The following is a 228,686-nucleotide window of genomic DNA, read 5'->3' as shown; positions in this document are numbered from 1 at the left end:
TCGAACCGGACTTCTTCGTCCGCGACATGTTGACGTGGGCACTGTGCCGGCTCCCGGCCGACGTCACCGTGCCGAGACTCCTCGAGGAACTCGACTCCGGCACCGCGCAGGCCCGCAGCCAGGCCCTGCACACGCTGTCCAAGATCGGCGACCGGAAGGCCTGGCCTGCGGTGTCGACGATGCTGCACGACGGAGACGACGACGTCGCCCGCAGCGCCTGGCGGGCCGCTGTCGCGCTCGTGCCGGCCGGCAGCGAAGGCCGGCTCGCCGCCGCTCTCGCGACCGCACTCGGACGAGGCGACCGCGACCTGCAGCTCAGCCTCAGCCGTGCACTGGCGATGCTCGACGAGGCGGCCGTGCCGGTCCTGGAAGCTGCCATGGCGAGCTCCGACCCCGGTGTCCGGGCGCATGCGGAAGCCACCGAACGGCTCCGCCTCGATCCCGACAGCGGGTTCACGCTGTCGCTGGAGCTGGCGAAACGGGTCGCCGCCACTGCACCGGACCGAGCCGGCAGGTGATGGGATGTTGATCGGTGAGGTCTCGCGGCGTTCCGGCGTGAGCACTCGCATGCTGCGCCACTACGACGCCTTGGGTCTGGTGACGCCGACGGGGCGCACGTCCGGCGGCTACCGCGAGTACACCGCCGACGACATCCGCCGCCTCTTCCATGTGGAGAGTCTCAGGAGTCTGGGCTTGTCGCTGCACGAAGCCAAACGCGCGCTGGACGAACTCGACTTCGCGCCGGCCGAGTTGGTGCACGACCTGATCCGGCACACCCGGGTGCGGATCGCCGCCGAGACGGAACTGCTCGCGCGACTCGAACGGGTCGACTCGGCCGCGCCGGAGGCGTGGGAGGACGTCCTGCGCATCGTCACACTGCTGCACGCGTTCGAATCCGAGTCGGGGTCCCACCGTCAGCAGGCCGTCCTGTCGCAGCACGAGAACGCGGCGCTGCCCGTCGAGGCCCTGGCCGAGGCAGTGCTCGCAGAGGACGACCCGAACGTCGCCGGGGCGCTGCGCTGGTCGTTGGCGAGGGCCGGGGCTGCCGGGCTGGCGGAGTTGGCTGCCGGGCTGGACTCGGCAGACGCCGACGTCCGGCGGCGGGCGATCGTCGCTGTCGCGGAGATGCACCTCCCGGACGCGACCGTACTGCTGAAGAAGGCACTCGACGACAGCGACACCACCGTGCGCGACCGTGCCGCCGTGGCCCTCGGCTCCCGGGGCGCCGGGGAGGCCGTGCCGATCCTGCTGGAGATGGTCGTCGAGGGCCGGGCCGACGTCGAGGCCGCCGAGGTTCTGGGCATACTGGCCGCCGCATCGGTGTCCACGATCGACGTCGTCCGAGCCGTGCAGGAGGTGCTCGACGGCACGCTCGACGCAGCCGCACGCTTGCGCGTCACGCAGGCGCTCGCCGAGATTCCCGGACCTGCGGCGCGGGACGTCCTCGTCGCACTGACCGGCCACCACGACCGGGTGATCGCAACGACCGCGTCCGTGATCCTGGACAGGCGCGCGTCACCGTGAACGGTGCGGACGAGCGGTGACTGCCGGGGTGTTGCTCGATCGCTCTGTACCGGTAGGCGTCCTGATCGGCGACCTGTTCCCAGTCGAGGGTGACGGTGGCCCCGACGGTCATGGTGCGGAAACCCTCGGCGGCGATGTTGCTGTAGTGCGCCCAGCACCCGTCCGGGGTCGGTTCCGCGTCGGGGCGGTCCTTCGGGAAGCACCTCGACGCCACCGGCGGTCGGTGCTCGGTCGGCGTCCAGGAAAGCCCATGCCACCCGCGCTCGTCGAACGCCCCGAAGCGACGGCCCCCTACGAGTCGTGCCTCGACTCCCACAACCCGATCACGTTCCCCTCGGTGTCGGAGAAGTACGCCGCGAACCCCATGTCGCCGACGGGCATACGTCCCGTCACTGTCTTCCCGCCGAGCGATTCGATCCTCTGCAGCGCGGCGTCGATGTCCTCGACGTCGACGGTCACGACGGGATTCTTCAGCTCGTCGCGTCGGAACATGCCCCCGTTGATGTACCCGGGTTCGGTGGAGGTGCCGGTCTCGTCGACGGGACCGGTGGTGACGAGGGTGTAGTCCATGCCGGGGACGTCCGCGACCGACCATCCGAACGCGTCGCGATAGAAGGACCGGGCGCGGTCACCGTCGTCGTAGGGGAGCTCGAAGTGCACGATGCGTCCTGCCATGGCGTTCGCCTCCTGTGCGACCGGACGGCTTTCAGCGTAGTCCCCGCGAACGGGTGTACCCGCCCGATCGTGGCCGATCCGCGCTAAGCCGCAGCTAAGCGCCACCGGGTTTGCTCGACGGTGACGATACGGGCGAGCGAGGAAGAACGATGGACGAGAGCACGTTGGCCACGCATTTTCGGGCGGTGCTGCAGTTGACGCGGACGCAGGTCGAGGTACTGGAGGCGCGTCGTCGACGCACCTGCGACCCGGTGGAGCTCGGTGGGCTTCGCCACCAACTGGAGTACGCGCTCGGCTACCGGGACGCCCTGGAACAGGCCCTCTGGGAGGGCGGCGCGCCGCCCGAGCGCCCCTCGGCGCGGACCGCGCGCCTGAGTCGCTGCGTGGAGCAGATCACGACGTCCGGCGACCGGCGCCAGGTGGCGGTTCTGGAACGGGTCCTGCACGAGCAGCTGGTGGACCGCACCCGCGCCCTCGCCCGGCTCACCGCGGCAAGCGACCATCGCCCGGTGCACTACTGGGCACGGCGCTACCTGGCGCACTGCCGGAGCCTGGGCGACCCGCAACCGGCCGGGGGCGACGAGCGGTGGTCCGTCAGGTCACGGTGACGGTCATGCTCCGCTCGTCCGCCGACATGTGCTCGGCCCGCTGCAGTTGCAGCGACACCGGCCAGGTGCCGGGCCGCTTGGCCCGCAGGTAGAGGATGCGCTCGCTGCCGGCTCCGGGCAGCGGATTCCGGGACGGCACGAATCGCACGTCGCTGAGCAGCAGCCCCTTGCCGATGTGGGTCGGGCACCAGGTGTAGTCGCGGGAGGTGTTCTCCGGCAGGTGCAGTTCGATGGTGTCGCCCACGGCGACCTGCAGGTCCCGGGGTCCGGTGGTCACGTGCCTCATTGGACCAGGGTACGGCGGTTTTGTGATCTATGTCACTATCGGGAGCGATCCGGGGGACTCGTTCGTCGGAACACGTGTCGTGGGTCCGCGAGGCGGGTATCCGGAACACCGGCATGGGAATCGACCAGGAAGTGGGAAGGCATATGGCGGCATCGGTGTCAGACGAGTTCGAGATCGAGGCGACGCCCGAGCAGGTGATGCGCGCGTTGACCGACATCGAGCGCATCCCGGAATGGTCGTCCTCCCACAAGGACGTGCAGGTCGAATCCCGACACGACGACGGCCGGCCCCGCGTCGTGCGCATGACGCTCGCACTGTTCGGCATCTCGGACACACAGGTGATCGAGCACGAGTGGACCGAGGAGTCCACCTCGTGGACGCTGCTCGAGAGCGAGATGCAGCACTCCCAGGACGGCGAGTATCTCCTGACCCGCACCGAGCGCGGGACGCGCGTGCGGGTGACGATGTCCACCGACCCGAAGATCCCGGTGCCGGGCTTCATGCTCAGGCAGGGCCAGAAACACGCGGTGAAGACGATCCGCAAGGGTCTGACCGAGTTCGTCCTGCGGCACTACGCCTGACCCGGCACCAGGCCCCGGCACGCCGAGCCGCCGGCGCGTCGTGCGCGCCGGCGGCTCGTCGCTTCCCGGGATCAGCTCAGGTGGTGGACCTCCTGAAGCCCGTACACCGGCGTCGGGATCCCCTCGTGCCGGGCCTTGAGCTGCAGCGCCAGGTACAGCGAGTAGTGCCGCGACTGGTGCAGGTTGCCACCGTGGAACCACAGCCCTTCCTGCCGGGTGGGCTTCCACATGTTGCGCTGCTCACCCTCCCACGGGCCGGGGTCCTTGGTGGTGTCCGAGCCCAGGCCCCAGCACTTGCCGACCTTGTCGGCGACGTCCTGGCCGATCAGATCCGCCGCCCAGCCGTTCATCGAGCCGTAGCCGGTCGCGTAGACCACCAGGTCGGCCTCGAGCTCGGTGCCGTCCTCGAGGATCACGCTGTTCTCGGTGAGCTCGCGGACGCCGCCGTGGGCCAGCTTGATCTCGCCGTCGGCGACGAGTTCAGCGGCGCCGACGTCGATGTAGTAGCCGGACCCGCGGCGCAGGTACTTCATGAACAGCCCGGAGCCGTCGTCACCGAAGTCGAGCATGAACCCGGCCTTCTCGAGCCGGGCGTAGAAGTCGGCGTCGCGCTCACGGATCGCGTTGTAGACCGGGATCTGGAACTCGTGCATGATCCGGTACGGCAGGGACGCGAACGTCAGGTCGGCCTTGGCCGTCGTCATCCCCGCGGCCAGGGCCCGCTCGGAGTACAGATCGCCGAGGCCGAGGTCCATCAGTGAGTCGGACTTGACGATGTGCGTCGACGAGCGCTGCACCATCGTCACGTCGGCGCCGACCTCCCACAGCGCGGCGCAGATGTCGTGCGCCGAGTTGTTCGCGCCGATCACCACGGCCTTCTTGCCCGCATACGCGTCCGGTCCGGGGTGGTGACTGGAGTGGTGCTGGTCGCCGCGGAACCTGTCCATGCCGGGGAAGGTCGGGATGTTGGGCTTGCCGGACATGCCGGTGGCGAGTACCAGTTGCTTCGGCCTCAGCACGAGGGGTTCGCCGTCGCGGACCACGTTCACGGTCCACTCGCCGGTCGTCTCGTCGTAGGACGCCGAGGTGCACGTGGTCTTGGACCAGTAGGGCACCTCCATGACCTTGGTGTACATCTCGAGCCAGTCACCGATCTTGTCCTTGGGCGCGAACACCGGCCAGTTCTCGGGGAACGGCATGTACGGCAGGTGGTCGTACCAGACGGGATCGTGCAGGCACAGCGACTTGTAGCGGCCGCGCCACTGGTCGCCGGGCCGGTCGTGCTTGTCGAGCACGAGCGCGGGCACGCCGAGCTGGCGCAGACGGGCGCCGAGAGCGATGCCACCCTGGCCGCCGCCGACGATCACGACGTACGGCTGGGTGGTGTAACCGAGTTCGCGCTCCTCGGCCTCGCGCTTCTCGGACCAGGTGACGCGGTTGCGGTCGGCGCCGTGCTGCACACCCTTGGGCCGGCGGACACCTTTGCTCTCCTCGTGCCCCTTCAGCTCCTGCATCGTGGTCAGCAGGGTCCAGGCACCCTCGTCCTTCAGCCGCAGGTGCCCGACGCCGCGGCCGACCTCGGTCTCGAAGGCGATCCAGGCGCTGACGACCCCGCCGTCCTCGGTGGGCGGCTCGGTGGTGCGGAACCCGCTCGGGTCCGTGTCGTGCAGCCGCGCGTGGAGCATGTCGGCGACGCCTTCCCGGCCCTCGACGGTCTTGAGGTTCCAGGTGAAGGCGACCAGGTCGCGCCAGAAGCTGTCGGTGGCGAACATGCCCGCGGCGGCCTCGACGTCCCGCGCGGCCAGCGCGGCCTCGAAGTCGGCCAGCCAGGCGTCGACCCGTTCCTGCGGTCCGGCGAGCGCGGCGTCGGGTGGGGTCAGTGTGTCGGTCATTGCGTGCTCCTCGTCCTGAACGGCTTGTGACTCAGAGCACACCGCACGGGGGGTGGGTGCGGCCAGCGTTGCATCGTGTTGCACACGGCCGACGGATCCGGGAACCCCGCATCGACGCGGGTCGTCTCGCATCGAGAAGCCGCAAACCCGGCGGCGGTTCGTCCGGGATGCGAGGGTGGAACGGTGAGAAGCGGACATGCTCGCCCGGCGTCGGTCGCGGCGGGTCTCGCCGTCGCGGTGTCGGCGGCCGTGGGATGCGCGCCGGCCGTCGACTGCGGCGCCGTGGTCACGCCGCTGCACGAGCCGGTGGGCGCGTGCCTGCGATTCGGTGTGAGTACGCCCGGCGGCCCGACCGCCGTCGACGAGTTCGAACGGGTCGCCGAGATCGCGGGCACTCCCCCGACCGTGGTGCTGTCGTTCTCCGACTTCGCCTCACCGCCGCCCGTCGCCGGACTCGCCGCGGTACGGCGGCTGGGCGCCGACCCGATCGTCACGTGGGAGCCGTGGCGCTGGCTCGGCGACGGACGGTACGAGCGCAGCGAGTTCACGATGGCGTCGATCGTGGCGGGCGTGCACGACGACTACCTCTACCGCTGGGCCGACGAGCTCGCCGCGTGGGGTTCGACCGTCTACCTGCGTTTCGCGCACGAGCCGAACGGCACCTGGTACCCCTGGAGTCCGACCGGGGGGACACCGCCGCACGTCTACGTCGCAGCGTGGCGTCACGTGCACGAGTTGTTCGCGTCGAAAGGGGTGGCCAACGTGAAATGGGTGTGGGCTCCGAACGTCTCGTTCGAGGGCAGCAGCGCGATCGCGGACCTGTACCCGGGGGCGGAGTACGTCGACGTGGTCGGGGTCGACGGGTACAACTGGGGCGCCACGCAGCCGTGGAGCCGCTGGACGTCGCCGCGGGAGCTGTTCGAGGAGACCCTCGACGAACTCGGCCGGATCGCGCCGGGCAAGCCGATCGCGGTCACCGAGGTGGGCAGCACCGACGTGGGCGGGTCGAAGCCGGACTGGGTCGCCGACCTGATCTCGTTTCTCGACGATCGAGCGGACGTCGCGGCGTTCGTCTGGTTCGATCACGACAAGGAGACCGACTGGCGGCTGGCGAGTACCCCGGAATCGGCGGCGGCGCTGGCGGAGGCCCTGCAGCGGAGGCAGCGCTGACATGACGACCGACACCTCGCACATCCCCGACGACCTCGAGGACGAGCGCGTGCGCGACCTCGAACGGCTCGAGGTCCTCGACACGCCGCCGGAGGACCGGTTCGACCACATCACCCGCATGGCCCGGCACGTGTTCGGGGTGCCCATGGCGAGTGTCGCGCTGCTCGACCGGGACCGGCTCTGGTTCAAGTCCCTCCAGGGGCTCGACCTCGTGCAGGTGCCGCGCGAGGAGAGCATGTGCAAGACCACGATTGCGCGCATCTACCGTCACCCCGGTGATCCGACGCTGATCGTAGAGGACGCCGCCGCCGATCCCCGGTTCGCCGGCATTCCCGGGGTCGGCGGCGACGACGGCGTCCGCTTCTACGCGGGTTACCCGTTGTACGGTCCGGCGGGTCATCCCGTCGGCACGTTCTGCATCTACGACACCGAGCCGCGGACACTCGGACCCGACCAGCTCGACGCGTTCGCCGAACTCGCCGAATGGGCGCAGCGGGAACTGCAGCGCGCCGACGAACTCGATCGCGCCGCCGCGATGCAGTCCCAGCTGCTGCCGCGACCGTTGACCGGGCTGCCCGGATACGAGGTGCAGGCTGTGTGCATTCCGGCGTTCGTGGTCGGCGGCGACTTCTACGACCACTATCTGTTGCGCGGCGGACTGGTCGTCACCGTCGCCGACGTGATGGGCAAGGGCCTCGGCGCGGCGATCCTGTCCTCGGCGGTGCGCTCCACGTTCCGCGGCGCGTCCCGGGTGATGGAGCGGTTCAGCCACGCCGAGGCATGCAGCGTCCTGGACACGGGCGCCGCGTTGAGCGCCGCGGCCGAGAACCTCACGGACGACTGCGAGCACACCGGCACCTTCGTCACCGTGTTCCATGCCGCCGTCGAGTTCGCGAGCGGGTCGGTGGACTACGTCGACGCCGGGCACGGCTTGGCCGCGATCCGCCGCACGGACGGCTCCGTGGCGCCGCTGGCGGGCACCGGGCTACCCGTCGGCGTGCTGCGGGAGACGACGTGGCAGGCGCAGTGCACGCGCCTCGAACCCGGTGACACGCTGGTGATCTGCTCCGACGGGCTGCTCGACCTGCTCGACGAGCACAGCGACCGGGCGGCCCTGTACCGGTTCGTGGCCGAACATGCGACGCCGCACGACCTGACCCGGGCGGCGCGGGCACTGGCCGAGGGGAACGCACCGATGGACGACGTCACCGTCGTCGCCGTGCGTCGCTGCGAGGACGCGTGAGTGCGGCCGGCGCGGACCGCTACCCGTCGCCGGGCCTGCGGATCCTGATCGCCGCGACGGTACTGCTCGGCCTGAACTACGTGGTGTGGCGCTGGCTGTTCTCCGTCAACTGGTCCGCGTGGTGGATCGCGGTGCCTCTCGTCGTCGCCGAGACGTACAGCCTGATCGACTCGATGCTGTTCGGGCTCACGATGTGGCGGTGGCGACGGCGCGCCGCGCCGCCGGCCGCACCGGACGGGCTGACCGTCGACGTCTTCATCACCACCTACAACGAGCCGGTCGACCTGGTGACACGGACCGCCGAGGCCGCGGCGCGCATCCGCTACCCGCACGAGACCTGGATCCTGGACGACGGTGAGCGACCCGAATTGCAAAGTGCAGCAGCCGAACTCGGCGTCCGATACATGACGCGGGCGGCCAGCTGGACGAACAAGCCCCGCCACGCCAAGGCGGGCAACCTCAACAACGCCCTGCTGCACACACACGGCGAGTTCATCCTCGTCCTCGACGCAGATCAGGTGCCGGACCCGGAGATCCTGCACCGCACCCTGGGCTATTTCCAGGACGAGCGCACGGCCCTGGTGCAGACGCCGCAGTACTTCGTCAACGTGCCGGAGTCCGATCCGCTGGGCAGCCAGGCCCCGCTGTTCTACGGCCCGATCCAGCAGGGCAAGGACGGCTGGAATGCCGCATTCTTCTGCGGTTCGAACGCGATCCTGCGCCGCGAGGCGCTGATGCAGCTGGGCATCACCGGCTACGTCCGTGCCGTCGAGGAGGGCGTGGTGCGGGCGCTGCGCACGGCCGGCAAGGTGCTCGACCGGGCGCGATCCGAGCTCGGCGCGAACCAGCCGGAGGTTCTCGCCGCCCTCGATTCGGTGCGGGTGGCCGTGCGCACAGCCCGCGCGGCGGTCCGGCAGGGACAGCCGCTCGCCGAGGTGACCTACCGGTTCCAGCAGAGCGTGGACGAGGCCGCACGTGCCGTGGTCGACGCGGACGCCGGATCGATCCGCGCAGACCTGGAGGCGATCGCCGCCCTGACCGCCACCCCCGGGTCCGACGCCGACGGAGTTCTGCTCGACGAGACGACGTTGTCGCGCCTCGCCGACCGCGAGTGGTCGCCGCTCGGGGCGCTCGAGTCGATTCGCACGATGATCCGCGCCGTCGACGTCAGCCGCGACGACGAGGCGGAGCCGACGCTGGCGCTGGCGACGATCTCGGTGACCGAGGACATGGCCACGTCGATGCGCCTGCACGGGATGGGCTGGAAGTCGGTCTATCACCACGAGGTGCTGGCGCACGGTCTCGCGCCCGAGGACGTGGGCACGATGCTCACCCAGCGGCTGCGCTGGGCGCAGGGCACGATCCAGGTGATGTTGCGTGAGAATCCGCTCGTGCAGCGGGGATTGACGATCGCGCAGCGTCTGATGTACTGGGCGACGATGTGGAGCTACCTCGCGGGATTCGCGGCCCTCGCCTACATCGCCGCGCCGGTGATCTACCTGATCTTCGGAGTCCTGCCCGTGCAGGCCTACAGCTGGGACTTCTTCGGCCGGCTCGTCCCGTTCCTGCTGTTGAACCAGGTGCTGTTCGTCGTCGTCAGTCGTGGCACCCCGACCTGGCGGGGGCAGCAGTACAGTCTGGCGCTGTTCCCGGTGTGGATCCAGGCGTGCTGGACGGCGTTTCGCAACGTGTATCTGCACAAGCCCCTCGACTTCGCGGTGACCCCGAAGACGCGGCAGCGCCGTGCCGGGCCGCCCTGGGGCAAGGTGCGCTACCAGATCGCGGCGATGGTGCTGCTGGTGCTCGCGTCGGCGGTGGGCGTGGTGCGCCTGTATCTGGGTGCGAGCTCGGTGCTGGGCGTCGGCGTCAACCTGTTCTGGGTGCTGTTCGACCTGGCGATCCTCAGTGTGGTGATACCGGCGGTCCGCTACCGCGGGCCCGACACGGAAGGAAACGGATGACGCACTTCGCAACCCGCACCACCGGCTCGGACGTGGTGGTGGTGCGGCCCGAGGGCCGACTGAACATGGTCGCCGCACCACGGCTGCGGGAACAGCTGCGCGACCTCGTCGACAGCGGGTCCGCCCGGGTGGTCGTCGACCTCGCCGCCACGGAGTTCATCGACTCCTCGGGGCTCGGGGCACTGGTGTCCGGGCTCAAGGCCGCCCGGCAGGCCGGCGGTGATCTTCGGCTGGCGTCGCCTACGGCCCAGGTGCGCAGCGTGCTGTCGCTGACGAGCCTGGACCGGGTGCTGCGCACCTACGACTCCGCGGACGCCGCGTTCGATGGCGACTGACGACGGCACACGCTCCTGGACCCTGACGACCGTCACGGACGCCGACACGCTCACCCGGGTGCACGCACTGATCGAGGAGATGATGTCCGCGGGGCGTGTCGAGGACGCGGATCGCTTCCCGTTCGAGATCGCCGTCGCCGAGATCGCGGCGAACATCATCGAGCACGCCGCCCTCGGGCAGGCTGTGTCGATGAGCCTGCAGCTGCGTGCGCTCCCCGAGCGCCTCGAGGCCGAATTCACCGACGAGGGGCGGCCGGCCCGGGTGGATCTCGAGGCCGTCGAACTGCCGGATGCGCTGGCCGAGCGGGGGCGCGGGTTGGCGATCGCCATGGCGGCGCTGGACGAGTTGTCGTACCGGAGGCGCGGCGGTGTCAACCGGTGGATCCTGGTGCGGGAGCGAGCCGAGCCGCGGTAGCCGTGCGGCGGTACGGCCGCCGGGCGAAATGCCGACTTTGCCCGGACGGCGTCCGTTAACTTCCCGTTAAGTCGGCCCGCGCGCGGCCCCGCCGACCGCCGGAAAACCCCAGGCCGTGGGCGCTCATCTGCCGTTTCGTCGAGCCTCGGACCCCTCGGCTTGCCGATGTGTCCATTACGGCGCCGGACGCGGAACCTCAGACTCAGGCAGTCGAGAGGTGCATCACACTCGATACCGAACCTGGTTGTGAAGGGGATCCCATGTCGAACAGTGCCGAACCCGGACTGAGGCACACGCTCCAGAAGCGACATCTGTCGATGATCGCGATCGCGGGAGTCATCGGTGCAGGCTTGTTCGTCGGCTCGGGCGCTGCGATCCGGGAGACCGGCCCCGGCGTGCTGGTCGCCTACGCACTCGCCGGGGTCGTCGTCGTGCTCGTGATGCGCATGCTCGGCGAGATGGCGGCGGCCAATCCGCAGACGGGGTCGTTCTCGGCGTACGCCGACCGCGCCATCGGGCGATGGGCCGGCTTCTCCATCGGATGGCTCTACGCCTGGTTCTGGATCATCGTGCTGGGCATCGAGGCGACCGCCGGCGCGGTCATCATGAACCGCTGGATGCCCGGCGTGCCCCAGTGGACGTGGGCGCTGGCGCTCATGATCGTGCTGACGCTGACCAACATCGCGTCGGTCAAATCGTTCGGCGAGTTCGAGTTCTGGTTCGCCGCGATCAAGGTGACGGCGATCGTCGCATTCCTCGTGCTCGGCGTCCTCGCGATCTGCGGCCTGCTGCCCGGCGTCGACACGCCCGGAATGAGCAATCTCACCGGTCACGGCGGCTTCTTCCCCAACGGGACGGGTGCCGTGCTCGCCGGCGTCCTCGTCGTGGTGTTCTCGTTCTTCGGAGCCGAGATCGCGACCATCGCCGCCGGCGAGTCCGCCAACCCCGCCGAGGCGGTGCGCAAGGCGGTGCGGTCGGTCGTGTGGCGGATCCTGATCTTCTACATCGGCTCGATCGCCGTCGTCGTCACCCTGCTGCCGTGGGACGACGCCTCGGTGGCGCTGAGCCCGTACGTGGCGGTCATCGACTCCTACGGCATCCCCGCGGCCGCCACCATCATGGACGTCATCGTGCTGACGTCGGTGCTCTCGTGCCTGAATTCGGGCCTGTACACCGCCAGCCGCATGATCTTCTCCCTGTCGCGCCGCGGGGACGCCCCGCCGTCGCTGGCCCGCATCGGGCGGTCCGGGGTGCCGCGCAACGCGGTTCTCGTCTCCACCGTGGTCGGATTCCTCACCGTGGGCCTGAACTACCTCTACCCCGAGACGGTGTTCCTGTTCCTGGTCAATTCCTCCGGCGCGATCGCGCTGTTCGTGTGGCTCGTCATCGCGGCATCGCAGCTGCGTATGCGGCGGTCCCTCGAGGCCCAGGGCCGGGAGCTGTCGCCGAAGATGTGGCTGTTCCCCTACCTCACCTGGGTCACCATTGCCGCGATCGTCGCGCTGTGCGTGGGCATGGTCGCCCTGGAGAGCACGCGCAGTCAGATGCTGACGTCCTCGGCCCTCGCCGCCGTCGTCGTCGGTGTCGGGATCTACCGCCAGCGCCGTCGTCCCGCGCCGTCGGTGGAAGCGAACGCCGACGTCGCCGTCCGGGTCCCGGAAACCACCTGATTCAGAACAGCGTGGGATCCGCCGGTGCGGTGCCCGGCCGCGGGGATGCCGCGGCCGGGCGCCGGTGCTCGGTCACGCGTGCGCCGAGTCCGTAGCGGGCCACCAGGGGATCCACGCGGCCCTTCAGCCACGTCCTGTACTCCGGCGAGACGTACGCGCCGCGGCCGTAGATCTGCCGATACCGCCGGATCAGGGCCGGATGTTCCCGGCCCAGCCACGACAGGAACCAGCCGCGGGTGGCGCCGCGCAGGTGCATCGGCAGCACCGTCACGCCGGTGGCCCCGGCGGCGGAGAGCGCGCCGAGCAGGTCGTCGAGGTGCCGGCTCGAGTCGGTGAGGCACGGGATGACGGGGGCGACCATGACGTGGCAGGGCAGGCCGGCGTCGCTGATCGCGCGGATCAGGTCCAGCCGCGCCTTCGGTGTGGGCGTGCCGGGCTCGATCTGCTGTTGCAGTTCGGGGTCGCCGATCGCGAGCGACACCGCGACCCCGACGTCGACCTGCCCGGCGGCCAGGGTGAGCAACGGCAGGTCGCGGCGCAACAGCGTGCCCTTGGTGAGGATGGAGAACGGGGTGCCGGACTCGGCGAGGGCACGGATGACACCGGGCATGAGCCGGTAGCGGCCCTCGGCCCGCTGGTACGGGTCGGTGTTGGTGCCGAGGGCGACGTGCTCGCGCTTCCACGACCGTCGGGCGAGTTCGCGGCGCAGGACCGCGGCGACATTGGTCTTGACGACGATCTGGCTGTCGAAGTCGCGGCCCGCATCGAGGTCGAGGTACTCGTGGGTCGGCCGGGCGAAGCAGTACCGGCAGGCGTGCGAGCACCCGCGAAAGGTGTTGACGGTGAAGCGGAACGGAAGCTGTGAGGCCTCGGGCGTCTTGTTCAGCGCGCTCTTGCACAGCACCTCGTGGAAGGTGATTCCGTCGAATTCGGGGGTCCGGACGCTGCGGACGAGCCCGGCCCGTTCGAGACCCGGGAGCGCGCCGTCGTCGACGTCGAGAGTCTGTGCCGCCCACCGCATGCAGACAGTCGAACATACGTGCTAATCGCAGTCAAGCGCAGGCGGCTGCGCCGCCGGTGTGCCCTTTGGGCTGTCCCAGCAGCCCAAAGGGCACACCGGCGCTATGCGCCTCCGGCCTCCCAGCGGGCACGTTCGGCGCCGAACGCCACCGACTGCACCCGCCGGAACGCGTCGATCGACGCGGCGTGGTCCGCGAGGAACCGCTCGTGCTCGGCGAGCGAGAAGGTGCCGTCGACGATCTCGACTCCCCCGCCCCGGCCGGCGGCGAGGTCGGCGCGCAGGTCCAGCAGTTCCTCCGGCTCGACGGGATACCAGGAGATCCGGTCGAAGAAGCGCAGCAACCAGGGCGTTCCCGCCTCGAACGGCCCAGCCGGCTGCGGATGCCGGTGGTTCCACACCTGCGTCGTGCGGCCGACGAACTGGTAGCCGCCCGGACCCTCCATCCCGTAGATGCACAGGTACGCCCCACCGATGCCGACGGCGTTCTCCGGCGTCCACGTCCGCGCCGGGTTGTACTTGGTCGTCACCAGCCGGTGCCGCGGGTCGAGCGGCGTCGCGACGGGCGCCCCGAGGTACACGTCACCGAGGCCGAGCACCATGTAGTCGGCGGCGAAGACGGTGTCGAACACGTCGTTCACCGAGGCGAGGCCGTTCATCCGCCGGATGAACTCGATGTTCCACGGGCACCACGGCGCATCCGCCCGCACCCCGTGCATGTACCGCTGGATGGCCTCACGAGTGGCCGGGTCGTCCCACGAGAGCGGCAGCCGCACCTGCCGGCTCGGCACCACGAGCTCGTCGCTCGCCGGGAGCTGCCCCTCCACGTCGGCGAGCAGGTCGAGCAGCGCCGGCACCGGCAGCACGTCGGGATCGACCTTGACCTGCAGCGACCGGATGCCGGGGGTGAGCTCGAGCAGACCCGCGGGGCGTTCGGCGTCGAGCCGCTGGTGCAGGGCGTGCACCCGGGCGCGCAACGCGAGATCGAGGGTCATGTCGCCGTACTCGACGAGGACGTTGTCGTCCCCGCTGCGCCGATAGGTCACCGGGGTGTCGCCGTCGCGACGGGCGAGCACGCCGTCGTCGCCGTCCCCACCGGGCGAGACCACCAGCGACAGCCCCGCCCGGCGGGCCACCCCCAGCGCCCGCCGCGACGCGGCGTGCTCGGCCCGGACCGGGACGAACCGCACCCGGTGCCCGGGGGCGAGCTGACCCAGCTTCCACCGCTCGGCCGCGACGACGGTGACGGGACAGACGAATCCGCCCAGACTCGGCCCGTCGGGCCCGAGCAGGATGGGGGTGTCGCCGGTGAAGTCGAGGGCGCCGACGGAGTAGGCGTTGTCGTGGATGTTCGACGGGTGCAGCCCCGCCTCCCCGCCGTCGGGCCGGGCCCACCGCGGCTTCGGCCCGACGAGCCGCACACCGGTGCGGTCGGAGTTGAAGTGCACCTCGTACTCGGTGGCGTAGATCGTGTCGATGTCGGTGCGGGTGAAGAACTCCGGGGCACCGTGCGGACCTTCGGTGACGGCGATGTCCCAGCGGGTGGTCATGGCCGGGACGTGCTCGGCGGGAACCGGGACCGCCGGGCCGCTCGCCGACTCCCCCACGACGAGCACGTCCCCCTCGGCGAGCGTCCTCCCCTCGTGACCACCGAACCGCCCGAGCGTGAACGTCGCTGCGCTGCCGAGGAACTCGGGGACGTCGAGACCACCCTGCACGAGTACGTACACGCGCAGCCCGGGGCCGGCGAGGGCTCCGACGTCGAGCACGCCACCGGCGGGGACGGTGACGGGGCGCCACTGCGGGACCACCGTGCCGTCCACCCGCACGGTCGCCGGGGCACCCGTGACGCACACCCGCGTGGCGTCGGTGAAGCGCAGTGCCGGCCCGGCCATGACGGATTCGAGACCGGGCGCCCCGTCGGGGTTGCCGAGCGAGGCGTTGCCGAGGCGGAACGACAGGTCGTCCATGGGGCCGGACGGCGGGACCCCGATCTGCCAGTAGCCGGTGCGTCCGGGGTAGTCCTGGACGGTGGTGAGCATGCCGGGCCGGTCGACGGTGATCTTGGTGGTCATGACGGGCAAGCCTCCGGTCGGGTGACGATCATCCGCACCTCGGTCGGGTCGAAACCGTTGCACGGGTTGTTGATCTGCGGACAGTTGGAGACGAGGACGAGCACGTCGCGGTCGGCGCGCAGTGCGAGGCGCTTGCCGGGGGCGGACAGGCCGTCGACGATGCCGAGGGTGCCGTCGGGGTCGACGGGCACGTTCATGAAGAAGTTGATGTTGGAGACGAGGTCGCGTTTGCCCAGGCCCCACCGGGCGCCTTCGGCGAGGAAGTTCTCGACGCACGCGTGCTGATGCTTCGTGTGGTGGCCGTAGCGCAGGGTGTTCGATTCCTGCGAGCAGGCGCCGCCGACGGTGTCGTGATTGCCGACCTCGTCGGCGACGAGGGTCATGAGGGCCTCGCCGTCGCCGGCGCGCAGCACGGATCCCGTGGTGAGGAACAGGTGTTGCTGGGCAGCGATCGTGGCGGGTGCGCTGTAGCGGACGGCGGTGTCGTGCGCGTCGTAGATCAGGGTGTCGACGGCCTGGTTGCCGTGCAGGTCGACGACGGTGAGCACGTCGCCGGCGGCGACGACGGCCGACCAGGGTCCGCGGGCGCCGGCGATCTCGTCGCGGATCACCGTCCCGGGCACGAGGGCGGGCAGGTCGAGGGTCGAGGTCATGATCAGTGCTCCGTTCCGGTGGCGGCGATCCAGGCGTCCTCGGTGTTGAGGACGGCGCGCCGGTATTCGGGGTCCGTGTTCGGCAGGGCGTCGAGGTCGCGCGGGGCGTGCCAGGCGAGCACTTCGAGGGTGGTGGTGGAGAAACGTGGCGCCGGGTCGAGGGGGTGGGCGGTGTTGGCGATCAGCGCGATGACCGGCAGGTGGATCAGCAGCTCGACGCAGGCTCCGGCCCCGGCGCTGCCGGTGCTGGTCAGCGCGCCGTCGCCGCCGACGTGCACGCCGTGGAAGAACGACAGCGACGGCGGGAGGTCGCGGGGGGCCAGGCCGTGCTTCGCCGCGGCGACGGTGAACAGCTCCCGACCCGCGGGCGCGTGCGAATGCAGGCTGCCCGCACCGTATTTCGTGGTGTTCCCGGCCAGGTGGGTGGTGCCGCACAGCGCGTCGTGCCGGCCGGAGGTGTCGGCGACGACGGTGGCGAGCACCCGGCCTTGGTCCGACAGCAGCGGATGTCCGACTCCGAGGTAGGCCTGCCACGGCACCTTGACGGTGTCGGCGACGTTGAGGCGCTCGTGCGGGGCGTCGGCGCGGAAGAGCAGCAGGTGGGCGCAGGCGGCGCCGTCGAGGTCGCGCAGGCGCAGCCGGGTGCCGCGGGCGAGGACCTTGGTGGTGTAGCGGCCGCCGGGCACGGTCTCGGCCCAGGTCATGGGGGCCGTGCGGCCGCCGGGTGGGGTCGGGTGCGCCGAGGCGGGGACGGTGGGCATGCCGGCGGTGACGGTGCCGGCCTGCGCTCGGGCGTGTGCCTTCGCGGCGCGGGTGGTCGCGGTGTCGGTCATGCTCGGGCTCCGATCGTGACGGGGTTCGGGTGCGCGGTGCGGCGCGGGAAGCACAGGGCGCCCAGGGCGACGACGGCGGCGACGGTGAGCGGCGCGGCCCACTGCAGCAGCGGCATGGTGCCGTCCGGGTCGAAGATCTCGGCGCGCGGCCAGGACAGGTTGATCACCATCAGCAGGCCGTACGCGACGGCGAGGACGTTGACGGGAAGACCCCATCGGCCGAGGGAGAACAGCGGGTTGCCGTCGGCGTCGGTCGTCGCGGCGTCGTGCGGCCGGCCGCGCAGCCGGCGCAGCAGCAGCGGGACGGTGACCATCAGGTAGGCGAGGTAGATGAGCACGATGCACACGCTCGACAGGGTGGCGAAGATCGCGCTGTTGCCCATGTTCACCGCGAGGATGCCGATGCACACCACACCGATCAGCACGGCCGGCGCGATGGGAGTGCCGGTGCGGGCGTTGACGTGCGACAGGACCTTCGACGCGGGCAGGCGCTCGTCACGGGCCATCGAGAAGATCAGGCGCGACGCGGCGGTCTGGATGGCCAGGGTGCAGATGAACACGGCGATGGCCACGTCGACGAGGAGCAGCGTGCCCCACGGCGAGGACAGGATGGCGCCGAGCACGTAGGGCAGGCCCTCGGCGGCGAGGCGACCGTCGGTGAGGCTGGGGGCGGCCATGAGGGCGCCGAGGATCATCAGGCCGCCGCCGATCGCGGAGACGGACAGGGCGAGGCGGATGGTGCGGGGGGCGACCCGCCGCGGGTTGCGGGTCTCCTCGGCGAGTTCGCCGGCCGAGCCGAAACCGACCATGACGTAGGCGGCCATGAGACCCGAGACGATCCAGGCCCAGCCGTACCCGGGGCTCGCCCCGGGCACGCCGGTGTCGAGGACGACCTGCGGGCCGCGGACGGCATGGGTGAAGAACATGCCGATCACGGCGACGACGCCGACGATCTCGCAGGTGACGCCGATGCTGTTGATCCGCGACATCCAGTTCACGCCGATGCTGTTGATGATCGTGGTGAGCACGAGCAGCACCGACCCGAGCAGGACGGCGTTGGCGGCCCCGGACGAGGAGGTCAGCGACGGGTCGTCGCCGATGATCTGGAATCCGCTCCAGACGGCCGGGAGAACCACCTGCAGGGCGATCGCGGCGGCCGCGGCGGTCACCATCTGCGCGAGGATCATGAACCAGCCGGCGAACCAGCCGACCACCTCGCCGCCCATCCGGCGGGACCACTGGTAGATCGCCCCGGAGATCGGGTAGCGCGCCGCGAGTTCGGCGAAGTTCAGGGCGACCGTGAACTGGCCGGCGAACACCACCACCCACGTCCAGAAGAAGGCGGGGCCGCCGAAGCCGAAGCCGAGGCCGAACAGCTGGAAGATGGTCGTGAGGATGGAGACGAACGAGAAGCCGGCGGCGAAGGAGGCGAACCTGCCGAGGTTGCGGTGCAGCTGTTGCTGGTAGCCGAATTCGCCCAGGTCGCCCGCGTCCTGGTGCGGGGCGGCCGGTGCAGCGGCAGCCGGCCGGGTGAGCGTCAGGCTCATGGCGGTGTCCGTTTCTGTGCGCGGTGCGGCGGCCGGATGACCGTCGAAAAACTGTCGAGTGACAGTTTTCGCGAGGCCACGTCTTGTCCGAATGACCGCGGCGTAACGAGTTCGTGACCGACGTTTCCACCGTGTGACGGTCTGCTCACCGCGCCCCCGCTCGGCCGCGGTCGCCGGATCTGTGCCATCGTCGACGGCGTGACCCATGCCCGCCCCGGACGCCCTCGACTGCACGGGCCACGCCGACCCGGTGCCACCGCACGCGCCGAGATCCTCGACGCCGCAGCGGAACTGTTCACCACCCGCGGATTCGCATCCACCTCGACGCGACTCGTCGCCGAGGCGGTCGGCGTCCGGCAGGCCTCCCTGTACAACCACTTCGCCACCAAGGACGACATCCTCGCGGCGCTGCTCGAGCAGACCGTCGCCCCCACCCTGTCGTTCTGCGAGCAGCTCGGCGACGACGCGCCGACCGAGGCACGGCTGTACGCCCTAGCACTGTTCGACACCGCACAACTCGTCACGGGACGGTGGAATCTCGGTGCGCTGTATCTGCTCCCGGAGGTCCGCACCGACCGGTTCGCACAGTTCCACGCCGCCCGGGCCGGTCTGCGCGCGTGCTACCGCCGGCTCGCGGTCACCGTCCTCGGCCCTCGCGCCGCCGGAGCCGAGGCCGACGATCCCCGGGCCGACCTGCCGTTCCGGTTGGTCGAATCCGCCATCAACACCCGGGCGGACGGGGGCAGGGACGACGTCGCCGACCTGCCGGAGGTGCTGGCGGAGGCGGCCCTGCGCGTGCTCGGGTTCACCGGCCCCACAGAGCCCGTGCGCGACGTCGCCCGCGCGCTCGTCGCCCGTGTCGCCCCCTCGAGTTAGAGTGCTGCGCACGCGAATCTGATTGGGGGGTCATCATGAGCGGTTTGTTCGACGCTGCCGGCTCGTTCTCGACGGGGGGCGGCGTCCGTGTCGTGCCCGACGGGGTGCGGGCGTTCGGCAGCACGTCCCTGCGCGCCGCGGAGGAGGTCGCCCGTGCGGGCGGAGTGGATCTGCAGGCGAATGTCTCGTCGCTGAGCCCGGCCATGGGCCTGATCGGTGCGGACTTCGTCGCCGCGTTCGCCGTCGCGCAGGGTGCACACACTCGCGCCGTCGCCCAGCTGGCGTACGTCTACGCCTCCGGCGGTGTCGCCGCGCACGACGCCGCCGCCCGGTACGAGGCGCTCGACGCGGCGACCGCCGCGGGTCTCGGCACGGCCGTCGCGGGAATCGGGGGCGCGCGATGACGGCGCAGGGGGCGCCGGTCGCCTCGCCCACCGTCCTCGACGCGCTCCGCGCGTCCCCTGCCGGCCCGGTCCTCGACCTGCCCCTGCCCGCGCCGGCCCCGGCCCCGCCGACGTGGTCGCCGGAATCCGGGCTCGATGCACTATCCGAGGTGCTGCAGTCGATTCCGGTTCCACCGGTGCCGGGAATCGACGAATTGCTGCGTCCCCTGCGCGATCTGGGCGACCTGTTCGGCACCGGGATCGTCGAGGCGCTCGACCCGTCTGCGGTGCTGCAGCAGTCGTCGCGGGTGCTCGAGGGCGCGGCGTCGCTGACGCGCACGGCACTGCATGCACTGCCGGACTCGTGGGAGGGGGCACCCGCCGAGGCCGCGCTCGACAAGGGTCGCCAGGCACAGCTGAGCGCGGTCGAGCTGGGCGAGCGGGGCGACGAGATCGGAGCGGTCACCCGCGCCGCGACCGCCAGTGTCGAGCGCGGCAACGTCGAACTCGGCGGAATCGCGCAGTCCTTCCTGGCGTTCGCCGCGGCGACGGCGCCCGTCGCGCTGACACCACCGGGACAGGTCGCGCTGCTCACAGCCGCCGCCGAGCACGTGTCCGCGGCGCTGGCGGTGGTCGCGCGTACCCGCGGCGAACTGCTCGGCCACACCGCGGCGATGAACGCGCTCGCCGCGCCGATCACCGTGCCTGCGCCCGTCGCCACGCCCGGCCTGCCCGCTCCGTCGGACGTCGCCGCGACCGCCACGAAGGCCGTGGAGATCGTCGCCGCGACCGGTGCGCCCGGCGATCTGCCCGCACAGACGCAGGCCGCGGCGTTCGCAGGCGGCACCGGACCGGCGACCCCGACGCTCGCCGCCGCCACCGCCCCGGCGAGCAGCGCGAGTGGCGTCGCACCGGGCGGGGGCGGTGTCTCGCTGGGCGCGGCAGGCGCGGCGGCCCTCGGGGGCGCGGTCGGCGGTCTCGGCGGCGCCCCGTCGAACCCCCGGTCCACCGCGACTGCTCCCGTGTCCACCGTGGCTTCGACCGCCCGTCATCCGCTCGCGGCCGCCCTCCCGGCCACCGGACGCGCGGACGACGACACGCCCCGGCGGACCCGTCCGGCGATCCTGGTGTCCGCGGCGAACAGCACCGCCGTGATCGGCGAGCTCCCGCCGGCGACGGCCCCGGTGATCGGGGGCGGTGACGACTGGTGATCCCCGGGTTCCCGTCCCGCCGGGGTGTGGGGCGGGAACCGGGCCTTTCGTGACCGGCGTGGCCGTAGCGGCGGTTCGGTGCGGGCATCGCCGTCGAGGTGGCGAGGGCGCCGAGTCCTGGGCGCGACGAGCACACGGCGTCACCGAACGCGAGAACCGGGACGTGGTCGCCCCGACCGTGGTGAACTGACTGACGAACCGGTCCCCTCTCGACCGGCCCGTAGTTGTCACCGACCCGACGGAGTTCTCGAGGGATGACGATCGACCACGACCGCGTCGTCGCCTGGCGACGGGACCTGCATGCCCACCCGGAGCTGTCGTTCGCGGAGTTCCGGACGACCGCGCTGGTGCGCGATCAGCTGGTCTCGCTCGGGCTGAGCCCGGTGACCCTGCCGGGGGGCACCGGACTGTGGTGCGACGTCGGCCCGGACACGAGCGAATGCCTCGCGCTGCGGGCCGACCTCGACGCCCTGCCGCTCACCGAGACCACCGGGTTGCCGTACGCATCGACCGTGGCGGGCGTGTGCCACGCGTGCGGGCACGATGCCCACACCGCGATGCTGCTCGAGGCAGCCACCGTGCTCGCGGCGGACCCACCCCCGCAACGGGTGCGGTTGATCTTCCAGCCGGGCGAGGAGACCACGCCGGGCGGCGCCCTCGAGGTCGTCGCGGCGGGTGGTCTCGAGGGGGTGTCCCGGATCTTCGCGCTGCACTGCGCCCCTCAACTCGAGGCGGGCAAGCTCGCCACCCGCGCCGGCCCGATCACCTCGTCCGGGGCCGTGCTCACGGTCCGGTTGTCCTCCCCCGGGGGCCATTCGGCCCGTCCGCATCTGACCGGGGACCTGATCCACGCGGCGGCCGTCCTCGTCACCGGTCTGGCATCGGTGCTCGATCGACGCCTCGACGCCCGTACCGCCACCGTCCTGACCTGGGGACGGGTTCGGGCCGGGCACGTCGGCAACGCCATCCCCGAGGAAGGCGAACTGGTGGGCACGTTGCGCAGCGCGTCGCACGAGACGTGGGCGACGGTCGAGCCCCTGGTGCGACGCAGCGTCGCCGAACTGCTCGCCCCCTACGACGTGGACCACGAACTGGAGTACGTGCAGGGCGTTCCGCCGGTGGTCAACGACCCCGAGGCGGTGGCCGAGATGCTCGCCGCGATCGAGTCCGTGGTGGGCCTCGAGAACCTCGCCGAGGCGGGACAGTCCAGCGGCGGCGAGGACTTCGCGTGGTATCTCGAGCACGTCCCGGGCGCGATGGCGCGGCTGGGGGTCTGGGACGGGACGAGTCCGCGGCACGATCTTCACCAGCCCGACTTCGTACTGGACGAACGAGCCCTGGCGCACGGGGCACGCACCCTGCTGGCCCTCGCCTACGGCGGAAAGCACGAACCCCGTACCCCTGACCCGAGCGAATGAACCGTGCGGCCGGACCGAGCGAGGGAGCGACGGGCTCCGCGAGACGCGCCCGTGCGTCGCGGGGTCACCGGTGGCGGCGGACGGGTCCGGCCCGGATGGGTGGATCGGCCGCGGGAGTCGGGTCCGGGCGGTGCACGGTCACGCGGACGGACCGCGCGGCGGACCGGGTGACCGGGCCGGCGCGGCGACGGTCGTACTCCGCGCGACGATCCGGGTCGCGCAGGACGGAATACGCCTCGACGATCCGGCGCAGTTCCTCGTCCTCGTCCGGGCCGTACGGGAGGGCCGGGTTGCGGAGGTCGGGGTGGTGCGCGCGCAGCTTGCGGCGGAAGGCCGCCGTGATCGCCGCCTGCCCGGCGGAATCGGAGACGTCCAGCACCGCGTAGAGATCGGGTTCGCTGCCGGACACGGCTGCGCCTCCTTCGTGTCGTCGTCGGCGGGTTCGCCCACGACGGACCGCTGCGGCCACAGGAGCGAACGCCCGGCGACCCACCTCGCGACGGAGAGGGTCGCCGGGCGTCGGCGATGAACGGGTGCGGCCCGCACTGGGTGTGCCGAGTACCGGCGGTGCGCCGACCGGTTCCGGCTGCGGGCCGGTGACCGGCTCGGCGCGTCGTGGTTGTCGTCCGGGCGGGCGGCACGCACGTCAGCGCCTCGCACTACTGCTGCGACGTCGCATCACCGTCCTTTCACGACGAGATTCCGGGGATCGTTTCCGGTACGACCCGGAGGAGAGCGCTGCGTGGCCACCACTTCCCCCGGGGCTCGCGTCCCGACTCGTCCGAGCGGTCCCCGGGAGCATGCCGCCTCGCGCGGAGGCCGGACTGCGGCGGCCCGGCATCCCGGGATGTCCACCGGCGATCGCGGCCGGGGCACCTCGAGCATGTCCAGCTCGAGTTCGAGCAGGAGCAGCTCGAGGTCCGCACCGTCGACGGGTTCTTCGGGCCCGACGAGCGGTTCGGCGATCAGGTCGAGTGCGTCCATGACTGTCTCCGCGGACACCGGTGGGTCAGGCGTCGATCGCCTTCTTGTCGCCCACCGCGATCTCGATCTTGCGCGGCTTGGCCTTCTCCGCCACGGGGATCGTCAGCCTCAGCACACCGGCGTCGTACGTCGCCTCGATGTTGTCGGTGTCGAGGTTCTCCCCGAGGAACAGCTGCCGGCTGAACACGCCGCGCGGACGCTCGGCCGCGACCATCTCCTGACTCTGGTCGCGCGCCGGTCGTTCTGCATGCACCGTCAGCACGTTCCGTTCGACGTCGAGGTCGAGCGAATCCTCGGCCACACCGGGCAGGTCGAACTCGACGACGAACTTGTCGCCCTCACGCCAGGCGTCCATGGGCATCACCGCGGGCCGGGCCGCCGTACCGAGAACCTGCTGCGCGAAGCGGTCGAGCTCGCGGAACGGATCGGTGCGCATCAACATCGTTTCCACCTCCACAGACTCTCTTCGTGCCGGTTGAGGAGAGCAGCCGATCTATGTCTGCCGCTACACCTTTCTTGTACCACTCACAACATACGAAGGCAAGGGTTTGTTCCCGGAACCGGCGCGAATTCCGCGTCGCCGGGCCATAATCCGCCGACGCAAAACCTCCCGTGCGCGGCTGTGTCCGGCTACGCTCGACCTACCGCATGATGCCGCGGCGGTTCCGGGATGCCCTGAGGCCTCACGGAGCACGCGGCGCCGCAGCGACGTCGCCGCCCCGGGGCAGCGCAAGGAGGCACCATGGTTGTCACCGAAACGAAGGCCGTCCGGCCGTACCCGCCGCGGTACGCGCCGAAGGGTTCGACGTTCTACCGACTCGTCACCACGACCGACCCGAAGATGCTCGGTCTGATGTACATCGTCACGTCGTTCACGTTCTTCCTCATCGGCGGCCTGATGGCACTGCTGATCCGCAGCGAGCTCGCCGTCCCGGGTCTGCAGTTCCTGTCCAACGAGCAGTACAACCAGTTGTTCACGATGCACGGCGGCATCATGCTGCTGATGTACGCGACCCCGATCGTGTTCGGGTTCGCGAACTACATCCTGCCGCTGCAGATCGGCGCGCCCGACGTCGCGTTCCCCCGTCTGAACGCGTTCAGCTACTGGCTGTACCTGTTCGGCGCAACCGTCGTCGCCGCCTCCCTCATCACTCCCGGCGGTGCACCGGACTTCGGATGGACGTCGTACATTCCGTTGGCGGACGATCTGCACACCCCCGGCATCGGCGCCAACCTCTGGTTCACCGGCCTCGCGGTGGCCGGTCTCGGCACCATCCTCGGCGGGGTCAACATGATCACCACGGTGGTGTGCCTGCGCGCCCCGGGCATGACGATGTTCCGGATGCCGATCTTCACCTGGAACATCTTCATCACGATGATCCTGATCCTGCTGATCTTCCCCCTGCTGACGGCCGCGTTCATGGGGGTGATGGTCGATCGGGTACTGGGCGGGAACATCTTCGACCCGGCCACCGGCGGGGTGCTCTTGTATCAGCATCTGTTTTGGTTCTTCGGTCACCCTGAGGTGTACGTCATCGCGCTGCCGTTCTTCGGCATCATCTCCGAGGTCATCCCGGTCTTCTCCCGGAAGCCGATCTTCGGCTACACCGGCCTGGTCTACGCGACCCTCGCGATCGGTGCCCTGTCGATGGCCGTCTGGGCGCACCACATGTATGCCACCGGCGCCGTGCTGCTGCCGTACTTCTCGTTCATGACGTTCCTGATCGCGGTGCCCACCGGCGTGAAGTTCTTCAACTGGATCGGCACCATGTGGAAGGGGCAGGTGACGTTCGAGACGCCGATGCTGTTCTCGGTCGGGTTCATCATCACCTTCCTGTTCGGTGGCCTGACCGGCGTCATCCTCGCCAGCCCGCCGCTCGACTTCCATGTCCACGACTCGTACTTCGTCGTCGCGCACTTCCACTACGTGCTCTTCGGCACCATCGTGTTCGCCACCTACGCCGGCATCTACTTCTGGTTCCCGAAGATGACCGGGCGGCTGATGGACGAGCGCCTCGGCAAGTGGCACTTCTGGCTGACCTTCGTCGGCTTCCACACCACGTTCCTGGTGCAGCACTGGCTGGGCAACGAGGGCATGCCGCGCCGCTACGCCGACTACCTGCCGTCGGACGGATTCACCACGCTCAACACCATTTCCACCATCGGGGCGTTCACCCTCGGCGTCTCGACGCTGCCGTTCCTGTGGAACGTGTTCAAGAGCTACCGGTACGGGCAGGTCGTCACCGTCGACGACCCGTGGGGCTACGGCAACTCCCTCGAGTGGGCGACCACCTGCCCGCCGCCGCGGCACAACTTCTACGAGCTGCCGCGCATCCGCTCCGAGCGGCCCGCGTTCGAGCTGCACTACCCGCACATGGTGGAGGTCATGCGGGCGGAGGCGCACGTGGGCGTCGGCCGGCGGCACGCCGCCGAGGTCGCCGAGGAACCCCACATCCGGGACACCGCCGACCGGACACCCAAGAGCACCTGACCGGTCGGCCGGATCGGTGTAACCGGGTTCCCGCCGGGGTATCTGGAGCGCACGCCCCGCACGGGCGAGCACTCGAGAACCACTTCGGCGGGAGGCCCGGTGTCCACTGACGCAATCGTGTTGTTGAAGGAAGACCACAAGGAGATCCGCGCGTTGTTCCGCGAGTTCCGCGGCGCGGACGACGACGAGGAGAAGGGTCGGATAGTCGGACGGATCATCGAACTGCTGACCGTGCACACCTACATCGAGAACGAGGGCATGTATCCCGAGGTGCGCTCGCTCCTGCCCGACCTCGAATCGGACATCCTCGAGTCGTTCGAGGAGCACCACGTCGCGGATGTGCTGGTGATGGAGCTGGCGGGGATGAAGCCCGGTGCCGAGCGGTTCGACGCGAAGACGACGGTCCTCATCGAGAACGTCGAGCACCACATCGAGGAGGAGGAAGAGGAGTGGTTCCCGAAGGTGCGGGAGGCACTCGGCCGCAAGAAGCTGCAGGAGATCGGGGCGCGGATGCTCGAACTGAAGGAGAAGGCACCCCGCTCCCCCGCGCAGCCCTCGGCCCTGAAGAAGACGATCGACGCCGTCGTCAGCTGACACGTCGCCGGACCGCTACCGGTCCGGTTCACGAAGGCCGGGGGTGTGGAGTTGCTCCGCACCCCCGGCTACTGCGCTCCGGCGCCCCAGCGGTCCGGCGCCCCAGCGGTCCGGCGCCCCAGCGGTCCGGCGCCCCAGCGGTCCGGCGTTACGGAGCGGCGGCGGAGTCGGGCAGATCGCTCCGCGCGGACCCGTCGGCCGCGCCGCGACCCGCGCGGCTGCCCTGGTAGGCGTCGCGACGGAACGACACGAGCCACCGTGGCCACAGGTCGACCGAGGCCGGGTGGTTGAGCACCGGGTCGAACGACGGTTGCGCCTCGTCGGAGGCGCGTACCTCGCTCTCGAGCGTGACGCGCCCGGCCGGCACGAGCCGCCCGCGGGCCGACGCCACGTGCAACGAGAACACCAGCGGCCCGCCGCGCCGAGCCAGTTCCCGCACAGACGTCGACGCCGGCTGCTCCCCCTCGGGGAACGCGAAGATCCACCGCGGCGCGAGATCGACGTTCGTGCGATACGCCATCAGGGAGCCGTACCGCGCCGTCGACCAGCCTCGCGCCGGCAGCAGCACCGCCCTGGTCGGCACGTGCAGCGTGGCGAGCAGGATGTCCCACGGACCGCTCTCGAGCGAGAACCGCAGCGCCAGACCGAGGATGTCGGGCACACCGTCGGGCGTGCCCACGGCACCGGACAACCGGGCGGTCACCGGTACCCGGGCCGGGACCGAGCGCGGCCACCAGCCCGGCGCCAGTTCCGCTTCCCCCTGGAAGAGCACCCCGTGCGGGTGGAACACCCGGGCGCCGCGCAACGCGGAGGCAGCCCGGAACGGCGCGGCGAACACCGCGTGCATCGAGATCATGCGCCCCGCATACCCGGGGTGCCGCCACACCAATCGGCGTGCGCTCATTCGACGAGCGAAGCCACCTCGTGATCGGTGAGCGTGGTCTGCGGCACGCGCCCGGCGTCCCGGGCCAGCAACACCGCCCGGTACAGCGGCCGTTGCTCCAGTCCCGCTTCGCGGGCCTCCGCCCGCAGCTGCTCCACCAGTACCGACGACATCGCCGCGGCCGAGGCCAGCTCACTCGCCGCGAGCGCGTCCGCGAGCCGGCGCAACGCCAGCACATCGAGCTCCCGGCAGCCGCCGTTCGCGTACAACGCCAGCGGGACCGACACGATCCGGTCGCCGTCGTTGAGCCGCAGCACCACCTGACTGACCCGCAGCGCCGACACCACCAGTTCGACCCCGGCGAGGTTGCGCAGCTGCACCCGCCGGGTGCGCAGTGCCCCCTTCGCCGTGATCGTGGTGCCGTCGATCCAGCGGCGCCGGCGCAGCACCGCCAGGGCGCCCACTGCCGGCGGCACCCCGACGATCATCCCGGACACGACCGCGACCAGCGGGCTGGCCACCAGATACACCAGCAAACCGGCCACCACGCCGATCAGGAGGGAGAACGCCGCGACCCTCCCAGCGCGGGGTGCGAGCACCCGCGCCGGGATCAGGTCCAGACGGGTCGGCGCAGGACGTCCCGACGGGTCAGGTGCCGGCAACGACGTCCCCGACCCGGGCGACCACGTCGTCGAGCGGCACGGTGTGCTGTTCGCCGGTGCGCAGGTCCTTGACCACGATTTCGCCGGCTTCGAGCTCTCGCTCCCCCAGGACCAGGGCAACGACGGCTCCGGAGCGGTCGGCGGCCTTCATCGCTCCCTTGACGCCGCGCCCTCCGTACGCCAGGTCCACCCGGATGCCGGCGGCGCGCAGCCGATGGGCGATCGGGACCAGCGTCGACTTGGCGGAGTCGCCCATCGGCACGCAGAACACCTCGCAGCGGGCGGGGCTGCCCGCGCTCTTGCCCTCGGCGGCGAGGGCGAGCACCGTGCGATCGATCCCGAGACCGAACCCGATGCCCGAGAGGGGCTGCCCGCCGAGCTGAGCCATCAGGCCGTCGTAGCGTCCGCCGCCGCCGATCCCGGACTGGGCGCCGAGGCCGTCGTGGACGAACTCGAAGGTGGTCTTCGTGTAGTAGTCGAGGCCGCGCACCATGCGCGGGTTGATCGTGTAGCGCACGCCGAGCGCGTCGAGGTGCGAGAGCACCTCGTCGAAGTGCGCCTTGGCCGTGTCGGAGAGGTGGTCGAGCATGAGCGGGGCGTCGGCCGTCATCTCCCGCACGTGGGGGCGCTTGTCGTCGAGGACCCGCAGCGGGTTGATCTCGGCGCGCCGGCGGGTCTCCTCGTCCAGGTCCAACCCGAACAGGAACTGCTGCAACAATTCCCGGTACTGGGGGCGGCACGTCTCGTCGCCGAGGGAGGTGATCTCGAGGCGGAATCCGTCGAGGCCGAGGCTGCGGAATCCGGCGTCGGCCACGGCGACGACCTCGGCGTCGAGGGCGGGGTCGTCGACGCCGATCGCCTCGACCCCCACCTGCTGCAGCTGACGGTACCGCCCGGCCTGGGGACGTTCGTACCGGAAGAAGGGGCCCGAGTAGCTCAGCTTGACGGGCAGCTGGCCACGGTCGAGGCCGTGCTCGATCACCGCCCGCATCACCCCGGCGGTCCCTTCCGGCCGCAACGTGACGGACCGGTCGCCGCGATCGGCGAAGGTGTACATCTCCTTGCTCACGACGTCCGTGGACTCGCCGACGCCGCGCGCGAACAGCCCGGTGTCCTCGAAGATCGGCAGCTCGATGTGCCCGTAGCCGGCCAGCCGCGCCGCGCGGGTCAAGCCGTCGCGCACGGCGACGAACTCCGCCGACTGCGGCGGGACGTAATCGGGTACACCCTTGGGCGCCGAGAACGTGGAGGGCTTGCTCAACTGTCGCTGCTTTCTCTCGTCGGTGGGTCGGGAGGCCGGGTCAGCGGGAGCCGGTCAGCCCGGCCAGAAAGGGGTTCGACGTCCGCTCCTGACCGATGGTGCTGGTCGGGCCGTGTCCGGGCAGGATCGCGGTGGAGTCGTCGCGCACGAGCAGTTTCGCCGCGATGGAGGCGAGCAGCTGTTCGTGGTCGCCGCCCGGCAGATCGGTGCGGCCGATCGAACCCTGGAACAGGGTGTCGCCGGTGAGGGCGATCTCGACGTCGTCGCCGTCGGCGGTCGTCGCGTGGGTGCGCAGCACCACCGAACCCTGGGTGTGCCCCGGGGTGTGATCGACGACGAACCGGATGCCGGCGTGCTCGACCTGATCGCCGTCGGCCAGTTCGATCACGGTGCGCGGCTCGGTGAATTCGGCGCCTTCGAGGAACGGCTTCAGCGTCGGGCCGATACCGCGACCGGGATCGGTCAGCATGTAGCGGTCCTCGGGATGGATGTAGGCCGGGATGTCGTAGCGGTCGGCGACGGCCTGCGCCGACCAGATGTGGTCGAGATGCCCGTGGGTGAGCAGCACCGCGCGCGGCGTCAACCCGGACCGGGTCAGAAAGTCCGCGAGGGGCTCGGCGGCATCCTGTCCGGGGTCGACGACGACGCAGTCCTCGGCGTCGTCCTGCGCGAGGATGTAGCAGTTCGTCTGGAACATCCCGGCGGGGAATCCGGTGACGAGCACGGGCATCGCTCCTACGGTGTGGGCCTCGGTGTGGCTCCTACAGCCTAGGCCGGGCTCCCCGGCGACCGGCTCTCAGGTTGGGGTGGCAGACTCGATCCGGCTCGAGCCGGGGGCCAGCGGCGACGATGGATCCGGCAACGACGATCGGTTACGGGAGGACTACTGCAGTGCCGAGTAACGCACAGCGGCGCCAGGCCGCCAAACGCAAACTCGAGCGGCAGCTCGAACGACGGGCCCAGCGGGCGCGCAAGCGCCGCCAGCTCACCATCGGCCTGTCCGCGCTCGGTGTGGTCGCGGTCGTCGCGGCCGGCGTCGGTGTCTGGATGCTCACCCGCGACGACGGCGCGGACTCGACCGCGGCGTCGGAGACGACCGAGCCGGCGCCGCCGGAGTTCGGAGCGCTGCCGGCGGCCCGGTCCGAACCGTTGCCCGAATCCGTGACCTGTGCCTATCCGGCCGCCGGTGAGCCCGCCAGGCCCGTGCAGCCGCCCCGCACGGACGGCATCCTCACCACCGGGGAGGGCAACACCGACATCAGCGTCAGCGTGGAGACCACCCAGGGCAACATCGGGCTGGTCCTGCAGAACGACACCTCCCCGTGCACGGTCAACAACTTCCTGTCGCTGGCGTCGCAGGGGTACTTCGACGACACCGCCTGCCACCGCCTGACCACGTCCGACACGCTGGCCGTGCTGCAGTGCGGCGACCCCACCGGCACCGGGGCCGGCGGTCCCGGCTACCAGTTCGCCAACGAGTTCCCCACCGACCAGTACGCACCCGAGGATCCGGCGGCCACGCAGCCGTTGACCTATCCCCGCGGGACCGTCGCGATGGCCAACGCCGGCGCCGACACCAACGGCAGCCAGTTCTTCCTCGTGTACGGCGACTCGGTCCTGCCGCCGCAGTACACCGTGTTCGGCACCATCGACGAGACCGGCCTCGCGACCCTCGACAAGGTCGCCGCGGGCGGGGTCGAGGGCGGCGGCCAGGACGGCGCGCCGGCCCAGCCGATCTCGCTGACCAGTGTCAGGATGGACTGATGACTCGTACTCGATCCGTCGTCGCCCGGACGGCCGTGGCCGGAGTGGGCGTGGCGCTGCTGCTCGCGGGGTGCTCGGACGATCCGGACGGCGGGTCCGCGACCGCGACGAGCGCCGCGGCGCCGACGTCCGCCCCGTCGCTGTCCGACTTCCCCGCCTTGCCCGTCCAGCGTGCCGAGCCGCTGCCCGAGACGGTGAGCTGCGCGTACCCGTCGGACGGACGGACGGCCGCGAAGCCGGCGCAGCCGCCGCGCGCCGAGAATGTCCCCACCACCGACACCGGCGTCACCGTCACCACCACCCAGGGCGACATCGGCCTGACTCTCCGGGGCGAGCTGTCCCCGTGCACCGTCAACAGTTTCCTGTCGCTCGCGTCGCAGGGATATTTCGACGACACCGACTGCCACCGCCTGACCACCGACCCGACGCTGTCGGTGCTGCAGTGCGGCGATCCCACCGCCACGGGCACCGGTGGACCGGGCTACGAGTTCGCCAACGAGTTCCCCACCGACCAGTACGCGCCCGGAGATCCACAGGCGCAGAATCCGATGGTCTACCCGCGGGGCACGCTCGCGATGGCCAACGCCGGCCCCGGCACCAACGGCAGCCAGTTCTTCCTGGTGTACGGCGACTCGATCCTGCCGCCGCAGTACACCGTGTTCGGCACCATCGACGAGACCGGCCTGGCGACGCTCGACGAGATCGCCGCGGCCGGGGTGGACGGCGGCGGACCCGACGGCCCACCGGCCGCGACGACGACGCTGACCGCCGTCCGCACGGCCTGACCCGGCGCGTTCCGCAACGCCCCGCCCACCCGCCGGTGAGCGGGGCGTTCGCGTCCCCGCCGCGGGCAGGGGTCTGTCGGTTTGTGACGGGATCGTCTACTGTGCCGTGTCTGTGACCTCTGGTACCTCCATCGCTGTGCGTGCGGCCCTGAGCGTGGCCGTGGCACTCGCGACCGCAGCGTGTGCCGCGTCCGCGACCGCGCCCGCCCCTGCCGCGCTGCGGGCGACGACGACCGCTACGGTCGCCGGGCCCGCCGGGTTCGACCCGTCCGCCTATGCCGCTCTGCCGCCGCGTCCCGAACCGGGTGCCGCCACGGTCACCTGCACGTATCCTGCCGCCGGACCGGCGGCGCGGACGGCGACCATGCCCGGATCGACGTCCGTGCCTGCGACCGGAACGGTGGAGCTCACGCTGACGACCTCCGCGGGACCGGTCCCGTTGGTTCTCGAGCGCGCCGCAGCCCCGTGCGCGGTGCACAGCTTCGCCGGTCTCGCGCGGCAGGGCTTCTTCGACGGGACGCAGTGTCATCACGTGACGGACGAACCGGGCATGCAGATGCTCCGGTGCGGCGATCCGAGCGGATCCGGGGTGGGCGGGCCCGGCTACACGTTCGCCGACGAGTACCCCGTCACGGTCGTCCGCGGGGAGAACGGCTATCTGCCCGCCCCGGTCGTGTATCCACGCGGCACCGTCGCGATGGCAGGCGCCGGGCACCGGGACAGCAACGGCAGCCAGTTCCTGCTCGTCTTCGGCGACTCGCTGCTCCATCCGCAGTACTCGGTGTTCGGTACCGTCGCCGAACCGGGCCTGCCGGTGCTCGAGGAGGTCGCCGCGGCCGGCAACGACGGCTCGAGCCCGCTCGGCGGCGGGCGCCCCCTCGCTCCGCTCGTCATCACCGACGTGGGATGAGACGCGACCGGCGCGGCCCCGGAACCGGCCTACGCCGCGGAGGTCACCCTGTACACGTCGTAGACGCCCTCCACGTTGCGGACGACGTTGAGGACGTGGCCCAGATGCTTGGGGTCTCCCATCTCGAAGGTGAAGCGGCTCACCGCGACCCGGTCGCCCGTCGTGGTCACCGACGCCGACAGGATGTTCACCTTCTCGTCGGCGAGGGCCTTCGTGACATCCGAGAGCAGCCGGTGCCGGTCCAGCGCCTCGATCTGGATGGCCACGAGGAACACCGACGACGGCGACGGTGCCCACTCGACGTCGATGATCCGCTCGGCCTGCTGCTGCAGGGATCCGGCGTTGGTGCAGTCGGTGCGGTGCACGCTCACCGAGCCGGTACGGGTGACGAAGCCCATGATCTCGTCGCCGGGTACCGGGGTGCAGCACTTGGCCAGTTTCGACACCGTGCCCGGGGCGCCGGGCACGAGGATGCCGGAGTCGCCGCTCTGCCGGGACCGGGTCGGAATGGACGACGGCGTGGCCCGCTCCGCGAGTTCCTCCTCGACCCCACCGACCCCGCCGAGGAGCGCGACGAGACGCTGCACGACGTGGTGCGCCGAGACATGGTGCTCCCCGACCGCGGTGTAGAGCGCCGATACGTCGGCGTACCGCAGTTCCTTTGCCACCGCCTGCATCAGGTCCGCGTTCATCAGGCGCTGCAGCGGCAACCCGACGCGCTTGACCTCCTTGCCGATGGCGTCCTTGCCGGTCTCGAGCGCCTCCTCGCGGCGTTCCTTCGCGAACCACTGCCGGATCTTGGCCTTCGCACGCGGCGAGACCACGAAGGACTGCCAGTCGCGGCTCGGCCCGGCGTTGGGATCCTTGGAAGTGAAGACCTCGACGACCTCGCCGTTCTCGAGTTTGCGCTCGAGCGCGACGAGCCGGCCGTTGACCCGTGCGCCGATGCAGCGGTGCCCCACCTCGGTGTGCACGGCGTACGCGAAGTCCACCGGGGTCGACCCGGACGGCAACGTGATCACGTCCCCCTTGGGGGTGAAGACGAAGATCTCCTTCACCGCGAGGTCGTAACGCAGCGACTCGAGGAACTCGCCGGGGTCGGCGGCCTCACGCTGCCAGTCGAGCAACTGCCGCATCCACGCCATGTCGTCGAGTTCGGCGGCGTCGCCCGAGTGCTTGCCCTTGGTCTCCTTGTACCGCCAGTGCGCGGCGATGCCGAACTCGGCGGTGCGGTGCATCTCCCGGGTCCGGATCTGCACCTCGAGCGGCTTGCCCTCGGGGCCGATCACCGTGGTGTGCAGCGACTGGTACACCCCGAACCGCGGCTGGGCGATGTAGTCCTTGAAGCGGCCTGCCATCGGCTGCCACAGCGAGTGCACGACACCCACTGCGGCGTAGCAGTCGCGGATCTCGTTGCACAGGATTCGCACGCCGACCAGGTCGTGGATGTCGTCGAAGTCGCGGCCCTTGACGATCATCTTCTGGTAGATCGACCAGTAGTGCTTCGGCCGGCCCTCGACGGTGGCCTCGATCCGCGACGCCGAGAGCGTCGAGTTGATCTCCGCGCGGACCTTGGCCAGGTAGGTGTCGCGCGACGGCGCCCGGGTGGCGACGAGCCGGACGATCTCTTCGTACTTCTTCGGATGCAGGATCGCGAAGGACAGGTCCTCGAGTTCCCACTTGACCGTGGCCATGCCGAGACGGTGCGCGAGCGGAGCGATCACCTCGAGGGTCTCGCGTGCCTTGCGGGCCTGCTTCTCCGGCGGCAGGAAGCGCATGGTGCGCATGTTGTGCAGTCGATCGGCGACCTTGATCACCAGGACCCGGGGGTCGCGTGCCATCGCGATGATCATCTTGCGGATGGTCTCGCCCTCGGCCGCGGTGCCGAGCACCACCTTGTCCAGTTTGGTGACACCGTCGACGAGGTGGGCGACCTCCTCGCCGAACTCGGCGGTGAGTTGTTCGAGGCTGTAGCCGGTGTCCTCGACGGTGTCGTGCAGCAGCGCCGCGATCAGCGTCGTGGTGTCCATGCCGAGTTCGGCGAGGATCGTCGCGACCGCGAGGGGGTGGGTGATGTACGGGTCACCGGACTTGCGCTTCTGCGACGCGTGCCGCTCCTCCGCCACGTCGTAGGCGCGCTGCAGCTCCGACAGGTCGGCTTTCGGGTACAGCTCGCGATGGATCGTGACCAGCGGCTCGAGCACCGGCTTGAGGTTGGTGCTGCGCTGCCCGGTGATGCGGCGCGCCAGCCTGGCCCGCACCCGGCGGGACGCCGAGGTGGATGCCGAGGTCGGGGTCGGACCGGAGTTCTGGGACCGATCAAGATTCTGGGTCATGCCCACACCTCCCGTCGCCGATGCACACCGGGCGTACCGTCGCGCATTCCTCGTCGTCCGGAACCACCGGCACCTGCGCCAACTCTAGCTCTCAGAGCCGGACCAATGACGTCACCGGGTACTTTTCCAGCCGCGCGCGCCCGCCGAGAACCTCGATCTCGGTGACCACGGCCACCGCGACGACGAGAGCGCCGGCCGCGTCGAGCAACTCCGCCGTCGCCGAGAGGGTGCCGCCGGTCGCCAGCACGTCGTCGACGACGAGTACCCGTCGGCCGCGCAGCCGAACCGAATCCTGCGGAATCTCGATCGCCGCGGTGCCGTACTCGAGCGAGTACTCGCGGGTGTTCACCGGCGGGGGCAGCTTGCCGGCCTTGCGCACCGCGAGGACGCCGGTGCCCAGTGCGTGGGCGATCCCGCCGCCGAGCAGGAAGCCGCGGGCGTCGACCCCGGCCACCAGTTCCGCATCGGGTGCGGTGGCGGCCAGCGCCGCGATCACCGCCCCGAACGCCTCGCCGTCGGCGAAGACCGGGGTCAGGTCGGCGAAGCGGACCCCGGGTGTCGGGAAGTCGTCGACCCAGCGGGTGTGGGCGGTGACCGCTGTGGCGGCACGGTCCATCAGCGCGTGCGCTCCGGCGGGAAGGCTGCTCATCGGTTGAGGATCCACCTGTCCATGTTCCAGCCCGCACCGGCGGCGCTGGCGTTGACGACGGCGGCACGAAGGCCGCCGGCGAAGGTCGTCTCCCGGGGCTGCGCGTACAGCGGCAGGGTCGGCATCTCGGTCCACAGGATCGTCTCGGCCTCGCCGACCAGGCCGGAAATCGTGGCGTCGTCGGTGGTCACGGCGAGGGCATCGAGGATCCGGTCGACTCGGGCATCGGCGAAGCGACCGACGTTGGCGCCGGCGGCGGAGTTGAGGGAACCGCGGGCGTCCTGCATGTCGGCCGTGCCGCCCGCGCCCGCGGCGGCGGCGGTCCCGGCCAGTACGGCGTCGACCTGACCCGCCGCGAGCTGCGACGGCGTGAACGTGTCGGAGGCGGCGTCGACCACCTCGATGCCGGCCTCGCGACAGGACTGGGCGATCAGTTCGACGGTGCGGGCGCGGCGCGGGTCGGGACCGAGGTACCCGATCCGCACGGTGATGCGGTCCGTCCCGGCCGCGGCGAGCTCGGCCTGCGCCGCGGTCGTGTCCGCCTCGTCGTAGCGGGCCGCGGGCCCGGACACACCCGGGTACAGGGGCGAGTCGGCGGGCAGCAGCCGCGACGAGGTGGTCCCGGAACCGAGACCGGTGGCGGGGACGTCCCCGACCCGGCCGAACTCGTCGAACAACTGCGACCGGGGCACGCACAGCGCGAACGCCCGGCGCGCGGCGGGGGCGCCGAGGCTCCCGCCCTCGGTGCCCAGCACGAGCTGTTCGACGTTGCGCGAGGCCGTGTCCGTCGTTTCCGCGTCGTCGCCGAGCGACAGGTCCAGGGCTCCGGTGGCGGCGTCGACGACGTGGACGCGGCCGTCGGAGGCGGCTGCGGCGGCGTCGGTGCCGCGCGGCCACACCACGATCCGGTCGGTGCCGGGCTTGTTGCCCCACCAGCGCTCGTTCGCGACGAGGACGAGTCCGTCCTCGACGGTGAACGACTCGATCCGGTAGGGACCCGAGGCCGGCAGCAGCGACAGATCCACCGCGCCCGGGGTCAGGTTCCATCCCGTGTTCCAGAAGTCGGCGAGCCGGCGCAGCGCCTCGACGTCGCCGCCGCCGATTGCGGCGACCACGTCGGGCACCCCCGAGACGCGGGCCGCGACGTGCGCAGGCATCAGTTCGGTGGCGCCGAACAGGGCCCGCCAGTCGGCGTAGGCGCGGCCTGCGCGGAAGACGACGGTGGCGTCCTTGGATCCGGTCTGGCAGTCGATCCGTTCGATGTCGACATAACCCGAGCGTCGCGCGGCGGCAAACAGGTTCTCCGCTGCTCCCGACGCGTCGGGAGCGGTGAATCGCCCACTGGCGGCCGCCCAGGTCAGCACCAGGTCGTCGCACGACATCGGCACCCCGTCCGAGTACACGGAGTCCGGGGACAGCCGGTACTGGACGGTCAGCGGGTCCTGCGCGACGACGGTGGCCGTCCCGATGTCGGTGTCGGAGATCACCTGGCCGGCCGGATCGACGTAGCCGAACCCGGGCAGCACACGGGCCAGGGCCTGCCGGGCTCCCGAGGCGGCGCCGTCGACGGTGTTGGCGTTGTAGGTGGTGACCGTGTTGTCGAGTGCGTACCCGATGGAGGGCAGAGACTCCTCCGTCGTGCCGCAGGCCACGATCGTCGCGGCGAGTGCTGCTGCAGCAGCCGTCGCCGCAAGTGCCGCGCGGACCGACCGGCGGCGCCGGGTGTGCTCGGGTGCCGACATGTCAGTGCCTTCTCTTGGCGCGCTTCCCGGTGGGGCGGACCCCCGGTCTGGGGGTGCGTTCGGCCACCCGGGGAGCACCGGCACCCGCCGTCGTGGCCACCGCGCCGCGCTCGGTCACGGACATCGGTGCCGCAGCGGCGTGCGCGCCGACGGTCTTCTCACCGGACGGCACCGAACGCGACTGCGCGGCGTCGCGCTTGGCCAGCACTTTGCGGGTGTGCGCCGCCACCGGCCCGCGCCACTCCTTGAGCGTCACCAGCAGCGGCGTCGCGAAGAAGATCGACGAGTAGGCGCCGACCACGATGCCGACCAGCTGGACGAGGGCGAGGTCCTTGAGGGTGCCGACGCCGAGCAGCCACACCGCGATCACCATCAGCGCGAGCACCGGCAGCACCGAGATGACGGTGGTGTTGATCGACCGCATGAGGGTCTGGTTGACGGCGAGGTTGGCCTGCTCGGCGTAGGTCCGTCGATGCAGGTGCAGAATGCCGCGGGTGTTCTCCTCGACCTTGTCGAACACCACCACGGAGTCGTACAGCGAGAAGCCGAGGATGGTGAGCAGGCCGATGACGGTGGCCGGGGTGACCTCGAAGCCGACGAGGGAGTACACCCCCGCGGTCACGATCATGTCGAAGAACAGCGCGGCCAGCGCCGCGAGTGCCATGTCCCGCTCGTAGCGCACCGCGATGTAGATGCTGACGAGCACCAGGAACACCGCGAGTGCGATGAGGGCCTTCTGGGTGATCTGTCCGCCCCACGTCTCGCTGACGTCGGCGACGCTGATCGCGTCGCGCGACGGCACGCCGTCGGGCCCGGTGGGCTGGAACTCGTCGTAGAGCGCGTTCTGCAGCGCCCGGACCTGTTCCAGGTCGAGGGCTTCCGACCGGATCTGGATGGAGGCGCCGGCGCCGGACCCGACGGTCTGCACCGATTCGGGTTCCGCGCCGAGGGTGTCGGAGTACACCGTCTCCACCTGTTCGGTGGTGACGCCCTCGGCGGCCGGGAGCTGGATGCGGGTGCCGCCCTCGAAGTCGATGCCCCAGGTGAAACCGCGGATCAGCATGCTCAGCAGCGCCACCAGCACGATGGCGCCGGTGAGCAGATAGTAGAACTTGCGGCGGCCGACGATCTCGAACGCGCCCGTGCCGGTGTAGAGGCGCGAGAGGGTGCTGTGCCGGGGTGCGGTCGTGGTGGTGTCGGTCATCGTCACGCCTCCTTCGCCGAGGCAGCCGCGAGCTGGCGCTCACGGGCGACCTGCTGAATGGCGCCGAGACCGTTCACGCTCGGCTTGGACCAGAACTTCGACTTCGACGCGAGGTGCACCAGCGGCCAGGTCACGAGGAACACGACCACGACGTCGAGGATGGTGGTCAGACCCAGCGTGAACGCGAAGCCACGGACCTGGCCGACCGCGAGGATGTAGAGCACCGCGGCCGCGATGAAGCTCACGGCGTTGCCGGACAGGATGGTCCGGCGGGCCCGCGCCCAGCCGCGGGGCACGGCGGAGCGGAAGCTGCGTCCTTCACGGATCTCGTCCTTGATGCGTTCGAAGAAGACCACGAACGAATCGGCGGTCATGCCGATACCGATGATCAGGCCGGCGATGCCCGCGAGATCGAGGGTGAAGTTGATGTAGCGGCCGAGCAGCACCATCACCGCGTACACGGCGAGGCCGGACAGCACCAGCGACAGCGCGACGAGTACCCCGAGCATGCGGTAGTACACGAGGCTGTAGATCAGCACCAGGAGCAGTCCGACGACGCCGGCGATCAGCCCGGCCTCGAGGGACGCCAGACCGAGGGTTGCGGACACCGTCTCGGCCTCCGACGCCGCGAAGGACAGGGGCAGCGAGCCGTACTTGAGGGTGTTGGCGAGCTCGGTGGCCTCGGTGTTGCTGAAGTTGCCGGTGATGGAGGTTGCGCTTCCGGCGGGGGTGGCGCCCTGGATGACGGGCGCACTGACCACCTTGGAGTCGAGGACGAACGCAGCCTGCTGGCCGATGTTGGCGGCGGTGAACTGCGCCCAGGTGCTGCTGCCCTCGGAGTCGAACGTCAGGCTGACCTCGTAGCGGGACTGCTGGGAGTTGTAGCCGGCGGACGCGTCGGTGATCTGCTGACCGTCGATGATGCTCGGGCCGAGCAGATAGACGGCGGTGCCGTCGGTGGAGCAGGCCACCAGCGGCTTGGCCGGATCGTCGTTGCCGGCAAGCGGGTCGGCGGCCGAGCAGTCCAAGTTGGCCATCGCCTCCTGCAGGACGGCCGGGTCCTCGCTCTGCCGCGTCTCCTTCGCCGCCGCGATGTCCGCGGCCGCCCGGGCCTGCGGGTCGAGGTCCTCCGCGGGAGCGGGGGCCGGGGTGTCCGTGGCGGGTGCCGGGGTGTCGGTCTCCGGGCTGTCGGGGGTCGGGGTGTCGGGGGTCGGGGTGTCGGTGGGATCCTGCGCCGGGAACGGCCGGCCTTGCGGTTCCGGTGCGGCCGGTTCCGGGGCGGGCGTCGCGGCGCCGGGTGCCGGCGTCCCGGGAACGGGAGCCGGGGAGTCCGCGGGCGCGGGCTGAGCGGAGTTCGCGCTCGCAATGGGCTGGCCGATCACGGGCCGGATGTACAGGCGCGCGGTCTGACCGAGGGTCCGGGCCTGCGAGCTGTCGTCGCCGGGCACCGTGATCACCAGGTTGTCCCCGTCGATGACGACCTCGGAACCGGACACCCCGAGACCGTTCACGCGGGTCTCGATGATCTGCTGGGCCTGCCGGAGACTGTCCTGGCTGGGCGCACTGCCGTCCGGGGTGCGGGCGGTGAGGGTTACTCGGGTGCCGCCCTGCAGGTCGATGCCGAGCTTCGGCGTCGCCGATTTGTCCCCGGTGAAGAAGATCAGTGCATACAGCGCCACCAGGATCGCCCCGAACAGGGCGAGGGAGCGAACTGGATGCACCGATCCGTTGGAAGGTGCCACGGTCTGTCAGTCTCCTCGATGCGAGTGAGTGATGCGCTGGTCACGGGGCCATCGCACCCGTCGGGCGCGGCCCCCGCCCGGCCCGCACATCGGCCGGGATGTCGACCGGGCAGAGTCCGGCCGTTCGGTGCTCGGTTCTTCGGTGCTCGGTTGTTCGGTGCTCGGTTCTTCAGTGCTCGGTTCTTCAGTGCTCGGTCGGCCGCCCGGCCGGCGGCTCGGTGTCGTCGCCCTTGTCGAGCGAGAGTCCACCGGTCTCGTCCGCCGAGCCTTGATCGGTGATCCGCTCACGGACCACGACCCGGGCCCAGGTGGTCACCACGCCGGGTGCGATCTCGAGCTCCACGGTGGTGTCGGTGAGCGCGGTGATGGTGGCGTGCAGTCCCGCCGTGGTCATCACCCGGTCGCCGACCTGCAACGCATCCTGCAGTTCCGCGGTCTTCTGCATCTCCTTCTTCTGGCGCCGGATGCCGAGGAAGGTCGGCACCAGCAGGGCAAGGATCAGCAGCGGGAAGAGCAGTTCCATCGTTGAAGTCAGTCCTCGAAGTCGTCCGGCATCGGGCGCCGGTCGTCGCGGACCGGCGCAGTAGACCAGTGTGCCATTACCGGCGCGGCTGCTGTACCGGCGCCGGTGGCGGAGCGGTCAGTCGTCGTCGAACAGGCCGGGCTGCGGTTCGCGGGCCCGCACCTCGATGCCGCCGGTTGCGGCCTCCGGCGGCGGGGTCAGCCCGAGTTGCAGCCACGCCGCCTGGGTCGCGACCCGCCCGCGCGGGGTACGCGCGATCATGCCCGCCCGCACCAGAAACGGCTCGCACACCTCCTCGACGGTGCCGGGCTCCTCACCGACGGCTACCGCGAGGGTGGACACGCCCACCGGTCCGCCCCCGAAACTTCGGACGAGCGCGCCCAGCACGGCCCGGTCGAGTCGGTCCAGGCCGAGCGCATCGACGTCGTAGACGGCGAGGGCGGCCCGGGCGATCTCGCGGGTGATGACGCCGTCGGCGCGGACCTCGGCGTAGTCGCGGACCCGTCGCAGCAGCCGGTTGGCGATGCGCGGGGTGCCGCGGGAACGGCCGGCGATCTCGGCGCTCGCCTCCTCGCCCAGGTCGATGCCGAGGATGCGGGCCGAGCGGAGCAGGATCTGCTGTAGCTCCGCCGGTTCGTAGAAGTCCATGTGCGCGGTGAAGCCGAACCGGTCGCGCAGCGGGCCGGTCAGCGCCCCGGAACGGGTCGTGGCTCCGACGAGGGTGAACGGGGCCACCTCGAGGGGGATCGACGTCGCACCCGGACCCTTGCCGACGACGACGTCGACGCGGAAGTCCTCCATCGCCAGGTACAGCATCTCCTCGGCGGGACGCGCGATGCGGTGGATCTCGTCGATGAACAGCACGTCCCCCTCGACGAGGTTGGACAGCATCGCGGCCAGGTCGCCGGCCCGTTCCAGGGCGGGGCCCGACGTCAGCCGCAGCGACGACCCGAGTTCGGCGGCGATGATCATGGCCATCGACGTCTTGCCCAGGCCCGGTGGGCCGGACAGCAGGATGTGGTCGGGGGTGCCGCCGCGCAGCTTCGCCCCGCGCAGCACCAGCTGCAGCTGTTCCCGCACCCGGGGCTGGCCGATGAAGTCGTCGAGATTCTTGGGCCGCAGACTCGCCTCGACGTCGCCGTCGCCGGCGGTGTACTCGGCGGTCATCGGAGCCTCGTCCGAGGCTCCCTCGGTGGGAAAGTCCTCGATCATCGGCTCTTGCCCAGCAGAGCCAGCGCCGACCGCAGCGCGGTCGAGGTATCGGCGTGCGGGTCACCTGCGAGAACCGTGTCGGTGGACTGTTCCGCCTGCTTGACGGGGAAACCGAGCCCGACGAGAGCCTCGACCACCTGGTCCCGCATCGGTGAGCCGACCACCGCCGTCGGGGCGGAGGCGCCGGCGTACGCCGCCACCTTGTCCCGTAGTTCGACGACCATGCGTTCGGCGCCGCGTTTGCCGATGCCCGGGACCCGGGTCAGGGCAGCGGTGTTGCCGTCGGCGAGGGCCGCACGCAACGAGTCCGGATCGAGCACCGCGAGGGTGGCCATCGCGAGTCGGGGTCCGACACCGGAGACCGTCTGCAGCAACCCGAACAGGTCCCGGGCGTCGGGATCGGGGAACCCGTACAGCGTCATCGAGTCCTCGCGCACGATCATCGCCGTGACCAGGCGGGTGTCCTCGCCACGACGGAGCGTGGCGAGGGTGGCGGGCGTGGCGTGGATCCGGTAGCCGACCCCCGCGGATTCGATGACGACGTGGTCGAGGGCGATCTCGAGCACTTCCCCGCGCACCGAGGCGATCACCGTGCACCTGCCTTCCGCGCGGCGGCCTGTTCCCGCAGCCGCGCCTCGTACCGTCGTTTCTGTTCGGCCGCGGCGGCTTCGGCGGCGGCCATGCGCGCGAGCATGGGCGCACGCCAGCAGTGGCAGATCGCCAGGGCGAGGGCGTCCGCGGCGTCCGCGGGCTTCGGGGCGGCGGCGAGGCCCAGGATCTTGGTGACCATCGCCGTGACCTGCTTCTTGTCGGCCGAGCCGTTTCCGGTCACGGCGGACTTGACCTGGCTCGGGGTGTGGAAGGCCACCGGGATGCCGCGCCGGGCGGCGGAGAGCGCCACCACTCCCCCCGCCTGGGCGGTGCCCATCGCGGTACGGACGTTGTGCTGGGAGAACACCCGCTCGACGGCGACGACCTCTGGTTCGAAGCGGTCGAGCCACTCCTCGGCAGCCGTGGAGATGCACAGCAGCCGGGACGGCAGGTCCATCTCGGGAGGTGTGCGGATGACATCCACTGCGACGGCAGCGACCTCGCGCCCGCGACCGGTGTCCACGATGCCGAAACCACATCGCGTCAGTCCCGGGTCCACACCCATCACGCGCACCCGTTCACCTCTCGACCGCTACGAACAATTGTTCGAGAGCATAGCGGCCGGGGCGGCGCGTCGCGGTACCGACACGCAGCCCCGGCCGGGAGCCGTCCGACTCAGGCGTCGAGTTCGGCGAGGACCTCGTCGGAGACGTCGACGTTGGTGTAGACGTTCTGCACGTCATCGGAATCCTCGAGCGCGTCGACGAGCTTGAACACCTTGCGGGCGCTCTCCGCGTCGACGGGCACCTCGACCGAGGCCCGGAAGTCCGGATCGGCCGATTCGTAGTCGATTCCCGCCTCGACGAGCGCGGTGCGCACGGCGATGAGGTCGCCCGCCTCGGAGACGATCTCGAAGCTGTCGCCGAGGTCGTTGATCTCCTCGGCACCGGCCTCGAGCACCACCTCGAGAATCTCGTCCTCGGTGCGGCCGTTCTTCTCGAGCACGACGACACCCTTGCGGGTGAACAGGTACGACACCGAACCGGGGTCGGCCATGTTGCCGCCGTTGCGGGTCATCGCGGTGCGGACCTCGCCCGCCGCGCGGTTGCGGTTGTCGGTGAGGCACTCGATGAGGACGGCGACGCCACTGGGGCCGTAGCCCTCGTAGGTGATCGTCTGCCAGTCCGCGCCGCCGGCTTCCTCACCGGCGCCACGCTTGCGGGCCCGCTCGATGTTGTCGTTGGGGACCGAGCTCTTCTTCGCCTTCTGGATGGCGTCGTACAGCGTCGGATTGCCCGCCGGGTCACCACCGCCGGTCCGGGCCGCCACCTCGATGTTCTTGATCAGCTTCGCGAACATCTTGCCGCGCTTGGCGTCGATGGCCGCCTTCTTGTGCTTGGTGGTGGCCCATTTGGAGTGGCCGCTCATTCGATTGGAGCCCCTTCCGGCGAGGTGAGGTCGGACCGGGTCCGACTGGTTCGGAGGGTCGATTCTACTCCGCGAGCAGTGACCCCGAACGGACGGTGTCGACGAACAGCCGGTGCACCCGGAGGTCACCGGTGACCTCCGGGTGGAACGACGTCGCCATCACGGCGCCCTGGCGCACGGCGACGACCCGTCCGGCGGCCGGCCCCTCCGGGACGGTGGCCAGAACTTCCACGCCGGGGCCGACCTCTTCCACCCAGGGGGCCCGGATGAACACCGCACGCACCGGGTCGCCCTCGATGCCCGCGACGGTGAGGTCGGCCTCGAACGAGTCGACCTGGCGACCGAAGGCGTTGCGTCGGACCGTGATGTCGAGGGCGTCGAGATGCTCGGCGTCCGGACGGGTGTCGAGGACCTGCGAGGCGAGCAGGATCATCCCGGCGCAGGATCCGTACGCGGGCAGCCCGGCCTTCAGGCGCGCACGCAGCGGCTCGAGGAGGTCGAACACCTGCAACAGCCGGCTCATGGTGGTGGACTCCCCACCGGGGATCACCAGGCCGTCGACGGCGTCGAGCTCGCCGGGCCGGCGCACGCCGATCGCGCGGGCGCCGGCCGCTTCGAGTGCGGTCAGGTGCTCGCGGACGTCGCCTTGGAGAGCGAGCACGCCGATGGTCGGAGAACTTTCCACTGTCGCCTGTTCTGTCGGGGACGGGCAACGCCCGCCCGGAACCTGGACGTCCACGCTAGCAGCCGGGCCGAGGTGCCCCGGCTCACGGACCGGGAACCGGGCACCCGCTCATCAACGCAGGTAGCGGGTCAATCCCTCTTGTACCACCGCGGCGACCATGCGCCCGTTCCGGTCGAAGATGCGTCCCTGTGTCAGGGCCCGCCCGAAGCCGGCCGACGGGGAGGTCTGGTCGTACAGCAACCAGTCGTCGGCGCGGAAGGAGCGCAGGAACCACATGGCGTGGTCGAGGGAGGCGCCCTGGGTCTTCTCGTCGGGATGCGCGACGCTCGCGGAACCGAGCAACGTCATGTCGCTCATGTACGCCAGGGTGCACACGTGCAGCACGTTGTCGTCCGGGAGCGGGTCCCGGACCCGGAACCACACCTGCTGCTGGGACACGATGCCGGTGCGCCGGAAGATGCGGTCCTCCGGCACCCGCCGCAGGTCCCACTCGGGCCATTCCCGCCTGGCCCACTCGTTTCCGGGGTCCTCCGAGTCCGCGAGGCCGGAGAGTTCCTCGGGATCCGGCACCGGGGGCATCTCGTCCTGGTGCTCGATGCCCTCGTCCTGGACGTGGAACGATGCGGACATGGTGAAGATCGCCTGCCCGTCCTGAACGGCAGTCACCCGCCGGGTGCCGAACGACCGGCCGTCGCGGATCGGGTCGACGAGATACACGATCGGCTTCGCCGGGTTACCGGGACGGACGAAGTATCCGTGCAACGAATGCACCGAGTACGCCGGATCGACGGTGCGCACCGCGGACACCAGCGCCTGCCCGGCGACCTGGCCCCCGAAGGTGCGTTGCAGCGACGTCTCCGTCGCCACGCCCCGGAAGATGTTCTTCTCGAGATGTTCGAGCGCCAGGATCTCCTCGATCTTCGCCATGCGGGCTCCTTCCCAGTCCTGCGACAGGCTAGCGGCAGGTGCCCGGAACGGAGCGACGGGAGCCTCCGACACGGTGGAGGCTCCCGTCGCACCCGGGAAAGCCGGCGGTCGTGCGGGTCACCAGCCTCGCTCGGCGAGGCGGTGCGGCACCGGGATGTCGTCGACGTTGATGCCGACCATGGCCTCGCCCAGGCCGCGCGAGACCTTCGCGAGCACGCCCGGGTCGTCGTAGAAGGTGGTGGCCTTGACGATCGCGGCGGCACGCTCGGCCGGGTTGCCGGACTTGAAGATGCCCGAACCGACGAACACGCCCTCGGCGCCGAGCTGCATCATCATCGCCGCGTCCGCCGGGGTGGCGATGCCCCCGGCCGTGAACAGGGTCACCGGCAGCTTGCCGGCCTGGGCGACCTCGACGACCAGGTCGTACGGGGCCTGCAGTTCCTTGGCCGCGACGTACAGCTCGTCCTCCGGCAGGGAGGTCAACCGCCGGATCTCCTGCCGGATCTTCCGCATGTGGGTGGTGGCGTTGGAGACGTCGCCGGTGCCGGCCTCACCCTTGGAACGGATCATCGCCGCGCCCTCGTTGATCCGGCGCAGCGCTTCACCGAGGTTGGTGGCGCCGCACACGAACGGCACGGTGAACGCGAACTTGTCGATGTGGTTCTCGTAGTCGGCGGGAGTGAGCACCTCCGACTCGTCGATGTAGTCCACGCCGAGGGCCTGCAGGATCTGCGCCTCGACGAAGTGACCGATACGCGCCTTGGCCATCACGGGGATGGACACGGCCTCGATGATGCCTTCGATCATGTCCGGGTCGGACATGCGGGACACGCCTCCCTGGGCGCGGATGTCGGCGGGGACGCGCTCGAGCGCCATGACGGCGACGGCACCCGCGTCCTCGGCGATCTTCGCCTGCTCGGGGGTGACCACGTCCATGATCACGCCGCCCTTGAGCATCTCGGCCATGCCGCGCTTGACGCGGGCGGTACCGGTGGTGGGGACGGACTCGGGGCTGCTCACAGCAACAAACTCCTGGGGTATGGCCTGCAGAGACTGGCGCGGCGGACGGATTCGGGCACGTCACGACGCCGCTCCCGATTCTAGGTGCGGCCGGACGGCCGTCCCATAGCCAGTCGCGAGGCCCTGGCCTGCCTCGCGGGCATCGACACGGCCTGCCTCGCGGGCATCGACACGGCCTGCCTCGAGCGCCGCAGCTCACCGGATGGCACGAACCTCCGGTTCCACGCGGCGTACGGCGACGTCACGCGCCTCGCCCAGCAGATCGGCGAGATCCTGCGGGTACACGGCCTCCCCGCGTCGCTGCAGGTCCCGGATCTCGTTCTCGGCGAACCAACGGTGTTCGAGGCTCATGCGGCGCTCGAGGTCCGTGAATCCGCTGCTCCCCGGTTCGAAGGCGGGCGTCTGCAGGGCGAAGAACAGCTCCTCCGAACGGATGAGTTCCCCGTTGAAGGGGAATACCGCCACTCGGCGCCACAGGGGTCCGCACAGTTGCCCGGGCGCGACCGGCAGACCGGTCTCCTCCCCCACCTCGCGGGCCGCGGCCGCGCGCAACGTCTCCCCCACCTCGACGGCGCCGCCGACGGTGAACCAGAAGTGCACGTCAGGCGTGGTCGGGTCGTGGCCGCGCAGCAGCAACACCCGCCCCTCGTGGTCGAACAGCACGACCCGCGCCGAGGTGCGCGTCTCGTCGAGCGACAGGCCCGTCGCGGCAGCCGGGCCGGTGCGCTCGGTGATCTCGAAGTAGGTGGGCAACGGCGCCGTGCCACCGAGGTGCAGCCACCGGACCGGACGGCGGGCACGCAATGCCAGGGTGTCGCGGACGGCGTCGTTGTGGAATCGGCGGGCGATCAGCACCCGCGCCTCGGCGTCGGCGAGTTCGGCCACCAGCTGCGGTCGGAGCCGCTCGGTGTCGACCGCGGCCACGGCGGCCGAGAGCGTGTTCTCCGCCGACTCCCGTTCGGCACGGTCCGCCCGCTCGGCACGGTCGGCCAGGGCGGCCAGCCGGCGGCCTTCGGCGACCGGGACGGAGGCCGCGATCCCGCGCACCACCACGGCGCGGCGAGCCAGGGCGGCGTCGAGCGCCTGCCAGGAGAGGTCCGACCGCACGTGCAGCCGGTCCAGCCGGTTGGCCGTGCCGTACGCCCACAGCCCGAGCGCGACGACGAGCGCGGTGACCAGCGCGAGGACGAGTACGGTCAGCGCGGACAGCGTCACGTCTCACTCCCCTCACGCGGCGGCGTCGCCCGGCTGCATGTCACGACCGGACCTCGCGGACCGGCCCGGCCCCGACCGTGACGGTCTCGTATACGCGCAGGATCTGCTCGGCCACCACCGGCCAGTCGTACGCGCCGACGATCTCGTTCGCCGCCTCCACGAGGGCGCGGCGCCGGGCTGCGTCGTCGAGCAGGCCGCGGATCGAAGCGGCGAGCGCCGCCGAGTCGCCCACCGGGACGAGTACGCCGGCGCGGCCGTCGCGCAGCACCCGGCGGAACGCGTCGAGTTCGCTGGCCACTACCGCGGTACCGGCGGCCATCGCCTCCACGAGCACGATGCCGAAGCTCTCCCCACCGAGGTTGGGGGCGCAGTAGACGTCGGCGCTGCGCATGGCCGAGGCCTTCTCCGCGTCGGACACCTGGCCGAGCAGCCGCAGGTGCCGTGCGTGCGGTCCGGCCTCCTTGCGCAGCCGTTCCTCGTCCCCGCGGCCGACCACGAGGACCTGCAGGTCCGGGTAGTGCTCGACGAGCAGGGGCAGCGCGCCGAGCAGCACCCCCATGCCCTTACGCGGTTCGTCGTACCGGCCGAGGAACAGCACGGTGCGGCCGGCGCGGGGATACCCGGGCAACGCGGGGGCGTGCGCGAACGACGACACGTCGACTCCGTTGGGGATCTCCACGGCGTCGGAGCCGAGGGAGGTCACCTGCCAGCGGCGGGCGAGCTCGGACACGGCGATGCGGCCGCTGATCTTCTCGAGATACGGCTGCAGCACACCTTGGAACGTGCTCAGTACCAGCGACTTGGTCGTCGAGGTGTGGAAGGTCGCGACGATGGGCCCTTCCGCGATCTTCAGGGCGAGCATCGACAGGCTCGGGGCGTTGGGCTCGTGGATGTGCAGGACGTCGAAGTCGTTGTCGTTGATCCATCGCCGGACCCGCGCGTAGGACACGGGGCCGAAGCTCAGACGTGCCACGGACCCGTTGTAGGGGATGGCGACGGCGCGTCCGGCGGAGACGACGAAGTCGGGCAGTTCCGTGCGGTCGGATGCCGGAGCGAGGACACTGACCCGGTGGCCGCGTTCGATGAGCACGGTCGCCAGGTCCACGACGTGCGCCTGCACCCCGCCCGGTACGTCGAACGAGTACGGGCACACCATGCCGATCTTCACCGCGCCTCCATCCGGGCCAGGCGGGCCTCGGAGAGGTCGTCGAGCCAGAGCGGTTGCAGCATGTGCCAGTCCGCCGGGTGTTCGGCGATGTCCGCGGCGAAGCAGTCGGCCAGCGCCTGGGTCGCCGGTCCGATCCCGCCGGTGACGTCGATCTCGGGATGGACCCGGAAACCCCAGCCGTCGTCGGTGAACCAGCAGTGCACCGGCAGCAGGGGCGCCCCGGTCTCGACGGCCAGCTTCGCCGGGCCGGCGGGCATGCGGGTGGGCTCACCGAAGAACGTGACCGGCACGCCCCTGCGGGCCAGGTCGCGTTCGCCGAGCAGGCAGACGATCCGGTTCTCGCGCAACCGGGTCTCGAGCCGGTCGAACGGCGGGGTCTCACCGCCGCTGAGGGGGAAGATCTCGAAGCCGAGGCTTTCGCGGTACGCGACGAACCGCTGGTAGAGCGATTCCGGGCGCAGGCGTTCGGCCACCGTGGACAGTCCGCCGTAGGTCTGCGTGCACCACACACCGGCCATGTCCCAGTTCCCGCTGTGCGGCAGGGCGAGAATTGCACCGCGCCCGGTTGCCAGGGCCTGTTCGATGTGTTCGCGGCCCTCGACGGCGTCGTCGAGTGCCGCAGCCGTCGCGGCGAGGTCCATGGAGGGCAGCCGGAACGCCTCCCGCCAGTACCGGGCGTAGGACCGCAGGGACTGTCGGATCAGCTCGTCCGGGACCTGCGCCGCGGGCACACCCAGGACGCGGGCCAGGTTGCGGCGCAACTGCTGCGGGCCGGCGCCGCGACGGGCGGCGTATTCGGCCCCGACGTCGAACAGCCGGCGCGCAGTGGACTCGGGCAGCGCCCGCACGAGCCGCCATCCCGCGGCGTAGCCGAGGTCGGAGGCGCGTTCCGTCACGCTCATCGGGCGTCTCCGTCCGCCGGTGCCGACGACGGTTCTCCGTCGGCCGGAGTCGACGACGGCAGGGGCAGCAGCTCGCGGGCCTCCGGGGAGCGCCGCACCGCGAGCACCCGCTGGAACACGGTGATCACCGAACCGGCGGCGAGCAGCCACATTGCGGCGTGGATCGCCCACCACAGGCCGAGCCCGGTGAAGCCGGCGCCGACCAGGACGATGACGAGCCGGTCGGGACGTTCGATCAAGCCGCCGTCGGCGGACAGGCCGCTCGCTTCCGCGCGGGCCTTGGCATAGGAGATGACCTGGGAGGTGACGAGGCAGATGAGGGTGGCGACCAGCAGCGGCCGGCTCTGTTCCTCGTAGACCGCCCACCAGGCGAGCCCGGCGAAGATCGCACCGTCGGCGACCCGGTCACAGGTGGCGTCGAGGACCGCGCCGAAGCGGGTGCCGCCACCTCGGGCCCGCGCCATGGCGCCGTCGAGCATGTCGAACATCACGAACAGCCCGATCACCATCGCACCCCAGAACAACTGCCCCATCGGGAACAGCGTCACGGCGGCGGCGATCGTGGCGACGGTGCCGATCAGTGTCACCGCGTCCGGCGTGAGGCCGGTGCGGATCAGGGCCCTGCCGAGCGGCGCGGTGACCTTCGACACCGACGCACGCCCGAAGAAGCTGAGCATCCCACCGACCCCCGTCTTTCGTCACATCGTTGCGTCCGGGACACGATCCTGCCATGCCTGCGAACGGCGACAACCATACAGTCGCGGGGACGGCGTTCGGTTCGGGCCGGTGTCAGTCGTTCCAGGCCGCAGCGAGCAACGCGCGGGTGTCGCGCAGCAGCTGCGGCATGACCTTGGCGCCGCCGAGAACGGTGATGAAGTTGGCGTCGCCACCCCACCGCGGCACCACGTGCAGGTGCAGGTGCTCGGCGAGTGAGCCCCCGGCGGCGGCCCCGAGGTTGAGCCCCACGTTGAAGCCGTGCGGCCGCGAGACGCTCTTGATGACCAGGATCGCCCGCTGCGCGAACGACATCAGCTCGGTGCTCTCCTCGGGGGTGAGGTCCTCGAGGTTGGCGACCCGCCGGTACGGCACGACCATCAGATGGCCGGGGTTGTAGGGATACAGGTTGAGCACCGCGTACACGTGCTCGCCGCGCGCGACGACGAGGCCCTCCTCGTCCCGCATCTTCGGGATGTCGGTGAAGGGCTCGTAGGGCGCCTCCTTGGACCGGGGCGCCTCCGCGATGTACGACATGCGGTGCGGGGACCACAGTCGCTGGAGGTGATCGGGTTCGCCGGCACCCCGATCGACGAGGGCGTCGTCGGAGCATTCCCCGCTCATGCGGCGCCGCCGCGGTCGACGGGAGCGACGAGCTCCGCGGTGGGCGAGGCGTTCTCCCGCCGCTCGATCCACTCGGTCACCAGACGGACCGCGTCGGCCACGGGTACCCCGTTGACCTGCGTGCCGTCGCGGAACCGGAAGCTGACCGCGCCGGCGGCGACGTCACGCTCGCCCGCGAGCAGCATGAACGGCACCTTCTGCGTGGTGTGGTTGCGGATCTTCTTCTGCATCCGGTCGTCGCTGGTGTCGACTTCGGCCCGCACCCCGGCGGCCTTCAACTGCCGGGTGACGTCGAACAGGTGATCCTCGAAGGCCTCCGCGACGGGAATCCCGACGACCTGGACGGGGGCGAGCCACGCCGGGAAGGCACCCGCGTAGTGCTCGGTGAGCACGCCGAAGAAGCGCTCGATCGAACCGAACAGGGCCCGGTGGATCATCACCGGCCGGTGCTTGCTGCCGTCGGGGCCGGTGTACTCGAGCTCGAATCGCTCGGGCAGGTTGAAGTCGAGCTGGATCGTCGACATCTGCCAGCTGCGCCCGAGCGCGTCCTGAACCTGGACGGAGATCTTGGGGCCGTAGAAGGCGGCACCGCCCGGATCCGGCACGAGATCGAGCCCGGAGGCCTCGCCGACCTCGCGCAGGGTCTCGGTGGCCTCCTCCCACAGGGCGTCGTCGCCGACGAACTTCTTGGGGTTCTTCGTCGACAGCTCGAGGTAGTAGTCCTCGAGGCCGTAGTCCTTGAGCAGGTCGAGGACGAAGTTCAGGGTCGTGGTCAGCTCGTCGCGCATCTGCTCGCGGGTGCAGTAGATGTGCGCGTCGTCCTGCGTCATGCCACGCACCCGGGTCAGACCGTGGACGACGCCGGACTTCTCGTACCGGTACACCGAGCCGAATTCGAACAGCCGCAGCGGCAGCTCGCGGTAGGACCGGCCGCGGGACCGGAAGACGAGGTTGTGCATCGGGCAGTTCATCGGCTTGAGGTAGTAGTCCTGGCCCGGCTTGCGCACGGTGCCGTCCTCGGCCAGTTCCTCGTCGATGTGCATCGCGGGGAACATGCCGTCGCGGTACCAGTCGAGATGGCCGGACACCTCGTAGAGGTGACCCTTCGTGATGTGCGGGGAGTACACGAACTCGTAGCCGGCCTCGACATGCCGCTTGCGGGAGTAGTTCTCCATCTCCTGGCGGATGATGCCGCCCTTGGGGTGGAACACCGGGAGGCCGGAGCCGAGCTCGTCGGGGAAGCTGAACAGGTCGAGCTCGTTGCCGAGCTTGCGGTGATCACGGCGCTCGGCCTCGGCGAGCAGCTCGAGGTAGCGCTCCTGCGCCTCCGCGGACTCCCACGCGGTGCCGTAGATGCGCTGGAGACCGGCATTGTCCTGGTCGCCGCGCCAATAGGCGGCGGAGCTGCGGGTGAGCTTGAACGCCGGGATGTACTTGGTGGTGGGGATGTGCGGACCGCGGCACAGATCGGCCCAGATCTTCTCGCCGGTGCGCGGATTGAGGTTGTCGTAGATCGTCAGTTCCTTGCCGCCGACCTCCATGATCTCGGGGTCCTCGTCCAGGGAGCTGTTTCCGGCCGACTTCTCGCTGATCAGCTCGAGCTTGAACGGCTCGTTCTTCAGTTCCTCGCGTGCGTCGTCCAGGCTCTCGACGACGCGGCGGGAGAACCGCTGCGCCCCCTTGACGATCTGCTTCATGCGCTTCTCGAGCTTCGTCAGGTCCTCGGGAGTGAAGGGGCGGTCGACCTGGAAGTCGTAGTAGAAGCCGTCCTTGATCGGGGGACCGATGCCGAGCTTGGCCTCGGGGAACTCCTGCTGCACCGCCTGGGCGAGGACGTGTGCCGCGGAGTGCCGGATGACGGAGCGGCCGTCCTCGGTGGCGGCGGCGACCGGCTCGACCTGGGTGTCCTGTTCCGGCGTCCACGACAGGTCCCGCAGCCGCCCCTCCTCGTCGCGGACCACGACGACCGCGTCGGGCCCGCTGTTGGGCAGGCCCGCCTCCCGGAGGGCGGCACCGGCAGTGGTCCCCGCGGGCACCCGGACGAGCACGGTGGGGTCTACGGATGCGGGCGTCGTCACTGTGGTGGGCTCCTCGGGCTCGTGCCGGTGATGGGTGCCGCCGACGCCGCGGGGTATGCCACGCGTCCGGCAACCAGACCATGCTATCGACACCACCCGGAACGGCAGTTCACCCGGGCACCGCAGGGCGTCGGGCGGGCTAGAGCCGACGCAGGCCGCCGAGGACCCGAGACAGCAACTGGGCGTCGGGTCCGAGTCCGTCGGCGGTGCGGTGGACGGTGAGTTCTCCCGTGGCGGCGAGATCTCCCACCAGGACACGTGCGACGCCCAGAGGCAGTCGGGCCAGGGCCGCGATCTCCATGATGGACCGCGGTTCGGCGCACAGCGCCAGGATGGTGCGGTGCTCCTCGAGACCCGCAGTTCCCTCGGCGTCGCTCACGGCGGAGACGAGGACCTCGAGCGGGAGATCCACCTCGGAGCGGGTCCGGCCCTGGCTGCGCACGAAGGGACGGACGAAGGAGGGCTGCTGCCCGATCGGTTCTTCCTCCCTCGTGGCCGCCGTGTGCCTCGGGACCGCGGGCATCGGCTGCGACGCGGGGACGGCGACGGCCGCGGAGGTCCCCGTGGTCGGGGCGTCCACCGCGGGCGTGGCCGCTCCGCGGTCGGCGGCGCCGGGTGCCGGGTGATCCTTGCGCCGGCGGCCGGCCGATCCGAATCGTGCTCCTGTGGCCCCGACCAGGGGCCAGTTGTTGTCGGCGACGCTCATCAGTCGCATCCTCCTCACACCGACCGCAATCCTGCCATCAGCGCAGCGCGGTTCGGTGAACGCGCAGGTCACCGCCGCTCCGTCGCCGACACGTTCCGGCCGGACGCGAACCGCGCCGGCCCGGAAACGACGAAGGGCACCCCGTGGGGTGCCCTTCGTCGGTGCTGTGGTCCCGGCTGGGATCGAACCAGCGACCTCCCCGGTGTGAACGGGACGCTCTTCCACTGAGCCACGGGACCGGGCCGCTTCGCAGCGGCTCGAACGAGAAGGAACATTAACACGCCCATCGGATGAACACGAATCGCCTGGTCGCCTGTGTTTTCGATACCGCGTCGGGATGCCGCGCCCCGAGGGGGCGCGAGTTCCGTGCCCCTCACCGAACGGATCGCCGAGCCGGCGCTCGCTGGCCCGACCCGCCGCCGGAACGGGCCGGGCAGGATCCACCAGGACGGCTCGTCCATGCCCTCACCTGCAGATTTGTGTGTTCTGACGATGGTCGGCTAATGTTCTCAACCGCACCACGGAGAGCACGGCGCCGGGCGGTGCGATGCGGATGTAGCGCAGCTGGTAGCGCATCACCTTGCCAAGGTGAGGGTCGCGGGTTCGAATCCCGTCATCCGCTCGAGAGGTTGGACTCGACCTTTTACGGTGGAGTGGCCGAGTGGTGAGGCAACGGCCTGCAAAGCCGTGCACACGGGTTCGATTCCCGTCTCCACCTCGCGCGATTAGCTCAGCGGGAGAGCGCTTCCCTGACACGGAAGAGGTCACTGGTTCAATCCCAGTATCGCGCACCATGATCGACCAGGTTTCACCCTGCACTTCTCGACCCGGGTCACCGGGTCGGGGAGTGCGCATGCGGATGTAGCGCAGCTGGTAGCGCATCACCTTGCCAAGGTGAGGGTCGCGGGTTCGAATCCCGTCATCCGCTCCACCCCCCGGCGCGATTAGCTCAGCGGGAGAGCGCTTCCCTGACACGGAAGAGGTCACTGGTTCGATCCCAGTATCGCGCACCACGATCCACCCTTTCCACGCTGCACTCCGTCGCCCGGTCCCTCGGGCCGGGGAGTGCGCATGCGGATGTAGCGCAGCTGGTAGCGCATCACCTTGCCAAGGTGAGGGTCGCGGGTTCGAATCCCGTCATCCGCTCCACCCCCCGGTGTGCCACCCGGACGAGGTCGCCGGTCCCGGTCGCCCACACCACTCGACGGCGAAGGCCCTCCCGGTCGGGAGGGCCTTCGTCGTGTCACCGCCCCCTCAGCGGGAAGCGTGCAGCCGGTTGGCTCCCGCGATCATCGCGCGCAGTGCCGATTCGGTTCCGCTCGCCGCGGCACCCATGCTCCAGAGCCGGCGCCCGTCCGCCTCGCACAGCAGGAATGTCGTGTGGGTGTCGCCGAGGTCGAACTGGTGGAACGAGAGAATCTCGAGCGGCATCCCGAGGGTGTGCATCATGACGGTCATGGCGGCCACCGGACCGGTGGCCGTCGCCGCCGCCGTGTGGATGGTCTCTCCCACGCCGAAAGTGGCCTCGAAGTTCCGCCGACCGGCGCACGGAGCCCCGGCCGACCAGCCACCGAGACGGACCGGCCCGTGCGGTGCATAGGTCGCGGTGAACTCGGTCCAGCTCGTGCCGAGCGCCTCGGCACGCAACTCGCGCGGCAGGGATCGTCCGTAGCGGGCGGCGAACGGATCGATCGGCGCCGAGTATGCGGTCTCCGCGTCGCCGGCGGCGTAGGAGGTGCGGGGAGCGGTGGAGGTGAAGGCGTTCATCGTAGGAGGTCTTCCGCGTGAAGGGAGGACCGACAGGTAGCTCGACGACCCGCAGCGAGGGGTCGGTCCGAATCAGACCCCGCTACGGCGGTGAACTACGAGTACGCGCTTCATGAGAGCCCACAGTAGAGCGTTGCCCGGCGGAAGGCAACCACCCGGACGGCCGGCCCGTGACCCAACCGTGACCACCCCGGTTGGAACCTGAGGGATTCCTCATGTATTGTCGGAGATGCCATCCCCCCGATGGTAATGAACCCCAGCCATGACCCCCCATCCAAGGCTGGGGTTCAGCCATTTCCGGACGTCGAACGGATACCTGCCCCGACCGTCGGCGCGGTGCCCCGCCGAGTGATCTACTGGTTCCCATGTCCACTCCGTCACTCGAGGAATCGACCGCGAACGTCTCCGTCGAGCAGGCCGGCATCTGGGATGCCGAGACCATCGCCGATGTCGCAGCCACCACGTTCCCCCTGGCCTGCCCGGCCGACGCCTCCCAGGAGGACATCGCCGCATTCATCGACGACACCCTCTCGGCGGAACGGTTCAGCGAGTACCTCACCGACCCGACCCGCATCGTGCTCAAGGCGACCGTCGGCGGCGAGATCGTGGGCTACCTCATGGCCGTCGATGCCGAACCGACGGACCCGGAAGTCCGTGAAGCCGTGACCGCGCTGCCCACCACCGAGATCAGCAAGCTCTACGTGCTGCCGGGCAAGCACGGCACCGGAGTGGCGGCGGCCCTGATGGCTGCCGTCGTCGAGCATGCCCGGGCAGCCGGCTGCCGGGGGCTGTGGCTGGGGGTCAACCAGCAGAACTCTCGGGCCCGGCGGTTCTACGCCAAGAACGAGTTCGAGGTCGTGGGAACGCGCACGTTCCAGGTCGGCTCGCAGACCCATCACGACTACGTCATGCAACGCACCCTGTGACGCGCGGACCCCGCCTGCGGCGGGGGCAGCCGGGAACCCGACTCAGCTGGCGGCGGTCTCGAACCGCGACAGCGCCAACAGGCGCGAGGTCGCACGCAGGTACTTCTTGCGGTAGCCGCCGGCGAGCATCTCGTCGGTGAAGATCTCGTCCAGCTTCGCGCCGGCGACGGTCACCGGAATGCTCGCGTCGTAGAGCCGGTCGGCGAGCACCACCAGACGCAGCGCCACGGACTGGTCGTGGGCGGCATGAACCCCGTTGAGGAAGACGGCCGCGACGCCCTCGACGAGCTTGCCGTACCGGGACGGATGCAGCGTGCTCAGGTGCGCGCACAGCTCGTCGAAGTCGTCGAGGGTGGCGCCGGGGACCGCATCGGCGCGATCGATCAGCTCCTCGGAGCTGATCGGGTCCGGGGCCGGCGGCAGGTCGCGATGGCGGTAGTCGGGGCCGTCCACGCGGATGGTCTCGAAGATCGAGGCGAGCTTCTTGATCTCGCGCAGGAAGTCCTGCGCCGCGAATCGCCCCTCTCCCAGCTGCCCGGGCAGGGTGTTGGACGTGGCGACGATGGACACGCCCCGCGCCGAGAGTTCGGTCAGCAGGCGGGAGACCAGCATCGTGTCGCCCGGGTCGTCGAGCTCGAACTCGTCGATGCACAGCACGCTGTGGCCGGACAGCTCCTCGACGGCCTTGTTGAAGCCGAGAGCGCCGACGACGTGGGTCAGCTCCACGAAGGTGCCGAACGCCTTCGGCGACGGCGCCGCGTGGAAGATCGAGGCCAGCAGGTGGGTCTTGCCGACGCCGAAGCCGCCGTCGAGGTAGAGACCGGCGCCGGTGGACGGCGCCTTCCGTCCGAACAGGCCGCGCCGGCCGCCACCCCGGATCTTCGCGATCTTGTGGGCGAACTCCTCCGCCGTCGCGACAGCGGTCGCCTGGCTCGGCTCGTTCGGATCGGGGATGTAGGACGCGAAGCTCACGTCGTCGAACATCGCGGGCGGAACCATCTGGGCCACCAGTTGGTCGGACGGCACCACGGGATTGCGATCGACGAGACGTTCGTGCATTTCTCCAGGGTAGGGCCGTCGCTCGAGGCGACCGGTACACCCGGGGCAGATTGCGACCTACTTCACACCACGTACACCTGATCGTCACATCCGGCGGATCGGACGATCCGGTCACGTGCGCGGGCCCGCGCACCGACCTGGCAGGCTGTGCGCATGCGCAGAACCCGTGTGCTCACCGTGGGCATCGTCGTGCTCGGAACGATGACCGCCGCGTGCGGGGCGGGCCCTTCGGTACGCCCCGACGTCGCGGTGGTGCAGGAGGCGGACGGCCGGTCCACTCCCACCGGCGAGGATCCGGCCCTCGCCCCGGAGCTACCGGTGCCGGCCCGGGACCTGGACTGGCGCGACTGCACCGCCGACACCCTCGCCGCCCAGCAGCTGCCGCCGGGACCCACCGGTCTCGTCCTCGAATGCGCCCAGCTTCCCGCTGCGATCGACGCCACAGGCACCGTGCCGGGTTCGTTTCCGCTCGACGTGCTGCGCGCCCGGCTGGCACAGACTCCCACCGATGCGGCCCCGCTCGTCATGACGACGGGCGCGGACATGCCCTCCTCGGGGGCGCTGGCCGCACTGTCGACCGGCTCGCTCGCCGAACTCGTGGCCTCCCGGCCGATCATCGCGGTGGATCGGCGCGGCCTCGGCGCCTCCCAGCCGATCGAGTGCATCTTCGGAGCGGACCGGCGCGCCCTGGCCGACCACGGACAGTTCGGCCGCACCGGCGACGGTCCGGAGCGGGTCGCCGAACTCGGGCGGCAGGCCACCATCGCATGCACCGACTACCTGCAGCCGCAGGAACTGCTGTTCGACGCCGCCCACGCCGCCGACGATCTCGAGCAGCTGCGAACCACGTGGGGCGTCGATCGGATCGGCGTGCTCGGCATCGGCAACGGCGCCACGGTCGCCCTCGCCTACGCGTCGAAGTACCCGACCACCCTCGGCCGCCTCGTCCTCGACTCCCCCGCCGCCGCGACGGCCGACGCCGAACTGCTGGCCGAGAGCCGGGTGCGCGGCGCGGAGTCGGCGGTCGACGCGTTCGCCCGCCAGTGCGTCGCGCTGGCGTGCTCGCTGGGGCCGGACCCGCGGGCCGCGCTCGAAGACCTGCACGCCCGCGCCGCGACCGGCGCTCTTGCACCGCTCTCGTCGAACGCCCTGCTCACCGCGGTGACGTGGTTTCTGGGAACCCCCCGCAGCGACGCGCAGGCCCGGGTCCGCGAGCTGTCCGACGCTCTGTCCGCCGCCGGTGCGGGAGACGTGACGCCGATGCTCGAACTCGTCGGCGCCGCCGAGGCCGTGCTGTCGTCCGACGGGCAGTTCGTCTCCCGCTGCAGCGACGGTCAGCGATGGCCCACGACGGCCCGGGCCACCGAGCTGCAGCGAACTTGGTCGGCGAACTACCCCCTGTTCGGCGGCGACAGCGCGGTCGGTCTCACCGCGTGCAGCGCCTGGCCGAGCATGCCGACACCGCCGCTGCCGCCGGAGGTGCGCGTACCCGTGCTGGTGACGACGGGTGCCGCCGATCCGCTCGTCGGCAGCGCGGGCCTCGAGTCGGTCACCGGCGCCCTCACCGCCGTCTCGGCCCGGTGGGCGGCGCTGTCCTGGCAGGGTGCCGGATACTCCGCGGTCCTGCACTCCGGCTGCGTCCAGGCACGCCTGGCGGCCTACCTCGACACCGGTGCCCTGCCGCCGAACGGCAGCCTGTGCCCGGCGTGAATCAGCGTGCGCCGCGTCCCGGGCCCGGCGCCGTCGGGTGGGGACGGTGGGCGGCCGCTCCCGGCTCTCGGTGTACCGTGCCGTAGTGTTCCTCAGCCGCCTCGAGCCCCGCACCGCCCGCACCACCGCGGAGGTGGTCAAGTGCGTGGTGTGGCCGTTGGCCGTGCTCACGGTGCTGCACCGTGTGGTGGTCAAAGCCGTCAACGGATTCCGCACCGACGACTTCACTCCCGTCTACAACGCGGCCCTGGCGTTTCTCAACCGCCGGCCGGTGTACACGGCGAACTTCGAGTGGGTGGACCCGCACTATCTGTACCCCCCGTCCGGGACGTTGCTGATCTCCCCGATCGCGGTGATCGACCCCGAACGCTCCCGGTGGCTGTTCATCATCGCCAACGCGATCGCGATCATCGTGGCGCTGTACCTGCTGCTGCGAATGTTCGGCTACGGTCTCGACTCGGTGCTCGCCCCGATCCTCCTGTTGGCGGCGTTCAGTTCCGAGACGGTGACGAACACCCTGGTCTTCACCAACATCAACGGCCTCGTCCTGCTCGGCGAGGTCGCCTTCCTGACGCTGTTGCTGAGCCGGCGCGATCTGTGGGCGGGCGTCGCGATCGGGTTGACGTTCGCGGTCAAACCGATCCTCGCGCCCCTGCTGCTGATTCCGTTCGTGCGCCGGCAGTGGAAGGTGTTCGCCACTGCCGCGGCGGTGCCGCTCGGCCTGACGCTCGTCGCGTGGCCGCTCTCGGTGGACGCCTGGGCGTTCGTCGAGCGCACCACGCCGTACCTGTTCGAGGCACGCGACTACTTCAACAGCGCCATCGTCGGCAACGGCATGTACTACGGCCTGCCGGCGTGGCTGATCCTCGGGCTGCGCGTCGTCCTGGGCCTCATGGTCGTCGTCTCGCTGTGGCTGCTGTACCGGTACTGCCGCCACGACGAGCTCTTCTTCGTCGGCACGAGCACGGGGGTGTTGCTCACCGCGTCGTTCCTGCTCGGTTCGCTCGGCCAGATGTACTACTCGATGATGCTGTTCCCGTTGCTGATGACGGTCGTGTTGCCCAATTCGGTGATGCGGAACTGGCCGGCCTGGCTGGCGGTCTACGGCTTCATGAGCTACGACAGCTGGCTGTCGGGGCGGTGGCCGGAGGCCGGGCGCGCCGCCGAGTACATGAAGACGACGTTCGGGTGGTCGCTGCTGCTCATCGTGATCTTCGCCGTGCTGCTCGACCGCTATCTGGCCGCCCGGCGGGAGGGCCGGCTGGCGGACGGCATCGAACCGTCGTTCCTGTTGCCGGCACACGAGCCCGCACCGCAGGGCGAGCTCGTGGCGACGAACCGCGGTGACGGCTAGCGTGGAGTTCATGGCTGACGCTGTCCCGACCGAACCCGCGCCGAAGGTATCCCGCAGCGACGACGAATGGCGCGCCCGCCTCACCCCCGCGGAGTACGCGGTGCTGCGGCAGGCCGGCACCGAGCGGCCCTTCGTCGGCGAATACACCGACACGGAGACCGAGGGTGTGTACGAGTGCCGCGCCTGCGGAGCCGAACTGTTCCGCAGCACCGAGAAGTTCCATTCGCACTGCGGGTGGCCCTCGTTCTTCGACCCGGCGTCGAGTGACGCGGTGATCCTGCGCTCCGACACGTCCCTCGGCATGCGCCGGGTGGAGGTACTGTGCGCGTCCTGCCACAGCCATCTCGGGCACGTGTTCGAGGGCGAGGGGTACCCGACTCCGACGGATCAGCGGTACTGCATCAACTCGATCTCCCTGCGCCTGGTTCCGAGGGACTGAGGCCCGCCGCGAACAACGCGCGCCACAGTCCGCGGCGACGCTCGGCGGTGGGCAGCGGCTCGACGAGGGCGAAGGAGCAGCCGATGCGGCGGGCCGCACCGTCGGCTTCCTCACTGTCGCCCACCATCAGGGTGCGCTCCGGGGACACCCCGAGCGCCGCGGTCGCGTGCCGGAAGATCTCCGGCTCCGGTTTGACCGCGCCGACTTCGAAGGAAAGCACGAACTCCGACACCAGATCGTCGATACCGAGCGCCGCGAACGCCGGCCGGATGTCGAAGGCGATGTTGCTCAGCACGGCCACCGCGAGGCCCTCGCCGGCGAGCGCCTCGATCACCGGCACCGTGTCCGGGTAGACCGTCCAGCAGCGCGGATCGGTCAGCTTGGTGTACAGGCCGAGGGCCTGCCCCTCGTCGGCGACTCCGGAACGGCGCAGCACCGTCAGGTATGCGTCCCGGTGCCAGCGGGGGTCGCGGTCGCGGTTGATCCAGGCGTGATGCTCGGCGGCGTCCATCTCGACGGGCTGACCGGTGGGGGCGGTCATCCGGCGCATCAGCTCGGCCTGCCGGTGCACGTCGAAGGGCTCGCCCCGCTCGTCGGTGAGGTCGGCCAGCCAGGATTCGTCCTCCTCGAGCCGGAACAACGTGCCGGAGAAGTCGAACAGCACGGCGTCGAACGGTTGAACGTTCATGATGCGAAGGCTAACGGCTGCACCGTCGGGGTGCGGATCGAGCGCGGAGCGACGACGATCGAATCCATGTCGACGACCCGTGCGTCCAAGTCCAAGGTTTCGATCGTCGGCGCCGGCAGCGTCGGCACCGCCGTCGCCTACGCATGCCTGATCCGGGGCTCGGCGGATTCGCTGGCCCTGTTCGATCCGAACACCGACAAGGTGCGGGCCGAGGTGCTCGACCTGAACCACGGCACCCAGTTCGCCCCCGCGTGCCGCATCGACGGCGCCGACGACCTCGCCGTCACCGCCGGCTCCGATCTGATCGTCGTGACGGCGGGCGCCAAGCAGAAGCCGGGCCAGTCACGGCTCGAGCTGGCGGCAGCGAACGTGCGCATCGTCCGGGAACTCACACCGGCGCTGCTCGCGCTCTCCCCCGAGGCGGTGGTGCTGTTCGTCAGCAACCCGGTCGACGTGGTGACGTATGCGGCGATCCGCGCAACGGACGCCCCCGACGGGCAGATCCTCGGGTCCGGCACGGTCCTCGACTCGGGACGGTTGCGCTTCCTCGTCGCGCAGCACGTCGGCGTCGCGGTGGAGAACGTGCACGCCCTCATCGTCGGCGAGCACGGCGATTCGGAGATCACCCTGTGGTCGAGCGCGACGGTGGGTGGGGTTCCGGCCACCGAGTACCGCGACGAGCACGGAGCGGCGGTGTTCGACGCCGCGGTCCGCGAGCAGATCTCCACCCGGGTGATGCGCAGCGCGTACGAGATCATCCAGGGCAAAGGCGCCACCAACCTGGCCATCGGCCTGTCCACCGCCCGCATCGTGGAGGCGGTGCTGCGGGATCAGCACCGGGTGCTGCCGGTCTCGACGCTGCAGCGCGGCGTGCACGGGATCGAAGGGGTGTGCCTGTCGCTGCCGACGATCGTCGACGGCCGCGGCGCCGGCCGGGTACTCGAGATCCCCCTCTCGCCCGACGAGGCCGCCGGGTTGCGGGCGTCGGCGCAGACGTTGCGGGAGGTGCAGCGCTCGCTGGGGTTGTGACCGCCGGGCCCGGCTCCGACCGACGCATCGTCCATCTCCCGGGTAGCGACGGATACCGTCGCTCGGCCCGCAGGTACCCGGGTGGCTCGGGCAGGTACCCCGCCTCAGCGGGTGCGGATCACCGGCGGGTCGTAGGCGCGGATCGGCGGCAGGTCCCCGTCGAAGCGTTCGATCTGCACGAGCGCGTGCTGGCCCGTGCAGCCGCGGGCCAGACTCGAGGTGCCCACGTCGGCGGTGAGCACGTTGGGATTTCCGTGCACACACATCGAGCCGGGATCGGCCGGATCGAGCGGGTCGTACCAGGCGCCGGTGGCCAGCTGCACCACCCCGGGCATCAGGCCGTCGTCGAGGACGGCGCCGGCCAGGCATGCGCCGCGGTCGTTGAACACCCGCACGACGTCGCCGCCCGCCACACCGCGGGCGGCCGCATCGGCCGGATGCATGCGGATCGGTTCGCGCCCGCGGATCTTCGAGGCCTGACTGACGCCGCCGTGGTCGAGCTGGCTGTGCAGGCGGGTCTTGGGCTGGTTCGCGATCAGGTGCAGCGGGTAGTGCTGCGCGCGGGGGCCGCCGAGCCACTCCTCCGGCTCGAACCACGCAGGGTGCCCGGCGCAGTCGTCGTAGCCGAAGCCGTCGATGTCGGCGGAGAAGATCTCGATGCGCCCACTCGGGGTACGCAGGGGGTTGCGCTGGGGGTCGGCGCGGAACTCCTCGAACAGTGTCAGCTCGTCCTCGGTGCGCATCCGCACGTGTCCGCGCACCCAGAACTCGTCGAACTCCGGAGGGGATTCGACGCGGGCGTCGTCGGCGAGGACGAATCCGCGCCACTGCTCGTACAGGTGCTCGAGCCACTGCCGCGCCGTGCGGCCCTCGGTGAACCGGTCCCCGAAGCCGAGACGGTGCGCGAGCGCCGAGAACGTGTCGTAGTCGTCGCGGGCGGCGGCGAATCGCGGGGCGGCGGCGTGCATCGCGACCAGCAGCGGGTCGTTGCGGGTGCAGCTGAGATCCTCGCGTTCGAGGGATGTGGTGGACGGCACGACGATGTCGGCGTGCTTGGCCGTCGGCGTCCAGTACGGGTCGTGCACGACGATCGTGTCCGGGCGGGCCAGGGCGCGGCGCAGCCGACCCAGGTCCTGATGGTGGTGGAACGGGTTGCCGCCGGCCCAGTACACGAGCCGGATGTCGGGGTACGTCAGGCGCCGGCCGTCGAAGTCGTACTCCTGGCCCGGCCGCAGCAGCAGGTCGGAGATCGCGGCCACGGGAATCAGGTCACCGACCGGATTGTCGCCCTGGAACAGGGTCGGGAGCGGGTACGGGACGGGCGCGATGCCGGGTTCGTTCATCGAGCCGTAGCCGTGACCGAACCCGCCGCCGGGCAGCCCGATCTGGCCGAGCATCGCGGCGAGGGTCACCCCCGCCCACGGGGCCTGCTCGCCGTACCGGACCCGCTGCAGCGACCAGGTGACGGTGATCAGGGTGCGGCCGGCGGCCATGCGCCGGGCCAGCGCGGCGAGGGTCTCGGCGGACAGCCCGGACAGGGCGGCCGCCCACTGCGGTGTCTTGGCGACGCCGTCGGTGCGGCCGAGCAGATAGTCCTCGAACTTGTCGTAGCCGACGCAGTAGCGGTCGAGGAAGTCGCGGTCGGCGAGGCCCTCGGTGGCGAGCACGTAGGCGAGGGCGAGCATGATCGCGACGTCCGTCCCGGGTCGCGGCGCGAGGCGTTCGGCGGCGCCGTGCAGATCGTCGTGCAGGGGGCTGACGGACACGACCGTCCCGCCGCGGGCGCGCAGAGCGTCGAGCGCCCCCCGCGTGGGATGGTTGCTGGTGCCGCCGTCGTTGACGGCCGTGTTCTTGAGCGGCACCCCGCCGAAACACACCATCAGGTCGGTGTCGCGGGCGATGACGTCCCAGTTCGTCGCACGGGCGAACAGCTTCCAGTGCGTGCCGACCACGCGCGGCATGATCACGCCGGTCGCACCGAGCGAATAGCTGTGCACCGAGCGGGTGTAGCCGCCGAGCATCTTCAGGAAGCGATGCACCTGACTCTGCGCGTGGTGGAACCGGCCCGGCGACGACCACCCGTACGAACCGCCGAAGATCGCCCGGTTGCCGTGCGCGTCGATCACGCGCTGCAGCTCGCCGGCCAGCAGTTCGGTCAGCTCGTCCCAGGACACCGCGACGAATTCGTCGTCGCCGCGGCGATCGCTCGGCCCCGGTCCGTGCTCGAGCCAGCCCCGGCGCACCGCCGGTCCCGCGACCCGCGAGCGGTGCCGCACCGAGCCGACGGCATTGTCGAGAAACGGTGACGGATCGGCGTCGCCGCGGAAGGGATGCACGGCGCTGACATCGCCCTCGTGCGTCTCGACCTCGAACATCCCCCAGTGCGCCATGTGCTGGTACCGCACGGGCCGAGAACTCATGGTGCACAGTCTGCCAGGGGGTGCACCGCGTCCTTCCGGCGAGCCGACGGCGCCCCCGGAGTCCGCGCAAGGGCGGCGTCTCCGGGGGGTGACGGCGGGCGTCAGGGCAGCGCGGTGATCAGCGTCTCGAGGTCGACGCGCGGTCCGGTGAAGAACGGGGTCTCCTCCCGGACGTGCATGCGGGCCTCGGTGGCACGCAGGTCGCGCATGAGGTCGACGATGCGATCGAGTTCGGGGGCTTCGAATGCGAGGATCCACTCGTAGTCGCCGAGGGCGAACGCGGGCACGGTGTTGGCCCGCACGTCCGGGTAGCCGCGCGCGGCCTTGCCGTGGTCGGCGAGCATCTGGCGGCGTTCGGCGTCGGGGAGCAGGTACCACTCGTACGACCGCACGAACGGGTAGACGCAGACGTAGTTGCCGGGTTCCTCACCGGCGATGAAGGCGGGCAGGTGGCTCTTGTTGAACTCGGCCGGCCGGTGCAGGCACACGTTCGACCACACCGGGGTGGTGGTGCGGCCGAGGACGGTGGTCCGGCGGAAATCGGCGTAGAGCTTCTGCAGATCTTCGAGTCGCTCGGCGTGCGTCCAGATCATGAAGTCGGCGTCGGCGCGCACCCCGGCGACGTCGTAGATGCCGCGCACGACCAGATCGGTGCCGTCGTAGGCCGCGAAGAACTTCTGGGCGTCCTCGATCGCCGCGGAGCGGTCGTCGCCGAGGGCACCGGGCTGGACCCGGAACACCGAGAACATCGCGTAGCGCAGGGTGGAATTGAGCTTGTCGTAGTCGAGACGTGCCATACCGCTCATCCTGCCACTCGGGTTGCCAGGCGCGTCGCGGCCGTCGTGCCTGATGCGACACATGCCGGCACACCCACGCCGTGGAGCATCGCGCCGGCGACCTCGAGGCCGTCGACGGCGGCGACCGCGTCCTCGAGCGCCGCGACGATGTCGAGGTGCCCGGCCCGGTACTGCGGCAGGCCCCCGTGCCAGCGCTGGACGAACGCGGCCACGGGCTCGTCGGTGACACCGGTGACGGTGGCGAGGTCGATGCGCGCGCGGGCGATCAGCTCGTCGTCGAGTGCGTCGACGATCGCGGCCTCGCCGTAGCGGCCGAACGATGCGCGGGCCAGCGCGACGTCGCGCCCGGCCAGGTGGGGCCACTTGCGGCTCGACAGGGTGAACGCCTTGGCGGACAGATCCTCGCCGGTGGCCACGAGGATCCCCGAGTTCTGCGGCAGTGCGGCACCGTCCGGCAGTGCCAGCGCGACCACCGCCGACGATGCGAGCGGGATCCGGGCCGCCTGGGCGGCTGCCGCCGGGACGGCGTCGGCGAGCAGTTCGGCGGCGCGGTCGGCGGGCACCGCGAGGACGACGCCGTCCACGGGCCCGATCGGGTCGAGGTCCCAGCGGCCGCCGCTGCGGCGCAGTCCGCTCGCGGTGACGTGCCGGATCTCGGCGTCGACCGCCTTCTCGAGCGCGTCGAGCAACGTGCCGTAGCCGTCGCGCAGGGTGCCGAACACGGGTGTGTCCGAGGGCTCGGGCAGGGCTCGGACGACCGCCTCGCTCAGGCTCGGGGCCCCCGCGTCGAGGGCTGCGGCCAGAGCCGGCAGGGTGGCCCGCACGCCTGCGGTGTCCGAGAGCCCGGAGTAGACGCCGCCGAGGAGGGGGTCGACGGAGCGGCGCACCACCTGCTCGCCGAACCGGGCGGTCACCAGGTCGGCCACCGAGACGTCGCGGGTGCGGTCCCAGTGCAGCGGAACGGTGGGCTCGGCGGCGATTCGCGCAAGGGTCTCGGTGTCGACGAGACCGGTGAGCGCCCCGGCGTCGGCGGGGATCCCCATCAGGGTGCCGCCGGGCAGCGGGTGCAGCGCGGCGCCGGCGTAGATCAGCGGCCGGGCCCCGGACGGGTGGACGATCCGGTCGCTCAGGCCCAGCTCCGCGAGCAGCGCCGGGACCTCGGGGCGGCGACCGATGAACGCTTCCGCTCCCACGTCGACCGGATCGCCGGCGAGCGGCACCGTGTGCAGCTTTCCGCCGAGCCGATCGGCGCCCTCGAGCAGGACGATCCGGGCGTGCGCGCCGAGCAGGCGACGGAGCCGGTACGCCGCGACGAGCCCGGTGATGCCGCCCCCGACGACGGCGACGCTCGGCGTACCGCTCACAACGAGTGCACCAGGTCGACGACCGCGGTGAGGACGTCCGGGTCGGTGTCCGGGAGGACACCGTGCCCGAGGTTGAAGATGTGCCCGGTGGCTCCCGCGGCGCGGGCGCGGTCCCCCTCGGCGACGATGCGCCGCACCTCTGCCTGGACGACGTCGGGTCCGGCGAACAGGATCGCGGGATCGAGGTTGCCCTGCAAGGCCTTTCCGGCCCCCACCCGGGTGGCGGCGACGTCCAGCGGCACCCGCCAGTCCACGCCGACCACGTCGGCGCCGGCCTCACCCATCGCGCCGAGCAGCTCGCCGGTGCCGACGCCGAAGTGGATGCGCGGCACGCCGGCGGATTCGACCTCGGCGAACACCCGTTCCGAGTGGGGCAGCACGAACTCGCGGTAGTCGGCCAGCGACAGCGCGCCCGCCCACGAGTCGAACAGCTGGACCGCGTCGACGCCGGCGTGCAGCTGGGCCTGCAGGAACGCGATCGTGATGTCGGCGAGCCGCCCCAGGAGGGCGTGCCACGTGCGCGGCTCGGCGTGCATGAGGGCCTTGGTGCGCTCGTGGTTGCGGCTGGGACCGCCCTCGACGAGGTAGGAGGCGAGGGTGAACGGCGCCCCGGCGAAACCGATGAGCGGGACGTCGCCGAGCTCGCGGGTGAGCAGCCCGACCGCCCGTGCGACGGCACCGACCTCGTCGTGCTCGAGGATCGGCAGCTTCGCCACGTCCGCCGCGGTGCGCACGGGGTCGGCGATCACCGGTCCGGTCCCGGCCACGATGTCGAGGTCGATCCCCGCGGCCTTGAGCGGAACTACGATGTCCGAGAACAGGATCGCAGCATCGACGCGATGACGGCGCACCGGCTGCAGGGTGATCTCGCACACCAGCTCGGGATCGAAGCAGGACTCGAGCATGCCGATGTTCGCCCGGATCTCCCGGTACTCGGGAAGCGAGCGACCGGCCTGTCGCATGAACCACACGGGCCGGTGTGCCGGCTCGAGTCCCCGCGCGGCGGCGAGCAGGGGCGCCTGCGGGAGCTGGCGCCGCGTCGGGTACTCCACACGCGGGGTGGAGCCGACGTTCGTGTTCTCCAGGCCGGTCATCGATCCTCGTTCGTCCAGGGGCACGGGTCGCCGCCCATGCTGCCACGTCCGGCCACCCCTCCGGAATCGGCGCGCCTCCCGCGTGGCCCCGGTCACCCGGTCTAACGTCCGCAGTCGTGACCACCTCGCCCGCCGAGCCGGCTCAGTTCCGCGCGGCCATCGACTCGATGAACGCGGCCACCGTGCGGCCGGAAATCGAGGTGGGTCCGATCCGGCCGCCGCAGCGGCTGGCTCCGTACAGCTACGCGCTGGGCGCGGAGGTGCTTCATCCGGACACCGATCTGGTGCCCGAGCAGTCGGAGGGCGACGCGTTCGGCAGGCTGATCCTGCTGCACGATCCGGACGGCGACGAGGCCTGGAACGGCACCATGCGGCTCGTCGCCTACATCCAGGCGGACGTGGACGCCTCGCTGGCTGCCGATCCCCTGCTTCCGGAGGTGGCCTGGAGCTGGCTGGTCGATGCCCTCGACGCGCACGGCGAGCCGCTGACGGCGCTCGGCGGCACCGTGACGTCGACGAGTTCGGTGCGCTTCGGTGACATCGCCGGCCCGGCCCGAGCGCATCAGCTCGAGCTGCGGGCCTCGTGGACCGCGCAGTCCGGTGAACTCGGCCCGCACGTGGAGGCGTTCTGCGAGGTGCTCGCGTACGCGGCGGGCCTGCCCCCGGCGGGCGTGACGCAGCTTCAGCCCTGAATCGTCGGCACGGAATCGTCGGCACGGAATCGTCGCCGCCGGCGCCCGGGTTCCCGACGGGCCGGAACGGGTGTACGGGGCACGTCGCGGTCCTATGATCGAGGCATGCGGCGGCTCAGCGGGCTCGACGCCGCGCTTCTCTACACCGACACACCCGGGCAGCCGGTACAGATCGGTGGCCTCGCCCTGCTCGACGTCTCCACCGTGCCGGGGGGCTACTCCTTCGAACGGCTGGGATCCGACCTGGCGGCGCGGGTCGCGGCAGTGCCGCTGCTGCGCCGGCGAGTGGTCGATTCCCGGTTCAATCCCGGCCACCCCGCGTGGGTGGACGACCCGGGTTTCGACGTCGGCCGGCATTTGCGCCGGTTCACCGTGCCACCGCCGGGTACCGCCGCCGAACTGGCGGTGCTCTGCGGGCAGCGCTTCGCGCAGCGGTTCGACCGGTCCGGGCCACTGTGGGAGACCGCGGTGTTCGAGGGGCTGGCCGACGGCTCGGTCGCGGTGCTGACACGCATCCACCACGCCGTGGTGGACGGCCTCGCCGGAGCGACCCTGCTGGCGCAGTTGTGTGACCTCGAACCGGGGGCGCCGCCCCCGCAACCCGAGTCGCCCGGCGTCGGCGGGGGCAACCGCCTGAGCGTCGCCGCGGGCGGCATCGCCGATCTCGCCGCGCGTCCGCTGCACCTGGCCCGGGCGGTACGGTCCAGCGCGGCGCTGGTGCCCGGTTGGGTGGGCCGGGCCCGGCGGGGCGAGGCGATGGCGGTTCCGCTCACGGCCCCGCGGACGTCGTTCAACCGCCGCGTGACCGGCCGCCGCAACGTCGCATTCGTGACGCTGGATTTCACGGCCGTGAAGGCGGTCAAGCGGGCGTTCGGCGTCACCGTCAACGACGTCGTGCTCGCGCTGTGTTCCTCGGTTCTGCGCCGGTATCTCGCCGCCCGCCGTGAGCTGCCGGCCTCTCCCCTGTTGGCGGCCGTCCCGGTCTCGGTGCACGGACGCGCCCGGGGCGACGCCGGCAACCAGATCTCGGTACTGATGGGGCGGCTGCACACCGAGATCGCCGACCCGGTGGTGCGGCTGCATGCCGTGGCGGCGGACCAGACCGCGGCGAAGGCGCATCAGGCCACGTTCGACCCGGATCTGCTCGGCAGCTGGGGCCAGGTGACCCCGGGAGCGGCGTTCGGTGCGGTGCTGCGGCTGTATTCGGCGCTGCGACTGCCCGACGTGCTCCCCGTGCTCAACAACCTCGTCGTCTCCGATATCCCCGGGCCGAAGGACACGCTGTACTACCTGGGCGCGCGGATCACCGCGCTCTACCCGTTCGGGCCGATCTACCACGGCGCAGGCCTGAACATCACCGTCCTGTCGCTCGACGGCGGCCTGCACTTCGGTCTGCAGTCGTGCCCGGACCTGCTACCGGACCTGTGGCAGCTGGCCGGCGGTTTCCCGGCCGCGCTCGCGGAGCTGGCCGACCGGCTTCCCGGCACGCCGCCGGCCCCGCTCGCCACGCCGGGCTGACTGCCGCCGCGGCTGCGGACACCCGGAGAACGCCGGCCGGGGTGGGTTCGCGCACGTGGAGCGATCGTTCCCGTGCAGATTCTAGAACTCGTTCTACCATGAGGGCATGCATCGACTCAGCGGCCTCGACGCCGGATTCCTGTACCTCGAGACGCCGACGCAGCTGCTGCACGTGTGCGGACTGATCGTCCTCGACCCGACCACGATTCCGGACGGATACCGCTTCGAGACGCTCCGCGCCGGACTCGCCGTCCGCCTTCCGGCCGTACCGTTGTTCCGGCAGAAGATCGCCGACAGCCCGTTCAATCTCGACCATCCGGTGTGGGTGGACGATCCGGACTTCGACCTCGACCGGCACCTGCACCGGGTCGCGGTCCCGGCGCCCGGGCGCCGGGAGGAACTCGCGGAACTGTGCGGGCACATCGCTGCGCAGCCGCTCGACCGCTCCCGGCCCCTGTGGGAAATGACCGTGATCGAGGGTCTCGAGGACGGGTCGGTCGCCGTCATGACGAAGATCCACCACGCGGGCGCGGACGGCGTCACCGGCGCCGAACTCGTGGCACAGCTGTGCAGTCTCGAACCCGATGCACCGCGGCCCGATCCGGTCGCCGACGGTGCCGGCGGGGGGTCGGCGCTCGAGATCGCCCTCGGCGGCCTGTTCAACGTCGCCACCCGCCCCTTGGGTCTGGTGCGGGCGCTGCCCAAGACCGTGGAACTGCTGCCCCGGTGGATCAGCCGGGCCCGCAGGGGCGAGGCCATGCCGGCGCCGTTCACCGCTCCGCGCACGTCCTTCAACGGCACCATCACCGGTCACCGCAGTGTCGGGTTCACGCAATTCGACCTGGACCGGGTCAAGGCGGTGAAGGACGCGCACGGCGTGAAGGTCAACGACGTCGTCATGGCGGTGTGCGCCGGGGCGCTGCGCCGCTACCTCACCGAGCGCGACGAACTTCCCGACTCCCCACTGATCGGCATGGTCCCGGTGTCGGTGCGCGGCACGTCGGACCGGCCCGGGCGCAATCAGGTCTCGCCGATGTTCGCGAGCCTGCACACCCACATCACGGATCCGATCGAGCGACTGCACGCAATCGCCGATGCGAACGCGTGCGCCAAAGAACACAATTCGGCACTGGGTGCGAGCCTGCTGCAGGACTGGACGCAGTTCATGGCACCGGCGGTGTTCGGCACCGCGATGCGCATGTACGCGTCGCTGCGGCTGGCGGAACGCCACCCCGTCGTGCACAACCTGGTGGTGTCGAACGTGCCGGGTCCCGCCGCGCCCCTGTACTTTCTCGGCGCACGGATCCGGGGCATGTATCCGCTGGGGCCGATCTTCCACGGTGTCGGACTCAACGTCACCGTGATGTCGCTGGACGGCGCGCTCGATGTGGGCGTACTCGCGTGCCCCGAACTGGTTCCCGACCTCTGGTCGCTCGTCGACGGTTTCCCCGCGGCGCTCGAGGAACTCGAAACGAGCCGATGATCCGCCCTGTGCCTTTCGTCACGCCGGGAATCGACGTGGGGACCGCGCGGTTGACCGGGTCGACGCCCCCGTTTCCGCCACCCGGATAGAGTCACGAAGCATGTCGGTAGCCAACGAGCACGAGCCCGCGCGGGCAGCGGTCCCGTTGCTGACCCCGCGGGACGGGGTCCCCGAGGTCGTCACCACGGCTGCCGGAGTGGCCGCGGCCGCGGAAGCACTCGCCGCGGGCCGGGGACCACTCGCCGTCGACGCGGAACGCGCCTCGGGTTTCCGGTACTCCGCGCGGGCCTACCTGGTGCAACTGCGACGGGCCGGCGCCGGCACGGTACTGCTCGACCCGATCCCGACGGCCGGGGCGCTCGCCCCGCTCGCCTCGGCGATCAACGATCTCGAGTGGGTGCTGCACTCCGCCGACCAGGACCTGCCCGGCCTCGACGAGCTGGGGCTGCGACCTGCGGTGCTCTACGACACCGAGCTGGCCGGACGGCTGGCCGGCTTCGATCGAGTGGGGCTGGCCGCCATCGTCGAACGCACCCTCGGTTTCGAACTGCGCAAGGGGCACGGGGCTGCGGACTGGTCCACCCGGCCGCTTCCCGACGCCTGGCTGAACTACGCGGCACTCGATGTCGAGATCCTCGTCGAGCTCCGGGACGCGATGGCGGACGAGCTCGAGCGGCAGGGCAAGTCGGAGTGGGCCGCGCAGGAGTTCGAGCACATCCGTCGCGCCGGGCCCCCCGCCCCCAAACCCGACCGCTGGCGCCGCACCTCCCGGATCCACACCCTCAAGGATTCGCGGCGGCTCGCGATCGTGCGCGAGTTGTGGACTGCGCGAGACGAACTCGCGGCGCGGCGCGATATCGCACCCGGACGGGTACTGCCGGACTCGGCGATCGTCGCCGCCGCGGAGGCCGCGCCCCGCACGGTCGAGGAACTGCGCGCCCTGCCGGTGTTCGGAGGCCCCCGTCAGCGCCGGTCGTCGCGGATATGGCTGGGCGCGATCGAGCGGGCCCGGGCACTGCCGAAATCGGACCTGCCCCCCGTCACGCAGCCGTTCACCGGCCCGCCGCCGGCCAACCGCTGGGCCCGGCACGACCCCGAAGCCGCGGCGCGGCTCACCGCGGCCCGGTCCGCGCTCGCCGAGCTGAGCGAGCAGGTGCAGGTGCCGGTGGAGAATCTGGTCGGCCCCGAAATGGTGCGCCGGCTGTGCTGGGAGTGGCAGGTGCCGGCGGATGCGGACGTGGTCGCGTACATCGAGGAACGGTTCGCCGCCGACGGGGCACGGCCCTGGCAGCGGGAACTGACGGTGCCGCGGCTGGCGAAGGCGCTGTCCGCGGACTGACCCCCCGGATCCCCTCCTTCGCGACGGTCGAGCTCGGCGCGCCGCGATCGTCACCGTCCGCCTCGTGCCCGAGCGCGCGCGCCGGTGCTGCAGCCGTCCCAAGCCGGCGACGAGAACTGCCACGGGCAGGATCGCCGGTCACGACCGTCCACGGCCGTCGGCCGCGCCGCCGGAACGGCAGCCCGCGGCGCACCCCTCCCGCCACCCCGAACACGGGTGGTAAGTTACCGGTCGGTAACACGCCGGCGTCCGGGCTACCGTCGCCGGATGTTCCCGGAACCCTGGCCTCGCCCACGGCGGCGAGCATCGCTCCATCGGGAGGAATACGCGTGGCGTCAACCACCACAACTCAACGCACTGTCGTCTTCGTCGACGGCGTACGCACCCCGTTCGGGAAGGCGGGCCCGAAGGGTATCTACGCGGAGACCCGCGCCGACGACCTCGTCGTCAAGACCATCAGGGAACTGCTGCGCCGCAACCCTCAGCTCGACCCCGCGCGCATCGACGAGGTCGCCGTCGCCGCAACCACCCAGACCGGCGATCAGGGCCTGACCATCGGCCGCACCTCCGCGATCCTCGCCGGCCTGCCCGAGACCGTGCCGGGCTTCGCGATCGACCGGATGTGCGCGGGCGCGATGACCGCGGTCACCACCACCGCTTCCGGGATCGGCTTCGGCCAGTACGACGTCGTCGTCGCCGGCGGCGTCGAGCACATGGGCCGCCACCCGATGGGCGAGGGCGCCGATCCGAATCCCCGCTTCCTCGCCGACAAGCTCGTCGATCCCAGCGCCCTGGTGATGGGCAACACCGCGGAGAACCTGCACGACCGCTTCCCCGGCATCACCAAGGCTCGTACCGACGCCTACGCCGTCGCCAGCCAGAACAAGTACGACGCCGCGAAGAAGGCCGGTCACCTCGCCGACACCCTCGTACCCGTCGCGACGCGGTCCGCGAGCGGATGGGGCCTGGCCACCGAGGACGAGCCGCCGCGACCGGGCACCACGCTCGAGGATCTCGCGACGCTCAAGACCCCGTTCCGTCCCGCCGGCCGCATCACCGCCGGCAACGCCGCCGGCCTCAACGACGGCGCGACGGCCTGCATCCTCGCCGGCGAGGACACCGCCCGCGAACTCGGCCTGCAGATCGGGATGCGCATGGTCGGGTTCGCCTTCCAGGGTGTCGATCCGGCCGTGATGGGCATCGGCCCGGTGCCGGCGACCGAGAAGGTCCTGGCCCGCACCGGTCTGACCATCGACGACATCGGTCTGTTCGAGATCAACGAAGCCTTCGCCGTGCAGGTCCTCGCCTTCCTCGAGCACTTCGGCATCGACGACGACGACCCGCGAGTCAACCAGTGGGGCGGTGCCATCGCCTGCGGCCACCCGCTCGCCTCGTCCGGCGTGCGTCTGATGACCCAGCTCTCCCGGCAGTTCGCGCAGCACCCCGAGGTGCGTTACGGCCTGACCACGATGTGCATCGGCCTCGGCATGGGCGGCACCGTGATCTGGGAGAACCCCAACTTCGAGGGAGACAAGTAGTCATGAGCGAGCTTTCGTCCCTGTTCGCCGACGAGGTCGTCACGAACGCCTACACCAAGATCCTCCGGGTGCCCGGCATCGACGGTCCCGTCGCGCTGATCACGCTGGACAACGGGTTCGACCACACCAAGCCGAACTCGTTCGGCCCTGCCGGCCTCGCCGCATTCGACGCCGCGCTCGACGAGGCGTTCGCCGCCGAGCCTGCCGCCGTCGCCGTCACCGGCAAGCCGTTCATCTTCGCCGCGGGTGCCGATCTCAAGGGCGTGCCCGCGATCACCACCCGCGAGCAGGGCGTCGAACTCGGCCGGCTCGGCCACCGGGTCTTCCGGCGGCTGCGCGAGTCGGCCGTCCCGACCTTCGCGTTCGTCAACGGGCTCGCGCTCGGCGGCGGCCTCGAGGTCGGGCTGCACTGCCACTACCGCACCTACGCCGACAACGTGCCCGCGCTCGGTCTGCCCGAGACCATGCTCGGCCTGGTCCCGGGATGGGGCGGCACGCAGCTGCTGCCGAATCTGATCGGGCCCGACGCGGCCGTCACCCTGATCCTCCAGAACCCGCTCGACAACGGCAAAGTGATCCGGGCGAAGCAGGCCGAGCAGATCGGCCTCGCCGACGCGGTGTTCGGATCGGCGGATTTCCTCGAGCAGTCCCTGGCCTGGGCCGCGAAGGTACTCGCCGGGCAGATCACCCCCGCCCGCCCCGAGATCGACCGCGGCGCAGGCTGGGACAGCGCCCTCGAGCGGGCGAAGGCGCTCGTCGCGGCGAAGACCCGCGGCTTCGCGCCCGCCCCCGCCCGGGCGATCGAGCTGCTCGATCTCGCCCGCAACACCGACATCGGTGACCCGCAGTCGCTGTCGGCCGGCTTCGCCGCCGAGGACGAGGCGCTGGCGGACCTGCTCATGTCCGATGAACTGCGAGCCGGACTGTACGCGTTCGACCTGGTCAACAAGCGCGCCAAACGTCCCGCGGGGGCCCCGGACAAGTCACTGGCCCGCAAGGTCACCGGCGTCGGCATCGTCGGCGCGGGCCTGATGGCCAGCCAGCTGGCGCTGCTGTTCGTCCGGCAGCTGAAGGTGCCGGTGATCCTCACCGACATCGACCAGGAGCGCATCGACAAGGGCGTCGGCTACGTCCACACCGAGATCGACAAGCTGCAGGGCAAGGGCCGGCTCTCGCCCGACGCGGCGAACCGCCTCAAGGCGCTGGTGTCCGGCTCGCTGGACAAGGCCGCGTTCGCGGACACCGACTTCGTCATCGAGGCCGTGTTCGAGAACATGGACGTCAAGAAGCAGGTGTTCGCCGATCTCGAGCAGCACCTCTCGCCCGAGACGATTCTCGCGACCAACACCTCGTCGCTGTCGATCACGGAGATGGCTGCGGATCTGAAGCACCCCGAGCGCGTAGTCGGCTTCCACTTCTTCAACCCCGTCGCCGTGCTCCCGTTGCTCGAGATCATCAAGGGCGCGCAGACGGACGACGCGACCCTGGCCACGGCCTTCGCCACCGCCAGGGCACTGAAGAAGTCGGCCGTACTGTGCGCGGACAAGCCGGGATTCGTGTTCAACCGCCTCGTCACCCGCACCCTCGGCGAGGTCATGACCGCCGTGGACGAGGGCACCCCGTTCGAGGTGGCGGACAACGCCGTCGGCGCGCTCGGCATGCCCATGAGCCCGTTCACCCTGCTCGCGCTCGTCGGCCCGGCCGTCGCGCTGCACACCGGCGAGACCCTGCAGGCCGCCTACCCCGAGCGCTTCGTCTCCTCCCCGGGCCTCGAGGCACTCGTCGAGGCCCGCAAGCCCGGCGTGTGGACGTACGTCGACGGCAAGCAGGTCGTCGACCCGGACGTCGCCGCGCTCTGGCCGCAGGGCGACAGGCCCTCCACCGCCGAGGAGGTGCTCGAGCGGACCCGCCGCGCGTTCGCGGAGGAGATCCGGATCATGCTCGAGGAGGGCGTCGTCGCCGCCCCCGAAGACATCGACCTGTGCCTGATCCTCGGTGGCGGCTTCGGATTCTGGAACGGGGGCATCACGCCGTACCTGGATCGCACCGGCACCTCGGAGGCCGTCAACGGCGCACGCTTCCTCGCACCGGGAGTGGCGAGCGTCTGACGTCCGGTTGCTCGTCGGGGCGGCCCGCGGTCCGCGCACTCCGCTGCGGACCGCGGGCCGCCCTCGGTGCATATCGCCCCGGCCACGGTGCCCGCCGAAGCGGCCCCCTCGGTGCACCGTCAGGCGTACCGTCCAGCCTGTGACCGACAGTTCCCACCTGCCCCATTCGAGGCTCGAACAGCAGCACACGGTGACCCGGGCGGTGCTGTTCGCCGCCGCGGCCGCACTCGGCGGATTCTTGTTCGGGTACGACACCGCCGTCATCAACGGCGCCGTCGGAGCCATCCGTGAGCGCTACGAGGTCGGTGCCGGCGCGATCGGATTGTCGGTGTCACTGACACTGGTCGGCGCGGCGCTGGGCGCGTGGATCGCGGGCAGCGTCGCCGACCGGCTGGGCCGGATCCGGGTCATGCAGATCGCCGCGATCCTGTTCATGATCAGCGCCCTCGGGTCGGCGTTCCCCTTCAGCATCTACGATCTGACGTTCTGGCGCACCGTCGGCGGTGTCGGCGTCGGCTTCGCCTCCGTCATCGCGCCGGCCTACATCGCCGAGATCTCGCCCGCCGCGGTGCGCGGCCGCCTCGGCTCGATGTACCAGCTCGCCATCGTCCTGGGTATCGCGATTTCCCAGCTCGTCAACTATGCGCTGGCCGCGGCCGCGGGTGGGGCCGGCGAGAACCTGCTCGGCATCCAGGCCTGGCAGTGGATGCTGGCGCTGGAGGTCGTTCCCGCCGGCTTGTATCTGCTGCTGACCTTCCCCATCCCGGAGTCGCCGCGATTCCTCGTGCGGATCGGCCGGGAGGACGCGGCGCGGCGGATCGTCTCGGCGGTCGAGGGCGGCGACCAGGTGGCGGTCGCCGAGCGCATCGCCACCATCCGCGAGACCCTGCATCTCGAGGCGGCGCGGCCCGGCGTGCGGGACGTGTTCACCCGGCGCTTCGGCGTCGCCACACTCGTCTACGTCGGTATCGCCCTGGCCGCGCTGCAGCAGTTCGTCGGCATCAACGTGATCTTCTACTACTCGTCGACGCTGTGGCAGGCAGTCGGGTTCGGTGAGGATCGGTCCCTGCTCATCAGCGTCGTCAGCGCGCTGGTCAACATCGTCGGCACCTTCGTGGCCATCGCCGTGATCGACAAGATCGGACGCAAGCCGCTGCTGCTGGTCGGTTCGGTGGGCATGGCGCTCTCGCTGGGCACCGCGGCGGTGTGCTTCCACTCGGCGACGTTCGTCGTCGACGAGGACGGGGAGAAGGTCGCTACGCTGTCCGACACCTACGGGATGATCGCCCTGCTCGCGGCCAACGCCTTCGTGTTCTTCTTCGCCCTGTCGTGGGGGCCGGTCGTATGGGTCCTCATCAGCGAGATGTTCCCGAACCGGGTGCGCGCCGTCGCCGTCGGCATCGCGACCGCGTCCAACTGGATCGCCAACTTCCTCGTGTCTGCGACATTCCCCGCGCTGGCCGACTGGAACCTGTCGTTCACCTACGCCGGCTACGCGGCGATGGCCGCGCTGTCGCTGCTGGTGGTGATCAAGTTCGTGCCCGAAACCCGCGGACGGACGCTCGAGGAAGCCGGCTGAACGATCGGCGGGCCGACCGCAGGTGCGGTCGGCCCGCCGACAGCAGCACTCAGCGGCCGGGGTCCCGGCGGACGACGACGTCGCCCGCGGACTCCTCGCCGGCCGATCCGTCCACGGCCGGCTCTGTCTTCTGGGCGGCGCCGAGCCCGACCACCCAACCGGTGACCTGACGTGCGACGTCCTGCGCGGTCAGACCCAGCTCGCGGTGGATCTGCTCCCGCGATGCGTGATCCAGGAACCGTTGCGGCACACCGAGTTCGCGCGTGGGAACGTCCACGCCGGACGAGCGCAGTGCCGACGAGACCGCCGAACCGACGCCGCCGTGCATGCCGCCGTCCTCCACGGTGACGACGAGCCGGAAGTCCCGCGCCAGTCGGGCGAGGGCCGCCGGCACGGGCAGCACCCAGCGCGGGTCGACGACGGCGGCGGTGAGGCCGTGCTGCTCGAGTCGCTCCGCCGCGTCGAGGGCCAGGCCGGCGAACGCTCCGACCGCGACGATCAGCACGTCACCGCGGCGCCCGGACGGCATCCGCAGCACGTCGACGGTGCCGTCGATGCGCTCGACCGCGGGAATGTCGGGACCGACCGCCCCCTTCGGGAACCGGAGTACGGTCGGGCCGTCCGCGACGGCGAGCGCCTCGCCGAACTCCTCGCGCAGGGTTGCGCCGTCGCGTGGCGACGCCACCCGGATCCCCGGGATCACACCGAGCAGGGAGAAGTCCCACATGCCGTTGTGACTGGCGCCGTCGGCGCCGGTGATGCCCGCCCGGTCGAGCACGACGGTCACGGGGAGTTTCAGCAGCGCCACGTCCATCAGCAGCTGGTCGAAGGCACGGTTGAGGAACGTCGAGTACACCGCGACCACGGGGTGCATCCCGCCGAGCGCGAGGCCCGCGGCGGAGGTGACGGCGTGCTGTTCGGCGATGCCGACGTCGAACATCCGGTCGGGGTAGCGTTCGCCGAAGGCCGACAGGCCCGTGGGTCCCGGCATCGCGGCGGTGATCGCCACGACGTCCTGGCGGCGGCCGCCCTGCACGAGCAGTTCGTCGGAGAACACCGACGTCCAGTCCGGTGCCGACGCTGCCGCCGTGGCGCGGCCGGTGACCGGGTCGATGACACCGGTGGCGTGCATCTGATCGGCGACGTGGTTCTCGGCCGGTGCGTACCCGGCGCCCTTGCGGGTGACGGCGTGCACGATCACCGGCCCGCCGAACGACTTGGCCCGCCGGAAGGCCGCCTCGAGCGCGGCCTCGTCGTGCCCGTCGACCGGCCCGAGGTACTTCAGGCCGAGATCGGTGAACAGCACCTGCGGGCTGACCGCGTCCTTGATACCGACCTTCATCCCGTGCAGCACGGAGTACGCGGCCGCCCCGATCCACGGCAGCCGCTTCACGAAGCGGCGGCCGTTGTCGAGGACCCGCTCGTAGCCGGGTTGCAGCCGCAGCGCCGCGAGGTGCTCGGCGAGTCCCCCGATCGTGGGCGCGTAGGAGCGGCCGTTGTCGTTGACGACGATCACGAGCGGGCGGTCCCGTCCGGCTGCGATGTTGTTCAGCGCCTCCCAGCACATTCCGCCGGTGAGCGCGCCGTCGCCGACCACGGCGACCACGGTCCGGTCCTGCTGGTCCGACAGCTCGTAGGCCTTGGCGAGGCCGTCGGCGTAGGACAGGGCCGCCGAGGCGTGCGAGGACTCGATCCAGTCGTGCTCGCTTTCGGCGCGACAGGGATATCCCGACAGGCCGCCCTGCTTGCGCAGCGTGTCGAAGCCGTCCTTGCGGCCGGTCAGGATCTTGTGGACGTAGGCCTGATGGCCGGTGTCGAAGATGATCGGGTCGTGGGGTGAGTCGAACACCCGGTGCATTGCGATGGTCAGTTCGACGACGCCGAGGTTGGGGCCGAGGTGTCCCCCGGTCGCCGCCACCTTCTCCACCAGGAACCGCCGGATCTCCTCGGCGAGTTCCCGGATCTCGGGTTGGCTGAGCCGGCGCAGGTCCTCGGGCGACTCGATGCGGGACAGGACACCCAACTGGTATTGCTCCCTCCGGCTCGGTCCCGCACGTTTCCGCGCGGGCGGTTCCACCCAGTCTACGGAGCGTCGGGGGTGGCCGACTCGTCACGTCGCGCCGCCGGTCCGTCTCACACCGTGTCCCTCACCTCATTATGCCGGTGCTGTGATGCTGCACACCCTTCCGACGGGGCCGGTTGCGGGATCCCTCGTCGCCGGGGGTGGGCACCACCCGCGGCCACGGCGGGCCGGTCGAATCCGACAAAACCGATTGCCGCGCCCGGCACCGTGGGCAAGGCTGGAGCCATGCCCCCTGCACTGGCCATCGAGACCTCGGGCTTGATCAAACGTTTCGGCGCGGACACCGCCGTGGACGGCATCGACCTCGCCGTGCCCGCCGGCGGCGTCTACGGCGTGCTCGGCCCGAACGGCGCCGGGAAGACGACCACGATCCGGATGCTCGCGACACTGCTTGCACCGGACGGCGGCACCGCGACCGTCCTCGGGCACGACGTGCGCCTCGAACCCGAGCGGGTTCGCCGCCGGGTCTCGCTCACCGGTCAGTTCGCCTCGCTCGACGAGGATCTGACCGGTTCCGAGAACCTGGTGCTGCTCGCGCGGCTGCTGGGATTCTCCAGGGCGGGTGCCCGGTCCCGGGCCGGACAGCTGCTGGCCGCGTTCGACCTGGAAGCGGCCGCGGGCCGTCAGGTGAAGCTGTACTCCGGGGGTATGCGGCGGCGTCTCGACATCGCCGCGAGCCTCATCGTCGCACCCGAACTGATCTTCCTGGACGAGCCGACGACGGGGCTCGACCCGCGGAGCCGGAACCAGGTGTGGGAGATCGTGCGAGCCCTGGTGTCCGCCGGGACGACGGTGCTGCTGACGACGCAGTACCTCGACGAGGCGGACCAGCTCGCCGATCGGGTCGCGGTCATCGACCGGGGCCGGGTGATCGCCGAGGGCACCCCGGGCGAACTCAAGGCGTCCGTCGGGTCCGGTTCGCTGCACGTGCGGGTGGTCGATCCTGCGCGCCGGGACGATGCGGCGGCCGTGCTGGGCGCGGCGCTGGGGATGGCGGTGACGGCCGGCTCCGACCCGGCGGCGCTGACCGCGCGGGTGGACGATCCGCGGGCCGCGGCGGCGGCTCTGACCGCCCTCGACACCGCGGACATCGGGGTCACGACGTTCGCCCTCGGGCAGCCGAGCCTCGACGAGGTCTTCCTCGCCCTCACCGGTCATCCCACGGAAGTTCCCGACGAAGACGAGGAGATCGCATCGTGACCTCGACCGCCGACCGACGGGCAGGCACGCCCGCCGCCGTCGTGGACGTCCTGCACGTCGCCGGACCGCGCCCGACTCCGGCGTCCGCATTCGCCGCGTCGCTGTCGTTCGGGTGGCGGGCGCTGCTGCGGATCAAGCACGTTCCCGAGCAGCTGTTCGACGTGACCGTGTTCCCGTTGATGTTCACGCTGCTGTTCACGTTCCTGTTCGGCGGTGCGCTGGCCGGATCGACCGATGCGTACGTGCAGTTCCTCATCCCCGGGATCCTGGTCCAGACGGTGTGCACCATCACGATGTACACGGGTATGACGCTCAACCGCGACATCGAGAAGGGGGTGTTCGACCGGTTCCGGTCCATGCCGGTGTGGCGGCCCGCACCGCTCGTCGGCGCCTTGTTCGGCGATCTCGCCCGTTACACGCTGGCGTCGGTGATCGTGCTGACGCTCGGGATCGTGCTCGGGTTCCGGCCGGCGGGCGGTCCGGTCGGCGCGGCCGCGGCGGTGGCGCTCGTGCTGCTGTTCGCGTTCAGTCTCTCGTGGGTGTGGACGATGCTGGCGATGCTGCTGCGCACCGAGCAGGCGGTCATGGGTGTGTCGATGACCATCCTGTTCCCGCTCACCTTCGCGTCGAACGTGTTCGTCGATCCCGCGACGATGCCGAGCTGGCTGCAGGGCTTCGTGACGGTCAATCCCATCAGCCGCCTCGTCACAGCCGTCCGGGACCTGACGGCGGGTACGCCGGACGCCGCGCACCTCGCGATGGTGTTCGGGTGGTGCGCGGCGCTGGTGGTGCTGTTCGGCCCGGCGACGATGTGGTTGTACAACCGCCGGTCCTGATCAGCGCCCCGCCGCGGCGGGCTGCTCCTCGGTGACGATATCGATGGTCTTCCGCAGGGGACGGTTCGGGATGAACACGACCGCGGCGACGGTGACCAGCGCGATGATCGCGGCGACGAGGAACAGCAACCCGGTGGCGTCGCCGTAGGCGTGACGGACGATCTCCGCGACCGGCTCGGGCAGGGCCGCGAGGTCGAGGTTGCCGCCACCGCCGGCCGAGCCGGTGTCGATGCCGAGGGCGGCGAAGCCGTCTGCGGACAGCGTGGTCACCCGGGTGGCGAGGATCGATCCGAGCACGGACACCCCGATCGCTCCGCCGAAGGTGCGGAAGAACGCGACCGAGCTGCTCGCGGCTCCGATGTTGCGGACACTGACGGTGTTCTGCACGGCGAGCACGAGGTTCTGCATGAGCATGCCCGTGCCGAGGCCGACGATCGCGATGTACACACCGATCAGCCACATCGGGGTGGCGTGGTCGAGGAAGCCGAGCAGACCGAAGCCGACCACCTGCAGGACCGCGCCGAGCACCAGGAACGGCTTCCACCGGCCGAAGCGCGTGATGAGCTGACCGGAGACCACCGAGGCCACGAGCGAGCCGAACACCATGGGGATGGTGAGCAGGCCGGCGGCCGTCGGGCTGTAGCCGCGGGCCGTCTGGAAGTACTGGCCGAGGAAGGCGGTGGCGCCGAACATCCCGACGCCGACGGCGACCGACGCGATGATCGCGAGTGCGGTGGTGCGCTCGGTGACGATCTTCAGCGGGATGATCGGGTCGGCGACCTTGGACTCGACGACGACGGTGGCGGCGAGCAGTCCGACACCGACGCCGACGTACGCGAGGGTCTCCCACGACAGCCACCCGTAGTAGCCGGCCTTGCCCGCGAAGGACACCCAGATCAGCAGGACGCTGACACCGGCCGTCAGCAGCGTGGCGCCGAGCCAGTCGATGCTCACGTCCTGCTTGCGTTCGGTCACGATGTGCAGGGTGCGCTGCAGCAGCGCCATGGCGGCGACGGCGATCGGGATGGAGATGAAGAAGCACCAGCGCCAGCCGAGCGGGCTGTCGACGATGACGCCGCCGAGGATCGGCCCGCCCGACATGGACACGGCCATCACCGCGCCCATGTAACCGGAGTACCGGCCGCGTTCGCGGGGCGGGATGATGCTGCCGATGACCGCGACGACGAGCGCGGTGAGGCCGCCCATCCCGATGCCCTGGATCACGCGGGCGGCGAGCAGGACGGGCACGTTGGTGGCGAGGCCGGCAACGATCGAGCCTGCCACGAAGATGAGGATCGCCGTCTGGACCAGCAGCTTCTTGTTGAACAGGTCCGCGAGCTTGCCCCAGATCGGCGTCGAGGCCGCGTTGGCGAGCAGGGCGGTGGTGATGATCCACGCGAACTGGGTCTGGGATCCGTTCAGGTCCGCGATGATCGTGGGGAGCGCAACCGCCACGATGGTGCTGCTCAGCAGCGCCGTGAAGAGGGCGGCGAGCAGCCCCGCGAGAGCCTCGAGGATCTCGCGGTGCGTCATGGTGGTTTCGGCGGCGCCCGGGGCGCTCATCGAGGAGGGGGGACTGACAGCTGCGGCGCTCACAGGCAGTTCCTTCCGGTGGTGTCGTGGACGGAAAGGGTGTCGTTCAGGTGCGCGAGCGCGCCGAGGGCGGATTCGGCTTGCGCCTGGTCCCAGCCGCCGAGCAGCTCGTGCAATCGGGAGGCGCGACGGTCGCGGATCTCGCGCAGGGCTTTGTGCCCGGTCTCCGACACGCTGACGCGGTGGGCCCGCCGGTCGTCGGGGTCGCGGTGACGGTCCACCATTCCCCGTTCGACGAGTTCGCCCAGCTGCCGGCTCAACGCGGACTGGCTCATACACAGTTCCGCGGCGAGTTCGCTGGGACGGCACTCCCCCATCCGCCACAGGACGAACAGAACTCCGGTCAGGGCGTTGGGCAGCTCGTCGCCCGTCGAGTTGGCCAGGGCCGTGCGCAGCGTGCGACCGAACAGGAAGATCGCGTCGACGAGCGCGTGCGCGGTGTCGGGCTGGACGGCCACGGATCGCCTCCGAATCGATATTAATTGCTTGCAACACGCAACTATACATTTAGTTGCGTGTTGCAAGCAACCACGAAGGCGCGGGACCCTACGACGAGGGCAGCCCCGATCAGCGGGTGAACATCAGCGGGTGAACATCAGCGGGTGAACATCAGCGGGTGAACAAGGCCAGACACTCCACGTGGTGCGTCGAGGGGAACGCCGCGTAGACGCGCAGGTCGGCAAGCTCGAAGCCGTGGTCCCGGTACAGGCCGACATCGCGGCCGAAGGCCGCCGGATCGCATCCGACGTGCACGACGCGCTCCGGCCCCGCCGCCGCGACGGCCGCCACCACATCCCGCCCGGCGCCGGCCCGGGGCGGGTCGAGCACCACGACCTGCGGGGCGGGAAGCTCCGGGAGCAACTGCTCCACCCGGCCCGCATGGAACCGCACCTGTCCGAGATCCGAGAGTGCCTCGGCCCCGTCCTGCGCCGCCCGGCGGGACAGTTCCACCGCCTCGACCCGGCCGCCGGTGCCGACCTGATCGGCCAGGACGGCGGCGAACACCCCCACCCCGCCGTAGAGATCCCACGCCGTCGCGCCCGGCGACACCGCTGCCCACTCCCCCACGGTGTCCGAATAGGCCTGCGCTGCCCCGCGATGCGCCTGCCAGAAGCCGGTTGCCGCCACGTGCCATTCGCGGCCGCCGACGCGCTCGACCGCCCGCCCCGAGCCTTCGACCACCTTCTCGGCGCGGGGCGCACCGGCCGCCGCGCGGCGGGCTGCCGCTCCCCGCCGCCCCGGGCTGCGACGGCCCGTGCGGGACACGGGCGGCGGTGCGATCTCGATCACGTGCCGCGTCCCGTCCGCATCGAGGACCACCTGGACCTCGGAACCAGGTCGCCACACCCGTTCCGCCAGCCCCTCGTAGGCCCGGGCCTCGATCTGCGGGCAGGCCAGGTCGGTCTCGATCTCGTGGCTGCGGTAGCGCCGGTACCCCGCTCGGCCCGCGGCGTCGACCGCCAGGCGCACCCGGGTGCGCCACCGGGTGCCGTCGAGCGCACCACCCGGCAACTCCTCGACGAGCACGTCCCGCTCGACCCCGCCGAGACGGCGCAACTGCTCCGCGACCACCGTGGCCCCGAAGGCCCGCTGGGCCGGCACCGTCGCGTGGGACAGGTCGCAGCATCCCGATCCGCCGGGCCCGGCGATCGGGCACACCCGCTCCCTCCGGTCCGGCGAGGCCTCGAGAATGTGCACGGCGTCGGCGCGGCAGAACGAGCCGCCTCGGTCCTCCGTCACCGACGCGACGACCCGCTCGCCGGGTAGGCCGTGCCGGACGAACACGACCCGGCCCTCGTGCCGCGCGACGCAGAACCCCCCGTGCGCCGGGTTGCCCAGTGTCACCTCGAGCCGGCGTCCGGACCAGTCGACACTCATCGTTCCTCCTCGAATCCCCGCCGCACCGATCCCGGCGCGGAATCCAGACGTTCCGCGCGGGCGTGGGCGGACGAACTCAGCTGCCACGGGACGCTGGTGACCATGACACCGGGCTGGAACAACAGCCGGCTCTTCAGCCGCAGCGCGCTCTGGTTGTGCAGGATCTGCTCCCACCAGTGACCGACGACGTACTCCGGGATGAACACGGTCACCACGTCGCGCGGTGAATCCCGCCGCACCCGCCGGACGTATTCGAGGACGGGACGGGTGATCTCCCGGTACGGCGACTCGACGACCTTGAGCGGGACGGTGATGTCGCTGCGTTCCCATTCGCGCACCAGCATCCGCGTGTCGGCGTCGTCGACGTTGACCGTGACCGCTTCGAGTGTGTCCGGACGGGTCGCCCGCGCGTACGCCAGCGCTCGCAGGGTCGGCATGTGCAACTTGGACACCAGCACGATCGAATGGGTGCGACTGGGCAACACCCCGTCCCATTCGGTGTTCTCCAGTTCCTCGGCCACGCTGTCGTAGTGACGGTGGATGGCCTTCATCACGCCGAAGATCGCGACCATCGCCACGATCGCGATCCACGCGCCCGCCGCGAACTTCGTCACCAGCACGATCACCAGCACGGACGCGGTCATGGCCAGGCCGATCGTGTTGACGATCCGCGACCGCTGCATGCGTCTGCGCTGCTCGGGATCGGTCTCGGACGCCAGATGCCTCGTCCAGTGCCGGATCATGCCGGTCTGACTGAGGGTGAACGAGACGAACACACCGACGATGTAGAGCTGGATCAGCTTCGTGACCTCCGCGTCGAAGGCCCACACGAACACGATGGCCACGCCCGAGAGGAACAGGATGCCGTTGCTGAAGGCCAGCCGGTCGCCGCGGGTGTGCAGCTGCCGGGGCAGGTAGCGGTCCTGCGCCAACACCGAGGCCAGCACCGGGAAGCCGTTGAACGCCGTGTTGGCGGCCAGCACCAGGATCAACGCCGTCACGACGGTGATCAGCACGAAGCCGAGCGGGAAGCCCTCGAACACCGCGTGCGCCAACTGTGCGACGAGCGTCTTCTGCTGGTAGTCGTCCGGCGCGCCGCGCAGCTGGGTCTCGGGATGCTCGGCGATGACCACACCCACCTTGTTCGCGAGCAGGATCATGCCGAGAAGCAGCACGATCGCGATCCCACCGAGCATGAGCAGGGTCGTGGCAGCGTTCCGGGACTTCGGCTTGCGGAACGCGGGCACCCCGTTGCTGATGGCCTCGACCCCGGTCAGGGCCGCACACCCGGACGAGAACGCGCGGGCGATGAGGAACACGAACGCGATCGCCGTCAGACCGGACTGCTCGGCGACCAACTCGAAGCCGGCCGACTCGGCCCGGACGTCCTCGCCGAACACGAAGATGCGCACCAGCCCCCAGCCCAACATCACGAGCATGCCGATCATGAAGGCGTAGGTGGGAATCGCGAAGGCCGTGCCGGCCTCGCGGAGGCCACGCAGATTGATCGCGGTCAGCACGACGATCGCGGCGACCGCGAAGAGCACCTTGTGCTGCGCCACGAACGGGACCGCCGAGCCGATGTTCGCCGCAGCCGAGGAGATCGAGACGGCGACGGTGAGCACGTAGTCGACCATCAGGGCGCTGCCGACGGTCAGGCCGGCGGTCGGGCCCAGATTCTTGGTCGCCACCTCGTAGTCTCCGCCCCCCGACGGATAGGCGTGCACGTTCTGCCGGTAGCTCGCGACGACGACCGCGAGGACGAGCGCCACCGCGACGCCGATCCACGGGGTGAACACATACGCCGACAGACCCGCGACCGACAGGACGAGGAAGATCTCCTCCGGGGCGTACGCCACCGACGACAGCGCGTCGGATGCGAACACCGGCAGGGCGATTCGCTTGGGCAGCAACGTGTGACCGAGCGTGTCGCTGCGAAACGGCCTACCCAACAACAACCGCTTCGTGGCGGTCGAGAGCTTGGACACTCGCAAAGCCTAAGCCGTCCCGCCGGCCACCCGCCGGGCGCCCGGGGTCGTGTCCGAAATGCACCGCTGCCGGGGCACCTTCGCCGGGCACTGCACACCGGTCCTGCGCGAGCGGTACGGTTCGGTTCTGCGCGTCGCGACCGGGCGACACGGCAAGCAAGAGAATCGGAGCGAACGGTGTACGTGGTGGTCATGGGTTGCGGCCGGGTGGGTTCCTCCCTGGCTGCGGCGCTCGTCCGGCTGGGCAACGAGGTGGCCGTCATCGATCGCGACCCGAGCGCGTTCCTTCGGCTCGGCCCGGACTTCCCGGGACACACGATCGTGGGGATGGGCTTCGATCGGGACGTGCTGGTGCGGTCCGGCATCGAGCGGGCCGACGCGTTCGCCGCGGTCTCGTCCGGGGACAATTCGAACATCATCTCGGCCCGGGTGGCCCGGGAGACCTTCGGTGTCGAGCGCGTCGTCGCCCGCATCTACGATGCCAAGCGCGCCGCGGTGTACGAGCGCCTCGGGATCCCGACCGTCGCCACGGTGCCGTGGACGACCGACCGGTTCCTGCACAACCTCACCCACGAGAGCCAGACCGCCAAGTGGCGGGATCCGACGGGCACCGTCGCCGTCGCCGAGGTCTCGGTGCACGAGGACTGGATCGGCCGCAACGTCACCGACTTCGAGGCGGCGACCCATTCGCGGGTCGCGTTCGTCATCCGCTTCGGCACCGGGGTCCTACCCGACCGGAAGACGGTGCTGCAGGCCGACGACCAGGTCTACATCGCGGCCGTCTCGGGCACCGTCGCCGAGGCGATCGCCCTCGCCGAACAGCCCCCCGCGGCCGACGACTGACCGTCCGGTGCCAGCAGGCGCAGCCGAACACACGACCCGGACATCACCGAGAGGATCGCCGATGAAGGTGGCCATTGCGGGGGCGGGAGCCGTCGGGCGCTCCATCGCGCGCGAACTGATCCGCAACCACCACGACGTCATGCTGCTCGAGCGCAAGCTCGAGCACGTCGAGCCCGACTCCGTGCCCGATGCCAAGTGGGTGCACGCCGACGCCTGCGAGCTGAGCCTGCTCGAGGCCGCACAACTCGAGCAGTACGACGTGGTGATCGCCGCGACCGGCGACGACAAGGCGAACCTGGTGCTGAGCCTGCTTGCCACCACCGAGTTCGGGGTCGCGCGGGTCGTCGCGCGCGTCAACGACCCGCGCAACGAGTGGCTGTTCGACGAGTCGTGGGGGGTCGACGTCGCCGTCTCCACGCCGCGCATGCTGGCGTCGCTGGTCGAGGAGGCCGTCTCGGTCGGCGATCTGGTCCGGCTGATGACACTGCGCAAGGGCGCGAACCTGGTCGAGATCACCCTGCCGGACACCACCGCGCTGGCCGGGAAACCGGTGCGCAAACTGCAACTGCCCCGGGACGCGGCCCTGGTGACGATCCTGCGCGGGGGCCGCGTCATCGTCCCGCAGCCCGACGACCCGCTCGAAGGCGGCGATGAACTGCTGTTCGTCGCCGCGGACGAGGTGGAACAGGAACTGCGGGGAGCGCTCGGGCTCTAGCGGATCAGCGGACGTCCTGGTCGGGGCCGTCGGCGGCCCGGCCCGGCCCGGTCTCGATCGGCTCGTCGACCGTCTCGGGCGCCGGTTCGACGACCCGATCAGCGCGGCGCACGGCCCACAACGTGACCAGCAACGCCACCGCAGTCAGCGGCCATCCCATGCCGATGCGGGCCACGGCGAGCCAGCCGGTCCGGTCGGCGTCGTACAGCTCGTGTTGCACGAGGTAGCGGGCCGCGAACACGAGCGCCCACGCCGCCGTCGCGATGTCGTAGGCGCGCACGGCGACACGGTGCCGCCGCCAGGACGATCCCTGCCCGTTGAGCATGCCCCAGATCACGCCGACCAGGGGTCGCCGCACCAGGACGGACAGGACGAAGCCGGCGGCGTACAGCAGACTGGTGTAGATGCCGAAGAGGAAGTATCCCTTGGCGTCGCCGGTGCGATAGGCGATGAACGCGCACACACCCACACCGAGGAACCCTGAGACGGCGGGTTGGACGGGAGTGCGCTGGACGAGCCGCCACACGAGCACGGCGGTGGCCGCGGCGAGGGCGGCCCAGATCGCGGCGGTCAGACCCCAGATGCTGTTGACCGGAACGAACACCAGCACGGGCACGGTCGACGAGACCAACCCGCTGAGTCCACCGAGTTGTTCCAGAACCGTCTGCTGCTTCTCGCTCACTCCTACGAGGGTGCCACAGCTCAGCTCAGGGGCGGGTGGCGCCGGGTACGGGCGCGGGGCGACGACCGGGTCAGGCCCGCTCGCGCAGTTCGTAATACGGGTTGTAGAGGACCTTCGCGCCGTCGCGTTCGCCGACGCGGCCGCGCACGAGCAGCGTCTTGCCCGGCTCGATGCCCGGGATGCGGCGACGTCCGATCCACACGAGCTTGACGGCTTCGGTGCCGTCGAACAGTTCCGCCTCGACGGCGGCGCTGGCGGCCTTCGGGCACGCCTCGACGCTGCGGAGGCGGCCGAACATGGTCACTTCCTCCCCGCGCGCACAGTCGCAAGCACGGCGGGCCCCGGTCGCCTGGGAGGTTTCGGCGATCTCCTCGGCGTCGAGCTGTTCGAGATCTTCCGTGAGCCGACGGGTGAGTCGGCGGAAATAACCGGCTGCGGCGGTTGCCATAGCGTGCTCCTGGAACGGGCGCGGCACGGGTCGCGGGCCGCGCATGGGGCTTTCCTGAGGGCCACTGTAGACCCATCGGGACAGGGCAACCACTCCGGTTCCCACCTGCGCCGACGGGTCCGGCAGGATCTGGGCATGCCCTCCGTGAACAGCTCCCCCGAACGCCACGCGACCAGGGCTGTCGTCGCCGTGATCCTGCCCGGAACAGGCTCCGACGCGCACTTCGCCGAGCGTGCGTTCGCGGGTCCGCTCGCCGCCGCCGGAGTACGCACCGTCGCGGTCGACCCGGATCCGGCACGCGTGGTCGGCAGCTACGTCGATGCCCTCGACCGGGCCGCGGCGGAGGGGCCGGTGCTGGTGGGCGGCGTATCGCTCGGGGCCGCGGTCGCACTGCGATGGGCGGCCGAGAATCCCGGACGCACCGTCGGCGTGCTGGCTGCGCTGCCGGCGTGGACGGGCTCACCGGACGCCGCACCGGCGGCGGCGAGCGCCCGATGGACCGCCGGGGAGCTACGCACCCACGGGCTGGCTGCGGTGACCGCCGCGATGGTGGCGTCCAGCCCCGCGTGGCTCGGGACGGAACTGGCCCGCTCCTGGCGGTCGCAGTGGCCGGGCCTGCCGGCGGCGCTCGACGAGGCATCCCGATACCGGGCCCTGGACCTGCACGAGCTGCAGGCCGTGGAGGTGCCGGTCGGCATCGCCGCCGCCGTGGACGACGCGGTCCATCCCCTCGCGGTCGCGCAGGAATGGTGTGCCCACCTGACGCGGGCCGCGCTGGGCACCGTCACCCTCGCCGAGATCGGCGCCGACCCGTCCGTACTGGGAACGACCTGCCTGAAGGCGCTGCGGCGCGTCCGGGGCTGACGGATCGGACCGTCAGAAACCGAGCTGCTGCATCGCCGAGCCCGACTCGCCGTGCCGCGGGCGCGTCTGTGGTGCCGGCTGCTGAGGCGGTGCCGGCTGCTGAGGTGCCGGCTGCTGAGGTCCCGGCTGCTGAGGTCCCGGCTGCTGAGGTCCCGGCTGCTGAGGTCCCGGCTGCTGGGGCGTCGGCTGCGCTGCCTGCTGCGCGGCTGCGTGCTGCTGCTGCTGTGCGGCGGCGGCTAGTTGCTCGGCAAGAGCCTTCGGCAGCACCACCGGCAACGGCGTGCGCACCGGGTGCGGATCCTGGCCGCGACGCACGACGGTTTCGGCGACGATGCTGCGTGCGGTCTCCACCAGCGGCGAATCACCCGTCACCGAACCGGCCGGCCCGGCGACCACGCAGCGGATCATCCACCGGTAACCGTCGACCCCCAGAAAGCGCAGATCCGCGTTCGGGGTGCTGCCCTGCAGTTCCCGGCCCCACGGTCCGCTCTCGATGCTGACCGTCGCATTGTCGCGGCGCAGCGATTCGGCCAGCTCGGCAGCCACCTCCCGCCACTGCCCCGGAGACTTCGGCGCCGCGTACGCGGAGACGGTGATCCGTCCGTGCTGGGTCACCAGATGCACGGCCTGGGGTTGACCGTTCGGCGCCATCTCCACCTGGATCTGCCCACCCGGCGGCAGCGGCACGAGGACCGACCCGAGGTCGAGCCGGCCGCCGACCGCGTCCTCGCCGATGTCGTCGATGTCGTAGGGACCGCCCTGCGGCACCGGTGTCTCGTCTTCCCCGGGCATGGGCGCGAACTCAGCCTCGTCCGCGAGTCCGGGTGCTTCGGCGTCCCGGTTCTTCCGGCGTCGTCCGAACATGTCAGGAACCTTCCTTCACCAGACCTGCGTGCCCACCGCTCGATCCGTATCCTCCGGCGCCTCGGCTGGTGTCGTCGAGAGAGTCGACCTCGACGAAGTCGACGAGTTCCACCTTCTGCACGAGCAGTTGGGCGATGCGGTCGCCACGACGCAGCTCGACCGCGCGGTCGGGATCGTGGTTGATCAGGCACACCTTGATCTCGCCGCGGTAGCCCGCATCCACCGTCCCGGGGGTATTGACCACCGAGAGCCCGAACTTCGCGGCCAGGCCGGAACGCGGATGGATCAGACCCACCGTGCCGACGGGCAGGGCCACCGCGATGCCGGTCCCCACCAGCGCTCGCCGCCCGGGCTCGAGGGTCACGTCCACCGTGGTGCACAAGTCCACGCCGGCGTCGCCGGTGTGTGCGCGGGCGGGCACAGGAATCCCCGGGTCCAGACGGAGCAGAGGGACGGCTGGAAGATCGGTCACGTGCACCGAGACTACTCTGATGGACGTGTCTCGAACCTCTCGACCCGACGCGGATGCGCAGCAGACGACCGACGTGCCGGTCTACTCCGAACGGATGTGGGTGCCGCTGTGGTGGTGGCCCCTCGGCCTGGGCGTGGCCGCGCTGCTGGCCGCGGAACTGCACATGGGGGCGCCCGGTCTGCAAGCCTGGCTGCCGTACGTGCTGCTGCTGCCGTTCCCTGTCTGGGCGCTCGTGTGGCTGTCCCGTCTGCGGTTGGAGGTGACGGGCGGGGAACTGATCGTCGGCCGGGCGCACCTGCCGCTCGAGGTGATCTCCCGCGCTGTCGTGGTGCCGGCGTCGGCGAAGAGCGCCGCCCTGGGCCGCCAGCTCGACCCGGCGGCATACGTCCAGCACCGCCCGTGGATCGGGACGATGGTGCTCGTCGTGCTGGACGACCCGGACGACCCCACCCCGTACTGGCTGATCAGCACCAGGCGGCCCGCGGAGCTGCAGGCCGCCCTGGGATGCGCCGACCACTCCGGACACTGAACCGGGCGCGGCCGGTCAGCGCGATCGTCCGGGACTCAGGCTGCACAGTCCCGCCGGGACTCAGGCTGCACAGTCCCGGCAGATCATCACGCCGTTCTCGTCGCTGGCGAGCCGACTGCGGTGGTGTACCAGGAAGCAGCTCGAGCAGGTGAACTCGTCGGCCTGCTTGGGCACCACCCGGACCGACAGCTCCTCGCCGGACAGATCGGCGCCGGGCAGCTCGAAGGACTCCGCGGTATCCGACTCGTCGACGTCCACGACGGCGGACTGCGCCTCGTTGCGTCGCGCCTTCAGTTCTTCGAGTGAATCCTCCGACACCTCGTCGGTTTCGGTTCGCCTCGGTGCGTCGTAGTCAGTCGCCATTTCCTCTACCTCTAGTCCTCGTGCAGGTGCCCGGCCGGAGGACACTGTTCATGTCCTTCGGCGGGGGCAACGCCCGACCGTCTCCGGAAGTTCCCGCCGACCGTGTCCGGGTCCCGGACACGACCCGGGCCTCCCGCTGTCGAAAGCCCGATCATCGAATCTTCGACGACCTGGGCCGCCGAACAATAGCGGAAGTACCCACAGAAGCCGTAACCGATACACGCGATCCGGGGAAATGTCGGTCAATTGTCACCAACACCACAGCAACTCGAGACATTCCACCGTTCGCCCGCCTTCGCGGACCCCCCCGGGATGCCCTCTACAGTGGTCGCACACACCCCTTGGAGATGCGAGAGGCAGGGCGCCGTGGTTTCCCTGATCACCGAAGGCCGGGCGCGTGACGAACGCGGCCGGCCGTTCCCCCGCCGCCGCGTCGTGCCGGCCGCGGCACTGTTCGCGATTCTGGCTACGGTCGGGATCGTGGTGTGGGCATCGGTGTTCGCCGGTTCCGACCCGGTATCCCGGACCGTGGCATGCAACGCCCCGCCGACCGTGCCGTCGGAGCCCGGAGGACCGCAACCGGCCCCCCTCGGCGAGGTGGTCGACCGGTCCGTCCTGCTCGACGTCGAGCCCGCTCCCCTGGCGGCGACGCGGGTGCGGGTGTTCAACGCCAACGGTGAACGTGGCCAGGCGACCCATGTGGCCACCCAGCTGGCCGAGTACGGCTTCGCGAGCGCACCGGACGTCCAGGCGGGCAACGACCCCGTCTACGTCGACCAGAACATGCAGTGCCACGGTCAGATCAGGTTCGGGGCGGCCGGAGCCGCAGCTGCCAGCACGGTGTGGCTGGTCGCACCGTGCGCCGAACTCGTCCGCGACGACCGTGCCGACGACACCGTCGACCTCGCCCTGGGCACCTACTCCAAGGAGATCGCGCCCAACGCCGATGCCGAGGAGGTGCTGCAGTCGCTGCGGGAGGCGCCGGTGGGTGCGGCCGCCGCGCCGCTGGACATCGACCTGCTGGCGGCGGCCCGCGACGCCCGCTGCTGAGCGCCGCGGACCGTCAGGCCGGGATCGGAGCGTCGGCGCCGAACGTGGCGAGCAGGTCCGCGAGCTGTGCTGCGACGCCGGGTGCAGCGGCGACGGTGATCTCGCCGACGTCGCCGCCACCGGTCGGTAGCCGCACCCAGGCGCCCGCCTCCGCGGCGATCAGCGCACCGGCGGCCCAGTCCCACGGTTGCAGCCCGTGTTCGTAGTGGGCATCGACCCGGCCCGAAGCCACCATGCACAGGTCCAGGGCGGCCGCGCCGATCCGGCGGATGTCCCGCACTCTCGGCAGCAGCTCCGCCACCAGAAGGCCCTGTCGTTCGCGCCGGTGCGGCGCGTAGGAGAAGCCGGTCGCGACGAGTGCGTGGGCGATGTCCCCGACCGGGTTGCAGCGCAGACGCGTCACCGATCCCCCGGCGTCGGTGCGGGTGGCCCCCTCTCCGCGCGCGGCCGAGTAGACATCTCCGGCGGCGACATCGACCACCGCTCCCGCCACGGATCTTCCACCGACCTGGGCTGCTATCGAGACCGCGTACGCGGGGATGCCGTACACGAAGTTCACCGTGCCGTCGATGGGGTCGACAACCCATCGGACACCGGTCGACCCGGCATCGGCGCCGCCCTCCTCTCCGAGGATCGCGTCGCCCGGCCGCGACCGGGTCAGCAGGCGCCGGATGAGGTCCTCGGTCTCGGTGTCCGCCATCGTCACCGGATCGGTGTCGGTGCTCTTCGATCGCACCGCGCCGGCCGTGCGAGCACCCGGGTCGGCGGCCGGGAACAGCTCGGGCCGCCGGGCGCGCACGTGGGCGGCGGCCGCCACCGCGACGTCCACGGCGATCTCCCGCAGCCGGGCCGGGTCCGTGGTGGCGTCGCGGGAAAGGGTGCAAGGGTGGGGATCCGGGGTGTCGGGCACCCGAGTATCCGAACACACTGCGCGGTACGGCACCACCCGCGTTGCCGCCGCGTTCGCATTAGGGTGACGTCACGACAGCGGTTGCCCGCGGTGACTGTTCCGGTGACGAGAGGGAGCGCGAGATGACGCAGACGACCCAGCCGGCCATGCCGGATCCGGACCTTCTGGGATTCGGTGTCGACGTCGGGGGCAGCGGCATCAAGGGCGGGGTCGTCGACATGTCCACGGGTGTTCTGGTGGGTGAGCGCATCAAGATCCTGACTCCCCAGCCGTCGACTCCGCAGGCGGTCGCGGACACCGTCGCCCGAATCGTGGAGCAGGCGCAGTGGACCGGACCGGTGGGGGTCACCCTGCCCAGTGTGGTGACCGGTGGGGTGGCGCGTACGGCCGCGAACATCGATCCGGCATGGATCGGCACCGACGCCCGGGCGTTGTTCGCTTCGGCTCTGGGGGATCGCCCAATCAGCGTGCTGAACGACGCGGATGCCGCCGGTCTCGCCGAGGACCGCTTCGGTGCGGCCAGGGACGCGTCGGGAGTGGTCGTCCTGCTCACCTTCGGAACAGGGATCGGCTCGGCGGTGCTGCACAACGGCGTTCTGTTGCCGAACACCGAGTTCGGGCACATGGAGGTCGACGGGATGGAAGCCGAGCACCGCGCGGCGTCGTCGGTCAAGGAGAGCAACGAGTGGTCGTACAAGCGGTGGGCCAAGGAGGTCTCGCTGGTGCTGTCGCGGTTCGAGGCCCTGCTGTGGCCCGACCTGTTCATCGCCGGCGGCGGCATCAGCCGCAAGCACGAGAAGTGGATCCCGCTGCTGACCAACCGCACGCCCGTCGTTCCGGCCGCGTTGCGCAACACCGCCGGCATCATCGGGGCCGCGTGGGCTGCGAAAACAGGCGTCCACCCCTGAGTCCTGCACATCGCGCACGACGGCGATCGTTACAATGGTGCACAGCCGGCTGCGAACCGGCCTGATCCCGACAGACCTCTCCGCCGGAACCCCTCTGGCGCGACGCCGCACTACCTCGTCACGAAAGGGCGTACGTGGCAGCCACCGACATCCACACGGCTGATTCCCCCAACGAATCGGCAGCCTCCGCGGACGCCGCGGAATCCGCGACCGGTACCGCACCCGCCACGAAGCGGCCGGCGAAGAAGGCCCCGGCCAAGAAGGCCCCGGCGAAGAAGGCGGCCGCCAAGAAGGCCCCGGCGAAGAAGGCCGCCGCCAAGAAGACGACGGCGAAGAAGGCCGCCGCCAAGAAGGCGGGCAAGCCGGCCGGCGACGAGTTCGAGGGCGAGGAAGCCGCGCTCGAGGACATCGACGTCGCCGAGGCCGAACTCGAAGGCGCCGAGGACGTGGTCGTGGAGGCGGCGGACGCCGACGACGAGCCCAGCGACAAGGACAAGGCGTCGGGCGACTTCGTCTGGGACGAAGAGGAGTCGGAGGCGCTGCGGCAGGCCCGCAAGGACGCCGAGCTGACCGCCTCCGCCGACTCGGTGCGCGCCTACCTCAAGCAGATCGGCAAGGTTGCCCTGCTCAACGCCGAGGAGGAGGTCGAGCTCGCCAAGCGCATCGAGGCCGGCCTGTACGCGACCTACCGGCTGCAGGAGTACGCCGACAAGGGCGAGAAGCTGCCGGTCGCGCAGCGCCGCGACCTGAACTGGATCTGCCGCGACGGCAACCGCGCCAAGAACCATCTGCTCGAGGCCAACCTGCGACTCGTCGTCTCACTCGCCAAGCGCTACACCGGCCGGGGGATGGCCTTCCTGGATCTCATCCAGGAGGGCAATCTCGGTCTGATCCGCGCGGTGGAGAAGTTCGACTACACCAAGGGTTACAAGTTCTCCACGTACGCCACCTGGTGGATCCGGCAGGCCATCACCCGCGCCATGGCGGATCAGGCCCGCACCATCCGCATCCCGGTGCACATGGTCGAGGTGATCAACAAGCTCGGCCGCATCCAGCGTGAGCTCCTCCAGGACCTCGGGCGCGAGCCCACTCCGGAGGAACTGGCCAAGGAGATGGACATCACGCCGGAGAAGGTACTGGAGATCCAGCAGTACGCCCGGGAGCCGATCTCGCTCGACCAGACCATCGGCGACGAGGGCGACAGCCAGCTCGGCGACTTCATCGAGGACAGCGAGGCCGTGGTGGCGGTGGACGCGGTGTCGTTCACGCTGCTGCAGGATCAGCTGCAGTCGGTACTCGAGACACTGTCCGAACGTGAGGCCGGGGTGGTCCGGCTGCGGTTCGGCCTGACCGACGGTCAGCCGCGGACCCTCGACGAGATCGGGCAGGTCTACGGGGTCACCCGCGAGCGGATCCGGCAGATCGAGTCGAAGACCATGTCGAAGCTGCGGCACCCGTCGCGGTCGCAGGTGCTGCGCGACTACCTCGACTGAGGATCCACCTAGAACTCCTCCGCTTCACGGCGATCGGCCGTCGGCTCCGCAGCCGGCGGCCGTTCGCGTAGCCGGGGTACCACGGCGCGGGTCGCCGGCTCGACGAACCGCGCCGCCACGGGGCCGAGCACCGCCGTGATGAGCACGTACGCCGAAGCGAGGGCTGCGAGCTCGGCGTCCACGTGACCCGAGGTGACGGCGAGTCCGGCGATGACGATGGAGAACTCACCGCGGGCGATGAGGGCGGCGCCCGCGCGAGCGCGGCCCATGGTGGCGATGCCGTGCTGTCGCGCCGCCCACCAGCCGGTGGCGACCTTCGTCAGCGCCGTGACGACGGCGAGCAGCGCCGCCCACCCCAGTACCGGAGGAATGGCGGTCGGATCGGTGTTGAGGCCGAAGAACACGAAGAAGATCGCCGCGAAGAGATCCCGCAGCGGCTCGAGGACGCGGGCCGCGTTGTGGGCGGTCGAGCCGGAGATCGCGATGCCGAGCAGAAACGCGCCGACCGCCGCCGAGACCTGCATCGCCGAGCTGACACCGGCGACCAGCAGCGCGGCGCCGAGAAGCTTGAGCAGCAGCGTCTCGCTGTCCGGGCTGTCGAGCACCGCGGAGACGTAACGCCCGTATCGCAGCACCAGCACGAGCACGACCGTGACCAGCCCCAGCGCGATCGCGACGGCCTCGAGCCCACCGATCAGGCTGACCCCTGCGAGCACCGCGGTCAGGATCGGCAGGTACACCGCCATCGCGAGGTCCTCGAAGACGAGGATCGACAGCACCACGGGAGTCTCCCGGTTACCCAGACGACCGAGGTCGGTCAGGGTCTTGGCGATGATGCCCGAGGACGAGATGTAGGTGATGCCACCGAGGACGAACGCCCCCGTCGCGCCCCACCCGAGCAGCAGCGCGATCACCACTCCCGGCGCGGCGTTGAGTACGAGATCGAGCAGGCCTGCCGCGCGGGACCGTTTGAGCCCGGTGACGAGTTCGGAGGCCGTGTACTCCAGGCCGAGGAGCAGCAGCAGCAGGACCACGCCGATCTCACTGGCAACGTGACTGAACTCGCTGATGTCACCCAGCTGGATGAACCCACCGGTGCCGAACGCGAGACCGCCGAGGAGGTAGAACGGGATCGGCGACATGGCGAAGCGCGCGGCGAGGCGTCCGAGCACGCCGAGGGCGAAGAACACCGCCCCCAGTTCGATCAGGGCGAGCGTGGTCGAATTCATCGGTCAGCCGTTGCGCAGGATCCTGGCCGCGGCGTCCAGGCCGTCGGCCGTGCCGACGGCGACGAGGATGTCTCCCCCGGTGAGTACGAAGTCCGGCCCCGGCGAGGGCGTCACCTGCCCGGCGCGCATCACCGCGACGACGGACACACCCGTGCGGGTACGCATCGCCGTGTCCCCGAGCACTGCCCCGTCGAAACGGGAGCTGTCGTGGATGTGCAGCTGCCGGGTGATGATCCCGGGCAGTTCCCGGTGGTCCTCCTGGAGCTGGGCGACGAGTTGCGGCGCGCCGAGCAGGTTGCTCAGGGTGGCGGCCTCCTCGACGGTCAGCGGCAGGGAGGCCGCACAGGCATCGGGATCGTCCGCCTTCGAGACGATGAGGTCCGAATGGCCGTCCCGATGCGTGATGACCCCGATCCGCCGACCCGACGCCAGCTCGAAGTCCTTGCGCACGCCGATTCCGGGAAGCGGCGTCACTTCGACGTTCATGCCGCCAGAGTAGGACTCACAGTCCACCCGGGTGACGGCGCACCCTCAGGGATCCCCGAAAAGTCCGTTTCCCCCGGGGCGATAGTCCACCACCGCGGTGACCGCAGCGACCGGCAGCGGGCCGTAGAGGTGCGGAAACGTCATCCCCTCCGGATCGTCCGGGAGGCCCGGCTCCCATCGCACTTCGTCCGCGAGCCGCGCCGGGTCGAGATGCAGCAGCACCAGGTCCGTGCGGCCGGCGAACAACCGGTTCGCCGGCAGGTGCACCTGTTCCGGGGTCGACAGGTGCACGAACCCGTGCGTGGCGAGCGAGTCGGGGGCAAGCTCTCCTTGGCGCTGCGCCCGCTCCCAGTCGGCTCGCGCGCAGATGTGTACCAGCCGATTCGTCACCGCAGCCTCTCCCGGTGGCCGTTCCGGGCCCGCGACACCGCCGAGGGCTCTGCGCTGTGAGCGAACACCCGCAGCCCCGAAACCGCACGTCGTGGGCGTTCGGGGGGGTCGGGGGTGAAACTCGACACGATTTTCGGAGGATTGGAACAACGCGTGAACGGGAATCGTCTGACACAGTAGTTCCACCGCGCCGGCCCGGTGCGGCGGACCAGACCCCAGGCAACCGACGACAGTGGTGGCCAGTTTGGAGGAGTCATGCCCGGAACGTTGACCAGCCCGAAGTTGACCGCCGCAGACCGCTGCGATCGGTGCAGTGCAGCCGCTCGCGTCCGTGCCGTCCTTGCCACCGGTGGCGAGCTGCTCTTCTGCGGCCACCACGCCAAGGAGCACACCGACCGGCTGCGTGAACTCGGCGCCACGATCGAGTCCGACGCCGAAGCCGCCGTCTGATCCACCGTTCCGGAGCCGGACGACTCCGAGACCCGAGCCGAAACGGGCGACCACCGCGGGTGGTCGCCCGTTTCGCCGTTTCGGGGGTGCGTCGGCAGTGGGTTCACCACTGGCGCAGCAGCGCGATGCGGTCGCCGAGTTGCTCGGCCGTGGCGATCGCGGTCGGCGGACCCCCGCACTGCCGTCGCAACTCCCCGTGGATGACCCCGTGCGGCTTACCGGTCCGGTGGTGGTGCATCGCGACGAGCGAGTTCAGTTCCTTGCGCAGCCGGGCCAGCGAGTCGGCGGTCGCCACCCGCTCGGCCACCTGCGGCGGCGGAGCGGGTGCGGGGACCGGCGTCGGCTTGTCCAGCTGCTCCTGCTGCCGGCGACGCAGCAGCGCCCGCATCTGTTCGGCGTCGAGCAGCCCGGGCAGACCCAGGTAGTCGGCCTCTTCCTCGCTGCCGGAGAACGTCGCCGTGCCGAACGAGGAGCCGTCGTAGATCACCTGGTCGAGTTCGGCCTCCGCGCCGAGCGCGGTGAACGCCTTCTCCTCCTCGCCCGGTTCGTCCTTGGTCCGGTTGGCGTCGGCGAGCAGGTCGTCGTCGAAGCCCTCCTTCACGCGGTGCGGCTTACCGAGCACGTGGTCCCGCTGCGCCTCGAGCTGGCTGGCCAGGTCGAGAAGCACCGGCACGGACGGCAGGAACACGCTCGCGGTCTCGCCCTTGCGTCGCGACCGCACGAAACGGCCGATGGCCTGGGCGAAGAACAGCGGCGTCGAGGCGCTGGTGGCGTACACGCCCACCGCGAGCCGAGGGACGTCGACGCCTTCGGACACCATGCGCACCGCCACCATCCAGCGCTGCGTGCTCGCGTCGAACTCCGAGATGCGCCGCGACGCGGTCGGGTCGTCGGACAGGACGAGGGCGGGCGTCTCACCGGTGAGCTGCTCGAGGATCTTGGCGTACGCGCGGGCCACCGTCTGGTCGCTGGCGATGACCAGTCCGCCCGCATCGGGCATCCCGCCCTGGCGCAGTTGCTCGAGCCGCGTGTTGGCGGCGGTGAGGACGGCCGGGATCCAGTCGCCGGCCGGATCGAGAGCGGTCCGCCACGCGCGTGCGGTCTGCTCGGCGCTGAGCGGCTCACCGAGTCGTGCCGAGTACTCCTCCCCCGCGTTGTTGCGCCATCGGGCTTCGCCGGAGTAGGCGAGGAAGACCACCGGACGCACGACACCGTCCGCGAGGGCGTCGGCGTAGCCGTACGCATGGTCGGCCCTGGACTGCATGAAGCCGTCGGTGTTCGGTTCGTATGTCACGAACGGGATGGCGCTGTCGTCGCTGCGGAACGGGGTACCGGTCAGGGCGAGCCGGCGGGTGGCGTCGCCGAACGCCTCCCGGATTCCCTCACCCCAGCTCTTGGCGTCGCCGCCGTGGTGGATCTCGTCGAGGATCACCAGGGTGCGGCGGGCCTCGGTGCGGACGCGGTGTTTGAACGGGTGCGAGGCCACCTGCGCGTAGGTCACCACGACGCCGTGGAAGTCGCTCGACGTCTGACCGGTGGAGTTGGTGAAGTTCGAGTCCAGGGCGATGCCGGAGCGCGCGGCCGAAGCGGCCCACTGGTGCTTGAGGTGCTCGGTGGGGGCGACGACCGTCACCTGGTCGACGGTGCGGTCGCGCAGCAGTTCGCCCGCGACTCGAAGCGCGAACGTGGTCTTACCGGCGCCGGGGGTCGCGACGGCGAGAAAGTCCCGCGGGCTCGTCGCGAGGTACTTCGTCAGGGCTCGGCGCTGCCAGGCGCGCAGCTGTCCGGCCGGGGCGGAGGGCGCTGTTCCGACGGTCTCGGTGCTCACCGGCTACTCGTGCTCCTTCTCCGGTCGTGCGGGTGGTCTCGCTCTGCGGCCCGCCGTCGGGCGGACGGACACCGCCGTGCGGTCGCCGGACGGACGACGGCCGTCGAGCAGCCTATCCCGGTCCGCCGGCCCCGCCCGCATCCGAGCCGCCGGCCGTGACGCGGGCGACAGGAGACGATCATGTCAGAATTCGCGGTGTCGTCGGCCCGCCGCCGCGCACTGCGGCGTGTCGTCAGGAATGCTGGAAGTACCCATGAGCGACACACCTCCTCCGGCCGGATCGACCGCCGCACCGCGCCCGCGGCGGCGGCCGGTGCATCGCGGGCTGCAGGTGCTCGCCCGGACGGCGGTCAAGGCATGGGACGACTCCATCTTCAGCAAGGCCGCGGCGGCCGCCTTCTGGCAGACGCTGTCGCTGCCCCCGCTGCTGCTGGGGCTGCTGGGCAGTCTCGGCTACGTCGCCGGGTGGTTCGGACCCGATACGGTGGAGATCATCCAGTCCAAGATCGTGACGTTCTCCCGCACCATGTTCAGCGAGAACGTGGTCGACGACATCATCGGGCCCACGGTGCAGGACGTGCTGCTGCGGGGCCGCGCCGACGTGATGTCCCTCGGATTCCTGCTGTCGCTGTGGGCGGGTTCGTCGGCGATCTCCACGTTCGTCGACTCCATCGACGAGGCACACGACCAGCACGACCACCGTCATCCCGTCTGGCAGCGGTTCTTCGCCCTGCTGCTGTACGTGGTGTTCCTCGTCCTGGCGGTGTTCACGCTGCCGCTCGTCGCGCTCGGGCCGACCATGATCGGACGGGCACTGCCGGAGGCGTGGTACGACGTCGGGTCCCAGTTGCTGGACACCTTCTACTACCCCGGGGTGGGCCTGCTGCTGCTCGTGGGCCTGACGACGCTGTACAAGGTGGCGTTGCCGAGGTCCCTGCCGTGGCACCGCCTGCTGGGTGGTGCGATCCTGGCGGGCACGTTCTTCATGGCATCGAGCGCGGCGCTGCGCTGGTACCTGCGATGGGTCTCCGGGACCGGATACACCTACGGAGCGCTCGCCACCCCGATCGCGTTCCTGCTGTTCACCTTCTTCCTCGGCTTCGCCGTCGTGCTGGGCGCCGAGTTCAACGCGACGGTGCAGGAGTTCTGGCCGGCGCGCGAGACCCGCATCGAACAGATGCGCCGGTGGCTCGCCGAGCGGGCGGCCGCAGCGCCCGCACCGGCCGCGGTGACCGGCCTGACCCGGCGGCTGGGGACGGCACCGATCCCGATCCGGCTACCGGACATCATGCGGCCGGGGCAGCGGGAACCCGAGTCGTGCCCCGTGGACGCGCCGCACCCACGCGCAGCGGAGGGCATCGTCGGCGAACCCGCGCCGGCGGCCCCGGACGAGACGGTCGATCAGTCGCCCTTGCGCAGACCCTCGTAGACCTTCTTGCATTCCGGGCACACCGGTGACCCCGGCTTCGGGGAGCGCGTCACCGGGAAGACTTCGCCGCACAGCGCGACGACATGGGTACCCATGACCGCACTCTCGGCGATCTTGTCCTTCTTGACGTAGTGGAAGAACTTGGGAGTGTCGTCGTCGGTGGTTTCGTCGGTGGTGGTATCCGGCCGTTCCTTGATGTCGGTGCTCACCGTTACATGATGCCGCACCCCGGGTGCGGATGTGTATGTGCATTCCGTGGACGCGAGTGGGACAGTAGAAGGATGTCGAGAACTCCGGGTTTCCATGGGGACTACGACGACGGGTCACCCGAGAAACCGGTTCTGATCACCGAGGCGGCGTCGTCGCTGGAGGAGCAGCACCGAGCGAGGGTCCGCAAGTACCTGACGCTCATGTCCTTCCGCATCCCCGCCATGATCCTCGCTGCGCTCGCGTACGCGGCGTTCGCCAATCCGTGGCTCTCGGTGGGCATCCTCGCTCTGTCGGTCCCCCTTCCCTGGGTGGCGGTGCTCATCGCCAACGATCGCCCACCGCGGTCGAAGGACGAGCCCAGCCGTTGGGACGGCCGCGCCGACGACACCACGGCGCTCGAGGGCCCACAGCCGCGCATCATCGAGGGCTGACCCGGTTCCCCGGCCCGGGGCGCGGCACCAGGGTGCTGCCACAATGCGTGGATGGACCGCGACCTGCTGCTTTCGATCTGTCCCGCGCTGCGCACGGCACTCACTCGCGCACGGTTCGACACCGACACGATGCTCGAGCTGCTCGGTCCCGACGCGCACGCCGCGCTGGGACGCGGCGAACCCGTGCCGGTGCGACGGGCCGCGGCGGGCGGCGGTGATCTCGGCACCCTCGTGCGCCTGTTCCTCGTGTGCGACACGCTTCCCGCCGACGAGGTGGGCGACGCGCTCGCACCACTCGACGTGGCGACGGCGATCGCGTCCGGGCTGCTCGAACGCGACGGCGATGGTGTGCGCGCAGCGCTGGATCTGCGACCGCTCGACGCCGGCACCGGGACGCGCTGGATGCTGTCGGACCTCGACGGGGCGATGCGTCCCCGGCGCGCCCGCGAGGATCATGTGCTCGGCGTCGGACACGCGTCGCTGTCGCTGCTGCAGGCCATGCCCACCGATCCGGTCGGCTCGGTGCTGGACCTGGGCACCGGCTGCGGCGTGCAGGCCGTACGCGCGACCGATTTCGCCGACACTGTCACCGCCACCGACGTCAATGCCCGGGCACTGGTTCTGGCCGCCGCCACGGCCGCGCTCAACGAGGTCGAGATCGAACTGCTCGAGGGGTCGTGGTTCGAGCCGGTGGCCGGCCGTCGCTTCGACCGGATCGTCGCGAACCCGCCGTTCGTGGTGAGTACGGGACGGGTCGAGCACACCTACCGGGACTCGGGCCTGGACCTCGACGGCGCGAGCGAACTGATGATCTCGCGCGCCGCCGAGCACCTGAACCCGGGCGGGACCGCGGCGATACTGGCTTCGTGGGTGCACCTCGAAGGCGAGGACTGGCGCCGCCGGATCGCGTCCTGGCTGCCCGCCCACGGCGTCGACGCGTGGATCGTGCAGCGCGACGTCGCCGACCCCGCCCTCTACGTGGGCACGTGGCTGCGCGACGGCGACGCCGACCCGCGGGATCCGGCGGTGGCGGCACGCGCCGAGGCCTGGCTCGACCACTTCGCGCGGCACCGGGTCGAGGGCATCGGCTTCGGATTCGTCTACCTGCGGCGCACCGACGCGCCGAGCGACGTCCTCGCCGAGGACCTGCGGCACGGCTTCACGGACCCGCTCGGGGCGGAGGCCGTCGCGTACTTCGACCGGCTGGCCTGGCTGCGTGACCACGACGTCCTGGAGGCGCGGTTCGTCGTCCGGCCCGACACCGCCCTCGAACGGGTGTACCTCCCCGGGGAGGACGGCTGGCGGCAGGTGGTGACGCGCGTGCACCGCGGCGGGGGCCCGAACTGGCAGCACGAGGTGGACGAGCCGGCGGCAGCGCTGCTGGCGGGGATGCGGGCCGACGGCCTGCCGCTGGCGGACCTGGTTGCGCTGCTCGCCGTCGCGCACGGCGAGGACGAACAGGCGCTGACCGAACGGGCGGTGGCTCTGGTACAGGCGCTCGTGCGGCACGGGCTCGTCGAGCCGGTCCGGTAGGGCGTTCCGGGCGGGCCGAAAGTTACCGGCCGGTTCCCCCGGTGGTGTGTTCTCAGCAACTTCTCAGGACCTCCGTGCCGTTTGCGCAGGTCAGAGCAGTTCCGGCAATGGAACCTCGGGAACTTTCCCAGGGGCCTGGCGCGTTGAACGCTTCGAGACACCACCGATGAGGAGGCACGTCATGGCACGCCCCGATACCACCGCCCGCGTCGATTCCGACCTCGACAGCCAGAGCCCGGCCGCAGACCTGGTCCGCGTCTATCTGAACGGGATCGGCCGCACGGCCCTGCTGAGCGCTGCGGACGAGGTGGAACTGGCCAAGCGGATCGAGGCCGGCCTGTACGCCCAGCACCTGCTGGAGACCAAGAAGCGGCTCACCGCAGCGAAGAAGCGCGACCTCGCGATCCTGGTGCGCGACGGACAGGCCGCTCGCAGCCATCTGCTCGAGGCGAACCTGCGTCTGGTCGTGTCCCTGGCCAAGCGTTACACCGGCCGTGGCATGCCGCTGCTGGACCTGATCCAGGAGGGCAACCTCGGACTGATCCGCGCCATGGAGAAGTTCGACTACGCCAAGGGCTTCAAGTTCTCGACCTACGCCACCTGGTGGATCCGTCAGGCCATCACCCGCGGTATGGCCGACCAGAGCCGCACGATCCGGCTCCCCGTCCATCTCGTCGAGCAGGTCAACAAGCTGGCCCGGATCAAGCGGGAACTGCACCAGCAGCTCGGCCGGGAGGCCACCGACGACGAACTGTCCGCGGAGTCCGGCATCCCGGTCGAGAAGATCGGTGACCTGCTGGACCACAGCCGCGACCCGGTGAGCCTGGACATGCCGGTCGGCAACGACGAGGAGGCCCCGCTCGGCGACTTCATCGAGGATGCCGAGGCAACGTCCGCGGAGAACGCGGTGATCGCCGGGCTGTTGCACAGCGACGTGCGCAGCGTCCTGGCCACCCTGGACGAGCGCGAGCAGCAGGTGATCCGTCTGCGTTACGGCCTCGACGACGGCCAGCCGCGCACCCTCGACCAGATCGGCAAGCTCTTCGGCCTCTCCCGTGAGCGAGTCCGCCAGATCGAACGCGAGGTGATGGGCAAGCTCCGCGAGGGCGACCGCGCCGAACGTCTGCGCGCCTACGCCAGCTGACCGGGCAGTCGGCCGGACGATCCCCGAGAACCGGGCTGGGTTCTCGGGGATCTTTGTCTCTGTGGCCGGTCCAGCGCAACCGGCGGGGCCGCCGTGGTCCGTCTAACGCAGCCGGCGCGGGCCGAGGTCGAGTGGGTGCGGCTCGGGACCGATCCGCAGGTGCGCGTCGGTGAGCTCGGCGCCGGTGGGGGACGCGAGGACCGGTTCGCACGCGATCTCCCGTACCTCCGGTAGGTCGTCGGCAAGGGCGGAGATGCGCTGGACCAGGTCGACGAGTGCCGCCTTGCTGACCGGTTCGGTGTTGCGGTAGCCGGACAGCAGTGGCGCCGCCTTGGGGGCGTCGATCAGCTCGACGGCCTCGTCCTCGGTGACCGGCAGGACCCGGAAGGCGCGGTCGCCGAGCAGGTCGGAGATGACTCCGGCCAGACCGAACGAGATCAGCGACCCGAACGACGGGTCGTCCTGGACCTGCACGACGCATCCGATGCCCTTGGTGGCCATCTTCTGCACGTGCAGCAACGGCTCCCCCGAGACCGCGGCGAGGTCTCGGTACGCGATCCGCACCGCCTCGGGTCCGAGCAGATCCAGCCGCACACCGCTCAGGTCCGGCCGGTGCCGCCAGTGGGCGCCGGTGGCCTTCACCGCGACGGGAAACCCGATCTCCTCCGCGGCGGCGACGGCTTCCTCGGCAGTGGTCACCGCCCGGAACTCCGCGATGTGCACGCCGTAGCACGCGAGCAGGAGTGCGGCCTCGGTGTCCGAGAGCCAGCGCCCCTCCGGCGACGTCGCGAGCCACCCCTCGACGAGGGTGCGGGCCTTCTCTGCGTCGATGCCCGCCGGGCGGACGACCTGGGAGGCGGGACGGCTGCGCCACTTGGCATACCGCCATGCCCGGGCCAGCGCGAGGGCCGCCCGCTCGGGACCCGGATACGAGGGCACCGAACCTCGGGTGGGGTGACCGTCGGGTCCGCGCACCGCGAGGACGTCGGGCAGGCCCTCGGTGGCGAGGAACGTCGTGAGCACCGGCTTGTCGGTGCCGGCAACGGCGTCGCGCAGGGCCTGCGCGTACGGCTCGACCGTCACGGCGACCGGCGGTACGAACACTGCGATCACCGCGTCGACATCGGTGGATTCGAGTGCGTGGGTGACGGCCGCCGCGAACTGCTGTGGGGACGCCGCGGCCCCCAGATCGACGGGTTCGCCGACGTGCAGGCTCTCACTCCGGGCGGCGTCGACGGCGAGCACACCCAGCGCCGTGGAGTTGCCCACCACCGCGACGCGCGGGCCGGCCGGCAGCGGCTGATAGCCGAACAACAGGGCCGAATCGAACAACTGGGAGATCGAACCCACCTGCACGACCCCGGCCTGCTCGAACAGGTCCCGCACGATGGTGTCGTCCATTTCCCCCGTCCGGGCGGCCAGGACGGGGGGCACGGCGTGCCGACCGCTCTTGACGGCGACGATCGGCTTGCTGCGAGCCACGCGCCGGGCGATGCGCGAGAACTTGCGCGGATTGCCGAAGCTCTCGAGGTACAGCAGCACCACCTCGGTGGCCGGATCGGTGTCCCAGTACTGCAGCAGGTCGTTGCCCGACAGGTCGGCGCGGTTGCCGGCGGAGACGAACGAGGACAGGCCGACGCCGGTCTTGGCGGCCTCGTCGAGGATCGCGATGCCCAGCGCGCCGGACTGGCAGAAGAAGCCGACGTTGCCGGCCGCGGGCAGCACGGGCGCGAGGGTGGCGTTGAGACGGACCTCGGGGTCGTTGTTGGCGACACCGAGGGCGTTCGGACCGATCAGCCGCATGCCGTGTGCCCGTGCCGCGTGCGCGAGGCGGCGTTCCGCGGCCCGGCCTTCCGGTCCGGTCTCGCCGAAGCCGGACGACACGACGAGCAGCGCCTTGACGCCCTTGGCGAGGCAGTCGTCGAGCACCGCGTCGATGGCCTCGGCCGGGACCGCCGCGATCGCGAGGTCGATGTCGTCGGGGATGTCGCGGACGGTCGGATAGGCCCGCACGCCGCGCACCGAGCGGTGCTCGGCGTTGACCGGATAGACCGGGCCGGTGAAGCCGCTGCGCAGCATGTTGACCAGGACCGCGTTACCGACCTTGCGACTGTCGGTGGACGCGCCGATGACGGCGGCGCTGCCCGGGCTGAGCAGGTTGCGGACGCTCCGCGCCTCGGCGGCCCGTTCGCGGGCATTGCGTACCGACACCAGCGCCTCGGTGGGGTCGATGGCGAATTCGAGCCGCACCACGCCGCCCTCGAAACTACGGCTGACCTGGTATCCGGCCTCGCGGAACACCGTGACCATGTTGCGGTTCTCGGCGAGTACCTCCGCGACGAAGGTGTGGATGCCGTTCTCGGCGGCGGCGCCTGCCAGGTGCTCGAGCAGGATGGGGCCGAGACCGCGGCCCTGATGCGCGTCGGCGACGGTGAAGGCGACCTCGGCGGACAGGCCGTCGCCCTCGGGCAGTCCCTCGTAGCGGCCGACCGCGATGATCTCCCCGCCGAGCAGGGCCACGAAGGCGACCCGGCGGTGGTGGTCGACCACGGTGAAGTTGAACAGGTCCCGTTTCGACATCGTCGGGTAGGGACCGAAGTAGCGAAGGTAGCGGGTGCGCTCCGAGAGTTTGCTGTGGAAATCCACGAGCAGGTCCGCGTCCTCGGGGACGATGGGCCGCAGGTGCACGGCCTTCCCGTCGGAGGCCAGGACGTCCGCCACCCAGTGCTTGGGGTAGTTCCGCGCGACGGCGAGTGCCCGCTCCCGGGCGGCGTCCTTCTCCGCCTGGGCGCGCGCTGCGGCGTCGGCCTGCGTGCCGGCGGGTGCGTCGCCGTCGGGCGTCTGTCCCGCGGGGCCGTGAGGCGTGCCCTCGGATGCTGTGCCCTCGGATGCTGTGCCCTCGGATGCTGTGCTCTCGGATGCTGTGCTCTCGGATTCAGTCACGCGGGTCCTCCGGGTCCAGGCCGAGCAGCGGGAAGCAGGCCCGACGGGTGGCGACGATGGCCGAGTCGACTCGGCTGAGGGCACGATCGAACGAGGCGACGCCGGTCTCGGGGGTGCCGCCGGGACCGTCCCACGGCAGATACGCCACGTCGCCGCCCTCCCCCATCACGGTCGGCAGATCGACCCCCGGTGCCATCGCAGCGACCCGCTCCCGCCATTCGCCGGGAATCGGCGTAGCGGGGTCGATCTCGCGGTCGAGCACGGCGGCGATCAGGTGGGTCCACGATCGCGGTACCACCCGCACCAGCCCGTAGCCACCCCCTCCGACGGCGAGCCACCGACCCTCGCAGTGCCGGTCCGCGAGCTCACGCATCGCCAGGTACGCCGCGCGTTGACCGTCGACGGTCAACGAGAGGTCGGCCAGCGGATCCTCCCGGTGGCTGTCGGCACCGCACTGGCTGATGATGATCTGCGGCCGGAACGCGGCGACCGCCGCGGGGACGACGGCGTGGAACGCGCGCAGCCACAGGGCGTCGACGGTGCCGGGCAGGACCGGCAGGTTGACCGCGGTGCCCTCGGCGGCACCGGTACCGATCTCGCTGGACCAGCCGGTGTTCGGCCACAGCGTCGCGGGGTGCTGGTGGACGGAGACGGTGAGCACCCGGGGATCGCCGAGGAACGCGTGCTGCACTCCGTCGCCGTGGTGGGCGTCGACATCGAGGTAGGCGATCCGGTCGAAGCCGTTGTCGAGGAGCCACGAGATCGCGATGGCGGCGTCGTTGTAGACGCAGAATCCGGCGGCCCAGTCGGCCATCGCGTGGTGCATCCCGCCGCCGATGCTCACCGCCCGCCGGGTGCGGCCGGCCGCGATCTCGCGCGCGGCCGCGAGGGTGCCGCCCGCGAGGACGGCGCTCGCCTCGTGCATGCGCGGGAAGATCGGGTTGTCCTCGGTGCCGAGACCGTGCGGGGCCTCCGGTCCGGCGGTCGAGCCGGGAGGCAGGTTGCCGGCGTGCTTGACGGCCTCGACGTAGGCGGGGGTGTGGATGCGCAGCAGATCGGCGTCGGTCGCGGCCGGCGGGCGCAGGGTCTCCACCCCCTCGAGCAGGCCGAGACCCCGGGACAACGCCATCGTGAGATCGAGCCGGGTGGGGTTCATCGGGTGGGACGGACCCCACCGGTAGTCGAGGTAGTCCGGACTCCACACCACCACTCGGTCGCCGCTCGGATGTGTCGGATCGCCCGTCGCGGCGGAGGTCGTGGTCATGGCCACAAAGCTACTGCGCCGCTCCGGGTGACGCGAGTGCCCGAAGACCTCGGCGTGCCCACCGCCCACCGCGCCGGGCGGGGCCGCTCGGGGTTCACCCGCCGGGGGTTTCGCCCGGTTAGAATCGGCCGCAGACGAAGGGGTGTGAGAGTGAAGGACCTGGTCGATACCACGGAGATGTACCTCCGGACGATCTACGACTTGGAGGAAGAGGGCGTCGTGCCGCTGCGTGCGCGCATCGCCGAACGCCTGGAGCAGAGCGGCCCGACTGTGAGTCAGACCGTCGCCCGGATGGAGCGGGACGGGCTGCTGCGGGTGGCGGGCGACCGGCACCTCGAGCTGACCGAGAAGGGCCGCGATCTGGCGGTGTCGGTCATGCGCAAGCATCGGCTCGCCGAGCGGCTGCTCGTGGACGTGATCGGCCTCGACTGGGAGAACGTGCACGCCGAGGCCTGCCGCTGGGAACACGTGATGAGCGAGGAGGTCGAGCGCCGCCTCGTCGAGGTGCTGCACAACCCCACGACGTCGCCGTACGGCAACCCCATCCCCGGACTGGACCAGCTCGGCCTGGACCGGCCGGTGGCGGCGGACGAGCCGCTGGTCCGGCTCACCGAGATTCCGCCGGGTAAGCCGACCGCCGTGGTCGTGCGACGGCTCGCCGAATACGTGCAGTCCGATCACGAGGTGATCGGCCGGCTGCGGGAGGCGGGGATCGTGCCCGACGCACGCGTTACAGTCGAGACGAAGCCTGGGTCGGTGGTCATCAACGTGCCCGGCCACGACGGCTTCGAACTTTCCGACGAAATGGCCCACGCGGTGCAGGTGAAGCAGGTCTGAGGCAGGCCCGTTCGCCGGCCCTGCGCGGGCCGGCGAAGAAGGGGCGCACAGCGTGAGGCTTCTGGTGACCGGCGGCGCCGGGTATGTGGGCAGCGTCTGCAGCACGGTGCTGCTCGAGCAGGGACACGAGGTGGTGGTCCTCGACGATCTGTCCACCGGCAACGCCGACGCCGTGCCGGCCGGCGCGGAGTTCGTCGAGGGCGACATCGCCACCGCCGCCGCGACGGTGCTCGGCGACGGCGCTCGGCCCCGATTCGACGGTGTGCTGCATTTCGCGGCGCAGTCGCTGGTCGGCGAGTCCGTCGAACAGCCGGACAAGTACTGGCACGGCAACGTCGTCGCGACCCTCGCCCTGCTCGACGCGATCCGGCGATCGGGAACTCCGCGGCTGGTGTTCTCGTCGACGGCGGCGACGTACGGCGAACCGGAGCAGGTCCCGATCACCGAGGACGCCCCCGCCCGTCCCACCAACCCGTACGGCGCCACGAAACTCGCCATCGACCATGCGATCTCGTCCTACACGCGGGCCTACGGGCTGGCCGCGACGAGCCTGCGTTACTTCAACGTCGCGGGTGCGTACCACGGCGCCGGGGAGAACCGCGTGGTCGAGACCCACCTGATTCCGCTCGTGCTGCAGGTGGCCCTCGGCCAGCGCGAGCACATCTCGGTGTTCGGCACCGACTGGCCGACCAAGGACGGTACGGCGGTGCGGGACTACATCCATGTCAAGGACCTCGCCGACGCCCATCTTCTGGCACTGGAGTCCGCCCGTCCCGGCGAACACGCCGTCTACAACCTCGGCAGCGGTGAGGGTTTCACCGTCCGGGAGGTCATCGAGGCGTGTCGCCGGGTGACGGGGCTGCCTATCACGGTCGTCGACGCCGCCCGGCGTGCCGGGGACCCGGCCGTGCTGATCGCCTCGAGCCGCCGCGCCGTCGAGGAACTGGGCTGGAAGCCGCAGCACACGAGCCTCGACGAGATCGTCACCGACGCGTGGGCCTACCTGCAGGGGCTCGGCGACCGGTCGCACGCGGCACGGCGCTGAGCGGCCGAGGTCACGCCGCCGGCTCCGGCGGGGGCATTCGCACCCCGAGCCGCGCGGCGATCTCGTAGCCGGTGTCGGCGAGACCGCGCACGGTGTGCGGCCGCAACCCGGCCTGCAGGGCCTGGTCGAGAAGGTCGGCCAGCCGGTGCCGCGGATTCGATTCGAGTGCGACACCCAAAGCGACCCCGGCGAGCGGCCCGTCGCCACGTACGTATGCGCTGTAGCCGACGAGAGCGGCGGCCTCGGCTCGTTCCGGGTCCGGGAGACGCCGGGTGAGCGCGATCCACAATCGTTCGGCAGTGTCGGACTCGGCACCCGTCGCGAGGGCCATCACCGCGTCCCGCACGGTCGAGTTCGACAGCAGGACTGCGAGTTCGGCGAGTTCGGGGGCGAGCAGTTCGGCGCCGTCGCCGTGCCGGGCGATGTGACTCAGGACGGCCTCGAGTTCCTGACGGTCGGCGCGCTCGCGGCCGCCGGCACGGACGGCGAGTTCGTAGGCGAGGTCGCGGGTGTCGATCGCCTCGTCGATGTGGTCGGCGACCTGCAGCCGTCCGGGCATCGGCACGGGGGCCAGCAGGTCGGCGAGTTCGGCGCGCGACCGTCGGATGGCTCCGCCCTCGAAGACCCGAGCGGCGGCGACGGGTGAGGCCTGCGGGTCCGGCACCGTCCCGTGCACGCCGCCGACGAGCGCGAACCATATCTTGCCACAGGCGACTTCGGAGACGGCGTGGGCGCCGGCGATGCGGATCCCGTGACGATCGAGACGGACGGCGAAGTCGTCGAGCAAGCGGCAGGCTGCGGCGACGGCGGGGGCGTCCGGATGGTCGAGGCGGTCGTCGACGAGGACGACGAGCACGGCGTCGGCGCCCTCCCGGTCGCAGAGCGCACCGAACCGCTCGAAGACGTCACGCATCGCGGCCGGTACCGGATCGTCCTCGCCGGGAGGCAGCATCAGGTCGTGGCGCATGACGGCGCCGACGGCCGCGGACCGGGCGCCGTCGCGTCCGCCACCCGCGTCGGACGCGAGACTCAGCACGATCAGCGACCGCGCGGGAAGGAAGCCGAGCATGGCCGGCACGGCGGCGATCAGTTCACCCGGATCGGTGAGTCGCAGCGGGCGGGGCGAGGAAGTCGATGTGGTCATGGCCCGACTGTCCCCGACGGTCCGCGCCCCCGGAGACCGTGCGACCCGGATTCGCCGAATCTGGGGACGAACGCCCCGGTTGTGGACAACTACGGCGGTTGCGGGAGTCCGGACCGCCCGTTGTCGGCGGGCGCTGGTAGCGTGCCGCGCTCGAGCGACTGCACTCAGGCGGCGCGAACACGCTCCACGCTCGCGTCGAAGACCCGGGTGAGGCCGCCGGTGTTGGCGGGCCCGGCACCGAAGGACATGTAGGTCACCAGCACCCGCACGTCGCCGAGCTGGGCGATGCGGCTGGTCATCGACTGGGTGACCACCTCCCGGCCCTCCCCCGACCGGACGGTCCGGGTGAAGGCGAGGGTCTCGACCCCCGGGGGCGCCGGGGGCGCCGACGGGTCGAGCGTGGTGGTCACGGTGGCGGTGACGCCCCGGCGGGTCGCCGCGACGACGGGGCATTCGACGAGATGCTCGCGGTAGGCGGCCAGCTCGTCGGTGACGGCGACGAGTTCCACCGAGATGGTGGCCCGGCTGTCGTTGTCCGTGCCGACCACCATCGCGGTCCCGTCCGGGCCGAAATTCTGCGGCGGTGGCAGGCAGCCGGGTGGATCCACCTTGGCACCCTCGGGCACGCCCGTGAGATCGGGAGCGGCCTGGGCGACCGCCTGCGGCGGGAGTACCACCGCGTCGTACGGCTCGGGGAACTCCTCGGGGGGCAGCAGCAGTTCGGCGAGGGGGCGGCTCGCGGTCGCGGCGTCGCCCGTGGTGGCCAGCGCGGCCGGCTCGGGCTGGGGTGTCCCGCCGACGGTCGACGAGCACCCGGCGGCGAGCAGCAGCACCGCGCCGAACGCGGTGGCGCCCAGCCGGCGGCCGGGGGCCGGGGGGCGGCGCGGCGGCCGGACGTCGTCTCCTGCGCTGTGGGGTGCCACCGGACCTCCGCTGTCGCGTTCCGCCGGGTCACGCCCCGGCGGAAGCTGATCATCAGTTCAACTAGACTCGAACTCCACCATGCCACGCCGGGGACCCGGCGGTATCACGGCGCCCCGGATCGAACGGAGGATGTTCGCATGGACGACCAGTCCCGCATGTACGAGCTCGAGTTCCCTGCGCCCCGGTTGACGTCCGCGGACGGCGAGGGCCCCGTCCTGGTGCACGGCCTCGAAGGGTTCGCCGACGCGGGGCATGCGGTACGGCTCGCCACCACACACCTGCGGGAGAGCCTCGAAAGCGAGCTCGTCGCGTCGTTCGCCGTGGACGAGCTGATCGACTACCGGTCCCGGCGCCCGACCATGACGTTCAAGGCCGATCACTTCTCGGATTACGCCGCCCCGGAGCTCAACCTGTACGCCCTGATCGACACCGCCGGTACTCCCTTCCTGCTTCTCGCCGGCGCGGAGCCCGACCTGAAATGGGAGCGGTTCATCACCGCGGTGCGCCTGCTGGCCGAGCAGTTCGGCGTCCGGCGCACGATCGGGATCAGCGCGATCCCGATGGCGATTCCCCACACCCGCCCACTGGGCGTGACCGCGCACTCGACGAACAAGGACCTGATCGCCGATCACCATCGCTGGACGGGCGAACTGCAGGTGCCGGCGGGGGTGTCGTCACTGCTCGAGCTGCGGATGGCGCAGCACGGTCACGAGTCGGTGGGGTTCTCGGTCCACGTGCCGCACTACCTGGCACAGACCGACTATCCGGGTGCCGCCGAGACGCTGCTCGAGAACGTCGCCGAAGCCGGGGGCCTCGGGCTGCCCCTGGCCGCGCTCGGCGAAGCCGCCGCGCGCGTGCGCGAGCAGATCGACGAGCACATCGCCCAGAACGAGGAAGTGCAGGCGGTGGTCCGGGGACTCGAGCGGCAGTACGACAGCTATGTCGCCGCGCAGGAGCAGCAGGCCGCCCAGCTGCCGACGGACGAGAATCTGCCGACCGGCGAGGAGATCGGCGCCGAGTTCGAACGTTTCCTCGCCGAGTACGAGGATCGCGGCGGAAACGGGCCGGGTGAGGCGGAACCGCCCGCCTGACCGGGTTCGAATCGCCGCCGGTCCGACCCCTGATCATTACTCTCTCGTTACCTTTGACGTTGTGCAGGTCACATACAGTCAGTACGCTCGGTTCGACGAGTTGAGCGGAAGGGTCGGGCCGGCGACGGTCCGGCGCCTCGGACGACACAGGTCGACGAGGATCCGGCGGTCAGGAGACGCACATGGGTTCATCACGCACACGCACGCTCCGGCCGGTACCGGATGCGGAGACTCGGGTGGTCTTCCGGACCATCCACGGTTACCGCCGCGCGTTCCGGCTCGCCGGCGACGGGCCCGCGCTGCTGCTGATCCACGGGATCGGCGACAACTCCTCGACCTGGCAGGAAGTCATCCCGCACCTGGCCCGTAAGTACACCGTCATCGCCCCGGACCTGCTCGGCCACGGCCGCTCCGACAAGCCCCGCGCCGACTATTCGGTCGCCGCGTACGCCAACGGGGTCCGAGATCTGCTGTCGGTCCTGGGCATCGAGCACGTCACGGTGGTCGGGCATTCCCTCGGCGGCGGCGTCGCGATGCAGTTCGCGTACCAGTTCCCGCAGATGGTCGACCGGCTCATCCTGGTCTCGGCAGGCGGCGTCACCAAGGACGTCCATCCCGCCCTGCGCCTGCTGTCCATGCCGGGCCTGAGCGAGGTCCTCAAGCTGCTCCGGCTGCCGGGCGCGATGCCCGCGGTACGCGTCGCCGGCGGCCTGCTGGGGCAGTTGCACGACACGCCGCTGCGGCCGGGGGTCTTCCTGCACGACACGTCGGATCTGATCCGCGTCCTGAGCGGATTGCCCGATCCCACCGCCTACGAGGCGTTCCTGCGCACACTGCGGGCCGTCGTGGACTGGCGCGGGCAGGTGGTGACGATGCTCGACCGCTGTTACCTGACCGAGAACCTGCCCGTGCAGCTGATCTGGGGAGATCACGACAGCGTGATCCCGGTGAGCCACGGTTACCTGGCGCATTCGGCGATGCCGAATTCCCGGCTCGACGTCTTCCGCGGCGCCGGTCACTTCCCGTTCCGCGACGACCCCATCCGGTTCCTGCGGGTGGTCGAGGAGTTCCTCGACTCGACCGCGCCTCTCGTGTTCGACGAGGAGCGCTGGCGTGAGTTGCTGATCAACGGCGTCAGCGAGAGCCAGATCACCGGCGGCCCGGCCACCCGGCAGGCCGTGCTCGGTGCGATGGGCGCCGACGAGCGCAGCGCCACCTGAGCGCCCCGCCCACCGTGGCGAGCGGCGGACTCGACGGGGACGGGCGCCGCGGTCCGCGGCCGGCCGGCGCGTCGGCGCGGTCCCGCCGGCAACAACTAGCCTGGAGCGGTGCTGCTTCCGGAACTGATCCCCGACATCGTCGACGAGGACTCGTTGTTCGACGCCTTCACCGCCTTCACGACCGGGCGCGGCCTCTCGCTGTATCCGGCGCAGGAGGAGGCGCTGCTCGAACTGGTCTCCGGGTCGAACGTCATCCTCGCGACGCCCACCGGGTCGGGCAAGTCGATGGTCGCACTCGGTGCGCACTTCTTCGCCCTGGCCACCGGTAAGCGCACGTTCTACACGGCCCCGATCAAGGCCCTGGTCAGTGAGAAGTTCTTCGCGCTGTGCGAGGTGTTCGGCGCCGATCGGGTCGGGATGATGACCGGTGACGCCTCGGTGAACCCCGGCGCCCCGATCGTCTGCGCCACCGCCGAGATCGTCGCCAATCTGGCGCTGCGCGAGGGCGCCGACTCGGACATCGGCCAGGTGGTGATGGACGAGTTCCACTTCTACTCCGAGCCGGACCGTGGCTGGGCCTGGCAGGTGCCCCTCGTCGAGCTGCCCCGTGCGCAGTTCCTGTTGATGTCGGCGACCCTCGGCGACGTCACGTTCCTGCAGAAGGACCTGACCCGTCGCACCGGCCGCCCCACCACCGAGGTCTCCGGCTCCGAGCGGCCGGTGCCGCTGTCGTTCACCTATTCCCAGAAGCCGATCGGCGAAGAGATCGAGGAACTGGTCACCACCCATCAGGCCCCCGTCTACGTCGTCCACTTCACCCAGGCCGCCGCCCTGGAACGAGCGCAGGCCCTGACCAGCGTCAGCATGTGCTCCCGCGAGGAGAAGGAGGCGATCGCCGAGGCGATCGGCGCGTTCCGGTTCTCCACCGGTTTCGGCAGGACGCTCTCGCGGTTGGTGCGGCACGGTATCGGCGTGCACCACGCCGGGATGTTGCCGAAGTACCGGCGACTCGTCGAGCGGCTGGCCCAAGACGGCCTGCTCAAGGTCATCTGCGGCACCGACACGCTGGGCGTGGGCATCAACGTGCCCATCCGGACGGTGCTGCTGACCGGCCTGACGAAATTCGACGGCACCCGGACCCGGCAGCTCAAGGCCCGCGAGTTCCATCAGATCGCCGGCCGCGCCGGCCGCGCCGGGTTCGACACGATGGGCACCGTCGTGGTGCAGGCACCCGAGCACGAGATCGAGAACGTGCGGGCCCTCGCCAAGGCCGGTGACGACCCGAAGAAGCGCCGCAAGGTGCAGCGTAAGAAGGCTCCCGAAGGGTTCGTCTCGTGGGGCGAGGGCACGTTCGACAAGCTCGTCGCCGCCTCCCCCGAGCCCCTCACCTCGCGCTTCTCCGTGAGCAATTCCATGTTGCTGAACGTGATCGCCCGTCCGGGCAGCTGCTTCGAGGCGATGCGTCACCTGCTCGAGGACAACCACGAGACGCGCCCGGCCCAGCGCCGGCACATCCTCAAGGCGATCTCGCTGTATCGGGGGCTCGTGCAGGCCGGCGTGGTGCAGCAGCTCGACGAGCCCGACGAGTTCGGCCGGACGGCGCGACTGACGGTGGACCTGCAACGCGACTTCGCGCTGAACCAGCCCCTGTCGCCGTTCGCGCTCGCCGCGATCGAGCTGCTCGACATCGACTCCCCCACCTACGCGCTGGACGTGGTGTCCGTGATCGAGTCGACGCTCGACGATCCGCGGCAGATCCTCATGGCCCAGCAGCACGCCGCCCGTGGTGAGGCCGTGCAGCAGATGAAGGCCGACGGCATCGAATACGAGGAGCGGATGGAGCTCCTCGAGGAGATCACCTGGCCGAAGCCGCTCGCGGACCTGCTCGAGCCGGCCTTCGAGACGTACCGCACGGGGCACCCGTGGGTCTCGGAGTTCCCCCTGTCCCCCAAGTCGGTCGTGCGGGACATGGTCGAGCACACCATGACGTTCGCCGAACTGGTCGGCCACTACGGGCTGGCCCGCTCGGAGGGGCTGGTGCTGCGCTACCTCGCGGACGCCTACCGGGCCCTGCGCCAGACGGTTCCCGACGCGGCCCGCACCGAGGAACTCGAAGACCTCACCGAGTGGCTGGGCGAGCTGATCCGCCAGGTCGATTCGAGCCTGCTCGACGAGTGGGAGTCGCTGACCAATCCCGGCATCGAATCCGACGATCAGCAGGTGGCCTTCGGTGCGGACGTGCCCAAACCGATCTCGGCGAACCCACGGGCGTTCAAGGTGATGGTGCGCAACGCGATGTTCAAGCGGGTGGAACTGGCGTCGCGACGACGCTGGGACGCACTCGCCGGCCTCGGCGACGGACTCGAAGCGCAGGACTGGGCCGATCTCCTCGAACTGTACTTCGAGGAGTACGACGAGATCGGCACCGGTCCCGACGCGCGGGGCCCGCAACTGTTCACCGTCGTCGAGGAGGAGGACCTGTGGCGCGTCCGGCAGACCCTGGCCGACCCCGAAGGCGACCACGGCTGGGCGCTGCTCGGCGAGGTGAACCTCGCCGAATCCGACGCGGCCGGCGAGGTCGTGTTCGACGAGTTCGAGATCGTCGAAGGCTGAGCCGTGCCGCCGCACCTCGTCCTGCGCAATGCCCGCACCGCTCCCGGCGCCGACCCGGTCGACCTGCCGATCACCGGCGACCGCGTCGTCTCCGATCCCGCGGGCGGCGCCGAGGTCGTCGACGTCGGGGGGCGACTGGTACTGCCGGGACTGTGGGACGCGCACGTGCACTTCGACCAGTGGGCCCTCGCGCACGCCGCGCTCGACCTGTCGGGCGCGACGTCGGCCGCGCACGCGGTCGCGCTGGTGGCCGCCCGCCTGGTCGTCGACCCCGCTCCCGTCGTGGTCGCGCGCGGCTTTCGCGACGGGCTGTGGCCGGACGCACCCACCGCAGCGGTGCTCGATGCGATCGCCCCCGCCCGGCCGGTCGTCGCGCTCAGCGCGGACCTGCACTGCGCCTGGTTCAATACCTCCGCGCTACAACACTTCTCGCTGCATCCACATCCCACGGGATTGCTGCGCGAGAGCGAGTTCATGCCGCTGATGAACGACATCCAGCGCGTGGACGCCGAGGTGCGCGACCGGCTCGTGGACGCCGCGGCCCGAGCGGCCGCGGCCCGGGGTGTCGTCGGGGTCGTCGACTTCGAGATCGCCGACAATCTGGCCGCCTGGTCACGCCGCATCGGCGCCGGGACGCGGTACCTGCGTGTCCGGTGCGGCATCTGGCCCCGGTGGCTCGGTGCCGCGATCGCGGCGGGAATGCGGACCGGCGACCCGGTGCCCGGCACGGCGGGTCTGGCGACGGTCGGTCCCGTGAAGGTGATCGTCGACGGGTCGCTCGGTACCCGCACCGCCTACTGCCACGAGCCGTATCCCGACGGCGAGCACGGGGTGCTGACTGTGCCTCCGGAACAACTCGAGCCGCTGATGCGCCACGCCCACGACCACGGGTTCGAGAGCGCAGTCCACGCGATCGGCGACCACGCGTGTGCGCACGTGCTCGACGCGTTCGCCGCCACCGGGGCACACGGCAGCGTGGAACACGCTCAGCTCGTGGCCGAGCGCGACGTCCCACGCTTCGCGCGGTCCGGTATCGCGGCGAGCATCCAGCCGGCGCACGTGTACGACGACGTGGACCTGGCCGAGCGGTACTGGCCCGGCCGGACGCACCGCTCGTTTCCGTACGCGACGCTCCACGCGGCGGGCGCGCGCCTCGTCCTCGGCTCCGACGCACCGGTCGCACCCCTCGATCCGTGGCGGACCCTGGCCGCCGCGATCGACCGCACCCTGCCCGACGGCCGCGTCTGGCACCGCGAGCAGGAACTGGATCTGCAGGTGGCGCTCGCAGCGTCCACCGGCGGCCGGACCCGCGTCACCGCCGGTGACGTCGCCGACCTCGTGGTGCTCGACGCGGACACGCTGCCCCGCTCCGGCGCGGAGCTGGCCGCGACGGCGGTGTGGGGCACGATGCTCGGCGGCCGTTGGACGCACGGGCCGCTAGCCTGAGCGGGTGAGCGAAGAGTCCGCCCCGGCGTTCCGGCTGGGCTACGTCCCCGGTGTCACCCCCGGGAAATGGGCGCGGGTGTGGGCGGAACGGATACCCGACGTCCCCCTGGAACTGGTACCGGTGGCGGCCGCGGCCGGCGAGAGCGCGGTGCGCGACGGCACGGTCGACGCCGCGGTGCTGCGATTGCCGCTGCCTCGCGACGGACTGTCGGTGATCAATCTCTACACCGAGACGTCGGTGGTGGTTGTGCCCGAAGACCATGTGGTCGCGGCAGTCGACGAACTGGACGTCGCGGATCTCGCGGAGGAAACGGTGCTGCACCCGCGCGACGACGTGCTGGACTGGGCGCGCCTGCCGGGACAGGAGGCGTTCGAGCGGCCGGCTACGACGGAGGCGGCCGTGTCGTACGTCGCCTCGGAGGTGGGGGTGCTGGTCGTGCCGCAGTCGTTGGCGCGGCTGTACCACCGCAAGGATCTGACGTATCGGCCGGTGACCGACGCCCCGCAGTCCCAGGTGGGACTGGTGTGGCCGTCGGAGCGGACCACCGAGCTGGTCGAGGAGTTCGTCGGGATCGTGCGGGGCCGCACCGCCAACAGCTCGCGGGGCCGGCAGGACGAATCCCAGCCGAAGCAGAAGCGGCGCGGGGAACGCCAGGGTTCGCAACCGAGGAAGGTCGTCGGCGACAAGAAGCCGAAGACCCGCCGCGGCAATGCGGGACGCCCGAAGAGCGCCGGACGTGCGCGGCGGCGTCGATAGCGGGTCCGGCGCGGTGACCGGTCTCGGAGCGGGGAGGCTGCAGGACACCGCGCGCGGAGCCCGGCGTACCCGGCGGCTCACCCCGAACGCACGAGGCAGAACACGTGGCCGCCCGGATCACGGTAGGTACGAAAGGTAGGGCTGGGATTGGGACCCGCGACGCGGGTCGCACCGTGCCGCAGGGCCCACGCCTCCGCGGCCTCGAGGTCGTCCACCTCGAGGTCCAGGTGCGCCTGCAACCGCACCCTGCCGTCCGGCCACGTCGACGGGGTGAATTCGGGTGCCAGCTGGAACGCCAGGCCCCCACCGGCAGGGGCACGCAACTGGACCCAGTCGTCGTCGGTGGCGGCGTCGTCGATGTCCCAGCCGAGCAGCGCGGCATAGAACGAGGCCAGCCCGGACGGATCCGGTGTGTCGAGGACGTAGACCTGCAGTGCGATGGCGGGGCGCGACATGGGCTCATGATCCCGCGAAGTCACCGGCCGGGGCCGGGGAACGCGGCCATTCGACGGCGCGGGCTCCCGTCGACGGCACAGCCCGTGCGGGCTCTACCCGGCCCCAGGGGGCACGACCTCGATCTCGCGTCCCCACGAGACACCGGGAGCGGCGGGCAGCCGGTCTCCGCTCCAGAACCGTCCGGGGTCGTACCAGTTGCTGCCGCGTCCGCGCTGCTCGAGCAGGCCCATCGCCTCGAGGGTCGCGCCCACCACCTCGGCGCAGTACGCGCGCTCGAGGCCCGCGTCCGCCGGACGTGTGCGCCACGGCAGCCGGCCCGCGAACCAGCGCCCCGCCAGCCGGCCCGTCGAGGGGAACGGCGTGCCGTCCAGCCGGGCGACGGTGCGCAGCAGCTGATCCTCCTGCGCCGGCGTCACCTCGACGCCGAGCTGGCGCAGCCAACCGCGCTGGCCGTACCGCGCGCTCCACACCTGCACCGCCTCGCGCAGGTCGTGCAGCTGCACACCGCGGTGGTGCCGGCCGGTCCACATGTCGGGCAGGCTCCTGCCCAGCTCGGCGTGCCACATCAGTGGGGGCAGGTCGTCGAGCACCACTGCCAGGCCGACGTGGTTGACGGGGGCGTTGGTCAGCGTCTGGATCGCGCGGTCGGCGTGGCTGCTGCCGCGAAAGATCCAGAGATCACCGGTGCGGGTCACCGCCACCGCGTCGTCGAGGGTGATCCGGGCCTGCGCTGAGCGCCGCTGCTGCATGATCGACAGCCTCTCACGCGGGGAGGTAGCGGGATCAGGCGCCGGATCGCGGCAGCGGCCGACCCGCCGGCGCCACCCCGCATCGATACGTCTCACCCGAGGTTGACAGTGCGGCAGACGGCGTTACGGTGCAGGGATGGACCACGAGGTCCGGTACGCCGCCGGCGGAGATGTCAGCATCGCATACCAGGTGCTGGGCAGAGCGGGACCCGACCTCGTCTTCGTTCCGGGATTCGTCTCACACCTCGACCTCGCCTGGGAAGAGCGGTTCTTCGCGCGTTTCCTGCGCAGCCTGGGATCGTTCACCCGGCTGATCTGGTTCGACAAGCGGGGAACCGGCCTGTCGGACGTGCCACGGGAGGAGGTGTCCATGGACGCCTGCGTCGAGGACGTCCGGGTCGTGATGGACGCCGCCGGGTCCCGGCGGGCGACCCTGTTCGGGGTCGCCGTCGGCGCCGGGATCTGCACCTCGTTCGCATTGAAGTACCCCGACCGCACACGTTCGATGATCCTGTGGGACGCGCATGCCCGGCTCCTGGAGGACGACGGGTATGCGGCGGGGTGGAGCGAGGAGTTCTTCTCGTCGGTCCTGGCCGGCATCGACGAGGGGTGGGCGACGGGCTCCGGTATCGCGTCGATGAATCCGACACTGGCCGGGGACGAGCGGTATCGATCCTGGTTCGCGCGTCACGCCCGGGCGGCGGCGGGCCCGGCGCAGGCACGGGAACTGTTCCGGCTCTGCGCCGCGACCGATCTTCGTCCGAGGCTGCACGAGATCCGAGTTCCGACGCTTCTGCTCCACCACGTCGACGATCCGTGGCTGTCGGTCGAACACTCCCGCTACGTCGCGGCGCGCATCCCGGGCGCGACCCTCGTCGAACTACCCGGGATCGATCACTGGCCCTGGATCGGCGACATGGACGCGGTGTTGATCGAGATCGAGGCCTTCCTGACGGGGGTACGGCGGGGCCGCCGGAACCGCCCGGCGTGGGGGCCGGAGGCCCTGACCACCCGGGAACGAGAGGTGGGCGCGCTGGCGGTCGCCGGACTCAGCTCCCTCGAGATCGGCCGGCGCCTGTTCATCGGCGAGCGGACGGTCGAGACCCACCTCGCCAACATCTACGCGAAGCTCGGCATCAACTCGAGGGTGGAGCTGGTGCGGCGAGCGGTCGACTTCGGTCTGTGAGCCGGCCTCCGGCACCGCCGGGACGGCGCGCGACGTCCGTACTGGTACCGATGCACTCATCTCTGGTGAGCGCATACCGTTCTCTTCGAAAGCGGTTGCAGGAGGTGCATCATGAACAGGCACGCCGAACTCGGCCACCGGCAGTCGATTCACGATCTGATCCCTCGCCTGCGACAGGCGTCCACACTGCGCGACGGACCGGAGTCGGTCCGTGCGGTTCTGGCCGCGGCAGTCGCCGACGACAGCGACTGGCTGGACCCGCAGTACCAGGAGCGTCCCGAGACGCGGGACTGGGTGCTGTACCCCGTCCACCGGGCCTCGGACGGGCACCTGTCGATCCTGGTGGCGGTGTTCAGGGCCGGAGTGAGCACTCCGGTCCACAATCACGGTGCGTGGGCGGTGGTCGGCGTGTACCGGGGCCGGGAACGTGAGACGTGGTATCGCCGGCTCGACGACGGGCGTGTGCCGGGCAGAGCCCGGCTCCAGGTTGCCGACACCTTCGTGAACCCGCGGGGCACGGTGACCGTCGTACCCGACGGAACGATCCACTCGGTGGAGGCGCTCGACGGGACCGATGCGATCTCGATCCACGTCTACGGCACGGACATTCTCACGCAGAACCGCAGCACGTTCGATCTGCGGACGGGGAGCGAGGCGCCCTTCCGTCCCGACTTCACCGACCTCGGATCCGAGCGCTGACGGCCCGGCGCCGACGGCTGTTTCACCGTATCCACCGGAAGGAGGAGGGGTGACGACGAGAGCGGAGACCCGCGATCGACGATCCGCCGGACAGCTGCCGGAGCGGGACCCGGTACGGGTGGAGCTCCGGCCGGTCGACGCGGTCGATGTGACGACGCTGGTGGACAACTCCTCCGACGTGCTTCTGCCCGACGTGGGGCCCGTCCGCCGCTGGGGGCTGGCCGGATCGGCAGGTCCGCTCCCGATCGTCCCCAGCGATCTGGCGGTCGGATTCCGGACTGTCGACCTCCTCCGCGCGGAGCACGGGTTCTCCGTACTGGTCGAGATCCGGGTCGGCGAAACCACGCACCGCGTCCTCTACGACGCGGGGGCCACGCCGGACGGGCTGATGGCGAACCTCGATCGGCTGGCGATCTCCCCGGACGGCATCGAGGCGATCGTGTTCAGCCACGGCCACTTCGACCACGTCATGGGTCTGCAGGGCCTCGCCCGCCGGCTCGGCTCCCGGCGCCTGCCGATCCTCGTGCACCCCGACTTCTGGACGCGCCGGCGCATCGTCGGTCCCGGCGGCGCCTTCGAGCTACCGACACCGAGCCGCGCGGCGATCGAGGGCGCGGGGTTCGTCGTCGTCGAGAACCGGCGCCCCTCCTTCCTGCTCGACGGAATGCTCCTGGTGACCGGCCGGATCGCGCGGACCACCGGGTACGAGACCGGCATGCCGGGCCATCAAGTCCACCGGGACGGCCGCTGGCGGCCCGACCCGCTGATCCACGACGACCAGGCCGTCGTCCTGCACCTCCGCGAGCGGGGACTCGTCGTTCTCACCGGATGCGGGCACGCCGGGCTGATCAACATCCTCGAGCACGCCGAGCGGCTCACCGGGGTCGGCCGGCTCCACGCCGTCCTCGGCGGGTTCCATCTCCGCGACGGTCCGATCGTCCCTCGGACGGTGACCGCCCTCGCGGCGGCGGACCCGGCCGTGGTCGTGCCCGCCCACTGCACGTCCTGGAAGGCGCAGCACGCGCTGTTCACCGCCCTCCCGGACGCGTTCCACCCCAATGCCGTCGGTAGTCGATTCGAGTTCCGGACACGCCCGCAGCCGGATACGACCGGGACGCAAGGATCACCGGACAGGCCCTGAAACACACTGTCCGCCCGGAGCGTCCGGGAGATCGCGCCGGTCGACGGTGACGAGCATCGGTCACAGGTGAGCGCGGCCCCAGCCCGACCCCTGCCGTCTAGGCTCGCGCGCATGGCATTGAAGGGCAGGCAGTGGTGGAAACTCGTCGGGCTCGCCGGAGCGGTCGGCGTCGCCGCGACGGGCGCAGTCGTGATGCGCGACGAGCGCAGGCGGCGTGCGTACACCCCCGACGAGGTACGCACGAAGCTGCACGACCGCTACGCCCGCGTCGCCGCCGCGCACGACACGCAGAGCGCGGTGCCCCTGGACGAGGTGACCACGGGACTGTGCACGCGGATCCGCACCGGGTTCCGGGGGATCCGGATCCGCCGCTGAGGCGACCCGCCCGGCCGGGCGGCTGCGCCGGCCGCCGATCACCCCAGGGCGGAGGCGAACCCGTCCGCGAGGTCCTGCACCTGCTCGTCCGTCATCACGAACGACGGCGAGATCTGCAGTGCACCCTGCCCCGCGGCCCGGCTCGAAATCCCGTGCTGCCGAAGCGTCTTCACGAACTGCAGCGCCTCGGACGCGTCGGCGAGCTGCACTGCGGCCACGGCACCGAGACCGCTGCGGACCTCCGCGACGCGCGGGTGCTCGGCCAGCGGGGACAGCTTCTCGTGCAGGGTCCGCTCCAGCCGCGCCGACTCGGCGAGCAGGTTCTCGCGCTCGAGGATGTCCAGGTTCGCCAGGGCCGCCGCCGCGGCACCGGCATGCCCGCCGTAGGTGTAGCCGTGCCGCCACCACACCCCGCCGGCGAAGAACGGTTCGGCCACCTTGGGCGACACGAACACCGCGCCCATCGGCACGTACCCGGAGGTGAGCCCCTTCGCCGTGGTCATCAGGTCCGGTTCCAGACCGAGCCGGTCCGAGGCGAACCACGAGCCGCCGATGCGGCCGAAGCCGGTGACCACCTCGTCGACCACGAAGAGCACGTCGTGCTCACGGCAGATGTCGCGGACCTCGGCGAGATAGCCCTCCGGCGGCAGGTACACGCCGCCCGCGCCGATGATCGGCTCGCAGAAGAACGCCGCGATCCGGTCGGCCCCGACCCGTTCGATGAGGGCGAGCAGCGACTTCGCGTCGTCCCACGACACCTTGGCGGCGTCGTCCCAGAGGTCGCCGTACCCCTCGGCGTTGACCGGGATTCCGGCGAGGGACGTGCCCCCGACGTGCATGCCGTGATAGGCCTTCTCCCGGCTGACGACGAGGGTCTTCTCCGGCCGTCCCAGCTCCTGCCAGTAGCGGCGCGTCAGCTTGGCCGCCGTGTCGATCGAATCCGAACCGCCGGAGGTGAAGAAGATCTTGCTGCCGGGAACGGGTGCGATCGTGGCGAGCCGTTCCGCCAGTTCGACGGTCGGCTCCGCGGCCAGGTCGCCGAAGTTGGAGTAGTGCGCCACCTTCGCCAGTTGCGCTGCCACCGCGTCACCGATCTCGGAGCGGCCGTGACCGACGTTCGCGAACCAGAGGCCGGCGGTGGCATCGAGATACCTGGTGCCGGCCCGGTCCCAGATGTAGGCGCCCTCGCCGCGCGCGACGACGAACGCACCGTCCCGTTCGACGGCACCCATGTCTGCGAACCCGTGCCACAACGCGCCCACGATCTGCTCCTGTTCCACGAACGGCGATGAAACCGCCATCCTATGCGCCGGGCGGCGCGCAGCGAGAACGCGCGCTTCGCTAGGCTGTACATCCAGCATGTCCACCTCACGCGAGACTCCGCACTCCCCCGCCCCGCCCGGGCCGACACGCCGTGACCTGAAGTCGGCCCTCACCGACGTGTCGCTGCGCGACGAGCATCGCCTTCGCCGGCGGCTCGACCGGGCCCGCCGGCCCGGGGACCTGGCGAAGATCGCCGCCGAGATCGAGCAGGCCCGACTGCGGCTCGCCGCGCGGGTGGCCGCCGCGCCGACCGTCACCTATCCCGAGAACCTCCCGGTCTCGCAGCGCAAGGACGACATCGCCGCCGCCATCCGCGACCACCAGGTCGTCATTGTCGCCGGGGAAACCGGGTCCGGCAAGACCACCCAGATCCCGAAGATCTGCCTCGAACTGGGGCGCGGGGTGCGCGGCCTGATCGGGCACACGCAGCCGCGCCGCATCGCCGCCCGCGCGGTCGCCGAGCGCATCGCCGAGGAACTCGACTCCGAGCTCGGCGACACCGTCGGCTACACCGTCCGGTTCACCGACCAGGTGTCGGACGCAACCCTGATCAAGCTGATGACCGACGGCATCCTCCTCGCCGAGATCCAGCGCGATCGGCTGCTGCGCCGATACGACACCCTCATCATCGACGAGGCACACGAACGCAGCCTCAACATCGACTTCATCCTCGGCTACCTCAAGGAACTGCTGCCCCGGCGACCGGACCTGAAGGTGATCATCACCTCGGCGACGATCGACCCCGAGCGGTTCGCGAACCACTTCGCAGCAGCCGACGGCACGCCCGCACCCATCGTCGAAGTCTCCGGCCGCACCTATCCGGTCGAAGTCCGCTACCGGCCCCTGACGATCGAGGTGGGCGACACACTCGTCGACCGCGACCCGGTCGACGCCGTCTGTGAGGCGGTCGAGGAACTCGCCGCAGAAGGCGACGGGGACATCCTCGTCTTTCTCTCCGGTGAACGCGAGATCCGGGACACCGCCGATGCCCTGCGCGACCGCAGACTCCGGGGCACCGAGATCCTGCCCCTGTATGCACGGCTGTCGGCCGCCGAGCAGCACCGGGTGTTCACCCCGCACACCGGCCGGCGAGTGGTGTTGTCCACCAACGTCGCCGAGACCTCGCTCACCGTCCCGGGCATCCGCTACGTCGTCGACCCCGGCACCGCGCGGATCTCCCGCTACTCGGTGCGCACCAAGGTCCAGCGACTGCCGATCGAGGAGATCTCGCAGGCCTCGGCCAGGCAGCGGTCCGGGCGCTGCGGTCGTGTCGCCGACGGCATCTGTATCCGGCTGTACTCGGAGGAGGACTTCGAGGCCCGCCCCGAGTTCACCGAGCCGGAAATTCTGCGCACCAACCTCGCCTCGGTCGTGCTGCAGATGACGGCGCTCGGACTCGGGGACATCGCCTCGTTCCCCTTCGTCGAAGCCCCCGACCCGCGCGCCGTCCGCGACGGCATCGCGCTGCTCGAGGAGCTCGGGGCGCTCGAGCGGGCCGCGAAGGACGAACTGCCCCGGCTCACCGGGACCGGGCGCGAACTCGCGCTGCTGCCGGTCGATCCGCGGATGGCACGGATGATCGTGGAGGGGCACCGCAACGGATGCCTGCGCGAGGTCCTGATCATCGTCGCGGCCCTGTCGATCCAGGACGTGCGCGAGCGACCGGCCGAGTTCCAGCAGGCGGCCGACGAGAAACACGCCCGGTTCGCCGTGGAGGGCTCGGACTTCCTCGCGTACCTGCAGTTGTGGGACTACCTCAAGCAGCAGCGGAAGGAACTGTCGTCCAGCAGGTTCCGCAAGATGTGCCGCGACGAGTTCCTGCACTGGCTGCGGATCCGGGAATGGCAGGACCTGCAGGGCCAGCTCCGTCAGATCACCCTGAATCTCGGCTGGGAGACCCGGCACCAGGACGTCGGGCCCGACTCGATCCACCAGTCGCTGCTGGCGGGGCTGCTCTCGCACGTCGGCCTGCGCGAGGGCGAGAAGCGGGACTTCCTCGGCGCGCGCGGAACCCGGTTCGCGATCTTCCCCGGTTCGTCGCTGGCCAGGAAGCCGCCGCGCTGGGTGATGGCGGCCGAGCTCGTCGAGACGTCGCGGCTGTGGGCCCGGACGGCGGCGCGCATCGAACCCGAGTGGGCCGAGAAGCTCGCGCCGCACCTGGTCAAACGCACCTATTCCGAACCGCACTGGTCGACCAAGCGCGAGGCGGCCATGGCCTACGAGCGGGTCACGCTCTACGGCATCCCCCTGGTGGCGCAACGGCCGGTGCAGTACGGGGCGATCGACCGGGAGACCTCCCGCGAGCTGTTCATCCGGCACGCCCTCGTCCAGGGCGAGTGGCGGACGCGCCACAAGTTCTTCCATGCCAATCGCGCGCTGCTGGACGACGTCGAGGCGCTCGAGCACCGGGCCCGCCGGCGCGACATCCTCGTCGACGACGAGACCCTGTTCGACTTCTACGACCAGCGCGTCGGACCGGAAGTCGTGTCGGCGCGGCACTTCGACACGTGGTGGAAGAAGGAGCGGCAGAAGAACCCCGAACTGCTCACCTTCACCCCAGACACGGTGGTCAACCAGGACGCCGCCGCGGTCCTCGGCGGCGACTACCCCGACGCGTGGCGGCAGGGCGATCTGCAGTTCCCCCTCACCTACCAGTTCGAGCCGGGCACGGAGGAGGACGGCGTCACCGTCCGCATTCCCGTCGCGCTGCTCGCCGGGGTCCGACCCGTCGGCTTCGACTGGTCGGTGCCCGGCATGCGGGTCGACCTGGTCACCGCTCTCATCAAGACGCTCCCCAAACATCTTCGCCGCCAAGTGGTTCCGGCACCGGACTTCGCCGCGGCGGCCCTCGCGTCGGTCCGGCCCCGGTCCGAGCCGCTCGTCAACGCGATGGCCCGGGAACTGTCGCGGCTCGGGGCGACACGGATCGAGCCGAGCGACTTCGAGCCGACCGCGCTGCCGGACCACCTGCGGATGACGTTCGCCGCCGTCGACGAACAAGGATCGGTTCTCGCGCGCAGCAAGAGCCTGACCGATCTGCGGAGGCGGCTGGGAACCCGCGTCGAGGCCGAAGTCTCGCGGGCGGCGTCGAGCACCGAACGGGAGCCGGCACTGGTCTGGACAGCCGAGACCCTCGGCACCCTCGAACCGACGGTGACACGCACCGTGGCCGGACAACGCGTGACGGGATATCCGACGCTGGTCTCCGAGGATCGTGGTGTGGCGGTCCGGGTGCTCAGCACCTCGCAGGCGCAGCAGGCCGCGATGCGCACCGGGTTGCGGGCACTGCTCCTCGAGGCAGTCCCCATGCAGGCGCGCGCTGCTGCGTCGGGCCTGAGCAACAGCGAGCGGCTGGCGCTCGGACGCAACCCCGACGGCTCCTTCGAGGATCTGCTCGAGGACTGCCGGGCCTGCGCGGTGGACGAGTCGATCGTCCGGCACGGCAAGCCGGTACGCACACCCGACGAGTTCAGCGCGTTGGCGAAGGTGGTGCGCGCCGAGTTGCCGGGCCGGGTCGCGGCGCTGCTGAAACTCGTCGTGCCCGCCCTGGCGCGCGCGCACGACGTGGAAGTCCTGCTCGAGAAGGTGCGCGGCGAGGCTGCCGAGGACGTGCGGGAACAGCTGGCCTCGCTGCTGTTCCGCGGATTCGTCACCGAACTCGGCAGTGCCCGGCTCGCCGATCTGCCCCGCTACCTGGCCGCGGCGGCGCATCGGCTCGAAGCGCTGCCGGCGAGCGCGCACCGCGATCGGCAAGGCATGGACGTGCTGGACCGGGTCTACGCCGAGTACGACCGCCTGCTCGCACGGCTGCCGCAGGAGCGGGCCACCGCCGCCGAGGTGGTGGCGATCTCGTGGATGATCGAGGAGCTACGGGTCAGCCTGTTCGCCCAGCATCTCGGAACCCGTGGGCCGATCTCGGAGCAGCGGATCCTCAAGGCCGTCGCGGCGATTCGCTGAGCGGCGACGCGTCCCGCCGGGCGCTCAGTTCTCGGATCCGGTCTCGCGCCGGTGCTGGTGCTCGCGCAGCTCCTTGATCTCGCGTTCGAAATCCTCTGCGGAGCTGAAGGACCGGTAGACGGACGCGAACCGCAGGTACGCCACCTCGTCCAGGTCGCGCAGGGGTCCGAGGATGGCCAGACCGACCTCGTTGCTCGGAATCTCCGGGGACCCCTTGGCCCGCACCGCGTCCTCGACCTGCTGGGCGAGGAGGTTGAGGGCATCGTTGTCGACGTCGCGTCCCTGACAGGCGCGAGCTACGCCGCGCACCACCTTCTCCCGGCTGAACGGTTCGGTGACGCCGCTGCGTTTGACGACCGACAGCACCGCCGTCTCGACCGTGGTGAACCGTCTTCCGCACTGGGGGCATGCCCTCCGGCGCCGGATCGCGGCCCCCTCGTCGGCTTCACGGGAATCGACGACGCGGGAATCGGGGTGCCGGCAATACGGGCAGTACATGTCGATTCCTTCGTCGTAGCCGTGCTGGCCGCGACGTCGGCGTCGAACCGATGCCGTCCTCCCGAGACCGGACCCACCGGCAGGCGAATCGCTCTCGGCGCGACCACACGAGGTGGTGTCACTGACAAGAGTCGACAATACCTGCATACCCGGGTCGTCGGCCGAACCCGGTGCCTGCCCGCCCATGCCTGTTCACCGCGGCGCGGAGGCCGGAACGAGCAGGGTCTGGCCGGTGCGGAGGCGACCGTCCGGCATGGCATTGAGGTCGAGGATCCGCTCGATCGCCTCGGACCGGGACAGACCCGGAGCCACCCGGGCCGCGACGTCGCCGAGCGATTCGCCCGCCTGCACGACGGTGACGTCGGTGCGTGCGGCGCCGGCCGCGACCTGACTGGTGCGCAGGTGCGCGATGCCGAGCAGTCCCGCAGTCACGAGCGCGGTCAGCAGCGCCGTCGCCAGTATCGTGCCCGGGCGGGTGTGTGCGACCTCGGCCGGCCGGTGCGGGACGCGTGAGACCCGGACCGGAGCGCGCCGGTAGTCCACGATCCCCCCGTCCGGACGGACGGGAAGCCGGCGGGCGGGCGCCTCGTGGGGGCGCCGCACGAGATGCGTCGTCCCTGCCCGGCGTACCCGGTCCTCGGTGTCCTGCGGCCCGGTGTCCTGCGGCCCGGTGTCCTGCGGCCCGGTGTCGTGCTGCCCGGTGTCGTGCGGCCCGGTGTCGTGCGGCCCGGTGTCGTGCGGCCCGGTGTCGTGCGGCCCGGTGTCGTCGAACTGCCGGTGGTTCCGTTCGGTTCGGCGCACTGCTGATGTCCTCATCGAGGCCTCCGTGTCACTCGCCCGCGGGACGGTGCCCGCGACGTGTCGCTCGTCCGCGGGAGCAGGACCCGCAGCGGAACTTCGGTCATCGCTCGATCGACGGCCGTTCGATCACCTGTTCGAAGGAACGTATGTTCGATGTGTACCACGTCGCTCCGACAAAGTCAGCACAACGGGCGGAAAACGTCGAACAGATGTTTGATAACCGGGCCGCGGAGAGCTAGATTCGATCCATCACATCCAGCACATCCGACACACGACGCACGGAGGTCACGACATGACGGACGGCCATCCCCCGGCGGGGCGGAGCCGGACGACCACCGCGGATCCGGCCGTCGGCCTCACGGAACGCCAGCGCCGCGTCCTCGAGGTGATCCGCGAATCGGTCACCCAGCGCGGCTACCCTCCGAGCATCCGCGAGATCGGCGACGCAGTGGGCCTCAACTCCACCTCGTCGGTGGCGCACCAGTTGCGCACCCTCGAGCGCAAGGGTTTCCTCCGGCGCGATCCGAACCGTCCCCGCGCGGTGGACGTGCGCGGGCTCGAGGATTCGCAGCCGCCGGCGCCGCAGGCGCAGCCGGTGGACGGGGTCGATGTCGCCGCCGAGTCGGCCACGGCGGCTGCCATGGTCCCCGTGCTGGGCAGGATCGCCGCGGGCGGGCCGATCCTGGCGGAGGAGTCCGTCGAGGACGTGTTCCCGCTCCCGAGAGAACTGGTGGGTCAGGGTTCGCTGTTCCTGCTCAAGGTGGTCGGCGAGTCGATGGTCGACGCGGCCATCTGCGACGGCGACTGGGTCGTGGTGCGCCAGCAGAACGTCGCGGACAACGGGGACATCGTCGCCGCGATGCTCGACGGTGAAGCGACCGTGAAGACGTTCAAGCGCGTACACAACGACGTGTGGCTGATGCCGCACAACCCGATGTTCGAACCGATCCCGGGCAACGACGCGGTAATTCTCGGCAAGGTCGTGACCGTGATCCGCAAGATCTGACCTCGCCCCTTCCGCAGAACGCGCACGGCGGCGCCGCGATTCGCGGCGCCGCCGTGCATGTCCCGGTGGGGTCAGAGATTCAGGCCGCGGCCGATGATGTCCTTCATGATTTCGTTCGTCCCGCCGTAGATCTTCTGCACGCGGGCGTCGAGATACGCCTTCGCGACCGGGTATTCACGCATGTAGCCGTATCCGCCGTGCAGCTGCAGGCACCGATCGATCAGCTCGACCTGCTTGTCGGTGGTCCAGAACTTGGCCATCGCCGCCTCCTGCACGCTCAGGGTGCCGGCATTGAGCTGCTCGATGCACTTGTCCACGAACACGCGTGCAAGGGTGGTCTCGGTGGCCAGCTCGGCCAGCTCGAAACGGGTGTTCTGGAAGCTGCCGATCGACTTGCCGAATGCCTTGCGGTCCCGGCAGTACTGCATCGTGTCCTCGAGCACGGCTTCCATCGCCGCCGCCGCCACCACCGCGATCGACAGACGTTCCTGCGGCAGGTTCTGCATCAGGTAGATGAAGCCCATGCCCTCCTCACCGAGGAGGTTGGCGGCAGGCACCCGCACGTCGGTGAAGTGCAGTTCGGCGGTGTCCTGCGCCGCGAGGCCGATCTTGTCGAGGTTGCGGCCCCGCTCGAAGCCCGCCATCCCGCGCTCGACGACGAGGAGCGAGAAGCCCTGCGCGCCCTTCTCCGGGTCGGTGCAGGCGACGACGATCACCAGGTCCGCGTTGATGCCGTTGGTGATGAAGGTCTTGGAACCGTTGAGGATCCACTCGTCGCCGTCGCGCACCGCGCGGGTCTTGATGCCCTGCAGGTCGCTGCCCGTACCGGGCTCGGTCATCGCGATCGCAGTGATGATCTCGCCGGAACAGAATCCCGGCAGCCAGCGCTGCTTCTGCTCCTCGTTCGCCAGCTTCAGCAGGTATGGGGCCACGACGTCGTTGTGCAGCATGAAACCGATGCCGCTGAACCCTCCGCGGGTGGTTTCCTCGGTGACGATCGTGTTGTAGCGGAAGTCCTCGACACCGCCGCCGCCGTACTCCTCGGGCACGGCCATGCCCAGGAAACCCTGCGCGCCGGCCTTCTTCCAGACCTCGCGGTCGACGATCTTGTCCTGCTCCCACTGCTCGTGGAAGGGAGCCACCTCCTGCTCGAGGAACTTCCGGTACGACTCCCGGAAGAGTTCGTGCTCGGGCTCGAAGAGGGTGCGTTCCATGTGCGCTCCTGTATCCGATGACGTACGTCACGCTCACGGTAGACATCGGAAGGCCCGTCTGACGCTGACAGGAACGAGCGTTATTTGTGACCGGACACGCCGGGCGCTCGACGGCGCAGGTCCGCCGCGCGGCGCAGGAGCGGGTAGGCGATCAGGATGCCGATCGAACCCCACGCGATGCCGCCGAGCTCGACGGAGCCCACGGTGAGGGTGAGGTCGCCGATCCCGGCCACCAGCGCGGCGGCGGCCACCATGAGGTTGACCGGATCGGTGAAGTCGACCTTCGCCTCCATCCAGATCCGCACGCCGAGAATGCCGATCAGGCCGTACAGGACCAGGGTGGCGCCGCCGAGCACCCCGTCGGGGACGGTGAAGACGAGGGCCCCGAACTTCGGCGAGAAGGCGAGGACCACGGCGGTCGCGGCAGCCACCCAGTACGCCGCGGTCGAGTACACCCGCGTCGCGGCCATCACGCCGATGTTCTCCGCGTAGGTGGTGGTGCCCGAGCCGCCGCCGACCCCGGCGAGCGTCGTGGCCAGGCCGTCGGCGAGCAGCGCGTCGCCCGCGACGTCGTCGAGGTTGCGGCCGGTCATCGCCGCCACGGCCTTGACGTGGCCGACGTTCTCGGCGACGAGAACCACCACGACGGGCAGCGCCAGCAGCACCACGGAGAGCTCGAACGCCGGGGCGCGCAGTTCGGGCAGGCCGAACCATGCGGCGTCACGCAGGGCCGTGACGCGTTCCTCGGCGAGTCCGCCGGTGACGGCGGCGAATACCCAGCCGACGACGACGCCGACGAGAATGCCGAGACGGCCGACGAGTCCGGGGCCCAACACGGTGACGAGCAGGATGGCGGTCAGCGTGATCGCCGCGACGAGCGGCTGGGCTTCGAAGGACCCGACCGCGACCGGCGCGAGATTCAACCCGATGAGCGCGACGATCGCGCCGGTCACCACGGGGGGCATCAGTGCGTCGACGACGCGGGATCCCAGCGCCCTGACGACGAGTCCGACGAGGACGAGGGCGAGGCCCACGGCGACGATGCCGCCGAGCTGGGCGGCGGGGCCCTCCGCGGCCGAGGCCGTCAGCGGTGCGATGAACGCGAACGACGAGCCGAGGTAGCTCGGTACCCGGCCGCGGGTGATCAGCAGAAACAGGGCGGTGCCGACGCCGGAGAAGAGCAGCGTCGTGGTGACCGGGAAGCCGGTGATCGTCGGCACGAGCAGCGTCGCGCCGAACATGGCGACGACGTGCTGCATGCCGATGCCCACGGTGCGGGGCCAGGACAGTCGTTCGTCCGGGGCGACGACCTCGCCGTCGGCAACGCGACGCCCGTCGCCGTGCAGGGTCCAGCCCAACCCGGCCGTCCGTGTCCTCAGTTGTTCCTTCACAACGGGGAATGGTAGGCGCCCGCCCCGGTCCGGTCGCATCGGCTGCTCCCGGCGGCGATCGCGTCCGTCAGGCGAGTACGCGGGCCGCCGCGTCGCGGGCTTCCCCGGGGTCGACGGCGCGGAGCACCTCGTCCGCGGCCTCGCGGCAGCGGTCGAGGGTCACCGCGGCGAGTCGGGACCCGACACCGGCGACGGCCGCGGCCGCACACGACAGCGAGGTGACCCCCATGCCGGCCAGGACACAGCCGAGCAACGGGTCGGCGGCCGCCTCCCCGCACACCCCGACTCGCTTGCCGGCGGCGCGTCCGGCGGCGGCGGTGCGGGCGACCAGGGCCAGCACAGCCGGCTGCCACGGATCGGTGAGGGATGCGAGGTGGGGCGACATGCGGTCCGCGGCCATCGTGTACTGCGCGAGGTCGTTGGTGCCGATCGACAGGAAGTCGACGTGTTCGAGGAGACGTTCGGCGAGCAGCGCGGCGGCCGGCACCTCCACCATCACGCCGGGCACGAGCCCGCGGGCGCGGACGGCAGCGGCGAAGTGTGCGGTCTCGGCGACGGTCGCGATCATCGGTGCCATCACCCAGGGCTCGGTGCCCGTGCGCGCGGCCGCGGCGGCGACGGCGTCGAGCTGCCGGTCGAGCAGTCCCTCGGTGGCGTTCGCAATCCGGATGCCGCGCAACCCGAGTGCCGGGTTGTGCTCGTCGGGATGGTCGACGAAGCGCAGGGGCTTGTCGGAGCCCGCGTCGAGGGTCCGCAGGACGACCTTGCGGCCGGCGAAGGCGCTGAACACCTCGGCGTAGATCTCCGCCTGCTCCTCGACGGTGGGTTCGGTTTCCCGGTCCAGGAAGCACAGCTCGGTCCGGAACAGGCCGACTCCCTCTGCGGGGGTCGCGCGGGCCGCGCGGGCACCGGCGCCGTCCTGAACGTTGGCGAGGATCTCGACGCGATGCCCGTCCTCGGTGGCGCCCGGGCCGGCCCACGACGCGATGCGCGCCTGCTCGCTGCGGGCCGCGGCGACCGCAGCGGCCGCCTCTTCGGGGTCGGGATCGAGGCGGAGCTCACCGGCCGCGCCGTCGAGCAGGACGCGGACGCCGGCCGGGACGGTGTCGAGGTCGGCCGCCGCGACCACGCAGGGGATGCCGAGCTGGCGGGCGATGATCGCGGTGTGACTGGTGGGCCCGCCGAGGGTGGTGGCGAGTCCGATCACCCGGCTCGGGTCGAGGCCGGCGGTGTCGGCGGGGGCGAGGTCCTCCGCGAGCAGGATGGACGGCTCGTCGGGCAGGTCGAGGCCGGGTTCGGGATGGCCGGCGAGTTCGGCGATCACCCGGTCGCGGATGTCGAGAAGATCGGTGACGCGCTCGGCCATCAGCCCGCCGAGCTTGGTGAACATGTCCGCGAACTGGTCGGTGGCGCCGACTGCGGCCTCGATCGCGCCGGATCCGCTGCGGATCTTCGCGGCGACGGCGCCGAGCCACCCGCGGTCCTCGGCGAGCTGGGCGTTGGCGAGCAGAACCTCGGCGGCGGCGCCCGAGGCTCGCCCGGCGCGACTGCGCAGCCGCTCCGCGACCGCGCCGGCGGCGGCCCGGAAACGCTCGGCCTCGGCGTCGCGTGCGGTGTCCGGGATGCGCTCGAACGTGGTGGGGATCTGTGGCCGCGGGGCGGGGCGTACGACGGGCCCGTAGGCAACCCCGGGCACGACCGGCGTGCCCCGCACGATCGAGATCTCCGCCGCTGCGGGGATCGCCTTCTCCATGTCTCCTCCTCGCCGCCCGGTGTGTCGGGATGAGCCTCCGGGGTAATTCTGTGATCGAGATTACTCCGAACCATTGACATGTCAACACATACGGGCGTAAAACAACATGAAACAACATTCAGCGGCAAGGAGCCCGGCGTGTACGCAGAGGAACGGCAGCAGGCGATCGCCGAGTTGATCGGCCGGCGGGGACGGATGTCCGTCGCCGACCTGGCCACCCGCTTCCGCGTCACCACCGAGACCGTCCGCCGGGATCTGGCCCTGCTCGAACGGCTGGGACATGTGCGCCGTGTGCACGGCGGCGCCATCCCCACCGCTGCACTCACCGTCACCGAACCCGCACTGAACGAGCGCGAACACACCCACGCCGCGCAGAAGGACCGGATCGCAGCCGCGGCGGCCCGGTATCTCCCCGCCGCCGGCGGCAGCGTGGTGTTCGACGCCGGCACCACCACCGGCCGCCTGGTGGCGGCCCTGCCCGCCGACGTGGACCTCGAGGTGGTCACGAACTCGGTTCCCATCGCCGCGCGGCTCGCCGGACTCGGATCGGTGCGTCTGCACATGCTCGGCGGCCGGGTCCGCGGGATCACGCAGGCCACGGTCGGCGAGGATGCGCTGCGGTTCCTCCGCGCGCTGCACGTCGACGTCGCCTTCATCGGCACGAATGCACTCAGTGTCGGCCACGGCCTGTCCACTCCCGACCCGGACGAGGCCGCCGTCAAACGCGCGATGGTGCGCTGCGCCGACCGGGTCGTGGTCCTCGCCGACTCCTCCAAGATCGGCCGGCAGCACCTCATCAGCTTCGCCCCCGTCGACGCCGTGGACGTTCTCGTCACCGACACCGAGCTCGACGACACCGACTGCAAAGAACTCACCGACAACGGAATCGAGGTGGTGACGGCATGATCGTCACGCTGACCGCCAATCCGAGCCTGGACCGGACGGTGGCGCTGACGGGCCCCCTCGTCCGCGGCGCCGTGCACCGCGCCGCCGCCACCCGCGTGGACCCGGGCGGCAAGGGCGTCAACGTCGCCCGGGTGCTCCGCGCGGCCGGACGCCCGGTCCTGGCGGTCCTGCCGGGGAACACCGGCGACCCGCTGCTCACCGCGCTCGACGACCACGGCATCGGCTACCGCGCCGTGCCGACCGGGGGTCCCGCCCGCAGCAACATCACCGTCGCCGAGCCCGACGGCACCACCACCAAGTTCAACGAACCCGGGCCGGCGTACACGCAAGGCACCCTGGAGTCGCTGCGCCGGACCGTCGTGGACGCCGCCGCCGCCGCCCACTGGCTGGTGATGTCCGGATCCTTGCCACCCGGTGTGCCGACCGACTGGTACGCCGACCTCGTCCGCGCCGTCCGCGCCGCCGTTGACGGGTCCGCCTGCCGAATCGCCGTGGACACCTCCGAGTCGCCCCTGCTGGCGCTCGCGGCCGGGTTCCCGGACGCCGCACCCGATCTGCTCAAGCCGAACTCGGACGAGCTCGCACAGCTCACCGGCGCGGACGCCACCACCCTGGAATCGGCGGCGGCCGCCGGCGACACCGAACCCGTCGTCGCGGCAGGACGACGACTGGTCGAACGTGGCGTCGGGGCGGTACTGGCCACACTCGGCGCGGCGGGCGCGGTCCTGGTCACCGACGAGGGTGCGTGGCACGCAGTCCCCGGCCCCGTGACCGCGCGCAGCACCGTCGGCGCCGGCGACTCCTCCCTCGCCGGCTATCTCGTCGCGGAGCTGGCCGGACTCGATCCCGCCGAACGGCTCCGCCACGCCGTCGCATACGGCTCGGCAGCCGTGGCCCTGCCCGGCACCACGCTGCCCGGACCCGACGACGTCGCCACCGGCGCTGTCGAGGTCACCCCGATCCGTCCCCGCCCCCTCGGCACCCCCTCCCCGGTCCTCCCTCACCCCCAGTAAGGACACGCCATGCCAGACCTCGCCTCCGGCCCCGCCTCCGGACCCGCGATCATCGACGACGGCCTGATCGCACTCGACGCAGACCTCGGCGCCGACAAGGAGTCGGTCATCGCCGCGCTCGCCGCGCGGCTCGCCGACGCCGGCCGCGCCACCGACGCGGCGGCACTGACGGCCGCCGCCCTGGACCGGGAGGCCAAGTCGGCCACCGGCCTGCCGGGTGGGATCGCCATCCCGCACTGCCGCGCGGACGCCGTCGCCACCGCATCGCTCGGCTTCGCGCGGCTGTCCCCCAAGGTGGACTTCGGCGCCCCCGACGGACCCGCGGACCTCGTGTTCCTGATCGCCGCCCCGGAGGGGGCCGGTGCCGAGCACATGAAGCTGCTCTCCTCGCTCGCCCGGGCGCTCGTGCGGCCGGACTTCGTCGGTTCGCTGCGCGAGGCCGCCACCGCTGCGGACGTGGTCGCGCTGGTCGAGGGAGTGCTTCCGAAGCCGGCGCCGGCTACCGCTGCGGCCGCCGAGCCCACGCCGCCCGCCACCGAACCCACGCCGGCCCCCGCGACCGCCGAGCGCACCATCGTCGCCGTCACCGCCTGCCCGACGGGGATCGCCCACACCTACATGGCCGCCGACGCCCTCAAAGCCGCGGGTGAGCGCGCCGGAGTCACGGTGCGGGTCGAGACCCAGGGCTCGAGCGGCAGCACACCGCTGCCGGCGTCCGTGATCGCCGGCGCCGACGCCGTCATCTTCGCCACGGACGTCGGCGTGAAGAACCGGGAACGGTTCGCGGGCAAACCGCTCGTCGCCTCGGGTGTCAAACGAGCCATCAACGAGCCCGACGTGATGGTCGCCGAGGCGGTCCGCGCGGCGAAGGATCCGTCCGCGAGCACCGTCGACGCGGCCGCCGTCGCCGCCGCCGCCGACGAATCCTCGTCCGGCGAGGTGGGCTGGGGAGTTCGGCTACGGCAGATCCTGCTGACCGGCGTGAGCTACATGATTCCCTTCGTCGCGGCGGGCGGCCTGCTGATCGCTCTCGGCTTCCTGCTCGGCGGGTACGAGATCACCGAGCCCGCCGCCGACATCGTGGTGAACAACTCGCTCACCGACCTGCCGGACGGCGGCCTGCCCACCTACCTCGGCGCGGTGCTCTTCCAGCTCGGCTCGCTCGCGTTCTCGTTCCTGGTGCCCGCACTCGCCGGCTACATCGCCTTCGCGATCGCCGACCGGCCCGGTCTGGCACCCGGCTTCACCGCCGGCGCGGTCGCCGTGTTCGTCGGCGCCGGGTTCATCGGCGGCCTCGTCGGCGGCATCATCGCCGGCTTCGCCGCGCTGTGGGTGGGCCGCATCCCCGTCCCGGTGTGGGCGCGCGGCCTGATGCCGGTGGTGATCATTCCGCTGTTCGCGACCCTCGCCGTCGGCGCCCTGATGTTCCTCGTCCTCGGCAAGCCCCTCGCCGCGATCACCTCGGGCCTGACGAACTGGCTCAACGGCCTGTCCGGGAGCTCGGTCGTCATTCTGGGCGTGATCCTCGGCCTGATGATGTGCTTCGACCTCGGCGGCCCGGTCAACAAGGCCGCCTATGCGTTCGCCGTCGCCGGACTCGACGTCTCGAACAACGCATCGCTACAGATCATGGCCGCCGTGATGGCCGCGGGCATGGTGCCGCCGCTGGCGATGGCGCTGTCGTCGACCCTGCGACCGGGGATCTACAGCACCGCCGAGCGGGAGAACGGCAAGGCCGCATGGCTGCTCGGGGCCTCGTTCATCTCCGAGGGCGCAATCCCGTTCGCGGCGGCGGACCCGCTGCGGGTTATCCCGTCCATGATGGCCGGCGGCGCCGTCACCGGCGCCCTGGTAATGGCGACCGGGACGACCCTCAGCGCCCCGCACGGCGGCATCTTCGTGTTCTTCGCCATCGGCAATCTGCTGTGGTTCCTCGTCGCCCTCGCCGCCGGCACCGTCGTGGGTGCGCTCTGCGTGACCCTGGCCAAGGAGGTGCACCGACCCGCCCACCTGCGCAGCAGCGACACCGCGGCCCAGCCTGCCGTCGCCTGATCCGATCGACGACCGTCCCTACCCCGAAGGAGTTCTCATGCCCAGCACCACCGTCACCGTCGGCTCGTCCATCGGCCTGCATGCCCGGCCTGCCGGCATCATCGCCGAAGCCGTGGTCGCCGCCGGAGTCCCGGTGACCCTCGCCGTGGACGGCGGCGAACCCGTCGACGCGGGCTCGGCGCTGCTCGTCATGACGCTCGGCGCCACCCAGGGCACCGAGGTCACCGTCACCAGCGACGACGCCGACGTGCTCGCCCGCATCGCCGAACTGGTGGCCGCGGACCTCGACGCCTGACCTCAGCCGCGGCGGCGGCGCGACGACCGTCGCCACAGCCCGCCCGCAGCGGCGGCGACCACCACGATGCCCGCGGCGATCGCCGCGGGCATCGCGCCGCGCGGGGTCCGCACCGGCTCCGGCGCGGCCACGGGCCGGAAGAGGGTCACCACGTCACGCCACACCCGCACGGGCGGCAGGGCACCACCGGCGGATTCGGACGCGGTCAGCAGGTCCCCGTCCGCGGTGAAGGCCACCGCCTCGCCCTGTGGTTCGCCGGGCACCGGCACCCGCAGGGACGGTCCCGCCGCGAGCGCGGCCGCGACGTCGCCGTCGGGGGCATGGAAGAGGTGGACATCGGTGTACGTGCGTACCGCGGCGACGGTGCCGTCGGGACTGATCGCGCCGCCGGTGATCAACGTGGAGGACGCCCCGCCGACGGGGCCACCGGGGGTGTCCGTGGGACCGAGGGTGACGGTCCCGATGCGTTCGAGAGGGACCGGACCCGGCTCGGGCAGCTCGTCCACGCTTCGTCCGCCGGCCGGCCGGTAAAGGCCGGCGCTGCCGAACAGGGGCTTGGAGACGATCAGCGGCACCCCGTCGCGGGGGACGAGCAGCGTCTCCGCATCGCGTGGGCCGTCGGGGTAGGCGAGCCGGTGCAGACTCCCCGCGCCGGTCTGCGGGTCGACCGAGATCAACGCGACGGTGTCGCGTGCGGCGCGATTGTCGCCGAGGTCGCCGAGCCAGAGCCGGCCGTCCGGACCCGCGGCCAGGTCCTCCACGTCGTACGGGTCGACGGCCGGCGGGATGCGTCGCAGCACCGCACAGTCGTCCCCCAGCTCGAAGACCGCCTCGTCGGCACCGGCGTCCGGCACCGCGAACAGTCGCCCCCCGGCGACGGCCAGGCCCGACAGTTCCGCGAGGGCAGGATCGGCGGGGGTGCACAACACTTTCCCGTCGACCTCGGCGGCCGGGGCGGTGGTCTGCGCCGCGGCGACCGGGGCGGTGGTCTGCGCCGCGGCGGCCGGCGACGACACCGTCGCGACCACCAGGGCGACGAGAGCGCCGCGCACTAGGCGGCGTACTCGACCAGGGCCGACGCGAGGGCCCGCGGCACGCGGGCGTGCACGCGCGTACCGTCCACCTCGTGCGCGGAGGTCAGGACCTGCCCGTCCGAGTGGATCCGCGCGAGCAGGTCCCCTCGTGTGTACGGCAGCAGCACCTTCACCTCGACGTCCGGGTGTTCGAGCAGCGCGGCGAGGTGCTCGCGCAGATCGTCGAGTCCCGCGCCGCTGCGCGCCGAGACGAACACCGCGTCGGGGAGCAGGGCACGCAGTTCGGCGACGGTCAGCGGGTCTGCGGCGTCGACCTTGTTCACCACGATGAGCTCGGGCGGCGGCGGCGCGTCGGACTCGCGCAGCACGTCGGTGATCACCTCGCGCACCGCCTTGATCTGGTCGGTCGGCAGCGGGTCGGACCCGTCGACGACGTGCAGCAGCAGGTCCGCGTCCGTGACCTCCTCGAGGGTCGACCGGAACGCCTCGACGAGCTGGGTCGGCAGGTGCCGCACGAACCCGACGGTGTCGGTGAGCACGTACTCGCGCCCGTCCGGGAGTTCGGCCCGGCGGGTGGTCGGATCGAGCGTCGCGAACAACGCGTTCTGCACCAGCACACCGGAACCGGTGAGCTTGTTGAGCAGGCTCGACTTGCCGGCATTGGTGTAGCCGACGATCGCGACCGACGGGATGCGGTTGCGCATCCGCCGGGTGCGTTTGGTGTCGCGAACGGACTTCATCGCCTTGATCTCGCGGCGCAGCTTGGCCATCCGCTCGCGGATACGGCGACGGTCCGTCTCGATCTTCGTCTCGCCGGGACCACGCAGGCCCACGCCCCCGTTGCTGCCGGCACGGCCACCGGCCTGCCGCGACATCGATTCGCCCCAGCCTCGCAGCCGCGGCAGCATGTACTCCATCTGCGCGAGCGATACCTGCGCCTTGCCCTCGCGGGAGGTCGCGTGCTGGGCGAAGATGTCGAGGATCAGCGCGGTGCGGTCGATGACCTTCACCTTGACGATCTTCTCCAGGGCGGTCAGCTGCGCGGGGGTGAGCTCGCCGTCGCAGATGACGGTGTCGGCGCCGGTGGCCAGAACCACCTGGCGCAGTTCCTCGGCCTTGCCGGAACCGATGTAGGTCGCGGCGTCGGGACGGTCCCGGCGCTGGATCAGGCCCTCGAGCACCTGGGAACCGGCGGTCTCGGCCAGGGCGGCGAGCTCGGCGAGACTCGCCTCGGCCTGAACCGCGGTGCCTCCGGTCCAGACCCCGACGAGCACGACCCGTTCGAGGCGCAGCTGCCGGTACTCGACCTCGGTGATGTCCTCGAGTTCGGTGGACAACCCGGCGACGCGGCGCAGGGCGCTGCGGTCCTCGAGTTGCATCTCGCCGACCGACGGGTCGGCGGCGGCCCAGCCGGGGACGCGGTCCGTGTCGCCGGTGGCCGATTCGTTTCGTCGTGTGTTCGTCATACACGACCATCGTCCCACTTCGGGCGCGCGGACGCATGCGACTTTCCCGGTGTCCGCGCAGGGCGAAACCGTGCGACGACGCGGCGTCGCCGTGACAGTCAGTCCAGGCCGTCCCACCAGTGATCGCCGATCGTGCCCGACGCGACCAGCACCGAGGGGCCACGCAGCGCGGCCCGGCCGTCCTCGAGGCGCACCTGCACCGCCCCGCCGGGGACGTGCACCCGGACGGTGCCGGAGTCGGCGCCGTCGAAGCGCAGCGCCGCCGCGGCGGCGGCGACCGTGCCGGTGCCGCAGGACCGGGTCTCGCCCACCCCCCGCTCGTACACCCGCATGTCCACCGCGCCCGCGGCGATCGGGGTGAGGAACTCGATGTTGACGCCCTGGGGAAAGAAGCCGGGGTCGAAACCCGGACCGGACAGGTCGAGGGCGGCCAGGGTCGCCGCGGTCAGGTGCGGATCGACGCAGGCCAGATGCGGGTTCCCGACGTCGATGCCCAGACCGCGGTACACCCGGCCTTCGATGGTCGCGGTCGACTCCCCCAGCTCGCGCACCACGCCCATGTCGACGGTGACGTCGCCGTGCGTCGCGTCGGCGCTGTGCACCTGCACCGGCTTGCCGCCGGCGCGACTGCCGACGACGAACGCGTCACGCGATTCGAACCCGCCGGCGGTGACGAAGTGCGCGAACACCCGCACCCCGTTGCCGCACATCTCCGCGATCGACCCGTCGGCGTTGCGATAGTCCATGAACCAGTCGTCGGCGGCCGTCCCCTCCGGCAACGCGGGCAGGACCCCCGCGTCGACGAGCGCCCCGGCCCGCGCCACCCGCAGGACCCCGTCGGCGCCGAGACCACGACGACGGTCGCACAACGCCGCCACCCGCTTCGGCTCGAGGGAAATCCGCACCTCCGGATCGGGAAGGATCACGAAGTCGTTCTCGGTGCCGTGGCCCTTGCTGAAGTCCATGCCGCCACCTTAACGACGGTCCGCCCCGGCGAGAACTCGAAGCGCCGCGTCCCGCAGCGCAGGATCGGCGCCGTCGATCCAGTGCACCCGTGGGTCCCGGCGGAACCACGAGCGTTGCCGGCGCACATAGCGCCGGGTGCCGATGAAGGTGCGCTCCCGCGCGTGTGCGAGGTCGCACTCCCCGGCCAGGTACTCGAGTACCTGCGCGTACCCGATCGCCCGGCGAGCCGTGACCCCCTCGCGCAGCCCCCGTTCGCACAGCGCCGCGACCTCGTCGACCAACCCCTGCTCGAACATCCGGTCCGTGCGCCGCGCGATCCGGTCGTCGAGCGCCGCGGTGTCCCGGTCCACCCCGAGCACGACCGTCCCCCATCTGGGTTCGCCGATCTGCGGCTGCGACGCCGCGAACGGCGCCCCGGTGAGTTCGACGACCTCGAGTGCGCGGACCATGCGGCGACCGTCGGTGGGCAGGATCGTCGCCGCGGCCACCGGGTCGGCCCGGCGGAGCGCGTCGTGCACCGCGGCCACCCCCTCGTCGGCGAGCAGCGCCTCCCACTTGGCGCGGACCTGCGGATCCGTCGCGGGGAACTGCCACTCGTCGAGGAGCGCCTGGACGTACATCATCGAGCCGCCGACGATGATCGGCACGACGCCGCGCGACCGGATCGCCTCCACGTCGGCGGTCGCGGCCTGTTGATACCGCGCGACCGTGGCAGTCTCGGTGACGTCGAGGACGTCGAGCTGATGATGGGCGATGCCGCGGCGCTCGCCGACGGCGAGCTTGGCGGTGCCGATGTCCATGCCGCGGTACTGCTGCATCGCGTCGATGTTGACGATCTCCCCGCCGAGTTCCTCGGCGAGATCCAGGCCCAGGTCGGACTTTCCGGTGGCCGTCGGGCCGACGACGGCGACCGGGCGGACGGGGTCGACGCTCACGGCCGCCACATCCCCACGTGGTATCCGACCCCGTACGGCGCGCTGCTGTGGGTCGTGGCGGCCGACGCCGGTCCCTCGGGACCGAACACCGCGGCCAGCACCTGCCAGGCCGCGCGGCCGTCGCAGACCGTTTCGGCGCAGAGTGCCGGGTCGAGCGCGGCGAGGGCGGCGACGTCGCCGACCGCGAGGGCGACGCCGAGCGCCTCGTCCAGGTTCTGCGCCTCGGGACGGTAGGAGCCGGGAGACTTCGCGGTGAGCGTGGCGGGACCGTCGGCCACCACGAGCAGTGCCGTCGGGGTGCGGTCCGCGTCCAGGGTGCTGCGCAGCTGCCGCCCGAGCCGGGCGCAGTCCTGCGGGGTCGTCCCGGCCGGCACGACGTGCGTGGTGGCGCGCACGACCGGTGCGGTCCGGTCGCGCAGCCAGCCCGCGATCAGCGCCGGCAGCGGCAGCTGCGGATCGGGGGTCCCCGTGGCCGCCGGCCCGAGCGCGACGACCAGGTCGACGCCGAAGCCACGGAACGTTCCGACGGCGGTGTCCGGGACGTCCGTGGCGTCCGTGCCCGCACCGACGACGACCCACCGTGCCGCGGCACGCAGCTCCGTCCCGACGGCGAGCACGGCGGCGCGCAGGTCGGCGGTCTCGGCGGCCGCGGAGCCGGTCAGCTCGGGAACGAGCAGGGGCGGGGACGGCACGAACGCCGCGGCGATCAACACACGGGCCACCGTAGTCGACCCGACCCGCCGACTCGCGGCCGTGCGACCTGTTTCAATAGTGGGCGGGCGTGGTCTCGGAGCGACCTCCGCGGCCCGACCACGCGAACCAATGCGACCAGGCAGCCGTGCCGCGCGGCAGAGATGAGGACCGATGACCGACCCGAACGCAACCCAGGAATCCCGCGCTCCGAAGCCGGGCGCCCCCAAACCGGGTCGGCAGCGGCCGGCCGCCGAGACCTCGGCTCCCAAACCGCACCCGGCTGCCCATCCCCACCCGCAGCCCACCGTTCCGGCCAGCGATCCGAGCCGGTGGGGCCGCGTCGACGAGGACGGCACGGCGTGGGTGAAGACCGCCGAGGGCGAGCGGTGCATCGGGTCCTGGCAGGCGGGCGACGCCGCCGAGGGTCTGGCCCACTTCGGCCGCCGATACGACGACCTCGCGACCGAGGTGGCAATTCTCGAGTCGCGGCTGAGTTCGGGCACCGGCGATGCGAAGAAGACCCGGGCGGCCGCCCAGGCGCTCGCGGAGTCCCTTCCCACCGCCGCGGTGATCGGTGACCTCGATACCCTCGCCGCACGGCTTGCGGCGATCGTGGCGGACTCCGAGAAGGCGGCTCTCGCCGCGAAACAGGAGAAGGAGCACCAGCGGGCAGCGGCCACCGCCCGCAAGGAGGCCCTCGCGGCGGAGGCCGAGCAGATCGGCGCCGAGTCGACGCAGTGGAAGGCCGCCGGTGACCGGTTGCGGGAGATCCTCGAGGAGTGGAAGACGATCCGCGGCGTGGACCGGAAGGTGGACGACGCGCTGTGGCGGCGTTATTCGAAGGCCCGCGAGGCGTTCAACCGACGGCGTGGCGCGCACTTCGCCGAACTGGACCGTGAGCGTGCCGCCGCCCGGGCCCGCAAGGAGGAACTCGTCGCGCGGGCCGAGGACCTGCAGGACTCGACGGACTGGGGGGCGACGGCGGCCGCGTTCCGCGAACTGCTGGCGGAGTGGAAGGCGGCCGGCCGCGCCCCGCGCGAGGCCGACGATCAGCTGTGGAAGCGGTTCAAGGGCGCCCAGGACGTGTTCTTCGCCGCCCGCAACGCCGCCGCCTCGGAGCGGGACGCCGAGTTCGAGGAGAACGCGCGGGCGAAGGAGGCGCTGCTGCAGTCGGCGGCGTCGATCGATCCGTCGGCGGACATCGACGCCGCCCGGGCCCGGCTTCGCGAACTGCAGGACCGGTGGGAGGAGATCGGCAAGGTCCCGCGGGAACGTATGCACGACCTCGAGAGTCGTCTGCGGGCGATCGAGAAGCGGGTCCGCGAGGCCGCCGAGTCCGAGTGGCGGCGCACCGACCCGGAGGCGCTGGCCCGTGCCGCCCAGTTCCGGGAGCGTGTGCGCCAGTTCGAGGAGCAGGCGGCCAAGGCCACCGCGGCGGGCCGCCCGAAGGACGCCGAGAGCGCCCTCGCGCAGGCGCAGCAGTGGCGGGAGTGGGCCGACGCCGCGGAAGGTGCCGTCGGGGAGCGGTGAACCCCGGGCACGACCGAACCCGGACACGACCGAACCCGGACACGACCGAACCGCGAGCACGACCGAGCCCGGACACCACGGTGCCCCCGGCTCGTTCGAGCCGGGGGCACCGTGGTTCGTGCGGTTCCGGGACGATCAGTCGTCGAGCAGGCCCTTGTTCTCGTCCCGGGCGGCGGCGTCCCGCAGCTCCGCCTCGGCGGCGAGCTGGAGCGCGGTGCGCGTCCACACCACCTTCGCCCAGTGGAAGGTGAGCACCATGACGGCGAACCAGCCCAGGATCAGGCCGATGCCCGGTCCCGCTCCCGGGTCGCCGACGGGCAGGGTCTGCCGGGTCCAGATCGAGAGCATGCCGAACACGATCGACACCGCGGAGCCGGCCAGCGCCAGCCACGCCAGCACCCATCGGCGGGTGACGAGCGCCAGGATGGCGAAGATCGAGCCGAAGACCAGGGCGAGCCACACGAAGATGCGGGACGGCAGGGCAATGGATTCGGCGGTCGCATCGGGGGCGAAGGACAGCACCTCCCACCCGTTGGCCGCCCCGGCGTGGGGCAGGCTGAACGAGCCGAGCAGCACGAGCACCCCGACCGCGACGACGAGCGCCCGGGCGCCCGGGTCGATCTCACCGGCGATCTTGCGTTCGGCCGCTTCGAGGTCGGCACGGACTTCGTCCATCGGATCCCTTCCGTCGTTCCCGGCACCGTCGCCGGGGGTCCTGCCCTCGTCGGGGCCGCCCGCCGTCATGCCCCGCATCCCGTCCGGGCCGGAAGCGGTTCGGGCGCACCGATCTGCGGGAGACCGAGTCCGACACCGATGGGTGGTGTCTTGGGTGTGCGGCCCTGCTCGAACCGGTCGCCCGCGCGGGTGCGCCGGTGGGTCAGGATCGGGGTGTCCGCGACGAGATGATGGGGAGCGGCCTCGCTGACCACGACGGTGACGATGTCGCCGGGGCGGACCGCACGGTCGACGTTCCCCTCGGGCCGGAAATGCACGAGCCGGCCGTCCCGGGCGCGACCGCTCATGCGGGCGGTCTCGGCATCCTTGCGGCCCTCCCCCGCGGCGACGAGCAGTTCGACCTGAGCACCCACGAGCGCGCAGTTCCCCTCGAGGGTGATCCGTTCCTGCAGGGCGATGAGTCGTTCGTACCGTTCCTGGACCACGGCCTTGGGCAGCTGGTCGTCCATCTCCGCGGCGGGAGTGCCGGGACGCTTGGAATACTGGAACGTGAAGGCGCTGGTGAAGCGGGCCTTCTCGACGACGTCGAGGGTCTCCTGGAAGTCGTCCTCGGTCTCGCCGGGGAATCCGACGATGATGTCGGTGGTGATCGCCGCGTGCGGCATGGCCGCGCGCACCTTCTCGATGATCCCGAGGAATCGCTCCTTGCGGTACGACCGTCGCATCGCACGCAGGACGCGGTCCGAACCCGACTGCAGCGGCATGTGCAGCTGCGGGCACACGTTCGGGGTCTCGGCCATCGCCTCGATGACGTCGTCGGTGAACTCCGCGGGGTGCGGGGAGGTGAACCGGACCCGTTCGAGGCCCTCGATGTCGCCGCACGCGCGCAGCAGCGCGGCGAACGCGCCCCGGTCCCGGGGCTGCTCGGGGTCGGCGAACGATCGGCCGTAGGAGTTGACGTTCTGCCCGAGCAGGGTCACCTCGAGCACGCCCTCGTCGACGAGCGCGCGGACCTCGGCGAGGATGTCACCGGGCCGGCGGTCCACCTCCTTGCCGCGCAGCGACGGGACGATGCAGAAGGTGCAGGTGTTGTTGCAGCCGACGGAGATCGACACCCACCCGGCGTAGCTGGACTCGCGCCGGGCCGGCAGGGTCGAGGGAAACGCCTCGAGGGATTCGAGGATCTCCACTTCGGCGCGGCGGTTGTGCCGGGCACGATCGAGCAGTGCCGGCAGGTTGCCGATGTTGTGCGTGCCGAACACGACGTCGACCCACGGCGCCTTCTTCACGACGACCTCGCGGTCCTTCTGGGCGAGGCACCCGCCGACGGCGATCTGCATGTCGGGCTTGGCATCCTTGACCGGCCGGAGATGGCTCAGGTTGCCGTAGAGCTTGTTGTCGGCATTCTCACGCACCGCGCAGGTGTTGAAGACCACGAGGTCGGCGGCCGCACCCGGCCCGGCCTTGACGAATCCGGAGTCCTCGAGCAACCCGGACAGCCGCTCGGAGTCGTGCACGTTCATCTGGCAGCCGTAGGTGCGCACCTCGTAGGTGCGGGCGGCGGCCTCGCCGGTCGCGTCGAGGGCGGCCGGGGCGTTGGGGGGTTCACGGTCGATCGATGACACGTCTCAGCCTAGCTCACGGACCCGGCCGGCCCCGCAGTGGGCCGAGGGAAACAACGCCAAGGGAGACAACTTAGTCCATCGCCCGTCGCCGCGGGGCGAACCGGCTCCGGCCTTTCGGCGCCGACCGTAAATTTTCCATTACGCAGTCCGAACTCGGCTTCCGAAAGTTGCTGCACGGCGGCACGGGCAGCATAGGGTTCTGACCATGACACCAGCGGCGGTCGAATCCGAGAAGCCCTCCGGCTCGACGGGCGGCGCACCCCCGATGATCTCGATGTCGGAGGTGCAGAAGCACTTCGGAGCCCTGCACGTGCTGCAGGACATCAATCTGGACGTACCTGCGGGGCAGGTCGTGATCGTGGTCGGGCCGTCCGGGTCCGGCAAGTCCACCCTGTGCCGGACCATCAACCGGCTCGAGCCGATCGACTCGGGTGAGATCCGGGTGGACGGCAAGGTGCTCCCCGCGGAGGGCAAGGCGCTCGCGGCGCTGCGCGCCGACGTGGGCATGGTGTTCCAGTCGTTCAACCTGTTCGCGCACAAGACGATCCTCGAGAACGTCATGCTCGCCCCGGTGAAGGTCCGTCGCAAGGGCAAGAACGAGGCCAAGGAGCAGGCGCTGCAGCTTCTCGACCGGGTCGGCATCGCCAACCAGGCGGAGAAGTACCCCGCCCAGCTCTCGGGCGGGCAGCAACAGCGCGTCGCGATCGCGCGGGCCCTGGCGATGAACCCGAAGGTCATGTTGTTCGACGAACCGACGTCGGCGCTGGATCCCGAGATGGTCCAGGAAGTGCTCGACGTCATGACGTCCCTGGCCCGGGAGGGCATGACGATGCTCGTGGTGACCCACGAGATGGGTTTCGCCCGCAAGGCCGGCAACCGCGTGCTGTTCATGGCGGACGGGCAGATCGTCGAGGACACCGATCCCGACACGTTCTTCACCGCGCCCAAGTCCGCCCGCGCCCAGGATTTCCTCGGCAAGATCCTCAGTCACTGACCCGGCGTCGCTGCCGCATCCGGCGGCACCACCCACAACACGGAGGTACTCGATGAGAATCACCCGCTCGGTTCGCCTGGGCATCGGCGCGATCGCCGTCGCTGTGCTCGCCACCGCGTGTGGCGGAGACGAGCAGCGCAGCGTGTCGCAGTCCGCCGAGAGCGGCTCCCTCGTCGTCGGCATCAAGTTCGACCAGCCCGGACTCGGGTTGCGCAACCCCGACGGCACCTTCAGCGGGTTCGACGTCGAGGTCGCGAAGTACGTCGGGCAGCAGCTGGGGGTGGCGCCGGAGAACATCGAGTTCAAGGAGGCTCCGTCCCCGCAGCGCGAGACGCTCATCGAGAACGGTGAGGTCGACTACATCGTCGCCACCTACTCGATCACCGACGCGCGCAAGGAGAAGGTCGACTTCGCCGGGCCGTACTTCGTCGCGGGCCAGTCGCTGCTCGTGCGGGCCGACAACACCGACATCACCGGACCGGAGTCGCTCAGCGGCGGTAAGCGGCTGTGCTCGGTGGCCGGTTCCACTCCCGCCCAGAACGTCAAGGACACCTACGCGCAGGATGTGCAGCTGCAGGAGTTCGACACGTACTCCGCCTGCGTCGAGGCGCTGCGCAACGGCGCGGTCGACGCCGTGACCACCGACGACATCATCCTCGCGGGTTACGCGGCGCAGTACCCGGGGCAGCTGAAGGTCGTGGGCGAGCCGTTCACCGAGGAGCGCTACGGCATCGGCCTGGCCAAGGGTGACACCGAGTCCCGCACTCTGCTCAACGACGCGATCGAGGAGATGATCGCGAGCGGTGCCTGGCAGGCGGCCCTCGAGTCCACCGTCGGCCCGTCCGGGTACCCGTTGCCGGAGCCGCCGCAGGTCGACCGCTACTGACCGTCCCATGCCGTCCGGCCGGCCCGTGCGACGACTCGTCGCGGGCCGGCCGGACCCCAGTCCCCGATCGGTGGAGTTGACCTGTGGATCTGTTGAGCAAGTACGGCGACGAGTTGATCGACGCCTTCTGGACCACTGTGCAATTGACGGTGCTCTCGGCGATCGGCGCGCTGATCCTCGGAACGATCCTCGCCGGGATGCGCGTGTCCCCGGTACCGGTGGCGCGGGCGGTCGGCACCGTGTACGTGGGGATCTTCCGCAACACCCCCCTGACGCTGATCATCATCTTCTGTCTCTTCGGCTTGTCGCAGACGCTCGGCATCAGCCTGGCACCGCAGTCGTCGCCGACGTTCCTGGTGGACAACAATTTCCGGCTCGCCGTGCTGGGACTGAGCGTGTACACCGCGGCGTTCGTCTGCGAGTCGCTGCGCTCGGGCATCAACACCGTGAACGTCGGGCAGGCCGAGGCAGGCCGCTCCCTCGGGTTGACCTTCGGCCAGAATCTGCGCCTGATCGTGCTGCCTCAGGCGTTCCGTGCGGTGATCGCCCCCCTCGGTAGCGTGCTGATCGCCTTGACCAAGAATTCGACGATCGCGTCCGTCATCGGCGTCTCGGAGGCCTCCCTGTTGATGAAGACCATGATCGAGAACGAGGCGCAGATCTTCGTCATCGGCGGCATCTTCGCCCTCGGCTTCGTGATCCTGACCCTGCCCACGGGCCTGCTGTTCGGCTGGCTGAGCACGCGATTCGAGGTGTCCCGGTGAGCACCGGCCGCGCAACCGTCCTCTACGACGCTCCCGGTCCCCGGGCGCGAACCCTCTACCACGTCGCCTCGGCGGCGGTGGCCGTGCTGCTCGTCGCCGTCGGCTACTTCGTCTACCGGGCGCTCGACGACAAGGGCCAGCTCACCAGCGACAAGTGGGACCCGTTCCTCGAATCGAGTTCGTGGACCACGTACCTGATCCCCGGCATCCGCGGCACCCTCGTCGCCGCGGCGATATCGATCGTGCTCGCCCTGCTTCTCGGGGCCGCACTGGGCATCGGCCGGCTCTCCGATCACCGGCCCGTGCGCGCCGTGTCCGGGTTCGTCGTCGAGCTGTTCCGGGCGATCCCGGTGCTGATCCTGATGATCTTCGCCTACCAGCTGTTCGCCGAGTACCAGGTCTTCCAGTCGGAGTATCTGGCACTGGCGGCGGTGGTCACCGGCCTGACCCTCTACAACGGCTCGGTGATCGCCGAGATCGTGCGTGCCGGCATCCGGTCCCTGCCCCGCGGACAGACCGAGGCCGCTTCGGCGCTGGGCATGCGCAAGAGCCAGATCATGCGCCTGATCCTGCTGCCGCAGGCCGTCACCGCGATGTTGCCGGCGATCGTCTCGCAGATGGTGGTGGCCCTGAAGGACTCCGCACTCGGTTACCTCATCGGCTACGTCGAAGTCGTGCGATCCGGTCAGCAGCTCGGTGCGTTCTTCGGCAACTACCTGCCGTCGCTGCTCGTGGTGGCGGCGATCATGATCGTGCTCAACGGCGCGTTGACGATCCTCGCGACCCGGCTCGAACGTCGCCTGCGCACCGGGCGCAAGAACCGGGCCGCGATGCCGGAGGCCGACGAGAACGCGCCCGACAACGTGCTGTCCGGCATGACCGTGCCCGGGGTGGACATCACGAGCGACCACGACAAGCGCCGGTAACGCGTCAGTCGGCGGCGAATTCGCCGGGCCCGGAATCGTGCCCGGCGAGTTCGTTGCGGACCACCTCGAAGGCCAGGCCCTGCGGGTATCCCCGGCGGGCGAGCATGCCGACCAGCCGTCGCACCACCTTGTCCCGCTCCGCAGCGATCTCGCGCCGGTCGCCCTCCGTGGGCAGCGGCGGTTGGGTGCGCAGCTTCTTGCGCACCAGTTCGGTGGCACGGGCGCGCTCGTCGTCGCCGTCGATCTGCTCGAGTGCCTCCGCGGCCTCGACCTGCCCGATTCCCTTGCGGCGCAGCTCCATGGCCAGGGCACGTTTGCCCTTCCCGGCGTACAGGTGGCGGGAGCGTACCCACTGCTGGGCGAACTCGGCGTCGTCGACGAGACCGACCTCCGTCAACCGGTCGAGGGTCCGCTCGGCGACGTCCGCGGCGAAGCCCTTCTGTTCGAGCTTCGCGGCGAGTTCGGCGCGGCTGCGAGCCCGGTCGGTCAGCAGACGGAGGCACAGGTCCTTGGCCTGTGCCTCCGTTCCACCACCGGGCCGGTCGCCGCCGCGCCGGTCACCGCGACGGGAGTCGCCGTCCAATGCCCGACTCAGAAGTCGGCGGGCTCGTCGGCGTTCTCGGCGGTGATATCCGCCCCGATCCCGAGCTTCTCCTTGATCTTCTTCTCGATCTCGTCCCGGATGTCGGTGTTCTCGAGCAGGAACTTGCGGGCGTTCTCCTTGCCCTGACCGAGCTGATCGCCCTCGTAGGTGTACCAGGAGCCGGACTTGCGGATGAAGCCCTGCTCGACACCCATGTCGATGAGCGAGCCCTCCTTACTGATGCCGTGGCCGTAGAGGATGTCGAACTCGGCCTGCTTGAAGGGCGGCGACACCTTGTTCTTGACGACCTTGACGCGGGTGCGGTTGCCCACCGCATCGGAGCCGTCCTTGAGGGTCTCGATGCGCCGCACATCCAGTCGCACCGACGCGTAGAACTTCAAAGCCTTACCGCCGGTGGTCGTTTCGGGTGAATTGTGAACCATTACACCGTCGACGAAGTAGTTGTGGTTGCCCTCGACCTCGATATCGAAACGGCTCATCGACCGGGTCGGCGGCTTCACGTGCACGTCGAGCACACGCGAGGGGACGAGCCGCTGAGTCGGCTCCACGAATTCGGGAGCCACGATGCCGAGACCGCGGAAGCGGGGCAGCAACTTGTACTCCATCGAAGGGGCCATGTACGGCGCAACGATCTCCTGGAACTTCGCGGAGGCCGACGTGGAGAAGACCAGCACGGCCTTCTGCGCGGCGCCGGCGAGTCGCAGCCGAACGTCGAGTCCGTGGACATCTCGCAGGTAGTCGCGCAGACGTGCGCGCGAGCCCTCGCTCATGGCCTCCACACAGATCTCGATACGGCCACTTCCATCCTCGGTACGCTGCTGCACTCCCTTGGAACGCACAGAGAACGACCCGTCGTCCATGTACCAGACCGCCAGCGCAAGCGGTGTGAGCGACTTCAGATACTCCTCCGAGAGAAACTTCTTGCCGTCCCCGAGGTACACGGCGCGCTGCAGCTCCGCCAGCTCGGGCAGCGGCGTGAAGTCGACGAACTTCGCACCCTTGTCGTTCTCCCGCACGGAGTGCCCGATGTTGCCGAGCAGATTCGTCTTCCAGTCGAGGTACGCGTGTTGCGCAGGACCGTGCCCCATGCGGAAGCGAACGCCGTTGCGGTCACGCCGGTTCGGGGAGAGATTGCCGTCCCCCATCAACGAGCCCAGGACGATCTGGAACTGCTGGTCGCTCAGGCGATGCGGTTCCATCGAGAGGACGCGGTCACCGGCGATGATCTCACCGGCAGGGGTCCACCCTCCCGGTGTACGGATGAGATGGTTCGGAGTCGCGGCGAACTGAGACCGACCGTTCCCTCCGGACTTCTCCACAGTGAACTGCAGGAAATGGTCGGCACGGCCGTTGTCGAACCAGTTCACGATCCGGCGCGGCACGATGCTGTCGGTGTCGGGATCGTAGGACATCACCTCGACGTCCATCTTCTGGTTGACGATCTTGCCGATCTTCTCCGTCGTGCCGTCGGCCAGCTGGACCCGGGTGCCGTAGGAGAAGCACCCGAACATGACGCCGATCTTCTCGCGCAGCTGGTTGATGAAGATCGCGGTGGTGCCGGAGTTGTTGAGCGCGCCGGTCATCTTGCGCAGTGCCTGGCTCATCAGGCGGGCCTGCAGTCCGACGTGGCTGTCACCCATCTCGCCCTCGATCTCGGCGCGCGGCACCAGGGCCGCCACCGAGTCGACCACGATGATGTCGAGCGCGCCGGAACGGATCAGCATGTCCGCGATCTCGAGTGCCTGCTCACCGGTATCCGGCTGCGACACGAGCAGGGCGTCGGTGTCGACGCCGAGCTTGCGGGCGTACTCCGGATCGAGAGCGTGCTCGGCGTCGATGAAGGCCGCGATGCCGCCGGCGGCCTGGGCGTTGGCGACCGCGTGCAGCGCGACCGTCGTCTTACCGGACGATTCCGGGCCGTAGATCTCGACGACCCGTCCGCGCGGGAGGCCACCGATGCCGAGCGCGACGTCGAGTGCGATCGAGCCGGTCGGGATCACGGCGATGGGCTGGCGGGACTCCTCCCCCAGGCGCATCACCGAGCCCTTGCCGAAGCTCTTGTCGATCTGCGCGAGCGCCAGTTCGAGCGCCTTGTCGCGATCGTGTGCCTGTGGTGCCATCGTGGTCCCCTTTTCGAGTCTCGTCTTGCTTGCCGATGACGTTAGAGTCCGGCACCGACAAGTTCGCCGTCCCGACCGGCGAGCGGCCGGATCTGTGGATGAATCGGACGCCTGTGGACTACTTCTCCACCACCCGCGCCCCAGCATAGGCGAACAATTGTTCGAACGGAACGGCGCGGCGGTTCACCGGCGTGCGGGCGGGACGTCGAATTCGTCGCACAGGGCCCGCCACACCTCGCGGGGTTCCTGCCCGGCCTCGATGGCCTCGGCGGCGGTGTGCCCGCCGAGGGAGAGCAGGACGTGGTCACGGAGCAGGGCGTCGCCACGCATCTGCCCGAACTCGTTGCGGACATACTCGTGGAATTCGGTCAGTCGCACCCGAGCCACGGTAGTCGCTCTCCGGCGTGGGCCCCGGCGCCCGGCGCCTGTCCCATCACCGCGCCCGCGTCACCGCACCCGCGTCACCGTACCTCGGGCACGACGCCGCGGCAGACGGCGATCGGGTCCTCGACCTGCGCTGCCGTCGCGGCGGCCAGGCGCGCCGACCGGGCGAAGCGCGGCTCGGCCAGCACGGTGTCCACAGCCGCCCGCAGTGCGCCCGGCTCGAGTGGCCGCACGACGACCGCGCTGCCCTGCCGGGCGGCCCGATTGGCCAGTTCCCACTGGTCGCCGCCGCCGGGCACCACCACGGCGGGCACCCCGGCGCTCAGCGCCTTGGCGAGCATCCCGTGCCCGCCGCCACACACCACCACGTCGGCCTGCTCGAGCAGCAGGTCCTGCCGGCCGTGCCCGGCCACGACACCGTCCGGCCAGGCCCGCTCGGGCGGCTCGAGCATCGCGACGACGATCCGCATCCCGGAGCCGCCGAGACCCGCGCACACGGCGTCGAGCAGGCCGGGCACGCCGGTGGCCGCGGTGGACGGCGCCACCATCACCAGGGGTCCGTCGCCGGCGGGCGGCTCCAGGACCTCGCGGGTGGGTTCCCACAGCAGCGGGCCCACGACGTGCGCCTGCGCGGGCCAGTCCGGTCGCGGCACCTCGAGGGCCGGAAGCGTGGCGACGAGCCGGGCTGCCGGTCCCGGATCCCGCGCGGCCAGGCCGATCCCGACGCGCGCCTGCGCCCGTTCGCGCTCCCCCTGCCGAATCGAGCGGGCGGTCGCCGCCCGCAGCACCGCGTCCCGCGCCCGGCCGCGCAGGCCGGTGCCGGGGGCGAGACCGCTCCCGACGGGCGGCAACCCCCGCGAGGGCAGATACAGCGGATGGGGCGACAACTCCACCCACGGGATGCCGAGACGTTCCGCGGCCATGCCGCCGCCGGCGGTGAGGACGTCCGAGACGACGAGATCGGGAAGCAGGGCGCTGAGCCCGGGCAGCATCTCCGCCGCGATATGCGCGGCGCGGGCATGGATGCGGGCGCCGGCATCGGCATCGTCGTCCTCCGGACGCGGCGCCAGGCCGGCGAGCGGGGCCAGGGTCACGCCGTCGAGGTCCAGGCCCAGCCACCGCTCGCCGGTGAACAGAACCGGGTCGTCGCCCGCCTCGGCCAGCCGCAGGCTCAGGGCTATCGCGGGGATCGCATGCCCCGCGTCCGGCCCGGCCACCACTGCCACTCGCATCGATTCAGACTGCCACACCGGGTTCCCGCACTCTGCGGACAGCGAGGATCGGGCCGGCGGCGGGGCACCCGGACGTGCCGATCCCGTCGGCCCGCCCGGACGGTGCGACGAGGTCGTCGCAGGCGGGCACGTCGACGAGCACGCAGCGTGGCACCGTCCCCAGCCGACGTTCGTCGCGCACGCGCCCGTGATGCCGGGTCCGGCGGACGGCCGCTCCCCCACAGCGAGCGGGCAGGTCCCCGCACGGGTGGCTTCTTCGACGGTCGGCTCACCGATCGGTGGTCGGTCCCTTCGAAGACGGGTATGGCGGTCGCTTCCGGTGATCACTCCGTTCCGGTCGCCCCGGGCGAGCGGCCTTTCAGGGATACGCCGACCAGAACTGGAGCACCTGTTCGCGGGTGGTGACCGTTCCGTTCTCGATGATCAGCAGTTCGTTCCGGTCGAACGTGTAGCGCACAGGTCCCGACACGACCGTGAATCCGGCGGCGTCCGGGACGGCATCGGCCAGCTCGATGTCGGCGCCGTCGCCGAGTCGCAGACCCTTGTAGTAGAGGCCGTCGAAGCCGTTGCGGCACACCAAGACCCGAGATTCCGAAGTGCGCGCCACCGCGACGGCCTCGTCGGCAGCGTTGCAGCGCGGCCCGATGTCGTCGTCGAAGCCCCGGATACCTGCCTGCGCGACGGGGATGCGGTCCGGGCGGCTCTGTGGCGCGGCGGTGGTCGTCGGTGCGAGGGCGGAGGTGGTGATGTCGGTGATCTCCGCCGTGGCCGGGACGGACACCGAAGGAAGCGTGGCCGGGCCGGGGGTGTCGACCCGTCCGGTGGCCGAGATGCCGGCCCGCACGTCCGCGTCCTGCGAGCCGTCGCGGGCGAGCAGGATCCCGGTCAGTGCCCCGGCCAGCGTGACAGCCGCCACCACGCCCAGCAGCACGAGCAGCGGCCGCGGAGAACGCGCCCCCGGATGTCCGGACGCGGCAGGGGGCCCGGGAGACACCGGGGTGGCGGTCGACGCGGCGGAGACCGTCCGCGTCGGCTCGGTGACCGGCTCGTCGAGAGCGGCGCGCGCGGCTGCGGCCAGCGCGCCGCACGTGGGGAAACGATCCTCGGGCCGCTTGGCCATCGCGCGGGCGATCACCGCGTCGAGCGCGGGTGGTAGCTCGGGCCGCGCCGCGGTGGGACGTGGCGGGGCCAGATGCAGATGTGCGTGGACCAGATGCGCCGCCTCGGTTCCCGGGAAGGGGGGCCGCGCCGTGAGCAACTGATAGAGCGTGCACCCCAGGGCGTAGACGTCGGTGCGAGGGCCGGGCGGCCGTCCCTCGATCTGCTCCGGGGAGGCGTACTGCAGGCTGGCGACGAGGATGCCGGTCTCGGTGACCGCCGTGCTGCCGAGACTCTTGGCGATCCCGAAGTCCGCGAGCAGGACGCGCTCCGGTTCACTTCCGCTGCTCGGGGCGAGCAGGATGTTCGCGGGCTTGACGTCGCGGTGCAGCACACCGTGCGCATGCGCGTGATCGAGTGCCCGAGCGGTCTCGGACACGATGCGCACGGCGCGCGCCGGACGCATCGGCCCCTCTCGCAGAGCGCCCACCGCATCGGTGCCGTCCACGTACTGCATCGCAATCCACAACTGGTCGCCGACGTTGCCGCGGTCGTACACGGTGACGATGTTGGGATGTTCGAGCCGCGCGACGTGATCGGCCTCCCGGAGGAACCGGCTGCGGTTGCCGGGATTCGCGTTCGCCGACAGGTCGAGCAGCTTCAGTGCAACGAAACGCGGCAGGTTGGGATGCCGCGCCAGGTAGACGCTGCCCATGCCCCCGGTCGCGAGGCGGCGTTCGATGCGGTACCCGGCGAACACGGAACCGGGCTGCAATTCTCCCACGGTGTCGTCCACTCCCGAGTCCGTCGTGGCGCCCGCCCGACGGCCGTCTCAGAATATCGCGCACCGACGCAGGACCCGCACCCGAATGCTCCGAATCGGATCGCGGTGCTACCCGATGTCGCCCGAGGCGCGGCAGCGTCGCCCGCACCCGGCGTCGGTGGCCCGGTCGGCGGCAGGTGATCACGAGGGCACGAGGCACGCAGCCACCTGGCCGGTTCTGCCCGGCTGCCGGAGCCGGGCAGAACCGTGGGGTCAGCCCGCGTGCAGGAAGGGGTAGTCGGTGTAGCCCTCGGCGCCCGACGAGTAGAACAGCGCCGATTGCGGCTGGTTCTCCGGGTGCTCCCCCGCCCACCGCTCGACCAGGTCCGGGTTGGCGAGGACCGCCCGGCCCACGGCCACGGCATCGGCGTGGGCGGCCTCGATCAGCTCCACCGCTTCGTCCCGGGTGGTCGGCGAGCCGAAGCCGCTGTTGCCGATCAACTTGCCGCCGAACCGCCGGCGCAGCTCCTGCACCAGTTCGCCGGCCGGTTCCTTGTGCAGCACGGAAAGGTATGCCAGGCCCAGTGGACGCAGTCGATCGAGGAGGGCGCCGTAGGTGGCGAGGACGTCGTCGCGGTCGGTCTCGTAGGCGTCCTGGATGTTGTGCTCGGGCGAGATCCGCAGTCCGACCCGGCCGGGGCCGATGGCCGACGCCACCGCCGTGACCACTTCGACGACGAAGCGGGCCCGGTTCTCCGGAGAGCCGCCGTACTCGTCCGTACGCTGATTGGCGGCCGGTGAAAGGAACTCGTGCAGCAGGTAGCCGTTGGCGCCGTGGATTTCCACCCCGTCCAGCCCGGCCTCGATCGCCCGCCGCGCCGCGGCGACGAAGTCCTCGACGATCCCGCGCGCTTCGTCGGTGGTCAGCGCGTGCGGTATCGGGTACGGCTGCTTGCCCTTCTCGGTGTGTCCCACGCCGTCGATCGCAATCGCGCTCGGAGCGACGACCCGTCGGCCGCCGTTCACGTCGGGGTGGGTCACGCGTCCGCCGTGCATCACCTGCATCACGATGTGGCCGCCGCGGGCGTGCACCGCGTCGGCCACCCGTCGCCAGCCGGCCACCTGCGCGTCGGTGACGATTCCCGGCTGGCCGACGAAGGCCTGCGACTCGTGGTTGGGGTAGGTGCCTTCGGTGATGATCAGCCCCACGCTCGCCCGCTGCCGGTAGTGCTCGACCACCAGGTCGCCGGGAACACCCGACGGTCCGGACCGCAGCCGGGTCAGCGGGGCCATGACGACCCGATTGGCGAGCTCGAGATCTCCGAGAGTGACGGATGTGAACAGGTCCATGGCAGGGGCAACGGGTGCGGGCACACCTGCGATTCCCGATCGGAGTGCGGCAGGTGTCACACCGGTCGCTGCCGGGGTCAGTCCGGCACGTCAGCCAGCACGTCACCGGCGACGGCGAGCGCCCTGGCCCGGTCACCGGGTACGAGTCCGATCCGGGTGCGGCGGTCGAGGATGTCGTCGACATCCAGGGCGCCCTCGTGGGTGACCGCGAACTCGAGTTCCGCCCGGCTGACGTCGAGTCCGGGGGCGATCGGCTCGAGCGCGTGCGGACCCGCGGCGAGCAGCGCAGCTTCGGTTCCGTAACGCCGCACCAGGTTCGGCGGGGCCGCGACGGTGCGCAGCACGCCGGGCGGGGCTGCGCCGACGAGGGCAAGCCGCGTGGTGCGGCACGGTCCGGCGCGCAGCCCGGCGGCCTCGACCGCCGCGTCGACGGCGTCCTGCGCCATCCGCCGGTAGGTGGTGAGCTTGCCCCCGACGATGCCGATCGGACCGTGCTCGGACCGCACGACGGCGTGCCGGCGTGACAGGTCCGCGGTGGCGTCCCCGATTTCGGTGCCCGGTGCGGACGAGTCGAGCAGCGGCCGCAGTCCCGCGAAGGCCCCGAGGACGTCGTTGCGGGTCAGGGGTGTGGCGAGGGCCGTGTTGGCGGTGTCGAGGAGAAAGTCGATCTCGTTGTCGGTGGCCTGCGGGACGTCCGGCAGCGGGCCGGGCGCCGGCTCGTCGGTCAGACCCAGGTAGATCCGGCCCGACTGGGCGGGCAGCGCGAAGACGAATCGGTTGGTGGCACCGGGAATCGGCACGGTCAGCGCGGCGGTCGGGTTGCCGAGGGCGGTGGCGTCGAGGACGAGGTGCGTGCCGCGGCTGGGCCGTAGCCGGATCGAAGGATCGACCTGTCCGGCCCACACGCCGGCCGCATTGATCACGGCGGCGGCCGCCACCCGGATCTCGGTGCCGGTGAGCGTGTCACGCAGGACGGCGCCGCCGGCGGTGACGGACTGCGCGTCGACGCGGGTGAGGATGCGGGCGCCGTGGGAGGCGGCGGTGCGGGCGAGCGCGACGACGAGCCGGGCGTCGTCGACGAGCTGACCGTCGTACGCGAGCAGGCCCCCGCGCAATCCGTCGCGCCGGACGGCGGGCACCAGGCCGGCGACGCGTCCCGCGCCGATGCGACGCGAGCGCGGCAGCACCGCGGACGGGGTGTGCGCGGAGACGCGCAGGGCGTCGCCGGCCAGGAACCCGGTGCGTACAAGTGCGGCCTCGCCGCGTCCCACCGACGGCAGCAGCGGCACCAGCTGCGGCATCGCCCGCACCAGGTGCGGCGCCGTGTGGGTCATGAGGATGCCCCGCTCGACGGCGCTCTCGCGGGCGATGCCGATGTTCCCGGTGGCGAGGTAGCGCAGTCCGCCGTGGACGAGCTTCGAGCTCCACCGGCTCGTGCCGAAGGCGAGATCGTGACGTTCGACGAGGACGACGCTCAGGCCGCGCGACGCCGCGTCGAGGGCGGCGCCCGTGCCGGTGACACCGCCGCCGACGACGAGCACGTCGACGGTGGGGTCGGCGGCGAGGTCGTCGAGTTCCCGGCGTCTGCGGGCGGCGTCGAGGGCACTGGAGGCAGGTCCGGTCACGGTCGATCCTCTCCGGCAGGTGCGAGGTAGGTGTCCACGGCGTGCGCCAGCTCGGTCAGCAGTGCCTCGCGGTCGACCACCTCGGCGATCATCCCGGCGGACTGCACGACCGACTGGGCGGTGAGCAGTACGAACGCGGCGAGCGCACGGACGTCGCCGCTGCGGACGGTGCCGTCGCGCTGACCGCGGGTGAGCGCACCGGTCAGCACCTCGAGGACCGCGTGCTGGCTGGTGCCGAGCCGGTCCACGATGTACGTCATGAGCAGGTCCGGATCCGATCGGAGGATCTTCTCGAACAGCGGGTGCGCGCCGATCTCGTCGACGGCCGTCACGACGGCCCGTACGATCCGCGGCCGGACGGGTCCCTCGCCGTCGAGATCCGGGAGTACGGCGCGGATCTCCCGGGTGAGCAGGTCCGCGACCAGGGCACGGGTGTCGGGCCAGCGGCGATAGACCGTGGGGCGGCTGACACCGGCGCGGCGTGCCACCTCGGCGAGGGTGGTGCGCCGCAGTCCGAAGTCGAGCAGGCAGGAGCGGGTGGCGTCGAGGATCTGATCCTCGACGGTCGTTGCCGGCGCACCCGACGACCGGAATTCTTCGTTACGGATAGACATTGTATGTAACACTGTAACGCATGACTGTGAGCTTCACACCCCGCCATCCGTCCGCTGCCGCCGAGATGGAGTGGGACGCGTGGGGTACGGCGGATCGCCGGAAGGAACTCGGCGACGGCGTCCGCACCCTGCTGCAGCAGGCCCTCGGCGTGGACACCCACCGGGCCCCGTCCCTGGCCGAGAGCGCGGTGCGACTCCTCCCCTCCCGCCTGGACACGCGGCACCGCCACGGCCTCGGCCGCATCGTCGGCCCCGGGCACGTCGGCGACGACGACGCGGCCCGCCTCCGTCACGCCGGCGGCAAGAGCACCCTCGACCTGCTGCGACGACAGGACCCGGGACCGCAGGATGCTCCCGACGCGGTGGTGCGGCCCGGCAGCCACGACGAGGTACTCGCCGTACTCGACTACTGCGCCGGCGAGGCGATCGCCGTCGTCCCGTTCGGCGGCGGCACCAGCGTCGTCGGCGGCCTGGACCCGGTGCGCGACGGATTCGACGCCGTCGTCGCCGTGGACCTGCAACGGATGAATGCGCTCACCGATCTCGATCCGGTCTCCGGCGTGGCGACGCTGCAGGCCGGCGCCACCGGACCACAGGTCGAGGAACTGCTCGGCGCCCACGGCTTCTCGCTCGGGCACTTCCCGCAGAGCTTCCGCCACGCGACCGTGGGCGGGTTCGCCGTGACCCGGTCCTCCGGCCAGGCATCGGCGGGCTACGGCCGGTTCGACGACATGGTCGAGCATCTCGTCGTCGCGACGCCGAGCGGTACCGTGCGCGCAGGGCGCGCGCCGGCCTCGGCCGCCGGACCGGACCTGCGGCAGTTGTTCCTCGGCTCCGAGGGACTGTTCGGCATCGTCACCGAGGTCGGCGTGCGAATCCACCCGGTCCCCGCCGCGGTCGCCCGTCGCGCCTGGTCGTTCCCCGACTTCGCCACCGGTGCGGACGCCCTGCGCACCCTGGTGCAGACCGGCGCCGTCCCCACCGTGCTGCGTCTGTCGGACGAGTCCGAGACCGCCGTCAATCTCGCGCTGCACGAACACATCGGTTCGACCGCCCCCACCGGCTGCCTGGCCGTGACCACCGTCGAGGGCACCGCGGACCACGTGCGCGCCCGCGCCGCCGAGGTCGATGCCCTGCTCGCAGCCACGGGCGGCACCGACCTCGGCGAAGAACCGGCCCGGACCTGGGAGGACGGCCGGTTCGACGCACCGCACCTGCGCGACGCGCTGCTGCGGGCCGGGGCGCTCGCCGAGACCCTCGAAACCGCCACCACGTGGAGTAATCTGGCGCGGTTGCGGACCGCGGTGATCGACGCGCTCACCGCATCGCTGCAGGATCAGGGCACCCCGCCTCTGGTGCTGTGTCACATCTCGCACACGTACCCCACCGGGGCATCCCTGTACTTCACCGTCGTGTGCGCACAGGCGGACGATCCCCTCGCGCAGTGGTCGGCAGCCAAACGCGCCGCCACGGACGCGATCGTGACGGCCGGCGGCACGGTCACCCACCATCATGCCGTCGGCCGGGACCACCGGCCCTGGATGGCCGAGGAGATCGGCACACTCGGCACCGGCCTGCTGAACGCGGTCAAGGACGCAATCGACCCGCGCGGCATCCTCAACCCTGGGAAGCTGCTGCCGTGATCGAATCCGTCACCGTCCTGACGAATCCGGCCGCGGGTCCGCGTACCGCGCGCGCGACGAGGGCCGCCACGACCCGGTTGCGCGAACGGGGCCTGCACGTCACCGAGATCGCCGGCGACACCCCACAGCACTCGCTCGCACTGGTCCGGCGCACCGTGGCCGCCGGTACCGGGGCACTCGTCGCGGTCGGCGGGGACGGGCTCGTCTGGCTCGCCTGGCAGGCACTCGCGCAGAGCGGCATACCGCTCGGCATCGTCCCGGCCGGGACCGGGAACGATCTGGCCCGCGTCCTGCAGCTGCCGTCGGACCCGGTGGCCGCGGCCGACGTGGTCGCCGACGGGTCGACGCGGACGATCGATCTCGGCCGGGTCCGGGCGGCCGGCCGGCCGGACCACTGGTTCGGCACCGTGCTCGCCAGCGGCTTCGACTCACTGGTCACCGACCGCGCCAACCGGATGCGGCGGCCGCGCGGCCGACTGCGCTACAACGTCGCGATGGTCGCGGAACTGGCGCATCTGCGCTTGCTGCCGTACCGCATCACGCTGGACGACGGCGACCTCGAGGTGGCGGCGACGATGGTGGCCGTGGGCAACGCCTCGACCTACGGGGGCGGCATGCGCATCGCCCCGGCCGCACGTCTCGACGACGGTCTCCTCGACGTCGTGATCGTGACCTCGGCCAACCGGACCCGCCTGCTGCGCCTGTTCCCGACCGTCTACCGCGGCACCCATGTCGAGCTGGACGAGGTGACCGTGCGCCGCACCCGGCGAGTGCGGCTCGAATGTCCCGGCATCTCCGCGTACGCGGACGGCGAGCCGCTCGGCCCGCTGCCCGTCGACGTCGAGGCCGTACCCGGAGCCGGAGTCGTCCTCGTGCCCGGTGCTCAGCCCCCGAACGTGTAGAGCTCGAAACCGGCGGCCCGGTCGAAGCCGGGCAGCGCCGCGGTGGCCGACTCCACCTGCGCCCGGGCCTGGTCGATCACCGGGTCGGCCGCGAGCGCCTCGAGGTAGCGGCGATGCTCGGCGAGGGACGCGACGCCGGCCTCGACCGTGTCGGTGACGTCCACCGCGTGAGTCGGAGACGTCGTGTTCACCGCGACCCACCGCACCCCGGGCCACGGCGGCAGCCCCTGCTCGGCCAGCTCCGGGAAGATCCATTCGTTCGCCGCGTCGGCGACCGCGTCGAGCACGCTCAGTCCCAGGGCCCGATGGTCGGCACTGTTGAGGACACCGGGAAACCACGTGAGCCCGAAGTGGCCGGTCACCACCATCTCGGGACGGTGCCGCCGGATCGCCGCCGCAAGATCGCGACGCAGGTCCGGCCCGGCCACCAGGCGGCCGTCCGGGTGCCCGAGGAACTCCACCACCTCGACTCCGACGACGCGAGCCGACGCCCGCTCCTCCTGCTCACGCAGCGGCCCGCACTCGGCCGGCGGCAGACCCGCGATGCCGGCCTCACCGCTGGTCGCCAGCACGTACCGCACGTCCTTGCCCTGGCGGGTCCACCGCGCCACCGCCGAGGCCGCACCGTACTCGATGTCGTCCGGGTGCGCGGCGATCACGAGCGCACGCTGCCAGTCCTCGGGTACCGGTTCCATTCCTCTACTATCGCCGATCCCGGTGCGCCGGTGGGAGCCTCGCGCATACTGGATGTCGTGTCGTGGTCCGGACTCGTCGAAGCAGCGCTCGACGTGCATCTGACCACGACGGCTGCCGCCGTGGTGTTTGTCGTCCTCGCCGTCGGCGGTTTCACCGCGCTCGTCGCACGCCGTAGCCGCCGATGGCTCGTCGTGTGGGTTCCCGTGGCCGTCGTGTCCACGGTTGTGCTCGTGCTCGCGGCGGCCGTGCTCGTCGAGCAGGTGTGGCGACCGTTTCCGGACCGACTGCCGCGCTCGGTGTACGTGTGGTCCGGCCTGGCCGTCCTGGCAATCGCGCTCGGCGCCGGCCGCTGGGTCGTCCGGCACCGGGACCGGCGACCGCTGGCCGCGGCCGGTCTCGTCGTGGCCGTCGTAGCGGTGGTGGTGGCCGCCGCGGGGCAGGTCAACGCGGTGTACGACGCCTACCCGACGGTGCGTGCGGCTCTGGGTCTGAGCAACTACCGCACGGTGCCGCTCGCCGAGGCCTTGGGCTCGGCGGCGGCGACGATCGACCGGCGACCTCTGTCGGAGAACTGGACACCGCGCGGCGACCTGCCGGAAACCGGGGCGGTGACGACCGCACGGATACCGGGCGCTGTCTCCGGATTCCGTGCGCGGGACGCACGAATCTACCTCCCCCCGGCGTACTTCGCCGACCCGCGACCCGAACTGCCCGTGCTGGTGCTGCTGGCCGGCCAGCCCGGTGGCACCGAAGACTGGCTCGTCGGCGGACGGTTGACGCAGATCATGGATGCCTACGCGGCGGAGCACGACGGCCTCGCACCCGTCGTCGTGCTGGCCGACGGAACCGGCGGGCAGTTCGACAACCCGCTGTGCGTCGACTCGCATCTCGGCAACGTCGCGACGTACCTGACCGTCGATGTGCCGGCCTGGGTGCGCAGGCAACTGCAGGTCGACCCGGATCCGTCCGGATGGGCGATCGGCGGCTTCTCCTACGGCGGGACGTGCGCCCTGCAACTGGCGACCACCCGGCCCGACGTCTACCCGACCTTCCTCGACCTGTCGGGGCAGGCGGAACCCACCATCGGAGACCGGGACCGCACCGTCCGGGAGGTATTCGGCGGCGACGCGGCCGCCTTCGCGCGCAACAACCCGGCCGAGTTGCTGACGCGTAACCGGTACCCCGGGTCGGCGGGTGTCTTCGTCGTCGGTCTCGACGACCGCGAATATCGCTCCGGGCTGGAGCAGCTGACGACAGCGGCCGCGGCCGCCGGAATGGACGTCCACCTGACGGAGCTTCCCGGCGCACACAGCTTCGCGGTGTGGTCCGCCGGATTGGAGAAGGAGTTGCCGTGGCTCAGCCGACGACTCGGCCTCGTCGCTCGATGACGGCGCGTGCCGGTGGGGTGCTGCGCCGGGCTCCGGTGTCCCTGACCCTGCTCGCGGTGTTCTGGGTGGCCGGACTCGTCACTGGTTCGGTGCTGCACGGCCCGTCGCGCGAGTTGGCCCTCCAGATCTCGCTGGGTACCGGCAGCATCGGCGAAGGCCGCGTATGGGTGCTGTGGACCTCCGGGCTGTTCGCCTCCGGTCTCGGCGAGTACATTCTGGCGACTGCGGCGATCCTTGCGGTGGCCGTGCCCGTCGAGAACCGGATCGGTGTCGGCAGGTTCGCGGTGGCCGCCGTGGTCTCGCAGGGCGCAGGTGCCACGCTCGCGCTCGTCGTGGCGCTGCTCGCGTCCTCCGTACCGAACTCGTGGGGATTCGAACTGCACGGTCACCTGATCGAGGACCCACTGCCGTGGATCCTGGGCGCCCTGCTCGCGGCCACCGCGGGGATGGGCACTCTGTGGCGTCGCCGTATTCGCACACTGGTGCTGGTGTTCCTCGTCACGACCGCGCTGTTCGCCGGCCACCTGCAGGACGTCACGCGCCTCTGCGCGGCGCTGACGGGGTTTTTCCTCGGTCCGGTGCTGTTCGGGCGGGCCGCCCGCGGTCCGGCACTCGGCGGCACGGTGCGGGAGCGCCGCACCCTGGTGGCGCTCGTCGTGGCGGCGAGCGTCCTCGGGCCCGTCCTCGCGGCGTTCTCGCCACACGCCATCGGCCCGCTGTCCGCGCTGCGCGAGCTGTTCGACCAGGTCCCCTATACCGCACGGGAGCTGGTCGACGTCTGCGCGGACCCGGCTCTGCGTGACGAGTGCCGCAAGGGGCAGCAGGCGCTGCGCTTGTCGGGCATCGGGCCCCTGGTGATGAACCTCATGCCGTCGGCGGTGCTACTGGTCGGGGCGGAGGGTCTGCGTCGCGGGCGCCGCGCCGCCTGGCTCCTGTCGGTATGGGGACACGTCGCACTGATCGCCGTGGCCGCAGTGAGCGTGATCGTGCAGATCACCGAGCAGGACGAGACCCGCTCACTGCTGTACGGCGCGCGCCGCAGCAGCTCGGTCTCCATGGAACTCGCACCGCTGCTCGCCCTTGTCGCGGTGCTCGTGCTGCTGCTGGCGACCCGGCGGTTGTTCGGCGTGCAGGCACCGCGCGGCACCTATCCCCGCGTGTGGCTGGGCACCGGGGCCGCCGCAGGCGTCGCCCTCGTCACCTATGTGGCGCTGGGAACGCTGCTCTCCGACGACTTCGACCGCGATCCGGGCATCGGCACGCTGCTGCGCGACGCGCCGCGACGGCTCGTGCCGCCTGTGTACCTGCAGTTGTTCGAACCCCCCGTACTGCCGCTGACGTCACCCGCCACACTGCTGTTCGAGTGGGTCGGAGTGCTCGTGTGGGTCACATTCTGCATGCTGATGCTCCGCAGCTTCGTGGTCCCCGCCGTCGGGCACGATCCCCGCGACGAGCTTCGCGTCCGTGCGCTGCTGCACCGCCCCGGGGGTAGTTCCCTGTCCTGGATGACCACGTGGAGCGGCAACCGGTACTGGTTCACCGCCGACGGCCGGCACGCCGTCGCCTACCGGGTGCACTCGGGTGTCGCGCTGACCACCGGTGACCCCGTGGGCAATCCGGCCGACCTCGAGCGGGCGGTCGACGAGTTCGCCACGTACTGTCTCGGCAACGGCTGGACCCCGTGCTTCTACTCGGTCGGGGAGGACACCGCCGCAATCGGCCGGGGTCACGGCTGGAGCTGCCTGCGGGTAGCCGAGGAGACGGTCGTGGCATTACCCGGCCTCGCCTTCAAGGGCAAAAAGTTCCAGGACGTGCGCACCGCCCTCAACCGCGCCGTCAAGGACGGAGTGCAGGCACGGTGGACGACGTTCGCCGAGGCTCCGCTGGCGGTGACGGAACAGATCGTGGCGATCTCCGAGGAGTGGGTCGCCGATAAGGGCCTCCCCGAGATGGGCTTCACCCTCGGCGGCCTCGAAGAACTGCGCGACCCGGAGGTGCGACTGCTCCTGGCGATCGACGCGGACGACCGCGTGCACGCGGTGACGTCGTGGCTGCCGGTCTACCGGGACGGCGCCCTGATCGGTCTGACGCTGGACTTCATGCGCCGCCGCTCGGAGGGATTCCGTCCCGCAATGGAATTTCTCATCGCCTCCGCCGCGATGTCCGCGCAGGAGGAGGGTCTCGAGTTCCTCAGCTTGTCGGGCGCGCCGCTCGCCGGAACCGACCCGGCGGCCGACGCACTCGACCGCGGCGCACTCGACGCGCTGCTCGATCTGCTGGGCCGCACCCTCGAGCCGGTCTACGGATTCCGGTCCCTACTCGCCTTCAAAACGAAGTTCCAGCCGCAGCACCGGCCCATGTACATGGTCTTCCCCGACGCCGCAGCACTGCCCACGATCGGACTCGCCGTCGGGCATGCGTATCTGCCCGACGTGTCGCTCGGGCAGGGACGCCGGCTGGTCGCGCAGTTGCTGCGCCGATGAGCCGGCGTGACCTCACACCCGGGTGATGTGATCGTCCTTGCTGCCGCTCACGGCCTTGTACACCATGTAGCCGCCGAAGATCAGCGCACTCACCACGAGAATTCCGAACAGGTGCTCCGCGAGCGCCCCGATCACCACGAGAGCGATCCACACCAGCGCCACCACACCCACGATCTTCCAGAACATCGTCCACTCCTTGCCTCGTTGCCGTCGAGGTCGATCCTGACACTCCCCGCACCGAAAAACACCAGGTCAACGCAGAGATCAGGGAAAGATGGGTGGTTACCCGGAGACCGGAGCCGCACTGCTGGGGGCCCGGCCCGGAGCGGGGTGGTGACAGGGAGCACGCCGCGGCGACATACCCTCGACAGGTTCGGTCCCCTCGTCAGAAGGCTGAGAATCGTGTCCTCGACCCGCAGCACGCCCGCCCGCGACCTGGCACAGATCGCCGTGTTCGCCGCCCTGATCATCGCCCTGGGCCTGCCCGGACAGATCACCATGGGCTCGTCGGGCGTGCCGATCACGCTGCAGACGCTGGGCGTCATGCTTGCCGGCGCCCTGCTCGGCGTCCGCAGGGGCGTGCTGTCGGTGGCGACGGTGATCGTGCTGGGCCTGGCGCTGCCGGTGCTCGCGGGGGGACGCACCACGCTCACGGCGCTGGCCGGGCCCACGGTCGGCTTCCTGCTCGGCTGGCTGCCCGCCGTGGCGGTGATCGGCTGGCTCTCGGCGCGCATGCTGCCCCGCTACCGGGTGCTGCCGGGCATCGCCGTCAACGTGCTCGGCGGCATCGTCGTGCTCTACGCGTTCGGGATCGCCGGCATGCTCGCGCGCACCGATCTCACGCTGTGGGCGGCCCTGAGCGCGAACGCCACCTTCCTGCCCGGTGACCTGCTCAAGGCCGTCGTGGCGGCGGTCGTCGCCGCGCAGGTGCACCGCGCCTACCCCGCCCTGTCGAGTCCGAGCGCACCGGCGCGCCCGGCCGCCGATCCCGCGCACTGAACGTCGCGCCGGACACGACCGCATGAGCGAGATCCGCTTCCGGCAGGTGGGGCACGCCTACGGGGAGCGCACCGTCCTCGACGGCATCGACGTGACCCTCACCGAACGCCGCGTCGGGATCGTCGGTGCCAACGGCAGCGGCAAGTCCACCCTGGCGCGGATGATCAACGGACTGGTGGTCCCGACCTCCGGCACCGTCACGGTGGACGGCCTCGACACCGCCCGCAAGGCCCGCGAGGTGCGCCGGCGCGTGGGATTCGTGTTCACCGATCCCGATCATCAGATCGTGATGCCCACTGTCGCGGAGGACGTCGCCTTCTCCCTGCGCCGCAGCGGACTCGGCAAGGACGAGCGCGCGGAACGGGTACGGCGGGTGCTCGCCGACTTCGGGCTGGCCGGGCACCACGACCACCCGAGTCACCTGCTCTCCGGTGGGCAGAAGCAACTCCTCGCCCTCGCGGCGATCATGGTCACCGAGCCGCACGTACTGGTGGCGGACGAGCCGACGACGCTGCTGGACCTGCGCAACGCCCGGCTGATCGCCCGGACCTTCGCCGCCCTCGAGCAGCAACTGGTCGTGGTCACCCACCATCTGGATCTACTGGCGGGCTTCGATCGGGTGCTCGTCGTCGACGGCGGCCGCGTCGTCGCCGACGATGCGCCGGGCCCGGCGATCGACTTCTACCGCAAGCTGGTCTCGTGAGCACCCTGGGGCTGTACCACCGCGCGTCGTCGCCGGTGCACCGGGCACCGGCGGGACCGAAGCTGCTCGTCACGGCCGCGCTCATCGTGGCGCTCACGGTGTGGATGCGGCAACCGTGGCAGGTGCCGGCCGCCTCGGCACTCGTGCTCGGGCTCTACCTGCTGGCCCGGATCCCGCCCCGTCCCGCGCTGCGACAGCTTCGGCCGCTGCTGTGGATGCTCGTGGTGATCGCGGCGTTCCAGGTGCTGCTCGCCGGCTGGGAACGGGCGGTGGTGGTGTGCGGCCAGCTGCTGGTCGCGGTGGCCCTGGCCGCGCTGGTCACGCTGACGACCCGGGTGAGCGACATGCTCGACGCGATCGTGACGGGACTTCGTCCGCTCCGCCGGGTCGGCGTCGACCCGGAGCGGGTGGGTCTCGTCCTGGTGATGACCGTCCGGGCGGTCCCGATGCTCGGAGCGATCGTCGCGCAGGTCACCGAGGCGCGGAAAGCCCGCGGCCTCGGCTTCTCGCTGCGGGCCCTGGCGGTGCCCGTCGTGGTGGGGGCGCTGCTGACCGCCGAGGCGATGGGTGAGGCCCTCGTGGCCCGCGGCCTGGACGACTAGTCGCCGGCGCGCCGTCAGTTCCGGTAGCGGCTCTCGATCTGCTGGATCTCCCGCCACGACTGGGCCCAGCCCTCGAGTCGATCCGACGCCGAGATCAGCTCGGCGCGCTGACGGTCGAGCAGATCCATCGAACGGGTCCCGTCCGGGGCCGCCGCGAGCCGGGCCGCGGCGGCGACGAGTTCCTCGAACTGGTCGACGCCCGTGTCGAGCCGCTTCCCGGCGGCCGCGACGGCCGGACCGAGGTGGGCTTGGGCGGCGGCGCTGTCGCGGGCCGCGGCTTCGAGTGCGACCACGTCGACCGCGACTGCTTCGAGGGCGCCGGCGGCGTCTCGGGCGGCCGACGCGATCTCCTCCAGATCGTCGGCGGCGACGGTGCGGGACCGGGCCAGCACCGTCAGCAGCTGGGCGAGACTCTGTTCGTCGCTGGCGAGCCGGGCCATCGGGGACCGCGCGACGGAACCCGACGGCGGCAGGGCCCGGCGGGCGGGCGCCGGCGGCGGCAGCGCCACGGCGTCGAGACGCCGGAAGGTACGGAACGCGAGTGCGGCGGGCACGACGAGCGCGGCCGTCGTGCCGCCGGTGGCGACGACGGTCCAGTCGGGAGCCGACGCTGCCACCAGGGTCGCGGTGCCGACCCCACCCATTCCGGAGGCAGTGCCGAAGATGCGGGCACGGCGACGCGCGCGACGCTTCTTGCGCCGCAGCCGGGCCGCGGGGTCGTTCCAGCGGCGCGCCGCCTCGACCACGTTGCCGGTCATGTCCCGGAGCGCGGCCGCGGCCGGACCGGGAAACTGTCCGGTCCGGCCGCGTGCGGGAATGTTCATGACGATGTCGCGTTTCTGCAGTCGGTGATCGACGCCGGCGCTACTGAGAGCCGGCGCTACCCGCCGCCGAGGGCGGTTCCTTGGTCGGGTTGACCGCGGGGGTCGCGGGCGCCGCGGCGCCGGGCAGCGCCTCGCCCTTCATGGAGGCGCGGATCTGCTCGAGACGGCTGTGGCCGGCCATCTGGACGGTGGCCTGCTGGACCTCGAGCATCCGGCCGTGCACCGAGTTCTGGGCGAGCTCGGCCGACCCGAGCGCGGTGGCGTAGCGACGCTCGATCTTCTCGCGGACCGCGTCCAGGCTCGGCGTGGTGCCCGGCGCGGCGAGCGTCGAGTCCATCGAGCGCAGGGACTCGCTCACGCGCTCCTGCATCTTGGCCTGCTCGAGCTGGCTGAGCAGCTTGGTGCGCTCGGCCACCTTCTGCTGCAGCGCCATCGCGTTCTGCTCGACGGCCTTCTTCGCCTGTGCCGCAGCCTGCAGCGACTGGTCGTGCAGGACCTTCAGATCCTCGACGGACTGCTCGGCGGTGACCAGCTGGGCAGCGAAGGCCTCTGCGGCGTTCGTGTACTGGATGGCCTTCTCGGTGTCGCCGGCCGCGTTGGCCTGGTCGGCCATGAGCACGGCCTGCCGCGCGCTCGCGTTCAGCTTCTCGACCTCGTCCAGCTGCCGGTTGAGCTTCATCTCCAGCTGACGCTGGTTGCCGATGACGGACGCGGCCTGCTGGGACAGCGCCTGGTGCTGACGCTGCGCATCCTCGATCGCCTGCTGAATCTGGACCTTCGGATCGGCCTTCTCATCGATCTTGGAGTTGAACAGTGCCATCAGGTACTTCCAACCCTTGACGAACGGATTAGCCATGGGTGTGATCCTGCCTCCATCTGGTACGCCGCGTCGAACGCGACCCGATGCACGGCCCTCGCGCACCGTTTCCGGACGGTCCCGGGAGCCCCGCATACCCGGCCGTCGTGTGTCCCGAGCCACCCCCCGGTGGTGACCCGGAGTGTGTCGCTTTCGTCCGCGTCCGGCCAGGCCGTCGCGGTCCGACCTCCATGTTATGCGGCAGCCAGCGCGCGTGCCGCCGGCGGCGGGATCACCACCCGCGTGTCCTGCGCCACGAGTGCCGCGTGCTCGGCGGCGAGGGCCTCCGAGTCGCGGGGAGCCGGCTCGGCTCCGACGACCGCCGCTCCCACCGGGGTCCGGCCGCGGGCGGGAACCGCATCGGCGAGCGACTCGCTGACGTCGAAGAGCACGTCGGACAAGGGCACGTCGAGGGCGTCGCAGATCGCGGCGAGCAGTTCGCTCGACGCCTCCTTGCGTCCGCGTTCGATCTCGGAGAGGTAACCGAGGCTGACCCGGGCGCTGCTGGAGACCTCACGCAGGGTGCGGCTCTGCGAAACGCGGGTGCGCCGAAGGCTGTCACCGATTGCCTCACGCAACAACAGCGCCATCCCATCCTCCTTCGTCCGTCGTCGCTCAACCCGTCAACGCACGACGCACGTCGCCGGGTTCCCGGCTCCCCGCCCGGGCACGAAAACCCCTGCCGGGCGCGGCTCCGCACGGGTCCGGTTGCCACCGGTACCGCGGTGTCAAGACACTACATCCCCGCGGCGGCGTGCACGCGGGTGAGTAGGCCCGACACGGCGGCGTGGGTGGCACCGGACCGGATGTCCCACCGGTCTCCGGACACCGACGGACAAGTGACCACCGTGCCTCCCGGTCCGGCGATCCCGAGGTACAGCGTGCCCGGCGGATGCCCGTCCTGCGGATCCGGCCCGGCCACGCCGGTGACGCCCACGCCCCACGTCGCGGCGCAGCGCGCCGCGGCGCCCTCGGCCAGGGCCGCGGCGGTCGACTCGGAGACCGGCCCGTCCGCCGCGAGGCGCCCCGCATCCACCCCCGCCAGGGTGGACTTGAGGTCGGTGGCGTAGACGATCAGCCCGCCGCGCAGCACCACGCTTGCACCGGGTACCCCGGCGATCGTCGCCGCAATCAGCCCGGCCGTGAGAGATTCGGCCGTCGCCACCGTCTGCCGCTGCGCGGCCAGGGCCGCGACCAGCTCCGCGGCCGCGGTACCGGCAACGAGGGGGTCGGGCACCATCCCACTCACTGCCCGTGCTGTTGCTCGACGCGGTGCACGCCGGCGCGTAGCCGCACCGCCTGGACGACGTAGTCGATGCCGGTGCCGACCGTCAGGATCACTGCCAGCGCCATCAGCGCGACCGCGAACGGCGTCGCCGCCGCCGGCAACGGCAGCAGGTACAGCACGATCGCGAGGGACTGGAACAGGGTCTTGGCCTTGCCGCCGCGGCTCGCGGGGATCACCGCGTGCCGCAACACGAAGAAGCGCAGTGCGGTGACGCCGAGTTCGCGCGCCGCGATGATGCCGGTCACCCACCACGACAGGTCACCGAGCAGCGACAGGCCCACGAGGGCGGCGCCGATGAGGGCCTTGTCGGCGATCGGATCGGCGAGCTTGCCGAAATCCGTCACGAGTCCGTGCTTGCGCGCGAGCTGGCCGTCGATCCGGTCCGTGATCGCCGCGACGGCGAACACGGCCGTGGCGGCGAGGCGCCACGCGGCATCGTGGCCGTCGCCGGCGAACAACACCAGCAGGAACACCGGCACCAGAGCGATCCGCACCATGGTGAGGATGTTGGCGATGTTCCACAGCGGCACCGGCTCCGCGGCCGCGGGCGCGTGCGGCCCGGGGGCCGCCGCGGCCCCACCGGTCCCGGCCACCTCGGGATGCGGCGCGCTCACACCGGCCTCCCTGCCGCGGACGGCGCCGGGGGACGACGCGGACCCGGGTCCGCCGGGGCGACACGTGAGCATGGAGATCCGACCGGCACACGGACACAATATCGGTAGAGCGACCGGCTACTGTTCACCACTATGAATTCGCGGACGACGGACCCGGAACCCCACGACCGCATAGTCGTGCGACGGGCGCGAACCGGCGACGTTCCGGAGATCAAGCGACTGGTCGACATCTATGCGGGCAAGATCCTCCTCGAGAAGAATCTCGTCACGCTGTACGAGTCCGTGCAGGAGTTCTGGGTGGCCGAGACGGCGGGCACCGTCGTCGGCTGCGGGGCCCTGCACGTTCTGTGGTCCGACCTGGGCGAGATCCGCACCGTCGCGGTGGATCCGCGGGTCAAGGGCCGCGGAGTCGGCCACCTGGTCGTCTCCCACCTGATCGACGTCGCCCGCGACCTCGAACTGGAGCGGCTGTTCGTACTCACCTTCGAGGTCGAGTTCTTCGGCCGGCACGGATTCACCGAGATCGACGGCACTCCCGTCACCGCGGAGGTGTACGCGGAGATGTGCCGTTCCTACGACACCGGTGTGGCCGAGTTCCTGGACCTGAGCTACGTCAAGCCGAACACCCTCGGAAACACCCGGATGCTGCTCTCCCTCTGAGCCTCTTCCCCCACCACGAATGCGAGGATCCATGCCGCTGTTCGCTGTCGAGTACACCTACTCCGAGGCCACCGCCGACGGCCGCGACGAGCACCGGCCCGCCCACCGGGGCTGGCTCGGAGAACTCGTCGACGCCGGGACGGTACGCGCGACCGGCCCGTGGGCCGACGGGTCGGGCGCGCTGATCGTCGTCGAGGCTGCGGACGAGCCGGCCGTGCGCGAGGTCATGGCGCAGGATCCCTTCGCGCGTCGCGGCCTGGTCGACGACGTCCGGATCACGGAGTGGCTCCCGGTGATGGGCGTCTTCAACGACTGACGCCCCTCACCGGTGCCGCGAGGTCAGGTGAGGTCGGCCTTCTCGCTGCGCGTCTTGAGCAGACTCGCCACGGTCGTCACCACGAGCACACCGACGATCACGCCCAGCGACAACCACGTCGAGATCTCCGGCACCGCGACGTGCTCCCCGCCGTTGACGAACGACAGCGTGTTCTCGTGCAGCGCGTGGAGCACCAGTTTGATCCCGATGAACCCGAGGATCACGGACAGGCCGTAGGACAGGTAGACCAACCGTTCGAGCAGGCCGCCGATGAGGAAGAACAGCTGTCGCAGGCCCATCAGAGCGAACGCGTTGGCGGTGAACACCAGGTAGGGCTCGCTGGTGAGGCCGTAGATCGCGGGGATCGAGTCGAGCGCGAACAGGATGTCGGTGAAGCCGATGGCGGCCAGGGCGAGCAGCATCGGGGTCGCGAACCGCTTGCCGTCGATCCGGGTGAACAGCTTGTCGCCGTGGTACTCGTCGGTGGTCGGGTACACCTTGCGGACCAGGGAGACGATCCGGTTCTCCCGCTCCTTCTCGTGCTCGACCTCCTCACCGTGCTCGCGGATCAGCTTGATCGCGGTGTAGATGAGGAATGCGCCGAAGAGGTAGAACACCCAGCTGTAGGTGTTGATGGCCGCGGCACCGACGGCGATGAACGCCCCGCGCATCACGAGTGCCAGGACGATGCCGATGGTGAGTACCTTCTGCTGGTACTCGCGCGGCACCGCGAAGGTCGACATGATGATCACGAAGACGAACAGGTTGTCGACGCTGAGAGCCTTCTCGGTGACGTACCCGGCGAAGTACTCACCGCCGTACGTCGGTCCCCAGACGGCGAACACCACGACGCCGAACACCACGGCGAGGCCGATGAACACCGCCGACCAGAAGCCCGACTCGCGCAACGTGGGCGCGTGCGGTTTGCGGACGTGCGCGTAGAAGTCGAAGACGAACAGTCCCAGGATCACCAGGATGGTGACGATCCAGACGAGCGGGGTGACATGCATCTGCAGGCATTCCTCCGGTAGGCACAGCAAACCACCGGAGGTCTCTCCCACCTCGACTCACGGCTCCGAGGAGCGGCTTCGAGGTCGACAGCCCCGGGACGACATCGGTGTCGCACGTGTTGACGGAACTGCCGCGAGTTAGGGGATACTCCCCTCCACTTCGTCCATTCAACCACATGCGGGAAGCGGCATCGATCCGTGCCGCCCCTACTCCGCCGGTGCCGGCGCGTCCGCGTCCCCGCCGCCCCGGATGGAGAGCAGCAGGCCGTCGAGTTCGTCCGGCTTGACCAGGACCTCCCGCGCCTTGGAGCCTTCGCTGGGACCGACGACCCCGCGGGTCTCCATCAGATCCATCAGGCGCCCCGCCTTCGCGAACCCGACCCGCAGCTTGCGCTGCAGCATCGACGTCGACCCGAACTGACTCGACACCACCAGCTCGACCGCCTGCAGGAACACGTCGAGATCGTCACCGATGTCGGGGTCGACATCCTTCTTCTCGCCGGGCTTCGCGGTGGTGACACCCTCGGTGTACTCCGGTTCCTTCTGGTTCTTGGCGAAGTCGACGACGGCCGCGATCTCCTCGTCGGTGATGAACGCGCCCTGCATTCGGATCGGCTTGCCGGCACCCATCGGCAGGAACAGGCCGTCACCCATGCCGATGAGCTTCTCGGCACCGGGCTGGTCGAGGATGACTCGGGAGTCCGTCAGCGACGAGGTGGCGAACGCGAGTCGCGACGGCACGTTCGTCTTGATCAGACCGGTCACCACGTCGACGGAGGGCCGCTGGGTGGCGAGCACCAGATGGATGCCGGCGGCCCGGGCCTTCTGCGTGATCCGCACGATGGCGTCCTCGACGTCACGGGGGGCCGTCATCATCAGGTCGGCGAGTTCGTCGACGATCGCGAGGATGTAGGGGTACGGCCGGTAGACCCGCTCGCTGCCGAGCGGCGCGGTGATCTCGCCGGACCGGACCTTGGTATTGAAGTCGTCGATGTGCCGGACCCGGTTGGCCTGCATGTCCTGGTAGCGCTGCTCCATCTCCTCCACCAGCCACGCGAGAGCGGCGGCTGCCTTCTTCGGCTGGGTGATGATGGGCGTGATCAGGTGCGGGATGCCCTCGTACGGCGTGAGCTCGACCATTTTCGGGTCGATGAGGATCATCCGGACCTCGTCCGGGGTGGCCCGCACGAGCAGCGACACGAGCATCGAGTTGACGAAACTGGACTTGCCGGAGCCGGTGGAGCCGGCGACGAGCAGATGCGGCATCTTGGCCAGGTTCGCGCAGACGAAGTCGCCCTCGATGTCCTTGCCGAGCCCGATCACCAGCGGATGGTGATCCTTGCGTGTCGACGGAGCGGCGAGCACGTCGGCCAGACGCACCAGTTCGCGGTCCGAGTTCGGGACCTCGATGCCGACCGCGGACTTGCCGGGGATCGGCGCGAGCAGGCGCACGTTGTCGGTGGCCACGGCGTAGGCGATGTTGCGGGCGAGCGCGGTGATCTTCTCGACCTTCACGCCGGGTCCGAGTTCCACCTCGTACCGTGTGACCGTCGGGCCGCGGGTGAAGCCCGTGACCGCGGCGTCGATCTTGAACTGTTCGAGCACCTCGGTGATGGCCTCGATCATCTGGTCGTTCGCCGAACTGTGCTTCTTGGGCGGATCGCCCTCGAGCAGCAGCCCGAGCGACGGCAGAGCGTAGTCGCCCTCCACCACCCGGTCGGGAACGAGCGGCTCGAGCTTGCCGTCGTCGGAGGGTTCCTCGACCGGCGGGACCGGCGCGGGAGCCTTCTTGGACCGGGCGCGGGCGCGCGGCGGCTCGGGTGCCGGTTCCGGTGCGGGTTCCGGCGCCGGAGGCGCGGCGGGCGCCGGCTCCGGATCCCACACCGGCAGCACCTCGGTGCGGGCGTCGCCGTCGAATTCGTCCGTCGGGTAGTTCTCGACGGGGGTACGCCGCCGGCCCCGGGTACGCCGCTCGACCGGGTAGCCGTCGGCGTCGAACAGAGTCGGGTCGTGCTCCGGGTCGTAGTCGTCGGCGTGGTCCGGGTCGTACGCGCCGTACTCGTCGTCGGCCCGATAGTGCAGGCCGAAGTACTCGCGGAACATCCCGGGCAGTTCCCGGATCGTCGTGCCGGTGAGCAGCAGGATCCCGAACCCGGCTGCCATCAGCAGCAACGGCACCGACAACCACACCGTCAGACCGTCGGTGAGGGGCCCGCCCACCAGATATCCGAGGAAGCCGGCGCCCCCTGCCCGGCCCGCGCCGTCGGTGGGCATGCCCGAGGCGATGTGCCACAGGCCGAGCGCGGGGAGGGCGACGAGTATCGACCCCAGGACGAGCCGGGGCCGGATCTCCGGCCGCGGCTCGGTGCGCATGAGGACGACCGCGATCACGAGACCGGTCAGCGGCAGCACGGCGCTGGCGCCGCCGACGAGCGCGCGGACCGCGGCCTCGATCCAGCCGCCGAGCGGGCCGCCGACGGCGAACCAGACGCTGCCGGCGACGACGACGCTCGCGGCGATGAGCCCGAGGGCGATGCCGTCGCGGCGGTGGCCGTGCTCGACCTCCGTCACCCTGCCCACCGTGCGGGTGGTGGCACCCACCCCGCGGGCGATCATCGTCCAGCCGGTGCCGATCCCGCGGCCGAGCGTCTGCAGGACGCCCGGCCGTGATGAACGAGAGGGCGCCTTGCGCCGGGGGCCGGCGGTGCTGCGAGCCGGGCGTCGTGCGGCGGGTTGCCGGCGGGTCGTCGTGGCGGGCTTGCGGGTGCTGCCCTTCGCCCGCGACGCGCCCGAGGCCCCGGACGAGCCGCGCGCCCCCGACCTCGACCGTGAGGTCGTCGACGACGATCCGCGGGCACCCGACTTTCCTGCCATACCCGTCAGGTTAGTCGCAATGTCCACAACCGAACCATCCGCAACACCGGCATCAGCCGCGCGCGGTGGTCACACGGGCGGATCAGATGCCGCGACCGGACGCGGCAACCTCCGCGACGTCGGCGGCCGGCCCGGTGGTCTCGACGCGCACCTCGTCACGGCCGAAGGCGTGCAGCAACAACTCGGACGGTTCGCCGCGCAGGATCACGGTGCGCGGACCGCGCCGACGGACCGTCGCGCGGGTGCCGTCGGGGCGCTCGAACACCACGGTGACGTCGGTGCCGCGGTAACCGCGCCGGCCGATCTGCCGGGCCATCTGCCACAGGCGGTCCTGGGTCGGTGCGTCGAGCGGTCGCGGCTGCCACCCGGGCGCGGCGCGGCGCACGTCCTCGTGGTGGACGAACATCTCCGCGGCATTGGCGATCCCGTCGACGAGGTACAACGGCGACCAGACCGGCGGGCCGGACTCGATGTCGGCGAGCAACTGCTCCCACGGTCGGTCCGCCGCCCCGGCGCGCACCCGCTCGGTGTGCCCGGCCAGCGGAGGCAGGACGATGCCCGGCATCGTGTCGATCCGGCGTTCGCGGACCACGAGATGGGCGGCCAGGTCCCGGGTGGTCCAGTCCCCGCACAGGGTGGGGGCGTCGGGACCGGTCTGCGTCATGGTGCGGACGAGTGCGTGTCGTTCGTCACGGGCGAGGCTCACACGGCCCACTGTAGCGTCGGACCACCGCTGCCGCCGGACCGTCCGCGCCGTGGAGTGCCGCTACGCCGGACCCGGAACGGTGATCACCGTCGGCACGATCATCGGCCGGCGACGGTAGGTGTCGGACACCCAGCGCCCGACGACGCGGCGGATCGCCTGGGCGATGCGGTGGGCGTCGTCGATGCCCTCGGCAGCGAGTTCGTTGAGGACCTTGTCCACGAGCTGCGCGGCCTCGGACAGTGCCCCCGGGTCGTCGGAGAACCCGCGGCCGGACACCCCCGGCGTGCTCACGGCGCGGCCGTTCTCGTCGACGGCGACGGAGATGGAGATGAAGCCGCCCTCGCCGAGGATCAGCCGGTCCGACAGGGTGGATTCGCCGACGTCGCCGACCGACAGGCCGTCGACGTAGACGTGGCCGACGGGTACCTGCCCGACGATCTCCGCGAGCCCGTCGACGAGGTCGACGACCACGCCGTCCTCCGCCAGCACGATCCGCTCCCGCGGAACCCCGGTCGCCTCGGCGAGCGCCGCGTTGGCCCGCAGGTGCCGCCATTCACCGTGCACCGGCATCGCGTTCGTCGGGCGCACCGCGTTGTACAGGTACAGCAGTTCGCCCGCGGAGGCGTGGCCGGAGACGTGCACCTTCGCGTTCTGCTGGGTGACGACGGTGGCGCCACGCTTGGCGAGGCCGTTGACGACCGCGAACACCGAGTTCTCGTTGCCCGGGATCAGCGAGGACGCCAGGACGACGAGGTCGTCGGCCCGGATGTTGATCTGCCGGTGTTCGCCCCGCGCCATCCGGGAGAGCGCGGACAGCGGTTCCCCCTGGGAGCCGGTGGAGATCAGCACGAGCCGGTTGTCGGGCAACGTCGCCGCGGTGTCGAGATCGACGACGAGCCCGTCCGGCACCCGCAGGTAACCGAGGTCCTGCGCGATCTGCATGTTGCGCACCATCGACCGCCCGACGAAGGCGATGCGGCGGTTGTACCGCTCGGCGACGTCGACGACCTGCTGGATGCGATGCACGTGGCTGGCGAAGGACGCGACGATCACGCGCTGGGTGGCCTTGCCGATGACATTGTCCAGCACGCCGCCGATTTCGCGTTCCGGCATCACGAAGCCGGGAACCTCGGCATTGGTGGAGTCGACGAGGAACAGGTCGACGCCCTCGTCACCGAGCCGGGAGAAGCCGGCGAGGTCGGTGAGGCGGCCGTCGAGCGGCAACTGGTCGAGTTTGATGTCGCCGGTGTGCAGCACGAGGCCGGCCTCGGTACGGACGGCGACGGCGAGCGCGTCCGGGATCGAGTGGTTGACGGCGAAGTACTCGCACTCGAACGGCCCGTGCGTGGTCCTGTCCCCCTCGACGACCTCGACGAGGTTGGGACGCAGCCGGTGCTCGCGGCATTTCGCGGCGACGAGTGCGAGGGTGAACTTCGAACCCACGACCGGGATGTCGGGACGCAGCCGCAGCAGGAACGGCACCGCCCCGATGTGGTCCTCGTGCCCGTGGGTGAGGACGACGGCTTCGACGTCGTCCATGCGGTCCTCGATGTGCCGGAAGTCCGGCAGGATGAGGTCGACGCCGGGCTGCTGATCCTCGGGGAAGAGCACGCCGCAGTCGATGACGAGGAGCTTGCCCTGGTGCTCGAAGACCGTCATGTTGCGGCCGATCTCGCCGATGCCGCCGAGCGCGACGACGCGCAGACCCTTGCGCGGTGCCTTCGGCGGGGTGCCCAGACGCACCGACATGTCCGCGACCTTGCGCGGGTCGGGCCGCTGGGTGTCGGCCGAATTCTGCACGGTCCGGCGGACGGGCCGGGTGCTGGGCGGTCCGGCGTTGCGGGTGGCGCGGCCCCGGCCGCGCGACGGGCGGCTCATGCGAGCACCCCTGCGGCGTGCAGGTCGGCGGCCAGTGCGTCGATCTGCAGGGAGGTCGGCGCCACCTGCGGCAGGCGGGGCTCGCCGACGTCGAGGCCCATCAACCGCAGCCCCGCCTTCGACGCGCTCACCCCACCGAGGCGGGAGACGGCACGCAGGATCGGCATGAGGCTCAGGTTGATCGCGCGAGCGCGGACGAGATCACCGGCCTGGAAGGCGTCGTACAGCTCCCGCAGGCGGCCGGGCACGAGATGACCGATGACACTGACGAATCCGACGGCACCGACCGACAGCCACGGGAGGTTGAGCGGGTCGTCTCCGGAGTAGAACTTCAGGTCGGTGGTGCCGATGAGCTCGGCGCCGGCGTTGAGGTCGCCCTTGGCGTCCTTGACCGCCACGATGCGGGGGTGCTCGGCGAGCCGGCGCAGCGTCTCCGTTTCGATCGGCACGACCGAGCGCGGCGGTATGTCGTAGAGCATGACGGGCAGGTCGGTGGCGTTCGCGACGGCCGTGAAGTGGGCGTAGAGCCCGGCCTGCGGCGGCCGGGAATAGTAGGGGGTGACGACGAGCAGTCCGTGGGCGCCGGCTCGCGCGGCGTCGCGGGCCAGTTCGACGCTGTGGGCGGTGTCGTTGCTGCCGGCGCCGGCGATGATCTTCGCGCGGTCCCCCACCGCGGCGAGCACGGCGCGCATCAGCTCGAGCTTCTCGTTCTCGGTGGTGGTCGGCGATTCACCGGTGGTACCCGCGAGGACCAGCGCATCGCAGCCGCCGTCGACCAGATAGGCGGCAAGACGCACACCCGCGTCCACGTCGAGCTTGCCGTCGGCGGTGAACGGGGTCACCATCGCTGTGGCGATGGTGCCGAACGGAAGCTCGACAGCAGAAGCGGAATCACCGTTGGTCATGGTCAGAAGGCTACCGCGTGACCCGGGCTCTTCCACACACACCTGCCGGTCAGGTCTCGGTCGCGAAGGCACCGGCGGCAACCTCGGAACCGTCGGGCAGACGGGTGATAGTGAAGTCGCCGAAGATGTTCGGCGCGGCGTCCTGCAGCTGGCGCAGGCACTCGACGGCGAGGCGGCGGATCTCGACGTCGGCGTGCTCGGTCGCACGCATCGCCACGAAGTGCCGCCAGGATCGATAGTTGCCGGTGACGACGACGCGGGTCTCGGTGGCGTTGGGCAGTACCGATCGCGCGGCCTCGCGGGCCTGCTTCGCACGGATCGGCCCCTCGGGCAGATGGGACAGCTTCTCGTCGAGCGCGTCGAGCAGTTCGATGTACGCGGCCCGGCTGGACTCGGTGGCGGCGAGGAACAGGTCCTCGAGTCGCGGGTCCCCGGCCACGGCCGGCGGGACCACGACCGGAGCGTCGCTGCCGCGGACGAACCGCTGGGACAGCTGCGAGTAGGAGAAGTGGCGGTGCCGGATGAGTTCGTGGGTGCAGGACCGGGAGATGCCGGTGATGTAGAAGCTCACCGAACCGTGCTCGAGCACGGACAGGTGCCCGACCGTGAGCAGGTGGCGCAGGTATCCGGCATTGGTGGCCGTGCGGGGGTTCGGCTTGGACCAGCTCTGGTAGCACGCCCGGCCTGCGAACTCGGCGAGTGCCTCTCCGCCGTCGGCGTCGGTCTCCCAGGGCACGTCGGCGGGCGGGACGAACTCGGTCTTGGCCACCAGCCTGACCTTGAGCGTGACTGGCTCGGGCGCCATCGGTTCTCCTCCAGGTTGTCGATCCAGTCGACCGTAGCGCCGCGCGGGGCGGCACCCGACCGCGGGCTGCATTCCGACGCCTTGACTGACATCACATATGACGTCATGATGGCGTCATGCGCCTCGATCCGTATCTGGATGCGATCACCGATTCCCTCGTCGCCGCCGCGGAACTCGGCGACGAACAGACCCGCCGGACCGCGGCGGCCCTCGCCGCAGCGGTCGCTGCGCCCGCCCGCCTGGCCGTGCTGCAGGCACTGTCGGACATGGCGGCGGAGATCTCGGGCGAACTCGGCGACCGGGTGGTCACCGTACGTCTGGACGGCGACGACGCCGTACTCGAGGTGCGGTCGGAGATGTCCGCCGAAACCCCCAGCCCTGCCCAGACTTTCGAGGACGTCACCGGAGACATCAGCCGGGTGACCCTGCGCCTGGTCGAGCAGATCAAGGCCCGCGCCGAGGAGGCGGCGGCCCAGAACGGCGTGTCGCTGAACTCGTGGGTGTCGCAGGCCGTCCAGGGGGCGCTGCGCGAACAGATGCGATACCAGCGCCGCGCCGACGAGCGCGCCACGAGGCGCCCCGCCGACGAAACCGGAGCGGGTCCGTCCGAAACCTCCGAGCGCGAGGACGGTTGAGCGGGAGGCGGTGCGGTACATTGCCGACGCACGTCACCCGAAAGCCGAGGAAGTGAGCGCATGGCCGTCAGCAGTTCCAGCAGTTTCGAGATCAAGGCCGACCCGAGTCGCGTGATGGCGGGCATCGCCGCGGTCGATCGACTGCCGGAGTGGTCCGGTCCGCACAAGACCGTCGTCGTCGAGACCACCCACCCGGACGGCCGCCCCCACCGCGTCCGGATGACCGTGTCCATCATCGGAATTCACGACGAACAGGTGGTGGACTACTTCTGGAACGGCGACGAGTCGATGTCCTGGACCCTGATCGAGAGCCACCAGCAGCATCAGCAGGACGGCACCTACACCCTCACCGCCACCGAGAGCGGCACCCGGGTGGACTTCACCCTCACGATCGACCCGAAGATCCCGCTGCCCGGCTTCATGGTGAAGAAGGCGCAGAGGATGGCGATGGAGACCGCCGAGAAGGGTCTGACGAAGTTCGTCGAGAAGCTGCTCTGACGCGCCGCGCGGTGTCCGCGCGGTCAGACCTCCGGTGACACGGACACCGCGACGGTCGCCCCGAGCTCGTAGCAGCGCTCCCGGACCTTCGCGTCGATCGGACCGGTGATCTCGAGGTCCTGCGTGACCTGCGCCAGGGCGAGGCCCGTGACGAGTTTCCGCACGGAGGCAACGGCGCCCGCGGTGTCGTTGTTGCCGTGCACCCACAGCCCGTACGGCCGCCCTGCGACCGCGTCGAGGCACGGGTAGTAGACGGTGTCGAAGAAGTGCTTCAGGGCCCCCGACATGTACCCGAAGTTCGCGGTGGTGCCGAACACGTAGCCGTCGGCGGCGAGCACATCCGGCACCGTCGCACCGAGCGCGGGCACCGTCCGCACCCGCACCCCGGCGATGTCGGGGTCGTGCGCCCCGGCGAGCACCGCCTCGAGCAACTCGCGGGTCGACGGGGACGGGGTGTGGTGGACGACGAGCAGCGTGCGCTCGCCGTCGGCAGGAGCCTCGGTCACACCCTGCAGGGTACGTCGCCGGCCGCGCGGTGTCCGTGCCCCGCAACGGCACCCGCCACCCGCGCCGGGCCGGGTGCGGGTGCCGCCGACGTGGATCGAGCGCATGTACCGCCCGCGACTGCCGAGGAGAGGACCGATACATTCGCTCGGCGCGGGATCAGTCGGGGGACTGTGTGCGTTCGAGCTTCTCGAGGGCGACCGCCCGGCGCATGGTCTCCCGGGCCCGGCCGCGGTCACCGGCGTAGTCGTAGGCGCGGGCCAGCCGGTACGAGTGGCGCCAGTTGTCCGGGTCGGCCTCCCACTCCTTCTTGACCTGCTCGAACAGGGCGTCGGCGGCGTCGCGGTCGACCCGTCCCGAGGGCCGGCGTGGCAGATCGCTCACGTCGAGTTCGAGGCCCTCGTCGTGGATCCGCCGGGCCAGGTGCTGGTGCTGGAGACCGGCCCGCAGGGTGGCGTAGACGATCCACACACCCACCAACGGCAGCAGCAGCACGCCGATACCGAGGCCGACGGCCGCAGCCTCGCCCGAGCGCACCAGTTCGAGCCCACGCCCGCCGAGGAGCACGAAGTAGAACCCCAGCGCGAGAACGATGAAGACGATCGGCGCCAGGACCTTGACCAGGTCGCGTCTCACAGGTCGAGGAGCGGGTCGATGCCGACGGTGAGGCCGGGCCGGCCGCCGATCTCGCGTACGCCGAGCAGCACGCCGGGTGCGAAGGAGGAGCGGTCGATCGAGTCGTGGCGGATGGTCAGGGTCTCGCCCTGGGTGCCGAGCAGGACCTCCTGGTGGGCGACGAGACCGGCCAGACGCACGGAGTGCACCCGCACCCCCGCCACGTCGGCGCCGCGGGCACCGTCGAGTTCGGTGGTCGTGGCGTCCGGGCTGCGGCCCACGCCGGCCGCGGCGCGGGCTTCGGCGATGAGCGCCGCGGTGCGGTACGCCGTGCCCGAGGGCGCGTCCGCCTTGTTGGGGTGGTGCAACTCGATGACCTCGACGGAGTCGAAGAACCGAGCTGCGGCCTGCGCGAAGCGCATCGACAGCACGGCACCGATCGCGAAGTTCGGCGCGATCAGGACGCCGACCTCAGGTTTCGCGGCCAGCCAGGCGCGGACCCGGTCGAGCCGTGCCTCGTCGAATCCGGTGGTGCCGACGACCGCGTGGATGCCGTGCTCGACGAGGAACTGCAGATTGCCCATCACCACGTCGGGATGGGTGAAGTCCACCACCACCTGCGCCCGGGAGGTGACGAAGTCCTCGAGGCTGTCGTCCCGGTCGACCGCGGCGACGAGCTCGAGGTCGGTGGCCGCCTCGACGGCCGCGCAGATCGCCTGTCCGACCTTGCCCTTGGCGCCGAGCACACCCACCCGGATTGCTGCTGCGTTCACTTGACTCTCCACGCTTCCTCGTCCGATCTCCGTCCCGCAGCAGCCTACGCAACCGGACGTCCCTGTCCGTGGTCAGGCCGCGGTCACGCGACGAGGGCGCGCACCGACGCGGGCAGGTCCCGGGGCCGCCGGTACGGCCCGGCGACGGCCGCAGCGAACGGCCGGTGCAGCAGTTCGGCGGCGACCTCTCGGACCTCCGCCGCGCTCACCGACGAGATCCGCTCGAGTGTCTCGGTGACGCTCCAGTGGGTGCCGTAGCTCAGTTCGCTGCGGCCGATCCGATTCATCCGGGCCCCGGTGTCCTCGAGGCCGAGCACCAGGGCGCCGCGCAGCGAGCCCTTGGCACGGGCGCACTCCGCCTCGGTGACGCCGTTGTCGGCGACGTCGGTGAGCACCTCGCGGACGAGGGCGGCCACCTCGCCGAGGTTCTCGGGCTGGCACCCGGCGTAGACGGAGAACGCCCCGGTGTCGGCGAAGGTGTCCACGCCCGAGTACACCGAGTAGGCGAGCCCGCGCTGCTCCCGGATCTCCTGGAACAACCGTGAGCTCAAGCCGCCACCGACCGCGGCGTTGAGCACCGACAGCGCCCAGCGCCGGGAGTCGTGGCGGCCGAAGGACCGCACACCGACCGCCAGGTGGGCCTGCTCGCCGTCGCGGTCGGTGATGCTCAGCGTCGGCGCCGTACGCAGGCGGAGACTGCCCTCCCGCCGGGGGGCGGCGGTCGCGGCGGGGTCGAGGTGCCCGGCGAAGGCACGACGGACCAGTTCCACGGTGTGGTCGTGGTCGACGTTGCCGGCGACGGCGACGACCATGCGGTCCGGCGTGTACCGCCGCACGTGGAACGAGTGCAACTGGGTGCGGGTCATCGCCTCGATCGACTCGACCGAGCCGATGATGGGCCGGCCGATCGGGTGGTCGCCGTACAGCGCGGTGAGGAAGGCGTCCCCGAGCAGATCCTCCGGATCGTCGTCGCGCATCGCGATCTCCTCGAGGACGACCTGTCGTTCCAGGTCGACGTCGGCGCTGCGGCATCGGCCGCGCAGCACGACGTCGGCGACGAGGTCGACGGCCAGGGACAGGTCGTCGTCGAGCACGTGGGCGTAGAAGCAGGTGTGCTCCTTCGCGGTGAACGCGTTGAGTTCACCGCCGACTCCGTCGACGAGTTCGGCGATGTCGAGCGCCGTCCGGGTGGGGGTGGCCTTGAACAGCAGGTGCTCGAGGAAGTGGGCGGCACCGGCGACGGAGGGCTGCTCGTCGCGGGAGCCGACGCCCACCCAGACACCGACGGCGGCCGACCGCACGCCGGGCACGTGCTCGGTGACGACGCGGAGCCCCCCGGGCAGGAGGGTGCGCCGAACCCCGGCGTCGGGTTCGGTGGGCGCCGAGGTGGATGCGGCGACGGACGGGGCGGCGGAGCGGCGGGTGGCAGCCATGAAGATGTTCGACGGTCCTACAGGCGAGTGGGTGTGCTGGACTGAACGACTCACACTACACGCGGCGCCGTGCACCCGATCCGGTCACCACCCGCGGCGGCGAGGCTGCGACCCGACGAGCTGTCCCTTCGCGGCGACGTCCCGGCTCCGGTAGACCACATACGGCCGGAACAGGTATCCGACGGGCGCGCTGAAGGCGTGCACCAGGCGGGTGAACGGCCACAGCGCGAACAGGATCAAGGCGATCAGCGCGTGCAGCTGGAACGACAGGGGTGCCTGCACCATCAGATCGCCGCGCGGCTGCAGGATCCAGATGGATCGGAACCACGGCGAGACGGTCTCGCGATAGTTGTGCTCCTCCCCCACGACACCCGAGCCCATCAGAGTCGTGGCGAGTCCCGCGACGATCGCGGCGACGAGGACGACGTACATGAGCTTGTCGTTGGCCGTCGTCGCCATGAACACCGGACCACGGGTGCGGCGACGGTAGATCAGCAACAGGATCCCGACGAGGGTGGCGATCCCGGCGATGGTGCCCAGCGTCACCGCCTGCACGTGATACGCGTGCTGGCTCAGGCCGACCGCCTCGGTCCAGGACTGGGGAATGAGCAGACCGATCACGTGGCCCACGATCACCACGAGGATCCCGAAGTGGAACATCGGGCTGGCGATGCGCAGCAGCCGGCTCTCGTAGAGCTGAGACGAACGCGTGGTCCAGCCGAACTTGTCGTAACGGTAGCGCCACCACGTACCTACGACGACCACGGCGATCGTGACGTACGGCGCGACATCCCAGAAGATCTCCCCTGCGGACATGGTCAGCCGGCTCCTTCGACTCGGGTCTGCGCCGCGGCGGGTGCGGTCCGGCGCGGCGGGACCGTGAGGGTGAACGGTTCGAGACCGATCGCCTCGGCGGGTGGACCGGCCTCGGCGAGGTGCCGGGCGCGGTGCACTTCCTGATCGCCGACCGGAGGCAACGTCGCACACACCGCCCCGATCGTCGCCGCATAGCAGGAATTGCGTTCCTCGAGTGCGATGCGGAGCACGTCGATCGGGACCCGGTGCGCGGCGAGCAGTCGCTCCCCCGCATCCGGGTCGACGGTCGCGGCGAATTCGAGCACCACCGGCAGATGATCGGGCGCCTCGCCGGTCGGTGGCTCGACGCCGGCCTCCCGGTAGGCCTGCGCGAACGCGTGGATTGCCGTGCCGCGGTTGCGGGTGTCACCGCCGGTCCAGTACGTGAGATACATCGTCGACCGCCGGCGCATGTCGAAGGTGTCGACGTAGTCGGCCTGCGCAGCAAACGGATCGGCGTCGCGCAGGGCGGCGAGAGTCCGGCTCAACAGCTGCGCCGGTGCCCCGGTGATGTGCCCGAGAAGACCGTCGACCGTCGCGAGGCGCGACCGCAGCCCATCGTCGGGGTATGCCAGCAGCAGCGAAGCCGCCTGCCGGATCAGCCGGTGCTGCAGTTGCCGCGACGCGGTGTCGCGCCCCCGGCGTATCCGCGCCCTCATTGCCCACTCCCCCGGTCGTCGACACGATGCCCGGCCGGGAACAACCCCTGGGGCACGCCCTTACCGTCCCAGTTGAGCAGGTTCACGCGGGAGGGATTCGACGCGTTCGCCGCCATTCCCTCGGAGGTCTGTCGCTGCCGGAGCGCGTGGAAGGTCTCCACCGCGACCGGGACCGGGCCTCCGCTGGCCTCGCCGAACGGCCCGGAGTCGTACATGCCCGGGCCGCCGTCGTACGACAGGGCGCAGTCGGTGGCGGATTCCTCGAGCCGGTGCCCCTCGGCGGCGTAGGCGGTCGGGATCACGTACCGCTCGTCGTACTTGGCCAGGGCGAGCAGGCGGTACATCTCGTACATCTGCTCCTCGGTCATGCCGACGGCGTCGGGGATCTCCGGTCGCGTGTCCCGGCCCAGGTTGATGTCCCGCATGTACGACCGCATCGCGGCGAGCCGGTGCAGCACTGCTTCGACGGCATCGGTGTCGCCCGCGGTGAACAGTCCCGCCAGATACTCGATCGGGATGCGCAGCGATTCGAGGGCACCGAACAGATTGCCCATGTCCTCGCCGTCGTGACCGTCGCGCGAGACCGCGTCGACCACCGGGGACAGCGGCGGCACGTACCAGACCATCGGCATCGTGCGGTACTCCGGGTGCAGGGGCAACGCGACCCGGTACGTGTTGATCAACGCGTACACGGGTGACCGCTGGGCGGCCTCGATCCATTCGTCGGAGATGCCCTCGGCGCGGGCGCCGGCGATCACCTCCGGGTCTGCAGGGTCGAGCAGCACCTGTCGCAGTGCGTCGTAGAGGTCCTTCTCGTCCTCGACGGACGCGGCCTCGAGCACCCGGTCGGCGTCGTAGAGCACGAGGCCGATGTAGCGCAGCCGGCCCACGCAGGTCTCGGAGCACACGGTCGGCAGGCCCACCTCCACGCGCGGATAGCAGAACGTGCACTTCTCGGCCTTGCCGGTCTTGTGGTTGAAATACACCTTCTTGTACGGACATCCGGACACGCACATCCGCCAGCCGCGACAGCGGTCCTGGTCGACGAGAACGATGCCGTCCTCGACGCGCTTGTACATCGCTCCCGACGGGCACGACGAGACGCACGACGGGTTCAGGCAGTGCTCGCAGATGCGAGGCAGATAGAACATGAAGGTCTGCTCGAGTTCGAGCCGGACCTGCTCGCCGACCTTCTTCAGGACCGGATCGTCGGGCACGATCTCCGGGGAGCCGCCGAGGTCGTCGTCCCAGTTCGCCGACCATTCGACCTTCATCGGCTTGCCGCTGATCAGACTTCGCGGCGGCGCCACCGGGATCTGGTCGCCGAGCGGCGCGGTGGTGAGGTTCTCGTAGTCGTAGGTCCACGGCTCGTAGTAGTCGTCGATCGCCGGCATCTTCGGATTCGAGAAGATCCGGAAGAGCTTGTTCCACCGGCCGCCGTCCCGCAGCCGCAGCCGCCCGTTGCGGTCGCGGATCCATCCGCCCCGCCAGCGTTCCTGGTCCTCGTAGGTGCGCGGGTATCCCTGGCCGGGGCGGGTCTCGACGTTGTTGAACCACACGTACTCGGTGCCGGATCGGTTGGTCCAGGCCTGCTTACAGGTGACCGAGCAGGTATGGCAGCCGATGCACTTGTCGAGGTTCATCACCATCGCCATCTGGGCCATCACCTTCATGCCGGCCTCGCTTCGCTGGTCGTGGTCGTGGGCATCGACATCAGTACCTGACCTCCTGCGACCGGCGGCGTACGACCGTCACCTCGTCGCGTTGATTTCCGGTGGGCCCGAGGTAGTTGAACGCGAAGGCGGTCTGCGCGTAGCCACCCGCCATGTGGGTGGGTTTGATCAGGATCTTCGTGAGCGAGTTGTGGATGCCGCCGCGGGTACCGGTGGTCTCGGTGAGCGGCACATCGATGGTGCGCTCCTGCGCGTGGTAGACGTACACGACACCCTCGGGCATGCGGTGCGAGACGATCGCGCGGCACACCACGACGCCGTTGCGGTTGACGGCCTCGACCCAGTCGTTGTCCCGCACCGAGATCTTCGCCGCGTCCGCCGGACTCATCCACATGGTCGGTCCGCCGCGCGAGAGCGAGAGCATGAACAGGTTGTCCTGGTACTCGGAGTGGATCGACCACTTCGAGTGCGGGGTCAGGTACCGCACGGTCAGTCCGACGCCGTCGCCGCTGCCGACGGCCGGTTCACTGCCGCTGCCGCTGCCGACGGCCGGTTCACCGAACAGGCGCGACATGTCCAGCGGCGGGCGGTAGGTGGGGAGTTGTTCGCCGAGTTCCTCGATCCAGTCGTGATCGACGTAGAAGTGCATGCGGCCGGTGAGCGTGTGGAACGGTTTGAGTTCCTCGATGTTCACCGTGAACGGGGCGTAGCGGCGCCCACCGGTCTCGCTGCCGGACCATTCCGGGCTGGTGATCACGGGGACCGGGCGGGACTGGGTGTCGGCGTAGGTGATACGGCGTTCCTCACTGCCCTCGGCGAGGTGCACGAGCCGGCGGCCGGTACGCTTCTCGAGTTCGCGGAAGCCCTCGACCGCGAGCCGTCCGTTCGAGGTGCCCGACAGCGCGAGGATGACGTCGGCCATGCGTTCGGCGCTGGTGACCGCCGGGCGGCCCTCGCCCGCACCGGAATTCATCACGCCGAACTTCTCGGCGAGTTCCGCGACCTCCTGCACCGGGTGCGTCGTGACGCCCTTGGTGGTCAGGCCGAGGGTGTCGACGAGCGGCCCGAGGGTCGACCACTTGTCGGCGATCGCCCCGTAGTCCCGTTCGACGACCGCGAGCGGGCCCATGGTCCTGCCCGGGACCGGCACCTCCCCGGTCACGCGCCAGTTGTTCTCCGTGCCCGACGGATACGCCATCGCCCCCGGGGTGTCGTGCTGCAGAGTGCCGAGCACGATGTCGGTGCGGGTGCCGAGGTGCTTCGACGCCAGCGCGCTGAACACCTTCGCGACGGCGCCGAATGCCTCGTAGTCGGAACGGGTCTCCCACGGCGGGTCGATCGCGGGACTGAACGCGTGGATATAGGGATGCATGTCGGTGCTCGACAGGTCGCCCTTCTCGTACCATGTCGCGGCGGGCAGCACCACGTCGGAGAACAGGGTGGTCGACGTCATCCGGAAGTCGATCGACATCAGCAGGTCGAGTTTGCCTTCGGGCACCTCGTCCGGACCTTCGACGTCGTGTGGACGCTGGTCCGGGCCGGTGGGGGCGCCCTGGATGTTGGCGTCGGTCCCGAGCAGGTGCCGCAGGAAGTACTCGTTGCCCTTGCTGGACGAGCCGAGCAGGTTGGACCGCCACACGTTCAGCACCCGCGGCCAGTTGCGCGGGTTGTCCGGGTCGGTGACCGACAGCTTCACCTCGCCGCTCGCGAGTTTCCGGGCGACGTACGCGGGGATGTCCTCGCCTGCTGCTCGCGCCTCGTCGGCGAGGTCGTGCGTGTTGCGATCGAACTGCGGGTAGAACGGAGTCCACCCCATCGCGACGGCGGAGACCATCACGTCCATCGTGTGCTTGTCGCGGAACCGGCCCCGCCCGAGCGGGCTCGCGAGCGCGTCGGCGCGGTACCCGTCGTAGCGCCACTGGTCCGTGTGGACGTACCAGTAGGAGGTTCCCGCCATCTGCCGAGGCGGGCGGGACCAGTCCGTTCCCATGGCCATCGCGGCCCACCCGGTGACCGGACGGCACTTCTCCTGACCCACGTAGTGTGCCCAGCCGCCGCCGTTGCGGCCCATGGAACCGGTGAGCATCAGCAAGGCGAGAATTGCCCGGTAGGTGGTGTCGCCGTGGAACCACTGGCAGATGCCGGCACCCATGATGATCATGGACCGGCCGCCGGATTCCTCCGCGTTGCGGGCGAACTCGCGCGCGATCCGGACGGCCTGTGCGGCGGAGACCCCGGTGATCGGCTCCTGCCAGGCGGGGGTGTACGGCGAGGCCGGGTCGTCGTACCCGCTGGGCCAGTGTCCGGGCAGTCCCGGACGCGCGACGCCGTACTGGGCCAGCATGAGGTCGAACACCGTGCACACCGGATGTCCGCCCACCCGCCGCACGGGGACGCCGCGTTCGACGGTCTCGCCGTGGCCGTCGACGGTGTCGAAACCGGGCAGATGGACGAGCGCGGTCTCGTCCGCGGCGTCGTCCCGATGCGCGACGGTCAGCGCCGGCACGAGATCGCCCAGGTCCAGGTTCCATTTTCCGGCTCCGTCGTCGCCGTAGCGGAACCCGAGGGAGCCGTGCGGCACCGCGACCGTGTCGGTGGCACCGTCGAGCAGCACCGGCTTGAACGCCGCGTTCTCCACGTCCTGGCCGAGGTCGGCGGCGGTGAGGTTCTTGCCGGGCACCAGCCTGCCGTCGCGTTCCTCGAGCCGGACCAGGAACGGCAGGTCGGTGTACCGGCGGACGTAGTCGACGAAGAACGGCACCCGCCGTCGCACGAAGCACTCGGTGAGCACGACGTGCCCCATCGCCATGGCCAGCGCCCCGTCGGTGCCCGCCGCGCACGGCATCCACTCGTCGGCGAACTTCGTGTTGTCGGCGTAGTCGGGGCTGACGACGACGACCTTGGTGCCGCGGTAACGGACCTCGGTCATCCAGTGCGCGTCCGGTGTCCGGGTGACGGGGACGTTCGATCCCCACATCATCAGGTACGCCGCGTCCCACCAGTCGCCGGACTCCGGCACGTCGGTCTGGTCGCCGAACACCTGGGGCGATGCGACGGGCAGGTCGGCGTACCAGTCGTAGAAGGAGGTCATGACGCCGCCGATCAACTCGACGAACCGGGAACCGGCCGCGAACGACACCATCGACATCGCCGGGATGGGCGAGAATCCGGCCACCCGGTCGGGGCCGTACTCCTTGACGGTGTGCACGTGCGCGGCGGCGATCATCTCGGTGGCCTCGGCCCACGTGACCCGGACCAGACCGCCCTTGCCGCGGGCCCGCTGGTACCGGCGGCGTCGCTGCGGGTCGTTCTGGATGTCGGCCCAGGCCAGCACGGGGTCACCGAGCCGGGCCCTGGCCTCGCGGAACATCTCGACGAGCACGCCGCGGGCGTAGGGATAGCGCACCCGCGTCGGCGAGTAGGTGTACCACGAGAACGCCGCCCCGCGCGGGCAGCCGCGGGGTTCGTACTCGGGACGGTCCGGTCCCACCGTGGGATAGTCCGTCTCCTGCGTCTCCCAGGTGATGATCCCGTCCTTGACGTAGATCTTCCACGAGCACGACCCGGTGCAGTTGACGCCGTGGGTGGAGCGAACCACCTTGTCGTGACTCCAGCGGTCACGGTAGAAGACGTCACCTTCGCGGCCGCCGCGGCGGGTGATCGTACGACCGTCCGCGGAGATCTCCCCCGAGGTGAAGAAACGTCCGCTGCTGCGCAGCAGCTCTTCGGCGGCACCGCCGGTGTGGTGGATGGTCACATGCACTCCTTCGGGACGGAATCGTCAGCGGCTGTCGGCCTGCACGGGCTCGTGCGCGTGCAGCTTCACCGCGGTGTAGACGAGCGCGACGAGCGCGGTCGCCACGAGCAGCAGCAGACCGATGGTGTAGTCGTTGTCGGCGGAGTCGTAGGTGGCGCCCATGACGAGCGGCGGAAAGTACCCGCCGAGCCCGCCGGCCGCCGCGACGAGGCCGGTGACCGATCCCACGGACGTGGCGGGTGCGCGACGCGCCACCCACGCGAAGACGCCACCGGTGCCGATGCCGAGGAAGATCGCGAGCAGGATGAACGTCGCCGCGGACCACACGTCCGGGGGCGGCTGGGCGATCGCAATCGCGGCCATCGCTGCCGTCCCGGCGAACGACACGAGCACGACGTACTTCGGGGCGATGCGGTCGGACAGGGCACCCCCGATCGGCCGGGCCAGCACTGCGGCCAGAGCGAACGCCGCTGTCCGCGCGCCGGCGTCGACAGCGGAGAAGCCGTAGATCGTCTTGATGTAGGTGGGAAGGTAGTTGCTGAAGGCCACGAAGCCACCGAAGACGACCGCGTAGAGGAACGACATCTCCCAGGTCACGCGGAGTTTCAGCGCAGCGGCAAGCTTCGGGACGACCGCGTCGGTGTTCGGGCGGAACTGCGGCGAATCACGCATCACGAGGAAGCACACCCCTGCCGTGACGGCAAGCGCCGCGGCGACGATGACGTGGGTTACCAGCAGCCCGAACCACTCTGCGAACCGCGGAGTGAAGAACGCGGACAGGGCCGTCCCCACCATGCCGGCTCCGAAGACGCCGGTCGCGAAGCCCCGCCTGGACGCCTCGTACCAGTTGTTGGCGAACGGGATACCCACTGCGAAGATCGTTCCGGCGATACCGAGGAAGAAGCCGAAGACGAGCAACAGAGGGTAGGAGCCGACGCTGCCGGCCACACCGACGGCGAGCACCGGGACGATCGAGGCCAGCGAGATCGCGATGAACATGACGCGGCCGCCGTAACGATCCGTGAGCGAGCCCACCACGATGCGCCCCAGGGATCCTACGAGAATGGGCGTCGCGACGAGGATCGAGGCCTGCGTACTGCTGAGCGAGAGGTCGCCCGCATACGTCGTGGACAAGGGGCCGATCATGTTCCATGCCCAGAAATTGATTGCCGAGACCCACGTTGCCAGCGCGAGGTTCGAGCTCCGCCGCGCCTCTGTAATACCTACCGAAGCCGTCACGGATCCAGCGAATCATCGATACGCGCACGCGGGGTGAATTCGAGGAAAATACCGACGGTCCGTTCCGCCCCGGAGCCGCGGCAGGGGCGGGTGCTCCTCCTGTTCGAGGCCGGGTGTTCACCCTCGGGCTGCGGTTTCGGGCTGCGGTTTCACCCCCCAGGGGTGAGGCGCCGCACAGGGGCACGACCTACCGTCGGAATCGACCGCGGATTCACTCGCGGCCGAAAGGCGCACCCGCGTCCCGATCGAACGAAGTGGATCGACGATGACCGCACCCACTCACTCCACCGTCCGTACCCGCGCGCAGAACGCGACGTCACGCAGGGGCGGTGCGTCCCGCCACGACATGCCCTGGTCGCTGCCGATTCCGGCCATCGTCCTCGGCGCCGCAGCGGCCGCCGCGGCACCCGTGGGGGCGTACACCGGCTCCGTTTTCGCCGGCGTCGTCACTGCGGCGGCAACGACCGCGGCCGTGGCGTCCGCCGCGTTGATGATCCGGGCCTGACCCTCAGCCCTCGACGATCCCTACCGGAAACTCCCGAAGGACCCCATGAGGAGACGACAGACCGCGGGTGGCCTCACCCCGACGGCCACGATGACGACCGAAGAGATCAAGACCCGGATCACCGCGATGTTCGACTACGGGAACGACACTGTTCCCGGGTCCGACCGCGCCGCGGAGGAACGGTCGCAGGCGCCGGAGCGCGGTCGATCCGTCACCGGCTCGCCGGGCACGTGACCCGGCTTCCGATCCGCCTCCGTTCACCGCGGATCACCGAACCCGTCCCATGACGAGGGCACCGGCCGCCGCACAGGACTACTCTCGTCGCATGGCGGGGCCACCGGCCGGCGCGCAGGACGAGCATGCTCCCGCGTTGTCGATGGTGCGTTCCCTCGTGCCTCGGCTTCCCGGCCGGGTGGTGCGGCGCGCGCGTCTCGAACGCATCCTCGAAGACGGGGTGAGTGCCGGCACCGTGCTCGTGTCGGCACCGGCCGGGTCGGGTAAGACGCTGTTGCTGGCCTCCTGGGCAGCGGCACATCCCGGGCCCGTGGCATGGCTCTCGGTGGAACGTGAGGACGCCGAACCGACGCAGTTCTGGAGCCGGGTCCTGGACTCGCTCCGCGCCGTCGGCGGGTTCCCCGCCGGGTCGTTGCTGGCGACGATGCAGGTCCCACCCAGCTTCGACCCCCGATTCGTCTCCGTGTTCGCCGATGCGTGTGGCCGGCTTCCCCATCCCGTCGTCCTGGTGCTGGACGACATGCACCTGCTCGCGGGGACGCCGGCCGTGGAGTCGCTCGCGGCAGCCGTCCGCAGGGGGCTCGGCAACGTGCGACTGGTGATCGCCACTCGCAGCGATCCCGCGTTGCCCCTGCAACGACTCCGCCTGAGCGGTCAGCTGACCGAGATCCGCGCGGAAGCGTTGCGGTTCGATGCCGCCGAGGCGAAACAGCTCCTGGCCGACCACGATGTCCTCCTCGAACCCGCGCAGATGCAGACCCTCCTCACCAAGACCGAGGGATGGGCGGCCGGCCTGCGGCTCGCGGCCCTGTCGCTCCGGACCTCGAACGATGTGGAGGCCACCGTGGAGTCGCTTGCGGGGGACGAACGGTCGGTCGCCGACTACTTCGCGGAAGAGGTTCTGGCCAACCAGGATCCGGCACTGGGCCGGTTCCTGCTCGACACGTGCGTCGTAGGGCGGATTTCCGCCGAACTGGCCGACGTCCTGACGGGGCGTACCGACGGCCAGCAGTTTCTGATTCGGCTCGAACGGGACAACCTGTTCGTCGTCGCGTTGAACCACCGGCGGGAGTGGTACCGCTATCACCAACTGTTCGGGGACCTGCTGCGACACCGACTCAAGTCCCAGGATCCCGAGCGCCGCCGCGTGTTGCACCGGCGTGCCGCCCGGTGGTTCGCGGACCACGGCGAACTCCTCGAGGCGGCCCGCCACCTGCGCGCCGCGGAGGACTGGCTCGGACTTGCCCGGTTCGTCCTGCGAGCGGCGGGAGCAGAAATCCTGGGTCCGGAACGTCCGGCGCTGGTGGCACTGCTGCGGGACGCACCCGCCGAGCTGGTCGGGGGGCATGCCGAGGTGGCGGCGGCCGCCGCGGTCGCCGCGTATGCGGAGTACGATCCGGTCGGCGTCGCCACCCACATGGCCCGCGCCCGCGAGCTGCTCGACCCTCTCCCGACCGCCGACGCGCGGCTCACCGGGACGGTCCTGGTCACTCTCGATGCGGTGCTCGCCTGGATGAAGGCAGATCCGTCGCGGCAGGTCAGCGCCGCACGAGAAGCGATCCGCCAACTCGAGGGGATCTCGCCGGCGGACATGCCGGCCTCTCCCGTATACCGAATCGCCGCCGGCACCGTCCTCGCGATGGGCAAGCTGTGGTCCGGAGAACTCGATGCCGCCGAGGCGATGCTCGCGTCCACGACTTCGGCGCTGGCCGCCGGATCGGCGATGACACCGGTACTCGCGCTGCACCTGCACGGCAACACAGCCGTGCTCATGGCGATGGCCGGCCGGTTGCGGGCGGCACGCAGAGAGGTCGATCTCGGACTGGCTGTCGCCGACGAGCTGGGATGGACCTTCCTGCCGCCGTCGGCCACGGCGCTGCTGGCCGAGTCCATGATCCGCCTGCTCGAGGCGGACATCGAGGCCTGTTCCGTTGCGGTCGAGCGGGGGCACACGAGCCTGGGCGAGTTCCGCGACCGCTACATCGAAACCAGCTTCGGGCTCGTACAGGCACGGCTCGCGCTCTCGGCGGACAACCCGGCGGCGGCACGGGCGCACCTGGGGCGATTGCGGCAGCGCATGTCCGACTGGGTCATCCCGCGCTTCCTTGCCGAGTGGTACGAACTCGTCGAGGCGGAGATCCTGCTCGCCGAAGGACGGGCCCACGAGGTTGCGGCGCTGCTGTCCGCCGAGAAGGGACGAGCGGATCTCGCGCGCCCCGGCGCGCACCGTGTGGTCCTCGTGGCGCGGTCGTACCTGGCGTCCGACGAACCGCGCCGATGCCTGCAACTGGTGGCACCGCTGCTCGGGGGAGAACCGATCGACAACGGGCCGACCGTCGATGCCTGGCTGCTCACCGCACTCGCACACGACCGGCTGCAGGCGGATGGCGAAGCCGAGATTGCCCTGGCACATGCCCTCGTCGTGGCCGCGCCCGAAGGAATCGCGCGGCCGTTCCTCCTGGCCGGGGGCCGAGTCCGAGCACTGCTGGAACGACACAACCGCCTCGACGACGCCCACCGCGAGTTCGTCTCGATGCTGATCGGCAGGATGGGCGGGACCGCCGACCGGTCCGAGGCCCCGCAACTGCTCGAGCCGTTGACCAGTCGCGAACGGGCTGTCCTTCTGCTCCTGCCCACCATGATGAGCAATGCCGAGATCGCCGACGAGCTCTTCGTGTCAGTGAACACCGTCAAGGCACATCTGAAGTCTCTGTACCGCAAGTTCGGTGCCACGAGTCGCCGCCAGGCGGTGGTGCGGGCGCGGGAACTCGGACTGCTGTCGAGCGCAGGCGCCCCGACTACCTCCCAGGGGCCGTAGCAGGCGCCGCGCCGGCGGGAGAACACGCGACCGCCCGCGTCTCCGTCCGTCCCAGGGACAGACGGAGACGCGGGCGGCCGGGATCCGAGTGTCAGCTCTCGGCGGTGTCGCCGGACTCGGCCGGAACTGCGGGTGTCGCGTCCGAAGCGCCGGCGGTGTCCTCGTCGGGCACCGGCACCAGGCTGATCTTGCCCCGGTTGTCGATGTCGGCGATCTCGACGCGGATCTTCGAGCCGACGTTGACGACGTCCTCGACCTTGGCGATGCGCTTGCCGTTGCCGAGCTTGCTGATGTGCACCAAGCCGTCGCGGCCCGGCAGCAGCGAGACGAACGCACCGAACGCCGTGGTCTTGACCACGGTCCCCAGGAACCGCTCGCCCACCTTCGGCAGCTGCGGGTTCGCGATGGCGTTGATCTTGTCGATCGCGGCCTGGGCGGACGGGCCGTCGGCGGCGCCGACGTACACCGTGCCGTCGTCCTCGATGGAGATGTTCGCGCCGGTCTCCTCGGTGATCGAGTTGATCATCTTGCCCTTGGGGCCGATGACCTCGCCGATCTTGTCCACCGGGACCTTGATGGTGGTGATCCGCGGAGCGAACGGGCTCATCTCGTCCGGGGTCTCGATGGCCTCGGCCATCACCTCGAGGATGGTGGCGCGGGCGTCGCGAGCCTGCGCCAGCGCGCCGGCGAGCACCTGGGACGGGATCCCGTCGAGCTTGGTGTCGAGCTGCAGCGCGGTGACGAAGTCCTTCGTGCCGGCCACCTTGAAGTCCATGTCACCGAACGCGTCCTCGGCGCCGAGGATGTCGGTCAGTGCGACGTAACGGGTCTCACCGTCGACCTCGTCGGAGACCAGGCCCATCGCGATACCGGCGACGGGCGCCTTGAGGGGCACGCCGGCGTTCAGCAGCGAGAGCGTGGAGGCACACACCGAGCCCATCGAGGTGGATCCGTTCGAGCTGAGCGCCTCGGAGACCTGACGGATCGCGTAGGGGAACTCCTCCTGGCTGGGCAGGACCGGGATCAGGGCCCGCTCGGCGAGGGCGCCGTGGCCGATCTCGCGGCGCTTCGGGGAGCCGACGCGGCCGGTCTCACCGGTGGAGTACGGCGGGAAGTTGTAGTGGTGCATGTACCGCTTGCTGGTCTCGGGACCGAGCGAGTCGATCTGCTGCGCCATCTTCACCATGTCCAGCGTGGTGACACCCATGATCTGGGTCTCGCCGCGTTCGAACAGCGCCGAGCCGTGCGCGCGCGGCACCACCGCGACCTCGGCGGACAGGGCACGGATATCCGTGACACCGCGGCCGTCGATGCGGAACTGGTCCCGCAGGATCCGCTGGCGGACCAGCTTCTTCGTCAGGGAACGGAACGCCGCGCCGATCTCCTTCTCGCGGCCCTCGAAGTTGGGGGCCACCTGCTCGAGGACCTCGACCTTGACCTCGTCGGTCCGCTCGTCGCGCTCCTGCTTGCCGGCGATGGTCAGCGCCTCGGACAGCTTGGCCGACGCGGCGGCCTCGACGGCCTCGTACACGTCTGCCTCGTAGGCCGGGAACACCGGGAAGTCACCGGTGGGCTTCGCCGCGGCGGCGGCGAGCTGCTGCTGGGCGATGCACAGCCGCGCGATGAACGGCTTGGCGGCCTCGAGGCCCTCGGCGACGACGGTCTCGGTCGGTGCCTGCGCCCCGCCGGCCACCAGCTCGACGACGTTCCCGGTGGCCTCGGCCTCGACCATCATGATCGCGACGTCGGCGGTCTCGGGGTTGTCGCCGCCACCCACGATGCGGCCCGCGACGACCATGTCGAACACGGCGTTCTCGAGCTGCTCGACCGTGGGGAACGCGACCCACTGGCCGGTCTTGTTCTCCTCCGAGGTGATCAGCGCGACCCGCACGCCACCGACGGGTCCGGAGAACGGCAGGCCGGCGATCTGCGTGGATGCCGACGCGGCGTTGATGGCGACGACGTCGTACAGGTCGTTCGGGTTCAGGCTGAGCACCGTCACCACGACCTGGATCTCGTTGCGCAGGCCGTCGACGAACGACGGGCGCAGCGGCCGGTCGATGAGACGGCAGGTCAGGATCGCGTCGGTCGAGGGCCGGCCCTCACGACGGAAGAACGAGCCGGGGATGCGTCCCGCGGCGTACATGCGCTCCTCGACGTCCACCGTCAGCGGGAAGAAGTCGAAGTGCTCCTTGGGCTGCTTGGAGGCGCTCGTCGCCGACAGCAGCATGGTCTCGTCGTCGAGGTACGCGACGACGGAGCCGGCGGCCTGCTGGGCGAGGCGGCCGGTCTCGAAACGAATCTGACGGGTGCCGAAGGACCCGTTGTCGAGGACCGCGACGGACTCGAACACGCCCTCGTCGACCTCGACTGCGGAATTGCTGGTCATCTCTACTCTTCTCTTCCCTCTCGTCTTCGCCGTACCCGCGCGGGCGCCACAACCCTCGTGGCTGCAGCTGCGCACCGATCGCCCGTACCCGCGTCTCACGGGCCGAGCGTGCGGAGGCGGTCGTCGATCGAAACCGTCCGGACCGGGTCCGGAAGGTCACTACCGAAGACCGACACCGTCGGTGCATACGGTTCCGCGGGCGGTGTCGCCGTCCGCGGGTGCCGCTGCCGGTGTCCGACGGGCACGTAGCCCGTCTCCGACCGCACAGCGGCCAAACACCGATAGCCAACGAGGCTCAGTCTAAGCATTGCCTCGTTGGCTATCGGAAAGATCAGCGAACGCAGATCGCGTCGTCGCTTCGTCGCGCTCCTATCGACGCAGACCCAGACGCTGGATCAGCGAACGGTAGCGGTTGACGTCGACCTTCTCGACGTACTTGAGCAGCCGGCGACGACGACCGACCAGCAGCAGCAGGCCGCGGCGGGAGTGGTGGTCGTGCTTGTGCTGCTTCAGGTGCTCGGTCAGGTCCTGGATGCGCTTGGTGAGCATCGCGACCTGCGCCTCGGGCGATCCGGTGTCGGTCTCGTGGAGGCCGTACTCGCCGAGGATCTGCTTCTTCTGCTCGGTGGTCAATGCCACTGGTGATACTCCTGATCGATGACGTCCGCGCGCTTCGTGAAACGGGCCGGAACCCGTCGGTGCGGCCACCGCGAACCACAGCACACACCAGCGGATGAGCGTACCAGAGGGGTGCGCACCCGCTTCGGTCACCCTCGCCCCCGGGGGCCGGTGCCGGATCGCCGGCCGCCGGTGGCCTCGATCACCTCGGCGAACCCCTCCTCGAGGAGGGTCGCGTACCGATCGAGGTCCGGCATCAGCAGCGGGGAGCTCATGACGGTGACGGCGAACGAATCGCCGGCCCGGCTGAAGGAGTGCACCAGACCCATCCCCGGACGCAGAGACTGGATGCCGGCGACGAATCGGAATGCCGCGCCGCCGTAGGTCCAGTCGGCCTCGCCGCCACAGTCGACACTGGTGACCGCCGTCTGGGCCGGGCCCGGGGCTCCACCTGCCGACGCCGCGCGGTCGTGCCGGTCCGTCACCCGGCGGTACACCGGATACGGCACCGCACCCGCGCCCGCGAGGCGGTCCAACACCTCGGGTGACGTCGCGATCCGCCGCTCGTGGGCGAGCGCGTCGGCCACGGCCGCCACCCGGTCGCGGGGATCGGCGACCTCGGTGCACAACGGAACGATCGCGGCAGTCAGCCGGTTGACGCCCAGCGCGACACCGGCCGCGCCCACCGCGACCGGAACCGCGACGTGTACATCGACGACGGGCGCGCAGTGCTCGCCGAGGTAGCGCTGCAGCGCCAGGGATACCGCCGCCAGGCCGATGGCTGTCACGGTGTAGGTCCGGCCCACGAGACTGCCCAGGTCCGGACGCACGATCCGGATCGCCCGGTCGCGCCCGGGGGCGCGGGCGAGCATCGGCCGCGCCGCCGGCGACGGGACCGCCGGGGTGTCCGCGGACCGCGCCGATGCCGCCCGCCGCACCAGGACCGCGCCGAGCCCCAGGTACCAGCGAGCGAAGCGTGCCACCCCCGACACCGCTGCGGCGGCGTGGTGCGGGCGCGTCGCGGCCGGCGCCAGACCGGGAACGCGCAGTGGCTGCCCGTCCGCGCTGAACAGTGTGCCGAGGAAGGCACCCAACGCCGAACCGACCATCACGGCGTGGCTGACCTGCAGCACGACGACCGTCACGGTCGCCGTCGGGTCGTCGGGGTCGGACACTCCGGCGAAGACGTGCAGGCACCACGCACGCCGCCGGACGTCCAGCGGGTCCGCGCAGAGGTCGGCGATGGCGTCGATGCAGTCCGTGAACGAGCCGCCGGCCCACTCGCGGTACTCGATACGTTGCTCGGGCGGGAGTTGCGCCCGCACCCAGTACGGGTAGTCCAGCCGGCCGGGCGCCTCGACGATCCGCCGGTCCAGCGCCGTCAGCAGATGCGTCCGGGAACGCAGGTGAGCGAGCGCGTCCCCGGGGCCGCGAACGGTCCCGTCCTGCTCATCGAACACGACGAATGCGGACCAGTCGGTCGGCCGGCCCGGTTTCGACTCGTAGTAGTTCGCGGCATCTGCCCAGGTCAGGCGCGCGTCCCGCCACTGACGTATCGACACACCGGGAATTGTCCCCGATCGGGGCGCGATCCCGGGCCGGAACGGCCCCTAGCCGCGAGCGCGCTCGAGCACTTCGCGTGCCCGCTCGGCGTCACGGTGCATCGCCGAGACGAGGGCCTCCACCGATTCGAACCGCTCCATCCCGCGCAGCCGCTCGACGAAGTCGACCGCGACGTGCTGGCCGTACAGGTCGGCCTCCTCGTCGAGGACGAACGCCTCGACCGTGCGGGTACGCCCGGAGAAGGTCGGGTTGGTGCCCACCGATACGGCCGCGAGGTACCGCTCCCCCGGGGTGACGGTGCCGAGTCCACCGCTACCCGGACCGAGGACGGTGAACCAGCACGCGTAGACGCCGTCCGCGGGAATGGCCGAGTACATGGGCGGCGCGACGTTCGCGGTGGGGAAGCCGAGATCGCGGCCCCGGCCGTCGCCGTGCACCACGACGCCCTCGACGCGGTGGGGGCGGCCCAGCGCGTCGGCCGCGGCGGCGACGTCGCCGGCGTCCACGCACGAGCGGATATAGGTGGACGAGAACGTCACCGCATGTTCGCTGAGCAGGGTCAGGCCCTGGACGGCGAAGCCGAAACGCTCGCCGATGGTGCGCAGCAGATCCACATTGCCGGCGGCCTTCTTGCCGAAGGTGAAGTTCTCGCCGACGACGACCTCGGCGACATGGAGCCGCTCGACGAGGATCTCGTGGGCGTACCGCTCGGGGGACAACTTCATGAACTCGGGCGTGAACGGCATGACGCAGAAGACGTCGATGCCGAGTTCCTCGGCCAGTTCGGCACGTCGCGCCAGGGTCGTGAGCTGCGCCGGGTGGCTGCCCGGCCGGACGACCTCCATCGGGTGCGGATCGAACGTCATCAGGGCGCTGGCCGTGCCGCGTTCCTTCGCCGACTTCACCGCCCGCGCGATCAGTTGCTGATGCCCGCGGTGCACACCGTCGAACACCCCGATCGTCAGGACACAACGACCCCAATCCGCAGGAATTTCGTCGAGACCTCGCCATCTCTGCACACGCTGCAGCCTACGACCCGGCGGCCGGGCGGTCATCTCCGGCTCGCCCGGAGCGCCTCATGGACAACTCCGCCAGTGTCCCGCCATAATTTCGGCATGCCGAACATTTTCGTTGGACTACGCAAAATCGTGGTGGTCGTCGCGGCCACGACGGTCCTGGCGGGCTGTGCCGCGGCGCAGAGTTCCGACGACGACCGGCCCCTGGTACTGACCACCTTCACCGTGCTCGCGGACATGGCCCGCAACGTCGCCGGGGAGCACCTGCGGGTCGAGTCGATCACCAAGGTCGGCGCCGAGGTCCACGGTTACGAACCCACCCCGGGCGACCTGCGTTACGCCTCCCGCGCCGACCTCGTCCTCGACAACGGCCTCGGTCTCGAGCGCTGGTTCGAGCAGTTCCTCGCCGATACCGACGCGGCCCACGCCGTGCTCAGCGACGGGGTTCCGCCGCTGCCGATCGGCGAGGACGCCTACGCGGGGCGGCACAACCCGCACGCGTGGATGTCCCCGTTGGCGGCCCAGACCTACGTCGACAACATCGCCGCCGCCTTCACCGACCTCGACCCCGAGCACGCCGCGGACTACGCCGCCAACGCCGCGGACTACCGCACCGAACTACAGGCGCTGCACGAAGAACTCGTCGCCGATCTGGCCGTGCTGCCGCCGAACCACCGGGCGCTGGTCACCTGCGAGGGGGCCTTCAGCTACCTGGCCCGCGACGCCGGCCTGAGCGAGGCCTACCTGTGGGCGGTCAACGCCGACCAGCAGGGCACCCCGCAGCAGATCGCCCGCACCGTCGACTTCGTCCGGACCAACGCCGTGCCTGCCGTGTTCTGCGAGTCCACCGTCTCGGACAAGGCCCAGCGGCAGGTCGCCGAGGACACCGGAGCCCGGTTCGGCGGAACCCTGTATGTCGACTCGCTCTCCGAGCCGGACGGTCCCGTGCCCACCTACCTCGACCTGCTCCGGCACGACGTCCGCACCATCACCGAAGGGCTGCGTCCATGACCGCGACACCCACCCCCGCCCTGGCCGTCTCGCGGCTCAGCGTGCACTATCGCACCGTCACGGCGCTCGACGGCGTCGACCTGACGCTCATCCCCGGCCGGGTGTGCGGGCTCGTCGGTACCAACGGCTCGGGCAAGTCCACCCTCTTCAAGGCGATCATGGGCATCGTGCGACCGAGCACCGGCACCGTGTCCATCGGCGGGACCGACACCGTCACCGCCCGGAAGGCCGGTGCCGTCGCGTACGTGCCGCAGAGCGAGGCCGTCGACTGGGACTTCCCCATCAGCGTGGGCGAAGTCGTGATGACGGGCCGCTACGGCCGGCAGAACTGGCTGCGCCGGCCGCGGCCCGCCGACCACGCCGCCGTCCGGGCCGCGCTCGAACGCGTCGACATGGCCGGCTACGTGCAGCGGCAGATCGGCCAGCTCTCCGGGGGTCAGCGCAAGCGTGTCTTCGTCGCCCGTGCCATCGCCCAGGGCGCTCCCCTGCTCCTGCTCGACGAGCCGTTCGCCGGCGTGGACAAGCGCACCGAGGCTGCCCTGACGGAGGTGATCCGGGACCTTGCCGGTTCGGGGCACACGATCCTCGTCGCCACCCATGACCTCGCCGGACTGTCGCTGCTGTGCGACGAGGCCGCGCTGCTGCAGCGGCGCATCCTCGTCCACGGCGCCCCGGACGAGGTGCTGCGGCCGGAGAACCTCGCGCGCGCCTTCGGCGTCGACCCCCTGCTGCCGGCCCCCCACGTCGCCCAGGAGGCACGGTGAACCTCGTCGAACTGATCGTCGAACCTCTGCAGTACGGCTTCATGCAGCGCGCCCTCGTCGTCGCGGTGGCCGCCACGATCGTGTGTGCCCTGCTCAGCTGCTGGCTCGTACTCATCGGGTGGTCGCTGATGGGCGACGCCGTCTCCCATGCCGTGCTGCCCGGCGTGGTGCTGGCCTACCTGGTGGGAGCGCCGTTCGCGGTGGGCGCGCTGCTGTTCGCCGGGGCCGCCGTCGCTCTGATCGGGCTCGTCCGCAACACCACCAAGGTCAAGGAGGACGCCGCGATCGGCGTGGTCTTCACGACGTTGTTCGCCCTCGGTGTCGTGCTGATCTCGAAGAACCCGAGCCAGGTGGACCTGCACCATGTGCTGTTCGGCAACCTGCTGGGCCTGGCCACCGCGGACATGTGGCAGGTCACCGCGCTCGCAGTGGTGGTGCTCGTCGTGTTGATCGCCAAGCGCCGCGACCTGACCCTGTTCGCGTTCGACCGGGGGCAGGCCCACGCCCTCGGGATCTCCCCGGCCCGGCTGTCCGCGCTGCTGCTCGCGCTGCTGGCGGTCACCATCGTCGCCGCCATCCAGGCCGTCGGGGTCATCCTCGTCGTGGCGATGCTGATCATCCCCGGTGCGACGGCGTACCTGCTCACCGAACGGCTGTCGCGGATGCTGGTGCTCGCTCCCACCCTGGCTGCACTGACGTCGGCGACCGGCGTATACGTCAGCTACTACACCGATGCCTCCACCGGCGGCGTCGTCGTTCTGGCCCAAGCGGTCGTGTTCACGATGGCCTATCTGTTCTCGCCCCACCAGGGACTCGTCACCGGAGCCCTGCGACGGCGCACTCGGCTGCGCGAGCCGGATGATTCGACGGTGAGAGTTGCCTAAGCTGTCCCCGTGGGCGACAGGAGCGGGGCGACCGAGGTGGCGGCGACGGACATGCTGACGCCGGTCGCGCAGGACTATCTCAAGATCATCTGGACCGTCCGGGAATGGTCGGGTGAGAAGGTCTCGACGAAGCTGCTCGCCGAGAAGCTCGGAGTGTCGGCCTCGACCGTCTCCGAGGCCGTCCGCAAGCTCGCCGAGCAGGGTCTCGTCGACCACGCACGCTACGGCGCGATCTCGCTCACCGAGGCCGGGCGCGCGGCGGCCGTGGCCATGGTCCGCAAGCACCGCCTGCTCGAGACGTATCTGGTCCGGGAACTCGGCTACGGCTGGGACGAGGTGCACGACGAGGCCGAGGTGCTCGAGCACGCCGTCTCCGACCGGCTCGTCGCCGCGATCGACGCCAAGCTCGGCCATCCGGAACGGGACCCGCACGGAGATCCGATCCCGGCGGTCGACGGCACGATCCCCACGCCGCCGGCCCGCCAGCTCAGCGCGTTCGTCGACGGTGAGCACGGCCGGGTCGCCCGCATCTCCGACGCCGACCCGGCAATGCTGCGCTACTTCGACGACGTGGGCATCGCCCTCGACACCGACATCCGCGTCGTCGAACGCCGCGACTTCGCAGGCACCGTCGCGGTTCGCATCGGCGGCGACGCCGGCAGCACGGTCGACCTGGGACATCCCGCCGCCGACGCGATCTGGCTGGTGTAGGCGGCTCCGCCGCTACCGGGATGTGGGTCAGTGCGCCGCCGTTCACGGCGGTGGTGAAGGCCCGCGCGGGAAGGGCCGCCAGGGCCGAGCCGTGCCCTGGACGGGACGGTTCTGCTGCTCGATGTACTGGCGCACGATGCTCAGCGGCGCGCCGCCGACGGACCCGGCGAAGTAGGACCCGGACCACAGCCGTTGCGCGCGCCAGTAGTGCCGGACCAGCTCGGGGAACTCCTGGCGCAGACGACGGGAGGAGACGCCTTTCAGGCTGTTGACCAGCTTCGAGACGGCGACCTTGGGCGGGTAGTGGACCAGCAGGTGTACGTGGTCGGCCTCGCCGTGGAACTCGACCAGCTCGGCCTCGAAGTCCGTGCACACCGCGCGCATGATCTCTTCCATCCGGTTCAGGTGCCGGTCACCGAACACCTGGCGCCGGTACTTCGTGACGAAAACCAAGTGCACATGCATTAGAAAAGTGCAGTGTCTGCCAGTGCGGATGTCGTCGTCATCGCCCATAAACCAATAAGGTACAGTGGTCTGTGTGCAGCTCCGGTACGCCTACCGGCTCGACCCGACCCCGGCCCAGCGCCGAGTGTTGGCGCGGGTGTTCGGCTGCGCCCGGGTGGTGTTCAACGACGCCATCGCCGCTCGGCGGGCGGCGCACGAGGCGGGGGCGCCGTTCCCGACCGACGCGGCGCTGTCGAAGGCGCTGACCGCGGCGAAACGGACCCCGGAACGGGCATGGCTGGCCGAGGTGTCCGCCGTCGTCCTGCAACAGGCCCTCGCCGACGCCTGCGCCGCCTACCGGAACTTCTTCGCCTCCCTCGACGGCACCCGGAAGGGTCGCAAGCTCGGCGCGCCCCGGTTCCGGTCACGGACGGACCGGGCCCAGTCGATCCGGTTCACCAAGGCCGCCCGGTTCCGGGTGCTCCCGAACGGGCGGCTGCGGCTGCCGGGGGTCGGGGACGTCCCGGTGCGCTGGTCGCGCGACCTGCCCTCGGCGCCGTCGAGCGTGACGGTGACGATGGACGCGGCCGGGCGGTACCACGCCTCGTTCGTCGTCGACGTCCCCGACCAGCCGTTGCCCCTCGTGCCGCACGAGGTGGGGATCGACCTGGGGCTGACACACTTCGCGGTACTGTCGGACGGCACGAAGGTCGACGCCCCCCGCCTCGCCCGCAAGGCGCAGGCCAAGCTGCGGACCGCGCAGAAGGAACTCGCCCGGCGGCAGAAGGGCTCGGCCCGCCGGGAGCGTGCGCGCCGAAAGGTGGCGCGCTGCCACGCCCGGGTCGGGAACACCCGCCGGGACTGGCTCCACAAGCTCTCCTCCACGATCGTCCGCGAGAACCAAGCGGTGTACGTGGAGGACCTCGCCGTGTCCGGGCTGGCCCGGACGAAGCTCGCCCGCTCGGTGCACGATGCCGGGTGGTCGACGTTCACGGCGATGCTCGAGTACAAGGCACGGCGGCACGGGCGCACCTTCGCCCGGGTCGACCGGTGGTTCCCCTCCACGCGGGCGTGCTCGGTGTGCGGGGCCATCGGGGAGGCCAAGCCCCTGCACGTCCGGTCGTGGACCTGCCCGTGTGGCGCGGTCCACGACCGAGATGTGAACGCCGCGAAGAACATCCTGGCCGCGGGACGCGCGGACAGCCCAACGCTCGTGGAGCCGGTGTCAGCCGGGACCCCGGTCCCGCACCCGGCCGTGAAGCGAGAACCCGCCGGGAGCACCGCATGAGCGGCGCAGACCGGAATCCCCGCTGTTCACGACGGGGAGGACGTCAAATGGTGGCCGGGCGCACGACGAACACCGCCGAGGCCCGCGTGCCCTTCTCCTGGAGCAGCGCCGCGGCGCGGCCGGACGGATCGATCGCCGCGTACACGCCGGGGATCCCCACCGGGTCCAGCCACCGGCCGTTCGCGAGCAGTGCCGCCTCCGCGGCGGTGACGTCCCGGCACGGGAACGCCGTCCGGATCGCGGCGTCGATGTCCAGGCTCACGGTCGGGTCGTCCTCGAGCTGGGCGAGCGTGCGAGCGTGCTCGAGCCCGAACGGGCCGACCCGGGTGCGGCGGAGCGCGGTCAGATGCGCGCCGACACCCAGCGCGGACCCCAGGTCGCGGGCGAGCGCCCGGATGTAGGTGCCCGACGAGCACTCCACCTCGACGTCGAGGTCGACGAAACACCCGCGGTCCGCGCGCACCTCACGCCGGGCGAGTACCGCGAAACGGGAGACCGTGACCGGGCGGGCCGCCAGCTCGACGGCCTCCCCGTCGCGCATCCGGGCGTAGGCACGCTTGCCGTCCACCTTGATCGCGCTGACGCTGGCGGGCACCTGGGAGATGTCCCCCGTGAGCGCGGCGACGGCCGTAGCGATCGCCTCGTCCGTGACCGCGGCGGCGTCGGTGGTCGCGAGCACCTCGCCGTCGGCGTCGTCGGTGACGGTGCTCTGGCCGAGCCGGATCGTCGCCGCGTACGCCTTGGTGGTGAGGGCGAGCAGACCGAGGATCTTCGTCGCGCGCTCCACCCCGAGGACGAGCACGCCCGTCGCCATCGGATCCAGGGTGCCGGCGTGACCGACCTTGCGAGTGCCGAGCAGTCGCCGGCAGCGGGCCACCACGTCGTGGCTCGTCATGCCCGCGTCCTTGTCGACGACGAGCAGACCGGCACGGGTGAGGGCGGGGTTCTCGGAGGCAGACACGGGGCCCGATTCTGCCACGACGACTGCGACGTCAGCGCACGACGATCGCCGTGAGCACCAGACCGTCGGCGATCAGCCAGCGCCCGTCGAACGCGGCCAGGGGGGCACCCGTCCGGGTGTCTCCGGGGACGAGCAGGTCGGAGCGAAACGTGCCCGACGCGACTGCGCCCGGTGCGGCCGCGCCGTCGCGCTCGAACGTGATGTGGGCGTCCTCGAAGCCGAGCCAGCGTCCGGTGAGCGGGAACCACGCCTTGTAGGTGGCCTCCTTGGCGCAGAAGAGCAGGCGGTCCCAGTGCAGACTCGGATCGGTGCCCGCGAGCCAGGTGCGCTCCTGGGGCAGGGAGACCGCTTCGAGCACCCCGTCGGGGAGAGGTCCGTGCGGCTCGGCGTCGATCCCCAGCGACCGCACTTGCAACGCATAGGCCAGAACAGCTCCGCGGTATCCGTCGCAGTGGGTGAGGCTGCCGACCACCCCTCGCGGCCAGACCGGTGCCCCTTTGTCGCCCTTGAGCACCGGGCCGGGTTCCATCCCGAGCTGCCGCATGGCCAGCCGGGCGCAGTGCCGTGCCCCGGCGAACTCCCGCCGGCGCTTGTCCACCGCGCGGGCGACCAGCGGCTCTTCCTGCGGGTGCGGTCGCAGACCGGGCGGGTCCTCGAACAACTCCGCGGCGGCGATCCCGTCGGGCAGGATCCGGCTGATCAGCCCGGTGCGGGTCGCGGTGGTCGGGTCGGTCATCGCAACTTCCCTTCGCGCCCCGCGCGCATGCTCTGTGCAGTGCGCGCTGCACGCATCTTCTCGACTTCGGCTTCCATCTCGGGCGTGACCCGGAAGTGTCCGCCCCATTTGTTCAACGATCCCGGCGGGTACTCCGGCACGGGCAGGATCTGGCGTAACAGTCGATCCGGCAGGCCCCGGCGCTGCCATTCCCGCGGATAGCCGAGAGAGACCTCCTCGAAGCGGACGCCGTCGTAGTACGTGGTACGCGGGATGTGCAGGTGCCCGTACACGGCGCAGAGGGCGCGGTAGCGCAGGTGCCAGTCGGCGGTCTCGGTCGTGCCGCACCACAGGGAGAACTCCGGATAGAACAACATCCGGGTGGGCTCGCGCACCAGCGGGAAGTGGTTGATCAGCACCGTCGGCAGCGACGGATCGAGGGCGTCGAGACGCTTGCGGGTCTCGTCGAGCCGTACGCGGCACCACACGTCCCGAGTGACGTACGGGTCGGGCGCGAGCAGGAATTCGTCGGTGGCGACGACGTTGCGTTCACGGGCCAGCGCCAGGCCCTCGGCCTTCGTCGCGGTGCCCTCGGGAAGGAAGGAGTAGTCGTAGAGCAGGAACATCGGCACGAGCGTCACCGGTCCGCCCTCGCCGTGCCACACGGGGTACGGGTCCTCCGGGGTGAGCACGTCGAGTTCGCGGCACATCGTCACCAGGTAGTCGTACCGGGCGGCGCCGTGCATCTGAACCGGGTCCTTGGCGGTGGTCCACAGTTCGTGGTTGCCGGGAACCCAGATCACCTTCGCGAAACGGCTGCGCAGCAGCGACAGTGCCCAGCGGATGTCGTCGGACTTCTCGGCGACGTCGCCGGCGACGATCAGCCAGTCGTCCGGCGATTCCGGGTACAGATCCTCGGTGACGGGGCGATTGCCTCGATGCCCGACGTGGATGTCGCTGACCGCCCACAGTTTCCCCGTCACCGGCTCTCCTTCTTCGTCTCGTCGCGCGCCGTCTCGTGCGGGGGCCGAGCCTGCCGGTCCGCACCGGTCACCGCCCACCGCCCCGACCGCGTCCGCCACACGACGGCCGCCATCCGGAACACGATGAACACCGTAAGCCCAGTCCAGATACCCGCGAGACCCCAGTCCCACACGAGCGAACACCACACGAGGGGCAGGAATCCGAACAGTGCGGACGCGAGCGTGGCGGTGCGGAGGAAGGCGGCGTCGCCGGCGCCGAGCAGCACGCCGTCGAGCGCGAACACGACACCGGCGACGGGTAGGAGCGCGACGAAGAACCACCAGGCGACGTCGATCTGCTCGAGCACCCCGGGATCGCTGGTGAACAGCGCCGGAATCGCGTCGCCGCCCCCGAGGAACACCAGCGCCAGCCCGGTGGCGAACACCGTGGACCACGCGGTGATCCGCCACGCCAGGCGCTTCGCATCGGAGCGGGCTCCTCCCCCCAGGGCCGCGCCCACCAGCGCCTGGGCGGCGACGGCGAGCGAGTCGAGGGTGAGCGAGACGAAGTTCCACAACTGCAGCACCACCTGGTGTGCTGCGACGGCGGCCGCCCCGAACCGGGCGGCGACCGCGGCCGCGGACAGGAAGCACGCCTGGAAGGCCAGGCTGCGGGCGATCAGGTCGCGGCCGAGCCGCACCTGCGCGGCGATCACCGTCCGTTGTGGTCGTAGCGGCACACCGGACCGGAGCAGTGCCCCGACGAACAGCGCTGCGGACACACTCTGGCCGGCGACGTTGGCGACGGCGGAGCCGACGAGTTCCCAGCGGGGGGCTCCGGCCAGGCCGTGCACGAGCAGCGGGCACAGCACCGCCGAGAGCGCGAGCCCGGCGAGCACGTACCGCAGGGGGCGGGCGGTGTCCTGCACACCGCGCATCCAGCCGTTGCCGGCGAGGCCGACGAGGATCAGCGGCGCGCCGAACAGGGCGACGCGCAGCCACGACACCGCGGCCTCGGCGATCTGCTCGTCGCCGGCGATCAGCGCGGCCACCGGTTCGGCCAGGAGCTGGCCGACGATCAGGATCGCCGTCCCGACGGCGAGTGCGAGCCAGGTGGCCTGCACCCCCTCGGCGACGGCGGCGTCCCGCCGTCCGGCGCCGTGGAATCTGGCGGCCCGGGCGGTGGTGCCGTAGGACAGGAAGGTCAACTGGGTACTGACCTGGGCGAGGACGAGGCCGCCGATGGCCAGTCCGGCCAAGGCCAGGGCGCCGAGCCGGCCGACGACGGCGATGTCGAACAGAAGGTACAGGGGTTCGGCGGCGAGTACTCCGAGTGCCGGCACCGCGAGCCCGAAGATGCGTCCTGCGGTGGCCTCGGGGACGAGGTGGGACGCGGCGTCCGGTTCCGGGCCGGCGGTGTCCTGCGGCGCCGGCATCGTCAGTCCAGTGCCGCGCGCAGTGCCGCGACGACCAGGTCGCGGTCGCCGTACGCGGTGTAGCCGGATGCGAACCGGTGCCCGCCTCCCCCGAGCGCGGCGGCGGTCGCGGAAACGTCGATGTGCCGCTTCGATCGCAGCGACACCGTCCACACGTCCGGCCCGCACTCCTTGAATACGGCGGCGACCTCCGCCTCTGCCGTCGTTCGAACGATGTCGATGACGCTCTCGATCTCCTCGGCTCCCAGATGTGCGGAGTCCGCGCGGCGCACTGTCGCGTGGACGAGTCCGCGACCGCCGGCGGCATCGGGGACGAGCGTCGCCGAGGCGAGCACCATCGACAGCATGGGCAGCCACCCGAACGGGTGGGTGTCGAGAAGCCGGCGGGTGATCGCGGCGCCGTCGATCCCGGTCGCCAGCAGCCGTTCCGCGAGGCGGTGCGAGCCCGCACGCCCCCAGCGGAACGATCCGGTGTCGGTGACCAGCCCCGCGTACAGACAGTGGGCGAGGTCCGCGTCGATCTGCACGCCCCACTCGTCGAACAGATCGGCGAGCACGGCGGTGGTGGATTCGGCGGCCTCGTCGATCAGATTGTGGGTGCCGAACCGCGTGTTGGAGCGGTGGTGGTCGATCACCAGGATGCGCTTCGCTCCGGCCAGGCGGCCCGCGAGTTGCCCGAGTCGGCCGACCGTGCCGCAGTCCACGGTGACGAGGAGATCCACCTCGTGACGGACCTGCCCGGCGGGCACCCGTAGGTGACCGCCGGGCAGGTCGCGCATCGAGGCCGGAACGGCAGCCGGAGACGCGAATGCCACCTGCACCGGAGTGCCACGCCGCTCGAGCACCGTGCCGAGGGCCAGGCCGGAGGCGAAGGTGTCGGCGTCGGGCTGGACATGGCAGAGGATCGTCACCGACGTCGCGTCCTCGAGGAGCGCGACGGCGTCGCGGAGATCGACCGCCGGGGCGGCCTGCGTCGATTCGGCCATCGGTGCGCTACAGATCGTCACCGTCGTCGGGACGCGACAGATCGTCACCGTCGTCGGGACGCGACAGATCGTCACCGTCGTCGGGACGCGACAGATCGTCACCGTCGTCGGGACGCGACAGATCGTCACCGTCGTCGGGACGCGACAGATCGTCACCGTCGTCGGGACGCGACAGATCGTCACCGTCGGGACGGGTCCGGGGCTCCTTGTATGGGTCGGGCTCGCCGGCGGGTGCGGCTCCCTCCCGGGCCTTGGCCAGCTCCTCGTCGGCAGCCCGTGCGCGCTCGAGAAGTTCCTCCATGTGCCGGGCGGTGTCCGGCACGGTGTCGGTGACGAAGGTCAGCGTGGGGGTGAATCGCACTCCGGTTCCCGCTCCGACCTTCGAGCGCAGCACACCCTTGGCCTTCTCCAGGCCGGCGGCAGCCGCGGCCAGGTCGGGTTCGGCGTCCAGATTCTCGCCGCGGACCGTGTAGTAGACGGTGGCGTCGTGCAGATCGGCGGTGACCTTCGCGTCGGTCACCGTGACGAACGCCAGCCTCGGATCCTTGATCTCGTGATCGATGGCGGTGGCGACGATCGTGGCGATGCGCTTGGCCAGTCGGCGTGCCCGTGCTGGATCGGCCATGTCAGTCGGTTCCTCTCCCCGGCCGCCGACGGCGACCACATGTTGTTCGACCGGTCCGGTCAGTCCTCCGGACCGAAAATTCTTCGCCGCACGGAGAGCAGCTGCAACTCCGGGCGTTCGGCGACGAGCCGCTCGCACGTGTCGAGCACCTCGTTGAGGTACGGCACCGCGGACGCGGCCACCGCCACCCCGATCTCGGCGCGGCGGTAGAGGTCCTGGTCACCGGTCTCGGCGGCACTGACCGTCATCCGCCGCAGCTCGGCGAGCACAGGACGGATCACGGACCGCTTCTGCTTGAGCGAGCGCACGTCGCCGAGCAGAACGTCCAGTTCCAGAGCCCCGAGATACATCCGTCCTCCGATGTCGTGCGGTGCCGATCTCCGGCACGCCGACGGCGGCGGGCGATCATCTCGCCCACCGCCGCCGACGAGACCGTCGGGTGTATCCGGCCGCGTCAGTCGCGCGGCTTCTCGCGCAGCTCGTACGCCTCGATCACGTCACCGATCTTGATGTCGGAGTAAGTGACCGTCAGACCGCACTCGAAGCCTTCCCGCACCTCGGTCACATCGTCCTTCTCGCGCCGCAGCGAGGAGATGGTGACCGTCTCGGCGACGACGTTGTTGTCGCGGAGCAGACGGGCCTTCGCGTTGCGCTTGACGATGCCGGACTGGACCATGCAGCCCGCGATGTTGCCGACCTTGGACGACTTGAAGATCGCCCGGATCTCGGCGCGGCCGAGCTCGACCTCCTCGTAGATGGGCTTGAGCATGCCCTTGAGCGCCTTCTCCACCTCGTCGATCGCCTGGTAGATGATCGAGTAGTAGCGGATGTCGACACCCTCGCGGTTGGCGAGCTCGGTGGCCTTGCCCTCCGCGCGGACGTTGAAGCCGATGATCACAGCGTTGGACGCGGCAGCCAGGTTGACGTTGGTCTCGGTCACACCACCGACACCGCGGTCGATGACTCGCAGCCGCACCTCGTCCCCGACCTCGATACCCATGAGGGCCTCCTCGAGGGCTTCGACCGTACCGGCGTTGTCGCCCTTGAGGATGAGGTTGAGCTCGTTGTGCTCCTTGAGCGCGGCATCGAGGTCCTCGAGGCTGATCCGCTTGCGGCTCTTGGCGGCCAGCGCGTTGCGCTTGCGCGCATTGCGGCGGTCCGCGATCTGCCGTGCGATGCGGTCCTCCTCGACGACGACGAGGTTGTCACCGGCGCCGGGCACCGACGTGAAGCCGATGACCTGGACCGGCCGCGAGGGCGACGCCTCGAGGACGTCGTCGCCGTGCTCGTCCACCATGCGGCGGACCCGGCCGTACGCGTCACCCGCGACGATCGAGTCGCCGACCCGCAGCGTGCCGCGCTGGACCAGGACGGTGGCCACGGGGCCGCGGCCACGGTCGAGGTGCGCCTCGATCGCGACGCCCTGCGCCTCCATGTCCGGGTTGGCCCGCAGATCGAGGGACGCGTCCGCGGTGAGCAGCACGGCCTCGAGCAGCTGGTCGATGTTCAGGCCCTGCTTCGCCGAGATGTCGACGAACATGGTGTCGCCGCCGTACTCCTCGGTGACCAGGCCGTATTCGGTGAGCTGCTGGCGGATCTTCTGAGGGTTCGCACCCTCCTTGTCGATCTTGTTCACCGCGACCACGATCGGCACGTCCGCAGCCTGAGCGTGGTTGATCGCCTCCACCGTCTGCGGCATGACGCCGTCGTCGGCCGCGACCACGAGGATCGCGATGTCGGTCGACTTCGCGCCACGGGCACGCATGGCGGTGAACGCCTCGTGACCCGGGGTGTCGATGAAGGTGATCAGCCGGTCTTCGCCGTTGAGGTGGGTCATCACCTGGTAGGCACCGATGTGCTGGGTGATGCCGCCGGCCTCGCCCTCGCGGACGTTGGCCTTGCGGATCGTGTCGAGCAGGCGGGTCTTGCCGTGGTCGACGTGACCCATGACGGTCACCACCGGCGGGCGCTGCACGAGGTCTTCCTCGGTGCCCTCGTCCTCGCCGTAGGTGATGTCGAACGACTCGAGCAGCTCGCGGTCCTCGTCCTCGGGGCTGACGACCTGAACGTTGTAGTTCATCTCGGAGCCGAGCAGCTCGAGAGTCTCGTCGTTCACCGACTGAGTGGCCGTGACCATCTCACCGAGGTTGAACAGCGCCTGCACGAGGGCCGACGGGTTCGCGTCGATCTTCTCCGCGAAGTCGGACAGGGACGCCCCGCGAGCGAGACGGATGGTCTCGCCGTTGCCGCGCGGCAGCCGCACACCGCCGACCGACGGTGCCTGCATCGAATCGTATTCCTGCCGCTTCTGCCGCTTCGACTTGCGGCCACGGCGCGGAGCGCCACCGGGACGGCCGAAGGCACCCGCGGTGCCACCGCGGCCACCGCGACCGGCACCACCGCCGCCACCACCGGGGCGACCGCGGAATCCACCGGGAGCGCCGGCACCGGTGCCGGCACCCGGAGCGCCGCCACCACCACCGCGGTAACCGCCGCCACCGCCGGCCGGACGCCCGCCGGGGGCACCGGGCCGACCGGGACGACCGGTCGGGGCGGGACGTGCAGCACGCTGCGGCATCGCGCCCGGGTTCGGACGCGGGGGCATCGATCCCGGGGACGGCCGGGGGCCACCCTGACCGGGGGCCGGACGGGGACCGCCGGGACCGGCCGCGGGGCGACCCTGACCGGGGGCCGGACGGGGACCGCCGGGACCGGCCGCGGGGCGACCCTGACCGGGGGCCGGACGGGCACCACCGGGACCGCCAGCGGGGCGACCCTGACCGGGAACCGGACGCGGGGCGCCCGGACGCGGCGCAGGACGCTCCGCGGGGGCGGACGAGTACGGGTTGTTGCCGACGCGCGGCGGCTTGGGACCGGGACGGGGACCGCCCGGCTTGGGACCGGGGCTCGGCGTCTGCGGGGCCGGCGCCTGCGGGGCCGGTGCCTGCGGCGCGGCCTGCGCGGCCGGGGCCTCCGGGGTGGCCGGCTTCGGGGCGGCCGGGCGCGGAGCGCCGGGCTTGGGGCCGGACGCGGCGGGACGCGCCGCCGGAGCCGGGCTGGGCGCCGGGGCGGCGGCTTCCGGCTGCGGGGCCGGGGCGGGTGCCGGTGCGGCCTGGGCGGGCGCAGCCGGACGGGGACCGGGGCGCGGCGCCCCGGGCTTGGGGGCCGCCGACGGGGCTGCGCCGTCGCCGTTCGCCTTCGCGAAGGACTCGCGCAGTCGGCGCGCCACCGGCGGCTCGACTGTCGAGGACGCCGACTTCACGAATTCGCCCTGTTCCTTCAAACGGGCGAGAAGTTCCTTACTGGTGACACCGAGTTCCTTGGCCAACTCGTGTACACGGGCCTTGCCTGCCACTGCTCTCCTCACTGATGAGGTCGAGCGGCTGGTGCCCGCACGACCTCGGGTTATCTCCGATGGACGTTCATCGCTGGTGCTTCACGGTGTGCTCATGAGTGTTCGTACCTGTTCTTCTCAGAGTTGGTGTCCCCGGTCCGGCGCGTATCGCTACGCCGAGTTCCCCTCGTTCCGGACCCCGACCAGCTGAACAAGCGCGGACGGGTCGATTGTTCCCGACACCCGCAGCGCTCTGCCGAATGCTCGACGCCGCTCCGCCTGACCGAGGCATTCCGGATCGGGGTGCAGCCACGCGCCCCGACCGGACATCCTCCGCCCCGGATCCGGCACCAGCACGAAACCTGTCGACTCCGTCGCCCGCGCCACGACCCTCAGCAGATCGGCAGCCAGCACCCGCTGCCGACACCCGACGCAGGTGCGCACCGGAGCGATGCGCTCTCGGCCGGCCGAGGGCAGCTCATGCTGAGCCATCGACCACTCTACCGCTGATCGGGCCGGAACCGTGCATTCCACCCCTACCTGCCTGTCGCGGGCGACCCCGCCGACTCCGAACCACCGGCCGCGGCGTCGCTGCGGATGTCGATCCGCCACCCGGTCAGCCGCGCAGCCAGGCGGGCATTCTGCCCCTCCTTGCCGATCGCGAGGGAGAGCTGATAGTCGGGGACGACGACCCGGGCCGCACGCGCGTCGGGATCGACGACTGTGACGGATACCACCTTCGAGGGGGACAGTGCGTTGCCGACGAACCTCGCCGGGTCCTCGTCGAAGTCGATGATGTCGATCTTCTCGTCCCCGAGTTCACGCATGACGTTGCGCACCCGTTGCCCCATCGGGCCGATGCACGCGCCCTTGGCGTTGAGCCCCGGCACTCGCGAATGGACCGCGATCTTGGAACGGTGGCCGGCTTCCCGCGCGACGGCGACGATCTCCACCGACCCGTCCGCGATCTCCGGCACCTCGAGGGCGAACAGCTTGCGCACCAGATTGGGGTGCGTCCGGGACAGCGTGATCTGAGGACCGCGCTGCCCACGGGAGACCCCGACGACATAGCAGCGGATCCGGTCACCGTGCTCGTACGTCTCGCCGGGCACCTGCTCGGCCGGCGGGATCAGCCCCTCGGCGCCGGTGGTCTCGCCACCGATCTTCACCACGACCATGCCGCGGGCGTTGGCGCGGGTGTCGCGCTGGACGACGCCGGCGACGACCTCACCCTCGTGCGTCGCGAACTCCCCGAACCGCTGTTCGTGCTCGGCATCGCGAATGCGCTGCATGATCACCTGGCGCGCGGTGGTCGCCGCGATGCGGCCGAAGCCCTCGGGGGTGTCGTCCCACTCGGAGACGAGGTTGCCGTCCGCGTCGAACTCCTGCGCCATCACCCGCACAGCGCCGGTCCTGCGGTCCACGTCGACACTCGCGTGCGGCTGGTGCCCGTCGGTGTGCCGGTAGGCGGTGAGCAGGGCCGTCTGGATCGTCTCGATCAGCGCATCGAACGGGATGTTCTTGTCGGCCTCGAGGACCTTCAGGGCTGCGATGTCGATATTCACTTGTCCACCTTCACTTCGTCCGTGCCGTTGTAGTCGGTGCCGTTCTCGTCGTCCGGATCCTCGCCGTCGCTCTCGGCGATCTCGCCCGCACGCACCCGGCCGTCCGGCACCCCGCCCGCGAGTTCGAGTTCGCGCGGATTCGGCGCGTTGAACTCGACCTCGACAACGGCGCGGCGCACATCCGCGAGCGGAAGCACCCGCACGGACGGCCCGTTGCGGCCGGGGACGACGACCCGGACCTCGTCGCCGACGAGCTCACCGATGCGGCCGACGATCGTCTCGTCGTCCAGGTCGATCCGCGCCTTGCGGGCCTGGGACCGGCGCCAGTGCCGTTCGAGGGTGAGCGGGCGGCCGATGCCGGGGCTGGTCACCTCGAGCACGTAGGGCGACTCGCCGAAGTCGGCGACGGAATCGAAAACCTCCGAGACGAGAGTGCTCAGACGGGCGGCCTCGTCGAGGCTCAGTCCGGTGTCGCTGTCGACGAACAACCGCACCGTGCTGTGCTTGCCCGCAGACGTGACCACGACGTCCTCGAGGTCGTATCCCTCGCGCTCGATCGGTCCGGAGACGAGTTCGGCAATTCTCTCCGGGGGCGGCACCGGCATCGCGACAAGCTCCTCGTTCAGTTGTGATCGCAGCGGACGACATGCCGGCGCACGAGCGGACCGGCAGGTATCCCAGGATATCGCGCATTCGGTGCCCCCGTGACCAACCCCCGCGGCCGACCACCGTCGGATCCACGCGGACCGGGCTGGCACGATGGTGCGGTGCCGACGCTCGCATCCTCACCGCCCGTATCCCGCCGCACCGTGTTGCGGTGGTCCGGCGCCGCGCTCGGCGGTCTCGGCGCGCTCGCCGTCGCCGGGTGCGCTGCCGGCGAGGACGACGGCAGCGGAGAGGTCGATCCGCTGATCGCGCAGGCCGAGCGGGCGCGCGTCGACGCCGCGACCGCCGCCCTGCTCGTCGCGCTGCTTCCGGACCGTGCGCAGGCGCTGCAGGCCGTCGCCGCCGAACGCACGACCCACGCCCAGACCCTGGACGCCGAAGTGGCCCGGCTCGCCGGGACCGACCCGACGGTGTCGGACGTCACGACGACGACCGTCGCTCCGGCCGCGGATCCACCGACCCTCGATCTGATGCGCGACCGGCTGGGCACCTCGCGGCGCGCCGCCGCCGATCTCGCCCGCACCCTGCAGGGGTACCGGGCGGGCCTGCTCGCCTCGATCAGCGCCGCGTGCGCCGTGCACACGGGGGTGCTGCTGCCGTGAGTTCGCAGTCGCTGGGTGTCGAGCAGCAGGCCCTCGTGGACGCGTTGAACGCCGAGTACGCCGCGGTGTTCGGGTACGGAATCGTCGCCGCCTTCTCCAACCCCGCCCGGGCGGCCGAGGTCTCGGCCGACACCGCGGCCCACCGCGCCCGGCGCGACGCCACCACGGATGCGCTGCGGGCCGCGGGCGTGACCCCGCCCCCCGCTGCCGCCGGGTACACCACGCCCTTCCCGGTGACCGATCCGGTCTCGGCGGCACAGCTGGCGGTACAGATCGAGGCCGATGTCGCCGTGGCGTGGCGTTCCGTCGTCGAGCGGGCCCGCAGCGAGCACACCCGTGGAGCGGCGATCGAGGCGCTCACCGAGTCGGCGATGCGGGCGGCACGGTGGCGCGTCAACCTGGGGATCGCCCCGCCGTCCGTCGCGCTGCCCGGGCAACCCTGAGCCGTCCGGCGCGGCGGGTCAGCCGGTCATCACGGCGATCGCCACGCCGTCCCAGCCCTTGACCCCGACGGTCTGCAGCGCGGTCGCGTCGAGGCGGGGATCCGCCCCCATGAGTTCGAGCACCTCCCGGGCGCCGCGCACACGCTCGTCGTCGAGGTCGGCATTGGTCACCGATCCGCCGCGGATCACGTTGTCGACGACGATCACGGTTCCGGGTCGGCCGAGCCGCAGCGCCCACCGCACGTAGTGCGGGTTGTTCTCCTTGTCGGCGTCGACGAAGACCAGGTCGAACGGGGCCTCGACCTCGAGGGACGGCAGGAGGTCGAGGGCGGCGCCCACGCGGACCTCGACGCGCTCCCCCACCCCGGCGCGGTCGAGGTTGGCGCGGGCGACCTCGGCGTGCCGCGGTTCGTACTCGAGGGTGACCACGCGCCCGTCGTCGCCGACGGCCCGCGCCAGCCAGATGGTCGAGTACCCGCCGAGCGTGCCGATCTCGAGGATGCGCCGGGCACCGCGGATCCGGGCCAGCAGGTGCAGCAGCTTGCCCTGCACCGGTGCCACGTCGATCGGCGGCAACCCGGCCGCGGCGTTGGCCTCGAGCGCCGCGGTCAGGGCGGGGTCGTCGCCGACGAGGAGCTCGGCGAGGTAGCTGTCGGTGGCGGCCCAGTCGTCGGCCGTGTCGCTGTCGGTCATGACACCGATTGTGGGGTCCGACGCGCCTCAGCGGCCGAGGATCTCCTGCAGCGCCTCGTCGGCCGGAACCTCCCGGGACTCGCCGCCGAACCGGTCGCGCAGCTCGACCTTGCCGTCCGCCCATCCCCGTCCGACGACGACCACCAGCGGCACGCCGAGCAGCTCGGAGTCCTTGAACTTCACCCCGGGCGAGGCCTTGCGATCGTCGAGCAGGACCTCGACTCCGGCCTTGTCGAGTTCGGCCGCCAGGTTCTCGGCGCCCGCCCGGGCCGCCTCGTCCTTGTTGGCGATCACCAGGTGCACGCCGAACGGAGCGACCTCGGCCGGCCAGCGCAGACCCTTGTCGTCGT

At 70.8% G+C, this 228,686-nt stretch carries 213 protein-coding genes, 7 tRNA genes and 1 pseudogene (2 of these 221 cut by a window edge); 94 read left to right on the top strand and 127 right to left on the bottom strand.

Annotated features, from left to right (window positions below; all coding sequences use genetic code 11):
* Both ACWPQI_RS11240 and ACWPQI_RS11235 read left to right on the top strand, forming a co-directional pair.
* Positions 1-518 carry the 3' portion of a HEAT repeat domain-containing protein gene (locus ACWPQI_RS11240; RefSeq protein ID WP_474738806.1) on the top strand. 148 nt of this gene lie to the left of the window's left edge, so only the last 518 of its 666 coding nucleotides appear in the window; its start codon lies off the left edge, out of view; its stop codon occupies positions 516-518.
* A gap of 4 nt (positions 519-522) precedes the next feature.
* On the top strand, positions 523-1,524 hold the full coding sequence (locus ACWPQI_RS11235) for a MerR family transcriptional regulator (RefSeq protein ID WP_474738805.1): 1,002 nt from the start codon (positions 523-525) through the stop codon (positions 1,522-1,524).
* 291 nt (positions 1,525-1,815) lie between these two features.
* Here ACWPQI_RS11235 and ACWPQI_RS11230 read toward each other — a convergent pair whose 3' ends face one another.
* A complete protein-coding gene (locus ACWPQI_RS11230; protein WP_474738804.1) occupies positions 1,816-2,199 on the bottom strand; it encodes a VOC family protein in 384 nt (127 codons plus the stop codon).
* Positions 2,200-2,363: 164 nt separating this feature from the next.
* On the opposite strand from ACWPQI_RS11230, the gene ACWPQI_RS11225 reads away from it, so the two are divergent.
* Positions 2,364-2,807, top strand: coding sequence for a hypothetical protein (locus tag ACWPQI_RS11225; protein ID WP_474738803.1), 444 nt, complete (start codon positions 2,364-2,366; stop codon positions 2,805-2,807).
* Here ACWPQI_RS11225 and ACWPQI_RS11220 read toward each other — a convergent pair.
* Positions 2,794-3,093, bottom strand: coding sequence for a protease inhibitor I42 family protein (locus tag ACWPQI_RS11220; protein WP_040271220.1), 300 nt, complete (start codon positions 3,091-3,093; stop codon positions 2,794-2,796). The genes ACWPQI_RS11225 and ACWPQI_RS11220 overlap by 14 nt on opposite strands.
* Positions 3,094-3,236: 143 nt before the next feature.
* Between ACWPQI_RS11220 and ACWPQI_RS11215 the strand changes: the two genes are divergently transcribed.
* On the top strand, positions 3,237-3,674 hold the full coding sequence (locus ACWPQI_RS11215; RefSeq protein ID WP_165035570.1) for an SRPBCC family protein: 438 nt from the start codon (positions 3,237-3,239) through the stop codon (positions 3,672-3,674).
* A 71-nt stretch (positions 3,675-3,745) separates the two neighbouring features.
* On the opposite strand, the gene ACWPQI_RS11210 is transcribed toward ACWPQI_RS11215, so the two are convergent.
* The gene (locus ACWPQI_RS11210; protein WP_474738802.1) at positions 3,746-5,566 is read right to left on the bottom strand and encodes an NAD(P)-binding domain-containing protein; all 1,821 of its coding nucleotides are present in this window, start codon (positions 5,564-5,566) and stop codon (positions 3,746-3,748) included.
* A gap of 183 nt (positions 5,567-5,749) precedes the next feature.
* On the opposite strand from ACWPQI_RS11210, the gene ACWPQI_RS11205 reads away from it, so the two are divergent.
* The 6 genes from ACWPQI_RS11205 (at position 5,750) to ACWPQI_RS11180 (ending at position 12,360) form a co-directional block, all read left to right on the top strand.
* On the top strand, positions 5,750-6,736 hold the full coding sequence (locus tag ACWPQI_RS11205; protein WP_017681691.1) for a glycoside hydrolase family 26 protein: 987 nt from the start codon (positions 5,750-5,752) through the stop codon (positions 6,734-6,736).
* Position 6,737: 1 nt separating this feature from the next.
* Positions 6,738-7,979, top strand: coding sequence for a PP2C family protein-serine/threonine phosphatase (locus tag ACWPQI_RS11200; protein WP_407040829.1), 1,242 nt, complete (start codon positions 6,738-6,740; stop codon positions 7,977-7,979).
* On the top strand, positions 7,976-9,940 hold the full coding sequence (locus ACWPQI_RS11195; protein ID WP_010595208.1) for a glycosyltransferase: 1,965 nt from the start codon (positions 7,976-7,978) through the stop codon (positions 9,938-9,940). Before ACWPQI_RS11200 ends, ACWPQI_RS11195 begins: the two co-directional genes overlap by 4 nt.
* The gene (locus ACWPQI_RS11190; RefSeq protein ID WP_010595209.1) at positions 9,937-10,275 is read left to right on the top strand and encodes an STAS domain-containing protein; all 339 of its coding nucleotides are present in this window, start codon (positions 9,937-9,939) and stop codon (positions 10,273-10,275) included. The genes ACWPQI_RS11195 and ACWPQI_RS11190 overlap by 4 nt, the downstream gene beginning before the upstream one ends.
* Entirely contained in the window at positions 10,265-10,690 is a 426-nt protein-coding gene (locus ACWPQI_RS11185) for an ATP-binding protein (RefSeq protein ID WP_010595210.1), read from the top strand. The genes ACWPQI_RS11190 and ACWPQI_RS11185 overlap by 11 nt, the downstream gene beginning before the upstream one ends.
* Before the next feature lie 260 nt (positions 10,691-10,950).
* A complete protein-coding gene (locus ACWPQI_RS11180) occupies positions 10,951-12,360 on the top strand; it encodes an amino acid permease (RefSeq protein WP_017681692.1) in 1,410 nt (469 codons plus the stop codon).
* A gap of 1 nt (position 12,361) precedes the next feature.
* Here the strand turns inward: ACWPQI_RS11180 and ACWPQI_RS11175 are convergent, their stop codons facing one another.
* From ACWPQI_RS11175 to ACWPQI_RS11155, 5 genes are all read right to left on the bottom strand, one after another.
* Entirely contained in the window at positions 12,362-13,381 is a 1,020-nt protein-coding gene (locus ACWPQI_RS11175) for an Rv2578c family radical SAM protein (protein WP_040271206.1), read from the bottom strand.
* A 101-nt stretch (positions 13,382-13,482) separates the two neighbouring features.
* Positions 13,483-15,453 carry a 5-oxoprolinase/urea amidolyase family protein gene (locus ACWPQI_RS11170; protein ID WP_010595213.1) on the bottom strand — a complete coding sequence of 657 codons (1,971 nt, stop codon included), beginning with the start codon at positions 15,451-15,453 and terminating at the stop codon, positions 13,483-13,485.
* The gene (locus ACWPQI_RS11165) at positions 15,450-16,106 is read right to left on the bottom strand and encodes an urea amidolyase associated protein UAAP2 (RefSeq protein ID WP_010595214.1); all 657 of its coding nucleotides are present in this window, start codon (positions 16,104-16,106) and stop codon (positions 15,450-15,452) included. The genes ACWPQI_RS11170 and ACWPQI_RS11165 overlap by 4 nt, the downstream gene beginning before the upstream one ends.
* 2 nt (positions 16,107-16,108) lie before the next feature.
* Entirely contained in the window at positions 16,109-16,939 is an 831-nt protein-coding gene (locus ACWPQI_RS11160) for an urea amidolyase associated protein UAAP1 (protein WP_010595215.1), read from the bottom strand.
* Positions 16,936-18,486, bottom strand: coding sequence for an amino acid permease (locus ACWPQI_RS11155; RefSeq protein WP_010595216.1), 1,551 nt, complete (start codon positions 18,484-18,486; stop codon positions 16,936-16,938). Before ACWPQI_RS11155 ends, ACWPQI_RS11160 begins: the two co-directional genes overlap by 4 nt.
* A 198-nt stretch (positions 18,487-18,684) precedes the next feature.
* Between ACWPQI_RS11155 and ACWPQI_RS11150 the strand changes: the two genes are divergently transcribed.
* The 4 genes from ACWPQI_RS11150 to ACWPQI_RS11135 all read left to right on the top strand — a co-directional run bounded on the left by ACWPQI_RS11150 (position 18,685) and on the right by ACWPQI_RS11135 (position 22,374).
* A complete protein-coding gene (locus ACWPQI_RS11150; RefSeq protein WP_474738801.1) occupies positions 18,685-19,362 on the top strand; it encodes a TetR/AcrR family transcriptional regulator in 678 nt (225 codons plus the stop codon).
* A gap of 35 nt (positions 19,363-19,397) precedes the next feature.
* Positions 19,398-19,766, top strand: coding sequence for a type VII secretion target (locus ACWPQI_RS11145; protein WP_048774315.1), 369 nt, complete (start codon positions 19,398-19,400; stop codon positions 19,764-19,766).
* On the top strand, positions 19,763-20,956 hold the full coding sequence (locus ACWPQI_RS11140) for a hypothetical protein (protein WP_010595219.1): 1,194 nt from the start codon (positions 19,763-19,765) through the stop codon (positions 20,954-20,956). The genes ACWPQI_RS11145 and ACWPQI_RS11140 overlap by 4 nt, the downstream gene beginning before the upstream one ends.
* A 254-nt stretch (positions 20,957-21,210) precedes the next feature.
* Complete coding sequence (locus ACWPQI_RS11135; RefSeq protein WP_017681341.1) at positions 21,211-22,374, top strand: amidohydrolase; 1,164 nt, start codon at positions 21,211-21,213, stop codon at positions 22,372-22,374.
* Positions 22,375-22,438: 64 nt separating this feature from the next.
* Here the strand turns inward: ACWPQI_RS11135 and ACWPQI_RS11130 are convergent, their stop codons facing one another.
* The 3 genes from ACWPQI_RS11130 to ACWPQI_RS11120 form a co-directional block, all read right to left on the bottom strand.
* Entirely contained in the window at positions 22,439-22,783 is a 345-nt protein-coding gene (locus ACWPQI_RS11130) for a DnaJ domain-containing protein (protein ID WP_048774317.1), read from the bottom strand.
* Positions 22,784-23,052: 269 nt separating this feature from the next.
* Positions 23,053-23,358 carry a hypothetical protein gene (locus tag ACWPQI_RS11125; RefSeq protein WP_010595222.1) on the bottom strand — a complete coding sequence of 102 codons (306 nt, stop codon included), beginning with the start codon at positions 23,356-23,358 and terminating at the stop codon, positions 23,053-23,055.
* A 25-nt stretch (positions 23,359-23,383) separates the two neighbouring features.
* A complete protein-coding gene (locus ACWPQI_RS11120; protein ID WP_010595223.1) occupies positions 23,384-23,800 on the bottom strand; it encodes an Hsp20/alpha crystallin family protein in 417 nt (138 codons plus the stop codon).
* Between the two features lie 300 nt (positions 23,801-24,100).
* Here ACWPQI_RS11120 and ctaD point away from each other — a divergent pair, with 300 nt between their 5' ends.
* Together ctaD and ACWPQI_RS11110 are read left to right on the top strand one after the other, a co-directional pair.
* Positions 24,101-25,849 (top strand): aa3-type cytochrome oxidase subunit I, encoded by a 1,749-nt coding sequence (gene ctaD, locus ACWPQI_RS11115; RefSeq protein WP_017681344.1) that lies wholly within the window; start codon positions 24,101-24,103, stop codon positions 25,847-25,849.
* 99 nt (positions 25,850-25,948) lie between these two features.
* Complete coding sequence (locus ACWPQI_RS11110; RefSeq protein WP_017681345.1) at positions 25,949-26,443, top strand: hemerythrin domain-containing protein; 495 nt, start codon at positions 25,949-25,951, stop codon at positions 26,441-26,443.
* 148 nt (positions 26,444-26,591) lie between these two features.
* Here the strand turns inward: ACWPQI_RS11110 and ACWPQI_RS11105 are convergent, their stop codons facing one another.
* Genes ACWPQI_RS11105 through ACWPQI_RS11090 form a run of 4 tightly spaced genes read right to left on the bottom strand, consistent with a single transcriptional unit; the run spans position 26,592 to position 29,973 of the window.
* Positions 26,592-27,299, bottom strand: coding sequence for a hypothetical protein (locus tag ACWPQI_RS11105; RefSeq protein ID WP_010596860.1), 708 nt, complete (start codon positions 27,297-27,299; stop codon positions 26,592-26,594).
* A gap of 44 nt (positions 27,300-27,343) precedes the next feature.
* Positions 27,344-27,925 carry a hypothetical protein gene (locus ACWPQI_RS11100; RefSeq protein ID WP_010596859.1) on the bottom strand — a complete coding sequence of 194 codons (582 nt, stop codon included), beginning with the start codon at positions 27,923-27,925 and terminating at the stop codon, positions 27,344-27,346.
* A 49-nt stretch (positions 27,926-27,974) separates the two neighbouring features.
* Positions 27,975-29,249, bottom strand: a complete 1,275-nt coding sequence (hisS, locus tag ACWPQI_RS11095; RefSeq protein ID WP_017681347.1) for a histidine--tRNA ligase — start codon at positions 29,247-29,249, stop codon at positions 27,975-27,977.
* Between the two features lie 40 nt (positions 29,250-29,289).
* Complete coding sequence (locus tag ACWPQI_RS11090) at positions 29,290-29,973, bottom strand: MBL fold metallo-hydrolase (protein ID WP_026137910.1); 684 nt, start codon at positions 29,971-29,973, stop codon at positions 29,290-29,292.
* Positions 29,974-30,140: 167 nt separating this feature from the next.
* Between ACWPQI_RS11090 and ACWPQI_RS11085 the strand changes: the two genes are divergently transcribed.
* The 3 genes from ACWPQI_RS11085 (at position 30,141) to ACWPQI_RS11075 (ending at position 32,708) form a co-directional block, all read left to right on the top strand.
* The gene (locus ACWPQI_RS11085) at positions 30,141-31,013 is read left to right on the top strand and encodes a peptidylprolyl isomerase (RefSeq protein WP_010596856.1); all 873 of its coding nucleotides are present in this window, start codon (positions 30,141-30,143) and stop codon (positions 31,011-31,013) included.
* Positions 31,013-31,798: a peptidylprolyl isomerase gene (locus ACWPQI_RS11080; RefSeq protein WP_010596855.1), complete on the top strand. Its 786-nt coding sequence runs from the start codon at positions 31,013-31,015 to the stop codon at positions 31,796-31,798. The genes ACWPQI_RS11085 and ACWPQI_RS11080 overlap by 1 nt, the downstream gene beginning before the upstream one ends.
* Positions 31,799-31,910: 112 nt before the next feature.
* Entirely contained in the window at positions 31,911-32,708 is a 798-nt protein-coding gene (locus ACWPQI_RS11075) for a peptidylprolyl isomerase (RefSeq protein ID WP_228287157.1), read from the top strand.
* Between the two features lie 29 nt (positions 32,709-32,737).
* On the opposite strand, the gene ACWPQI_RS11070 is transcribed toward ACWPQI_RS11075, so the two are convergent.
* The 21 genes from ACWPQI_RS11070 to ACWPQI_RS10970 all read right to left on the bottom strand — a co-directional run bounded on the left by ACWPQI_RS11070 (position 32,738) and on the right by ACWPQI_RS10970 (position 54,413).
* Positions 32,738-35,044, bottom strand: a complete 2,307-nt coding sequence (locus tag ACWPQI_RS11070; protein WP_026137911.1) for a RelA/SpoT family protein — start codon at positions 35,042-35,044, stop codon at positions 32,738-32,740.
* A gap of 91 nt (positions 35,045-35,135) precedes the next feature.
* The gene (locus tag ACWPQI_RS11065; RefSeq protein ID WP_010596851.1) at positions 35,136-35,693 is read right to left on the bottom strand and encodes an adenine phosphoribosyltransferase; all 558 of its coding nucleotides are present in this window, start codon (positions 35,691-35,693) and stop codon (positions 35,136-35,138) included.
* The gene (locus ACWPQI_RS11060) at positions 35,690-37,435 is read right to left on the bottom strand and encodes an ABC transporter substrate-binding protein (protein ID WP_010596850.1); all 1,746 of its coding nucleotides are present in this window, start codon (positions 37,433-37,435) and stop codon (positions 35,690-35,692) included. Before ACWPQI_RS11060 ends, ACWPQI_RS11065 begins: the two co-directional genes overlap by 4 nt.
* Position 37,436: 1 nt before the next feature.
* The gene (gene secF, locus ACWPQI_RS11055) at positions 37,437-38,639 is read right to left on the bottom strand and encodes a protein translocase subunit SecF (RefSeq protein WP_225223261.1); all 1,203 of its coding nucleotides are present in this window, start codon (positions 38,637-38,639) and stop codon (positions 37,437-37,439) included.
* Positions 38,640-38,641: 2 nt separating this feature from the next.
* Complete coding sequence (secD, locus tag ACWPQI_RS11050; RefSeq protein WP_474738800.1) at positions 38,642-40,381, bottom strand: protein translocase subunit SecD; 1,740 nt, start codon at positions 40,379-40,381, stop codon at positions 38,642-38,644.
* Between the two features lie 184 nt (positions 40,382-40,565).
* Positions 40,566-40,904, bottom strand: coding sequence for a preprotein translocase subunit YajC (gene yajC, locus ACWPQI_RS11045; protein ID WP_010596847.1), 339 nt, complete (start codon positions 40,902-40,904; stop codon positions 40,566-40,568).
* Between the two features lie 117 nt (positions 40,905-41,021).
* Positions 41,022-42,116 carry a Holliday junction branch migration DNA helicase RuvB gene (gene ruvB, locus ACWPQI_RS11040; RefSeq protein WP_010596846.1) on the bottom strand — a complete coding sequence of 365 codons (1,095 nt, stop codon included), beginning with the start codon at positions 42,114-42,116 and terminating at the stop codon, positions 41,022-41,024.
* Positions 42,113-42,706, bottom strand: a complete 594-nt coding sequence (gene ruvA / locus ACWPQI_RS11035) for a Holliday junction branch migration protein RuvA (protein WP_010596845.1) — start codon at positions 42,704-42,706, stop codon at positions 42,113-42,115. The genes ruvB and ruvA overlap by 4 nt, the downstream gene beginning before the upstream one ends.
* Entirely contained in the window at positions 42,703-43,281 is a 579-nt protein-coding gene (gene ruvC / locus ACWPQI_RS11030; protein ID WP_017681352.1) for a crossover junction endodeoxyribonuclease RuvC, read from the bottom strand. Before ruvC ends, ruvA begins: the two co-directional genes overlap by 4 nt.
* 101 nt (positions 43,282-43,382) lie before the next feature.
* On the bottom strand, positions 43,383-44,135 hold the full coding sequence (locus ACWPQI_RS11025) for a YebC/PmpR family DNA-binding transcriptional regulator (RefSeq protein ID WP_010596843.1): 753 nt from the start codon (positions 44,133-44,135) through the stop codon (positions 43,383-43,385).
* Positions 44,136-44,199: 64 nt separating this feature from the next.
* Positions 44,200-44,820 (bottom strand): pyridoxal 5'-phosphate synthase glutaminase subunit PdxT, encoded by a 621-nt coding sequence (pdxT, locus tag ACWPQI_RS11020; protein ID WP_026137913.1) that lies wholly within the window; start codon positions 44,818-44,820, stop codon positions 44,200-44,202.
* A gap of 111 nt (positions 44,821-44,931) precedes the next feature.
* Positions 44,932-45,747, bottom strand: a complete 816-nt coding sequence (locus ACWPQI_RS11015; protein ID WP_010596841.1) for an acyl-CoA thioesterase — start codon at positions 45,745-45,747, stop codon at positions 44,932-44,934.
* A 117-nt stretch (positions 45,748-45,864) separates the two neighbouring features.
* On the bottom strand, positions 45,865-46,713 hold the full coding sequence (gene pdxS / locus ACWPQI_RS11010; protein ID WP_225223269.1) for a pyridoxal 5'-phosphate synthase lyase subunit PdxS: 849 nt from the start codon (positions 46,711-46,713) through the stop codon (positions 45,865-45,867).
* Between the two features lie 249 nt (positions 46,714-46,962).
* Positions 46,963-47,982, bottom strand: coding sequence for an NUDIX hydrolase (locus ACWPQI_RS11005; RefSeq protein WP_010596839.1), 1,020 nt, complete (start codon positions 47,980-47,982; stop codon positions 46,963-46,965).
* 40 nt (positions 47,983-48,022) lie between these two features.
* Complete coding sequence (locus ACWPQI_RS11000; protein WP_010596838.1) at positions 48,023-49,150, bottom strand: glycosyltransferase family 4 protein; 1,128 nt, start codon at positions 49,148-49,150, stop codon at positions 48,023-48,025.
* A complete protein-coding gene (locus ACWPQI_RS10995) occupies positions 49,147-50,052 on the bottom strand; it encodes a phosphatidylinositol mannoside acyltransferase (protein WP_010596837.1) in 906 nt (301 codons plus the stop codon). Before ACWPQI_RS10995 ends, ACWPQI_RS11000 begins: the two co-directional genes overlap by 4 nt.
* Entirely contained in the window at positions 50,049-50,729 is a 681-nt protein-coding gene (gene pgsA / locus ACWPQI_RS10990) for a phosphatidylinositol phosphate synthase (RefSeq protein ID WP_140188563.1), read from the bottom strand. Before pgsA (ACWPQI_RS10990) ends, ACWPQI_RS10995 begins: the two co-directional genes overlap by 4 nt.
* A 112-nt stretch (positions 50,730-50,841) precedes the next feature.
* Positions 50,842-51,390, bottom strand: coding sequence for an ATP adenylyltransferase (locus ACWPQI_RS10985; RefSeq protein WP_059174616.1), 549 nt, complete (start codon positions 51,388-51,390; stop codon positions 50,842-50,844).
* Positions 51,387-53,468, bottom strand: a complete 2,082-nt coding sequence (gene thrS / locus ACWPQI_RS10980; RefSeq protein WP_010596834.1) for a threonine--tRNA ligase — start codon at positions 53,466-53,468, stop codon at positions 51,387-51,389. The genes ACWPQI_RS10985 and thrS overlap by 4 nt, the downstream gene beginning before the upstream one ends.
* A gap of 139 nt (positions 53,469-53,607) precedes the next feature.
* Positions 53,608-54,174: a DUF742 domain-containing protein gene (locus tag ACWPQI_RS10975; RefSeq protein WP_010596833.1), complete on the bottom strand. Its 567-nt coding sequence runs from the start codon at positions 54,172-54,174 to the stop codon at positions 53,608-53,610.
* Positions 54,175-54,341: 167 nt separating this feature from the next.
* Positions 54,342-54,413 (bottom strand) — tRNA-Val (locus ACWPQI_RS10970).
* Between the two features lie 310 nt (positions 54,414-54,723).
* Between ACWPQI_RS10970 and ACWPQI_RS10965 the strand changes: the two genes are divergently transcribed.
* From ACWPQI_RS10965 to ACWPQI_RS10940, 6 genes are all read left to right on the top strand, one after another.
* Positions 54,724-54,796 (top strand) — tRNA-Gly (locus ACWPQI_RS10965).
* 25 nt (positions 54,797-54,821) lie between these two features.
* Positions 54,822-54,892: transfer RNA gene (locus tag ACWPQI_RS10960), tRNA-Cys, on the top strand.
* A gap of 1 nt (position 54,893) precedes the next feature.
* Positions 54,894-54,968: transfer RNA gene (locus ACWPQI_RS10955), tRNA-Val, on the top strand.
* A gap of 61 nt (positions 54,969-55,029) precedes the next feature.
* Positions 55,030-55,105, top strand: a tRNA-Gly gene (locus tag ACWPQI_RS10950).
* A gap of 7 nt (positions 55,106-55,112) precedes the next feature.
* Positions 55,113-55,187, top strand: a tRNA-Val gene (locus tag ACWPQI_RS10945).
* A gap of 60 nt (positions 55,188-55,247) precedes the next feature.
* Positions 55,248-55,323, top strand: a tRNA-Gly gene (locus ACWPQI_RS10940).
* 105 nt (positions 55,324-55,428) lie between these two features.
* Here ACWPQI_RS10940 and ACWPQI_RS10935 read toward each other — a convergent pair.
* Positions 55,429-55,941: a 2-isopropylmalate synthase gene (locus ACWPQI_RS10935; RefSeq protein ID WP_102030738.1), complete on the bottom strand. Its 513-nt coding sequence runs from the start codon at positions 55,939-55,941 to the stop codon at positions 55,429-55,431.
* A 365-nt stretch (positions 55,942-56,306) separates the two neighbouring features.
* Here ACWPQI_RS10935 and ACWPQI_RS10930 point away from each other — a divergent pair, with 365 nt between their 5' ends.
* Entirely contained in the window at positions 56,307-56,867 is a 561-nt protein-coding gene (locus ACWPQI_RS10930; RefSeq protein ID WP_010592557.1) for a GNAT family N-acetyltransferase, read from the top strand.
* Between the two features lie 42 nt (positions 56,868-56,909).
* Here the strand turns inward: ACWPQI_RS10930 and zapE are convergent, their stop codons facing one another.
* Complete coding sequence (gene zapE / locus ACWPQI_RS10925; RefSeq protein ID WP_474738799.1) at positions 56,910-57,926, bottom strand: cell division protein ZapE; 1,017 nt, start codon at positions 57,924-57,926, stop codon at positions 56,910-56,912.
* 153 nt (positions 57,927-58,079) lie between these two features.
* Between zapE and ACWPQI_RS10920 the strand changes: the two genes are divergently transcribed.
* From ACWPQI_RS10920 to msrB, 3 genes are read left to right on the top strand one after another with little or no spacing between them, the layout of a single operon-like run.
* On the top strand, positions 58,080-59,636 hold the full coding sequence (locus tag ACWPQI_RS10920; RefSeq protein ID WP_474738798.1) for an alpha/beta hydrolase: 1,557 nt from the start codon (positions 58,080-58,082) through the stop codon (positions 59,634-59,636).
* 46 nt (positions 59,637-59,682) lie between these two features.
* A complete protein-coding gene (locus ACWPQI_RS10915) occupies positions 59,683-60,990 on the top strand; it encodes a glycosyltransferase family 87 protein (protein ID WP_010592560.1) in 1,308 nt (435 codons plus the stop codon).
* 10 nt (positions 60,991-61,000) lie between these two features.
* On the top strand, positions 61,001-61,429 hold the full coding sequence (gene msrB, locus ACWPQI_RS10910; protein WP_040271349.1) for a peptide-methionine (R)-S-oxide reductase MsrB: 429 nt from the start codon (positions 61,001-61,003) through the stop codon (positions 61,427-61,429).
* Here the strand turns inward: msrB and ACWPQI_RS10905 are convergent.
* Complete coding sequence (locus tag ACWPQI_RS10905; RefSeq protein WP_010592562.1) at positions 61,392-62,117, bottom strand: HAD family hydrolase; 726 nt, start codon at positions 62,115-62,117, stop codon at positions 61,392-61,394. The two genes, msrB and ACWPQI_RS10905, sit on opposite strands and share 38 nt — an antisense overlap.
* Positions 62,118-62,183: 66 nt before the next feature.
* Between ACWPQI_RS10905 and ACWPQI_RS10900 the strand changes: the two genes are divergently transcribed.
* Positions 62,184-63,146, top strand: coding sequence for an L-lactate dehydrogenase (locus ACWPQI_RS10900; protein WP_026137915.1), 963 nt, complete (start codon positions 62,184-62,186; stop codon positions 63,144-63,146).
* A 104-nt stretch (positions 63,147-63,250) separates the two neighbouring features.
* Here ACWPQI_RS10900 and ACWPQI_RS10895 read toward each other — a convergent pair whose 3' ends face one another.
* From ACWPQI_RS10895 to hemE, 4 genes are all read right to left on the bottom strand, one after another.
* Positions 63,251-65,566: a molybdopterin-dependent oxidoreductase gene (locus ACWPQI_RS10895; RefSeq protein WP_040271159.1), complete on the bottom strand. Its 2,316-nt coding sequence runs from the start codon at positions 65,564-65,566 to the stop codon at positions 63,251-63,253.
* 101 nt (positions 65,567-65,667) lie between these two features.
* On the bottom strand, positions 65,668-66,363 hold the full coding sequence (gene hemQ / locus ACWPQI_RS10890) for a hydrogen peroxide-dependent heme synthase (protein WP_010592565.1): 696 nt from the start codon (positions 66,361-66,363) through the stop codon (positions 65,668-65,670).
* A gap of 5 nt (positions 66,364-66,368) precedes the next feature.
* Complete coding sequence (locus ACWPQI_RS10885; RefSeq protein ID WP_474738797.1) at positions 66,369-67,727, bottom strand: protoporphyrinogen oxidase; 1,359 nt, start codon at positions 67,725-67,727, stop codon at positions 66,369-66,371.
* A complete protein-coding gene (hemE, locus tag ACWPQI_RS10880; protein ID WP_010592567.1) occupies positions 67,724-68,821 on the bottom strand; it encodes a uroporphyrinogen decarboxylase in 1,098 nt (365 codons plus the stop codon). The genes ACWPQI_RS10885 and hemE overlap by 4 nt, the downstream gene beginning before the upstream one ends.
* A gap of 116 nt (positions 68,822-68,937) precedes the next feature.
* Between hemE and ACWPQI_RS10875 the strand changes: the two genes are divergently transcribed.
* The 7 genes from ACWPQI_RS10875 to ACWPQI_RS10845 all read left to right on the top strand — a co-directional run bounded on the left by ACWPQI_RS10875 (position 68,938) and on the right by ACWPQI_RS10845 (position 79,078).
* Complete coding sequence (locus ACWPQI_RS10875; protein ID WP_017681358.1) at positions 68,938-69,513, top strand: DUF3000 domain-containing protein; 576 nt, start codon at positions 68,938-68,940, stop codon at positions 69,511-69,513.
* A gap of 105 nt (positions 69,514-69,618) precedes the next feature.
* A complete protein-coding gene (locus ACWPQI_RS10870) occupies positions 69,619-71,031 on the top strand; it encodes a WS/DGAT/MGAT family O-acyltransferase (protein ID WP_010592569.1) in 1,413 nt (470 codons plus the stop codon).
* A 106-nt stretch (positions 71,032-71,137) separates the two neighbouring features.
* The gene (locus ACWPQI_RS10865) at positions 71,138-72,514 is read left to right on the top strand and encodes a WS/DGAT/MGAT family O-acyltransferase (RefSeq protein ID WP_010592570.1); all 1,377 of its coding nucleotides are present in this window, start codon (positions 71,138-71,140) and stop codon (positions 72,512-72,514) included.
* A gap of 100 nt (positions 72,515-72,614) precedes the next feature.
* Positions 72,615-73,853: an HRDC domain-containing protein gene (locus ACWPQI_RS10860; protein WP_010592571.1), complete on the top strand. Its 1,239-nt coding sequence runs from the start codon at positions 72,615-72,617 to the stop codon at positions 73,851-73,853.
* Between the two features lie 329 nt (positions 73,854-74,182).
* A complete protein-coding gene (locus ACWPQI_RS10855) occupies positions 74,183-75,391 on the top strand; it encodes a thiolase family protein (RefSeq protein ID WP_010592572.1) in 1,209 nt (402 codons plus the stop codon).
* 2 nt (positions 75,392-75,393) lie between these two features.
* Complete coding sequence (locus ACWPQI_RS10850; protein WP_040271149.1) at positions 75,394-77,499, top strand: 3-hydroxyacyl-CoA dehydrogenase NAD-binding domain-containing protein; 2,106 nt, start codon at positions 75,394-75,396, stop codon at positions 77,497-77,499.
* Positions 77,500-77,638: 139 nt separating this feature from the next.
* The gene (locus tag ACWPQI_RS10845) at positions 77,639-79,078 is read left to right on the top strand and encodes a sugar porter family MFS transporter (RefSeq protein ID WP_010592574.1); all 1,440 of its coding nucleotides are present in this window, start codon (positions 77,639-77,641) and stop codon (positions 79,076-79,078) included.
* A gap of 49 nt (positions 79,079-79,127) precedes the next feature.
* Here the strand turns inward: ACWPQI_RS10845 and dxs are convergent, their stop codons facing one another.
* A complete protein-coding gene (dxs, locus tag ACWPQI_RS10840) occupies positions 79,128-81,101 on the bottom strand; it encodes a 1-deoxy-D-xylulose-5-phosphate synthase (protein ID WP_059174612.1) in 1,974 nt (657 codons plus the stop codon).
* Positions 81,102-81,386: 285 nt separating this feature from the next.
* On the opposite strand from dxs, the gene ACWPQI_RS10835 reads away from it, so the two are divergent.
* Together ACWPQI_RS10835 and ACWPQI_RS10830 are read left to right on the top strand one after the other, a co-directional pair.
* A complete protein-coding gene (locus ACWPQI_RS10835; protein ID WP_010592576.1) occupies positions 81,387-82,361 on the top strand; it encodes a daunorubicin resistance protein DrrA family ABC transporter ATP-binding protein in 975 nt (324 codons plus the stop codon).
* Positions 82,358-83,197, top strand: coding sequence for an ABC transporter permease (locus ACWPQI_RS10830; protein WP_010592577.1), 840 nt, complete (start codon positions 82,358-82,360; stop codon positions 83,195-83,197). Before ACWPQI_RS10835 ends, ACWPQI_RS10830 begins: the two co-directional genes overlap by 4 nt.
* Here ACWPQI_RS10830 and ACWPQI_RS10825 read toward each other — a convergent pair whose 3' ends face one another.
* The 4 genes from ACWPQI_RS10825 to ACWPQI_RS10810 all read right to left on the bottom strand — a co-directional run bounded on the left by ACWPQI_RS10825 (position 83,198) and on the right by ACWPQI_RS10810 (position 88,656).
* Positions 83,198-84,730: an MDR family MFS transporter gene (locus ACWPQI_RS10825; RefSeq protein WP_052455255.1), complete on the bottom strand. Its 1,533-nt coding sequence runs from the start codon at positions 84,728-84,730 to the stop codon at positions 83,198-83,200. It lies immediately after the preceding gene.
* A gap of 59 nt (positions 84,731-84,789) precedes the next feature.
* Positions 84,790-85,248, bottom strand: a complete 459-nt coding sequence (locus ACWPQI_RS10820; protein WP_040271130.1) for a MarR family winged helix-turn-helix transcriptional regulator — start codon at positions 85,246-85,248, stop codon at positions 84,790-84,792.
* Positions 85,249-85,399: 151 nt separating this feature from the next.
* Positions 85,400-86,668: a class I SAM-dependent RNA methyltransferase gene (locus ACWPQI_RS10815; RefSeq protein WP_102030744.1), complete on the bottom strand. Its 1,269-nt coding sequence runs from the start codon at positions 86,666-86,668 to the stop codon at positions 85,400-85,402.
* Entirely contained in the window at positions 86,665-88,656 is a 1,992-nt protein-coding gene (locus ACWPQI_RS10810; protein ID WP_010592582.1) for an APC family permease, read from the bottom strand. The genes ACWPQI_RS10815 and ACWPQI_RS10810 overlap by 4 nt, the downstream gene beginning before the upstream one ends.
* Before the next feature lie 177 nt (positions 88,657-88,833).
* Between ACWPQI_RS10810 and ACWPQI_RS10805 the strand changes: the two genes are divergently transcribed.
* Both ACWPQI_RS10805 and ACWPQI_RS10800 read left to right on the top strand, forming a co-directional pair.
* Positions 88,834-89,499 (top strand): potassium channel family protein, encoded by a 666-nt coding sequence (locus ACWPQI_RS10805; RefSeq protein WP_017682082.1) that lies wholly within the window; start codon positions 88,834-88,836, stop codon positions 89,497-89,499.
* A 61-nt stretch (positions 89,500-89,560) separates the two neighbouring features.
* Complete coding sequence (locus ACWPQI_RS10800; protein ID WP_010592585.1) at positions 89,561-90,214, top strand: potassium channel family protein; 654 nt, start codon at positions 89,561-89,563, stop codon at positions 90,212-90,214.
* A gap of 4 nt (positions 90,215-90,218) precedes the next feature.
* On the opposite strand, the gene ACWPQI_RS10795 is transcribed toward ACWPQI_RS10800, so the two are convergent.
* Positions 90,219-90,896: a DUF3159 domain-containing protein gene (locus ACWPQI_RS10795; protein WP_017682083.1), complete on the bottom strand. Its 678-nt coding sequence runs from the start codon at positions 90,894-90,896 to the stop codon at positions 90,219-90,221.
* A gap of 70 nt (positions 90,897-90,966) precedes the next feature.
* Complete coding sequence (locus ACWPQI_RS10790) at positions 90,967-91,344, bottom strand: OB-fold nucleic acid binding domain-containing protein (protein ID WP_059174610.1); 378 nt, start codon at positions 91,342-91,344, stop codon at positions 90,967-90,969.
* Between the two features lie 135 nt (positions 91,345-91,479).
* On the opposite strand from ACWPQI_RS10790, the gene ACWPQI_RS10785 reads away from it, so the two are divergent.
* Positions 91,480-92,208, top strand: a complete 729-nt coding sequence (locus ACWPQI_RS10785; RefSeq protein WP_059174609.1) for an alpha/beta fold hydrolase — start codon at positions 91,480-91,482, stop codon at positions 92,206-92,208.
* Positions 92,209-92,220: 12 nt separating this feature from the next.
* Here ACWPQI_RS10785 and ACWPQI_RS10780 read toward each other — a convergent pair whose 3' ends face one another.
* Positions 92,221-93,072 carry a DUF3710 domain-containing protein gene (locus tag ACWPQI_RS10780; protein WP_474738796.1) on the bottom strand — a complete coding sequence of 284 codons (852 nt, stop codon included), beginning with the start codon at positions 93,070-93,072 and terminating at the stop codon, positions 92,221-92,223.
* A gap of 1 nt (position 93,073) precedes the next feature.
* Positions 93,074-93,544, bottom strand: a complete 471-nt coding sequence (gene dut, locus ACWPQI_RS10775; RefSeq protein ID WP_082061237.1) for a dUTP diphosphatase — start codon at positions 93,542-93,544, stop codon at positions 93,074-93,076.
* A 19-nt stretch (positions 93,545-93,563) separates the two neighbouring features.
* Here dut and ACWPQI_RS10770 point away from each other — a divergent pair, with 19 nt between their 5' ends.
* Complete coding sequence (locus ACWPQI_RS10770) at positions 93,564-94,073, top strand: DUF3093 domain-containing protein (RefSeq protein WP_010592591.1); 510 nt, start codon at positions 93,564-93,566, stop codon at positions 94,071-94,073.
* Between the two features lie 60 nt (positions 94,074-94,133).
* On the opposite strand, the gene ACWPQI_RS10765 is transcribed toward ACWPQI_RS10770, so the two are convergent.
* Complete coding sequence (locus ACWPQI_RS10765; RefSeq protein ID WP_003935578.1) at positions 94,134-94,436, bottom strand: DUF4193 domain-containing protein; 303 nt, start codon at positions 94,434-94,436, stop codon at positions 94,134-94,136.
* A 366-nt stretch (positions 94,437-94,802) separates the two neighbouring features.
* On the opposite strand from ACWPQI_RS10765, the gene cei reads away from it, so the two are divergent.
* A complete protein-coding gene (gene cei / locus ACWPQI_RS10760) occupies positions 94,803-95,486 on the top strand; it encodes an envelope integrity protein Cei (RefSeq protein WP_010592592.1) in 684 nt (227 codons plus the stop codon).
* A 13-nt stretch (positions 95,487-95,499) separates the two neighbouring features.
* Here the strand turns inward: cei and ACWPQI_RS10755 are convergent, their stop codons facing one another.
* The gene (locus tag ACWPQI_RS10755; RefSeq protein ID WP_010592593.1) at positions 95,500-96,396 is read right to left on the bottom strand and encodes an inositol monophosphatase family protein; all 897 of its coding nucleotides are present in this window, start codon (positions 96,394-96,396) and stop codon (positions 95,500-95,502) included.
* 122 nt (positions 96,397-96,518) lie between these two features.
* Here ACWPQI_RS10755 and ppgK point away from each other — a divergent pair, with 122 nt between their 5' ends.
* A complete protein-coding gene (ppgK, locus tag ACWPQI_RS10750) occupies positions 96,519-97,304 on the top strand; it encodes a polyphosphate--glucose phosphotransferase (protein WP_010592594.1) in 786 nt (261 codons plus the stop codon).
* A 134-nt stretch (positions 97,305-97,438) separates the two neighbouring features.
* A complete protein-coding gene (locus ACWPQI_RS10745; protein ID WP_010592595.1) occupies positions 97,439-98,797 on the top strand; it encodes an RNA polymerase sigma factor in 1,359 nt (452 codons plus the stop codon).
* Positions 98,798-98,805: 8 nt separating this feature from the next.
* Here ACWPQI_RS10745 and ACWPQI_RS10740 read toward each other — a convergent pair whose 3' ends face one another.
* The 3 genes from ACWPQI_RS10740 to ACWPQI_RS10730 are packed head-to-tail and all read right to left on the bottom strand — an operon-like array spanning position 98,806 to position 100,902.
* Positions 98,806-100,026, bottom strand: a complete 1,221-nt coding sequence (locus ACWPQI_RS10740; protein WP_010592596.1) for a cation:proton antiporter — start codon at positions 100,024-100,026, stop codon at positions 98,806-98,808.
* A 3-nt stretch (positions 100,027-100,029) separates the two neighbouring features.
* A complete protein-coding gene (locus tag ACWPQI_RS10735) occupies positions 100,030-100,512 on the bottom strand; it encodes a cation:proton antiporter regulatory subunit (RefSeq protein WP_010592597.1) in 483 nt (160 codons plus the stop codon).
* Positions 100,513-100,557: 45 nt separating this feature from the next.
* Positions 100,558-100,902, bottom strand: a complete 345-nt coding sequence (locus ACWPQI_RS10730) for a DUF952 domain-containing protein (RefSeq protein WP_010592598.1) — start codon at positions 100,900-100,902, stop codon at positions 100,558-100,560.
* Between the two features lie 255 nt (positions 100,903-101,157).
* On the opposite strand from ACWPQI_RS10730, the gene ACWPQI_RS10725 reads away from it, so the two are divergent.
* Positions 101,158-101,352 carry a DUF7455 domain-containing protein gene (locus ACWPQI_RS10725; protein WP_010592599.1) on the top strand — a complete coding sequence of 65 codons (195 nt, stop codon included), beginning with the start codon at positions 101,158-101,160 and terminating at the stop codon, positions 101,350-101,352.
* A 103-nt stretch (positions 101,353-101,455) separates the two neighbouring features.
* On the opposite strand, the gene ACWPQI_RS10720 is transcribed toward ACWPQI_RS10725, so the two are convergent.
* Positions 101,456-103,180, bottom strand: a complete 1,725-nt coding sequence (locus tag ACWPQI_RS10720; RefSeq protein WP_010592600.1) for a DEAD/DEAH box helicase — start codon at positions 103,178-103,180, stop codon at positions 101,456-101,458.
* A gap of 253 nt (positions 103,181-103,433) precedes the next feature.
* Between ACWPQI_RS10720 and ACWPQI_RS10715 the strand changes: the two genes are divergently transcribed.
* The gene (locus ACWPQI_RS10715) at positions 103,434-104,609 is read left to right on the top strand and encodes a YihY/virulence factor BrkB family protein (protein ID WP_119699735.1); all 1,176 of its coding nucleotides are present in this window, start codon (positions 103,434-103,436) and stop codon (positions 104,607-104,609) included.
* Here the strand turns inward: ACWPQI_RS10715 and ACWPQI_RS10710 are convergent.
* Entirely contained in the window at positions 104,582-104,818 is a 237-nt protein-coding gene (locus ACWPQI_RS10710; RefSeq protein ID WP_003935590.1) for a DUF3039 domain-containing protein, read from the bottom strand. The genes ACWPQI_RS10715 and ACWPQI_RS10710 overlap by 28 nt on opposite strands.
* Positions 104,819-104,890: 72 nt before the next feature.
* Here ACWPQI_RS10710 and ACWPQI_RS10705 point away from each other — a divergent pair, with 72 nt between their 5' ends.
* From ACWPQI_RS10705 to ACWPQI_RS10695, 3 genes are all read left to right on the top strand, one after another.
* Positions 104,891-105,250, top strand: coding sequence for a DUF3099 domain-containing protein (locus ACWPQI_RS10705; protein WP_003935591.1), 360 nt, complete (start codon positions 104,891-104,893; stop codon positions 105,248-105,250).
* 51 nt (positions 105,251-105,301) lie between these two features.
* Positions 105,302-106,783: a DUF7782 domain-containing protein gene (locus ACWPQI_RS10700; RefSeq protein WP_210062821.1), complete on the top strand. Its 1,482-nt coding sequence runs from the start codon at positions 105,302-105,304 to the stop codon at positions 106,781-106,783.
* A 181-nt stretch (positions 106,784-106,964) separates the two neighbouring features.
* Positions 106,965-107,927: a sigma-70 family RNA polymerase sigma factor gene (locus ACWPQI_RS10695; protein WP_003935593.1), complete on the top strand. Its 963-nt coding sequence runs from the start codon at positions 106,965-106,967 to the stop codon at positions 107,925-107,927.
* Positions 107,928-108,029: 102 nt separating this feature from the next.
* On the opposite strand, the gene ACWPQI_RS10690 is transcribed toward ACWPQI_RS10695, so the two are convergent.
* Together ACWPQI_RS10690 and ACWPQI_RS10685 are read right to left on the bottom strand one after the other, a co-directional pair.
* Positions 108,030-110,870, bottom strand: a complete 2,841-nt coding sequence (locus ACWPQI_RS10690) for a bifunctional acetate--CoA ligase family protein/GNAT family N-acetyltransferase (RefSeq protein WP_474738795.1) — start codon at positions 110,868-110,870, stop codon at positions 108,030-108,032.
* Positions 110,863-112,134 (bottom strand): acetoin utilization protein AcuC, encoded by a 1,272-nt coding sequence (locus tag ACWPQI_RS10685; protein WP_010592605.1) that lies wholly within the window; start codon positions 112,132-112,134, stop codon positions 110,863-110,865. The genes ACWPQI_RS10690 and ACWPQI_RS10685 overlap by 8 nt, the downstream gene beginning before the upstream one ends.
* A gap of 150 nt (positions 112,135-112,284) precedes the next feature.
* Here ACWPQI_RS10685 and ACWPQI_RS10680 point away from each other — a divergent pair, with 150 nt between their 5' ends.
* Both ACWPQI_RS10680 and galE read left to right on the top strand, forming a co-directional pair.
* Positions 112,285-112,971 (top strand): iron-dependent transcriptional repressor DtxR, encoded by a 687-nt coding sequence (locus tag ACWPQI_RS10680; RefSeq protein WP_010592606.1) that lies wholly within the window; start codon positions 112,285-112,287, stop codon positions 112,969-112,971.
* A gap of 52 nt (positions 112,972-113,023) precedes the next feature.
* Positions 113,024-114,016 carry a UDP-glucose 4-epimerase GalE gene (gene galE, locus ACWPQI_RS10675; protein ID WP_026137735.1) on the top strand — a complete coding sequence of 331 codons (993 nt, stop codon included), beginning with the start codon at positions 113,024-113,026 and terminating at the stop codon, positions 114,014-114,016.
* 10 nt (positions 114,017-114,026) lie between these two features.
* Here galE and ACWPQI_RS10670 read toward each other — a convergent pair whose 3' ends face one another.
* On the bottom strand, positions 114,027-115,160 hold the full coding sequence (locus ACWPQI_RS10670; protein WP_010592609.1) for a DUF4192 domain-containing protein: 1,134 nt from the start codon (positions 115,158-115,160) through the stop codon (positions 114,027-114,029).
* A gap of 164 nt (positions 115,161-115,324) precedes the next feature.
* Complete coding sequence (locus ACWPQI_RS10665) at positions 115,325-116,083, bottom strand: sensor domain-containing protein (protein WP_474738794.1); 759 nt, start codon at positions 116,081-116,083, stop codon at positions 115,325-115,327.
* Positions 116,084-116,221: 138 nt separating this feature from the next.
* Between ACWPQI_RS10665 and ACWPQI_RS10660 the strand changes: the two genes are divergently transcribed.
* From ACWPQI_RS10660 to ACWPQI_RS10640, 5 genes are all read left to right on the top strand, one after another.
* Positions 116,222-117,175, top strand: a complete 954-nt coding sequence (locus ACWPQI_RS10660; RefSeq protein WP_010592611.1) for a proteasome assembly chaperone family protein — start codon at positions 116,222-116,224, stop codon at positions 117,173-117,175.
* A 182-nt stretch (positions 117,176-117,357) separates the two neighbouring features.
* Positions 117,358-118,395 carry an alpha/beta fold hydrolase gene (locus ACWPQI_RS10655; protein ID WP_010592612.1) on the top strand — a complete coding sequence of 346 codons (1,038 nt, stop codon included), beginning with the start codon at positions 117,358-117,360 and terminating at the stop codon, positions 118,393-118,395.
* Between the two features lie 108 nt (positions 118,396-118,503).
* A complete protein-coding gene (locus ACWPQI_RS10650; protein WP_474738793.1) occupies positions 118,504-121,008 on the top strand; it encodes a DEAD/DEAH box helicase in 2,505 nt (834 codons plus the stop codon).
* A gap of 3 nt (positions 121,009-121,011) precedes the next feature.
* Positions 121,012-122,454, top strand: coding sequence for an amidohydrolase (locus tag ACWPQI_RS10645; RefSeq protein ID WP_064066339.1), 1,443 nt, complete (start codon positions 121,012-121,014; stop codon positions 122,452-122,454).
* A gap of 4 nt (positions 122,455-122,458) precedes the next feature.
* The gene (locus ACWPQI_RS10640; protein WP_048772814.1) at positions 122,459-123,211 is read left to right on the top strand and encodes a LysR substrate-binding domain-containing protein; all 753 of its coding nucleotides are present in this window, start codon (positions 122,459-122,461) and stop codon (positions 123,209-123,211) included.
* A 77-nt stretch (positions 123,212-123,288) separates the two neighbouring features.
* Here ACWPQI_RS10640 and ACWPQI_RS10635 read toward each other — a convergent pair whose 3' ends face one another.
* Together ACWPQI_RS10635 and ACWPQI_RS10630 are read right to left on the bottom strand one after the other, a co-directional pair.
* Positions 123,289-123,666, bottom strand: a complete 378-nt coding sequence (locus ACWPQI_RS10635; RefSeq protein WP_064066338.1) for a VOC family protein — start codon at positions 123,664-123,666, stop codon at positions 123,289-123,291.
* 93 nt (positions 123,667-123,759) lie between these two features.
* Entirely contained in the window at positions 123,760-124,416 is a 657-nt protein-coding gene (locus tag ACWPQI_RS10630) for a hypothetical protein (RefSeq protein WP_064066337.1), read from the bottom strand.
* Positions 124,417-124,552: 136 nt separating this feature from the next.
* On the opposite strand from ACWPQI_RS10630, the gene ACWPQI_RS10625 reads away from it, so the two are divergent.
* The 4 genes from ACWPQI_RS10625 (at position 124,553) to ACWPQI_RS10610 (ending at position 127,817) form a co-directional block, all read left to right on the top strand.
* The gene (locus tag ACWPQI_RS10625; RefSeq protein ID WP_064066336.1) at positions 124,553-125,602 is read left to right on the top strand and encodes an alpha/beta fold hydrolase; all 1,050 of its coding nucleotides are present in this window, start codon (positions 124,553-124,555) and stop codon (positions 125,600-125,602) included.
* Between the two features lie 111 nt (positions 125,603-125,713).
* Complete coding sequence (locus ACWPQI_RS10620; protein ID WP_010592619.1) at positions 125,714-126,301, top strand: cysteine dioxygenase family protein; 588 nt, start codon at positions 125,714-125,716, stop codon at positions 126,299-126,301.
* A gap of 49 nt (positions 126,302-126,350) precedes the next feature.
* Positions 126,351-127,442, top strand: coding sequence for an MBL fold metallo-hydrolase (locus ACWPQI_RS10615; protein ID WP_474738792.1), 1,092 nt, complete (start codon positions 126,351-126,353; stop codon positions 127,440-127,442).
* Between the two features lie 111 nt (positions 127,443-127,553).
* A complete protein-coding gene (locus ACWPQI_RS10610; protein WP_010592622.1) occupies positions 127,554-127,817 on the top strand; it encodes a hypothetical protein in 264 nt (87 codons plus the stop codon).
* Between the two features lie 38 nt (positions 127,818-127,855).
* On the opposite strand, the gene ACWPQI_RS10605 is transcribed toward ACWPQI_RS10610, so the two are convergent.
* A complete protein-coding gene (locus ACWPQI_RS10605) occupies positions 127,856-129,118 on the bottom strand; it encodes an aminotransferase family protein (protein WP_048772808.1) in 1,263 nt (420 codons plus the stop codon).
* A gap of 58 nt (positions 129,119-129,176) precedes the next feature.
* On the opposite strand from ACWPQI_RS10605, the gene hrpA reads away from it, so the two are divergent.
* A complete protein-coding gene (gene hrpA, locus ACWPQI_RS10600) occupies positions 129,177-133,097 on the top strand; it encodes an ATP-dependent RNA helicase HrpA (protein ID WP_010592624.1) in 3,921 nt (1,306 codons plus the stop codon).
* Between the two features lie 24 nt (positions 133,098-133,121).
* Here hrpA and nrdR read toward each other — a convergent pair whose 3' ends face one another.
* Both nrdR and ACWPQI_RS10590 read right to left on the bottom strand, forming a co-directional pair.
* Positions 133,122-133,595 (bottom strand): transcriptional regulator NrdR, encoded by a 474-nt coding sequence (gene nrdR / locus ACWPQI_RS10595; protein WP_010592625.1) that lies wholly within the window; start codon positions 133,593-133,595, stop codon positions 133,122-133,124.
* Positions 133,596-133,787: 192 nt separating this feature from the next.
* Positions 133,788-134,411: a LysM peptidoglycan-binding domain-containing protein gene (locus tag ACWPQI_RS10590; protein WP_474738791.1), complete on the bottom strand. Its 624-nt coding sequence runs from the start codon at positions 134,409-134,411 to the stop codon at positions 133,788-133,790.
* A 277-nt stretch (positions 134,412-134,688) separates the two neighbouring features.
* Here ACWPQI_RS10590 and lexA point away from each other — a divergent pair, with 277 nt between their 5' ends.
* Entirely contained in the window at positions 134,689-135,402 is a 714-nt protein-coding gene (gene lexA / locus ACWPQI_RS10585) for a transcriptional repressor LexA (RefSeq protein ID WP_010592627.1), read from the top strand.
* Between the two features lie 71 nt (positions 135,403-135,473).
* On the opposite strand, the gene ACWPQI_RS10580 is transcribed toward lexA, so the two are convergent.
* The 3 genes from ACWPQI_RS10580 to ptsP form a co-directional block, all read right to left on the bottom strand.
* Complete coding sequence (locus ACWPQI_RS10580) at positions 135,474-136,616, bottom strand: acyl-CoA dehydrogenase family protein (RefSeq protein WP_010592628.1); 1,143 nt, start codon at positions 136,614-136,616, stop codon at positions 135,474-135,476.
* A gap of 80 nt (positions 136,617-136,696) precedes the next feature.
* Entirely contained in the window at positions 136,697-138,046 is a 1,350-nt protein-coding gene (locus ACWPQI_RS10575) for a uracil-xanthine permease family protein (RefSeq protein ID WP_411741183.1), read from the bottom strand.
* Positions 138,047-138,074: 28 nt separating this feature from the next.
* A complete protein-coding gene (gene ptsP / locus ACWPQI_RS10570; protein WP_010592631.1) occupies positions 138,075-139,760 on the bottom strand; it encodes a phosphoenolpyruvate--protein phosphotransferase in 1,686 nt (561 codons plus the stop codon).
* Positions 139,761-139,898: 138 nt separating this feature from the next.
* Between ptsP and ACWPQI_RS10565 the strand changes: the two genes are divergently transcribed.
* The 4 genes from ACWPQI_RS10565 to ACWPQI_RS10550 are packed head-to-tail and all read left to right on the top strand — an operon-like array spanning position 139,899 to position 144,026.
* On the top strand, positions 139,899-140,666 hold the full coding sequence (locus ACWPQI_RS10565; RefSeq protein ID WP_010592632.1) for a DeoR/GlpR family DNA-binding transcription regulator: 768 nt from the start codon (positions 139,899-139,901) through the stop codon (positions 140,664-140,666).
* Positions 140,663-141,679 carry a 1-phosphofructokinase family hexose kinase gene (locus ACWPQI_RS10560; protein WP_040271897.1) on the top strand — a complete coding sequence of 339 codons (1,017 nt, stop codon included), beginning with the start codon at positions 140,663-140,665 and terminating at the stop codon, positions 141,677-141,679. Before ACWPQI_RS10565 ends, ACWPQI_RS10560 begins: the two co-directional genes overlap by 4 nt.
* Before the next feature lie 9 nt (positions 141,680-141,688).
* The gene (locus ACWPQI_RS10555; RefSeq protein ID WP_010592635.1) at positions 141,689-143,731 is read left to right on the top strand and encodes a PTS fructose transporter subunit IIABC; all 2,043 of its coding nucleotides are present in this window, start codon (positions 141,689-141,691) and stop codon (positions 143,729-143,731) included.
* Between the two features lie 37 nt (positions 143,732-143,768).
* A complete protein-coding gene (locus ACWPQI_RS10550; RefSeq protein WP_010592636.1) occupies positions 143,769-144,026 on the top strand; it encodes an HPr family phosphocarrier protein in 258 nt (85 codons plus the stop codon).
* Positions 144,027-144,028: 2 nt separating this feature from the next.
* Here the strand turns inward: ACWPQI_RS10550 and ACWPQI_RS10545 are convergent, their stop codons facing one another.
* The 5 genes from ACWPQI_RS10545 to ACWPQI_RS10525 form a co-directional block, all read right to left on the bottom strand.
* On the bottom strand, positions 144,029-145,078 hold the full coding sequence (locus ACWPQI_RS10545) for a membrane protein (RefSeq protein WP_010592637.1): 1,050 nt from the start codon (positions 145,076-145,078) through the stop codon (positions 144,029-144,031).
* Positions 145,078-146,526 carry a GTPase HflX gene (gene hflX / locus ACWPQI_RS10540; RefSeq protein WP_010592638.1) on the bottom strand — a complete coding sequence of 483 codons (1,449 nt, stop codon included), beginning with the start codon at positions 146,524-146,526 and terminating at the stop codon, positions 145,078-145,080. Before hflX ends, ACWPQI_RS10545 begins: the two co-directional genes overlap by 1 nt.
* A 98-nt stretch (positions 146,527-146,624) precedes the next feature.
* A complete protein-coding gene (gene dapF / locus ACWPQI_RS10535; RefSeq protein ID WP_010592639.1) occupies positions 146,625-147,491 on the bottom strand; it encodes a diaminopimelate epimerase in 867 nt (288 codons plus the stop codon).
* Between the two features lie 9 nt (positions 147,492-147,500).
* Positions 147,501-148,436 carry a tRNA (adenosine(37)-N6)-dimethylallyltransferase MiaA gene (gene miaA / locus ACWPQI_RS10530; protein ID WP_010592640.1) on the bottom strand — a complete coding sequence of 312 codons (936 nt, stop codon included), beginning with the start codon at positions 148,434-148,436 and terminating at the stop codon, positions 147,501-147,503.
* Positions 148,424-149,140: a class III extradiol ring-cleavage dioxygenase family protein gene (locus ACWPQI_RS10525; protein WP_010592641.1), complete on the bottom strand. Its 717-nt coding sequence runs from the start codon at positions 149,138-149,140 to the stop codon at positions 148,424-148,426. Before ACWPQI_RS10525 ends, miaA begins: the two co-directional genes overlap by 13 nt.
* Positions 149,141-149,291: 151 nt before the next feature.
* On the opposite strand from ACWPQI_RS10525, the gene ACWPQI_RS10520 reads away from it, so the two are divergent.
* Positions 149,292-150,650 carry a DUF349 domain-containing protein gene (locus ACWPQI_RS10520; RefSeq protein ID WP_010592642.1) on the top strand — a complete coding sequence of 453 codons (1,359 nt, stop codon included), beginning with the start codon at positions 149,292-149,294 and terminating at the stop codon, positions 150,648-150,650.
* Between the two features lie 135 nt (positions 150,651-150,785).
* Here the strand turns inward: ACWPQI_RS10520 and ACWPQI_RS10515 are convergent, their stop codons facing one another.
* Positions 150,786-151,394 carry an Rv2732c family membrane protein gene (locus ACWPQI_RS10515; protein ID WP_010592643.1) on the bottom strand — a complete coding sequence of 203 codons (609 nt, stop codon included), beginning with the start codon at positions 151,392-151,394 and terminating at the stop codon, positions 150,786-150,788.
* Positions 151,391-152,848, bottom strand: a complete 1,458-nt coding sequence (gene miaB, locus ACWPQI_RS10510; RefSeq protein WP_474738849.1) for a tRNA (N6-isopentenyl adenosine(37)-C2)-methylthiotransferase MiaB — start codon at positions 152,846-152,848, stop codon at positions 151,391-151,393. Before miaB ends, ACWPQI_RS10515 begins: the two co-directional genes overlap by 4 nt.
* 367 nt (positions 152,849-153,215) lie before the next feature.
* Between miaB and ACWPQI_RS10505 the strand changes: the two genes are divergently transcribed.
* The 4 genes from ACWPQI_RS10505 to ACWPQI_RS10490 all read left to right on the top strand — a co-directional run bounded on the left by ACWPQI_RS10505 (position 153,216) and on the right by ACWPQI_RS10490 (position 156,520).
* Entirely contained in the window at positions 153,216-153,944 is a 729-nt protein-coding gene (locus ACWPQI_RS10505) for an amino acid ABC transporter ATP-binding protein (RefSeq protein WP_010592645.1), read from the top strand.
* A 52-nt stretch (positions 153,945-153,996) separates the two neighbouring features.
* Entirely contained in the window at positions 153,997-154,830 is an 834-nt protein-coding gene (locus ACWPQI_RS10500) for a glutamate ABC transporter substrate-binding protein (RefSeq protein ID WP_010592646.1), read from the top strand.
* Between the two features lie 83 nt (positions 154,831-154,913).
* Positions 154,914-155,594 carry an amino acid ABC transporter permease gene (locus ACWPQI_RS10495; RefSeq protein ID WP_010592647.1) on the top strand — a complete coding sequence of 227 codons (681 nt, stop codon included), beginning with the start codon at positions 154,914-154,916 and terminating at the stop codon, positions 155,592-155,594.
* Complete coding sequence (locus tag ACWPQI_RS10490; RefSeq protein ID WP_010592648.1) at positions 155,591-156,520, top strand: amino acid ABC transporter permease; 930 nt, start codon at positions 155,591-155,593, stop codon at positions 156,518-156,520. The genes ACWPQI_RS10495 and ACWPQI_RS10490 overlap by 4 nt, the downstream gene beginning before the upstream one ends.
* A gap of 4 nt (positions 156,521-156,524) precedes the next feature.
* Here the strand turns inward: ACWPQI_RS10490 and recX are convergent, their stop codons facing one another.
* From recX to ACWPQI_RS10445, 9 genes are all read right to left on the bottom strand, one after another.
* The gene (gene recX, locus ACWPQI_RS10485) at positions 156,525-157,103 is read right to left on the bottom strand and encodes a recombination regulator RecX (protein WP_010592649.1); all 579 of its coding nucleotides are present in this window, start codon (positions 157,101-157,103) and stop codon (positions 156,525-156,527) included.
* An 8-nt stretch (positions 157,104-157,111) separates the two neighbouring features.
* Positions 157,112-159,244 carry an intein-containing recombinase RecA gene (gene recA, locus ACWPQI_RS10480; RefSeq protein ID WP_010592650.1) on the bottom strand — a complete coding sequence of 711 codons (2,133 nt, stop codon included), beginning with the start codon at positions 159,242-159,244 and terminating at the stop codon, positions 157,112-157,114.
* Between the two features lie 183 nt (positions 159,245-159,427).
* Positions 159,428-159,622 carry a DUF3046 domain-containing protein gene (locus ACWPQI_RS10475; RefSeq protein WP_010592651.1) on the bottom strand — a complete coding sequence of 65 codons (195 nt, stop codon included), beginning with the start codon at positions 159,620-159,622 and terminating at the stop codon, positions 159,428-159,430.
* Positions 159,623-159,705: 83 nt separating this feature from the next.
* Complete coding sequence (locus tag ACWPQI_RS10470; protein WP_026137740.1) at positions 159,706-160,860, bottom strand: glycosyltransferase; 1,155 nt, start codon at positions 160,858-160,860, stop codon at positions 159,706-159,708.
* A gap of 4 nt (positions 160,861-160,864) precedes the next feature.
* Positions 160,865-161,041, bottom strand: a complete 177-nt coding sequence (locus tag ACWPQI_RS10465; protein ID WP_157179985.1) for a hypothetical protein — start codon at positions 161,039-161,041, stop codon at positions 160,865-160,867.
* Between the two features lie 177 nt (positions 161,042-161,218).
* Positions 161,219-162,754: a serine/threonine-protein kinase gene (locus tag ACWPQI_RS10460; RefSeq protein WP_010592653.1), complete on the bottom strand. Its 1,536-nt coding sequence runs from the start codon at positions 162,752-162,754 to the stop codon at positions 161,219-161,221.
* A gap of 240 nt (positions 162,755-162,994) precedes the next feature.
* Positions 162,995-164,071 carry an alkene reductase gene (locus tag ACWPQI_RS10455; RefSeq protein WP_059174599.1) on the bottom strand — a complete coding sequence of 359 codons (1,077 nt, stop codon included), beginning with the start codon at positions 164,069-164,071 and terminating at the stop codon, positions 162,995-162,997.
* Between the two features lie 77 nt (positions 164,072-164,148).
* On the bottom strand, positions 164,149-165,696 hold the full coding sequence (locus tag ACWPQI_RS10450) for a glycerol-3-phosphate dehydrogenase/oxidase (RefSeq protein WP_010592655.1): 1,548 nt from the start codon (positions 165,694-165,696) through the stop codon (positions 164,149-164,151).
* Positions 165,693-166,310 (bottom strand): TetR/AcrR family transcriptional regulator, encoded by a 618-nt coding sequence (locus ACWPQI_RS10445; RefSeq protein ID WP_048772784.1) that lies wholly within the window; start codon positions 166,308-166,310, stop codon positions 165,693-165,695. Before ACWPQI_RS10445 ends, ACWPQI_RS10450 begins: the two co-directional genes overlap by 4 nt.
* A 20-nt stretch (positions 166,311-166,330) precedes the next feature.
* Here ACWPQI_RS10445 and ACWPQI_RS10440 point away from each other — a divergent pair, with 20 nt between their 5' ends.
* Together ACWPQI_RS10440 and ACWPQI_RS10435 are read left to right on the top strand one after the other, a co-directional pair.
* The gene (locus tag ACWPQI_RS10440) at positions 166,331-167,953 is read left to right on the top strand and encodes an FAD-binding oxidoreductase (RefSeq protein WP_124259253.1); all 1,623 of its coding nucleotides are present in this window, start codon (positions 166,331-166,333) and stop codon (positions 167,951-167,953) included.
* A complete protein-coding gene (locus ACWPQI_RS10435; RefSeq protein ID WP_124259252.1) occupies positions 167,950-168,855 on the top strand; it encodes a diacylglycerol kinase in 906 nt (301 codons plus the stop codon). The genes ACWPQI_RS10440 and ACWPQI_RS10435 overlap by 4 nt, the downstream gene beginning before the upstream one ends.
* On the opposite strand, the gene ACWPQI_RS10430 is transcribed toward ACWPQI_RS10435, so the two are convergent.
* Entirely contained in the window at positions 168,837-169,550 is a 714-nt protein-coding gene (locus ACWPQI_RS10430) for a PIG-L deacetylase family protein (RefSeq protein ID WP_010592659.1), read from the bottom strand. The genes ACWPQI_RS10435 and ACWPQI_RS10430 overlap by 19 nt on opposite strands.
* Before the next feature lie 57 nt (positions 169,551-169,607).
* On the opposite strand from ACWPQI_RS10430, the gene ACWPQI_RS10425 reads away from it, so the two are divergent.
* Positions 169,608-170,939, top strand: a complete 1,332-nt coding sequence (locus tag ACWPQI_RS10425) for an alpha/beta hydrolase (protein ID WP_017680680.1) — start codon at positions 169,608-169,610, stop codon at positions 170,937-170,939.
* On the top strand, positions 170,936-173,422 hold the full coding sequence (locus ACWPQI_RS10420) for a bifunctional lysylphosphatidylglycerol flippase/synthetase MprF (protein WP_474738848.1): 2,487 nt from the start codon (positions 170,936-170,938) through the stop codon (positions 173,420-173,422). Before ACWPQI_RS10425 ends, ACWPQI_RS10420 begins: the two co-directional genes overlap by 4 nt.
* 12 nt (positions 173,423-173,434) lie before the next feature.
* On the opposite strand, the gene ACWPQI_RS10415 is transcribed toward ACWPQI_RS10420, so the two are convergent.
* Positions 173,435-173,608, bottom strand: a complete 174-nt coding sequence (locus ACWPQI_RS10415; RefSeq protein ID WP_003935645.1) for a hypothetical protein — start codon at positions 173,606-173,608, stop codon at positions 173,435-173,437.
* Positions 173,609-173,824: 216 nt separating this feature from the next.
* Here ACWPQI_RS10415 and ACWPQI_RS10410 point away from each other — a divergent pair, with 216 nt between their 5' ends.
* From ACWPQI_RS10410 to ACWPQI_RS10400, 3 genes are read left to right on the top strand one after another with little or no spacing between them, the layout of a single operon-like run.
* Complete coding sequence (locus ACWPQI_RS10410) at positions 173,825-174,421, top strand: biotin transporter BioY (protein WP_017680682.1); 597 nt, start codon at positions 173,825-173,827, stop codon at positions 174,419-174,421.
* Between the two features lie 22 nt (positions 174,422-174,443).
* Complete coding sequence (locus tag ACWPQI_RS10405; RefSeq protein ID WP_010592663.1) at positions 174,444-175,124, top strand: energy-coupling factor ABC transporter ATP-binding protein; 681 nt, start codon at positions 174,444-174,446, stop codon at positions 175,122-175,124.
* The gene (locus tag ACWPQI_RS10400) at positions 175,121-175,726 is read left to right on the top strand and encodes an energy-coupling factor transporter transmembrane component T family protein (RefSeq protein WP_010592664.1); all 606 of its coding nucleotides are present in this window, start codon (positions 175,121-175,123) and stop codon (positions 175,724-175,726) included. The genes ACWPQI_RS10405 and ACWPQI_RS10400 overlap by 4 nt, the downstream gene beginning before the upstream one ends.
* A gap of 14 nt (positions 175,727-175,740) precedes the next feature.
* Here the strand turns inward: ACWPQI_RS10400 and pspM are convergent, their stop codons facing one another.
* The 5 genes from pspM to pgsA (ACWPQI_RS10375) all read right to left on the bottom strand — a co-directional run bounded on the left by pspM (position 175,741) and on the right by pgsA (ACWPQI_RS10375) (position 179,308).
* Complete coding sequence (pspM, locus tag ACWPQI_RS10395) at positions 175,741-176,550, bottom strand: phage shock envelope stress response protein PspM (RefSeq protein WP_010592665.1); 810 nt, start codon at positions 176,548-176,550, stop codon at positions 175,741-175,743.
* Positions 176,551-176,590: 40 nt separating this feature from the next.
* Complete coding sequence (locus ACWPQI_RS10390; RefSeq protein WP_003935651.1) at positions 176,591-177,406, bottom strand: PspA/IM30 family protein; 816 nt, start codon at positions 177,404-177,406, stop codon at positions 176,591-176,593.
* Positions 177,407-177,600: 194 nt separating this feature from the next.
* Entirely contained in the window at positions 177,601-177,996 is a 396-nt protein-coding gene (locus tag ACWPQI_RS10385; RefSeq protein ID WP_010592666.1) for a helix-turn-helix domain-containing protein, read from the bottom strand.
* Between the two features lie 146 nt (positions 177,997-178,142).
* Positions 178,143-178,643 carry a CinA family protein gene (locus ACWPQI_RS10380; protein WP_026137742.1) on the bottom strand — a complete coding sequence of 167 codons (501 nt, stop codon included), beginning with the start codon at positions 178,641-178,643 and terminating at the stop codon, positions 178,143-178,145.
* A gap of 8 nt (positions 178,644-178,651) precedes the next feature.
* Positions 178,652-179,308, bottom strand: coding sequence for a CDP-diacylglycerol--glycerol-3-phosphate 3-phosphatidyltransferase (gene pgsA, locus ACWPQI_RS10375; protein ID WP_010592668.1), 657 nt, complete (start codon positions 179,306-179,308; stop codon positions 178,652-178,654).
* 132 nt (positions 179,309-179,440) lie between these two features.
* Between pgsA (ACWPQI_RS10375) and ACWPQI_RS10370 the strand changes: the two genes are divergently transcribed.
* Complete coding sequence (locus ACWPQI_RS10370; protein WP_407040817.1) at positions 179,441-179,968, top strand: amino-acid N-acetyltransferase; 528 nt, start codon at positions 179,441-179,443, stop codon at positions 179,966-179,968.
* A gap of 31 nt (positions 179,969-179,999) precedes the next feature.
* Complete coding sequence (locus tag ACWPQI_RS10365) at positions 180,000-180,284, top strand: YciI family protein (protein ID WP_017680684.1); 285 nt, start codon at positions 180,000-180,002, stop codon at positions 180,282-180,284.
* A 23-nt stretch (positions 180,285-180,307) separates the two neighbouring features.
* Here ACWPQI_RS10365 and ACWPQI_RS10360 read toward each other — a convergent pair whose 3' ends face one another.
* From ACWPQI_RS10360 to thyX, 6 genes are all read right to left on the bottom strand, one after another.
* Positions 180,308-181,294 carry a TerC family protein gene (locus tag ACWPQI_RS10360; protein ID WP_010592671.1) on the bottom strand — a complete coding sequence of 329 codons (987 nt, stop codon included), beginning with the start codon at positions 181,292-181,294 and terminating at the stop codon, positions 180,308-180,310.
* A gap of 207 nt (positions 181,295-181,501) precedes the next feature.
* Entirely contained in the window at positions 181,502-184,168 is a 2,667-nt protein-coding gene (locus ACWPQI_RS10355; protein WP_190242362.1) for an FtsK/SpoIIIE family DNA translocase, read from the bottom strand.
* Between the two features lie 82 nt (positions 184,169-184,250).
* A complete protein-coding gene (locus tag ACWPQI_RS10350) occupies positions 184,251-184,874 on the bottom strand; it encodes a TIGR03085 family metal-binding protein (protein ID WP_026137743.1) in 624 nt (207 codons plus the stop codon).
* A gap of 60 nt (positions 184,875-184,934) precedes the next feature.
* The gene (locus ACWPQI_RS10345; protein ID WP_017680686.1) at positions 184,935-186,752 is read right to left on the bottom strand and encodes a ribonuclease J; all 1,818 of its coding nucleotides are present in this window, start codon (positions 186,750-186,752) and stop codon (positions 184,935-184,937) included.
* Complete coding sequence (gene dapA / locus ACWPQI_RS10340; RefSeq protein WP_010592676.1) at positions 186,749-187,657, bottom strand: 4-hydroxy-tetrahydrodipicolinate synthase; 909 nt, start codon at positions 187,655-187,657, stop codon at positions 186,749-186,751. Before dapA ends, ACWPQI_RS10345 begins: the two co-directional genes overlap by 4 nt.
* A 49-nt stretch (positions 187,658-187,706) precedes the next feature.
* Positions 187,707-188,462, bottom strand: coding sequence for an FAD-dependent thymidylate synthase (gene thyX / locus ACWPQI_RS10335; RefSeq protein ID WP_010592677.1), 756 nt, complete (start codon positions 188,460-188,462; stop codon positions 187,707-187,709).
* 116 nt (positions 188,463-188,578) lie between these two features.
* Here thyX and ACWPQI_RS10330 point away from each other — a divergent pair, with 116 nt between their 5' ends.
* Both ACWPQI_RS10330 and ACWPQI_RS10325 read left to right on the top strand, forming a co-directional pair.
* Positions 188,579-189,097 carry a toxin-antitoxin system HicB family antitoxin gene (locus tag ACWPQI_RS10330; protein WP_010592678.1) on the top strand — a complete coding sequence of 173 codons (519 nt, stop codon included), beginning with the start codon at positions 188,579-188,581 and terminating at the stop codon, positions 189,095-189,097.
* A gap of 60 nt (positions 189,098-189,157) precedes the next feature.
* On the top strand, positions 189,158-189,595 hold the full coding sequence (locus ACWPQI_RS10325) for an SRPBCC family protein (protein ID WP_010592679.1): 438 nt from the start codon (positions 189,158-189,160) through the stop codon (positions 189,593-189,595).
* 23 nt (positions 189,596-189,618) lie between these two features.
* On the opposite strand, the gene ACWPQI_RS10320 is transcribed toward ACWPQI_RS10325, so the two are convergent.
* From ACWPQI_RS10320 to ACWPQI_RS10280, 9 genes are all read right to left on the bottom strand, one after another.
* The gene (locus ACWPQI_RS10320; RefSeq protein WP_010592680.1) at positions 189,619-190,101 is read right to left on the bottom strand and encodes a flavodoxin family protein; all 483 of its coding nucleotides are present in this window, start codon (positions 190,099-190,101) and stop codon (positions 189,619-189,621) included.
* Between the two features lie 157 nt (positions 190,102-190,258).
* On the bottom strand, positions 190,259-190,735 hold the full coding sequence (locus ACWPQI_RS10315; protein WP_342660996.1) for a hypothetical protein: 477 nt from the start codon (positions 190,733-190,735) through the stop codon (positions 190,259-190,261).
* Positions 190,732-191,487, bottom strand: coding sequence for a 4-hydroxy-tetrahydrodipicolinate reductase (dapB, locus tag ACWPQI_RS10310; RefSeq protein ID WP_010592682.1), 756 nt, complete (start codon positions 191,485-191,487; stop codon positions 190,732-190,734). Before dapB ends, ACWPQI_RS10315 begins: the two co-directional genes overlap by 4 nt.
* Before the next feature lie 83 nt (positions 191,488-191,570).
* Positions 191,571-192,920 (bottom strand): M16 family metallopeptidase, encoded by a 1,350-nt coding sequence (locus ACWPQI_RS10305; RefSeq protein WP_010592683.1) that lies wholly within the window; start codon positions 192,918-192,920, stop codon positions 191,571-191,573.
* 84 nt (positions 192,921-193,004) lie between these two features.
* Entirely contained in the window at positions 193,005-193,736 is a 732-nt protein-coding gene (narI, locus tag ACWPQI_RS10300) for a respiratory nitrate reductase subunit gamma (protein WP_010592684.1), read from the bottom strand.
* A 2-nt stretch (positions 193,737-193,738) separates the two neighbouring features.
* Positions 193,739-194,434, bottom strand: a complete 696-nt coding sequence (gene narJ / locus ACWPQI_RS10295; RefSeq protein WP_010592685.1) for a nitrate reductase molybdenum cofactor assembly chaperone — start codon at positions 194,432-194,434, stop codon at positions 193,739-193,741.
* Positions 194,431-196,107: a nitrate reductase subunit beta gene (gene narH, locus ACWPQI_RS10290; protein WP_010592686.1), complete on the bottom strand. Its 1,677-nt coding sequence runs from the start codon at positions 196,105-196,107 to the stop codon at positions 194,431-194,433. The genes narJ and narH overlap by 4 nt, the downstream gene beginning before the upstream one ends.
* A 40-nt stretch (positions 196,108-196,147) precedes the next feature.
* Positions 196,148-199,864, bottom strand: coding sequence for a nitrate reductase subunit alpha (locus ACWPQI_RS10285; protein ID WP_304433735.1), 3,717 nt, complete (start codon positions 199,862-199,864; stop codon positions 196,148-196,150).
* 24 nt (positions 199,865-199,888) lie between these two features.
* Positions 199,889-201,010 (bottom strand): MFS transporter, encoded by a 1,122-nt coding sequence (locus ACWPQI_RS10280; RefSeq protein ID WP_010592688.1) that lies wholly within the window; start codon positions 201,008-201,010, stop codon positions 199,889-199,891.
* A 358-nt stretch (positions 201,011-201,368) separates the two neighbouring features.
* On the opposite strand from ACWPQI_RS10280, the gene ACWPQI_RS10275 reads away from it, so the two are divergent.
* The 3 genes from ACWPQI_RS10275 (at position 201,369) to ACWPQI_RS10265 (ending at position 204,660) form a co-directional block, all read left to right on the top strand.
* Entirely contained in the window at positions 201,369-201,608 is a 240-nt protein-coding gene (locus ACWPQI_RS10275; RefSeq protein WP_119699716.1) for a hypothetical protein, read from the top strand.
* Between the two features lie 45 nt (positions 201,609-201,653).
* Positions 201,654-201,842: a hypothetical protein gene (locus ACWPQI_RS10270; RefSeq protein WP_124258794.1), complete on the top strand. Its 189-nt coding sequence runs from the start codon at positions 201,654-201,656 to the stop codon at positions 201,840-201,842.
* A gap of 91 nt (positions 201,843-201,933) precedes the next feature.
* Positions 201,934-204,660: a winged helix-turn-helix domain-containing protein gene (locus ACWPQI_RS10265; RefSeq protein ID WP_474738790.1), complete on the top strand. Its 2,727-nt coding sequence runs from the start codon at positions 201,934-201,936 to the stop codon at positions 204,658-204,660.
* A 91-nt stretch (positions 204,661-204,751) separates the two neighbouring features.
* On the opposite strand, the gene ACWPQI_RS10260 is transcribed toward ACWPQI_RS10265, so the two are convergent.
* The 4 genes from ACWPQI_RS10260 to ACWPQI_RS10245 form a co-directional block, all read right to left on the bottom strand.
* The gene (locus tag ACWPQI_RS10260; RefSeq protein WP_010592691.1) at positions 204,752-207,049 is read right to left on the bottom strand and encodes a polyribonucleotide nucleotidyltransferase; all 2,298 of its coding nucleotides are present in this window, start codon (positions 207,047-207,049) and stop codon (positions 204,752-204,754) included.
* 369 nt (positions 207,050-207,418) lie between these two features.
* On the bottom strand, positions 207,419-207,688 hold the full coding sequence (rpsO, locus tag ACWPQI_RS10255; protein WP_003935677.1) for a 30S ribosomal protein S15: 270 nt from the start codon (positions 207,686-207,688) through the stop codon (positions 207,419-207,421).
* A 128-nt stretch (positions 207,689-207,816) separates the two neighbouring features.
* A complete protein-coding gene (locus tag ACWPQI_RS10250) occupies positions 207,817-209,229 on the bottom strand; it encodes a wax ester/triacylglycerol synthase domain-containing protein (protein ID WP_474738789.1) in 1,413 nt (470 codons plus the stop codon).
* 48 nt (positions 209,230-209,277) lie between these two features.
* On the bottom strand, positions 209,278-210,249 hold the full coding sequence (locus ACWPQI_RS10245) for a bifunctional riboflavin kinase/FAD synthetase (RefSeq protein ID WP_026137746.1): 972 nt from the start codon (positions 210,247-210,249) through the stop codon (positions 209,278-209,280).
* Positions 210,250-210,345: 96 nt separating this feature from the next.
* Between ACWPQI_RS10245 and ACWPQI_RS10240 the strand changes: the two genes are divergently transcribed.
* The 4 genes from ACWPQI_RS10240 to ACWPQI_RS10225 are packed head-to-tail and all read left to right on the top strand — an operon-like array spanning position 210,346 to position 213,616.
* Positions 210,346-211,257, top strand: a complete 912-nt coding sequence (locus tag ACWPQI_RS10240) for a metal ABC transporter substrate-binding protein (protein WP_474738788.1) — start codon at positions 210,346-210,348, stop codon at positions 211,255-211,257.
* Positions 211,254-212,021 (top strand): metal ABC transporter ATP-binding protein, encoded by a 768-nt coding sequence (locus tag ACWPQI_RS10235; protein WP_010592695.1) that lies wholly within the window; start codon positions 211,254-211,256, stop codon positions 212,019-212,021. The genes ACWPQI_RS10240 and ACWPQI_RS10235 overlap by 4 nt, the downstream gene beginning before the upstream one ends.
* A complete protein-coding gene (locus ACWPQI_RS10230) occupies positions 212,018-212,905 on the top strand; it encodes a metal ABC transporter permease (protein ID WP_010592696.1) in 888 nt (295 codons plus the stop codon). The genes ACWPQI_RS10235 and ACWPQI_RS10230 overlap by 4 nt, the downstream gene beginning before the upstream one ends.
* 51 nt (positions 212,906-212,956) lie before the next feature.
* Positions 212,957-213,616 carry a metal-dependent transcriptional regulator gene (locus ACWPQI_RS10225; protein ID WP_040271917.1) on the top strand — a complete coding sequence of 220 codons (660 nt, stop codon included), beginning with the start codon at positions 212,957-212,959 and terminating at the stop codon, positions 213,614-213,616.
* A 42-nt stretch (positions 213,617-213,658) separates the two neighbouring features.
* Here ACWPQI_RS10225 and tnpA read toward each other — a convergent pair whose 3' ends face one another.
* Positions 213,659-214,129 carry an IS200/IS605 family transposase gene (gene tnpA / locus ACWPQI_RS10220; RefSeq protein WP_017680694.1) on the bottom strand — a complete coding sequence of 157 codons (471 nt, stop codon included), beginning with the start codon at positions 214,127-214,129 and terminating at the stop codon, positions 213,659-213,661.
* 25 nt (positions 214,130-214,154) lie between these two features.
* Here tnpA and ACWPQI_RS10215 point away from each other — a divergent pair, with 25 nt between their 5' ends.
* The gene (locus ACWPQI_RS10215) at positions 214,155-215,348 is read left to right on the top strand and encodes an RNA-guided endonuclease InsQ/TnpB family protein (protein WP_010592699.1); all 1,194 of its coding nucleotides are present in this window, start codon (positions 214,155-214,157) and stop codon (positions 215,346-215,348) included.
* A gap of 43 nt (positions 215,349-215,391) precedes the next feature.
* On the opposite strand, the gene truB is transcribed toward ACWPQI_RS10215, so the two are convergent.
* The 11 genes and pseudogenes from truB to rimP form a co-directional block, all read right to left on the bottom strand.
* Positions 215,392-216,309 (bottom strand): tRNA pseudouridine(55) synthase TruB, encoded by a 918-nt coding sequence (truB, locus tag ACWPQI_RS10210; protein WP_017680695.1) that lies wholly within the window; start codon positions 216,307-216,309, stop codon positions 215,392-215,394.
* 31 nt (positions 216,310-216,340) lie between these two features.
* Positions 216,341-217,045, bottom strand: a complete 705-nt coding sequence (gene npt / locus ACWPQI_RS10205) for a 4'-phosphopantetheinyl transferase Npt (protein WP_010592701.1) — start codon at positions 217,043-217,045, stop codon at positions 216,341-216,343.
* The gene (locus ACWPQI_RS10200) at positions 217,042-218,007 is read right to left on the bottom strand and encodes a metallophosphoesterase family protein (protein WP_010592702.1); all 966 of its coding nucleotides are present in this window, start codon (positions 218,005-218,007) and stop codon (positions 217,042-217,044) included. Before ACWPQI_RS10200 ends, npt begins: the two co-directional genes overlap by 4 nt.
* Positions 218,004-219,422, bottom strand: coding sequence for an MATE family efflux transporter (locus ACWPQI_RS10195; protein WP_040271863.1), 1,419 nt, complete (start codon positions 219,420-219,422; stop codon positions 218,004-218,006). The genes ACWPQI_RS10200 and ACWPQI_RS10195 overlap by 4 nt, the downstream gene beginning before the upstream one ends.
* Before the next feature lie 2 nt (positions 219,423-219,424).
* On the bottom strand, positions 219,425-220,408 hold the full coding sequence (locus ACWPQI_RS10190; RefSeq protein WP_010592704.1) for a DHH family phosphoesterase: 984 nt from the start codon (positions 220,406-220,408) through the stop codon (positions 219,425-219,427).
* 175 nt (positions 220,409-220,583) lie between these two features.
* Positions 220,584-221,033: pseudogene (gene rbfA / locus ACWPQI_RS10185) on the bottom strand (30S ribosome-binding factor RbfA); the annotation flags it as partial.
* A gap of 59 nt (positions 221,034-221,092) precedes the next feature.
* Positions 221,093-221,383 (bottom strand): DUF503 domain-containing protein, encoded by a 291-nt coding sequence (locus ACWPQI_RS10180; RefSeq protein WP_003935690.1) that lies wholly within the window; start codon positions 221,381-221,383, stop codon positions 221,093-221,095.
* A 104-nt stretch (positions 221,384-221,487) separates the two neighbouring features.
* Positions 221,488-224,388 carry a translation initiation factor IF-2 gene (gene infB, locus ACWPQI_RS10175; RefSeq protein WP_082061257.1) on the bottom strand — a complete coding sequence of 967 codons (2,901 nt, stop codon included), beginning with the start codon at positions 224,386-224,388 and terminating at the stop codon, positions 221,488-221,490.
* A gap of 150 nt (positions 224,389-224,538) precedes the next feature.
* The gene (locus ACWPQI_RS10170; RefSeq protein ID WP_395704676.1) at positions 224,539-224,859 is read right to left on the bottom strand and encodes a YlxR family protein; all 321 of its coding nucleotides are present in this window, start codon (positions 224,857-224,859) and stop codon (positions 224,539-224,541) included.
* Between the two features lie 44 nt (positions 224,860-224,903).
* Positions 224,904-225,932 (bottom strand): transcription termination factor NusA, encoded by a 1,029-nt coding sequence (gene nusA, locus ACWPQI_RS10165; RefSeq protein WP_003938972.1) that lies wholly within the window; start codon positions 225,930-225,932, stop codon positions 224,904-224,906.
* Complete coding sequence (rimP, locus tag ACWPQI_RS10160; protein ID WP_010592707.1) at positions 225,929-226,537, bottom strand: ribosome maturation factor RimP; 609 nt, start codon at positions 226,535-226,537, stop codon at positions 225,929-225,931. Before rimP ends, nusA begins: the two co-directional genes overlap by 4 nt.
* 162 nt (positions 226,538-226,699) lie before the next feature.
* Here rimP and ACWPQI_RS10155 point away from each other — a divergent pair, with 162 nt between their 5' ends.
* Together ACWPQI_RS10155 and ACWPQI_RS10150 are read left to right on the top strand one after the other, a co-directional pair.
* Positions 226,700-227,200: a hypothetical protein gene (locus tag ACWPQI_RS10155; protein ID WP_010592708.1), complete on the top strand. Its 501-nt coding sequence runs from the start codon at positions 226,700-226,702 to the stop codon at positions 227,198-227,200.
* Complete coding sequence (locus ACWPQI_RS10150; RefSeq protein ID WP_010592709.1) at positions 227,197-227,643, top strand: ferritin-like domain-containing protein; 447 nt, start codon at positions 227,197-227,199, stop codon at positions 227,641-227,643. The genes ACWPQI_RS10155 and ACWPQI_RS10150 overlap by 4 nt, the downstream gene beginning before the upstream one ends.
* Before the next feature lie 18 nt (positions 227,644-227,661).
* On the opposite strand, the gene ACWPQI_RS10145 is transcribed toward ACWPQI_RS10150, so the two are convergent.
* Together ACWPQI_RS10145 and ACWPQI_RS10140 are read right to left on the bottom strand one after the other, a co-directional pair.
* Positions 227,662-228,336, bottom strand: coding sequence for an O-methyltransferase (locus tag ACWPQI_RS10145; RefSeq protein WP_017680571.1), 675 nt, complete (start codon positions 228,334-228,336; stop codon positions 227,662-227,664).
* Between the two features lie 27 nt (positions 228,337-228,363).
* Positions 228,364-228,686, bottom strand: partial view of a proline--tRNA ligase gene (locus ACWPQI_RS10140; RefSeq protein WP_010592711.1) — the end only. The gene runs 1,411 nt beyond the window's last position; the window shows 323 of its 1,734 coding nt (coding positions 1,412-1,734); its start codon lies beyond the right edge, outside the window — the gene reads right to left on this strand; it ends in the stop codon at positions 228,364-228,366.

This window comes from Rhodococcus sp. LMD (assembly GCF_056108245.1).
Note: the sequence above shows the minus strand (reverse complement) of the source record. Positions and strands in the feature narration are given on the sequence as shown.

Bases quoted from the DNA above. Each gene is read 5' to 3' on its own strand.
- thyX (WP_010592677.1), bottom strand. From the start codon at position 188,462: ATGGCGCCCGAGCCAGTCACGCTCAAGGTCAGGCTGGTGGCCAAGACC.
- ACWPQI_RS10870 (WP_010592569.1), top strand. From the start codon at position 69,619: ATGCGGCGGCTCAGCGGGCTCGACGCCGCGCTTCTCTACACCGACACA.
- ACWPQI_RS10790 (WP_059174610.1), bottom strand. From the start codon at position 91,344: ATGGCAACCGCCGCAGCCGGTTATTTCCGCCGACTCACCCGTCGGCTC.
- ACWPQI_RS11190 (WP_010595209.1), top strand. From the start codon at position 9,937: ATGACGCACTTCGCAACCCGCACCACCGGCTCGGACGTGGTGGTGGTG.
- ACWPQI_RS10260 (WP_010592691.1), bottom strand. From the start codon at position 207,049: ATGACCAGCAATTCCGCAGTCGAGGTCGACGAGGGCGTGTTCGAGTCC.
- secF (WP_225223261.1), bottom strand. From the start codon at position 38,639: ATGACCGACACCACCACGACCGCACCCCGGCACAGCACCCTCTCGCGC.
- ACWPQI_RS10235 (WP_010592695.1), top strand. From the start codon at position 211,254: ATGACCGCGACACCCACCCCCGCCCTGGCCGTCTCGCGGCTCAGCGTG.
- ACWPQI_RS10500 (WP_010592646.1), top strand. From the start codon at position 153,997: ATGAGAATCACCCGCTCGGTTCGCCTGGGCATCGGCGCGATCGCCGTC.
- ACWPQI_RS11210 (WP_474738802.1), bottom strand. From the start codon at position 5,566: ATGACCGACACACTGACCCCACCCGACGCCGCGCTCGCCGGACCGCAG.
- ACWPQI_RS10555 (WP_010592635.1), top strand. From the start codon at position 141,689: ATGCCAGACCTCGCCTCCGGCCCCGCCTCCGGACCCGCGATCATCGAC.
- ACWPQI_RS10505 (WP_010592645.1), top strand. From the start codon at position 153,216: ATGATCTCGATGTCGGAGGTGCAGAAGCACTTCGGAGCCCTGCACGTG.
- dapF (WP_010592639.1), bottom strand. From the start codon at position 147,491: ATGGACTTCAGCAAGGGCCACGGCACCGAGAACGACTTCGTGATCCTT.
- ACWPQI_RS10620 (WP_010592619.1), top strand. From the start codon at position 125,714: ATGAACAGGCACGCCGAACTCGGCCACCGGCAGTCGATTCACGATCTG.
- ACWPQI_RS11175 (WP_040271206.1), bottom strand. From the start codon at position 13,381: ATGCGGTGGGCGGCACAGACTCTCGACGTCGACGACGGCGCGCTCCCG.
- ACWPQI_RS11170 (WP_010595213.1), bottom strand. From the start codon at position 15,453: ATGACCACCAAGATCACCGTCGACCGGCCCGGCATGCTCACCACCGTC.
- ACWPQI_RS10895 (WP_040271159.1), bottom strand. From the start codon at position 65,566: ATGAGTTCTCGGCCCGTGCGGTACCAGCACATGGCGCACTGGGGGATG.
- ACWPQI_RS10325 (WP_010592679.1), top strand. From the start codon at position 189,158: ATGGCCGTCAGCAGTTCCAGCAGTTTCGAGATCAAGGCCGACCCGAGT.
- ACWPQI_RS10240 (WP_474738788.1), top strand. From the start codon at position 210,346: ATGCCGAACATTTTCGTTGGACTACGCAAAATCGTGGTGGTCGTCGCG.
- ACWPQI_RS10655 (WP_010592612.1), top strand. From the start codon at position 117,358: ATGGGTTCATCACGCACACGCACGCTCCGGCCGGTACCGGATGCGGAG.
- ACWPQI_RS10930 (WP_010592557.1), top strand. From the start codon at position 56,307: ATGTCCACTCCGTCACTCGAGGAATCGACCGCGAACGTCTCCGTCGAG.
- ACWPQI_RS10405 (WP_010592663.1), top strand. From the start codon at position 174,444: ATGAGCGAGATCCGCTTCCGGCAGGTGGGGCACGCCTACGGGGAGCGC.
- ACWPQI_RS10280 (WP_010592688.1), bottom strand. From the start codon at position 201,010: ATGATCGGCCCCTTGTCCACGACGTATGCGGGCGACCTCTCGCTCAGC.
- ACWPQI_RS10420 (WP_474738848.1), top strand. From the start codon at position 170,936: ATGACGGCGCGTGCCGGTGGGGTGCTGCGCCGGGCTCCGGTGTCCCTG.
- ptsP (WP_010592631.1), bottom strand. From the start codon at position 139,760: ATGGAGAAGGCGATCCCCGCAGCGGCGGAGATCTCGATCGTGCGGGGC.
- ACWPQI_RS10850 (WP_040271149.1), top strand. From the start codon at position 75,394: ATGAGCGAGCTTTCGTCCCTGTTCGCCGACGAGGTCGTCACGAACGCC.
- ACWPQI_RS10275 (WP_119699716.1), top strand. From the start codon at position 201,369: ATGACCGCACCCACTCACTCCACCGTCCGTACCCGCGCGCAGAACGCG.
- ACWPQI_RS10360 (WP_010592671.1), bottom strand. From the start codon at position 181,294: ATGCATGTCACCCCGCTCGTCTGGATCGTCACCATCCTGGTGATCCTG.
- ACWPQI_RS11235 (WP_474738805.1), top strand. From the start codon at position 523: ATGTTGATCGGTGAGGTCTCGCGGCGTTCCGGCGTGAGCACTCGCATG.
- ACWPQI_RS10145 (WP_017680571.1), bottom strand. From the start codon at position 228,336: ATGACCGACAGCGACACGGCCGACGACTGGGCCGCCACCGACAGCTAC.
- ACWPQI_RS10605 (WP_048772808.1), bottom strand. From the start codon at position 129,118: ATGGCGGTTTCATCGCCGTTCGTGGAACAGGAGCAGATCGTGGGCGCG.
- ACWPQI_RS10725 (WP_010592599.1), top strand. From the start codon at position 101,158: ATGCCCGGAACGTTGACCAGCCCGAAGTTGACCGCCGCAGACCGCTGC.
- ACWPQI_RS10575 (WP_411741183.1), bottom strand. From the start codon at position 138,046: ATGCGACCGGACCGGGGCGGGCGCCTACCATTCCCCGTTGTGAAGGAA.
- ACWPQI_RS11155 (WP_010595216.1), bottom strand. From the start codon at position 18,486: ATGAGCCTGACGCTCACCCGGCCGGCTGCCGCTGCACCGGCCGCCCCG.
- ACWPQI_RS10225 (WP_040271917.1), top strand. From the start codon at position 212,957: ATGCTGACGCCGGTCGCGCAGGACTATCTCAAGATCATCTGGACCGTC.
- ACWPQI_RS10625 (WP_064066336.1), top strand. From the start codon at position 124,553: ATGGACCACGAGGTCCGGTACGCCGCCGGCGGAGATGTCAGCATCGCA.
- ACWPQI_RS10590 (WP_474738791.1), bottom strand. From the start codon at position 134,411: ATGAGGACATCAGCAGTGCGCCGAACCGAACGGAACCACCGGCAGTTC.
- ACWPQI_RS10740 (WP_010592596.1), bottom strand. From the start codon at position 100,026: ATGAATTCGACCACGCTCGCCCTGATCGAACTGGGGGCGGTGTTCTTC.
- ACWPQI_RS10975 (WP_010596833.1), bottom strand. From the start codon at position 54,174: ATGAGCGTCGCCGACAACAACTGGCCCCTGGTCGGGGCCACAGGAGCA.
- ACWPQI_RS10445 (WP_048772784.1), bottom strand. From the start codon at position 166,310: ATGTCTATCCGTAACGAAGAATTCCGGTCGTCGGGTGCGCCGGCAACG.
- ACWPQI_RS11160 (WP_010595215.1), bottom strand. From the start codon at position 16,939: ATGACCGACACCGCGACCACCCGCGCCGCGAAGGCACACGCCCGAGCG.
- ctaD (WP_017681344.1), top strand. From the start codon at position 24,101: ATGGTTGTCACCGAAACGAAGGCCGTCCGGCCGTACCCGCCGCGGTAC.
- ACWPQI_RS10920 (WP_474738798.1), top strand. From the start codon at position 58,080: ATGCGCAGAACCCGTGTGCTCACCGTGGGCATCGTCGTGCTCGGAACG.
- rimP (WP_010592707.1), bottom strand. From the start codon at position 226,537: ATGCCGGTGCCGCCCCCGGAGAGAATTGCCGAACTCGTCTCCGGACCG.
- ACWPQI_RS10265 (WP_474738790.1), top strand. From the start codon at position 201,934: ATGGCGGGGCCACCGGCCGGCGCGCAGGACGAGCATGCTCCCGCGTTG.
- ACWPQI_RS10935 (WP_102030738.1), bottom strand. From the start codon at position 55,941: ATGAACGCCTTCACCTCCACCGCTCCCCGCACCTCCTACGCCGCCGGC.
- ACWPQI_RS10195 (WP_040271863.1), bottom strand. From the start codon at position 219,422: ATGCCGGCGCCGCAGGACACCGCCGGCCCGGAACCGGACGCCGCGTCC.
- narI (WP_010592684.1), bottom strand. From the start codon at position 193,736: ATGTCCGCAGGGGAGATCTTCTGGGATGTCGCGCCGTACGTCACGATC.
- ACWPQI_RS11180 (WP_017681692.1), top strand. From the start codon at position 10,951: ATGTCGAACAGTGCCGAACCCGGACTGAGGCACACGCTCCAGAAGCGA.
- ACWPQI_RS11015 (WP_010596841.1), bottom strand. From the start codon at position 45,747: ATGGCGAAGATCGAGGAGATCCTGGCGCTCGAACATCTCGAGAAGAAC.
- tnpA (WP_017680694.1), bottom strand. From the start codon at position 214,129: ATGGGCGATGACGACGACATCCGCACTGGCAGACACTGCACTTTTCTA.
- ACWPQI_RS10635 (WP_064066338.1), bottom strand. From the start codon at position 123,666: ATGTCGCGCCCCGCCATCGCACTGCAGGTCTACGTCCTCGACACACCG.
- ACWPQI_RS10580 (WP_010592628.1), bottom strand. From the start codon at position 136,616: ATGGAACGCACCCTCTTCGAGCCCGAGCACGAACTCTTCCGGGAGTCG.
- ACWPQI_RS10985 (WP_059174616.1), bottom strand. From the start codon at position 51,390: ATGAGCGGGGAATGCTCCGACGACGCCCTCGTCGATCGGGGTGCCGGC.
- ACWPQI_RS10785 (WP_059174609.1), top strand. From the start codon at position 91,480: ATGCCCTCCGTGAACAGCTCCCCCGAACGCCACGCGACCAGGGCTGTC.
- ACWPQI_RS10520 (WP_010592642.1), top strand. From the start codon at position 149,292: ATGACCGACCCGAACGCAACCCAGGAATCCCGCGCTCCGAAGCCGGGC.
- hemQ (WP_010592565.1), bottom strand. From the start codon at position 66,363: ATGGCACGTCTCGACTACGACAAGCTCAATTCCACCCTGCGCTACGCG.
- ACWPQI_RS10705 (WP_003935591.1), top strand. From the start codon at position 104,891: ATGTCGAGAACTCCGGGTTTCCATGGGGACTACGACGACGGGTCACCC.
- ACWPQI_RS10385 (WP_010592666.1), bottom strand. From the start codon at position 177,996: ATGGCGCTGTTGTTGCGTGAGGCAATCGGTGACAGCCTTCGGCGCACC.
- ACWPQI_RS10455 (WP_059174599.1), bottom strand. From the start codon at position 164,071: ATGGACCTGTTCACATCCGTCACTCTCGGAGATCTCGAGCTCGCCAAT.
- npt (WP_010592701.1), bottom strand. From the start codon at position 217,045: ATGACCGACCCGACCACCGCGACCCGCACCGGGCTGATCAGCCGGATC.
- ACWPQI_RS11060 (WP_010596850.1), bottom strand. From the start codon at position 37,435: ATGTCGGCACCCGAGCACACCCGGCGCCGCCGGTCGGTCCGCGCGGCA.
- ACWPQI_RS10270 (WP_124258794.1), top strand. From the start codon at position 201,654: ATGAGGAGACGACAGACCGCGGGTGGCCTCACCCCGACGGCCACGATG.
- ACWPQI_RS11185 (WP_010595210.1), top strand. From the start codon at position 10,265: ATGGCGACTGACGACGGCACACGCTCCTGGACCCTGACGACCGTCACG.
- msrB (WP_040271349.1), top strand. From the start codon at position 61,001: ATGGCTGACGCTGTCCCGACCGAACCCGCGCCGAAGGTATCCCGCAGC.
- ACWPQI_RS10700 (WP_210062821.1), top strand. From the start codon at position 105,302: ATGGACCGCGACCTGCTGCTTTCGATCTGTCCCGCGCTGCGCACGGCA.
- recA (WP_010592650.1), bottom strand. From the start codon at position 159,244: ATGGCACCACAGGCACACGATCGCGACAAGGCGCTCGAACTGGCGCTC.
- ACWPQI_RS10685 (WP_010592605.1), bottom strand. From the start codon at position 112,134: ATGACCACGACCTCCGCCGCGACGGGCGATCCGACACATCCGAGCGGC.
- ruvB (WP_010596846.1), bottom strand. From the start codon at position 42,116: ATGATCGAGGACTTTCCCACCGAGGGAGCCTCGGACGAGGCTCCGATG.
- ACWPQI_RS10550 (WP_010592636.1), top strand. From the start codon at position 143,769: ATGCCCAGCACCACCGTCACCGTCGGCTCGTCCATCGGCCTGCATGCC.
- ACWPQI_RS11065 (WP_010596851.1), bottom strand. From the start codon at position 35,693: ATGAGCAGCCTTCCCGCCGGAGCGCACGCGCTGATGGACCGTGCCGCC.
- ACWPQI_RS11135 (WP_017681341.1), top strand. From the start codon at position 21,211: ATGACGATCGACCACGACCGCGTCGTCGCCTGGCGACGGGACCTGCAT.
- ACWPQI_RS10765 (WP_003935578.1), bottom strand. From the start codon at position 94,436: ATGGCGACTGACTACGACGCACCGAGGCGAACCGAAACCGACGAGGTG.
- ACWPQI_RS10695 (WP_003935593.1), top strand. From the start codon at position 106,965: ATGGCACGCCCCGATACCACCGCCCGCGTCGATTCCGACCTCGACAGC.
- ACWPQI_RS10735 (WP_010592597.1), bottom strand. From the start codon at position 100,512: ATGAACGTCGAAGTGACGCCGCTTCCCGGAATCGGCGTGCGCAAGGAC.
- ACWPQI_RS11125 (WP_010595222.1), bottom strand. From the start codon at position 23,358: ATGGACGCACTCGACCTGATCGCCGAACCGCTCGTCGGGCCCGAAGAA.
- narH (WP_010592686.1), bottom strand. From the start codon at position 196,107: ATGAAGGTGATGGCCCAGATGGCGATGGTGATGAACCTCGACAAGTGC.
- ACWPQI_RS10800 (WP_010592585.1), top strand. From the start codon at position 89,561: ATGAAGGTGGCCATTGCGGGGGCGGGAGCCGTCGGGCGCTCCATCGCG.
- ACWPQI_RS10430 (WP_010592659.1), bottom strand. From the start codon at position 169,550: ATGGAACCGGTACCCGAGGACTGGCAGCGTGCGCTCGTGATCGCCGCG.
- ACWPQI_RS10345 (WP_017680686.1), bottom strand. From the start codon at position 186,752: ATGAGCCGCCCGTCGCGCGGCCGGGGCCGCGCCACCCGCAACGCCGGA.
- ACWPQI_RS10305 (WP_010592683.1), bottom strand. From the start codon at position 192,920: ATGGCTGCCACCCGCCGCTCCGCCGCCCCGTCCGTCGCCGCATCCACC.
- ACWPQI_RS11070 (WP_026137911.1), bottom strand. From the start codon at position 35,044: ATGACCCAGAATCTTGATCGGTCCCAGAACTCCGGTCCGACCCCGACC.
- ACWPQI_RS11215 (WP_165035570.1), top strand. From the start codon at position 3,237: ATGGCGGCATCGGTGTCAGACGAGTTCGAGATCGAGGCGACGCCCGAG.
- dapA (WP_010592676.1), bottom strand. From the start codon at position 187,657: ATGACCAACGGTGATTCCGCTTCTGCTGTCGAGCTTCCGTTCGGCACC.
- miaB (WP_474738849.1), bottom strand. From the start codon at position 152,848: ATGAACGTGCACGACTCCGAGCGGCTGTCCGGGTTGCTCGAGGACTCC.
- pgsA (WP_140188563.1), bottom strand. From the start codon at position 50,729: ATGCTCAGCTTCTTCGGGCGTGCGTCGGTGTCGAAGGTCACCGCGCCG.
- ACWPQI_RS10330 (WP_010592678.1), top strand. From the start codon at position 188,579: ATGCGCCTCGATCCGTATCTGGATGCGATCACCGATTCCCTCGTCGCC.
- ACWPQI_RS10670 (WP_010592609.1), bottom strand. From the start codon at position 115,160: ATGACCACATCGACTTCCTCGCCCCGCCCGCTGCGACTCACCGATCCG.
- ACWPQI_RS11120 (WP_010595223.1), bottom strand. From the start codon at position 23,800: ATGTTGATGCGCACCGATCCGTTCCGCGAGCTCGACCGCTTCGCGCAG.
- hrpA (WP_010592624.1), top strand. From the start codon at position 129,177: ATGTCCACCTCACGCGAGACTCCGCACTCCCCCGCCCCGCCCGGGCCG.
- ACWPQI_RS10365 (WP_017680684.1), top strand. From the start codon at position 180,000: ATGCCGCTGTTCGCTGTCGAGTACACCTACTCCGAGGCCACCGCCGAC.
- ACWPQI_RS10825 (WP_052455255.1), bottom strand. From the start codon at position 84,730: ATGACGCACCGCGAGATCCTCGAGGCTCTCGCGGGGCTGCTCGCCGCC.
- ACWPQI_RS10900 (WP_026137915.1), top strand. From the start codon at position 62,184: ATGTCGACGACCCGTGCGTCCAAGTCCAAGGTTTCGATCGTCGGCGCC.
- ACWPQI_RS10865 (WP_010592570.1), top strand. From the start codon at position 71,138: ATGCATCGACTCAGCGGCCTCGACGCCGGATTCCTGTACCTCGAGACG.
- ACWPQI_RS11165 (WP_010595214.1), bottom strand. From the start codon at position 16,106: ATGACCTCGACCCTCGACCTGCCCGCCCTCGTGCCCGGGACGGTGATC.
- ACWPQI_RS11200 (WP_407040829.1), top strand. From the start codon at position 6,738: ATGACGACCGACACCTCGCACATCCCCGACGACCTCGAGGACGAGCGC.
- ACWPQI_RS11145 (WP_048774315.1), top strand. From the start codon at position 19,398: ATGAGCGGTTTGTTCGACGCTGCCGGCTCGTTCTCGACGGGGGGCGGC.
- ACWPQI_RS11105 (WP_010596860.1), bottom strand. From the start codon at position 27,299: ATGATCTCGATGCACGCGGTGTTCGCCGCGCCGTTCCGGGCTGCCTCC.
- ACWPQI_RS10355 (WP_190242362.1), bottom strand. From the start codon at position 184,168: ATGGCAGGAAAGTCGGGTGCCCGCGGATCGTCGTCGACGACCTCACGG.
- ACWPQI_RS11220 (WP_040271220.1), bottom strand. From the start codon at position 3,093: ATGAGGCACGTGACCACCGGACCCCGGGACCTGCAGGTCGCCGTGGGC.
- nrdR (WP_010592625.1), bottom strand. From the start codon at position 133,595: ATGTACTGCCCGTATTGCCGGCACCCCGATTCCCGCGTCGTCGATTCC.
- ACWPQI_RS11080 (WP_010596855.1), top strand. From the start codon at position 31,013: ATGACTCGTACTCGATCCGTCGTCGCCCGGACGGCCGTGGCCGGAGTG.
- hemE (WP_010592567.1), bottom strand. From the start codon at position 68,821: ATGACCGGCCTGGAGAACACGAACGTCGGCTCCACCCCGCGTGTGGAG.
- ACWPQI_RS10560 (WP_040271897.1), top strand. From the start codon at position 140,663: ATGATCGTCACGCTGACCGCCAATCCGAGCCTGGACCGGACGGTGGCG.
- ACWPQI_RS10835 (WP_010592576.1), top strand. From the start codon at position 81,387: ATGCCCCCTGCACTGGCCATCGAGACCTCGGGCTTGATCAAACGTTTC.
- ACWPQI_RS10440 (WP_124259253.1), top strand. From the start codon at position 166,331: ATGACTGTGAGCTTCACACCCCGCCATCCGTCCGCTGCCGCCGAGATG.
- ACWPQI_RS10180 (WP_003935690.1), bottom strand. From the start codon at position 221,383: ATGTATCTCGGGGCTCTGGAACTGGACGTTCTGCTCGGCGACGTGCGC.
- ACWPQI_RS10815 (WP_102030744.1), bottom strand. From the start codon at position 86,668: ATGAGTGTCGACTGGTCCGGACGCCGGCTCGAGGTGACACTGGGCAAC.
- ACWPQI_RS11140 (WP_010595219.1), top strand. From the start codon at position 19,763: ATGACGGCGCAGGGGGCGCCGGTCGCCTCGCCCACCGTCCTCGACGCG.
- ACWPQI_RS10780 (WP_474738796.1), bottom strand. From the start codon at position 93,072: ATGTTCGGACGACGCCGGAAGAACCGGGACGCCGAAGCACCCGGACTC.
- lexA (WP_010592627.1), top strand. From the start codon at position 134,689: ATGACGGACGGCCATCCCCCGGCGGGGCGGAGCCGGACGACCACCGCG.
- ACWPQI_RS11230 (WP_474738804.1), bottom strand. From the start codon at position 2,199: ATGGCAGGACGCATCGTGCACTTCGAGCTCCCCTACGACGACGGTGAC.
- ACWPQI_RS10860 (WP_010592571.1), top strand. From the start codon at position 72,615: ATGTCGGTAGCCAACGAGCACGAGCCCGCGCGGGCAGCGGTCCCGTTG.
- ACWPQI_RS10660 (WP_010592611.1), top strand. From the start codon at position 116,222: ATGGACGACCAGTCCCGCATGTACGAGCTCGAGTTCCCTGCGCCCCGG.
- narJ (WP_010592685.1), bottom strand. From the start codon at position 194,434: ATGAGGGCGCGGATACGCCGGGGGCGCGACACCGCGTCGCGGCAACTG.
- zapE (WP_474738799.1), bottom strand. From the start codon at position 57,926: ATGCACGAACGTCTCGTCGATCGCAATCCCGTGGTGCCGTCCGACCAA.
- ACWPQI_RS10470 (WP_026137740.1), bottom strand. From the start codon at position 160,860: ATGCGAGTGGCAGTGGTGGCCGGGCCGGACGCGGGGCATGCGATCCCC.
- pdxS (WP_225223269.1), bottom strand. From the start codon at position 46,713: ATGGCCGAGATGCTCAAGGGCGGCGTGATCATGGACGTGGTCACCCCC.
- ACWPQI_RS10715 (WP_119699735.1), top strand. From the start codon at position 103,434: ATGAGCGACACACCTCCTCCGGCCGGATCGACCGCCGCACCGCGCCCG.
- hflX (WP_010592638.1), bottom strand. From the start codon at position 146,526: ATGACGAACACACGACGAAACGAATCGGCCACCGGCGACACGGACCGC.
- pspM (WP_010592665.1), bottom strand. From the start codon at position 176,550: ATGAACATTCCCGCACGCGGCCGGACCGGACAGTTTCCCGGTCCGGCC.
- ACWPQI_RS10905 (WP_010592562.1), bottom strand. From the start codon at position 62,117: ATGAACGTTCAACCGTTCGACGCCGTGCTGTTCGACTTCTCCGGCACG.
- ACWPQI_RS10770 (WP_010592591.1), top strand. From the start codon at position 93,564: ATGGACGTGTCTCGAACCTCTCGACCCGACGCGGATGCGCAGCAGACG.
- ACWPQI_RS10170 (WP_395704676.1), bottom strand. From the start codon at position 224,859: ATGGCTCAGCATGAGCTGCCCTCGGCCGGCCGAGAGCGCATCGCTCCG.
- yajC (WP_010596847.1), bottom strand. From the start codon at position 40,904: ATGGAACTGCTCTTCCCGCTGCTGATCCTTGCCCTGCTGGTGCCGACC.
- ACWPQI_RS10515 (WP_010592643.1), bottom strand. From the start codon at position 151,394: ATGACGGCGGGCGGCCCCGACGAGGGCAGGACCCCCGGCGACGGTGCC.
- ACWPQI_RS11025 (WP_010596843.1), bottom strand. From the start codon at position 44,135: ATGAGCGGCCACTCCAAATGGGCCACCACCAAGCACAAGAAGGCGGCC.
- ACWPQI_RS10370 (WP_407040817.1), top strand. From the start codon at position 179,441: ATGAATTCGCGGACGACGGACCCGGAACCCCACGACCGCATAGTCGTG.
- ACWPQI_RS10610 (WP_010592622.1), top strand. From the start codon at position 127,554: ATGGCATTGAAGGGCAGGCAGTGGTGGAAACTCGTCGGGCTCGCCGGA.
- ACWPQI_RS10390 (WP_003935651.1), bottom strand. From the start codon at position 177,406: ATGGCTAATCCGTTCGTCAAGGGTTGGAAGTACCTGATGGCACTGTTC.
- ACWPQI_RS10630 (WP_064066337.1), bottom strand. From the start codon at position 124,416: ATGCAGCAGCGGCGCTCAGCGCAGGCCCGGATCACCCTCGACGACGCG.
- ACWPQI_RS10995 (WP_010596837.1), bottom strand. From the start codon at position 50,052: ATGAGCGTGACGGAACGCGCCTCCGACCTCGGCTACGCCGCGGGATGG.
- ACWPQI_RS10190 (WP_010592704.1), bottom strand. From the start codon at position 220,408: ATGGCCGAATCGACGCAGGCCGCCCCGGCGGTCGATCTCCGCGACGCC.
- ACWPQI_RS10415 (WP_003935645.1), bottom strand. From the start codon at position 173,608: ATGTTCTGGAAGATCGTGGGTGTGGTGGCGCTGGTGTGGATCGCTCTC.
- ppgK (WP_010592594.1), top strand. From the start codon at position 96,519: ATGACGCAGACGACCCAGCCGGCCATGCCGGATCCGGACCTTCTGGGA.